This window comes from Ilumatobacter sp. (assembly GCF_965215205.1).
In the GTDB taxonomy this organism is placed as follows: domain Bacteria; phylum Actinomycetota; class Acidimicrobiia; order Acidimicrobiales; family Ilumatobacteraceae; genus Ilumatobacter_A.
Genome location: NZ_OZ244049.1, coordinates 1,719,015 through 1,946,552, shown reverse-complemented (window position 1 = coordinate 1,946,552; position 227,538 = coordinate 1,719,015). Strand labels below are relative to the sequence as shown.

General features: G+C 71.7%; 214 protein-coding genes, 2 tRNA genes and 1 other annotated feature (1 of these 217 cut by a window edge). Of the genes, 90 read left to right on the top strand and 126 right to left on the bottom strand.

Annotated elements, in window-relative coordinates; all coding sequences use genetic code 11:
* The first annotated feature begins 111 nt into the window (after window positions 1-111).
* Window positions 112-759, top strand: a complete 648-nt coding sequence (locus ACOOHC_RS09135; RefSeq protein WP_420453678.1) for a response regulator transcription factor — start codon at window positions 112-114, stop codon at window positions 757-759.
* Window positions 760-774: 15 nt separating this feature from the next.
* Here ACOOHC_RS09135 and ACOOHC_RS09130 read toward each other — a convergent pair whose 3' ends face one another.
* Window positions 775-1,710 (bottom strand): hypothetical protein, encoded by a 936-nt coding sequence (locus ACOOHC_RS09130; protein ID WP_420453677.1) that lies wholly within the window; start codon window positions 1,708-1,710, stop codon window positions 775-777.
* Window positions 1,707-2,360: a nitroreductase family protein gene (locus ACOOHC_RS09125; RefSeq protein WP_420453676.1), complete on the bottom strand. Its 654-nt coding sequence runs from the start codon at window positions 2,358-2,360 to the stop codon at window positions 1,707-1,709. Before ACOOHC_RS09125 ends, ACOOHC_RS09130 begins: the two co-directional genes overlap by 4 nt.
* Window positions 2,361-2,561: 201 nt before the next feature.
* Here ACOOHC_RS09125 and ACOOHC_RS09120 point away from each other — a divergent pair, with 201 nt between their 5' ends.
* Complete coding sequence (locus ACOOHC_RS09120; RefSeq protein WP_420453675.1) at window positions 2,562-3,689, top strand: PP2C family protein-serine/threonine phosphatase; 1,128 nt, start codon at window positions 2,562-2,564, stop codon at window positions 3,687-3,689.
* 122 nt (window positions 3,690-3,811) lie between these two features.
* Window positions 3,812-4,144, top strand: coding sequence for an STAS domain-containing protein (locus tag ACOOHC_RS09115; RefSeq protein WP_420453674.1), 333 nt, complete (start codon window positions 3,812-3,814; stop codon window positions 4,142-4,144).
* Between the two features lie 63 nt (window positions 4,145-4,207).
* Here ACOOHC_RS09115 and ACOOHC_RS09110 read toward each other — a convergent pair whose 3' ends face one another.
* The 16 genes from ACOOHC_RS09110 to ACOOHC_RS09035 form a co-directional block, all read right to left on the bottom strand.
* Complete coding sequence (locus ACOOHC_RS09110; protein WP_420453673.1) at window positions 4,208-5,821, bottom strand: DUF2079 domain-containing protein; 1,614 nt, start codon at window positions 5,819-5,821, stop codon at window positions 4,208-4,210.
* Window positions 5,822-5,841: 20 nt separating this feature from the next.
* Window positions 5,842-6,249: a transcription antitermination factor NusB gene (gene nusB / locus ACOOHC_RS09105; protein WP_420453672.1), complete on the bottom strand. Its 408-nt coding sequence runs from the start codon at window positions 6,247-6,249 to the stop codon at window positions 5,842-5,844.
* 11 nt (window positions 6,250-6,260) lie between these two features.
* Complete coding sequence (efp, locus tag ACOOHC_RS09100) at window positions 6,261-6,824, bottom strand: elongation factor P (protein WP_420453671.1); 564 nt, start codon at window positions 6,822-6,824, stop codon at window positions 6,261-6,263.
* A gap of 13 nt (window positions 6,825-6,837) precedes the next feature.
* Entirely contained in the window at window positions 6,838-7,971 is a 1,134-nt protein-coding gene (locus tag ACOOHC_RS09095) for a M24 family metallopeptidase (protein WP_420453670.1), read from the bottom strand.
* The gene (gene aroB, locus ACOOHC_RS09090) at window positions 7,968-8,999 is read right to left on the bottom strand and encodes a 3-dehydroquinate synthase (protein WP_420453669.1); all 1,032 of its coding nucleotides are present in this window, start codon (window positions 8,997-8,999) and stop codon (window positions 7,968-7,970) included. The genes ACOOHC_RS09095 and aroB overlap by 4 nt, the downstream gene beginning before the upstream one ends.
* A complete protein-coding gene (locus ACOOHC_RS09085; RefSeq protein ID WP_420453668.1) occupies window positions 8,987-9,544 on the bottom strand; it encodes a shikimate kinase in 558 nt (185 codons plus the stop codon). The genes aroB and ACOOHC_RS09085 overlap by 13 nt, the downstream gene beginning before the upstream one ends.
* Window positions 9,541-10,704 (bottom strand): chorismate synthase, encoded by a 1,164-nt coding sequence (aroC, locus tag ACOOHC_RS09080; RefSeq protein ID WP_420453667.1) that lies wholly within the window; start codon window positions 10,702-10,704, stop codon window positions 9,541-9,543. Before aroC ends, ACOOHC_RS09085 begins: the two co-directional genes overlap by 4 nt.
* A 116-nt stretch (window positions 10,705-10,820) precedes the next feature.
* Entirely contained in the window at window positions 10,821-11,639 is an 819-nt protein-coding gene (gene aroE / locus ACOOHC_RS09075; protein WP_420453666.1) for a shikimate dehydrogenase, read from the bottom strand.
* An 18-nt stretch (window positions 11,640-11,657) separates the two neighbouring features.
* On the bottom strand, window positions 11,658-12,920 hold the full coding sequence (gene mltG / locus ACOOHC_RS09070) for an endolytic transglycosylase MltG (protein WP_420453665.1): 1,263 nt from the start codon (window positions 12,918-12,920) through the stop codon (window positions 11,658-11,660).
* A complete protein-coding gene (gene ruvX / locus ACOOHC_RS09065; protein WP_420453664.1) occupies window positions 12,920-13,399 on the bottom strand; it encodes a Holliday junction resolvase RuvX in 480 nt (159 codons plus the stop codon). The genes mltG and ruvX overlap by 1 nt, the downstream gene beginning before the upstream one ends.
* The gene (gene alaS / locus ACOOHC_RS09060) at window positions 13,396-16,023 is read right to left on the bottom strand and encodes an alanine--tRNA ligase (protein ID WP_420453663.1); all 2,628 of its coding nucleotides are present in this window, start codon (window positions 16,021-16,023) and stop codon (window positions 13,396-13,398) included. The genes ruvX and alaS overlap by 4 nt, the downstream gene beginning before the upstream one ends.
* A gap of 45 nt (window positions 16,024-16,068) precedes the next feature.
* Window positions 16,069-16,266, bottom strand: a complete 198-nt coding sequence (locus ACOOHC_RS09055; protein WP_420453662.1) for a hypothetical protein — start codon at window positions 16,264-16,266, stop codon at window positions 16,069-16,071.
* 144 nt (window positions 16,267-16,410) lie between these two features.
* Entirely contained in the window at window positions 16,411-17,592 is a 1,182-nt protein-coding gene (locus tag ACOOHC_RS09050; RefSeq protein WP_420453661.1) for a ribonuclease D, read from the bottom strand.
* Window positions 17,589-17,870 (bottom strand): rhodanese-like domain-containing protein, encoded by a 282-nt coding sequence (locus tag ACOOHC_RS09045; RefSeq protein ID WP_420453660.1) that lies wholly within the window; start codon window positions 17,868-17,870, stop codon window positions 17,589-17,591. Before ACOOHC_RS09045 ends, ACOOHC_RS09050 begins: the two co-directional genes overlap by 4 nt.
* A 32-nt stretch (window positions 17,871-17,902) precedes the next feature.
* A complete protein-coding gene (gene mobA / locus ACOOHC_RS09040; RefSeq protein ID WP_420453780.1) occupies window positions 17,903-18,457 on the bottom strand; it encodes a molybdenum cofactor guanylyltransferase in 555 nt (184 codons plus the stop codon).
* 73 nt (window positions 18,458-18,530) lie between these two features.
* Window positions 18,531-18,968, bottom strand: a complete 438-nt coding sequence (locus ACOOHC_RS09035) for a DUF3151 family protein (protein ID WP_420453659.1) — start codon at window positions 18,966-18,968, stop codon at window positions 18,531-18,533.
* A 34-nt stretch (window positions 18,969-19,002) separates the two neighbouring features.
* Here ACOOHC_RS09035 and ACOOHC_RS09030 point away from each other — a divergent pair, with 34 nt between their 5' ends.
* Window positions 19,003-19,329, top strand: a complete 327-nt coding sequence (locus ACOOHC_RS09030; protein WP_420453658.1) for a hypothetical protein — start codon at window positions 19,003-19,005, stop codon at window positions 19,327-19,329.
* The gene (locus ACOOHC_RS09025; protein ID WP_420453657.1) at window positions 19,326-20,594 is read left to right on the top strand and encodes an MFS transporter; all 1,269 of its coding nucleotides are present in this window, start codon (window positions 19,326-19,328) and stop codon (window positions 20,592-20,594) included. Before ACOOHC_RS09030 ends, ACOOHC_RS09025 begins: the two co-directional genes overlap by 4 nt.
* On the opposite strand, the gene pyk is transcribed toward ACOOHC_RS09025, so the two are convergent.
* Complete coding sequence (pyk, locus tag ACOOHC_RS09020) at window positions 20,572-22,014, bottom strand: pyruvate kinase (protein WP_420453656.1); 1,443 nt, start codon at window positions 22,012-22,014, stop codon at window positions 20,572-20,574. The two genes, ACOOHC_RS09025 and pyk, sit on opposite strands and share 23 nt — an antisense overlap.
* A gap of 20 nt (window positions 22,015-22,034) precedes the next feature.
* Between pyk and ACOOHC_RS09015 the strand changes: the two genes are divergently transcribed.
* From ACOOHC_RS09015 to ACOOHC_RS09000, 4 genes are all read left to right on the top strand, one after another.
* Window positions 22,035-22,661: a histidine phosphatase family protein gene (locus tag ACOOHC_RS09015; RefSeq protein WP_420453655.1), complete on the top strand. Its 627-nt coding sequence runs from the start codon at window positions 22,035-22,037 to the stop codon at window positions 22,659-22,661.
* 1 nt (window position 22,662) lies between these two features.
* Entirely contained in the window at window positions 22,663-23,940 is a 1,278-nt protein-coding gene (locus tag ACOOHC_RS09010) for a M18 family aminopeptidase (RefSeq protein ID WP_420453654.1), read from the top strand.
* A 130-nt stretch (window positions 23,941-24,070) separates the two neighbouring features.
* Window positions 24,071-24,940: an SCO6745 family protein gene (locus tag ACOOHC_RS09005; protein ID WP_420453653.1), complete on the top strand. Its 870-nt coding sequence runs from the start codon at window positions 24,071-24,073 to the stop codon at window positions 24,938-24,940.
* 103 nt (window positions 24,941-25,043) lie between these two features.
* On the top strand, window positions 25,044-25,370 hold the full coding sequence (locus tag ACOOHC_RS09000) for a nuclear transport factor 2 family protein (protein WP_420453652.1): 327 nt from the start codon (window positions 25,044-25,046) through the stop codon (window positions 25,368-25,370).
* Between the two features lie 351 nt (window positions 25,371-25,721).
* On the opposite strand, the gene ACOOHC_RS08995 is transcribed toward ACOOHC_RS09000, so the two are convergent.
* A complete protein-coding gene (locus tag ACOOHC_RS08995; RefSeq protein WP_420453651.1) occupies window positions 25,722-26,972 on the bottom strand; it encodes a M24 family metallopeptidase in 1,251 nt (416 codons plus the stop codon).
* A gap of 3 nt (window positions 26,973-26,975) precedes the next feature.
* On the bottom strand, window positions 26,976-27,839 hold the full coding sequence (locus ACOOHC_RS08990) for a HalD/BesD family halogenase (RefSeq protein WP_420453650.1): 864 nt from the start codon (window positions 27,837-27,839) through the stop codon (window positions 26,976-26,978).
* A 42-nt stretch (window positions 27,840-27,881) separates the two neighbouring features.
* Between ACOOHC_RS08990 and ACOOHC_RS08985 the strand changes: the two genes are divergently transcribed.
* The 4 genes from ACOOHC_RS08985 to ACOOHC_RS08970 all read left to right on the top strand — a co-directional run bounded on the left by ACOOHC_RS08985 (window position 27,882) and on the right by ACOOHC_RS08970 (window position 30,586).
* The gene (locus tag ACOOHC_RS08985; protein WP_420453649.1) at window positions 27,882-28,835 is read left to right on the top strand and encodes a LysR family transcriptional regulator; all 954 of its coding nucleotides are present in this window, start codon (window positions 27,882-27,884) and stop codon (window positions 28,833-28,835) included.
* Window positions 28,836-29,133: 298 nt separating this feature from the next.
* A complete protein-coding gene (locus ACOOHC_RS08980; protein ID WP_420453648.1) occupies window positions 29,134-29,472 on the top strand; it encodes a hypothetical protein in 339 nt (112 codons plus the stop codon).
* Between the two features lie 416 nt (window positions 29,473-29,888).
* A complete protein-coding gene (locus ACOOHC_RS08975) occupies window positions 29,889-30,152 on the top strand; it encodes a type II toxin-antitoxin system prevent-host-death family antitoxin (protein WP_420453647.1) in 264 nt (87 codons plus the stop codon).
* Between the two features lie 2 nt (window positions 30,153-30,154).
* Window positions 30,155-30,586, top strand: a complete 432-nt coding sequence (locus ACOOHC_RS08970; RefSeq protein WP_420453646.1) for a type II toxin-antitoxin system VapC family toxin — start codon at window positions 30,155-30,157, stop codon at window positions 30,584-30,586.
* A 148-nt stretch (window positions 30,587-30,734) separates the two neighbouring features.
* On the opposite strand, the gene ACOOHC_RS08965 is transcribed toward ACOOHC_RS08970, so the two are convergent.
* The 3 genes from ACOOHC_RS08965 to arr form a co-directional block, all read right to left on the bottom strand.
* The gene (locus ACOOHC_RS08965) at window positions 30,735-32,009 is read right to left on the bottom strand and encodes an ISL3 family transposase (RefSeq protein ID WP_420451721.1); all 1,275 of its coding nucleotides are present in this window, start codon (window positions 32,007-32,009) and stop codon (window positions 30,735-30,737) included.
* A gap of 396 nt (window positions 32,010-32,405) precedes the next feature.
* Window positions 32,406-33,712 (bottom strand): IS3 family transposase gene (locus tag ACOOHC_RS08960; protein ID WP_420453645.1). Its coding sequence is split into 2 segments (ribosomal slippage): window positions 32,406-33,395 and window positions 33,398-33,712, totalling 1,305 coding nucleotides; the frame shifts between segments, so codons are not numbered across the junction.
* Window positions 33,285-33,401, bottom strand: a sequence feature (AL1L pseudoknot). Its footprint overlaps the gene before it by 117 nt.
* A gap of 83 nt (window positions 33,713-33,795) precedes the next feature.
* Window positions 33,796-34,260: an NAD(+)--rifampin ADP-ribosyltransferase gene (arr, locus tag ACOOHC_RS08955; RefSeq protein ID WP_420453779.1), complete on the bottom strand. Its 465-nt coding sequence runs from the start codon at window positions 34,258-34,260 to the stop codon at window positions 33,796-33,798.
* Between the two features lie 376 nt (window positions 34,261-34,636).
* Here arr and ACOOHC_RS08950 point away from each other — a divergent pair, with 376 nt between their 5' ends.
* Window positions 34,637-35,770 (top strand): winged helix DNA-binding domain-containing protein, encoded by a 1,134-nt coding sequence (locus tag ACOOHC_RS08950; RefSeq protein WP_420453644.1) that lies wholly within the window; start codon window positions 34,637-34,639, stop codon window positions 35,768-35,770.
* A 278-nt stretch (window positions 35,771-36,048) separates the two neighbouring features.
* On the opposite strand, the gene ACOOHC_RS08945 is transcribed toward ACOOHC_RS08950, so the two are convergent.
* Window positions 36,049-36,336: a putative quinol monooxygenase gene (locus ACOOHC_RS08945; RefSeq protein WP_420453643.1), complete on the bottom strand. Its 288-nt coding sequence runs from the start codon at window positions 36,334-36,336 to the stop codon at window positions 36,049-36,051.
* A 187-nt stretch (window positions 36,337-36,523) separates the two neighbouring features.
* Window positions 36,524-37,462: a tyrosine-type recombinase/integrase gene (locus tag ACOOHC_RS08940; RefSeq protein ID WP_420453642.1), complete on the bottom strand. Its 939-nt coding sequence runs from the start codon at window positions 37,460-37,462 to the stop codon at window positions 36,524-36,526.
* 70 nt (window positions 37,463-37,532) lie between these two features.
* On the opposite strand from ACOOHC_RS08940, the gene ACOOHC_RS08935 reads away from it, so the two are divergent.
* On the top strand, window positions 37,533-37,763 hold the full coding sequence (locus ACOOHC_RS08935; protein ID WP_420453641.1) for a hypothetical protein: 231 nt from the start codon (window positions 37,533-37,535) through the stop codon (window positions 37,761-37,763).
* On the top strand, window positions 37,763-38,035 hold the full coding sequence (locus ACOOHC_RS08930) for a hypothetical protein (protein ID WP_420453640.1): 273 nt from the start codon (window positions 37,763-37,765) through the stop codon (window positions 38,033-38,035). Before ACOOHC_RS08935 ends, ACOOHC_RS08930 begins: the two co-directional genes overlap by 1 nt.
* A 91-nt stretch (window positions 38,036-38,126) precedes the next feature.
* Here ACOOHC_RS08930 and vapC read toward each other — a convergent pair whose 3' ends face one another.
* Window positions 38,127-38,525, bottom strand: coding sequence for a type II toxin-antitoxin system VapC family toxin (gene vapC / locus ACOOHC_RS08925; protein WP_420453639.1), 399 nt, complete (start codon window positions 38,523-38,525; stop codon window positions 38,127-38,129).
* The gene (locus tag ACOOHC_RS08920; RefSeq protein WP_420453778.1) at window positions 38,522-38,722 is read right to left on the bottom strand and encodes a type II toxin-antitoxin system VapB family antitoxin; all 201 of its coding nucleotides are present in this window, start codon (window positions 38,720-38,722) and stop codon (window positions 38,522-38,524) included. The genes vapC and ACOOHC_RS08920 overlap by 4 nt, the downstream gene beginning before the upstream one ends.
* A gap of 182 nt (window positions 38,723-38,904) precedes the next feature.
* Between ACOOHC_RS08920 and ACOOHC_RS08915 the strand changes: the two genes are divergently transcribed.
* Together ACOOHC_RS08915 and ACOOHC_RS08910 are read left to right on the top strand one after the other, a co-directional pair.
* Window positions 38,905-39,186 carry a type II toxin-antitoxin system Phd/YefM family antitoxin gene (locus tag ACOOHC_RS08915; RefSeq protein WP_420453638.1) on the top strand — a complete coding sequence of 94 codons (282 nt, stop codon included), beginning with the start codon at window positions 38,905-38,907 and terminating at the stop codon, window positions 39,184-39,186.
* Window positions 39,183-39,605 (top strand): type II toxin-antitoxin system VapC family toxin, encoded by a 423-nt coding sequence (locus ACOOHC_RS08910; protein WP_420453637.1) that lies wholly within the window; start codon window positions 39,183-39,185, stop codon window positions 39,603-39,605. Before ACOOHC_RS08915 ends, ACOOHC_RS08910 begins: the two co-directional genes overlap by 4 nt.
* 132 nt (window positions 39,606-39,737) lie before the next feature.
* Here ACOOHC_RS08910 and ACOOHC_RS08905 read toward each other — a convergent pair whose 3' ends face one another.
* On the bottom strand, window positions 39,738-41,012 hold the full coding sequence (locus ACOOHC_RS08905) for an ISL3 family transposase (RefSeq protein WP_420451721.1): 1,275 nt from the start codon (window positions 41,010-41,012) through the stop codon (window positions 39,738-39,740).
* Between the two features lie 163 nt (window positions 41,013-41,175).
* Here ACOOHC_RS08905 and ACOOHC_RS08900 point away from each other — a divergent pair, with 163 nt between their 5' ends.
* Together ACOOHC_RS08900 and ACOOHC_RS08895 are read left to right on the top strand one after the other, a co-directional pair.
* Window positions 41,176-41,406, top strand: coding sequence for a FitA-like ribbon-helix-helix domain-containing protein (locus ACOOHC_RS08900; protein ID WP_420453636.1), 231 nt, complete (start codon window positions 41,176-41,178; stop codon window positions 41,404-41,406).
* The gene (locus tag ACOOHC_RS08895; RefSeq protein WP_420453635.1) at window positions 41,403-41,801 is read left to right on the top strand and encodes a type II toxin-antitoxin system VapC family toxin; all 399 of its coding nucleotides are present in this window, start codon (window positions 41,403-41,405) and stop codon (window positions 41,799-41,801) included. Before ACOOHC_RS08900 ends, ACOOHC_RS08895 begins: the two co-directional genes overlap by 4 nt.
* Window positions 41,802-41,912: 111 nt before the next feature.
* On the opposite strand, the gene ACOOHC_RS08890 is transcribed toward ACOOHC_RS08895, so the two are convergent.
* The gene (locus ACOOHC_RS08890; RefSeq protein WP_420453634.1) at window positions 41,913-42,197 is read right to left on the bottom strand and encodes a GNAT family N-acetyltransferase; all 285 of its coding nucleotides are present in this window, start codon (window positions 42,195-42,197) and stop codon (window positions 41,913-41,915) included.
* 26 nt (window positions 42,198-42,223) lie between these two features.
* Between ACOOHC_RS08890 and ACOOHC_RS08885 the strand changes: the two genes are divergently transcribed.
* Window positions 42,224-43,356 (top strand): IS3 family transposase gene (locus ACOOHC_RS08885; RefSeq protein WP_420453633.1). Its coding sequence is split into 2 segments (ribosomal slippage): window positions 42,224-42,485 and window positions 42,485-43,356, totalling 1,134 coding nucleotides; the frame shifts between segments, so codons are not numbered across the junction.
* Between the two features lie 26 nt (window positions 43,357-43,382).
* Here the strand turns inward: ACOOHC_RS08885 and ACOOHC_RS08880 are convergent.
* Window positions 43,383-43,604: a hypothetical protein gene (locus tag ACOOHC_RS08880; RefSeq protein ID WP_420453632.1), complete on the bottom strand. Its 222-nt coding sequence runs from the start codon at window positions 43,602-43,604 to the stop codon at window positions 43,383-43,385.
* Window positions 43,605-43,893: 289 nt separating this feature from the next.
* Between ACOOHC_RS08880 and ACOOHC_RS08875 the strand changes: the two genes are divergently transcribed.
* From ACOOHC_RS08875 to ACOOHC_RS08860, 4 genes are all read left to right on the top strand, one after another.
* Window positions 43,894-45,041, top strand: a protein-coding gene (locus ACOOHC_RS08875; protein WP_420453631.1) for an IS3 family transposase whose coding sequence is annotated in 2 segments (ribosomal slippage) — window positions 43,894-44,167 and window positions 44,167-45,041 — 1,149 coding nt in all. Because the reading frame shifts where the segments join, the coding sequence is not laid out codon by codon here.
* 183 nt (window positions 45,042-45,224) lie between these two features.
* Complete coding sequence (locus ACOOHC_RS08870; RefSeq protein ID WP_420453630.1) at window positions 45,225-45,545, top strand: hypothetical protein; 321 nt, start codon at window positions 45,225-45,227, stop codon at window positions 45,543-45,545.
* Window positions 45,546-45,605: 60 nt separating this feature from the next.
* Window positions 45,606-45,902, top strand: a complete 297-nt coding sequence (locus ACOOHC_RS08865; protein ID WP_420452368.1) for a transposase — start codon at window positions 45,606-45,608, stop codon at window positions 45,900-45,902.
* 50 nt (window positions 45,903-45,952) lie between these two features.
* Window positions 45,953-46,789, top strand: a complete 837-nt coding sequence (locus ACOOHC_RS08860) for an IS3 family transposase (RefSeq protein ID WP_420452369.1) — start codon at window positions 45,953-45,955, stop codon at window positions 46,787-46,789.
* A gap of 195 nt (window positions 46,790-46,984) precedes the next feature.
* Here the strand turns inward: ACOOHC_RS08860 and ACOOHC_RS08855 are convergent, their stop codons facing one another.
* Genes ACOOHC_RS08855 through ACOOHC_RS08840 form a run of 4 tightly spaced genes read right to left on the bottom strand, consistent with a single transcriptional unit; the run spans window position 46,985 to window position 48,729 of the window.
* Window positions 46,985-47,248 (bottom strand): hypothetical protein, encoded by a 264-nt coding sequence (locus ACOOHC_RS08855; protein WP_420453629.1) that lies wholly within the window; start codon window positions 47,246-47,248, stop codon window positions 46,985-46,987.
* Entirely contained in the window at window positions 47,245-47,481 is a 237-nt protein-coding gene (locus ACOOHC_RS08850) for a hypothetical protein (protein WP_420453628.1), read from the bottom strand. Before ACOOHC_RS08850 ends, ACOOHC_RS08855 begins: the two co-directional genes overlap by 4 nt.
* A 31-nt stretch (window positions 47,482-47,512) precedes the next feature.
* Complete coding sequence (locus ACOOHC_RS08845; protein ID WP_420453627.1) at window positions 47,513-47,962, bottom strand: hypothetical protein; 450 nt, start codon at window positions 47,960-47,962, stop codon at window positions 47,513-47,515.
* 53 nt (window positions 47,963-48,015) lie between these two features.
* The gene (locus ACOOHC_RS08840) at window positions 48,016-48,729 is read right to left on the bottom strand and encodes a glutaredoxin family protein (RefSeq protein WP_420453626.1); all 714 of its coding nucleotides are present in this window, start codon (window positions 48,727-48,729) and stop codon (window positions 48,016-48,018) included.
* Window positions 48,730-48,736: 7 nt separating this feature from the next.
* Between ACOOHC_RS08840 and ACOOHC_RS08835 the strand changes: the two genes are divergently transcribed.
* The gene (locus ACOOHC_RS08835; RefSeq protein WP_420453625.1) at window positions 48,737-48,868 is read left to right on the top strand and encodes a hypothetical protein; all 132 of its coding nucleotides are present in this window, start codon (window positions 48,737-48,739) and stop codon (window positions 48,866-48,868) included.
* Between the two features lie 44 nt (window positions 48,869-48,912).
* Here ACOOHC_RS08835 and ACOOHC_RS08830 read toward each other — a convergent pair whose 3' ends face one another.
* From ACOOHC_RS08830 to ACOOHC_RS08820, 3 genes are read right to left on the bottom strand one after another with little or no spacing between them, the layout of a single operon-like run.
* Window positions 48,913-49,584 carry a lysophospholipid acyltransferase family protein gene (locus tag ACOOHC_RS08830; protein WP_420453624.1) on the bottom strand — a complete coding sequence of 224 codons (672 nt, stop codon included), beginning with the start codon at window positions 49,582-49,584 and terminating at the stop codon, window positions 48,913-48,915.
* Entirely contained in the window at window positions 49,581-50,261 is a 681-nt protein-coding gene (gene cmk / locus ACOOHC_RS08825) for a (d)CMP kinase (RefSeq protein WP_420453623.1), read from the bottom strand. Before cmk ends, ACOOHC_RS08830 begins: the two co-directional genes overlap by 4 nt.
* Window positions 50,258-51,691: a GuaB1 family IMP dehydrogenase-related protein gene (locus ACOOHC_RS08820; protein ID WP_420453622.1), complete on the bottom strand. Its 1,434-nt coding sequence runs from the start codon at window positions 51,689-51,691 to the stop codon at window positions 50,258-50,260. The genes cmk and ACOOHC_RS08820 overlap by 4 nt, the downstream gene beginning before the upstream one ends.
* A gap of 36 nt (window positions 51,692-51,727) precedes the next feature.
* Here ACOOHC_RS08820 and ACOOHC_RS08815 point away from each other — a divergent pair, with 36 nt between their 5' ends.
* Window positions 51,728-52,435: an alpha/beta fold hydrolase gene (locus ACOOHC_RS08815; protein ID WP_420453621.1), complete on the top strand. Its 708-nt coding sequence runs from the start codon at window positions 51,728-51,730 to the stop codon at window positions 52,433-52,435.
* Window positions 52,436-52,520: 85 nt separating this feature from the next.
* Window positions 52,521-53,468, top strand: a complete 948-nt coding sequence (locus ACOOHC_RS08810) for an L-threonylcarbamoyladenylate synthase (RefSeq protein WP_420453620.1) — start codon at window positions 52,521-52,523, stop codon at window positions 53,466-53,468.
* An 82-nt stretch (window positions 53,469-53,550) separates the two neighbouring features.
* On the opposite strand, the gene ACOOHC_RS08805 is transcribed toward ACOOHC_RS08810, so the two are convergent.
* Window positions 53,551-54,123, bottom strand: coding sequence for a DnaJ domain-containing protein (locus tag ACOOHC_RS08805; RefSeq protein ID WP_420453619.1), 573 nt, complete (start codon window positions 54,121-54,123; stop codon window positions 53,551-53,553).
* 213 nt (window positions 54,124-54,336) lie between these two features.
* Window positions 54,337-54,978 carry a nitroreductase family protein gene (locus tag ACOOHC_RS08800; RefSeq protein ID WP_420453618.1) on the bottom strand — a complete coding sequence of 214 codons (642 nt, stop codon included), beginning with the start codon at window positions 54,976-54,978 and terminating at the stop codon, window positions 54,337-54,339.
* A 129-nt stretch (window positions 54,979-55,107) separates the two neighbouring features.
* On the opposite strand from ACOOHC_RS08800, the gene ACOOHC_RS08795 reads away from it, so the two are divergent.
* Entirely contained in the window at window positions 55,108-56,568 is a 1,461-nt protein-coding gene (locus ACOOHC_RS08795; protein WP_420453617.1) for an ABC transporter substrate-binding protein, read from the top strand.
* A 133-nt stretch (window positions 56,569-56,701) separates the two neighbouring features.
* Here the strand turns inward: ACOOHC_RS08795 and ACOOHC_RS08790 are convergent, their stop codons facing one another.
* From ACOOHC_RS08790 to ACOOHC_RS08775, 4 genes are all read right to left on the bottom strand, one after another.
* Window positions 56,702-58,420: a hypothetical protein gene (locus ACOOHC_RS08790; protein WP_420453616.1), complete on the bottom strand. Its 1,719-nt coding sequence runs from the start codon at window positions 58,418-58,420 to the stop codon at window positions 56,702-56,704.
* A gap of 38 nt (window positions 58,421-58,458) precedes the next feature.
* Window positions 58,459-59,511: a glycosyltransferase family 2 protein gene (locus tag ACOOHC_RS08785; RefSeq protein ID WP_420453615.1), complete on the bottom strand. Its 1,053-nt coding sequence runs from the start codon at window positions 59,509-59,511 to the stop codon at window positions 58,459-58,461.
* Between the two features lie 3 nt (window positions 59,512-59,514).
* Window positions 59,515-62,487 carry a glycosyltransferase gene (locus tag ACOOHC_RS08780; protein ID WP_420453614.1) on the bottom strand — a complete coding sequence of 991 codons (2,973 nt, stop codon included), beginning with the start codon at window positions 62,485-62,487 and terminating at the stop codon, window positions 59,515-59,517.
* 155 nt (window positions 62,488-62,642) lie between these two features.
* Window positions 62,643-64,361 carry a hypothetical protein gene (locus ACOOHC_RS08775; protein WP_420453613.1) on the bottom strand — a complete coding sequence of 573 codons (1,719 nt, stop codon included), beginning with the start codon at window positions 64,359-64,361 and terminating at the stop codon, window positions 62,643-62,645.
* Window positions 64,362-64,563: 202 nt separating this feature from the next.
* On the opposite strand from ACOOHC_RS08775, the gene ACOOHC_RS08770 reads away from it, so the two are divergent.
* From ACOOHC_RS08770 to ACOOHC_RS08740, 7 genes are read left to right on the top strand one after another with little or no spacing between them, the layout of a single operon-like run.
* Window positions 64,564-65,481: a glycosyltransferase gene (locus ACOOHC_RS08770; protein WP_420453612.1), complete on the top strand. Its 918-nt coding sequence runs from the start codon at window positions 64,564-64,566 to the stop codon at window positions 65,479-65,481.
* The gene (locus tag ACOOHC_RS08765) at window positions 65,478-66,926 is read left to right on the top strand and encodes an oligosaccharide flippase family protein (RefSeq protein WP_420453611.1); all 1,449 of its coding nucleotides are present in this window, start codon (window positions 65,478-65,480) and stop codon (window positions 66,924-66,926) included. The genes ACOOHC_RS08770 and ACOOHC_RS08765 overlap by 4 nt, the downstream gene beginning before the upstream one ends.
* A 57-nt stretch (window positions 66,927-66,983) precedes the next feature.
* On the top strand, window positions 66,984-68,201 hold the full coding sequence (locus ACOOHC_RS08760) for a glycosyltransferase family 4 protein (protein ID WP_420453610.1): 1,218 nt from the start codon (window positions 66,984-66,986) through the stop codon (window positions 68,199-68,201).
* Window positions 68,198-69,538 (top strand): glycosyltransferase, encoded by a 1,341-nt coding sequence (locus tag ACOOHC_RS08755; RefSeq protein WP_420453609.1) that lies wholly within the window; start codon window positions 68,198-68,200, stop codon window positions 69,536-69,538. The genes ACOOHC_RS08760 and ACOOHC_RS08755 overlap by 4 nt, the downstream gene beginning before the upstream one ends.
* Window positions 69,535-70,623 (top strand): glycosyltransferase family 2 protein, encoded by a 1,089-nt coding sequence (locus ACOOHC_RS08750; protein WP_420453608.1) that lies wholly within the window; start codon window positions 69,535-69,537, stop codon window positions 70,621-70,623. Before ACOOHC_RS08755 ends, ACOOHC_RS08750 begins: the two co-directional genes overlap by 4 nt.
* On the top strand, window positions 70,620-71,516 hold the full coding sequence (locus ACOOHC_RS08745; RefSeq protein WP_420453607.1) for a sulfotransferase family protein: 897 nt from the start codon (window positions 70,620-70,622) through the stop codon (window positions 71,514-71,516). Before ACOOHC_RS08750 ends, ACOOHC_RS08745 begins: the two co-directional genes overlap by 4 nt.
* Window positions 71,513-72,268 carry a methyltransferase domain-containing protein gene (locus ACOOHC_RS08740; protein ID WP_420453606.1) on the top strand — a complete coding sequence of 252 codons (756 nt, stop codon included), beginning with the start codon at window positions 71,513-71,515 and terminating at the stop codon, window positions 72,266-72,268. The genes ACOOHC_RS08745 and ACOOHC_RS08740 overlap by 4 nt, the downstream gene beginning before the upstream one ends.
* A 31-nt stretch (window positions 72,269-72,299) precedes the next feature.
* Here ACOOHC_RS08740 and ACOOHC_RS08735 read toward each other — a convergent pair whose 3' ends face one another.
* From ACOOHC_RS08735 to ACOOHC_RS08715, 5 genes are read right to left on the bottom strand one after another with little or no spacing between them, the layout of a single operon-like run.
* Complete coding sequence (locus ACOOHC_RS08735) at window positions 72,300-73,136, bottom strand: ABC transporter ATP-binding protein (protein WP_420453605.1); 837 nt, start codon at window positions 73,134-73,136, stop codon at window positions 72,300-72,302.
* A 38-nt stretch (window positions 73,137-73,174) separates the two neighbouring features.
* Window positions 73,175-74,179: an ABC transporter ATP-binding protein gene (locus ACOOHC_RS08730; RefSeq protein ID WP_420453604.1), complete on the bottom strand. Its 1,005-nt coding sequence runs from the start codon at window positions 74,177-74,179 to the stop codon at window positions 73,175-73,177.
* On the bottom strand, window positions 74,169-75,203 hold the full coding sequence (locus ACOOHC_RS08725) for a branched-chain amino acid ABC transporter permease (RefSeq protein WP_420453603.1): 1,035 nt from the start codon (window positions 75,201-75,203) through the stop codon (window positions 74,169-74,171). Before ACOOHC_RS08725 ends, ACOOHC_RS08730 begins: the two co-directional genes overlap by 11 nt.
* An 8-nt stretch (window positions 75,204-75,211) precedes the next feature.
* A complete protein-coding gene (locus tag ACOOHC_RS08720; RefSeq protein ID WP_420453602.1) occupies window positions 75,212-76,624 on the bottom strand; it encodes an ABC transporter permease subunit in 1,413 nt (470 codons plus the stop codon).
* 11 nt (window positions 76,625-76,635) lie between these two features.
* Entirely contained in the window at window positions 76,636-77,595 is a 960-nt protein-coding gene (locus tag ACOOHC_RS08715) for a COX15/CtaA family protein (RefSeq protein ID WP_420453601.1), read from the bottom strand.
* Between the two features lie 33 nt (window positions 77,596-77,628).
* Here ACOOHC_RS08715 and ACOOHC_RS08710 point away from each other — a divergent pair, with 33 nt between their 5' ends.
* Complete coding sequence (locus ACOOHC_RS08710; RefSeq protein ID WP_420453600.1) at window positions 77,629-78,777, top strand: hypothetical protein; 1,149 nt, start codon at window positions 77,629-77,631, stop codon at window positions 78,775-78,777.
* 124 nt (window positions 78,778-78,901) lie between these two features.
* On the opposite strand, the gene ACOOHC_RS08705 is transcribed toward ACOOHC_RS08710, so the two are convergent.
* From ACOOHC_RS08705 to ACOOHC_RS08695, 3 genes are read right to left on the bottom strand one after another with little or no spacing between them, the layout of a single operon-like run.
* On the bottom strand, window positions 78,902-79,696 hold the full coding sequence (locus ACOOHC_RS08705) for an SDR family NAD(P)-dependent oxidoreductase (RefSeq protein ID WP_420453599.1): 795 nt from the start codon (window positions 79,694-79,696) through the stop codon (window positions 78,902-78,904).
* Window positions 79,693-80,799, bottom strand: coding sequence for a class I SAM-dependent methyltransferase (locus ACOOHC_RS08700; RefSeq protein ID WP_420453598.1), 1,107 nt, complete (start codon window positions 80,797-80,799; stop codon window positions 79,693-79,695). Before ACOOHC_RS08700 ends, ACOOHC_RS08705 begins: the two co-directional genes overlap by 4 nt.
* Before the next feature lie 18 nt (window positions 80,800-80,817).
* Entirely contained in the window at window positions 80,818-81,495 is a 678-nt protein-coding gene (locus tag ACOOHC_RS08695) for a histidine phosphatase family protein (protein WP_420453597.1), read from the bottom strand.
* A gap of 24 nt (window positions 81,496-81,519) precedes the next feature.
* Here ACOOHC_RS08695 and ACOOHC_RS08690 point away from each other — a divergent pair, with 24 nt between their 5' ends.
* Complete coding sequence (locus tag ACOOHC_RS08690; RefSeq protein WP_420453596.1) at window positions 81,520-82,311, top strand: DUF2510 domain-containing protein; 792 nt, start codon at window positions 81,520-81,522, stop codon at window positions 82,309-82,311.
* Here the strand turns inward: ACOOHC_RS08690 and ACOOHC_RS08685 are convergent.
* The gene (locus ACOOHC_RS08685; protein ID WP_420453595.1) at window positions 82,239-84,185 is read right to left on the bottom strand and encodes an ABC transporter ATP-binding protein; all 1,947 of its coding nucleotides are present in this window, start codon (window positions 84,183-84,185) and stop codon (window positions 82,239-82,241) included. The genes ACOOHC_RS08690 and ACOOHC_RS08685 overlap by 73 nt on opposite strands.
* Window positions 84,182-85,966 (bottom strand): ABC transporter ATP-binding protein, encoded by a 1,785-nt coding sequence (locus ACOOHC_RS08680; RefSeq protein ID WP_420453594.1) that lies wholly within the window; start codon window positions 85,964-85,966, stop codon window positions 84,182-84,184. The genes ACOOHC_RS08685 and ACOOHC_RS08680 overlap by 4 nt, the downstream gene beginning before the upstream one ends.
* Window positions 85,967-86,009: 43 nt before the next feature.
* On the opposite strand from ACOOHC_RS08680, the gene ACOOHC_RS08675 reads away from it, so the two are divergent.
* On the top strand, window positions 86,010-86,603 hold the full coding sequence (locus ACOOHC_RS08675; RefSeq protein WP_420453593.1) for a hypothetical protein: 594 nt from the start codon (window positions 86,010-86,012) through the stop codon (window positions 86,601-86,603).
* A gap of 9 nt (window positions 86,604-86,612) precedes the next feature.
* On the top strand, window positions 86,613-87,812 hold the full coding sequence (locus ACOOHC_RS08670; RefSeq protein WP_420453592.1) for an acyl-CoA dehydrogenase family protein: 1,200 nt from the start codon (window positions 86,613-86,615) through the stop codon (window positions 87,810-87,812).
* On the opposite strand, the gene ACOOHC_RS08665 is transcribed toward ACOOHC_RS08670, so the two are convergent.
* Entirely contained in the window at window positions 87,803-88,468 is a 666-nt protein-coding gene (locus tag ACOOHC_RS08665) for a DapH/DapD/GlmU-related protein (protein ID WP_420453591.1), read from the bottom strand. The two genes, ACOOHC_RS08670 and ACOOHC_RS08665, sit on opposite strands and share 10 nt — an antisense overlap.
* A 65-nt stretch (window positions 88,469-88,533) precedes the next feature.
* On the opposite strand from ACOOHC_RS08665, the gene ACOOHC_RS08660 reads away from it, so the two are divergent.
* The 3 genes from ACOOHC_RS08660 (at window position 88,534) to ACOOHC_RS08650 (ending at window position 92,922) form a co-directional block, all read left to right on the top strand.
* On the top strand, window positions 88,534-90,426 hold the full coding sequence (locus ACOOHC_RS08660) for a hypothetical protein (RefSeq protein ID WP_420453590.1): 1,893 nt from the start codon (window positions 88,534-88,536) through the stop codon (window positions 90,424-90,426).
* Window positions 90,423-91,805 carry a carboxylesterase/lipase family protein gene (locus tag ACOOHC_RS08655; protein ID WP_420453589.1) on the top strand — a complete coding sequence of 461 codons (1,383 nt, stop codon included), beginning with the start codon at window positions 90,423-90,425 and terminating at the stop codon, window positions 91,803-91,805. The genes ACOOHC_RS08660 and ACOOHC_RS08655 overlap by 4 nt, the downstream gene beginning before the upstream one ends.
* A gap of 124 nt (window positions 91,806-91,929) precedes the next feature.
* Window positions 91,930-92,922 (top strand): YncE family protein, encoded by a 993-nt coding sequence (locus tag ACOOHC_RS08650; RefSeq protein ID WP_420453588.1) that lies wholly within the window; start codon window positions 91,930-91,932, stop codon window positions 92,920-92,922.
* A 69-nt stretch (window positions 92,923-92,991) separates the two neighbouring features.
* On the opposite strand, the gene ACOOHC_RS08645 is transcribed toward ACOOHC_RS08650, so the two are convergent.
* Window positions 92,992-93,768, bottom strand: coding sequence for an enoyl-CoA hydratase/isomerase family protein (locus ACOOHC_RS08645; protein ID WP_420453587.1), 777 nt, complete (start codon window positions 93,766-93,768; stop codon window positions 92,992-92,994).
* 161 nt (window positions 93,769-93,929) lie between these two features.
* Here ACOOHC_RS08645 and ACOOHC_RS08640 point away from each other — a divergent pair, with 161 nt between their 5' ends.
* The gene (locus ACOOHC_RS08640) at window positions 93,930-94,958 is read left to right on the top strand and encodes a P1 family peptidase (RefSeq protein ID WP_420453586.1); all 1,029 of its coding nucleotides are present in this window, start codon (window positions 93,930-93,932) and stop codon (window positions 94,956-94,958) included.
* A gap of 15 nt (window positions 94,959-94,973) precedes the next feature.
* Window positions 94,974-95,840, top strand: coding sequence for a pantoate--beta-alanine ligase (panC, locus tag ACOOHC_RS08635; protein WP_420453585.1), 867 nt, complete (start codon window positions 94,974-94,976; stop codon window positions 95,838-95,840).
* On the opposite strand, the gene ACOOHC_RS08630 is transcribed toward panC, so the two are convergent.
* Together ACOOHC_RS08630 and ACOOHC_RS08625 are read right to left on the bottom strand one after the other, a co-directional pair.
* Window positions 95,757-96,686: a CPBP family intramembrane glutamic endopeptidase gene (locus ACOOHC_RS08630; protein WP_420453584.1), complete on the bottom strand. Its 930-nt coding sequence runs from the start codon at window positions 96,684-96,686 to the stop codon at window positions 95,757-95,759. The two genes, panC and ACOOHC_RS08630, sit on opposite strands and share 84 nt — an antisense overlap.
* A 53-nt stretch (window positions 96,687-96,739) precedes the next feature.
* Window positions 96,740-98,239 (bottom strand): aldehyde dehydrogenase family protein, encoded by a 1,500-nt coding sequence (locus ACOOHC_RS08625; protein ID WP_420453583.1) that lies wholly within the window; start codon window positions 98,237-98,239, stop codon window positions 96,740-96,742.
* A gap of 37 nt (window positions 98,240-98,276) precedes the next feature.
* Here ACOOHC_RS08625 and ACOOHC_RS08620 point away from each other — a divergent pair, with 37 nt between their 5' ends.
* Window positions 98,277-98,957 (top strand): MBL fold metallo-hydrolase, encoded by a 681-nt coding sequence (locus ACOOHC_RS08620; RefSeq protein ID WP_420453582.1) that lies wholly within the window; start codon window positions 98,277-98,279, stop codon window positions 98,955-98,957.
* A 37-nt stretch (window positions 98,958-98,994) separates the two neighbouring features.
* On the opposite strand, the gene ACOOHC_RS08615 is transcribed toward ACOOHC_RS08620, so the two are convergent.
* The 5 genes from ACOOHC_RS08615 to ACOOHC_RS08595 all read right to left on the bottom strand — a co-directional run bounded on the left by ACOOHC_RS08615 (window position 98,995) and on the right by ACOOHC_RS08595 (window position 107,409).
* Window positions 98,995-99,702, bottom strand: a complete 708-nt coding sequence (locus ACOOHC_RS08615; protein WP_420453581.1) for a LysM peptidoglycan-binding domain-containing protein — start codon at window positions 99,700-99,702, stop codon at window positions 98,995-98,997.
* Between the two features lie 26 nt (window positions 99,703-99,728).
* On the bottom strand, window positions 99,729-101,183 hold the full coding sequence (locus ACOOHC_RS08610; protein WP_420453580.1) for a glutamate synthase subunit beta: 1,455 nt from the start codon (window positions 101,181-101,183) through the stop codon (window positions 99,729-99,731).
* 45 nt (window positions 101,184-101,228) lie between these two features.
* Entirely contained in the window at window positions 101,229-105,794 is a 4,566-nt protein-coding gene (gltB, locus tag ACOOHC_RS08605) for a glutamate synthase large subunit (RefSeq protein ID WP_420453579.1), read from the bottom strand.
* 254 nt (window positions 105,795-106,048) lie between these two features.
* Window positions 106,049-106,495, bottom strand: a complete 447-nt coding sequence (locus ACOOHC_RS08600) for a GatB/YqeY domain-containing protein (RefSeq protein WP_420453578.1) — start codon at window positions 106,493-106,495, stop codon at window positions 106,049-106,051.
* A 92-nt stretch (window positions 106,496-106,587) separates the two neighbouring features.
* Entirely contained in the window at window positions 106,588-107,409 is an 822-nt protein-coding gene (locus tag ACOOHC_RS08595; protein ID WP_420453577.1) for a crotonase/enoyl-CoA hydratase family protein, read from the bottom strand.
* Between the two features lie 521 nt (window positions 107,410-107,930).
* On the opposite strand from ACOOHC_RS08595, the gene ACOOHC_RS08590 reads away from it, so the two are divergent.
* Window positions 107,931-108,650 (top strand): hypothetical protein, encoded by a 720-nt coding sequence (locus tag ACOOHC_RS08590; protein WP_420453576.1) that lies wholly within the window; start codon window positions 107,931-107,933, stop codon window positions 108,648-108,650.
* A gap of 37 nt (window positions 108,651-108,687) precedes the next feature.
* Here the strand turns inward: ACOOHC_RS08590 and ACOOHC_RS08585 are convergent, their stop codons facing one another.
* The 3 genes from ACOOHC_RS08585 to ACOOHC_RS08575 all read right to left on the bottom strand — a co-directional run bounded on the left by ACOOHC_RS08585 (window position 108,688) and on the right by ACOOHC_RS08575 (window position 111,344).
* Window positions 108,688-109,917: an alpha-hydroxy acid oxidase gene (locus tag ACOOHC_RS08585; protein WP_420453575.1), complete on the bottom strand. Its 1,230-nt coding sequence runs from the start codon at window positions 109,915-109,917 to the stop codon at window positions 108,688-108,690.
* A 169-nt stretch (window positions 109,918-110,086) separates the two neighbouring features.
* Window positions 110,087-110,893: a GntR family transcriptional regulator gene (locus ACOOHC_RS08580; protein ID WP_420453574.1), complete on the bottom strand. Its 807-nt coding sequence runs from the start codon at window positions 110,891-110,893 to the stop codon at window positions 110,087-110,089.
* 7 nt (window positions 110,894-110,900) lie between these two features.
* The gene (locus ACOOHC_RS08575; RefSeq protein ID WP_420453573.1) at window positions 110,901-111,344 is read right to left on the bottom strand and encodes a glyoxalase; all 444 of its coding nucleotides are present in this window, start codon (window positions 111,342-111,344) and stop codon (window positions 110,901-110,903) included.
* A 126-nt stretch (window positions 111,345-111,470) separates the two neighbouring features.
* On the opposite strand from ACOOHC_RS08575, the gene ACOOHC_RS08570 reads away from it, so the two are divergent.
* Both ACOOHC_RS08570 and ACOOHC_RS08565 read left to right on the top strand, forming a co-directional pair.
* Entirely contained in the window at window positions 111,471-113,753 is a 2,283-nt protein-coding gene (locus tag ACOOHC_RS08570; RefSeq protein ID WP_420453572.1) for an aconitate hydratase, read from the top strand.
* A gap of 47 nt (window positions 113,754-113,800) precedes the next feature.
* A complete protein-coding gene (locus ACOOHC_RS08565) occupies window positions 113,801-114,202 on the top strand; it encodes a hypothetical protein (protein WP_420453571.1) in 402 nt (133 codons plus the stop codon).
* Between the two features lie 92 nt (window positions 114,203-114,294).
* On the opposite strand, the gene ACOOHC_RS08560 is transcribed toward ACOOHC_RS08565, so the two are convergent.
* The 4 genes from ACOOHC_RS08560 to ACOOHC_RS08545 are packed head-to-tail and all read right to left on the bottom strand — an operon-like array spanning window position 114,295 to window position 118,140.
* Window positions 114,295-115,053, bottom strand: a complete 759-nt coding sequence (locus ACOOHC_RS08560; RefSeq protein ID WP_420453570.1) for an ABC transporter ATP-binding protein — start codon at window positions 115,051-115,053, stop codon at window positions 114,295-114,297.
* Window positions 115,050-116,090 (bottom strand): iron chelate uptake ABC transporter family permease subunit, encoded by a 1,041-nt coding sequence (locus ACOOHC_RS08555; protein WP_420453569.1) that lies wholly within the window; start codon window positions 116,088-116,090, stop codon window positions 115,050-115,052. Before ACOOHC_RS08555 ends, ACOOHC_RS08560 begins: the two co-directional genes overlap by 4 nt.
* Window positions 116,087-117,037: an ABC transporter permease gene (locus ACOOHC_RS08550; protein ID WP_420453568.1), complete on the bottom strand. Its 951-nt coding sequence runs from the start codon at window positions 117,035-117,037 to the stop codon at window positions 116,087-116,089. The genes ACOOHC_RS08555 and ACOOHC_RS08550 overlap by 4 nt, the downstream gene beginning before the upstream one ends.
* 59 nt (window positions 117,038-117,096) lie before the next feature.
* Window positions 117,097-118,140 (bottom strand): siderophore ABC transporter substrate-binding protein, encoded by a 1,044-nt coding sequence (locus ACOOHC_RS08545; protein ID WP_420453567.1) that lies wholly within the window; start codon window positions 118,138-118,140, stop codon window positions 117,097-117,099.
* A gap of 122 nt (window positions 118,141-118,262) precedes the next feature.
* Here ACOOHC_RS08545 and ACOOHC_RS08540 point away from each other — a divergent pair, with 122 nt between their 5' ends.
* Window positions 118,263-119,075 (top strand): siderophore-interacting protein, encoded by an 813-nt coding sequence (locus tag ACOOHC_RS08540; protein ID WP_420453566.1) that lies wholly within the window; start codon window positions 118,263-118,265, stop codon window positions 119,073-119,075.
* A 33-nt stretch (window positions 119,076-119,108) separates the two neighbouring features.
* On the opposite strand, the gene ACOOHC_RS08535 is transcribed toward ACOOHC_RS08540, so the two are convergent.
* Complete coding sequence (locus ACOOHC_RS08535; protein WP_420453565.1) at window positions 119,109-119,837, bottom strand: sulfite exporter TauE/SafE family protein; 729 nt, start codon at window positions 119,835-119,837, stop codon at window positions 119,109-119,111.
* Between the two features lie 104 nt (window positions 119,838-119,941).
* Here ACOOHC_RS08535 and ACOOHC_RS08530 point away from each other — a divergent pair, with 104 nt between their 5' ends.
* Window positions 119,942-121,321, top strand: coding sequence for a cytochrome P450 (locus ACOOHC_RS08530; protein ID WP_420453564.1), 1,380 nt, complete (start codon window positions 119,942-119,944; stop codon window positions 121,319-121,321).
* Window positions 121,322-121,396: 75 nt separating this feature from the next.
* Window positions 121,397-122,878, top strand: coding sequence for a betaine-aldehyde dehydrogenase (gene betB, locus ACOOHC_RS08525; RefSeq protein ID WP_420453563.1), 1,482 nt, complete (start codon window positions 121,397-121,399; stop codon window positions 122,876-122,878).
* An 18-nt stretch (window positions 122,879-122,896) separates the two neighbouring features.
* Here betB and betC read toward each other — a convergent pair whose 3' ends face one another.
* Together betC and betA are read right to left on the bottom strand one after the other, a co-directional pair.
* Complete coding sequence (gene betC / locus ACOOHC_RS08520; protein WP_420453562.1) at window positions 122,897-124,480, bottom strand: choline-sulfatase; 1,584 nt, start codon at window positions 124,478-124,480, stop codon at window positions 122,897-122,899.
* A 19-nt stretch (window positions 124,481-124,499) separates the two neighbouring features.
* Complete coding sequence (betA, locus tag ACOOHC_RS08515) at window positions 124,500-126,179, bottom strand: choline dehydrogenase (RefSeq protein WP_420453561.1); 1,680 nt, start codon at window positions 126,177-126,179, stop codon at window positions 124,500-124,502.
* A gap of 196 nt (window positions 126,180-126,375) precedes the next feature.
* Here betA and ACOOHC_RS08510 point away from each other — a divergent pair, with 196 nt between their 5' ends.
* Window positions 126,376-128,178 (top strand): vanadium-dependent haloperoxidase, encoded by a 1,803-nt coding sequence (locus tag ACOOHC_RS08510; RefSeq protein ID WP_420453560.1) that lies wholly within the window; start codon window positions 126,376-126,378, stop codon window positions 128,176-128,178.
* 179 nt (window positions 128,179-128,357) lie between these two features.
* Here ACOOHC_RS08510 and trpA read toward each other — a convergent pair whose 3' ends face one another.
* The 3 genes from trpA to ACOOHC_RS08495 all read right to left on the bottom strand — a co-directional run bounded on the left by trpA (window position 128,358) and on the right by ACOOHC_RS08495 (window position 131,056).
* Window positions 128,358-129,155, bottom strand: coding sequence for a tryptophan synthase subunit alpha (gene trpA, locus ACOOHC_RS08505; protein WP_420453559.1), 798 nt, complete (start codon window positions 129,153-129,155; stop codon window positions 128,358-128,360).
* A complete protein-coding gene (gene trpB, locus ACOOHC_RS08500; RefSeq protein WP_420453558.1) occupies window positions 129,142-130,317 on the bottom strand; it encodes a tryptophan synthase subunit beta in 1,176 nt (391 codons plus the stop codon). Before trpB ends, trpA begins: the two co-directional genes overlap by 14 nt.
* 85 nt (window positions 130,318-130,402) lie before the next feature.
* Window positions 130,403-131,056: a phosphoribosylanthranilate isomerase gene (locus tag ACOOHC_RS08495; protein WP_420453557.1), complete on the bottom strand. Its 654-nt coding sequence runs from the start codon at window positions 131,054-131,056 to the stop codon at window positions 130,403-130,405.
* Between the two features lie 80 nt (window positions 131,057-131,136).
* Between ACOOHC_RS08495 and ACOOHC_RS08490 the strand changes: the two genes are divergently transcribed.
* Together ACOOHC_RS08490 and ACOOHC_RS08485 are read left to right on the top strand one after the other, a co-directional pair.
* The gene (locus ACOOHC_RS08490; protein WP_420453556.1) at window positions 131,137-131,880 is read left to right on the top strand and encodes a polyphosphate kinase 2 family protein; all 744 of its coding nucleotides are present in this window, start codon (window positions 131,137-131,139) and stop codon (window positions 131,878-131,880) included.
* Complete coding sequence (locus ACOOHC_RS08485) at window positions 131,877-132,743, top strand: SDR family NAD(P)-dependent oxidoreductase (RefSeq protein WP_420453555.1); 867 nt, start codon at window positions 131,877-131,879, stop codon at window positions 132,741-132,743. The genes ACOOHC_RS08490 and ACOOHC_RS08485 overlap by 4 nt, the downstream gene beginning before the upstream one ends.
* Before the next feature lie 43 nt (window positions 132,744-132,786).
* Here the strand turns inward: ACOOHC_RS08485 and trpC are convergent, their stop codons facing one another.
* From trpC to ACOOHC_RS08470, 3 genes are all read right to left on the bottom strand, one after another.
* Window positions 132,787-133,563 (bottom strand): indole-3-glycerol phosphate synthase TrpC, encoded by a 777-nt coding sequence (gene trpC / locus ACOOHC_RS08480; RefSeq protein ID WP_420453554.1) that lies wholly within the window; start codon window positions 133,561-133,563, stop codon window positions 132,787-132,789.
* A gap of 37 nt (window positions 133,564-133,600) precedes the next feature.
* Complete coding sequence (locus ACOOHC_RS08475; RefSeq protein WP_420453553.1) at window positions 133,601-133,909, bottom strand: putative quinol monooxygenase; 309 nt, start codon at window positions 133,907-133,909, stop codon at window positions 133,601-133,603.
* A gap of 101 nt (window positions 133,910-134,010) precedes the next feature.
* Window positions 134,011-135,321 (bottom strand): glycine--tRNA ligase, encoded by a 1,311-nt coding sequence (locus ACOOHC_RS08470; RefSeq protein ID WP_420453552.1) that lies wholly within the window; start codon window positions 135,319-135,321, stop codon window positions 134,011-134,013.
* Between the two features lie 200 nt (window positions 135,322-135,521).
* On the opposite strand from ACOOHC_RS08470, the gene ACOOHC_RS08465 reads away from it, so the two are divergent.
* Window positions 135,522-136,529: an LPXTG cell wall anchor domain-containing protein gene (locus ACOOHC_RS08465; protein WP_420453551.1), complete on the top strand. Its 1,008-nt coding sequence runs from the start codon at window positions 135,522-135,524 to the stop codon at window positions 136,527-136,529.
* An 80-nt stretch (window positions 136,530-136,609) separates the two neighbouring features.
* Here ACOOHC_RS08465 and recO read toward each other — a convergent pair whose 3' ends face one another.
* Both recO and ACOOHC_RS08455 read right to left on the bottom strand, forming a co-directional pair.
* Complete coding sequence (gene recO, locus ACOOHC_RS08460) at window positions 136,610-137,338, bottom strand: DNA repair protein RecO (protein WP_420453550.1); 729 nt, start codon at window positions 137,336-137,338, stop codon at window positions 136,610-136,612.
* 22 nt (window positions 137,339-137,360) lie between these two features.
* Window positions 137,361-137,957 carry an undecaprenyl diphosphate synthase family protein gene (locus ACOOHC_RS08455; RefSeq protein WP_420453549.1) on the bottom strand — a complete coding sequence of 199 codons (597 nt, stop codon included), beginning with the start codon at window positions 137,955-137,957 and terminating at the stop codon, window positions 137,361-137,363.
* A gap of 132 nt (window positions 137,958-138,089) precedes the next feature.
* On the opposite strand from ACOOHC_RS08455, the gene uppS reads away from it, so the two are divergent.
* Window positions 138,090-138,761: a polyprenyl diphosphate synthase gene (gene uppS / locus ACOOHC_RS08450; RefSeq protein WP_420453548.1), complete on the top strand. Its 672-nt coding sequence runs from the start codon at window positions 138,090-138,092 to the stop codon at window positions 138,759-138,761.
* Window positions 138,758-140,629, top strand: coding sequence for an ATP-dependent DNA helicase (locus ACOOHC_RS08445; RefSeq protein WP_420453547.1), 1,872 nt, complete (start codon window positions 138,758-138,760; stop codon window positions 140,627-140,629). The genes uppS and ACOOHC_RS08445 overlap by 4 nt, the downstream gene beginning before the upstream one ends.
* Window positions 140,630-140,695: 66 nt before the next feature.
* On the opposite strand, the gene fbaA is transcribed toward ACOOHC_RS08445, so the two are convergent.
* Complete coding sequence (fbaA, locus tag ACOOHC_RS08440) at window positions 140,696-141,778, bottom strand: class II fructose-bisphosphate aldolase (RefSeq protein WP_420453546.1); 1,083 nt, start codon at window positions 141,776-141,778, stop codon at window positions 140,696-140,698.
* A 142-nt stretch (window positions 141,779-141,920) separates the two neighbouring features.
* On the opposite strand from fbaA, the gene ACOOHC_RS08435 reads away from it, so the two are divergent.
* Both ACOOHC_RS08435 and ACOOHC_RS08430 read left to right on the top strand, forming a co-directional pair.
* Window positions 141,921-142,673: an enoyl-CoA hydratase-related protein gene (locus tag ACOOHC_RS08435; protein WP_420453545.1), complete on the top strand. Its 753-nt coding sequence runs from the start codon at window positions 141,921-141,923 to the stop codon at window positions 142,671-142,673.
* A gap of 100 nt (window positions 142,674-142,773) precedes the next feature.
* Window positions 142,774-144,612: an AMP-dependent synthetase/ligase gene (locus ACOOHC_RS08430; protein ID WP_420453544.1), complete on the top strand. Its 1,839-nt coding sequence runs from the start codon at window positions 142,774-142,776 to the stop codon at window positions 144,610-144,612.
* A gap of 42 nt (window positions 144,613-144,654) precedes the next feature.
* Here ACOOHC_RS08430 and ACOOHC_RS08425 read toward each other — a convergent pair whose 3' ends face one another.
* Window positions 144,655-145,338 carry a response regulator gene (locus ACOOHC_RS08425; RefSeq protein ID WP_420453543.1) on the bottom strand — a complete coding sequence of 228 codons (684 nt, stop codon included), beginning with the start codon at window positions 145,336-145,338 and terminating at the stop codon, window positions 144,655-144,657.
* A gap of 412 nt (window positions 145,339-145,750) precedes the next feature.
* Here ACOOHC_RS08425 and ACOOHC_RS08420 point away from each other — a divergent pair, with 412 nt between their 5' ends.
* Complete coding sequence (locus ACOOHC_RS08420; protein WP_420453542.1) at window positions 145,751-147,148, top strand: HAMP domain-containing sensor histidine kinase; 1,398 nt, start codon at window positions 145,751-145,753, stop codon at window positions 147,146-147,148.
* A complete protein-coding gene (locus tag ACOOHC_RS08415; protein ID WP_420453541.1) occupies window positions 147,145-147,948 on the top strand; it encodes a GerMN domain-containing protein in 804 nt (267 codons plus the stop codon). Before ACOOHC_RS08420 ends, ACOOHC_RS08415 begins: the two co-directional genes overlap by 4 nt.
* Before the next feature lie 65 nt (window positions 147,949-148,013).
* On the opposite strand, the gene ACOOHC_RS08410 is transcribed toward ACOOHC_RS08415, so the two are convergent.
* Complete coding sequence (locus ACOOHC_RS08410; protein ID WP_420453540.1) at window positions 148,014-149,039, bottom strand: GTPase Era; 1,026 nt, start codon at window positions 149,037-149,039, stop codon at window positions 148,014-148,016.
* 113 nt (window positions 149,040-149,152) lie between these two features.
* On the opposite strand from ACOOHC_RS08410, the gene ACOOHC_RS08405 reads away from it, so the two are divergent.
* The 4 genes from ACOOHC_RS08405 to ACOOHC_RS08390 are packed head-to-tail and all read left to right on the top strand — an operon-like array spanning window position 149,153 to window position 153,303.
* Window positions 149,153-149,608, top strand: a complete 456-nt coding sequence (locus tag ACOOHC_RS08405) for a MaoC family dehydratase (protein WP_420453539.1) — start codon at window positions 149,153-149,155, stop codon at window positions 149,606-149,608.
* 8 nt (window positions 149,609-149,616) lie between these two features.
* Complete coding sequence (locus tag ACOOHC_RS08400) at window positions 149,617-151,311, top strand: acyl-CoA synthetase (RefSeq protein ID WP_420453538.1); 1,695 nt, start codon at window positions 149,617-149,619, stop codon at window positions 151,309-151,311.
* A gap of 50 nt (window positions 151,312-151,361) precedes the next feature.
* Window positions 151,362-152,081, top strand: a complete 720-nt coding sequence (locus ACOOHC_RS08395; RefSeq protein WP_420453537.1) for a ubiquinone/menaquinone biosynthesis methyltransferase — start codon at window positions 151,362-151,364, stop codon at window positions 152,079-152,081.
* A gap of 31 nt (window positions 152,082-152,112) precedes the next feature.
* Window positions 152,113-153,303 (top strand): isochorismate synthase, encoded by a 1,191-nt coding sequence (locus ACOOHC_RS08390; protein ID WP_420453536.1) that lies wholly within the window; start codon window positions 152,113-152,115, stop codon window positions 153,301-153,303.
* Window positions 153,304-153,345: 42 nt separating this feature from the next.
* Here the strand turns inward: ACOOHC_RS08390 and menD are convergent, their stop codons facing one another.
* The gene (menD, locus tag ACOOHC_RS08385) at window positions 153,346-155,025 is read right to left on the bottom strand and encodes a 2-succinyl-5-enolpyruvyl-6-hydroxy-3-cyclohexene-1-carboxylic-acid synthase (RefSeq protein ID WP_420453535.1); all 1,680 of its coding nucleotides are present in this window, start codon (window positions 155,023-155,025) and stop codon (window positions 153,346-153,348) included.
* 34 nt (window positions 155,026-155,059) lie between these two features.
* On the opposite strand from menD, the gene ACOOHC_RS08380 reads away from it, so the two are divergent.
* A complete protein-coding gene (locus ACOOHC_RS08380) occupies window positions 155,060-155,842 on the top strand; it encodes a DsbA family oxidoreductase (protein ID WP_420453534.1) in 783 nt (260 codons plus the stop codon).
* Window positions 155,839-156,564 (top strand): alpha/beta fold hydrolase, encoded by a 726-nt coding sequence (locus tag ACOOHC_RS08375; RefSeq protein WP_420453533.1) that lies wholly within the window; start codon window positions 155,839-155,841, stop codon window positions 156,562-156,564. The genes ACOOHC_RS08380 and ACOOHC_RS08375 overlap by 4 nt, the downstream gene beginning before the upstream one ends.
* Before the next feature lie 94 nt (window positions 156,565-156,658).
* On the opposite strand, the gene ACOOHC_RS08370 is transcribed toward ACOOHC_RS08375, so the two are convergent.
* Window positions 156,659-157,570, bottom strand: coding sequence for a 1,4-dihydroxy-2-naphthoate polyprenyltransferase (locus tag ACOOHC_RS08370; protein ID WP_420453532.1), 912 nt, complete (start codon window positions 157,568-157,570; stop codon window positions 156,659-156,661).
* A gap of 55 nt (window positions 157,571-157,625) precedes the next feature.
* Here ACOOHC_RS08370 and ACOOHC_RS08365 point away from each other — a divergent pair, with 55 nt between their 5' ends.
* Window positions 157,626-158,705 carry a class I adenylate-forming enzyme family protein gene (locus ACOOHC_RS08365; RefSeq protein ID WP_420453531.1) on the top strand — a complete coding sequence of 360 codons (1,080 nt, stop codon included), beginning with the start codon at window positions 157,626-157,628 and terminating at the stop codon, window positions 158,703-158,705.
* A 66-nt stretch (window positions 158,706-158,771) separates the two neighbouring features.
* Here ACOOHC_RS08365 and ACOOHC_RS08360 read toward each other — a convergent pair whose 3' ends face one another.
* The 13 genes from ACOOHC_RS08360 to ACOOHC_RS08300 form a co-directional block, all read right to left on the bottom strand.
* The gene (locus ACOOHC_RS08360; protein ID WP_420453530.1) at window positions 158,772-159,521 is read right to left on the bottom strand and encodes an SDR family oxidoreductase; all 750 of its coding nucleotides are present in this window, start codon (window positions 159,519-159,521) and stop codon (window positions 158,772-158,774) included.
* Between the two features lie 69 nt (window positions 159,522-159,590).
* A complete protein-coding gene (gene ybeY, locus ACOOHC_RS08355) occupies window positions 159,591-160,079 on the bottom strand; it encodes an rRNA maturation RNase YbeY (protein WP_420453529.1) in 489 nt (162 codons plus the stop codon).
* 11 nt (window positions 160,080-160,090) lie between these two features.
* On the bottom strand, window positions 160,091-161,059 hold the full coding sequence (locus tag ACOOHC_RS08350) for a PhoH family protein (protein ID WP_420453528.1): 969 nt from the start codon (window positions 161,057-161,059) through the stop codon (window positions 160,091-160,093).
* 149 nt (window positions 161,060-161,208) lie between these two features.
* A tRNA-Cys gene (locus tag ACOOHC_RS08345) sits at window positions 161,209-161,280 on the bottom strand.
* 13 nt (window positions 161,281-161,293) lie between these two features.
* Complete coding sequence (locus ACOOHC_RS08340; RefSeq protein ID WP_420453527.1) at window positions 161,294-162,301, bottom strand: NAD-dependent epimerase/dehydratase family protein; 1,008 nt, start codon at window positions 162,299-162,301, stop codon at window positions 161,294-161,296.
* Window positions 162,302-162,378: 77 nt separating this feature from the next.
* Window positions 162,379-165,102, bottom strand: a complete 2,724-nt coding sequence (locus ACOOHC_RS08335; protein ID WP_420453526.1) for an alpha/beta fold hydrolase — start codon at window positions 165,100-165,102, stop codon at window positions 162,379-162,381.
* On the bottom strand, window positions 165,099-166,124 hold the full coding sequence (locus ACOOHC_RS08330; RefSeq protein WP_420453525.1) for a 3-oxoacyl-ACP synthase III: 1,026 nt from the start codon (window positions 166,122-166,124) through the stop codon (window positions 165,099-165,101). Before ACOOHC_RS08330 ends, ACOOHC_RS08335 begins: the two co-directional genes overlap by 4 nt.
* 200 nt (window positions 166,125-166,324) lie before the next feature.
* Window positions 166,325-166,397, bottom strand: a tRNA-Gly gene (locus ACOOHC_RS08325).
* Between the two features lie 67 nt (window positions 166,398-166,464).
* A complete protein-coding gene (locus ACOOHC_RS08320; RefSeq protein ID WP_420453524.1) occupies window positions 166,465-166,689 on the bottom strand; it encodes a hypothetical protein in 225 nt (74 codons plus the stop codon).
* 18 nt (window positions 166,690-166,707) lie between these two features.
* Complete coding sequence (locus tag ACOOHC_RS08315; RefSeq protein ID WP_420453523.1) at window positions 166,708-167,349, bottom strand: hypothetical protein; 642 nt, start codon at window positions 167,347-167,349, stop codon at window positions 166,708-166,710.
* Between the two features lie 38 nt (window positions 167,350-167,387).
* The gene (locus tag ACOOHC_RS08310) at window positions 167,388-168,158 is read right to left on the bottom strand and encodes a DNA-formamidopyrimidine glycosylase family protein (RefSeq protein ID WP_420453522.1); all 771 of its coding nucleotides are present in this window, start codon (window positions 168,156-168,158) and stop codon (window positions 167,388-167,390) included.
* A gap of 13 nt (window positions 168,159-168,171) precedes the next feature.
* A complete protein-coding gene (gene metX / locus ACOOHC_RS08305; RefSeq protein WP_420453521.1) occupies window positions 168,172-169,350 on the bottom strand; it encodes a homoserine O-acetyltransferase MetX in 1,179 nt (392 codons plus the stop codon).
* A gap of 201 nt (window positions 169,351-169,551) precedes the next feature.
* Window positions 169,552-170,037, bottom strand: a complete 486-nt coding sequence (locus tag ACOOHC_RS08300; RefSeq protein ID WP_420453520.1) for a DUF4262 domain-containing protein — start codon at window positions 170,035-170,037, stop codon at window positions 169,552-169,554.
* Window positions 170,038-170,080: 43 nt separating this feature from the next.
* On the opposite strand from ACOOHC_RS08300, the gene ACOOHC_RS08295 reads away from it, so the two are divergent.
* Window positions 170,081-170,962 carry an SURF1 family protein gene (locus ACOOHC_RS08295; protein WP_420453519.1) on the top strand — a complete coding sequence of 294 codons (882 nt, stop codon included), beginning with the start codon at window positions 170,081-170,083 and terminating at the stop codon, window positions 170,960-170,962.
* Here the strand turns inward: ACOOHC_RS08295 and ACOOHC_RS08290 are convergent.
* Genes ACOOHC_RS08290 through ACOOHC_RS08280 form a run of 3 tightly spaced genes read right to left on the bottom strand, consistent with a single transcriptional unit; the run spans window position 170,919 to window position 174,213 of the window.
* Window positions 170,919-172,154: a lycopene cyclase family protein gene (locus ACOOHC_RS08290; RefSeq protein WP_420453518.1), complete on the bottom strand. Its 1,236-nt coding sequence runs from the start codon at window positions 172,152-172,154 to the stop codon at window positions 170,919-170,921. The two genes, ACOOHC_RS08295 and ACOOHC_RS08290, sit on opposite strands and share 44 nt — an antisense overlap.
* The gene (locus ACOOHC_RS08285) at window positions 172,151-173,497 is read right to left on the bottom strand and encodes a GMC oxidoreductase (protein WP_420453517.1); all 1,347 of its coding nucleotides are present in this window, start codon (window positions 173,495-173,497) and stop codon (window positions 172,151-172,153) included. The genes ACOOHC_RS08290 and ACOOHC_RS08285 overlap by 4 nt, the downstream gene beginning before the upstream one ends.
* Window positions 173,498-173,502: 5 nt before the next feature.
* Window positions 173,503-174,213 (bottom strand): histidine phosphatase family protein, encoded by a 711-nt coding sequence (locus ACOOHC_RS08280; protein ID WP_420453516.1) that lies wholly within the window; start codon window positions 174,211-174,213, stop codon window positions 173,503-173,505.
* A gap of 142 nt (window positions 174,214-174,355) precedes the next feature.
* On the opposite strand from ACOOHC_RS08280, the gene purL reads away from it, so the two are divergent.
* From purL to ACOOHC_RS08230, 10 genes are all read left to right on the top strand, one after another.
* Window positions 174,356-177,199 carry a phosphoribosylformylglycinamidine synthase subunit PurL gene (gene purL, locus ACOOHC_RS08275; protein ID WP_420453515.1) on the top strand — a complete coding sequence of 948 codons (2,844 nt, stop codon included), beginning with the start codon at window positions 174,356-174,358 and terminating at the stop codon, window positions 177,197-177,199.
* Window positions 177,196-177,918, top strand: coding sequence for a phosphoribosylformylglycinamidine synthase subunit PurQ (locus ACOOHC_RS08270; RefSeq protein ID WP_420453514.1), 723 nt, complete (start codon window positions 177,196-177,198; stop codon window positions 177,916-177,918). The genes purL and ACOOHC_RS08270 overlap by 4 nt, the downstream gene beginning before the upstream one ends.
* A gap of 6 nt (window positions 177,919-177,924) precedes the next feature.
* Window positions 177,925-178,887, top strand: a complete 963-nt coding sequence (locus ACOOHC_RS08265; RefSeq protein ID WP_420453513.1) for a phosphoribosylaminoimidazolesuccinocarboxamide synthase — start codon at window positions 177,925-177,927, stop codon at window positions 178,885-178,887.
* Window position 178,888: 1 nt separating this feature from the next.
* A complete protein-coding gene (gene purF, locus ACOOHC_RS08260; RefSeq protein ID WP_420453512.1) occupies window positions 178,889-180,394 on the top strand; it encodes an amidophosphoribosyltransferase in 1,506 nt (501 codons plus the stop codon).
* 118 nt (window positions 180,395-180,512) lie between these two features.
* Window positions 180,513-182,780 (top strand): phosphoribosylamine--glycine ligase, encoded by a 2,268-nt coding sequence (purD, locus tag ACOOHC_RS08255; protein ID WP_420453511.1) that lies wholly within the window; start codon window positions 180,513-180,515, stop codon window positions 182,778-182,780.
* Window positions 182,781-182,848: 68 nt separating this feature from the next.
* A complete protein-coding gene (locus ACOOHC_RS08250) occupies window positions 182,849-184,171 on the top strand; it encodes an alkyl sulfatase dimerization domain-containing protein (RefSeq protein WP_420453510.1) in 1,323 nt (440 codons plus the stop codon).
* Window positions 184,172-184,252: 81 nt separating this feature from the next.
* Window positions 184,253-184,918: a phosphoribosylglycinamide formyltransferase gene (gene purN / locus ACOOHC_RS08245; RefSeq protein WP_420453509.1), complete on the top strand. Its 666-nt coding sequence runs from the start codon at window positions 184,253-184,255 to the stop codon at window positions 184,916-184,918.
* Window positions 184,915-186,444 carry an IMP dehydrogenase gene (gene guaB / locus ACOOHC_RS08240; protein ID WP_420453508.1) on the top strand — a complete coding sequence of 510 codons (1,530 nt, stop codon included), beginning with the start codon at window positions 184,915-184,917 and terminating at the stop codon, window positions 186,442-186,444. Before purN ends, guaB begins: the two co-directional genes overlap by 4 nt.
* Before the next feature lie 52 nt (window positions 186,445-186,496).
* Complete coding sequence (locus ACOOHC_RS08235; protein WP_420453507.1) at window positions 186,497-187,297, top strand: alpha/beta hydrolase; 801 nt, start codon at window positions 186,497-186,499, stop codon at window positions 187,295-187,297.
* 1 nt (window position 187,298) lies between these two features.
* Window positions 187,299-188,687, top strand: a complete 1,389-nt coding sequence (locus ACOOHC_RS08230) for a wax ester/triacylglycerol synthase domain-containing protein (protein ID WP_420453506.1) — start codon at window positions 187,299-187,301, stop codon at window positions 188,685-188,687.
* Between the two features lie 37 nt (window positions 188,688-188,724).
* Here ACOOHC_RS08230 and ACOOHC_RS08225 read toward each other — a convergent pair whose 3' ends face one another.
* The 3 genes from ACOOHC_RS08225 to ACOOHC_RS08215 all read right to left on the bottom strand — a co-directional run bounded on the left by ACOOHC_RS08225 (window position 188,725) and on the right by ACOOHC_RS08215 (window position 193,450).
* Complete coding sequence (locus ACOOHC_RS08225) at window positions 188,725-189,663, bottom strand: hypothetical protein (RefSeq protein ID WP_420453505.1); 939 nt, start codon at window positions 189,661-189,663, stop codon at window positions 188,725-188,727.
* A 302-nt stretch (window positions 189,664-189,965) separates the two neighbouring features.
* Window positions 189,966-191,177 (bottom strand): hypothetical protein, encoded by a 1,212-nt coding sequence (locus ACOOHC_RS08220; protein WP_420453504.1) that lies wholly within the window; start codon window positions 191,175-191,177, stop codon window positions 189,966-189,968.
* 182 nt (window positions 191,178-191,359) lie between these two features.
* Entirely contained in the window at window positions 191,360-193,450 is a 2,091-nt protein-coding gene (locus tag ACOOHC_RS08215) for an acyltransferase family protein (protein ID WP_420453503.1), read from the bottom strand.
* A 508-nt stretch (window positions 193,451-193,958) separates the two neighbouring features.
* On the opposite strand from ACOOHC_RS08215, the gene ACOOHC_RS08210 reads away from it, so the two are divergent.
* Window positions 193,959-194,594 carry a hypothetical protein gene (locus ACOOHC_RS08210; protein WP_420453502.1) on the top strand — a complete coding sequence of 212 codons (636 nt, stop codon included), beginning with the start codon at window positions 193,959-193,961 and terminating at the stop codon, window positions 194,592-194,594.
* A 57-nt stretch (window positions 194,595-194,651) separates the two neighbouring features.
* Here ACOOHC_RS08210 and ACOOHC_RS08205 read toward each other — a convergent pair whose 3' ends face one another.
* Together ACOOHC_RS08205 and ACOOHC_RS08200 are read right to left on the bottom strand one after the other, a co-directional pair.
* Window positions 194,652-196,112, bottom strand: coding sequence for a vWA domain-containing protein (locus ACOOHC_RS08205; protein ID WP_420453501.1), 1,461 nt, complete (start codon window positions 196,110-196,112; stop codon window positions 194,652-194,654).
* 39 nt (window positions 196,113-196,151) lie between these two features.
* Window positions 196,152-197,072, bottom strand: coding sequence for an AAA family ATPase (locus tag ACOOHC_RS08200; RefSeq protein ID WP_420453500.1), 921 nt, complete (start codon window positions 197,070-197,072; stop codon window positions 196,152-196,154).
* Between the two features lie 139 nt (window positions 197,073-197,211).
* Between ACOOHC_RS08200 and ACOOHC_RS08195 the strand changes: the two genes are divergently transcribed.
* The 3 genes from ACOOHC_RS08195 to ACOOHC_RS08185 all read left to right on the top strand — a co-directional run bounded on the left by ACOOHC_RS08195 (window position 197,212) and on the right by ACOOHC_RS08185 (window position 200,382).
* Entirely contained in the window at window positions 197,212-197,934 is a 723-nt protein-coding gene (locus ACOOHC_RS08195; RefSeq protein ID WP_420453499.1) for a hypothetical protein, read from the top strand.
* A 75-nt stretch (window positions 197,935-198,009) separates the two neighbouring features.
* The gene (gene murJ / locus ACOOHC_RS08190; RefSeq protein ID WP_420453498.1) at window positions 198,010-199,596 is read left to right on the top strand and encodes a murein biosynthesis integral membrane protein MurJ; all 1,587 of its coding nucleotides are present in this window, start codon (window positions 198,010-198,012) and stop codon (window positions 199,594-199,596) included.
* Between the two features lie 9 nt (window positions 199,597-199,605).
* Window positions 199,606-200,382, top strand: a complete 777-nt coding sequence (locus ACOOHC_RS08185; RefSeq protein ID WP_420453497.1) for a PspA/IM30 family protein — start codon at window positions 199,606-199,608, stop codon at window positions 200,380-200,382.
* 105 nt (window positions 200,383-200,487) lie between these two features.
* Here the strand turns inward: ACOOHC_RS08185 and proB are convergent, their stop codons facing one another.
* Complete coding sequence (gene proB, locus ACOOHC_RS08180) at window positions 200,488-201,591, bottom strand: glutamate 5-kinase (protein ID WP_420453496.1); 1,104 nt, start codon at window positions 201,589-201,591, stop codon at window positions 200,488-200,490.
* Window positions 201,592-201,637: 46 nt separating this feature from the next.
* On the bottom strand, window positions 201,638-202,894 hold the full coding sequence (gene obgE / locus ACOOHC_RS08175; RefSeq protein WP_420453495.1) for a GTPase ObgE: 1,257 nt from the start codon (window positions 202,892-202,894) through the stop codon (window positions 201,638-201,640).
* A gap of 123 nt (window positions 202,895-203,017) precedes the next feature.
* Here obgE and ACOOHC_RS08170 point away from each other — a divergent pair, with 123 nt between their 5' ends.
* Window positions 203,018-204,124: an HD domain-containing protein gene (locus tag ACOOHC_RS08170; protein WP_420453777.1), complete on the top strand. Its 1,107-nt coding sequence runs from the start codon at window positions 203,018-203,020 to the stop codon at window positions 204,122-204,124.
* 1 nt (window position 204,125) lies between these two features.
* Here the strand turns inward: ACOOHC_RS08170 and ACOOHC_RS08165 are convergent, their stop codons facing one another.
* The 6 genes from ACOOHC_RS08165 to ACOOHC_RS08140 form a co-directional block, all read right to left on the bottom strand.
* Window positions 204,126-204,500, bottom strand: a complete 375-nt coding sequence (locus ACOOHC_RS08165) for a hypothetical protein (RefSeq protein ID WP_420453494.1) — start codon at window positions 204,498-204,500, stop codon at window positions 204,126-204,128.
* Window positions 204,501-204,507: 7 nt separating this feature from the next.
* Window positions 204,508-205,359 (bottom strand): hypothetical protein, encoded by an 852-nt coding sequence (locus tag ACOOHC_RS08160; protein WP_420453493.1) that lies wholly within the window; start codon window positions 205,357-205,359, stop codon window positions 204,508-204,510.
* Between the two features lie 40 nt (window positions 205,360-205,399).
* A complete protein-coding gene (locus tag ACOOHC_RS08155) occupies window positions 205,400-206,563 on the bottom strand; it encodes a CaiB/BaiF CoA transferase family protein (protein ID WP_420453492.1) in 1,164 nt (387 codons plus the stop codon).
* A gap of 132 nt (window positions 206,564-206,695) precedes the next feature.
* Complete coding sequence (locus ACOOHC_RS08150) at window positions 206,696-207,589, bottom strand: alpha/beta fold hydrolase (protein ID WP_420453491.1); 894 nt, start codon at window positions 207,587-207,589, stop codon at window positions 206,696-206,698.
* Window positions 207,590-207,622: 33 nt separating this feature from the next.
* The gene (locus ACOOHC_RS08145) at window positions 207,623-208,333 is read right to left on the bottom strand and encodes a helical backbone metal receptor (RefSeq protein ID WP_420453490.1); all 711 of its coding nucleotides are present in this window, start codon (window positions 208,331-208,333) and stop codon (window positions 207,623-207,625) included.
* The gene (locus ACOOHC_RS08140) at window positions 208,330-208,956 is read right to left on the bottom strand and encodes a PH domain-containing protein (RefSeq protein ID WP_420453489.1); all 627 of its coding nucleotides are present in this window, start codon (window positions 208,954-208,956) and stop codon (window positions 208,330-208,332) included. Before ACOOHC_RS08140 ends, ACOOHC_RS08145 begins: the two co-directional genes overlap by 4 nt.
* A 48-nt stretch (window positions 208,957-209,004) precedes the next feature.
* Between ACOOHC_RS08140 and ACOOHC_RS08135 the strand changes: the two genes are divergently transcribed.
* Window positions 209,005-211,059 carry an ATP-dependent helicase gene (locus ACOOHC_RS08135; protein ID WP_420453488.1) on the top strand — a complete coding sequence of 685 codons (2,055 nt, stop codon included), beginning with the start codon at window positions 209,005-209,007 and terminating at the stop codon, window positions 211,057-211,059.
* A 107-nt stretch (window positions 211,060-211,166) separates the two neighbouring features.
* Here the strand turns inward: ACOOHC_RS08135 and ACOOHC_RS08130 are convergent, their stop codons facing one another.
* From ACOOHC_RS08130 to ACOOHC_RS08100, 7 genes are all read right to left on the bottom strand, one after another.
* The gene (locus ACOOHC_RS08130) at window positions 211,167-211,373 is read right to left on the bottom strand and encodes a hypothetical protein (RefSeq protein WP_420453487.1); all 207 of its coding nucleotides are present in this window, start codon (window positions 211,371-211,373) and stop codon (window positions 211,167-211,169) included.
* Window positions 211,374-211,482: 109 nt separating this feature from the next.
* The gene (locus ACOOHC_RS08125; protein WP_420453486.1) at window positions 211,483-211,680 is read right to left on the bottom strand and encodes a heavy-metal-associated domain-containing protein; all 198 of its coding nucleotides are present in this window, start codon (window positions 211,678-211,680) and stop codon (window positions 211,483-211,485) included.
* Window positions 211,681-211,708: 28 nt separating this feature from the next.
* On the bottom strand, window positions 211,709-214,279 hold the full coding sequence (locus tag ACOOHC_RS08120; protein WP_420453485.1) for a heavy metal translocating P-type ATPase: 2,571 nt from the start codon (window positions 214,277-214,279) through the stop codon (window positions 211,709-211,711).
* 57 nt (window positions 214,280-214,336) lie between these two features.
* Window positions 214,337-214,753 carry a heavy metal-responsive transcriptional regulator gene (locus ACOOHC_RS08115; protein WP_420453484.1) on the bottom strand — a complete coding sequence of 139 codons (417 nt, stop codon included), beginning with the start codon at window positions 214,751-214,753 and terminating at the stop codon, window positions 214,337-214,339.
* A 69-nt stretch (window positions 214,754-214,822) separates the two neighbouring features.
* Window positions 214,823-215,254 carry a BLUF domain-containing protein gene (locus ACOOHC_RS08110; protein WP_420453483.1) on the bottom strand — a complete coding sequence of 144 codons (432 nt, stop codon included), beginning with the start codon at window positions 215,252-215,254 and terminating at the stop codon, window positions 214,823-214,825.
* A 17-nt stretch (window positions 215,255-215,271) separates the two neighbouring features.
* Entirely contained in the window at window positions 215,272-216,870 is a 1,599-nt protein-coding gene (locus tag ACOOHC_RS08105; protein ID WP_420453482.1) for a putative bifunctional diguanylate cyclase/phosphodiesterase, read from the bottom strand.
* A 165-nt stretch (window positions 216,871-217,035) separates the two neighbouring features.
* The gene (locus ACOOHC_RS08100) at window positions 217,036-218,784 is read right to left on the bottom strand and encodes an alpha-amylase family glycosyl hydrolase (RefSeq protein ID WP_420453481.1); all 1,749 of its coding nucleotides are present in this window, start codon (window positions 218,782-218,784) and stop codon (window positions 217,036-217,038) included.
* A 242-nt stretch (window positions 218,785-219,026) separates the two neighbouring features.
* Between ACOOHC_RS08100 and ACOOHC_RS08095 the strand changes: the two genes are divergently transcribed.
* From ACOOHC_RS08095 to ACOOHC_RS08080, 4 genes are read left to right on the top strand one after another with little or no spacing between them, the layout of a single operon-like run.
* On the top strand, window positions 219,027-220,121 hold the full coding sequence (locus tag ACOOHC_RS08095) for a phosphotransferase family protein (protein ID WP_420453480.1): 1,095 nt from the start codon (window positions 219,027-219,029) through the stop codon (window positions 220,119-220,121).
* Window positions 220,122-220,125: 4 nt separating this feature from the next.
* Window positions 220,126-221,445, top strand: coding sequence for a hypothetical protein (locus ACOOHC_RS08090; RefSeq protein WP_420453479.1), 1,320 nt, complete (start codon window positions 220,126-220,128; stop codon window positions 221,443-221,445).
* Window positions 221,442-223,418 carry a hypothetical protein gene (locus ACOOHC_RS08085; protein WP_420453478.1) on the top strand — a complete coding sequence of 659 codons (1,977 nt, stop codon included), beginning with the start codon at window positions 221,442-221,444 and terminating at the stop codon, window positions 223,416-223,418. The genes ACOOHC_RS08090 and ACOOHC_RS08085 overlap by 4 nt, the downstream gene beginning before the upstream one ends.
* Window positions 223,415-223,564, top strand: a complete 150-nt coding sequence (locus ACOOHC_RS08080) for a hypothetical protein (protein ID WP_420453477.1) — start codon at window positions 223,415-223,417, stop codon at window positions 223,562-223,564. The genes ACOOHC_RS08085 and ACOOHC_RS08080 overlap by 4 nt, the downstream gene beginning before the upstream one ends.
* Window positions 223,565-223,641: 77 nt before the next feature.
* Here the strand turns inward: ACOOHC_RS08080 and ACOOHC_RS08075 are convergent, their stop codons facing one another.
* The 4 genes from ACOOHC_RS08075 to ACOOHC_RS08060 form a co-directional block, all read right to left on the bottom strand.
* On the bottom strand, window positions 223,642-224,904 hold the full coding sequence (locus ACOOHC_RS08075; RefSeq protein ID WP_420453476.1) for a S8 family serine peptidase: 1,263 nt from the start codon (window positions 224,902-224,904) through the stop codon (window positions 223,642-223,644).
* Window positions 224,905-225,368: 464 nt separating this feature from the next.
* On the bottom strand, window positions 225,369-225,968 hold the full coding sequence (locus tag ACOOHC_RS08070) for a hypothetical protein (protein WP_420453475.1): 600 nt from the start codon (window positions 225,966-225,968) through the stop codon (window positions 225,369-225,371).
* Window positions 225,969-226,329: 361 nt separating this feature from the next.
* On the bottom strand, window positions 226,330-227,235 hold the full coding sequence (locus ACOOHC_RS08065) for a hypothetical protein (RefSeq protein ID WP_420453474.1): 906 nt from the start codon (window positions 227,233-227,235) through the stop codon (window positions 226,330-226,332).
* Window positions 227,232-227,538, bottom strand: partial view of a sigma-70 family RNA polymerase sigma factor gene (locus ACOOHC_RS08060; protein ID WP_420453473.1) — the 3' portion only. Its footprint extends 170 nt past the window's final position; only the last 307 of its 477 coding nucleotides appear in the window; the start codon falls outside the window, past its right edge; it ends in the stop codon at window positions 227,232-227,234. Before ACOOHC_RS08060 ends, ACOOHC_RS08065 begins: the two co-directional genes overlap by 4 nt.

The window sequence follows — 227,538 nt, the reverse complement described above, 5'->3', positions numbered from 1 at the left end:
GAAAGCACGCTGACGCGACGCGGCTCGTCGTGTGCGAGCATCGATCGCCGTGCGACCTCGCGACGTCCGCCTCCGGCGATCCGCGGCCGGCTCCCGGCGCGGGCGGTCCCGATGACCGTCCGGATCGTCGTGGTCGACGACTACTCCCTGGTGGTGGCCGGCGTCGCGCGGTTGCTCGAGCCGTTCGCCGACCGCATCGAGGTCGTCGAGATCACGGCCAACCGGCACCCTCGCGAACCGGTCGACGTCGGGCTCCACGACGCCTTCGCGCAGGGCCAGGCCGACCACGACGACCTGACGCCGCTGCTCGAGGACGAGTCGATCGGCACGGTGATCGTCTACACGTGGAACTTCTCCCCCGAGCTGATCGAGACGGCCCGTCGGCGCGGCGTCGGCGGCTACGTGTCGAAGGCCGCCTCGGGCGCCGAGCTCGCCGACGCGATCGAGGAGGTCGCCGCCGGCCGCTTCGTCGTCAGCCCGCCCCCGCCGTCGCGGGGCCGTCCCGAGAGCCGGGGCGACTGGCCCGGCCGAAGCCACGGCCTGACCGAGCGCGAGAGCGAGGTGCTCGCCCTGATCACCCAGGGCCACGGCACCCGGCGCATCGCCGAGACGATGCACCTCAGCCAGAACACGATCAAGACCTACTCCAGGTCGCTGTACCGCCGCCTCGGGGTCCACGACCGCAGCGCCGCGATCCTGTGGGGGATCGACCACGGGTTCCGACCCGACCGCAAGCGCGAGCAGCACCCCAACCGGTGACGGTCGGGGACGACGTCAGCCGTCGGAATCGGGGTGACCGGCGTAGGACGCCTTGAACACCCCCTGGTGCAGGAGCACCGTCGCGACGTGGGTGCCGGCGTCGGCGTCGGTGAGCGTCGACTCGGTCCAGTACGACTCGACGGAACGTCCCTGCCCGATCCCGACGATCTCGTGGCGGACCTCGTAGGCGCGCCCGACCCGGACCGGGCCCTCGACGTAGCGCACCTCGAGGTCGATGAACAGCCCGACGGCGGGACCGCGCACCGGGAAGCGCCCACCCGAGCGGTGGGCGAGGACGCTGACCATCTCGGTGGGCACGATCGCACCGCCCCACGGTGAGTCCCCTGCGGGGCGGTACCAGCTCGACGCCTCGGTGATCGCGTCGAGCTTCTGCGCGAGGCTGAACGGGTACAGGGCGCCGTTCGCGGTGTCGAGGTCCATCGAGACGCCGACCGGGTCGGAGGTCATCCCGATCTCGAGCTGGTCGACGATGTGCAGCTCGCCGGGGTCGCCCGTCCCCCGCTCGCGGCGCACGTCGAGCTCGGTCGTGGTGGCGCGCCCGACCGAGGCGGTGCCGGTGAGCACCGGGGTCCCGTCAGGCTTCACCGCCCGGATGGTCGCGGAGGAGTCGCCGTTCGGGTCGAGGGCGGCCTGGACCTCCTCGCCCTCGACCACCATGTTGAGGAAGTGCGACGAGATGCACCCGCTCTCGAACCAGCTCGGGCCCCAGCGCGCCACCGCGAGGGGGTCGAACTGGCTGAAGTGGGTCGGGCCCTCGATCGGGGCGCCGGCCAGGCCGAGCTTCGCCGCCTCGGCGTCGTCGTGGACGCTCGCGTGCCCGCCGTACTCCTGGTCGGCGAGCATCTGGACCGGGGCGCGGAACGGCCCGGTGAGCGAGCCGTCGTCGCCGGTCGTGATCGGGGTGTCGAACCCCGTCGCCGACGCGCTCACCACTCGTCCCAGTGGGCGAGATCCGCGGCCGGGAGGCGGCTCGCGAGCTGGAAGTCGGTCCCCTCGGTGTACGCGATCGGGAACAGGCCCGCCTGGCTGTAGCGGTCGAAGGGGATGCCGAGCAGCTCGGCGGCGCGCTCCTCGCCCCCGTTCACCAGGTGGAGGGTGGTCCACGCCGAGCCCATCGACCGCTCCCGCAGCGCGAGCATGAAGCTCCACACGGCGGGGAGCAGCGAACCCCAGAAGCTCGCGCTGATCCCCGTGCCGGTCGGCCCGCCTTCGGGCTTGCCCTCCAGGCACGGGATCATCAGCACCGGCACCCGGTGGAAGTTCTCCGCGAGGTGGGTGGCGGAGTCGACCACCTTGTCCATCCGCTCGGCTCGGGGGTCCCCGTCGTCGAAGCTCGGCTTCGGAGCGTCGCGGTAGGCGTCGAAGTTCTCCTTGTAGATGTCGCGCAGCTCGCGCTTCTTCGCGTCGTCGGTGACGAAGACCCACTGCCACCCCTGCCGGTTCGAGCCGGTGGGCGCCTGGAGCGCGATGTCCAGGCACTCCATCACCACCTCGCGCTCGACCGGCCGGTCGAGGTCGAGGCGCTTGCGCACCGCCCGCGTGGTCGTGAGGACGTCGTCGGCGGAGAGGTCGAGTCGCATCGGGCCAGTGTCGCACGACGTGTCGCCCGCGGACGAGGGGCGCGCATCCGACGCCGTCGTGGGCTCCCTCGGTCCGACGACGGTCGCCTTCGCCGACCGCGATCAGCCGGAGGCTCCGCCCGAGAACCCGAGGTGACGTCGAGCCGTCGTCGCATCGGTGGTCCAGACTGTCGAGGTGAGCACCGGCGCGGGAGGGAGTCGATGACCGACGACGACGCGGTCGACCGCGCTCTCGACCTCCTCGCCCGAGCCCGGTTCCCCCGCGACGTCCTGGCCGCCATCTCGATCGCGTTCGGCGACGACGCCGAGGCCCACGTCCTCGACCACGACCTGTCCCAGCTGCGCTCGCTCGAGCGTGAACACCGGACCGCCCTCGACGGAGAGCTCCACGACGCCTTCTCGGACCGCGAGCCGATGACCGACCGGTCGGGGTGGTGGGTGCCGGTGTGCGAGGGCGGCCGTCTCGTCGTCGTGATGCGCTACGGCGTCCGTCCCGACGAGCGGCGTCGTCGTCTCGTCGAGCGCACCGCGCGACGGATCGGACCGGCGGTGGCCGGGGCGCAGGACCGCTTCGAGGACTTCGGCCAACGACGCCGGCGCTCCGAGATGTCGGTGGCCGCCGAGATGCAGTGGAGCCTGCTCCCGCCGCGCTCCGGCTCCGCCGGCGGCTTCGACTTCGCGTCCGCGATCGCTCCTGCCTACGACGTCGCCGGTGACCTCTACGACTACTCGTGGTTCGACGGGGCGTTGTGGATCTACTCGCTCGACGCGATGGGACACGGGATGGACGCCGCCCTCACGGGGGTCGCGGCGCTGAGCGCCATCCGCAACGGCCGACGTGCGGGCCGCACGCTGTCGCAGCAGATCGCGATGGCGAACGACACGGTGCTCGACCACTGGACCGGCCAGCGCTTCGTCACCGCGGCCGCGTGCCGCCTCACCCGCACCTCGATCGACGTGGTCAACGCCGGGCACGAACCCCTCCGTCGCCGTTCGGCCGGCGGGGTGGAGGACCTCGACCTCGCGGCGTCGCTCCCGATCGGGGTGTCTCGCCGGGCGACGTTCGAGACCCATCGGATCGACCCGCTCGACGCCGGCGAGGGCCTCGTGCTGCTGACCGACGGATCCGCCGAGTCACGAGACGTCGCCGGGGTGCCGTTCGGGGCTCTCGCGGTGAGCGAGGCCATCGCCGCGGCCTGGACCGACACGCCGCTGCTCACCGCTCGGCGCTTCCTCGAGCGGATCCTGCGCCACTCCGGCCGCGCGGATCCCGGCGACGACATCACGACCGTCGTCGTGCGCGCCGTCGACCACGACGGCGAACCGTGATCGTGGTTGGCCTGGAGCGCGATCGGGCACGGTCACGGCCGTGAGTCGGAGATCCGTCGTCCCCTCCGGCCGCACGCCGTGGTGAGGCCGTGGCGGCGTCTCTCCCGCCTGGACCGCCCCCGATGAGCCACCCGTCCGACGGCATCGAGGTGACCGCCACCGTCGCTGGAGGTGACCGGGCGATCGTCACGGTGGTCGTCGTCGGGGAGTTCGACTCGACCCAGGTCGACCGGTTCCGCGCCGTGGCGACACCCGATCGCGTCGACGTCGAGGTGGTGACGGTCGACATCTCGGGCTGCACCGTGCTCGACTCCGCCTCGCTCGGCGCGCTCATCGACCTGCGCCACCACCTCGACCGGGCAGGTGGTCGGCTGGTCGTCGTCGCCGACAAGCCGTTCCAGCGGGTGATCCTCGCGCAGACCGGACTCGGGGAGTACCTCGGCCTCGGCGACTGACCACGCGTGCGGCGGGCCCGGCCCGGGACCGTGCGGTCCGGTGCGCGCGACGCGTGCTCCGTCTCACGACCCCGGGGGTCGCTCCGCCGGGAGACGGACGTCGGGATCTCGTCGCCACAGCCTCCAGTGCTCGTTCGCCTCGACGAGGGTGAACGCCGGCGCGACGAGCTCCCAGTCGGCGACCGGGTGGTCACGGGCAGCCGCGGGGAGCACGACGAACTCGACCCGTTCCGACCGCTCGCTCATCCGCCCCCCGTCCTCGTCGCCGCCGGTCCCGTAGAGGACGGTGCGGAACGGCGTCGGGAACTGGTAGATCTCGCGCCGGTGGGCGAGGTGCGGGGTGAGTCGGTAGTGCGCCGACACCACCGCGTCGGCGGGGATCAGCGCCATCAGCTCCCGCGCCGCCGCGGCTCGCGGCTGCGCGGGATCGCCGTGGAACTGCGGGCTGCGTCCCCACGGCACCGGTGACCACAGCACCGACGTCACGAACGTCGCCGCCGCGACCACGACGATCGCGAGAGCGCGCGTCGTCGCCCCCTGCGAGCGCCCGTCCGCGCCGGCCGACGCCACCCCCGGGGGGCGACCGTCGAGCGGACGCCCGATCGCTCCGATCGCGAGCGCGGTCGCGATCGCGAGCGCCGGTACCGCGACGAGCCCGTAGTGGAACTCGATCCGGTGCTGGTACGGGAACGTGCTGAGCACGTTCGTGAACAGCACGACCGCGCTGATCGCCGCCACGGCCGGACGGCGCAGGAAGGCCCACGCGAACGGGGCGGTCATCTGGAGCAGGTACCACGGGCGGCCGCCGTCCGACAGGTACGCGACGAGATCGGTCGGGTTCGTGACGGCGGTGTCGATGACCCCGAGCGGGCCGCCGAACGGGATCCGCCACCCGTTGCGGGTCGGGACGCCGTTCAGCCCGCGCATCACCACGAAGGTGGCCACGAGCGCGAACAGGACGCTCCCGGCGACGGTCGCCACCCCCATCCGGCGGTCGCGCGCGAGGCTCACCCAGACGCCGAGCGGGACGATCACCAGCGACGCGTCCTCCTTGACGGCCAGCGCGAGGACGACGAACACGACGTAGATCCGCCACCTCCGCTCCAGCGCCGCCCACAGCGCGAGCCCGACGAACGGGGCGAGGAACGCATCGGGGTGGAAGTTCTCCAGGTTCGTCCAGCCCACGGCGGGGTGCAGCAGGTAGGTCGAGCCGAGGACCACCCCGGCCCACTCCCCGATGCGGCGCCGTGCGACGAGGAAGACCGGGACGGCGCCGAGACCGATCGCCAGCGCCTGCGCCCCGAACAGGACACCGGCGGACGGCCAGACCCAGTACAGCGGGACGAGCGCCAGCAGCACGAACGAGGTGTGGTCGCCGAACAGGTTGCGCCCCATCAGGGTGACGAACGGCGCATCGAAGCGCGACAGCAGCCAGATGCCCTGGTCGTAGAGCGCCGAGTCGTAGGTGGCGGTGCCCAGCGCGTGGTGGTTGTCGAGCGAGCGGACGGTGAACCAGACGACGTAGGCGACCACGATCGTCGCCATCGCGAAACGGGGCGCCCATCGCGCGACCTGCCCTCGACGACGCTCGCGGGCGCGCCGGCCGCTCGCGGAGGGATCGGCGCGGGGCTCGTCGACGACGCGGGGCGACGGGGTGCGCGTCGCGTCGGTCGTCATCGTCCCAGTGTGGCGCGCCCTCAGTCCCGCAGATCCGCGACCAGGGCCGCGAGCACGCCGTTGACGAAGCGGCCGCTGTCGTCGGTCGAGAACTGCTTGACCAGCGTGACCGCCTCGTCGAGCACCACCGCGACCGGCACGTCCGGGCGCTCGGCGAGCTCGAACGCGCCGATCCGCAGCACGTTCAGGTCGATCACCGGCATGCGTGCGAGGGACCACCCGGTCGCCCGGGCCGCGATCGCGTCGTCGAGGCGCTCACGGTGAGCGTCGACCCCGCGCACGAGCGCCTGGGTCAGCTCGTCGGGTGCCAGCACCTGCACGTCGAGCACCTCCACGGGGGTGAGCCCCTTCGATTCTGCTTCGTAGAGGAGGTAGAGGGCCCGCTCACGCGCGTCGGAGCGCTCGTCGGGCCGGGGGATGGTCGTCATCGCAGGAGGGCTCACACCCGGGTCATGTACTCGCCGGTGCGCGTGTCGACGCGCACCCGGTCCGCCGTCTCGATGAACAGGGGGACCTTGATCTCCTTGCCGGTCTCGAGCGTCGCCGGCTTCGTCCCCCCGCTCGAGCGATCGCCCTGCAGCCCCGGCTCGGTCATCGCGATCGCGAGCTCGACCGACGCGGGGATCTCGACCCCGATGATCTCGCCGCCGTAGAACGCGATCTGGGCCACCATCTGCTCCACGAGGTAGTCCTTCGCGTCGCCGAGCGCCGTCTCGGGGACGTTCGTCTGGTCGTAGGTCGAGGTGTTCATGAACACGTAGTCGGTGCCGTCGTGGTACAGGTACTGCATGTCCTGGCGGTCGACGATCGCCTGCTCGACCTTGATGCCCGCGTTGAACGTCTTGTCGATCACCGCGCCGGTGCGCACGTTGCGGATCTTGGAGCGGACGAACGCCCCGCCCTTGCCCGGCTTCACGTGCTGGAACTCCACGACTTGGAACAGGTTGTCGTCGAGCTCGAGCGTGATGCCGTTCTTCAGGTCGTTCACGGAGATCTGTGGCATGGGCGGTGCTCCCTCAGGGCTGTTCTGCTGCGCCGGCCGACGGCAGCGGTCGCTTCGGGGAGTGCGTCAGCACCCGGTGGCCGGACTCGGTGACCACGACGAGATCCTCGATCCGGACGCCACCGACGCCGTCACGATAGAGGCCGGGCTCGACCGTCACCACCATCCCCGACGCCAGGACCTCCTCGCTCGCGGGAGCGTGGAACGGCGGCTCGTGGATCTCGAGGCCGACGCCGTGGCCGGCGCCGTGGAGGTACCACCCGATCCTCCCCTCGCGCTCCACGACCTCGCGGCACGCGGCGTCGACCGAGGCCGCGGTGGCCCCGTCGCGCACGGCGTCGAGCCCGGCGCGCTGCGCCTCGACCACCAGGTCGTGGAGCTCGCGCTGGGCATCCGTCGCGCCGGCGATGACCCACGAGCGGGTCATGTCGGAGCGGTAGCCGTCGACCAGCGCGCCGACGTCGACGATCACCGCGTCGCCGGCGACGATCGTGCGCCGGCCGGCCCCGTGGTGGGGGCGTGCCGCGTGCTCGGGCCCGCTCGCGACGATCGTGTCGTAGGCGCGGTCGTCGGCGCCGTGGAGGCGCATCCGGTACTCCAGCTCGGTGCGCACGTCGTGCTCGGTCATCGGCTCGTCGACCGTCGCGAGCAGGAGGGGCTCGACGTCGGCGAGCGCCGCCTCGGCCGCTCGCGCGGCGGCCTCGATGCGGGCGATCTCCGCGTCGTCCTTCACCTGGCGCTGCAGGGCGACCAGCGAGGGGGTCGGCTCCGGCGACAGCGCTCCAGCGAGCTCGCCCCACCGTGCGTGGGAGGTGGTCGTGGGATCGAGGGCCACCCGGGACGCCCTCGAGGCGGCCTCGATCAGCCGCTCGTCGAGGCGACCCCGCCGTTGCTCGACGACGACGCGCGCACCGCAGCCCGCCGTCTCCTGGCGCGCCCGGTCGGCGTAGCGGCCGTCGGTCCCGAGCACCAGCTCGTCGTGCGAGATCACGACCCAGGAGGTCGATCCGGTGAAGCCGGTGAGCCACCGGACGTCGATCGGGTCGAGCAGCACGATCGCATCGCACCCGTTCCCGAGCGGGAGTCGCTCGGTCAGCGACGCGACCCGGGAGGCGTGGTCGATCGCCGGGACGGTCGCTGGGCTCACGACAGGAACCGCGCCAGCGCCGCGCGGACCGCTGCCTCGTCGACGCCCTCGACCACCTCGACCCCCGCGGCGCCGTCGAGGACGAAGGTCAACCCGTCGAGGGCCTTCTTGTCGCGCCGCATCAGGTCGACGAGGACGTCGGGGTCGCAACCCGCCGGCGGGCGGATCCCGAGGTCGTACTCCCCCTGCACGACGGCCACGTGCTCGTCGACCCGGTGACGTCCGATGCGCCCCAGCTCCAACGCGAGCTCGGCTGCGAACACGAGACCGATCGCGACGGCCTCGCCGTGCGCGAGTCGGTGGTCGGTGGCGATCTCGAGGGCGTGGGCGAGGGTGTGGCCGTAGTTGAGCAGCGCCCGCCGGCCGCCCTCGCGCTCGTCGGACGCGACCACCTCGGCCTTGATCTCGACGCACCGGGCGATCCGCTCCTCGAGGTCCGTGGCGAGCAGGTCGTCACCGGTGAGGAAGTGGTACTTGGCCATCTCGCCGAGGCCGCACCGCAGCTCGCGCTCGGGGAGCGTGTCGAGGGCGTCCAGGTCGCACACCACCGCCGACGGCTGCCAGAACGCCCCGACCAGGTTCTTGCCCTCCGCGAGGTTGACCCCGGTCTTGCCCCCGATCGCGGCGTCGACCATCCCCAGCAGCGTCGTCGGCACGTGGACCACGGAGACCCCCCGGTGCCACGTGGAGGCCGCGAACCCCGCGACATCGGTCACCACGCCACCACCGACCCCGACGACCAGGTCGCGCCGGGTCAGCCCCGAGCGTGCGAACGACCGGCTCAGCTCCTCGACGGTCGAGAGCGTCTTGGCCGCCTCGCCGTCGCCGATCGCGTGGACCTCGACGGCGACGTCGCGATCGGCCAGGTGCCGTGCGACGTCGGTGAAGCGCTCGGGGATCGCGTCCTGGGTCACCACGGCGACGCGGCGCACCGCCTGGTCGACGAACGGCGCGAGCCCGGCGATCGCCCCCCGGCCGACGACGACGTCGTACGGGCGCTCGGGGAGCGCGACGGTCACCCGGCGCATCGCAGGACCGCTCCGGCGACGTCGTTCACGCTGCGGTGGTCGACCGAGACGATCGCGTCGGCGACGTCGCGGTACAGGGGCTCGCGCGACTCGGCCATCGCCCGCAACGTGGCCTCCGGGTCGTCGTCGAGCAGGGGGCGGTGCATCCCGTTGCGCACCCGATCGACCAGGAGGTCGACGTCGGCGGAGAGCCACACGACGTGGGCGCGGGCCCCCTTGAGCAGATCGCGGTTGGGAGCGCTCAGCACGACCCCGCCGGCCGCCGCGACGATCGCCGGCTCGGCGTCCTCCAGCGCCTCACCGAGCTGCCCGGCCTCGAGAGCGCGGAACGCGGCTTCGCCGTCGTCGCGCCAGATCTCGCGCACGGTGCGTCCGGTCGCGGCCTCGATCATCTCGTCGGAGTCGAGCAGGCGCCGCTCGAGGCGTCGGGCGAGCACCCGGCCCACCGACGACTTGCCGGCCCCCATCATCCCGACCAGCACGATGTGGCGATCACCGCAGCCGTCGTCGGCGCCCGCGGAGGCGTCGGCGGCCCGCGTGCTCACAGCGTGCTCGCGAAGGCGTCGGCGTTGCGGACGAACTCGTCGACCGAGTCGCCGCCGAACTTGCGCTGCGCCTCGGCCGCGAGGGTCAGCGCGACCATCGTCTCGGCCACGACACCCATCGCCGGCACGGCGGTCACGTCGGTGCGCTCCTTGAACGACACCCCCGACTCCTTCGTCGCGGTGTCGACCGTGGCCAGGGTGGGGCGGTTGAGGGTGGCGAGCGGCTTCATCGCGGCGCGCACCACGAGCAGCTCGCCGGTCGTCATGCCGCCCTCGGTCCCGCCGGCCAGGGTGCTCGTCCGGCGGTAGCGGTTCGCGTCGGTGTCCCACGAGATCGGATCGTGCGCGACGCTGCCGCGCCGCCCCGCGACGTCGAAGCCGTCGCCGATCTCGACCCCCTTCACGGCCTGGATGCTCATCACCGCCTGGGCGAGCATCGCGTCGATCTTGCGGTCCCAGTGGACGTGGCTGCCGAGGCCGACGGGGACGTTGAACCCCAGGACCTCGACGACGCCACCGAGGGAGTCGCCGTCCTTGGCGCAGGCCTTGATCTCGGCGATCATGTCCTCGGACGCCTCGATGTCGAAGCAGCGCACCTGGCTCGAGTCGATCCGGTCGAGCTGGTCGGGGGTCGGGCGGGCGGCCCCGTCGGGGACGCGGACCGAGCCCATCTGGATCACGTGCGACACGACGTCGACGCCGATCGTCGACAGCAGCGCCTTGGCCAGCGCCCCGGCCGCCACGCGCGCCGCCGTCTCGCGTGCGCTCGCCCGCTCCAGCACGTCGCGGGCGTCGGTGAAGCCGTACTTCTGCATCCCGGTGAGATCGGCGTGGCCGGGCCGGACCTGGGTGAGCGGAGCCTCGGTCTCCCCCGGCGCCGGATCCATCTCCCGGTGCCACTTGTCGCTGCGGAACCACTCGGTGTTCGTGATCTGGATCGCCACCGGCGAACCCAGCGTCCGGCCGTGGCGGACACCTCCGACGAGGGTCAGCTCGTCGACCTCGAAGCGCTGGCGCGGACCCCGCCCGAAACCGAGCCGACGGCGGGCCATCTCGGCCTGGATCTGCTCGACGGTCACCTCGAGGCCGGCCGGCAGACCCTCGACGATCACCACCAGGCCCTGGCCGTGGGATTCGCCCGCCGTCAGATACCTGAGCATCGGCCCACCATACCCCCGGCCCCCTCACCCCCCGATCGAGTCCGCCCGGCGTCGGACCCGGACGGGGACATCGGACCCGTTCGGCGTCGGGCCCCGGGACGGAGGCGCCGAGCGCGTCAGAGGGCGGCGCGGGCGGCGGCGCGCATGGCGGCGACGTCGACCGCGGCATCGTCGCCGAGCCAGATCCGCTGCTGGAGCGCGGCCTGGTGCACCAGCATCCCGAGACCGTCGAGCGCGCGGCACCCCCGTCGGGCGGCGGCGTGGAGCCACGGCGTGCGCAGCGGGTGGTAGACGAGATCGACGACCACCTGGCTCGGGCCCAGCAGCGACGGATCGCAGGGCCACGCCCCACCGGGTCCCGTCGCGCCCATCCCGAGGCTGGTCGCGTTGACGACCACGTCAGCGCCCACGACGTCGCCCTCCTCCCCCACCACCGCGCCCGGAGCGAGCGACGCCGCCCGCTGGGCGCGCTCGCGCGAGCGGTTGATCACCGTCACCCGCGACGCCCCCGACCGGCCCAAGGCGTCGACGAGCGACCGCCCCGCTCCCCCGGCCCCGATCACCGCGACGTGCGCCCCCCCGACGTCGACGCCGTCGGACGCGAGCGACGCCACGAAGCCGGCGCCGTCGGTCGACGACCCGACGAGATCGTCACCGTCCCAGCTCACCGTGTTCACCGAGCCCAGATCGCGCGCCGCGGGGTCGAGCCGGTCGACGGCGCCGGCCATCGCCTCCTTGTGCGGCATCGTCACCGACAGCCCGCCGAGCCCGAGGGTGCGCATCGCGTCGAGGGCTCCCGACGTGGCGCCGGCGCCGACGTCGAACGCCACGTACGTCCAGTCGACGCCGACGGAGTCGAACCCCGCCTGGTGGATCAGCGGAGACAGGCTGTGGGCCACCGGCGACCCGATGACCGCCGCGACGCGTCGCGTCATCGACCGGGCGTCGAGCGGTCAGACACCGTCGACGCCCGCGGCTCGCGCCTCGTCGATGTTGCGCAGGTGCGCTTCGAAGGTCGCGGCGAACTCGTGACGCCCGTCGTTGTCCGACTTCACGTAGAAGAAGTAGAAGCAGTCCTCGGCACGCTGGTCCTCCGGCAGCACGGCGCACACCGGGTCGCCCGGCGGCGGGTTCGGAGCGGGGTTGAGCGCGGCCTCGATCGACGCTCGGCCCGGGTTCGCGATCGGGGTGGTCGGCAACCCCGGCCGGGAGTAGGTGTTCCAGTCGCTGTCGGTCCTGCGCAGCTCGTCGAACGGGGTGTCGGGGTCGATGCCGAGCTGGTTGCGCCCGTACAGGACGGCCGCGTCGATCTGGAGCGGGAAGGGATCGTCGGGGTTGGCGGCCGTGACGGCGAGGCGGTTGTGGATGACGCGCGAGATCTTCGCTCGGTCCTCCGGGAAGTCACCCGCCTCGCGCTCGATCAGGGACGCGATGATCAGCGTCTCGTAGGGAGTCCGACCGAGCGCGGCGCTCTTGGGGATGATGTCCTCCTGGTTGCCGACGCGCTCCATGATCCCGATCATCCGGTCGATGATCTGTCCCTCGCTCTCCGCGTTGGACACCTGGTAGGTGTCCGGGAACAGCAGGCCCTCGAGGGTGGTGGCGCCGCCCGGGGGTTCCCAGAGTGAGACGAGCGACGGGTCGGCGGCGGCCTCGGAGAAGTCGGCCGCCGACATCCTGTCGACGGTCGTCTCGAGGCGACGTCCCATCTGGTCGATGGTGAACCCCTCGGGGAAGGTCACGTTGGTGTAGGTCTGCCCCGGCGGGGTGCGCAGCGCGGCGAGCACGTTGCCCATGTGGTCGTCGGGGCGGAGCTTGTAGTAGCCGGGGGTGATCTCGAGGCCGTCGTTGCGCTCGACGTACCACTCGAACACCCCGGCGTCGGTGATGAAGCCGTCGTCCTCCAGGCGCTGCGCGAGCGTCTCGAGGGTCTCGGCCTCGGCGACCGTGAAGCTCTCGATGGCACCCGGCTCGCCGGGAGGGTTGATCCGCTGCAGGTACCACCAGCCGACGGCGCCGGCGATCATCGTGAGCACGGTGAACAGCGCGATCGCGGCGTAGACCGCCCACTTGATCGGCCGCGTCTGGCGGCGGAGGCGCTCCACGCTGCCGGTGCGGTCGGCGTCGTCCCACGGATCGGTGGGCCAGTCGATCGCCGGGCGTGCGTCGGGGTCGACCTCGGCCTCGGGCAGGAGCGGATCGAGGGTGCGCGGCATCAGCGTCGCTCCGTCCCGATCGCAGCCGGGGCACCGGTCCACGTCTGGCGCCGGTGGTCGAGCCACGCCTGCAGCATCACGGCCGCGGCCGCTGCGTCGACGACCCGTCGACGCTGCTTCGCGTCGAGGCCCGCCTCGAGCATGTGGCGCTCGGCGGTGACCGTCGTGAAGCGCTCGTCGTACATCTCCACCGGCACGTCGAGAACGGTAGCGAGCTGACGGGCCTCGGTGGTGGCAGAGCGCGCGGCGGGACCCGACGTGCCGTCGAGCGAGAGCGGGAGGCCGACGACGACCACCTCGCACTCCTCCACCTCAACCAGCCGTGCGATCTCGCGGTGGTCGTGGCGCCGGCTGCGCGAGCGGTGCACGGTCGTCAGCGCCGACGCGATGGTGCCCGACAGATCCGACACCGCGATCCCCACCCGCTTCGAGCCGAGGTCGATCCCGAGCGCCCGCACCCCGGGGACGCGCACGCTCATCGCGCCGCGACGGCCTCGGCGGCGAGTCGCAGAGCGTCGGGGATGCCCGAGGGGTCCTTGCCGCCGGCCGTGGCGATGTCGCCCTTGCCGCCGCCCCCGCCGCCGACGGCCCTCGCCGCGTCCTTCAGCAGCGCCGACGCCGGACGGTCGCCGCCCGGGGCGATCGCCGCGACGAGCGCGACCCCGCCCGTGGTCGTCTCGCCGACGAGCACGACGGTGTCGACCGTCGGCTGCTGGCGCACGGCGATCGCGAGCTCGCGCAGGTCGCCGGGGGTGAGCCCGTCGACCTGGGTGACCACCACGCCCTCGTGCGCGATCGCGGCGAGCTCGGTCGCCCGGCCCATCGCGAGCTGGCTGCGGAGCACCTTCATCTCCGATTGCAGCGACCGGATCTCGTCGAGCTTGCGCGCGACCCCGTCGAGCACCTCGTCGGTGCTGGTCCCGACCAGATCGGCGACCTCGGCGATGAGCGCCTCGTCGCGCTGCAGCAGGGCGACGGACCCCTCGCCGGTGAAGGCCTCGATCCGACGCAGGTTGGAGCCGATCGATGCTTCGCTGACCACCTTCACCGTGCCGATGTCGCCGGTCGCGTCGACGTGGGTACCGCCGCACAGCTCGATCGTGTCGCCGGCCTCGAGGACGCGCACGATCTCGCCGTACTTGTCCCCGAAGAACGCGATCGCGCCGAGCGCCTCGGCCTCGGCCTTGGTGGTCTCGTAGATCCGGGTGGGTCGGTTGCGCAGCGTCTCGGCGTTCGCGATCCGCTCGATCTCGAGGATCTGCTCGGGGGTGACCGACTCGTAGTGCGAGAAGTCGAACCGCAGCCGGTCGGGGCCGACCCACGATCCCGCCTGCTTCACGTGCTCGCCCAGGACCTGGCGGAGCGCGTGGTGGAGCAGGTGGGTCCCGGTGTGGTTCCGGCGGATGCGCTCGCGCCGGTCGTGATCGATCTCCGCGGCGGCCGACTGCCCGGTGGTGATCGTCCCCGAGACGATGCGCGCGCTGTGGCGGCGCAGGTTCGGGATCGCGTAGGTCGTGTCGAGCACCTCGGCGGTCCCCGACTCGGTCGTGATCGTGCCGGTGTCGCCGACCTGCCCTCCGGCCTCGGCGTAGAACGGCGTGCGGTCGAGGAAGATCTCGACGGTGCGCGCGCCGTCGGGCTCGGGGTCGTCGCCGGTGACGTCGAGCACGGCCAGGACCCGGGCGTCCGAGGTGGTCTCGGCGTACCCGAGGAAGTCGGTGGTGCCGAACTGCTCGACGATCTCCCGGTACCGGTCGAGGGTGGCGTCGTCCACGGCGCCCTTGGCCGCGGCCTTGGCCCGGCTGCGCTGGGCCGACATCTCGGAGGTGAACCCGTCGAGGTCGACGTCGACCTCGCGCTCGGACGCGATCTCCTGGGTCAGCTCGAGCGGGAACCCGTAGGTGTCGTGGAGCAGGAACGCGGTCGAGCCGTCGAGCTCGTCGGGGTCCCCCTCGAGCGCCCCGTCGAGGATGGACAGCCCGTTCTTCAGGGTGTGCCGGAAGCGCTCCTCCTCGCGCCCGATGACCCCGACGATGAAGTCGCGGTTCTTCTCCAGATCGGGGTAGGCGTTGCCCATGACGCCGATCGCGACCTCGGTCAGGCTGGGCATCACCAGCGACTCGGTGCCGAGCAGGTAGGCGAAGCGCACCGCACGGCGGATGATCCGACGCAGCACGTAGCCGCGCGCCTCGTTCGACGGGAAGACGCCGTCGTTGACGAGCATCGAGCTCGACCGAGCGTGCTCGGCCAGCACGCGCAGACCGAAGCTGTCGCGGTCGTCGTAGTCACCCGGGCGGTACGTCTTGCCGGTCAGCGACTGCGCCTGGTCGATGAGCGGCGCCATGAGGTCGGTCTCCCAGACCGAATCGACCCCCTGCTGCAGAGCGAGGATCCGCTCGAGGCCGGCCCCGGTGTCGATCGACGGCTCGGGCAGGGGGGTGCGCGTCCCGTCGGCGGCCTGGTTGAACTGCATGAACACCAGGTTCCAGAACTCCATGAACCGGTCGCCGAACGGATCTCCGAGCGGCCCGCCGTCGGGGCCGAAGGCCGGCCCTCGGTCGATGTGCAGCTCGCTGCAGGGTCCGCACGGTCCGGTCTCGCCCATCTGCCAGAAGTTGTCCTTGTCGCCGAGGCGCTGGATCCGGTCCATCGGGACGCCGACGACCTCGTGCCAGATCGCCTCCGCCTCCTCGTCGGAGTCGTGCACCGTGACCCAGATCCGATCCCCGTCGAACCCCCACCGCTCGGTGACCAGCTCCCACGACCACGGGATCGCGTCGGACTTGAAGTAATCGCCGAAGCTGAAGTTGCCGAGCATCTCGAAGAACACCAGGTGGCGCTTCGTGCGCCCGACGTCGTCGAGGTCGTTGTGCTTGCCCCCGGCGCGCGCGCACTTCTGCGAGGCGACGGCGCGGTCGTAGGGGGCCTGCTCGTCGCCGGTGAAGTACGACTTGAACGGGACCATGCCGGCGACGTTGAACATCACCGTCGGGTCGTGCGGGATGAGGCTCGCCGAGGGCACGACCGTGTGGCCCTTCTCGGCGAAGAACCCCGTGAACGACTCACGCAGTCGGTCGGCCGTCATCGTCTGGTCGCTCGTCATGCGCCTCGGATGCTACCGAGGCCCGGTCCCGCTCTGGGGCCCGGTTCAGTCGTCGTGGTCGTCGTCGTCGTCGAAGGTGACGCCGTACTTCTCCGCGAGAGCCGCGTACTCGTCGTTCTCGTCATCAGAATCGTCGTCGTCATCGGCGAGCGAACGCTCACCGAGTCCGAGATCGAAGGCCCCGGGACCCGACTGCTTCAGTTTTCTCGCCTCTTCGAAACGGCGATGACGACCCTTTTTCACGACAGGGCTCCCTCACTGGACTGTTGGCATTGGCGGCCGATCATACCGGTCGAGCCCGACGACGCGGTGTCGGAACCGAGTGCTCACGGTCACCGTCGACCACTCCGGGTGGTGCATCGCCGTCCGTCCGGGACGTCGTCGGCGTCAGACCGGCATCAGGGTCAGGCGGCCCTGCGGGTCGAACGTCAGACCGGCCCGGCCCGACACGAGGTCGCGGATCCCCTGCCCGAGCATCTCGGCCCGCCACCCCGACGCGAGCCGGGCGTCGGGGTCGTCGCGCAGCAGCGAGACGATGTCGGCGCGGGTCGCGAGCAGGGTCGTGTCGATCTGCTCGTCGCGCGCAATCTGCGACACCCACGCCGAGACCAGGGTGATCGCCGGTCGAAGGTTGCGGTCCAGGTCGTCCGACGAGCGCGGCGGCTCGGGCGGCTCGGCGTCCCGGCCGATCTCGACGGCGGCCAGGATCTCCTCGGCGATCGCGCCCTTCGCGTGCCGGTCGTCGACGCCACGGGCCTGGCGCAGGTCCTTGGTGCTCGAGGGTGCGCGCTGGGCGATGCCGAGCACGGCCAGGTCGGGCAGGACCTGGCGCACCGGGATGTCGACCCGCTGGGCCCGCTCCTCGCGCCACGCGGCCACCGCCTGGGCGACCGCCCGCCCGCGGGGTCGCAGCGAGCGTGCGTCCTTGAGCTTGAGCCAGGCGTCCTGCGGAGCGGCGCCGCTGACCGGGCGCGTCCGCAGCTCCTCGCAGGCGGCTCGCGCCCAGTCGAGGCGCCCGGCGGAGTCGAGCTTCGCGACGAGGCGGTCCTGGACCTCGAGCAGGTACTCGACGTCGTTCGCCGCGTACTGGCGCTGGTCGTCGGTCAGCGGGCGGCGGAGCCAGTCCGTGAGCCGATCGCCCTTCGCCGGCGTCACGTCGACCTCGCCCTGGAGCAGCGACACGAGCGACGGCGTCCCGTAGCCGACGAAGCCGGCCGCGAGCTGGGTGTCGAACATCGAGCGCGGGACGGAACCGACCGAGTGGGTGAGCACGTCGAGGTCCTGCTGGGCGGCGTGGATGACGCACTCGGAGTCGGTGTCGAACAGGCGAGAGAGCTCGCGCACGTCGACCCCCAGCGGGTCGACCAGGACGAGCTCCTGGCCCTCGACCGTGCCGTCGGGACGCCACGCGACCTGGATCAGGGCCAGCTGCGGGAAGTACGTGCGCTCGCGGTGGAACTCGGTGTCGAGCGCGTAGCGCGGCACCTCCACGAGCTCGTCGACGAGCTCGACCAGCCCCTCCTGGTCGTCGACCCACCCGTAGTCGACGTGGGGAGGGGTCCGGCTCACGACTCCGTCTCGAAGCCGGCGTCCGCCCAGGCGACCATGCCGCCCGCGACGTTCACCACGTCGCGCCCGTGCGCCGCCGCGAACTCGCAGGCCCGGGCGCTGCGCCCGCCGACCTTGCACACGACGTAGGTCGGCTCGCCGTCGAAGGCGTCGAGCCGGTCCGGGACCGTGCCCAACGGGACGTGACGGGCGTGGGCGATGTGCCCGCTCGCCCACTCGTCGTCTTCGCGGACGTCGACCACGACGACGTCGGAGCCGAGCTCATGGAGCTCGGACACGGAGATCTCCTGGAGGCGCACGGGAGTGGACACTACCCAGGCAGGTCGCCGGGGTCGTTGATGTTCGCCATGGCGGCCGGGTCGACGACGACCTCGTCGTGGTCGAGCGCGGCGATCGCCCGGTGCATCGCCCGCTCGCCGTCGTCGAAGAGCGCGCGCACCTCGTCGGCGAGCGCGACGGGCCAGATCGCGCACATCGGCTCGAGCCGATCGCCGCGTGCGACCACGACCCGCGCTCGCACGTCGACGACCCGCTCGCGCAGCACGAGCAGGACCCCGGCGTCGATCGTCGCCAGATCGCACGCCGCGATCGCGACGTGGGTGGCGACCCCGGCGAGGTGGTCGAGCGCCGTCAGCACCCCGCCGAGCGGCCCCTCCCCCGGGTGGTCGTCGGCGACGAGGGGGGCACGCAGGTGGTCGAGCTCGACCGGATCGCCACCGCACAGCACGACCGGGTCGATCCCGGCCGAGCGCATCGCCGCGACGACCCGGTCCGCCATCGCGACGCCGCCGACCTCGATCACCGCCTTCGTGCGACCCATCCGTCGACTGCGCCCGCCCGTGAGGACGGCGCCGGCGACGCGCACGTCGCGAGCGACGGCCCGTCGTCCGGCGCCGGCTCCGCCGCTCACCGTCGCGCCACGTGGGACTCCCGTGCGCTCACGCCCCGTCGGGGATGCCGGACGGATCGAGCTGGAGCAGGAACTGCTCGCAGCGCTCGGCCTCGTCGGTCTCGCCGATCTCGGCGGCCATCGCGCCCAACCCCCGGAGGGAGCGCAGGAAGCCGTGGTTCGTCGGCTCCGACCAGCGCACGTACCCCGACCCCCGCCAGCCGTTGGCGCGCAGCGTGTCGAGACCACGGTGGTACCCGACGCGGTAGGCCGCGTACCGCTCGATCGTGTCTCGTCCGAGATCACCGAGCTCGGCCCACCCGGCCAGCAGGCGCGGCGACGCCGCCACCACCTCGGCGACCGCTCGGCGGCGCTCGTCCCCCTCCAGCTCGAGGGCGGACGCGAGTCGCTCGGCGTCGTCGGACGAGGGTGCCGGGAGCACGGTCGTCGGCAGGCCGGTCGAGAACTGGACGGGTGAGTCGCTCACCGCGCCGATGGTACCGGTGGCCTACGCTGAGCTGGTGCTCGCCATCACCCTCGACGACGCCGGGAACATCGCGGTCGGACTGGTCGGCGCCTTCCTCGTCGGGTCGGTCGCAGCGGCCTGGATCGTGAAGTCGATCATCCAGAAGCTGCTCGCCGTCGGGGTGCTCGTGCTCTTCGCGTTCGCCGTGTGGACGCAGCGCACCGCCCTCGAGGACTGCGCCGACAAGGTGCGCGCCGCCTACGAGATGGACGGCGTGAACCCGCGCCTGGTCGACACCGACTGCTCCTTCTTCGGGACGACGATCACCGTGTCGGATCCCCGCGACGACTCCCAGGCGCTGTCGGCACCGACGACGGGGTGAACCTCACCCGCCTGACCGTCGCGAAGGCGGTCGCGAACACGGCGCTGCGCTGGGTGCCGCCCTTCCTGCCGACGCTCGAGCGCGCCTTCGGGGCGTCCACCCAGCAGCTGACGACCGTCATCGGCGCCGGCGAGATCGCCGGGCTCTCCACGCTGGGGGTCGCGCGCCACCTCGACCGGGGCCGGTCGCGCCTGGTCATGTCGGCGGCGCTGGCCGTGGTCTCGCTCGCGTCGCTCGTCGCCCTGGTCGGCACCACCGCCACGTTCGCGATCGGGTTCGTGCTCGTCGTGGTCGGCGTCTCCAACCTGACCGTGGCCGGCCACGCCCACATCAGCCACCAGGTCCCCTACGCCGGCCGCGGCCGTGCGATCGGGGTGTACGAGACGTCGTGGGCGTTCGCGCTGCTCGTGGGCGCGCCCGTCGTCGCCGGGTTGATCGCGTGGGTGGGGTGGCGCGGACCCTTCGCCGCGCTCGCCCTCGCGACGGCCGTCCTCGCCGCCGTGATCGCACGGTCGCCGTCCGATCCGTCGGGATCGGCGGATGCGTCCGCACCGGACGACCCGACGGGCGCACCCCGTCCGCAGGGTCCGGCCGGTCCGGCGGGTGGAGCCTCGCCGGCGCCGGCGCCGGCGCCGGTGCCGGCGGGCGCGACGGCGCCGCGGACCGCCGCGCCCCCGGCCGAGGCGATCGCGATCCCGGGTCGGTTCACCTCGCTGCCGGCGCGGGCGTGGGCCGTCGTCGCCGGGTCCGCGCTGCTGGCGATGGCGGGGCTGTCGCTGTTCGCCGTGTCCGGCAGCTGGCTCGACGGCGCGTTCGGGCTGTCGACCGGGGGGTTGGGCGCGGCGGCGATGGCCTACGGCGCGATCGAGCTGGGGGCGTCGAGCGGATCGGCGGTGATCGCCGACCGTCTCGGCAAGCTGCGCGCCACCCTCGCCGGGATCACCGCCCTCGTCGTGGGTCTCGCGATCATCTCGATCGCGGACGACCTCCTGTGGGTCGGGCTCGCCGGGATGCTGACCTTCGTCGGCGGGTTCGAGTTCGCCTTCGTCACGTCGCTGTCGCTCGTCACGGAGGCCACCCCGCGCACGCGCGGGACGACGATCGCGCTCGCGAGCGCCGTCGGGACGCTGGCGCGCGGCTGCGGCACGATCGCGAGCGGCGTGCTGTTCGGGATCCACGGGGTGCGCGGCCCGGTCGTGCTGTCGGCCACCGCCGCGACGTGCGCGGCGGCGTGCTTCGCGCTCAGTCGACGCGCACCATCCTGAGCACGTCCGTCGCGACGATCGTGCGATCGCGCCCGGGTGCCCCGGCGAGGACCAGGACCGTGTCGCCGTGGACGACGACGCCCTCGGCGAGGGCCTTCTCGACCGCGAACCAGACCATCTCGTCGGTCGACTCGTAGGTCTCGACCTTCATCGGCTCGACCCCCCACGTGAGCGCCATCGTGCGCACCATCTTCAGGTCGGGGGACAGACCGACCATGCGCGCCTCGGGCCGGAACCGCGCCATCGCCCGTGCGGTCCGCCCGCTGCGCGTGCAGCACAGGATCGCCGCGACCTCGGCGTCCATCGCGGCCTGCGACGCCGCGTGCGACAGCGCCATCGTGATCCGGTTCCCAGGGGTCGCCTCCACGGACAGCTCCCGCTGCGCTCGCCCCAGCCGGTTGGCCCACTGCCGGTAGCTCGCCTCCGACTCGGCGCGCTCGGCGATGGTCGCCATCGTCGCCACGACCCCGACCGGGTCCCGACCGATGGCCGTCTCCCCCGACAGCATCACCGCATCGGTCCCGTCGAAGACGGCGTTCGCGACGTCGCTCACCTCCGCACGCGTCGGCGAGGGGGCCGACACCATCGACTCCAGCATCTGCGTCGCCGTGATCACGGGCTTGCCGAGCTCCACGCAGTGCCGCACGATGCGCTTCTGCAGGTGGGGGACGTCCTCGATCGGGCAGTCGATGCCGAGATCGCCGCGCGCGACCATCACCGCGTCCGTCGCGCTCACGATCGCGTCGAGGTCGTCGAGGGCGGCCCGCGTCTCGATCTTCGCGACCAGCCGCGCCCGATCCCCCACGACCTCGCGCACCCGCTCCACGTCGGCGGCGTGGCGGACGAAGGAGACCGCGATGTACTCGACCCCGGCCGCCGCGACGGCCTCGGCCAGCACGAGGTCCTCCTCGGTGGGCGTCTCGAGGCGCAACATGTCCGACGACAGGTGGACCCCCGGCTGACCGTTGACCTTGCCTCCGGTCTCGATCCGCGCGATCGCGGCGTCGACGGTCACCTCCTCGACCGTCATCGAGATGGCGCCGTCGCCGAGCTGGACGCGCGAACCCGGGCGCAGGTCCTCGAGCAGGGTCGCGTACTGGACGTGGATGATCGAGTCGTCGCTCGGGCCGTCGCCGGGGAGCAGCCGCACGCACGTCCCGCCGTCGAGCGAGACCCCGCCGTCGGGGAAGTGCCCCGATCGGATCTTGGGGCCAGGGAGGTCGGCGAGCACCGCGACGTGCCGCCCGGCGTCCTCGGCGGCGTCGCGGACCCGCCCGAGCTTGTCGAGGTGGTCCTCGAGATCGCCGTGGCTGAGGTTCAGCCGGACGACGTCGAGACCGGCGCCGATCAGCGTGCGCAGCATCTCGATCGTGTCGCTGGCGGGTCCGATCGTGGCCACGATCTTCGTTCGACGGGTCATGTCTGATTGGCTGTCGGTCGATGGAACTGCTGCTGATCAGACACGGGCTCCCCGTCCGGAGGGAACTCACCGAGGGTCGGGCTGATCCCGAGTTGTCGGAGGAGGGGCGGCAGCAGGCGGAGCATCTCCGTCAGTATCTCTCATCCGAGCAGCTCGACGCGGTCTACGCGAGCTCGCTCGCACGTGCGGTCCAGACGGCCGAGCCGCTGGTGGTCGATCGCGACCTCGAGCTCGTCGTCGAGCCCGACGTTGCGGAGTACGACCGCGACAGCCCGGAGTACGTCCCGGTCGAGGAGCTGCGTGCTGCGAACGACCCCCGGTGGAGGGCGATGCTGGACGGGACCTGGCAGGAGCAGGACGAGGGCACCGCCGAGTTCGGCGGGCGCGTCCTCGGGGCGATCGCCCGGATCGTCGAGCGCCACCGCTCCCAGCGGGTCGCGGTCGTGTGCCACGGCGGGGTGATCAACGCGTACCTCGTCGACGTGCTCGGCCTGCCGGCGGACTCGCGCGGGTTCTTCTACCCGAACTACACCTCGATCCACCGCGTCGCCGCCGCCTCCAGCGGGGAGCGATCGATCGTCACCGTCAACGAGACCTCGCACCTGCGCGGCACCGGTCTCCCGATGGGCATCTTCCAGGGGGGCTGAGGTGGACGTCACCGACCACGACGAGCGCCTCGGCGACCTGATCGCCTACCTCGACGCCTCCCCCTCCCCGTGGCACGCGGTCCGCTCGACGGTCGAGCGGCTCACCGGTTCCGAGCCGCTCGCCGAGGACGACGCGTGGAGGTCGGTCCCCCGACGGGGCCACGCGGTGCGCGACGGGGCGATCATCGCGTGGTCGATCCCCGACGGCGCCACCCCCACCGGCGGGTTCCGCATCGTCGGCGCCCACACCGACTCGCCGTGCCTGCGCGTCACCCCGCGGCCCGACACCTCGACGCTCGGCTGGAAGCAGCTCGACGTCGAGGTCTACGGGGGGATCCTCAACAACACCTGGCTCGACCGCGACCTCGGGGTCGCCGGCCGGATCGTCCTCGACGACGGGACCGAGGTGCTCGTCGACGTCGGCGAGGGCATCGCCCGGGTCCCCCAGCTCGCCGTCCACCTCGACCGGGAGGTCAACGAGAACGGCCTCAAGCTCGACCGCCAGCGCCACCTCGTCCCCGTGTGGGGCATCGGGCCGAGCCACCCCGGCGAGTTCGCCGAGTGGATCGGCGAGCGCGCGGGTGCGAGCGGTGCGGCGTGCTGGTGGGACCTGTGCCTCTACGACACCCAGGGCGCGGCCGTGCTCGGAGCCGACCGCTCGATGCTCGCCTCGGGGCGGCTCGACAACCTGCTGTCGTGCTGGGCGGCCACCACCGCGCTGGAGGCGTCGAGCGCGTCCGATCACCCGTCCGATCACGTCGCGGTGATCGTGCTGAACGACCACGAGGAGGTCGGCTCGGCGAGCACGACCGGCGCGCAGGGACCCTTCCTCGAGAGCGTGCTGCACCGCCTCGTCGCCGACCTCGGGGGATCCGCCGACGACGTCCACCGCGCCTTCGCCTCGTCGGCGTGCGTCTCGGCCGACAACGCCCACGCCGTGCACCCCAACTACGTCGAGCGCCACGACCCGAACCACCGACCCCTCGTCGGCGGCGGTCCGGCGATCAAGGTCAACGCGAACCAGCGCTACGCGACCTCGCCACGCACCGCGTCGCTGTTCCAGCGGGCCTGCGAGTCGCGCAACGTGCCGTGGCAGGTCTTCGTCTCGGCCTCGGACATGCCGTGCGGGTCGACGATCGGCCCGGTCACCGCGACGCGCCTCGGCATCGAGACCCTCGACGTCGGGGTCCCGCAGCTGTCGATGCACTCCGCGCGCGAGCTCTGCGGGGTCGCCGACCCGCTGCACCTCACCACCGCCCTCACCGCCTTCCTCACCTGAGCGTCGCCCGACGGTCCGGACCGGGTGGCGTCCTCCGACCCACGGCATCCTCGTCCGGTGGTCGCGGCACGGTGGGTCGGCGAACCCCCGCATCTCGAGGCACCGGCGCGGATGGGTACGGTGCCGGACCATGACCCACGTCGCTCGCCGGATCTGGGACGTGGTCGAGCCGATCGCCGCCAACGTCTACTTCGCGCCCGAGGTGCACGCCGCCTACCACGAGATCGGGTTCGACCCGTCGACCCGGTCGTCGGGCTGGGTGCGCTACCCGGACATGGTCGCCTACTTCACGAGCCGCGGCGCGTGCCTCGGCCCGAACGTCGACGGGCACCTCGTGGCGTCGGCGCTCGGGGTGTTCTCGCGCCCGATGGTCGTCGCCGCGGTCGCCGACGGCTGGCGCCGTGCGGATCAGCCGACGGTGCTCGCCGCACGCGAGCGCGGCGGTGTCGCGTCGTTGCGTCGCCTCATCGGCGACGAACCCGAAGGTCTCGGTTGGGCGACGGAGGTGCTGCGGCGGATGGTCGACGCCGCTCCGGGTGAGGGTCGCGCCCTGTTCTCGGGGTTGCTGTCCCTCGGCTCACCGGATGATCCGATGGGCGCGTTCTGGCGTGCGGCGGACCTCGTGCGCGAGCACCGCGGTGACAGCCACATCGCGGCGTGGATCGGCGCCGACCTCGACGCCTGCGAGATCGGCGTGCTCACGGACCCGTGGCGCCACCAGCCCCTGAGGTCGTGGGTGCGCTCCCGTGGTTGGACCGATGACGAGCTCGACTCCGCCTGCGACCGGCTCCGCTCGCGGGGTCTGCTCGACGGCGACGACCTGACCGTCGCCGGTCGCGAGCTGCGCGAGGGGATCGACGACGCGACGGATCTGATGGAGGGTCGCCTCGTCGACGCGCTCGGATCGGATGCGCAGCGGTTGTTCGACCTGCTGGACCCGTGGTGCGACCGGATCGTCGCCGACGGCGGGTACCCGGCGCGCGTCGGCTGGCCGGCCTGAGGCATGGTGGCCGTCCGCTCCCCGTCGGGCGGTGCGGGAATCAGGGGCTCGCATCACCTGGGAGGTCATCGTGGGTGGGTCAGGGGTCGGGTACCTTGCCGACATGAGCCCGACGGACCGAGCGCGAGCCGTTGCGAGGCGCTACGCCTCAGCGTGGGCTGCTGACGATCTCGTCGAGGTTCTCGACTGCTACGCCGACGAGTTCACGCTGCACTACTTCGGCAGCAATCCGTTCAGCGGGGACCACATCGGCGAGGACGCAGCGCTCGCGGTGCTCCTTGAAGTGGGGAGCCGCGCTCCACGGAGGCTGGTGTCCGTCGACGAGATCCTCGCCGGTCCCGATGCGGCTGTGCTCGTCGCGCGCGAGGAGATCTCGGTGGGTGGTGCGGACCCACCTGGTTCGTCGGATCTTGCGCTACCGAGTCGTTGACGATCGATTCACGGAATGCTGGCTCTACGAGGAAGACCAGCAGTTGATCGATCACGCTTGGTCTTGATCTTCTGAACTCGTGCCGTCGGCAGCTCGGGCCCACTTCGGCGACGAGCGTTCTCGAGCAGCGAATGAGCGGGTACGTGCGTGGTCGGCTCGAGGGTGCGTCGCGGCGGTTGTCGTCGCGTCGGTGGTGCCGGTCGGCTGGCTCTCCGTGTGCCTGCCGCCTGCGGGTCGGCGTTCCGACGAACTGTCAGCCGGTCGGTGCCGTCGCCGTGGTGTGGCTCGAGAGAGGCGCGCGCAGTTCGGCTCGAACCAGAGCGCCCGCCTCGGTTCCACCGTCGACGGATGTCAGGCTGGGTTGGGATCGAGGAGTCGGTCGTCGAAGGGGTACGAGGTGAGCCGTTCGACGCCGTCGGCGGTGATGAGGACTTGGTCTTCGAGTTTCACGCCTTCGCCGCCTCGGTCGCTGCCGAGGAAGCTCTCGACGCAGACGGTCATGTTCTCTTCGAACACGCCGTCGATGCCGGCGTCGTCGTGGACGTCGGCCTGCAGCACGATGGGGTACTCGGCGGCCATGCCGTTGCCGTGCACGGGGCCGAGGTATCGGTGCGCGACGAACTCGTCAGGGATCGTCCACGCTTGGTTGGCGTAGTCGCGGAATGACTTGCCCACTTCGATCAGTTCGATGTTGGTCTGCAACTGGTCGTAGGCCATGGAGTACAGCTCGCGTTGGCGAGGTGTTGCAGCCTGGTCGCCCGCGAGGAACGTTCGTGACAGGTCGGTGTAGTAGCCGTGGCATCCGATGGCGTCGGTGTCGAGCGCAACGAGTTCGCCGGCGGCGATGACCTTGTTGCTGGCTTCTCGGAACCAGGGGTTCGTGTTCTCGCCTGAGTTGAACAGGCGCGTCTCCAGGTACTCGCCGCCGCCGGCGATGAGGGCGCGGCTGAGCTCGGCCCACACCTGGTTCTCGGTTCGCCCGGGCAGGATCTGGCTTTCCATCCACGCGACGGCAGCTTCGGTTCCGGCGACCGAGGCTCGGATGAGTTCGAGTTCGGTCGGCTGTTTGATCGACTTGGCCCGGTCGATGATCGGCGATGCGTCGACGACGTCGAAGCCGGCAGATGTGAGGGCGGGAACAGCTTCGACCGGTGACCGCTCGATGCCGAGCCGCTGGCCCTCGAGGCCGCACTGCTTCATCAGTCCGCGCATGTCGTCGACGAACTCGTCGAGGTGGCGTCGGTAGTGGTCGCCGCCGTAGAAGGGGTGCAGGCCGCGAGCGCGGCGCAGTTCGTCGACGGTGTCGAAACCTTCGGAGAGGTGCGCGCAGCCGCTGTATTCGAAGAGCACGACCGGCCCTTCCACGGGGACGAACACGTAGCGCCCGGGGTTCCGGGTGGTGTTGATCTGCATGTTGCGAACGCCGCAGGCGTAGCGGATGTTGATGGCGTCGAAGAAGACGGCAGCACCGACGTCGTGGTCGACGAGCGTGGATCGGAGTCGGGCGAGACGCTCGCGTGCTGCTCGCTTGTCGACGTCGTCGGACAGGAGGAAGTCGGGGACGATCGGGGCGTCGAGGGAGTGGAGTGCATCGACGGACATCGGTCAGCCCGCCAATCCGTCGGTGTGCTGACCGGCTGCGTCGAGATGTTCCTGCGTGACACGTCCGTAGCCGTAGCGGGTGCTCTCGACACCACCGATGTATCCAGGCGTCTCGGAGTACCCGAAGAGCACGGTGTGGCGGACGCCGTCGACCGGTGCGATGCGGTGCATCGAGTAGCGGCCGCGGAACAGCTGCAGGTCGCCGACGTCGAGGTCGAGCGTGCGAACCGGCCCCCGGTCACCGTCGAGCACCTGCTCGACATCGTCGTAGTGCTCGTCGCCCGGTTCGCGGAGATCGGCGCAGTACTCGAACGTGCCACCGGCTGCGGGCTTGCGGGTCATCAGGCTGACGATGAACTCGTTCGCGTCGTAGTGCCACGGCATCCGTGCGCCGTCGTTCATCACGTTGATGACGAGCCCGCGTATCGGGTCGGCGAACTGGTGCAGCGTGTCGATGCCCATGCAATCGGCAGCGAAGCGCTTGAAGTCGGGGTCGTCGTAGAGCGTCCGGAGCATCGTGTCGGCCGGGATCAGATCCTTGCCGACGAAACCGTTCGACATCGTTCCGGTTCGGTTGCGGGGATGATCGGTCGGCCAATCATCGTGCTGGCCGCCGTCGCCGTAAGGCGTCAGGTCTCGGGTCAGCTCGAACGCGTCAGGTGCCGCGTTCGTGGTCTCCTCCATCAACTGTTCGTGCACCTCAGGGCGAAACACGGCGGGCAGGTGCGCGCATCCGGTTGCGTTCAGTCCACGGCGGGCGTCAGCGATGACCTGACGCAGCTTCGGATCCTCGGGCCGGTGGATCGGGTAGCGATCGATGTCGATGAAGGTCGACACGTCGAGGCGGTCGAGCAGCGCGTTGATCATGACTCCACTCTCCACTCCTCCGCCACATAAGACAATCACAACATGGAGCATCAAACGATTAGAGTCTCGAATATGTTGGAACGTGCCCACTACCAACTGCTCCTCGAGTTGTCTCGGGCTGGAACCGTCAGCGGGGCGGCGGATCGGCTCTACATCACCCAGTCGGCAGCGAGCCAGCGATTGCAGCAAGCCGAGCGGCGCTTCGGGTTTCCGCTCACGGTCCGCGCAGGACGGCGCCTCGCCCTCACCCCTGCGGCGCAGCGCTTGGTCGAGGCTGCCGACGCGAGCGAACGGGCACTGACTGCTGGCGAAGTCGATGCTCGATGGCTCAGCACGGCCGGCGAACCTGCACTGATCGTCGCCATCGACATCTTCGACCACACGCCCTGGCTGACGTCAGCGATCGTCGAGTTCGGCCAGACCCCCGAGACCGCCGGCCTCGAAGTGGTACGAGCCCCCGCCGGCGACGCTCACCGCCTGCTCACCGATCGCCGAGCAGACGTGGCCCTGCACGCCGGACCCGCAACCGGGCCACTCCACACCCGACCGCTCCTCGATGACCACCTGGTCGGCGTCGTCGGAGAGCCCAGCCCGCTGCGCGATCGAAGCGCGCTCACACCCGACGACTTCGCCGACGCCGACTACGTCACCTACTCGACGACACCGCGAGCAGGATTCGAACGAGCCACCTTCCTCGGCCCAGCCGGCGCGTTCCCTCAACGCATCCTCAGACTCGAATCAGTCACCGCGATCGCCAGACTGATCGCACCGACGACCTGGTGCTCGATCCTGCCCAGCTGGATGGTCGACACCCGTTCAGGCGTCACCACGATCCCGCTCGAGCCGGCACCACCTCCGATCGCCTGGTCGCTCGTACAACGAGACCTCAACGACGAAGCACGACGATCCGACGCCGCAGACCAACTACACGACCTACTCCGTCGAGATGGCGACAGACCTCGTCGAGGTCCTGGCTCGCCCAGCACGGCGGGATGAAAGGCCAACGACGTGAAGCGGCTCGAGGAGCCTCGGCGAGCTTGCCAATGATCTGATCCGGCGTGTGTCGCCGGCGCGGATCCGGTGGTCTTGGCGTCAGCTCGCAAGCACCAGATCCGAGATGACGACATGTTGCACGCCGACCGACATCCGATCCGAGTGTTCGACCTCGACGGTCTCACCATGCTCATCGGCCTCGTCACCTCTTCCGGATTCCTCGAGATCGGTGTGGTGCAAGCCGAGGGATCGAGTTCATCGTTCACGCCATGCCAGCCCGATCCAAGTCTCTGGAGACCTGATGCCCCGCTCGATCCAAGTCTCTGGAGACCTGATGCCCCGCTCGATCCAAGTTTCTGGAGACCTGATGCCCCGCTCGATCCAAGACATCCTCGATCACGCCGACGAACTCGCTGAACGTTTCGAGAACTACGAACCCGAACCCGGCGACGAACGACCCGTGGAGGAGTACCTCCTCGAACGCGCCGCTCTCGCCCGGGCGAGAAGCGAGCGTCAGATCGTCGAGGCGATCAGCGCCGCACGCGCCAAGGCCGTGCCGTGGCAGCGAATCGGCGAACTGCTCGGCACGTCGGCCCACGCCGCGCGACAACGCTACGGAAACGTCATCATCAACAACTGACACCGAAGCACACGTGAGGTTCTCGGCGGTGATCGAGGCGACGGAGTACCCGCTCGGGCAGACGAGTCGGCGGCGACGGGGCACCGGAACGGCCATCGCACCGGACTGCGGTCACCGGCGTCCCGGGATCTCTCGAGAACTCCGAAGAACCCTGAACAACGCTCGATGTGGGGACCTGCGAGGCCGTCGCTGCCGGGTCGCGATCGTTCCACTTCTCGCCGGTAGCACCGCGCTCGGGAACCGGCACGACGACCGCCGTCCATACCGCATCTGTCTCTCGGGCAACATCGCTCGCATCCGCTCAGGACGAGGTGCCGATCGTGCGCATGCAAGGAGCTGCGCCGGCGGTGACGATCTGTGCGGGTTGCCCGAAGATCTGTACGTTTCGTGTTTAGCTCTGATGTACACTTCGCCTCGTGGATGTTGCCGTGACGGAACTCAGAGCCCACCTCGGTCAGTGGATCGACGCTGCGCGTGACGGCAACGACGTCGTCATCACCGATCGGGGGACGCCCGTCGCCCGAATCGTTGCGCTCGACTCCACTCCGGTCCTCGACCGTCTGGCCGCCGAAGGCGTGATCAGTCGACCCGCGCGATCGTCCCGCCCGGTCGCCGGCGGTCGGTCCCGGCCGAAGCCGAAGCGACCGGTGGCTGACATCGTCAGCGAGCAGCGTGGCTGAAGGTGGCCCTCGTCTATTTCGATTCGAGCGCACTCGTCAAACTCGTGCTCGACGAGACCGGATCCGACGTCGCAGCAGCAGTGTGGAACGCTTGCGACGCTGCGTTGTCGAGCCGGCTGGCGTATCCCGAAGTCTGCGCAGCTCTCGCAGCAGCGGGTCGCGATCACCACCTCACCGAATCCGAAGCGACCGCTGCGGCAGACGAATGGGAGATCTTCTGGTCGTCGATGCGTCCAATCGAACTCTCGCCCGCCGTTGAGAGGGCGGCTGGCGAGTTGGCTGTCCTGAACCGACTGCGTGGAGCCGACGCAGTTCATCTTGCGAGTGCCCTCGCTCTCGGTTCACAGGAGGTCACTGTTGCAGTGTGGGACAAGCGTCTCCACGCTGGCGCCGCCGCCGTTGGACTTGCCGTGGCGCCTCCGACGCTCGATTGAAGCCTGCGGGGACAACGACCATCCTCGGGAGGTCCGCCCGTCGACGCACATTCTCGAGCACCTGGCCGAGCGCGTAGGTGCCGTTCTGGAGTGGTGGATCGGCCCGAAGCGACGTGTTGATATGCCGCTCTTCTGCTGTATCCGTGGGTCAGGTTCGGCCTGGGAGGGCGGGTGGGTGGCTGCCAAGCGCGAGCAGGGCGAGGGCGATGAGGGGTTCGGGTCCGTGGAAGCCGAACGCGATGCGGGTGAGGAGCCGAATCTTGGTGTTGGTCGACTCGATCAGGGCGTTGGAGAGCCCGGAGTCGAGGGCGTGATCGATCGCCACTCGGTGCTTCACGATCTTGCGGGCGAGTTCGACGAAGGCCGGCATTCGCGACCGGCGCGCCCACGACAACCACCTGTCGAGCGCGTGCTTGCCGGCGTCACCCTTGACGGCAAACACGAACCGCAGTCCTTCCTTGAGCAGGTAAGCGCGATGGAGCCGAGGGTCGATCTTGGCGATCCAGTCGAGCTGGGCGCGTTGGTTCTCGGTGAGATCGCCGGGGTTCTTCCAGAGCGCGTAGCGGGCGCGTGCGATGCCGAGCGAGGTGCCTCGTGCGCGTCCTCGCTGGGACATGACGGTCGTGATCGCGTTTCGTCCCGATGCCTGGTTCCAGGCTCGGCGACGCTCGACGTCGAGCGCTTCGATGGCCCACGCGACGACGTGAAACGCATCGGCGCAGCGCACGGCGTTCGGGGCTCGCTTGGCGACGACGCGGGCGATCCAGCCCGCCATGTCCGCAGAGATGTGGGTCAACTCCGCAGCGCGTTCGTTGCCGAGTTCGTCGAAGAACACCTCCAAGTCGGCGTCGGTGCGGCCAGGGCCGACCCACACCAGATGGCCGGTGTCGTGATCGACCACGACGATCAGGTAGCGGTGTCCGCGCTTGTAGGAGATCTCATCGATCCCGATCCGTCGCAACCCGTCGAGACGATCAACACGCGCCTCGACATCTGCATTGACCCGCGTGACGATCGCACCGATGGTGCGCCACGCCACCCGCAACAACTCACACGTCGCGGACTTCGAGGTGCGCACCGCCAGCCACGCCGCCAAGTCGTCGAAGTCGCGGGTGTGGCCGACCCCATGACGAGCCCACGGCACTGCCACCACCGTCGGTCCGTGCGTGCGGCAACGCACCCGGGGTGCGTCGGCTTCGATGAACACCTTCGTCGTGCCGGCGTCCAACGCCCGCCACCGCCGACGACCATCACCACGGTCGTAGCGAGGCGAACGTCGATGGCAGTGTCCGCAGCGGCCACGAGCCCTCGCATCAGGTCGTGCCGACACCACGATCGATCCATCGGTGTCGTCGACACGGACCCCTTCCACGACCGTGCGCGTCAACCCGCACGCCTTCTCCCATACCTTGGTGTTCAGCACCCCGTCTGCCGTCCTTTCAGTTTCGAGCCTTCGACAGCGCGAAACCTAGGAATCAGGCGGGGTGCACCCGCGGATAGGCCCTCAACTCACCCACGGACAGAGCAGAAGAGCGTGATATGCGTGCTTCGGCGTGGGTTGGGCATCTGCAGTGAACAACGCTGAACCACCAACCGATCAACGACGCAGCGCATGCGCGGCACGTTTCGATTGTCACCCGCTCTCACCCATGTGATGGTGGCCCGAGGCGGCCTCAGAGTCTGGGCCGACCAGGCACCCCACGAACCGGACAGACACGCGTCGTCATTCGCCGGGTCGAGTCGGACTGAACGGTTGGTTGCTGGGCTCCAGGTTCGGCGTTGCGCGACGCCTGACGGACACACGGTGGTGCGTCTACGATCACGTGAATCGCCCTGGGTCTGATGGAGACTCGGGTGATTGGTTTCCAACCCCGGTCGGGGCGGTCTGTCGGGCAGCGTAGAACGCTGCTTCGAACTCTGCTGGGGGGACATCGTCGCAGTAGCCGTGAAGGCGCTCTTCGTTGAACCAGTGCACCCAGCTGAGCGTCGCGAGTTCGAGTTGGTCGACGTCATCCCATGGCCGCGGCGCGTCGGGCCCGAACACGCACTCGGTCTTGAACAAGCCGTTCGTCGTCTCGGCCAGCGCGTTGTCGAACGAGTCCGCGACGGTGCCGATCGAGGGGCGGGCGCCGGTTTCGTCGAGGCGTTCGGTGAACCGGACGGATGTGAACTGGCTGCCGGCGTCGGCGTGTGTAACGAGCCCGATGAGTCGGCGGTTGCCGCGGGAGCGGCGGGCCATCTCGAGTGCGTCGAGGACCATGTCGGTGCGCATGTGTGATGCGACGCGCCACCCGACGATGCGTCGGGAGAAGGCGTCGACGATGAAGCACACGTAGGCCATCCCCGTTCTCGTCGGCACGTAGGTCAAGTCCGTGACCCACAACGCGTTCGGGCGATCGGCGGTGAAGTTCCGGTTCACCAGATCCGGTGCGCGAACGGCGTCAGGATCGGAGATGGTGGTGAACACCTTGCGCCGCTGTCGGCTGATCCCCTTGATCTCCATCGCCCGCATGAGCCGGGCAACTTGATCACGGCCCACATCGTGGCCGGCGCGCCGGGCAGCCTTCCGGAGCTTGTGCGCCCCGTAGACCTTCTTGTTCGCGACCCACAACACCATCAGGATCTGCATCATCGCGGCGTCGCGCAGAGCACGTGCCGACGGTGACATCTCACGCTTCTTGGCGGCGTAGTACGTGCTCGACGCAATCGGCAGCACCCTGCAGATCGACTCGACGTCGAACTCGTCACGATGATCGTCGATGAACGCGACCATCAACGCTGTGGGCGGTCGAGTTCCGCCTGGGCGAAATACGCGGACGCCTTGCGCAATATCTCGTTCGCTCGACGGAGTTCGCGCAACTCTTGGTTCGCGTCCTTCAACTCCGACTCCAGCTCGACGACACGCTGCGCATCGGGGCCGGCGATCCCGTCCGCGATGTCGGCGTCACGCCACCACTTGCGGACCGATTCGACGCCATAGCCGATCTGCTCGGCGACGCGCCTCACAACACCGTGCGAGGTGCCCAACTCCATCTCCAGCTGCCGGCACAACCGCACCGCAGACAACCGCTCCTGCTCGGAATACCGACGTGTCGTCGGCTTCCCAGGTGACTTCTCTCGTGGCATCTCTCCATCCGCGTTTCCAAGGTCGAGAGTCTCCAACGGACCCAGGGCGATTCAATATGGGTGGTGTTGCGACGATGCGTGGTCTAGTCGTAGATGACGTCGAGTCCTTGCTCTCTGAGCCGTGCGAGGTTGTCGAGCATGCCTTTCAACACCTCGGGAGGGTGGCCTTCCCAGTCCTCGACTTCGCCAAGGACTTGCATGGGGAGTCGGGTCCGGTAGGACTGGGTGGTGTTGCCGGGGAACTTCTTGTTCGTGACGTTGGGGTCGTCCTCGAACGGGCCCGTGGGCTCGACGATGTAGACGTGACCTCGCTCCTGGTTCCCTGCGAGCGCAGTTGCCAACTCTGCTCCCCACACCGCTATCTCCACCAGCGCAGCGAAGTAGACGTTGTTGGAGGTCCGGCCTCCCTGGAAGTTCGAGAGATAGCCGGGGACGAGCTGATCGCCGGGTTTGAGGGCGGACTTGGTGCCGTGGAAGAACGGTCCTGCGATGTGATCGCAGTGATCGAAGGTCACCGGGATGTACTCAGCGTTCTGTGCGTCGGGGATCCCTTGGTCGTGTTCGGGGGGTTCTTGGTTCGTCACTTGTTTGTCCAATCGCCGGCTCGAGCGACGTGATGTCACTGCGAGCGATTGTTCTGCTCTCTCGGATTCGACGGAGCAGCCTGGTCGACGGAAGCAGAAATCCGAATTTGCTACAAGCCCCCCGCCCTGGCGTACGTTGAGAGTGGCGAAAGACGGCGAGGCTCGGCGAGCGCTTCGGAGCACTTGTTCTGCGCACAATCTCGAGCGGGTCGACCGATGGGAGGTGCCGATGTCGGACGGCCCATCAAGGTCGCCGCCGTCGTAGTTCTGATCGGCCTGGCCCGGTGGGCACGGCGACCCCACCCTGCGGTGGTAGGCGCTGCCGCTTTAGGTTGTGGTCGTGACCGCATGGACCCAGGAAGCGTTGACTCACGAGACGATGGTTCGCCAGGGCCTGTCGTCGCGGCAATCGGTCACAGTGACTGAGGCCGTGCAGTCGGCGCTGGCGCTGCAGGCCCAGGAACCGGCGGCGCCGTATCTGGCGCTTTGGAATCGCATCGACGGCTTCGACCCGAGCGATCTCGATCGGTCGCTGGCTGGCGGTGCGATCGTGAAGGCGTCACTGTTCCGGTTCACGTTGCATGCCGTCGCTGCAGACGACATCTCATGGGCACGGGCCGCCATGCAGAGTCGAGTACGCGACGCCGGCTATCACGATGTCCTCAATGAAGTCGGGCTCACTGCGGAGCGGTTCGACGATCTCCTCGAACAGTTGTCGAAGGTGATGGTCGAACCGCACAGCAATGGCGACATGGCACAGGTGCTCACTCAGCTCGTTCCCGAGGCCGAAGACCCGGCCCGACTCTGGTCGGCTCTCCGTATCGTCGGCGCCTTCCGGAACGCTCCGACAACCGACCTCTGGTCGTTCGGCCGAAGCCCGGCCTTCCTGCCCTGCATCGTTGCCGCCGATGACGGACCTGCCGCAACCGCTGAACTCGTACGTCGTTACCTGTCAGCCTTTGGTCCAGCGACGATCGCCGACATGGCGCAGTTCACGATCCTCAAGCGGTCGGCGATCCGGGAGGTCGTGAAATCGATGGCCGACGTCGTCGCCGTTGCCGGGCCGGACGGAGCACAGCTGTTCGATGTGAACGGTGGCAATCCCCAACCCGACGACCGGATGGCAACGCTCCCGCCGCGGCTGTTGGGGATGTGGGACAGCGTGTCGCTCGCGTACGCAGATCGCTCACGCGTGATCCCCGACGAGCACCGCCCGCACGTCATCCGGCGAAACGGCGATGTCCTCCCGACCGTCTTGGTGAATGGTCTCGTCAGCGGTGTCTGGCGGGCTACGGCCGACGCGATCGAAGTTCGAGCGCTGGATCCGATCGACGATGCGACTCTGGAAGGTCTGGACGACGAGGCGCGGGACCTGCGACGACTCCTGGTCGACCGGGAGCCCGCACTTTTCGCCCGATTCGGGCGATGGTGGGATCGTCTGCCCGACGGTCTGACGATCACAATCGGGTCCTGAACGCCGACTAGTCGCGGGCGATGGGCTCGCCCGATGATCTCCGGCGATCCCGATGAGTCGATGGGACCGCCCACGAATCTGGATCATCCGTCGACCACGATGGGACCGGCGCCCGGCAGCAGCACTCTGGGATGGTCGGACGAGCGCAGTCGTGCCGAACACGAGCGGTCTGGCTCATCGCTGAGGCCCGTTGATATCGAGTGGGGTTCGGCCGGCCGCACCTCGCCAGAGTGCCGGTGCGCTTGACGAGGCGGAATTCTCCATCGCTCCAGCTGTCTTCACGTGAGCGAGGTACTGGCGGCTACTTCATGCTGACTGACCTTCGCATCAAGGATGGCGGCCTGCTGATCATCGCTCGGGCCGGACCCTCGAAACGCTTCGACCGCTTCTGTGGACTCCCACTGCTCGAAGATGTTGATCCGGTCGGCCTCGAGTGGATCGGCTGAGAGGTGGAAGTCAATGCATCCGTCAGAGGCTCGAGCTGCTTGGACCACTTGTCGGCAGCCTTCGAGATAGCTTGCGCGCTCGTCGGGATCGACTTTGAGGAATCCTGAAACGATGATCACCAATCCGTTCTAGCACCCGCCATGCGACACCGTGAGCGTCGTCCCGACGCCGCCGACGCCGCCTTCGGCCCGCACGTTCTGGAGCGCCCGACCACCCGCAGTCGTGCCGTTCTTGCGCAGTCTCGTGGTCTGCTTCGTGATGTTGTTCTGAGGGGGTAGGGGTTCTGTTCGAACGTTCGAGTCCGAGTCAGCGGCTGGCTCCGGCGACGAAGGTGGAGACGATGTAGGTGGCGTGGCGATCGAGTGATCCTCGTCCTCGGTCGTAGCGCATCGTCGTCCTCGGGTCGGAGTGCGACGCTGCTTCTTGGACGTCTCGGAGTGGGACGCCGGCGTCGAGGGCTGCGGTGATGAAGCTGTGTCGCAGCGAGTGCGGGCTGATCCGCTTAACGATCCCGGCAGCCTTCGTCAGTCGCCGCACGATCCGAGCCGACGCATGGCGATCGAGCCTGCCCGTGCTGTCGTTATTCAAGAAGATCGGCCCCGATTCCCGTTTACCGATGTAGAGATCCAGTGCCCGTGCCGTCCTCGGCGAGAGCGGGATTGTGGCGGTCTTGTTGCCCTTGCGATGGATGAACAGGGTGCGGTGCCCGCGGTTGACGTCGAGGTTCTCGATGTCTGCACCGAGTGCCTCGGAGATGCGCAACCCGTTCAACGCCAACAGGCAGGCGAGTGCGTGGTCGCGTCCGCCGCAGAGGCCGGCTTGGACGAGGAACGCGCCGAGTTCGTTGCGATCCAAGCCGAGGGTGGAGGACTCGTAGTCCTGCTTTGGTCGACGGACATGGGCTGACGGGTCGCGTTCGATCAGGCGTTCTTGGGCGCAGTACTTGTAGAACCCGCAGATCGTCGACAGTCGTCGCCCGATGGTCGAGCGAGCCTTGCCTTCGGACTCTGACCAGCGTGCGTACAATTCGATGTGGGCACGTTCGATCTCGAACGGGTCGAGAAACGCGGTGTCGAGCCAGCTGATCCATCCGTGCAAGTCGAGCCGGTATGCCTCAAGTGTTGTGCCGGAGTAGCCGGCCAGGAAGCCAGCAATGGCGTGGCGGACGCGTTCGCGGATCGGGTCGGCTTTGATCAGGACGAGTTGGCCGACGACTTCACTGGAATGAGCGCTGGTGGGGTTCATGACGGTTCTCCTTTGGATTCGTGGAGATCCCACGTACGCACACACGACCGGGCCTCGTCAAGGTAAGTTGATGCTTGTGGAGCCGGTGATCTTGGCCTCAGCTCGCAAGTACCAGGTCTCCGACGACGACATGCTCCACGCCTACCGCAACCCGATTCGAGTGTTCGACCTCGGCGAACTCGACATGCTGATCGGCCCCGACACTGCCGCACGAATTCTCGAGATCGGCGTGTCGGAGGCCGAAGGGATCAAATTCATCATTCACGCCATGCCCGCCCGAGACAGATTTCTGGAGACCTGATGCCCCGCTCAATCCAAGACATCCTCGACCACGCCGACGAACTCGCCGCACGCTTCGAGAACTATGAACCCGACTCCGCCGACGAACGCCCCGTCGAGGAGTACCTCCTCGAACGCGCCGCCCTCGACCGAGCACGTAGCGAACGACAAATCGTGGACGCCGTAGCAACGGCACGATCGAAGAACGTGTCCTGGGCTCGCATCGGTGAGCTACTCGGCACCTCAGCCCAAGCAGCACAACAGCGCTACAGCAACGTCATCGCCACCAGCTGATATCGCGCACCCGACCGCTCACAGTCGTGCCGATCTGATCGGTGGGGTCCGTTCGAGGCGCCGCCGATATGCGCTGTCCGGGCTGCACGAGTCAGTTTCGTGAGTCGGGGTGTAGCCGCACATCGGTATGCCGTGCGAGCGCCGCGAAATCGTCATCAGCGTGGAGGATCTCGGCACCTGCGCGGACGGCAACTGCGCCGATCAGACAGTCGATGAGCTTGCGGACGGTTTCGCCATGAGCGCGACAGGACCGGTACATCGATGCAGCGTCGTCGTAGTCGGCTGGAGTCGTGGGCAGCATCGTCGCCCGGGCCAGCAACCCACGGAGTTGGATCAGATGCCGTTCGTCGCGGGCGCCAGCGAGAACTTCCATCGACACGGCGTCACAGATCGCAAGGTCGGCATCGAGCAGTCGGTCGACGGCGACGCAGACCTCCGAGCCGGTGTCTCGCAGAAACTCGATCCACGCCGAAGTGTCGACGAGGATCACGCCCGGCTCGTACGCATCTCGTCGAGGTCGCCGTCCCAGCCGCTCCCGCGCATCGACCGTGCGTCATCGAGGCCGAGCGGTTCGCCTGCGACATGGCGCAGTGCAAGGTTGACGGCCTCGCGCTTCGTGCTGAGATGGAAACGCTCCATCACCCGCTGGCAGAGTTCGTCGTCGATGTCGATGTTGGTGCGAGACATACACCCACAATACACCAAGCGGTCAATCACGCGCACCTGGCCGAGCACCGAGGTGCCGATCTTTCGCTGTTTCGGAGTCTGAATGGCAGCGTTGATATGCGTGGGTTTTGAGCGGCTCGGCGCGGCGACGAGTATCCAGAGCGGCCCGTTGACAGTGCCGCCGAAGTAGCTACACTGATGGCATGAACCTAGCTACTTCGAGGTCAGAGGTCGGGATCCGCGACCTGAAGAATGGTCTCAGCAAGTACATCGATCGCGTGGAGGCCGGTGAAGAGGTAATCGTGACGGATCGAGGTCGTCCGGTTGCCAGACTCTCTCCGCTCGACGCGCCGGATGATCGCCTCGCTGACCTCGTCGCCGCTGGCGTAGTTCGACCACCCCCGAGCGGCACTCGTCATCGCTCCCGTTCCCGAATCAAGCCGAAGGGAAATGTGAGCGGTCTCGTTGCTGAGCAACGTCGGTGATCACGTACGTCGATACGTCGACCCTGATCAAACTCATCGTCGATGAGGAGGGTTCGGACCGCGCGGAACTGATCTGGCAGTCCGCTGATCCGGTTGCCTCGGTCAGCTTGGTCGTGGTCGAAGCGCGCGCTGCGCTCGCTGCAGCCGCACGAGGTAAGCGGCTTTCGACCGATCAGCTGCACTTCGCCAAGACCGAGTTGGCTGCGTTCGTCGACGATCTCCATCTTGTTGAGGTGACCGAGGAGCTCATCGAGAGCGCCGCGCAGCTCGCGGAGGTCGAGTCGCTGAGGGGCTACGACGCAGTCCACCTCGCAGCCGCGGTCTTCGTCCGTGCCGCGGTACTCACAAGCGCGGACCGAGCGCTGTGCGAGGCAGCCGAACGGCAGGGCCTACACATCGCCGACCCACTGACGACGTGATCCGCTCGGTCCATCGGCATGAACACCGCCGACATTCTCGTGCAGGTGATCGCTCACAGTCGTGCCGATCACGAGCGGTCTGCGTGAGCGGTCCGATCCGTTGATATGCCGCTCTTCTGCTGTATCCGTGGGTCAGGTTCGGCCTGGGAGGGCGGGTGGGTGGCTGCCAAGCGCGAGCAGGGCGAGGGCGATGAGGGGTTCGGGTCCGTGGAAGCCGAACGCGATGCGGGTGAGGAGCCGAATCTTGGTGTTGGTCGACTCGATCAGGGCGTTGGAGAGCCCGGAGTCGAGGGCGTGATCGATCGCCACTCGGTGCTTCACGATCTTGCGGGCGAGTTCGACGAAGGCCGGCATTCGCGACCGGCGCGCCCACGACAACCACCTGTCGAGCGCGTGCTTGCCGGCGTCACCCTTGACGGCAAACACGAACCGCAGTCCTTCCTTGAGCAGGTAAGCGCGATGGAGCCGAGGGTCGATCTTGGCGATCCAGTCGAGCTGGGCGCGTTGGTTCTCGGTGAGATCGCCGGGGTTCTTCCAGAGCGCGTAGCGGGCGCGTGCGATGCCGAGCGAGGTGCCTCGTGCGCGTCCTCGCTGGGACATGACGGTCGTGATCGCGTTTCGTCCCGATGCCTGGTTCCAGGCTCGGCGACGCTCGACGTCGAGCGCTTCGATGGCCCACGCGACGACGTGAAACGCATCGGCGCAGCGCACGGCGTTCGGGGCTCGCTTGGCGACGACGCGGGCGATCCAGCCCGCCATGTCCGCAGAGATGTGGGTCAACTCCGCAGCGCGTTCGTTGCCGAGTTCGTCGAAGAACACCTCCAAGTCGGCGTCGGTGCGGCCAGGGCCGACCCACACCAGATGGCCGGTGTCGTGATCGACCACGACGATCAGGTAGCGGTGTCCGCGCTTGTAGGAGATCTCATCGATCCCGATCCGTCGCAACCCGTCGAGACGATCAACACGCGCCTCGACATCTGCATTGACCCGCGTGACGATCGCACCGATGGTGCGCCACGCCACCCGCAACAACTCACACGTCGCGGACTTCGAGGTGCGCACCGCCAGCCACGCCGCCAAGTCGTCGAAGTCGCGGGTGTGGCCGACCCCATGACGAGCCCACGGCACTGCCACCACCGTCGGTCCGTGCGTGCGGCAACGCACCCGGGGTGCGTCGGCTTCGATGAACACCTTCGTCGTGCCGGCGTCCAACGCCCGCCACCGCCGACGACCATCACCACGGTCGTAGCGAGGCGAACGTCGATGGCAGTGTCCGCAGCGGCCACGAGCCCTCGCATCAGGTCGTGCCGACACCACGATCGATCCATCGGTGTCGTCGACACGGACCCCTTCCACGACCGTGCGCGTCAACCCGCACGCCTTCTCCCATACCTTGGTGTTCAGCACCCCGTCTGCCGTCCTTTCAGTTTCGAGCCTTCGACAGCGCGAAACCTAGGAATCAGGCGGGGTGCACCCGCGGATAGGCCCTCAACTCACCCACGGACAGAGCAGAAGAGCGTGATATGCGCGCACGCTTGCAGCCGGGGTCGACTGCAAGCATAATGAAAGCATGCCGAACGTGTTGATCCGAGATCTCCCAGCAGAAGTTCATGCGAGCCTGCAACGGCGCGCCGAAGCAGCAGGACAGTCACTCCAGCAGTACCTGACCAACGAACTTTCACGTGTCGCACAATCGCCGACGCTCGCCGAGGTGATGGAGCGAATCGCACAACGCTCGGGTGGTCGAGTCGGCTTCGAAACTGCCGTTGACGATCTCGCCGATGAACGTGCGGAGCGGTGATCGTCGTTGATGCGTCGGTGCTGGCGAACGTGGTCGGTGACGACGAGTCGGCGGGGATGCTCGCTCGTCGCCGGCTGCAGGTCGCGGGCGCCGCGTCAGCGCCTGACCTTGTCGATGTCGAGACGGTGTCGGTTCTTCGTCGTCGTTGGTTGAAGGGAGATCTCACCGATGAACGTTTCCGCGATGCGATCGACGACCTTCTCGCGCTGCCGATCACTCGGTTCCCAACGGGGTCTCTGATGTCGAGAGCGTTCGAACTCCGAGCGAACGTCACCGCATATGACGCTTGCTACGTCGCTCTTGCCGAGGCCCTCGAGTGCACGCTGGTTACATCCGACCAACGACTCGCGAACGCTCCAACCATCAGCTGCGCCACTGAAATCCTTCGGCAGTAGAGGGCTCGACCCTCCCTGAATTTCATCGTCAGGCGGCCGTCATTCTCGCGCAACCAACCGATCGCGGAAGTGCCGTTCTCGCTCAGGTTTCGGAGGCTGCCGCGCCGAGCGTTATCGCTCGGGCGTCGAGTCGTCGTCGATGAGCCGCTTCCCCATGCTGACGACGTCGTCGATGGAGAAGCCCAGACGCTCGTAGAACTGGATCGCACCGGTGTTCTCCACACGAATCTGGAGGTTGATCTTCGGGCATCCACTCACCTTCAGGTGCTGCTCTGCGCGATCCGTGATCAGTCGTCCGACTCCATCGCCACGGCAGGACAGATCGACGGCGAGATAGTTGTGCGGTGACCCCCTGGGAGTGGTCCAGTAGTTGTGCGGTCTGATCGTCTCGGCCATGGTGGTCGGGGCAGAAAGGACCGACGATGTCTCGACGACGACACACGCCGGAACAGATCATCCGCAAGCTCGCCGAGGGCCACAAGCTCCTTGCTGGCGGTCAGACGGTCGAGGAGGTGTGCCGACACTTCGGCATCGCCGAATCGACCTGGGCGCGCTGGCTGAACCAATACGGCGGCATGAAAGCCGACGACGCGAAACGACTTCGTGAGCTCGAGTCCGAGAACGCCCGGTTGAAGAAGCTGCTGGCCGAGGCGGAGCTGGACAAGGAGATGTTGAAGCATCTCGCCGAGGGAAAATGGTGACCCCGAACCGCCGCCGTGACGCCGTGCGCGAGCTGGAGGATCGGTTCGGGGTCTCGCAGCGTCGGGCGTGCCGGATCGTGGGTCAGCACCGCTCAACTCAGCGCCTCGACCCGCCACCGGTCCCCGATGACGAGGCCGAGCTACGCGAGTTCCTCCGGGCGTTCGCGAAGCGGCGACCCCGGTGGGGGTGGCGACGCGCCGCGAAGGAACTCCGCCGGGGCGGCTGGAAGGTCAACAACAAGCGGGTTCGGCGCCTGTGGCGTGACGAGGGCCTGCAGGTGCCGACCAAGTCCCGCAAGAAGCGCCTCACCGGAGTCGGCGCGCACGTTGGGCCCATGTCGCTGATCGCGCCGAACGCCTTGTGGGCGCTCGACTTCCAGTTCGATCACCTCATCGACCACCGCCAAGTCAAAATCCTCAACGTCATCGACGAATACACCCGAGAAGCACTTGCGATCGATGTCGCGCACTCGATCACCGCCGACGACGTCGTTGCCTGCCTCGACCGCCTCGCCATCGAACGCGGGCGGCCGCCAGCGTTCGTGCGCTTCGATAACGGCCCCGAGTTCGTCGCTGTCGTGGTCGCCGAGTGGTGCGCAGCGAACGGCACCGAGTGCGTGTTCATCGATCCCGGCTCACCGTGGCAGAACGCCTGGATCGAGAGCTTCAACAGCCGCCTACGCAACGAACTGTTGAACCTCTGGCCGTTCGACAGCCTCCTCAAGGCCCGAGTGATCATCGAGGACTGGCGCATCGACTACAACATCAACCGACCCCACACGGCCCACGGCGACCTCACCCCGAGCGAGGCCGCCAAGGCCTGGATCAGCCGACACCAACCCCAACCCGCATAACACCTGGACCACTCATCGGGACCCGCTCAGTTGATCCACCCTCGGTGGCCGTCGTAGCCGGCCATCACCGACGCAACGAGCTGACCGCGGCGGGCGGCGACGAAGAAGCCGCCATCGTCGAGCGCGAGCTTTCGATCGATGTCTGCGTCGGGGTCGTTCCATGACCGGGTGAGACCGCACGTCCTCCACAGCGCGATCACAGCCGCTCGGTCGGCTTCGTCGAATTGGCGAACCTCGAGCACATCCACCAGAGCAGTGTGGCGGACCGCACATTCTCGAGTTGTGCAGTCCGGCTTCGTCGGGCCTCGAGTGCGGATTCAAGGCGTCTCCGTGGCTGGGTCACTTCCAACTCGATCGCTTGCCCCGCCGGACGGCAGGCGACACGATGGAGCCATGGCAGTCGTCGGCGGCACTTCTCACGACTCGCGCTGGATGGTGAGCGTTCTTGCAGCGTTCTTCGTGGTGTCTCGGGTCTGCCCCCGATCTGGTTGACATCTCATCTGCGAGGATTGGTCCTCGCAGGAAAGGATGGCAATCATGCCCAAAGCGTTCCCTCCAGAGTTCCGCGACGAGGTCGTCCGTGTCGCGCGCCGACGCGAGCAACCTCTGCGACAGACCGCGAAGGACTTCGGGATCTCGGAGTCGTGTCTGAACCGTTGGCTCTCGATCGACGAGATCGAATCAGGTGACCGACCGGGCGTCACGAAAGCCGAGACCGCCGAGATGCGCGAGTTGAAGAAGCGGAATCGGGTGCTCGAGGAGGAGAACCTGATCCTGCGTCGAGCCGCAGCGTTCTTCGCGAAGGAGAGCCTCCCAGAATGATGTACCCGCTCGTGGTCGACCTCGCCGCCGAGGGCGTGCGGGTCTCGACGACGTGTCGGGTGCTCGGTTTCTCCACCCAGGCGTTCTACAAATGGCGCGCCCGACCGTGGTCGGACTCGGAGTGGGACGACGCGCATCTGATCAACGAGATCGTCGACCTGCACGCTGATGATCCCGAGTTCGGGTATCGGTTCTTGCACGACGAACTCGTCGCTGCCGGCCACGGCATCGGCGCCAACCGGGTTCATCGGCTGTGTCGTGAGAATCAGGTGTGGTCGGTGTTCGCGAAGAAACGTGGCCACGGCCGCACGGTCGGACCACCCGTGCATGACGATCTCGTCAAACGCCATTTCAAGGCTGAGCGACCGGATCAGGTGTGGCTCTGCGACATCACCGAGCACTGGACCGATGAAGGCAAGCTCTACATGTGCGCCTTCAAAGACGTCTGCTCCGGGCGCATCGTCGGCTACGCCCTCGACGCCCGGATGACATCGCAGCTCGCCGTCCGGGCGCTCGACAACGCCGTCATCGGGCGGGACTACCGAGGGACCGTGGTTCATTCCGACAGGGGGTCGCAATTTCGTTCTCGAGCCTTCGTCGCCCGACTTCAGCACCACGGCATGGTCGGGTCGATGGGCCGAGTTGGGGCGTGCGGGGACAACGCGATGATGGAATCGTTCTTCTCGCTGCTCCAGAAGAACGTCCTCGACCGTCGGCGTTGGCGCACACGCAGCGAGTTGACGTCGAGGATCGTGAACTGGACCGAGCGCACCTACCATCGACGCCGACGACAACCCCGCCTCGGCCGACTCACGCCCGTCGAGTTCGAACTCGTCTTCACACCCCAGGCCACAGCCGCCTGAACCTCACACCCCAACCGTCAACCAGACTGGGGGCAGACCCCTCAGCTTTCGTGTTCGAGTGGGGGCGACGCTGGTCCGAGTCTGGCGTCACGACTTGAGGTCGAGGAGCACGGCGATCTCGTGTGTGCTCCGGCGCCAGGATCGCCGCCGTCTGACTACCTCGTCGTTCTGGACTCGGTTGCGGTGCCCGCGAGTTCGACGTATCCGTATGCGCTGCAAACGAGCCGGCGCGACGGAGTCGACGGCGAGCCGTACTACTTCGCCAAGACGGGTCTGTGGTGGCGCGGCGACGGTGCTTTCGAGATCGCGGTCCCGGATGACTTTCGAGACCGTCTTGCCATCAGTTGGCGCAACGGCGACCGATCACCGACGTTCTCCGTCTCAGCCGACTGCGACATCACCGGTGAATGGGCGGGAGCTCCCGGCGGCTTCTGGGTGACGGAACCAATGTGCGCCGACATCATCGTTCGCTCCGGCGGCGTTGAACAACGCGAAACGATCTGATGTTGACCCGGTTTCTTGGACACCTGATTACGCGGGAGACCGTGTAGGAAGGAGGCCCAGATGGGTCGCCCGAACAAGTACCCCGATCAGTTCCGCAAGGACGCGATCGAACTCGCCCGATCGTCGGGTCGCCCGATCGCGGAGGTCGCCCGGTCGTTGAACATCGCGGAGGGCACCTTGTGGAACTGGGTGCGCGCTGCTCGCGATGCCGACAGCCGAGCAGGCGATCCTGCTGCGTTGTCGGAGTCCGAACGCGACGAGTTGGCCCGGTTGCGTAAGCAGGTGATCGAGCTGCAAACGGACAAGGAGATCCTTCGTCGGGCGGCTGCGTATTTCGCCCGCGAGACGATGCGGTGATCCGCTTCCGCTTCGTCCACGACCACCTCGGCGCCTTCGATGTCAAGCGGATGTGCGACCTCGTCGAGGTGCCCCGTTCGTCGTTCTACGCGTGGCTCACCCGCACGCCGTCGGCGCGCGACATCGCGGATGCCGAACTCCTGGTGACGATCCAAGACATCTACGAGCGCTCTCGCGGCAGCTACGGCGTGCCGCGCGTCTACGGGCAGTTGCGTCGTCGAGGTCACCGTGTCGCCCGATCCCGAGTCGCTCGGCTGATGCGCGCAAACCACCTGGTCGGGGCGCATTCGCCGCGCAAATGGCGACGCGGGCGCCCGGACCTGGGCGGGCCACCGGACCTGTTGAACCGGAACTTCTCAGCGTCGGCGCCGAACCAGCGGTGGGTCGCTGACGTCACCGAGTTCAAGACCGGCGAGGGCAAGCTCTACCTCGCCGGGATCCGCGACCTGTTCCACCGAGGCATCGTTGGCTGGGACACCTCCGGTCGCCAAGACACCAACCTCGTCGTCGCCGCGCTCGAGATGGCGTTGGCCCGCACGGGCAACCCGGCCGAAGTGATTCACCATGCCGACAAGGGCTCGATCTACACGTCGCTGGACTTCGCGTTCGCGGCCGGCAACGCCGACATGTCGCTGTCGTTCGGTTCCACCGGCGACGCCTACGACAACGCCGCTATGGAAACGTTCTGGGCTCGATTGAAGGTCGAGATCGCGTGGATCCGAGGCAGCATCTGGTTCGACACCCGCGCCGAGTGCCACGCCTACCTGTTCGAGTTCATCGAGGTCTTCTACAACCGGCAACGACACCAGAGCGGCCTCGATCACCTCACCCCAACCGAATACGCTGACAAGTGGCGCCACGACCACGGCCAGCCGAATCCGTCATAACCCCGTGTCCAAAGAACCGGGTCAACATCAATCGGCATCGGGACTCCTTGCCCCGGACAACAACCTCCCCAGGGACCGAGCGACACCTGATCGGCGTCTTGCAATGTTGCTCAGCCAGGCGGCGACCGATCCCACCGCCAGCTGAAAACAGGGCCCTCGCGCCGGGCCAGTCGGGCTACGTCCGATATCGACGGCTCACGCGACGGTCCTGTTGCCATACTTTCGCTGGGCGGCCTGCTTGCTAACGCCGAGCATCGCGCCGATCTCTGACCACGATCGATGGGCGATGCGAGCAGCTCGAACAGCCGAGTCGAGCTCGTCCTCGACGTGGCGGCGTTGATCGACGAGGACGACGATCTGGCGCAACGCATCGGTGTCGACTTCGCGAAGATCGACGGAGTCGACGTCGTCGGCCCAACGCTCGAGGTTGGTTGCTCGTTGTTCTCGTGTGGAACTCATTGCTTCCCCAATCGTTTCAGGAACTTCGGCCGAGCCCGCATCGCGTGTATCACCGCTGTTCCATCGTCGTCGGTGACGACGCCGACCTCCAACGGATCTGCGCTCGTCGACGGACCGATGAACATCGTGACCGCGTCATCGTCGGTCTCGAAGGCTCGCCAGTGATGTCGAAGAGCGTGGAGCATGTCGTCGTCGGAGACACCGTGCTTGCGGGCGCTCGCCTCGATGTCCACCTTCGAAGCGTAACGATGAATCGAACGAGCGTCAACACATGTTGACGAGCCCGCCCAGAACGCTCACCGGCGAGTCGCCGCTAACCCGCTCGTGATCCAGCAATATTCTTCGACCGGGGCACTCGATAACGCGCGAGATGGGAGCCGTCGCGACCCACTCGCAATCCGGCATCTCGATCGCCGGCCGCTCGGCTGACGACGCGTCGCGCCCGACCGACAACGATCGGTGGGAAGGTTCGAGAACGTCCCTGTTCGGCACACCCCAGGACCGCGGCTCGAATGAGCCCGAAGCGGTGTTCAAGAACCCGACCCGTTCGCATCCGGTCAGAACGCGCAGCTCACGCGCGACGATCTCGTCGTCCCGTGTGGGTTCCAGAGCGAGATGGATCGCACGGCGGCGGTCGATCCGGCCCGCCGCCGTGCTGATCGGGTGCTCGTTGCCGGAGTGTTCTGAGAACGGTGGTGTGCCGAAATTCCGCAACTTCGTCTCGACGAAACCCGGGTGGCGCGAGGCGCTCCCCCCGACCGGGAAGATCAGATGAGGTGCTTCGCGCCCATCCAGATGGCCATGGCGATCATCGCCGCGTTCTCGGTGAACGACACGAAGCCGAGCGGCACGTCGCTGCTCCCGCCGACGCAGGCGCACCTCAGTTCGCGCCCGTCGATCCACACCGCCTTGACGACCGACGCAGCGCCGACGGAGCCGATGAACAGGGCGACGGGGACGGAGATCCAGGTGAGGACGGTGGCGATCATCAAGATCCCGGCACCGGTCTCGGCGTAGGGGTAGACGTAGCTGTACGGCACCCATCGCCGAGCGAGGAGGTCGTAGTTGAGGAACATGGTGGAGAAGCTCTCGACGTCGCGGATCTTGAGGTACCCCAGCCCGCACATCGTGAACGCGACGAACCACTCGAAGGTCCGCTCGCTGATCCACCGGTCCTCGGCGATCCACGCGGCTCCCGCGGCCATCAGGAAGGTGATCGCGAACAGCGACAGCACCGGCCGGTAGCTGGTGCCCCCGCCGTCCTTGCGCTCCTTGCCGACGAACTCGCGCACGTCGTCGAGGGTGCCGACGAGCTCACCGTCGACGAACGTCTGCGGGGTCGTCTCGACATCCCACCTCTCGCGGAACGCAGCGGTCTCGTCATCGGTCTCGAGGTGGACGTCGGTGACGTCGAAGCCCTGCCGTTCGAGCAGATCGAGGGTCTTGATCCCGTACGGGCAGACGTGGTCCGGCATCACCATCCGGTGGATGGTCGCCTTCCTGGGGGAATCGGGTGCGGCGGTCGTGCTGCTCATGGTTCGCGTCCTTCCGATCGATCAGGGATCCTCGTCGTTCCTGCCGTCGACTCTAGACATTCCAGTCGACGGCAAGGTCGAGTGACGTTCGTCTCAACAGGAACGCCGACGTGGTGCCGGGATCGGGGGTCACGCGACGACGGAGCGGGCGTGGTCGTACAGTCGCTGGAGGTCGGCGTGGAGACGCCGGGTCGCGATCGTCAGGTGCTCGCGGCGCGCCCGGCCCCGCTCGTCGGTGCCGACGTGGAACGGCTCGCCGACCACGACGTGGACGCGCGCCGGACGGATGAACCGGGCGCCCTTGGGCATCGCGGCGTCCGAGCCGCCGATCCCGACCGGGACGATCGGGACCCCGGCCTTGGCGGCGACGAACGCCGCCCCCTCGAGCAGCGGGTGGACCGTCGGACCCTGCTTGCGCTCCCCCTCGGGGAACACGACGAGCGACTGCCCGCTGCGCAGCACCGTGATGCAGCGCTGCATCGCCTCGCGATCGATCGAACCGCGTGTGATCGGGATCGCGCCCATCGCGCTGAACACCCGTCCCAGCCACCCGTACTTCCACATCGAGTCCTTCCCGAGGTAGCGCAGCCGCTCGAGGCGCACCCACGACGAGATCGGCGTGTCGAGGTAGCTGCGGTGCACCGGAGCGAGCACGAACGCGCCGTCGGGGAGGTTCTCGCGACCCTCGACGGTCCCCCGGGTCCAGATCCGCAGCGAGTTGCTGACCAGCTGGCGGAAGAACCCGTACAGGAGGCGGTTCCAGCGCGTGTCGCGACCCAGCTCGGTGCGGATCCTCGTCATCGCCGCAACCGGCCCACGATGTCGGCGACCACCTCGTCGATCGACATCACCGTCGTGTCGACGATCTGGGCGTCGGACGCCTCGACGAGCGGGCTGTCCGTGCGCGAGGAGTCCTTGCGGTCGCGCTCGCGGATCGCGTCCTCGATCTCGTCGACGTCCCCCCCGGACTGGGCCACCCGACGCTCGGCGCGCACCCGGGGGGAGGCGGTCACGTACAGCTTGAGGGCGGCGTCGGGGAAGACCACCGAGCCGATGTCGCGACCCTCGACGACCGCACCCCCGTGATCGCGCACCCACCGTCGCTGGCGCTCGACCAACTCCGCCCGCACCGCCGAGTTGGCGGCCACGGCGCTCACGGCCGCGGTCACCTCGGACCCGCGGATCTCACCGGTCGCGTCCACCCCGTCGACGCTCACCCACGTCACCCCGTCACGGTCGTCGATCACCATGTCGAGCGATCGGGTCGCGCTCGCGACGGCGTGGTCGTCGTCGGGATCGATGCCGCGCCGGAGCACCGCGACGGTCACGGCGCGGTACATCGCACCGGTGTCGAGGTAGCCGACGCCCAGCTCGGCCGCGACTCCCCGTCCGACGGTGGACTTGCCCGCGCCGGCCGGGCCGTCGATCGCGACGACGGTGACCTCGGGTGCGCTCGCCACGACCTCCGGCGGGCTCACCACGACACCTGCTGGGGCCGACCCTCGTCGTAGCCCGCGGCCCCCTGCACGCCGACGACCGCACGCTCGTGGAACTCGTCGATCGAGGACGCTCCGGCGTAGGTGCACGCCGAGCGGAGCCCGGCGACGATCTGGTCGATGATGTCCTCGACGCCGGGGCGCTCCGGATCGAGGTACATGCGCGAGGTGCTGATGCCCTCCTCGAACAGCTCCTTGCGAGCACGCTCGAAGTCGGTCTCGGTGCGCGTCCGGTTCTTCACCGCACGGTTCGACGCCATCCCGAAGCTCTCCTTGTACAGCCGACCGTCCGTGTCGGTGGCGACGTCGGCCGCCGACTCGTGGGTGCCTGCGAGCCACGACCCGACCATCACGTTCGAGGCACCCGCAGCGAGGGCGAGGGCGACGTCGCGCGGGAAGCGCACCCCGCCGTCGGCCCACGTGTGGGCGCCGAGGCGTCGCGCCTCCGCCGAGCACTCCAGCACCGCGGAGAACTGGGGACGACCGACCCCGGTCATCATCCGCGTCGTGCACATCGCTCCCGGTCCCACCCCGACCTTGACGATGTCGGCTCCCGCTTCGATCAGGTCGCGCGTCCCCGTCTCGGTGACCACGTTGCCGGCGACGATCGTCGCGCCGGGGACCGCGGAACGCACCTCCTCGATCGCGGTGAGCGTCCTCGTCTGGTGCCCGTGGGCGGTGTCGATGACGAGCACGTCGACCCCCGAGGCGTCGAGCTCGCGGGCGCGGTGCGCCGGGTCGCCGTTGATCCCGACCGCGACCCCGATCAGCAGCCGGCCCGCGTCGTCGAGGGCGGGGGTGTAGATCGTCGAGCGGAGCGCGCCCTTGCGGGTCACCACGCCGAGCAGCCGCCCGTCGCCGTCGACCACGGGAGCCACGTGCAGCCGCCGCTCGCCCAACCGTGCGTGCGCCGCCGCCGCGTCGACGTCGACGTCGAGGATCTCGGGGTTCGGCGACATCACGCGGCGCAGCTGAGCGAAGCGGTCGAACCCGTCGGCGTCGGAGCCGACGAAGACACCGACGGGGCGGTCGTCCTCGACCACGACGACCGCTCCGTGGGCGCGCTTGTTGATCAGGGTGAGCGCCTCGGCGATCGTCGACTCGGGCCCGAGGGTGATCGGGGTCTCGAAGACCGGGTGGGCGGCCTTGACCTCTCCGACGACGCGGGCGATCACGTCGAGGGGGACGTCCTGGGGGAGGATCGCGATCCCGCCCCGCCGTGCGACGGTCTCGGCCATCCTCTTGCCCGCCACCGCGGTCATGTTCGACACCACCAGCGGGATCGTCGTGCCGACGCCGTCGGGGGTGGCGAGGTCGACGTCCATGCGCGACGGGACCCCCGACAGGCTCGGCACCATGAACACGTCGTTGTAGGTGAGGTCGTGGCCCGGGCCGGGATGCATCATGCGCATGGGCCCGCGATGCTATTGCGTCCTACGCTGCGCACCATGGGAACGTCGAGCGCCGACACCGTCCTGCTCGTCCACGGCTGGGGCGGGTCGTTCGAGGCCACCTGGACCGGCAACGGCTTCGCCGACCTGCTCGCCGACGGTGGCAAGCAGGTCGTCGGCGTCGACCTCCTCGGCCACGGCGAGGCGCCCAAGCCCCACGACCCGGCGGCGTACGCCGACCTGACCGAGCGCGTCGTCGACGCGCTCGGTGACGAGCCGGTCGCCGCGATCGGGTTCTCGCTCGGTGCGCTGACGCTCCTGCGCACGGCGATCGCCCGCCCGGAGCGCTTCGAGCGGCTCGTGCTGGCCGGCATCGGCCGCAACGTCCTGCACCCCGAGCACGCCGGATCGCGCCAGATCGCCGACGGGCTCCAATCGCTCGTCGACGGAGCGGAGCTCGCGAAACTCGAGCACGTCCCGCGCCTGTTCGCCCAGTACGCCAGCCGACCCGGCAACGACCTGCAGGCGCTCACGGCCGTGATGCGCCGACCCCCGGGACCCGAGATCACGCCGGCGTCGCTGGCGGCGGTGACGTGCCCCGTGCTGGTCGTCGTCGGCGCCGACGACTTCGTGCACCCCGGCGACGAGCTCGCCGAGGCGTTCCCCGACGGTCGCTGCGTGACCCTGCCGCGCACCGACCACTTCGCCACGACGGACTCGTTCGGGTTCTACGATGCGGCGCTCGAGTTCGTCGGGGCCCTCTGAGTGGGACCGGGCTCGCCCGGTCGGGCGCAGCGGGCGACGGCCGTCCGGCGCGAGCGGGACCCGGCGGCACCGCGGCCACGCGGCGATGGGTGAGGCGGCTCTCGGTCGGGTGCGGCGCCTCGACGTCGAGGGAGCCGCGGAGGCGATCCGCGGCGGCGGGCTCGTCGCGATCCCCACCGAGACGGTCTACGGGCTCGCAGCCGCAGCGACCGACGTGGAGGCGGTCGGGAGGATCTTCGACGTCAAGGGCCGTCCCCGGGGCCACCCGCTGATCGTCCACCTGGCCGATCCCGAGGACCTCACGACCTGGGCTCCGCAGGCCTCGCCGTCGGCGCGCGCCCTCGCGGCGGCCGCCTGGCCCGGGCCGCTGACCCTGGTGGTGCCCCGTGGCGCGCTGCTGCCGGCCGACGTGGCCGGCGGCCTGGCCACCGTCGGGATCCGGGTCCCCGCCCACGGGCTCGCACGGCGTGTCGTCGAACTCGCCGGGACGCCGCTGGCGGCGCCGTCGGCCAACCGCTTCGGGTCGGTCAGCCCGACCACGGTCGACCACGTGATCGACGACCTCGGCCACCTGCTCGACCCGGAGCGCGACGGGGTGTTGGACGGGGGTCCGTGCCCGGTCGGGGTGGAGAGCACGATCGTCGACACCACGGCCGACCCGGTGCAGATCCTGCGCTCCGGCGCCGTGACGGAGGCCGACGTCGCGACGATCCTCGGCGTCGGCACGGCACCGGTGACCGGGCCGGCCCGGGCGAGCGGGATGCTGGCGTCGCACTACGCCCCGCGCTGCCAGATCCGGCTCGTGGACGCGCGCGACGACGCCGACGCGCTGGCGGCGGGTACCCCCGGAGCGCGGGTGCTCGATCTCTCCGACGACGTCGCCCGCTACGCCCGCGACCTCTACTCCGAGCTGCGCGGTGCCGACCGCGACGGCGTCCGGGTGCTGATCACCGTCCTCCCGTCGGCGGAGGGGCTCGGGCACGCGGTGCGCGACCGGCTGACGAGGGCCGCTGCTCCGCGTCCGGCGGGCTGACCTCGTCCGACGACCGAGTCCGCGAGCGGACCTCCCCCGAGGTCTGCGCGCAGCGAGGTCGTGACGCGAGCTGCGACCCCGGTCAGAGCTCGGACCAGTCGAGCCCGTTCAGCGCCGCGATCCACGCGTCGCGCACGGCGACCATCGGCGGCAGCGGTCGTCGCTCGGCGGCGGCGATCGACACACCGACCGTCGACGCTCCGGCGTCGGGGAGCACGTCGAGGCGGCACCAGCACGCGGTCGGGTCCGACAGCAGCGCGTGGAGCACGTAGGGCGGGTCGTCGTCGACCAGCTCGCCCAGCTCGGCGGCGGCGATGACGAGCGCCTCGAAGGTCTGCGCCGGCAGGGCCTCGACCGCGAACGAGGGGACGTCGCTCGTGACGCCGACCCAGTCGCCGCCGTCCACTCCCGTCGAGCGTGACGTGGTCGGTGCGGGCGGTGGCCGTCGAGCTCCGCCGGCGCCCTCCCCGGGGGCGGGATCGGTCGCGCGGATCCGCAGCGCCTCGCCGGCCGCCACGTTCACGCGTCGCATGACGTCGGCGTCTCCGCCGGTGTCGGGGTGGTGTCGGCGGGCGAGCTCGCGCCGTGCGGCGCGCACCTCCTCGGCGGACGCGTCGGCGTCGATCCCCAGCACCTCGAAGGGGTCGCCGTTCACGGCCGTCCCCGCCGGCGCGCCCGTCGGGCGCTCACGTGCCCACGCCCGGCGCCGCCGTCGCGTCGCGTGGGGCGGCGCACCGCCTCGTCGGCGTCGCCCGCGGCCGACCGGAGACCGACGAGACCGGCCAGCACCCGCCCCAGCGCGACCGAGCATGCGCCACCGCCGACGAGGACCAGGCTTGACCGTCGAAGCGGGGCGGCGCGACCCCGCTCATCGATCGTCCGGTTCGCGCGCCCACGGCGCGGGCGCACCCCACCCGTCGTCGAAGGTCACGTCCGCCACCGGCTTGCGCTTCAGCGGCCCGTGGCGCCCTTCGGGGACGCCGATCGTGATGCACGCCGACAACGCCACGTCCTCGGGCACGTCGAGCAGTTCGCGCAGCTCGTCCTCGACACCGAGGTGCCACATGGTGAGCGCGCCGCCGTAGCCGAGGGCGCGGGCGGCGAGCAGCAGGTTCTGGCAGGCCGGGTACACCGATGCCCCCTCGACGGGGTTCGGCTCGCGGTAGCGGTCGAGGCAGACGAGCACCACGACGGGGATGCTCTCGAAGCGGTCGACGTAGCGCTGCATCGAGTCGGCGAACCGGCTCGGCCGGTAGCCGTCGCCCTCGCGCTTGGCGGCCCACCCGGCGCGGAAGGCCTCGCCGAGCAGGGCCTTGGCGTCGCGGGCGTTGGGCCCGTCGCGCAGCACCAGGAAGCGGAACGGCTGGCGGTTGGATCCCGAGGGCGCCCGGCCGGCGTGCCACAAGATCGACGCGAGGTCGTCGTCGGTGACGGGTTCGTCGGTGTAGCGGCGGATCGCACGCGTGGTCGCGAGACCGTCGAGGAGGGACAACGACGGACGAGGCTCCATCCTCGTTCACCGTACCGGTCTCGGCCCAGCGGCGAGGTGCTTTGCCCCGTGCCGCGCGCGACCTACACTCTGCGCACCTGACATCTGCGGGCAATCCCGCTCGCACATCACCAGGGGGAGAAACCAACCATGCGACAGACACGCGTCAAGCGCGTCGGAGCCGTCCTCGTGGGCCTCACGCTCACCGCTGCAGCGTGCGGCAGTGACGACGAGGCCACCACCGACGATCCGGCGACCGCCGACACCGAGGCGATGACCGCCGACACCGCGATGACCGAGGACACCGCGATGACCGAGGACACCGCGATGACCGCCGACACCGCGATGACCGAGGACACAGCGATGACCGACGGCACCGCGATGACCGACGGCACCGCGATGACCGAGGACACGACCGCGGGGACCGGCACCTCGACCGGCGGCGACACCACCGGGCAGCTCGTGCTCGGCGGCATCCTCCCCGAGACCGGGAACCTCGCGTTCCTCGGCCCGCCCGAGATCGCGGGCGTGAACCTCGCGGTCGAGGAGATCAACGCCGCCGGCGGCGTGCTCGGCCAGGACCTCCTGTACCTGCCCGGCGACTCCGGCGACAACGGCGAGGTCGCCAACGCGACCGTGGACCGCCTCCTCGCGGAGGACGTCGACGGCTTCATCGGCGCCGCCAGCTCGAGCGTCTCGCTGACCGTCATCGACAAGATCACCCAGGCCGGCAAGATCCACTTCTCGCCCGCCAACACCTCGCCGACGTTCACCGACTACGACGACAACGACCTGTACTTCCGCACCGCGCCGTCCGACACGGTGCAGGGCGCGGCGCTGGGAGATCTGCTGATCTCCGACGGCAACGCCTCGGCGACCTTCCTCGTGCTGAACGACGCCTACGGCACCGGCCTGCTCGAGTTCACCGGCGGCCCGTTCGAGTCCCAGGGTGGTGTCATCGACGAGGAGATCATCTACGACCCGAACGCGGACAACTTCGACGACGTCGTGGCGCAGGCCGTCGAGGCGAACTCCGACGCGATCGTGATCATCGGCTTCGACGAGACGTCGAGCATCCTCACCGGTCTCATCGAGAACGGCGCCGGACCGGCCGACGTGAACATCTACGGCACCGACGGCAACATGGGCAACGCCCTGGCCGGCGCCTTCGACGACCCGTCGGTCCTCGCCGGGATGCGCGGGACGCTCCCGGGCGTCGACGTCGAGGGTGAGCTCGCCGACTTCCAGGACCGCCTCCTGGAGATCGACCCGGCCCTGGAGGACTACTCCTACGCCGCCGAGTCGTACGACGCCGTCGTGATCACCGCCCTCGCCGCGATCGCCGCCCAGAGCGACGACGGCACCGAGGTCGGAGCCCAGATCAACGACGTCACCCGTGGCGGCGAGACGTGCACCTCGTTCGAGGACTGCGCCGCCCTGCTCGAGTCCGACCCGTCGGCCGACATCGACTACGACGGGGTCTCGGGACCGCTCGAGTTCTGCGATCCCGGCGAGCCGAGCCAGGCCTCGATCCTGATCCTCGAGTTCGACGAAGAGGGCGTCCTCGGCGTGGAGGGCTCGGTCGAGGGCAGCGCTCCCTGCGACGCCTGATCGCAGCGCCTCCGGCGCACGCGATCACGTGAACGGACGAACGGCCCGGGGCGATCCGCCCCGGGCCGTTCCGCGCCCAGGGGTCGGACGGTGTCTCGGGCTGCTCCTGGTGCGGGTCCGTTCGTCGAGCGGATCAGCGATGGAGATCGGAGACGTCGTGCACCTCGCGCGAGCCGTCGTCGGACCGTGCGACCAGCTCGGAGCCCGCCGGGAGGTCGGCGACGCGCGGAGCGCGGACGACCACCAGGTCGACCCGGTGATCACGGAGCTGCTGCGCGACGGTCTGGTCGGAGTCGGTCCTCGGCTGGCCCAGGTAGACGCACCCCGCTTCCAGGCACCGCGATCCGACCTCGGTCAGCATGAGCGGCATCGACGCGACCCGAGCCCCGTCGAGCGCGACATCGGTGAGCAGCTCGTCGACCGCCTCGACGCTCTCGGTCGCCTCCGCCAGGCGGCCGAGGGCGACGGCCGGGCGCACGGCGCCGGCGACCACCACGAGCGCGACGGCGACGAGCGCGATCGGGCGTGAGTGAGCGCGCAGCGCCTCGAGGCCGACGGCGGCGACGGCGACCGCGACGAGGAGCGCGTAGAAGAGGTAGCGCGGCAGGACCGTGAGCGCGAGGAGTCCTCCGACGTAGATCGCCGCAGCGGCCGCCAACCCGAGGACCGCTTCCCTCCCGACGATCGCCCCGGGACCGTCGGCTGCCACCGCCTCGGGGGCGAGGGGCGCCACGGCCTCGTCGCCCTCGTCCGCCTCGACCCCCGACGGGCGGCGCCGCCTGCCGCGCCGGACCGACGACCAGGCCGCCCAGGCGACGACGACGGGGGCCGCGACGGCCGGTCCGGCGACGAGCGCGGCGCTCCGCACCGTCGCGTCCGCGTTGTCGATGATCCGGTCGAACCTCGTCGGCGATCCCCGCAGGCGCCGGGCCTGCGCGTCGGGGTCGGACAGCTCGTCGCCGGGGTCGATCCCCTCGACGCCGTCCAGCGAGTCGAGCATCCCGGGAGGGTCCTCCCACCCCCAGAACGCCGTCGGTTCGGCCGGCTCGATCAGACCCGCCCATCCGTAGGGGTCACCCAGCGATCCGTGGGCGGTGATCCGTCGGCTGTACTCCGATGCCGTGCTGAAGGTCGGTCGCCCGGCGTCGACGGACACGGCGATCGACCACGCCAGCGCGATCGCGGCGATCACCGAGCCGATCGTGGCGAAGCGCGCCAGGACGCGGCGTCCATCGCCGCCGGCTCGGAGGGTCGCCACCCAGGACGCGGCGGCCATCGTGAACGTGAACGCCAGGACGAACGGCAGCGCGTACGCCTTCGCGAGGAACGCCGCACCACCGAGCACCCCGGTCACCACCGGGTGCGCACGGGGGTCGAGGATCCCCGCCGTGAACGCGAGGAGCAGGGCGGCCATCCCGAGATCCGGGGTGATGTTGTCCAGCGCCGCGAACATCACGAACGGCACGCTGCCGAGCGCGACCGCCGTGGCGATCGGGTGCCGCACCCCCACGGTGCGCAGCAGGTGCAGCAGGGCGACGACGGACGCACCGGCCGTGAGCACCATCAGCGCACGCGCGCCCGCCACCAGGGGCCCACCCACCGCCGCCACCGGGGCGAGGACGAACGACAGCAGGGGTGACCAGTAGCCGTTGACGGCCGCCGACCACTCGCCGTCGGACCAGTGGCGGGCGATCGCCAGGTACGACGCCGCGTCGGGGTTGAGGTGGCGCTCCCCGATCGCGAGCTGGACGAGCGCGGATCCGACGACCGCGGTCGCGGCGAGCGCCGCAGCGGTGCGCCGCCACTGCGCTGAACCCACCGCCGCGTCGGCGGACGCGTCCAGGTCGACCACCCGCGGCCCCGTGCGGTCCGATCGCGGCGCGCCCACCGTCAGCCCGCCGCCGTCCCGCTCCGCCCGGCGAACCACGGCCAGGTCGCGACCGCCCACGCGAACGCCACCCCGGCCGAGGCGTGGTGGATCCACATCAGCGGGACGGACCGGACCGCGAACGCCGTCGAGTGCCGTCGCCGCAGGAAGGCGAGGAACTCGCGGTCACGCCACACGAGCACGGCCCCGGTCACGGCGGCCACCGGAGCCGCGACGCGACGCGCCGCCGGGACGAGCGAGCCCGCAGCCGCGACGGCGAGCACCCCGGTCAACGCCACCGTGACCCTCGCCGCGACCGTCGTGTTCAGGTCGTCGGACATCGACCGCTGGCCGAGCATCAGGCGCGTCCACGGGACGCCGCGCTTCGTGACGTCGGTGCGCACCATGTTCGCGAGCGTCCAGCGCTTCAGGTGGGTGACCTGGATCGAGGGGACCACCTCGATCCGGTAGCCGGCCCGGACGAGGCGCTCGCCGAGCTCGATGTCCTCGATCGTGGCGTCGCGGTACGCCTCGTCGAAGCCCCCGACGGCGTCGAACGCCTCGCGACGCACGGCACCGCACGCGCCCCAGAAGGTGTGGGCGGGACCGCCGGCCCGCTGGTGGGTCCAGTGGTGGAGCAGGTTGCGGAAGCGCGACACCGTGGTCCCGGCCGCGGGTCGGTCGTCGTAGGAGCCGACGACGGCGTCCGGTCGCAGGTCGTCCGCGTCGGTCCGATCCAGCGCGTCACGCACCGCCGCGACGATGTCGGGGCGCACGACCACGTCGGAGTCGACGAAGAGCACCACCTCGGAGGTCGTCGACCGCACCCCGACGTTGCGGGCCGCCGCGGGACCGGCCCGTGCGACGGCGACGGTGGTCGCGACACCGTCGACCTGCTCGACCACGCCCTCGTCACCGCCGTCGACGACGACCACGAACTCGTCGGGAGCGGGGTCGAGACGACCGATCGCGGCGACGCTGGCCGCCAGGTCGGGTCCGGGGCGGTGCGCGGGCATCACCACCGCGATCGACCGCGGCGCGCGCCCGCCGACGATCCCCGTGCGGGACGACCCCACGGCTCAGTCGCCTTCGTGGTAGTCGTCGTCGATGTTCACCGACCAGATCGCCTCGGGGTCGCGCTCGCCGGCCGCGATCTGGTCGATCGACATCATCGAGGCGAGCATGGAGTGGTCCTGGTTGTTGTAGCGGTGCTGGCCGTTGCGTCCCGCGCACCACAGGTTGCCGATCGCGCCGAGCTCGGGCTGCAGCTCGTCGAGGCGGTCGTAGGTCCCGACGTAGGACGGGTACGCCCGCCGCACCTTGATCGCGCACCCCTGGAGCACCCCTCCCGGCTCGATCACACCGATCGCCGCCAGCTCCTGACCCGCGAGGCGCACCAGGCGGTCCTCGGACCACGACCACATCGGGTCGGTGTCGTTGCAGAAGTACTCGAGCCCGACCCAGGTGCGCGACGGATCGGCGACCATCCACGGGCTCCAGTTGTTGAAGATCTGGAGGCGACCCACGAGGACGTCGGGCTCCTGGATGTAGAGCCAGTTGTCGCGCAGCGGAGCGCCGTCGGGCTCGGTCAGTCGCAGGTTGTCGACGAGCACGCCCACGGTGATGAAGTCACGGAACGACAGCCCGCCGGCGATCTGGTGGGCGGTCTCCGACATCGCGCCGCCGAGCGCCTCGACGAGCACGTTCAACGGCAACGTCGACACGACGTGGTCGGCGGGGATCGTCACCTCCTCCCCGGAGACGCGGTCGATCGCGGTCACCGCCGAGATGCGTGGCGCGCCGGCGGAGGGTCCGGCCTCGGGCGCGGCGTCGAACTCGAAGCCGACGACGGGCATCTCGGTGAGCACCTCGCCGCCGTTGTCGAGCACCTTCGATGCCGCGGTCTGCCACATCTGGCCGGGCCCGTACTTCGGGTAGAGGAACCGCTCCACGAGCGAGGTCGCGACGTCGCGCTGAGCGGCGTCGCGCGAGGTCGGCTTCACGGCGTGCCACAGCGCGCCCGCGAGCGACAACCCCTTGACGCGCTGCGCGCCCCAGTCGGGGGAGATCTCGCGGCAGGGCAGGCCCCAGACCTTCTCGGTGTAGCTCTCGAAGAAGGTCCGGTACAGCTCGCGCCCGAAGCGGTTGACGTAGAAGTCCTCCAGGTTGTCGACCGGCGAGACCGGGAGCAGCTGCGCCTTGAGGTAGCTCAACCCGGCGCGGATCGTCCGCTTCGCGCCGAGGCGCTTGACGAGGTCGAACGAGAGGTCGATCGGGTAGTCGAACAGGCTGCGGTTCCACAGGATCTGCGAGCTGCGGTGACGCACCAGCATCACCTGGTCGTCGACCTCCGGATCCGGGCCCTCCACGGGATCGTCGGGGCGCCAGACCGCGCCGTGGGCGAGCGGGAGCACGTCGAGCCACCAGTCGGTCACGCGCTCGCTCTTGGAGAAGAACCGGTGGCCGCCGATGTCGATCAGGTTGCCGTCGTGCTCGACGGTCCGCGACAGGCCGCCCATGTCGTTCGAGGCCTCGAGCACGACGGGTCGCAGCCCGGTGCGCCGGGTCGCGTCGAGCGCGGCGGTCAGCCCGGCCGGGCCGGCGCCGATGACGACGATCTGGCCGGACGAGGTGCCTGCCCGGGCGTCCGAGCCGGTGCGGTCGGCGACGGCGGAGATCCGGCGCGCGCGGTCCTCGGCGGCCGAGTCGAGGCGCTCGTCGCGCCGGCGCTCGTGCACCGGCTCGGCCTCACCGCTGCGTCCGGGGGTGTGGCGCGCGGTGATCGTGTCCGCGTAGATCTCGCGCAGCCGCTCGGCTCCGGCATCCCACGTGTGGTGGGCCGCGGTCCACTCCTGGGCGGCCGTCGCGAGGCGATGGCGCTCCTCCGGTCGGCCGATCAGGTCCGAGATGGTCCGGACGAGGAGCCGGTCGTCACCGGGGGGCAGGACGACGCCACGACCGTCGGCGAGCATCTCGGTGATGTCGCCGAGGCCGGAGGCGACGATCGGGCGGCCGTACGCCATCGCGTCCACCACCTTGAGCGGAGCATCGTGGCGCGTGGAGGTCACGTCGAGGCGCGGGAAGACGACGAGGTCGATCGCCCCGTACCAGGTGCCCACGACGGCCGGATCGACGGTGCCCGGGCTGATCAGGTCGATGCCGCGTCGGCGGGCGGCCGAGCGCAGCGACTCCCGCTCGGGTCCGTCGCCCACGAGGACGAGGCGCACGTCGGCACCCGTGGCGCGCAGCTCGGCGAAGGCGTCGATCAACCGATCGAAGCCCTCGTAGGGGTGCATCTTGCTGACCGCTCCGATCACGACGGTGTCGGGACCGATCCCGAGCGAGGCGCGCAGCCCGGCGACGGCCGCCGGATCGGGCGCCTCCACGGTGTCCACGGCGTTGTGGACGATGATCGGCGAGATGCCGGTGTGGCGCTCCACCAGCTCGGCCACCGACGGGCTGGCGGCGACGACCGCGTCGGCGTGCTCGAGGTGGCGTTCGAAGCGACGCCGCAGCGGCCGCTCGAGCGCGCCGAGGCGGCCCCCGAAGTTGACCGCGCTCACCGCGCCGGCGAGGTCGAAGCGGACCTCGGCGACCACCGGGACGCCGTGGCGGTGCCCGGCGCGGACCGCGGCGTCGCCGATCGACGAGGACCAGTGCACGTGGACCACGTCGGGTCGGATGCGCAGCAGCTCCTTGCTGAGCCACGACTCGAACGCCGCTCCGTCGAAGTGGAACCGACGCCCTCGCCGCACCGTGCGCTCGAGGGGCGACACCGGCGCGAACCGGACCGGGATGCCGGCGAGCGGACCGGTGCGCGCCGCCGAGCGCCGCTCGCGGACGTGGTTGCGGTAGATGTCCTGGCGCGACGTCACCGCGACGAACGGCTCGAGGTCGTCGCGGCGGTTCTGCGCGGCCACGAGCCGGGCGCCGCGCCGGGTGTACCCCGACACGACCGGCGGCCAGCTCTCGACCACGTGCAGGACGCGCATCACGTTCGGATCGGGTCGATCGACCGCCTGCTCGGTCGTGGTGACGTGGTTGTCTGGCATCTCGCTCCTGAACCCGGCTGCCGTGCCGACCGCCTCACGTCGGTCCGTCCCTCAGACCGATCACGGTCGACGTCGCCTCGACGTCGACCGCGACGCACGACGGTACCGCCGCCGCCCGGAGTCGAGAACCCCACCCACCTCGCTTTCCGGTCGTGTCACCGCTGCTGACGGCCGACGTCGTACACGCTCAGGTCGGCCCCGGAACGCACGACGTGCAGGATCGGGGTTCCGACGGGTGCGCTCGCTTCTCCGAACGCGACGTACAGGTCGATGCCGTCGGCGGCCAATTCGCGCTCGAGCTCCTCGGCCGACCGCGCCAGCGACGCCCCCCAGTACTCGCACCCCCTGGCCTGGCACAGCCCCGGCATCGAAGACAGCGCGCTGCGAGAGGTCGCCACGCGCACCCCCGAGGTCAACACGGGCGCCACCGCCGTGGCCAGCCGCTCCTGCTCGGACGCCTTGTCCACCACGCGCGAGATCCCGATCGCCGGCCCGACGACCGAGCCGGCGGCGAGGAATGCCGCGAACCACCGGATCGGGACGACGCCCCACCGTCGCGGGATCCGGCGCACACCCCACGCAGCGCACGGGACCGTCAGCAGCAGCGGGGCCCACAGGTAGCGCGTCTCGATGACCAGGACGCTGAGACCACCGATGTACACCACCACGGCGAGAACGATGTCGACGAACGGGTCGGGGGCGGCGTGCCGAGCCGGGCGGGCGGGGCGTCGGCTCAGGAGCCACCACGCCATCGCCGCGGTCCCGAACAGACCGATCGCACCCATCAGGCCACCCGCAGTGACCGCGACCCGTAGCGAACCGAGCACGCGGTGGAAGCGGTGCTCGACGCGCTCGACGAGGCCCGACGCCTGGCCGGTGCTCTCTCGGACCCGCGCGCCGACGTCCTCGGCGACCCCGGCCTCCTCGGGACTGCGCGGCAGCAGCGACGGATCCTCCCAGGCGGAGACCGCGAACTCGTTGGTCGGAGGGAGCAGACCCGCCCAGACGAACGCATTGCCCGAGGAGCCGTCCGCTGTGACCTCCACGTGGTACTCGCCCACCGTCGTCACGGTGGCGCGCCCGTACTCGATCGACAGCGCCGTGGCCCACGGAACGACGAAGAGGGCCGTGGTCAGGGACGCGACCGCGGCGACGACCCACCGCTGCCCGAGATCCGAACGCCGCACGAGGCGCACGAGGACGGTGAGCGCCAGGTGGGCGATGACGAACGGGAGCGCGTAGGACTTCGCGAGGAACGCCGCCCCCGCCCAGCACCCGGCGATCGCACCCCTCCGGAAGGGCGTCGACGACCGTTGGTCGATCATCGTCGAGAGGTATCCCAACAGCAGCGTCGCCATGAGCAGGTCGGGGGTCAGCAGGCTGAGGGCCGCGTACGCGACCATGGGGGTCGCCCCGAGCACCAGCAGGTCGTCGACCACCGTGTCGGCGTTGAGGACCGACATCAGCCGCTTGATCTGCGCGATCGTCGCGACTCCGGTCGCGATCATCAGGAGCTGTCCGGAGAGCAGCATCGGAGCATCGAGGAGAGCCGCCGGAACGAGGAGAACCGACAGCAGCGGCGACCAGAAGCCGTTCACGGCGAGATCGAACCGACCGGCCGCCCAGTGCTGCGCGATCGAGATGTACGACACCCCGTCCGCGGTCGCGAACCCGTCCGACGACGCCGGCAAGACCGCGAAGCAGATGGCGATGTACACCCCGTAGGGAGCGTGGCGGACGAGCGCAGCCGGCACCGGACGCAGCGCCTCCCCCGTCGGTGCGTCCGGTCGATGCGGGCCCGGGTCACCCCAGTCGTCGCCGCGGTCCTCGCGCACGGGGAGGCCGGCGCTCGACGGGTTTCGCTCGCGAGGCATGCTCTCCCTTTCGCTCCGAAGCCCGTGGCGGCCGCGATCCCACCGTCGGGCGCGTCGCCGGCTCGACGCCGAACCGTGGCTGCCGACGCGCGGGCCGGCGCCCGAGTTCCGGCGGTGTCGTCGAAGCACTCCCTATCATGGCCTCCGTGCGCGCGTCCACGATCGATCCCGGTTCGCGACGCGAGGTGTGGTGGCGTCCACGGTGAGCTCGACACCCGATCACCGATCGGTGTCGGTGGTCGTGCCCACCCACGACCGGCCGGTCCGACTGGCCCGGTGCCTGCGCGCACTGGCCGACAGCTCGACCGACCACCTCGACCTGGAGGTCGTCGTCGTGGACGACGGGAGCGCGATCGCCCCGCGCGCCGAGGTGGCGGCCGTGGCCGACCGGGTCGACGTCCGGTTGCACTCGCAGCCCAACGCCGGCCCGGCCGCCGCCCGCAACGTCGGAGCTCGCCTCGCCCGCCACGACCTGCTGGCGTTCACCGACGACGATTGCGCCCCCGACCCGTCGTGGGTCGACCGGCTCACGGCGCCCCTCCTCGACGACCCGCGGGCGCTCGTCGGCGGCACCACCGTCGACGCGATCGGCGGGGTGGCACCGGCCGCGAGCCAGTACCTCGTCGACGGGTTGTACCGCTGGCAGGAGAGCCGGCCCGACGGAGCGTTCTGGACGTCGAACAACCTCGGGTGCGCGCGCGGGGACTTCCTCGAGGTGGGCGGCTTCGACGAGACGTTCCCCCTCCCCGCCGGCGAGGACCGCGAACTCGGCGTGCGGTGGGTCCGGAACGGTCGAACCCTGCTGCGCGCCCCCGACGCCCGGGTCGCGCACCACCACGCGATGGGCCTCGCCGGCTTCTGGCGCCAGCACCGCAACTACGGCAAGGGGGCCTCGCGCTACCGCGAGGTGCTCGACGAGGCCGGCGACGGCGTCGAGGCGATGCCGCCGGCGTTCTACGCGACCCTGCTCTCGGAGCCGTTCCGGCACGAACCGCCGTGGCGCGCCGTCCCGATGAGCGCGCTGATCGGGATCTCGCAGGTCGCGACGGTGTCCGGGTTCGTCGCCGAGCGGCGCTCCCTCGCCCGTCGTCGACGCTCGGACGACTCGGCGACGCGGTGACCGACACCGCCACGGTCCCCGTGGCGATGGCCCAGATGCTCTCGGCGCGCGTCGGGGCCACGCTCGTGTCGCTCGGAGGGATGGCTGTCCTCGCCCGCCTGCTGGCGCCGTCCGACTTCGGCGTGTTCGCCGTCGGCCTCGCGACCTTCGCGACGGCGAAGGCGATCTCGGAGTTCGGGCTCGTGCACGACCTCGTGCGGCGCGACGAGCTCACGTCCGACGACCTGCGATCTGCCGCCGGCCTCGCCCTGGCCCTCGCCGTCGGTCTGGGGTCGCTGGCCGTCGCGGTCCTCGTGGTGACCGGACGGGTGGGCGACGGGGAGACCGCCGGGGTGGTCGGCTTCCTCGCCGCCGCCCTCGTCGCCGAGGCGGTGGCGATGCCCTACGAGGCGCGGCGCCGGCGGTCGATCGAGTTCCGCCTGCTGTCCGTGCTGGCGGTCGCGCAGGCGGGCGTCGAGGTGGCCGTCGGCGTCGCCCTCGCGCTCGCCGGTCTCGGCCCGGCAGCGCTCGCCGCCGGCGTGCTCGGCTCCCGCGCGGTCGCCGCCGTGCTGCTGGTGGCGGCGTGCCCGGCCGGCGAGCGACCGTGGCCGACGCGGTCGGGGTGGGGCCGGTTCGCCCGCTTCGGGGGCGGTTTCGTGACCGCACGGCTGGTGTCGCGACTGGGGGAGCTGGCGATCGTCGGCCTGATCAGCGCCGGGCTCGGCGTGCGCCCGCTCGGGCTCTACAACCGTTCGGGGGCGATCCACTCCATCCCGGACCGGACCGTGTTCGAGGCGATCAACCCGGTCATCCTGCCCGCACTCACCCGGGCGCTGCGCGAGCGGGAGACGCCCGCCAAGGTGTACGTCGACAAGGTCGACTACCTCGCCGCGGTGTGCTGGCCCGCGTTCGGGGTGATCATCGTGCTCGCCGAGCCGATGGTCGCCGTCGTCCTCGGGCCCCAGTGGGGTGACGCGGTCACCCCGGTCCGGATCCTGGCCGTCGGGGGGATGGTGATGCCGTTCACGAAGATGAGCATGAAGCTGTTCATCGCGGTCGACCGCATCGACGTCCACCTGCGCGTCCAGGTCGCCTACGTGGTCGCGACCGTCGTCGGCGCGGCGGTCGGCAGCGCGTTCTCCCTCGAGGCGGTCTGCGTGGGCATCGTGGCGGCGCAGACGGTCCAGACGATCGGCGTGTGGTCGGGGGTGGCGGCCGCCGGAGGCGAACCGGTGCGGGTCCCGTGGTGGACGATCGCCCGCGGCGCGCTCCTCGCGGCGGCGGCGGCGGCCGGGCCGTGGGCGCTGTGGACGTGGTTCTCCCGGATCGGCTACCTCGAGGTGGTCGCCGGATCGGTGGTGCTGTCCGCGGTCGGGTGGTCGGCGATGCTCGTCGCCACGCGGCACCGCCTGCTCGGCGACCTGCGTGCGCTGCGCGACGGGCGGCGAGCCGCGCCCGTCGGTTGACGCCGTTCGGCTGACGCCCCGCCCGCGACCGTCGCGACGAGCCGATAGGCAGGGGTGGTGCGCGTGCTCCTCGTGAACGACTACGGCACCGCCTCGGGTGGTGCCGAGATCCAGATGCTGCGGATCCGCGAGCTCCTGCGCGAGCGCGGTCACCAGGTGCGGCTGCTCACCAGCGACGCCCGCCTCGTCGAGGGGTTCGACGTCGCCGCGGACGTGGCCGCGCGAGGTCGCACCGACCTCGGCCAGGTGCTCACCCAGACGATCAACCCGTCCGCGTGGCACCACCTCGGGGCCGAGCTCGACCGCCACCCACCCGACGTGGTGCACGTGCGGATGTTCCTGTGGCAGCTCTCGCCGCTCGTCCTGCGACGCCTCGCCGACGTCCCGGTGCTGTACCAGGCGGCGGTGTACAAGGCGGTCTGCCCGACCGGGTTGAAGATGCTCCCGGACGGGACTCCCTGCACCGCTCGGCCGGGCGCCGTCTGCCGACGCGAGGGCTGCGTCGCCCCGGCGACCTGGGTGTCGACGATGGCCCAGCTGCGCCTGCTGCGGAGGTGGCGCGACCGCATCGACCACACCGCCGTGCTCAGCGAGCGGATGCGGCGGATCTTCGACGCCGAGGGGTGGACGGGTGCCTCCGTGCTGGGCAACGGCGTGGACCTCGGGGTGGTCACGCGTCCCCTGCCCGAGGCCCCCCTCGTCGGGTACGCCGGTCGGCTGGCGCCGGAGAAGGGGGTCGAGACGCTGATCGACGCGTTCGCCGACGTCCTGCGCGACATCCCCGACGCGCGCCTGCTGATCGCCGGGAGCGGGCCGTCGGAGGGCGAGCTGCGCGACCGAGCGCGTCCCGTCGGCGATCGGATCCGCTTCCTCGGCCACCTCGGGAGGGCCGAGATGGAGGGGGCGTTCGCCCCGGTGTGGGTGCAGGCGGTGCCGTCGATCTGGCACGAGCCGTTCGGCAACGTGACCACCGAGGCGATGGCCCGCGGCACCGCCGTGGTCGCGTCCGACGTCGGTGGGCAGAGCGACCTCGTGCACGACTCGGTGACGGGCCACCTCGTCGAGCCGGGCGACCGCGGCGCCCTCGCCGACGCCCTCGCCTCGATCCTGTCCGATCGCTCGGTCGCCGAGCGCCTCGGCGACGCAGGGCGCGAGGTGGCGGAGTCGCAGCACGCGTGGGGCCCCGTCGTCGACCGCCTCGAGGCGTTGTACGCCACGACGATCGAGCGGCACCGCCGACCGGGTGCGACCACGACCGCCGGCGATCTGCGATGACGTCCGAGCGACCCGGCGTGCGCTCCCACAACGGGGCCGGCGACGAGCCGCCCTCGTCCACGGACCGATCCGCCTCGTTGCGGATCGGGCTGATGGTGGACGACTTCCCGGTGATCTCCGAGACGTTCGTGATCAACATGGCCGCCGGCCTCGTCGCGTCGGGCCACGAGGTGGAGATCCTGGCCATGTCGGGCCGCCGACCGGCGCCGGCGTCCATGCACCACGCGGTGGCGCGGTGGCGTCTGGACGAGCGTGTCGTGCGACCGACGGGCGCCCGGCTGCTGATCGGCCGGGTCGCGCCGGACGCCGCCGGGGAGGTCCCCGAGCGGTGGGGACCCCTGCGGCGGGCGGCGGCGTTCACCGCGCAGGCCGGCGCCCTCGCCCGCACCCGGCGCTTCGACGTCGTGCACTGCCAGTTCGCGCACCTCGGGCTCGCCGCGGCCCGCCATCGCACGATGCGGACCCTGCGCGCCGATCGCCTCGTCGTGCACGTTCGGGGCCAGGACGTGACGAGCTACGTGCGGGCCCACGGCGAGGACGTCTACCGCGACCTGTTCGCACGGGTCGATCTCGTCGTGGCCAACAGCCGCCACTTCCGCGACCGGGCGATCGAGCTCGGCGCACCGGCCGGGCGCGTCGAGGTGATCGGCTCCGCCGTCGACTGCGCGGTGTTCGATCCGGTCGCGGTCGGCCGAGCCGATGCGGGCGGGGCCGGAGCCCGCACCGAGGTCGTCTCCCTCGTCGCCGTCGGACGTCTCGTCGCGAAGAAGGGGATCGCGACGGCGGTGCGCGCGGTCGCTCTCGCCGCCGACGACGGGGTCGACGTCCGGCTCGACGTCGTCGGCGACGGCCCGCTGCGCGGCGAGCTCCGATCGCTCGTCGACCGGCTGGGGATCGCCGAGCGCGTATCGCTCCACGGCGCGCTCCCCCACCACGCGATCGTCGAGCTGCTCGCGACCTGCGATCTGCTCGTCGCACCCAGCGCCACCCCGCCCTCGGGTGATCAGGACGCACCGGTGAACTCGCTGAAGGAGGCGATGGCCATGGAGCTGCCCGTCATCGGGACGCGCCACGGCGGCATCCCGGAGCTCGTCGAACCCGGTGTGACGGGGTACCTGGTCGACGAGGAGGACCCGGTCGCGCTCGCCGCGACGATCGGGGTGGCCGCCGCCGAACGGGACCGCTGGCCGGAGATGGGGGCAGCCGGACGTCGGCGCATCCTCGAGGAGTATGATCTCCCAGTCGTGACCGACCGGCTCGTCGACGCCTACCGGTCGCTGCTCGAGACGGCAGCGGCGTCGAGACCGCCCGGAACCCCGACGACGCCACCACGATGACCTCCGACGACACCGCACCCCGCAGCGACGCCTCCGGCCCCGCGCCGTCGTCGTCGTCCTCCACCGGCGCTCGCGCGACCGTGATCGTCACCCAGCGCGAGCGGTTCGGGATGACCGCGGAGTCGCTGTCGAGCCTGCTCGAGAACACCGACGAGCCCTTCGAGCTCGTGTACGTCGATGCGAACTCGCCCCGTCGCCACGCGCAGCACCTCGTGCGCGAGTCCCGACGGCGGGGGTTCACCCTCATCCGCCACGAGCGGTACCTGACCCCCAACCAGGCGCGCAACATCGGCCTCGCCGCCGCCACGACCCCCTACGTCGTCTTCGTCGACAACGACGTCCTGTACACGCCGGGGTGGTTGACCGCCGCGGTCGACTGCGCCGAGGAGACGGGCGCCGCGATCGTCGCGCCGCTGATCTGCCAGGCCCTCCCCGCCCACGAGACCGTCCACCACGCCGGCGGCGACTACACCGCGCCGGGCGGGGTCGATGCGTTCTTCGACCCCCCGCCCCCGGGCGGGCGCCCGTTCGTCGAGGTGATGCACGGACACGGCGAACCCCTCGCGGACCTCGACGCCACGTTGCGCCGGGGAGAGACCGGTTTCTGCGAGTTCCACGTCGTGCTCGCACGCCGCGACCTGTTCGAGGTCATCGGCCCCCTCGACGAGGCGATGCTGTCGACCAAGGAGCACATCGACTTCTCGCTGTCCACGCGCGCGGCGGGCGGGCGGGTGTGGTTCGAGCCGAGCTCGGTGGTCACCTACGTGTTCCCCAACCGTGACCGGCCCCTCGAGGTGAGCGACTGGCCGTTCTTCGCGCTGCGCTGGTCCGACGCCCACGGTCGTCGCTCGCTCGAGCACTTCGTGTCGAAGTGGGAGTTGGACCCGCCGGAGGGCTACGTCGAGGAGAAGAAGCGGATCTACGGCTACCGGCGGGTGCAGGCGATCCTGGTCCCGATCGTCAGCCGGGTGCCGCTGCTCTCGCGCAGCAGGAAGTACACCACGAAGGCGGCGTTCGTCCTCGGTCACGTCGAGAAGCCGCTGAACCGGCTGCTCGTCGCCTACCACGACGCCCGCGCCGCATGAGCGCGTCGCCGAGCGGCGACACCCCGGGCCCGCGGGGGCCCGGGCGCTGCCCGGACGCGATCGTGATCGGGGCGACCAAGGCCGGGACCACCAGCCTGTTCCACTACCTGTCGGACCACCCGCAGGTGTTCATGGACCCGCAGAAGGAGCTGCGCTTCTTCAGCGACCCGGACCGCCACGAGCTCGGCGACGACTGGTACCGACGCCGCTTCGCCGACGCCGGCGACCGCGTCGCGATGGAGTCGTCGAACGCGTACACCCGCGACCCGGTGTACCCCCACGTGCCCGAGCGGATGGCGGCGACCTGCCCCGACGTCCGGCTCGTCTACCTCGTGCGCGACCCGATGGCCCGTCTCGAGTCGCACTACCGCCACCGCCTCGCGATGGGTCGCGAGTGGAGGACGCCGAGCGATGCGGTGACCAGCGACCCGGGGTACGTGGCGGCGAGCCTCTACGGCCACCAGCTCGCACGGCACCTCGAGCACGTCCCGATCGAGCGGATCCACGTCGCCCGCTCGGAGCGGCTGTTCGACGACTCCGACCCGGCCCGCGCCGAGCTGTGCGCGTTCCTCGGCATCGATCACGACCCCGCCCGCCCGTGGCCGCGGGAGAACACCACGCGCGGGCGTCGGGTCGCGCCGCGCCTGCTGCGACGGGCCTACGGCCTGCGCCGCTCCGAGCGGATCGCCCGGTGGGGCCGCCGCGCGGCGGGCGTCACCGCCGCCCGTTCCGCCGGGGACGGGAGCTTCGAGCTCGACGCCGACGTGGGCGCGCGGCTCGAGGAGCGCTTCCGCGACGACGCGCGCCTGCTCGCCGAGCTCGCCGGCGATAGGGTCGCCGTGCCCGAGGCGACCACTCGCCGATCTCGATCGGACGACCCGGAGGACGCGTGAGCGCACCAGAGACGAACGAGACGACCGCATCCCAGGGGACCGCCAGCACCGTGGGCGACCGCATCGACGCCGGCAACGCCCGGTGGAGCTTCGGCGGCGAGGTCGCCGGCAGCTTCGAGACCCACATCGAGCGATCCGTCCCCGGCTACCGGCGGGGTCACGAGATCGTCGCCCAGCTCTCCGACTTCTTCGTCTCCGACGGCTCGCTCGTCTACGAGATCGGGTGCTCGACCGGTGCGCTCACCCGGCGCCTCGCCGAGTGGAACGAGGCGAAGCAGGCGCGCTTCGTCGGCATCGAGGTCGAGGCCGAGATGGTCGCGGCGGCCCGACGGCTCGCCGAGGGGATGCCGTCGGTCGAGATCCTCCACGACGACGCCCTCACCGCCGAGCTGCAGCCCGCCGACATGATCGTGTCGTACTACACCATGCAGTTCGTCCGCCCGGCCCGCCGCCAGCAGCTGTACGACAGGATCCACGAGACCCTCGAGTGGGGCGGGGCGTTCGTGATGTTCGAGAAGGTGCGCGCTCCCGACGCCCGCTTCCAGGACATGATGTCGACGCTGTACACGGACCACAAGCTCTCCGAGGGCTTCGAGGCGTCCGAGATCGTCGCGAAGACCCGCAGCCTCAAGGGGGTGCTCGAGCCGTTCTCCACCCAGGGCAACCTCGACATGCTCGAGCGCGCCGGGTTCGTCGATCACATGACCGTGTTCAAGCACCTCTGCTTCGAGGGCTTCCTCGCCATCAAGTGACCCGGGTCGGCGCGGACCGCGTCCGCGCTCGTCAGACCTGGTGGTCCTTGACGAGGGTGCCGAGGTAGAGCTCGATCACCTTCGGGTCCCGGAGCAGCTCCGCGCCGGTGCCGGTGTACGCGTTGGATCCCTGGTCGAGCACGTAGCCCCGGTGGCAGATCTGCAGGCACCGGCTCGCGTTCTGCTCGACCATCACGATCGACACACCCGCCTTGTTGATCTTGTGGCAGCGGATGAACACCTCGTCCTGCAGGTTCGGCGACAGGCCGGCCGAGGGCTCGTCGAGCAGCAGCACGGTCGGGTTCATCATCAGCGCTCGTCCCATCGCGAGCATCTGGCGCTCGCCGCCGGAGAGCGAGCCGGCACGCTGGTCGGCGCGCTCGACGAGGCGCGGGAACATGTCCCCGACGACCTGGTAGCGCTCCTTGAACGACTTCGGGTCGAGGAACACGCCCATCTCGAGGTTCTCGACGACGGTGAGAGCGGGGAACACGTTGTTGTTCTGCGGCACGTAGCCGATCCCGCGGTCGACGAGCTCGTGCGCCTTCGCGTTGGTGATGTCCTCCCCTCGCAGGCGGACCTGGCCGTCGCGGACGTTCACCAGGCCGAACATGGCCTTGACGAGCGTCGACTTCCCGGCGCCGTTCGGACCGATGATCCCGACGAGCTCCCCCTGGGCCAGGGTCAGGCTGCAGTCGCTCAAGATGTCGACTCCGGGGACGTAGCCGGCGGTCAGGGAGTCGGCGACGAGGACGGGCTCGTCGGCGTCGGAGGCGTCCGTGGTGGACGCCCCGGGCCCGGGCGTCGCGGCCCCCGGGCCGGGGTCGGGCGAGGAGGTCGCCGGGGTGGTCGCTGCGTCGTCGCTCATGTCGCCTCGGTGTCGTGGTCGGTGCGCATCGTCGTCGCTCAGATGTCCGCGTCGAGATCGAGGGCGGTGTCGTGGCTGGAGCCGAGGTAGGCGTCGACCACGGCCTGGTTCTGACCGATCGACGCCGGCGGCCCCTCGGCGATGATCTTGCCCTCGGCCATCACGATCACCCAGTCGCTGATCTCCTGCACCATGTCCATGTCGTGCTCGACGAACAGCACGGTCATGCCCTGGTCGCGCAACCCGGTCACGTGGCCGAGCAACGACTGCGTGAGGGCCGGGTTGACACCCGCCATCGGCTCGTCGAGCATGACCATCTCCGGTTCCACCATCAGCGCGCGCGCCATCTCGAGCAGCTTGCGCTGGCCGCCCGAGAGGGTGCCGGCGAACTGGTCGCGCATGTGGTCCATCTTGAAGTGGACCAGCAGCTCGTCGGCGCGGTGCTCGATCTCGCGCTCCTGCTTGCGCCAGAGGAACGGGAAGACGGATGCGAACAGCGACTCGCCGCGCTGGCCGGTGGCGCCGAGCTTCATGTTCTCGATCACGGTCATCTTCGACAGCGCCTTGGTCAGCTGGAAGGTGCGGACCATGCCGTACCCGGCGATCTTGTGCGCCGCCACCTTGTCGATGGCGCGCCCGTTGAACGTGCGCGAGCCGCCGTCGGGGGTGTCGAAGTTCGTGAGCAGGTTGAAGAAGGTGGTCTTGCCGGCACCGTTCGGACCGATCAGCGCGGTGATCACGCCCCGTTGGATCTCGACGTGCTCGACGTCGACGGCGGTCAGGCCGCCGAAGCGCCGGACGACCCCGTCGGCCACGAGGATCGGGTCGGGCTTCGCAGCACCCGGCTCCCACGCGACGTCGGCGAGGGCGGCGCGCGAGGCGTCGGGGTCGACGCCGTCCACGGCGACGACCTCGGCGAAGACCTCGTCGGCCTCCTCCTGGGAGATCTCGGGTCGCTCCCCCGACGAATCGGTGTCGGGGACGGTCGGCGGCTCGTCGCGGTACTCCGAGTTCACCCCGTCGCGCTGGTGGTCATCGGTCATCGAGCGCCATCTCCTCCTTGTTGCCGAAGATGCCCTGCGGTCGGAAGGCCGCGAGCAGGATCAGCCCGAGCCCCACGAGCATGAAGCGCACCTGGCCCACCTGGGTCCCCGACATGATCCCCTCGGGGATGTGGTCGTTGGAGACCAGCTGGCGCAGGATCGTGTCGGACGAGTCCAGCACGGCGTACAGCAGCGCGGCGCCGATGACCGGACCGAGCACCTTGCCCGCCCCGCCGAGGATCAGCGCGACGTAGACGAAGAAGGTCACGTCGGTGATGAAGTTGTCGGGCTGGGCGACCGAGAAGCCGATCGCACGGATCATGCCGCCGGTCGCTCCGAAGATGCCACCGAGGATCAGCGCCTGCATCTTGTACCAGTAGGCGTTCTTGCCGAGGCTGGTCGCCGCGTCCTCGTCCTCGCGGATCGCCTTGAGCACCCGTCCCCACGGGCTGCGGATCAGCAGCCAGCAGATGACCACCGCGATCGCGAGGATCGTCCAGCCGACGAGGACGAGGAAGAACTGGTTCCCGGTGAAGAGGTTGAAGAAGTACCGGCCGCCGGTGTCGAACGGGCTGAGGTTGTAGAAGGTGCCCGAGAAGCCGGTGAGGCCGTCGGACGAACCCGTCCACTCGTCGAGCTCCGGGGTGCGCGACACGAGTCGGAAGATCTCCGCCACGGCGATCGTGACGATCGCGAGGTAGTCGGCACGGAGGCGCAGCGTCGGGATGCCCATCACGAGCGCGACGAGGAACGGGAAGACGATGATCGCGAAGAACAACCCGATCCAGAACAGAGCGTCGCTCGACAGATCCCACCCGAAGGCGTCGTTCGCCTTCGGACCGACGGTCGCGACGATCATCGCCAGGCCGTAGGCGCCGGCCGCCATGAAGACGGCCTGACCGAAGTTGAGCAGGCCCGTGTACCCGAAGTGGAGGTTCAGCCCGATCGCCGCGAGGGCGAAGACGATGAACCTCTCCCCGATCAGCCCACGGAACAGGCTCTCGATGACGGCTCCCCAGTCCATGTGACCCCCTACCCGATCCGTTCCGCCCGGCCGAGCAGGCCCTGGGGCCGGATCAGCAGGATGAGGATGAGCGCGATGAGCGCTCCGACGTTCTTGATGTCGCCCGGGAACACGAGCGTGGACATCTGGATGAAGATCCCGGCGATGAGGCTGCCGAAGAGCGCTCCGTACGCGGTGCCGAGGCCGCCCAGCGTGACCCCGGCGAACATCAGCAGCAGGAGGCGGAAGCCCATCTCCCAGTTGATGTTCTCGGTCAGGCCGAACAGCACGCCCCCGAGGCCGGCGAGCGCTGATCCCACGATCCACACGAGCCGGATCACGCGCTCGACGTCGATGCCCGACGACTCGGCCAGGTCGCGGTTGTCGGCCACGGCGCGCATCGCCTTGCCGGCGCGGGTCTTCTGGAGGGCGAGACCGACCGCGATCAGCACGAGCAGGGTGATGACGACGATGAACAGGTCCTTGCGCAGGATGGTGAAGTAGGTGAAGTCGATCTGGTCGCCGATGCGGAAGTCGCGGTAGAAGCCGTTGCGGCCGCCGTACTGGTACAGCACGACGTAGCGCAGCAGGATCGAGAACCCGATCGACACGACGAGCGCGGAGATGAGGCTGGCCCCGCTCGATCGCATCGGCCTCCACACGCCGGCGTTGAACAGGAACCCGAGGAACCCGCAGATCACGATGGCCGCGATGGCGCCGAACACGAGGGAGTTCGTCCCCGGGATCCCCAGGATCCGCCCGTCGAAGGTGACGTGGACGACGAACGCCACCATCGCGCCGATCGTCACCATCTCGCCGTGGGCGAAGTTCACCAGCCCCGTCGTGCCGAAGATCAGCGACAGCCCGATGGCGCAGATCGCGATGATCATCCCCAGCTTGATGCCGTCGACGAGCAGCTGCACGACGCGGATCGTGCTGGAGGAGGAGTCCTGGCGCTCCCCGAGCGGGAACAGGACGTTCTTGTCGGTGTTCGTCTGGACGGCGATGTCGTTCAGCGGGTTGTTGTCGGGGTTGCGCAGCGAGTTGCCCTCGGGGAGCGACTCCTCGACGATCTGGACGGAGTAGGTCCCGGGCCCCGGGAGGTCGACGCGCCACGCGCCCTCCACGTCGGACTGCCCCGTCCCGACCTCGTCGCCGGACTCGCTGTCGGTGACGATGAAGGTGACCCCCTCGAGGAAGACGTCCTCGCCGTCCTCGTCGCGCGTGCGCAACGTCCCGCCGATCGTCTCCGACGAGCTCGGCTCGGCGTCGGTGCCCTCCGCCGTCGGGTCGCCGGTCACCGAGGTGTCGGTGGGCTCGTCGCTCTCCTGGGCGGAGGCGACGACCCCCGTCGAGAGCGAGCCCAGCACCGCCACCACGACGCCGACGAGCAGCTGGACCAGGGCTCGACGCCCCTGCGATCTCGACGTCGTGTTCGGCACGGGGCCGTACCCTAGACGACCGACCCGGCGCTCCCCGCGAACCGGCCCGGGCGGTCGGCCGGGCGCCCCCGCTCGGCGCCGGCGACCGAGCGGGATCGTGCCTCGAGGGCCATGCGCACCGTCAGCACCCACAGCAGGGTCGCCCCGGCCACGTGCGCCGCGACCAGCAGCTCGGGGACCCCGGTGAAGTACTGGGCGTACCCGATCGCTCCCTGGACCATGGCGACGAACGTCCACGCGGACAGCGACGATCGGAGCACGAGCGGGTCGCGCGCAGCGAGCCGCCACGCGAGCGCTCCGGCCACCAGCACGGTGGCGATGACGACCCCGCTGTGGATCCGCGCGACTCCGCCGATGTCGAAGCCGAAGCGGCGGACGTCGCGCTCGCCGGCGTGGGGACCGGCACCGGTGACGACCGTCCCGGTCACGAGGGCGAGCGCGGTCAGCACGCCGATCGCTGCGACGAGGGCTCCGTCGAGGCCGCCCCCCGGAGCGGGAGCCGCCGTCGGCTCGGGACCGGGGTCGAGCGCCGCCCCCGCCCGCCGCAGCGCGACGAGGGCCAGCGCGATCGACGCCATCGCGAGCAGGAAGTGGGACTGGACGAGCGCGGGATGGAGGTCCCGGCGCACGGCGATGCCCCCGACGACCCCGTTCGCGAGCACCGTGGCCAGCACGCCGAACGCGGGCCAGCGCAGACCCGAGCCCCGACGCGTCGCTCGCAGCGCGACCACCGCGAGCCCGAGCGTGGGGACGCCGATCGCCGCGCTCAGCAGCCGGTTGAGCTGCTCGATCGCGGCGTGACCCGTCGAGACGTCGATGAAGCGCTGCTCGTTGCAGTTCGGCCAGTCGTCGCACCCGAGACCGCTCCCGGTCAGGCGCACGATCGCACCGGCGACGACGAGCACGCAGAGCCCCACGACGGTCACGCGGGCGAGCAGTTGGTAGGTGGCGATGCTCGAGCGGCGACCCATGGCGACGCCCACGATACGGCTACCGTCGCGTCGGTGCTCAGCTCGTTCGACGACTTCCCGATCCACCAGACGTCGCGACCCGTCGCGCGCACCTCGACGAGCGACCTCAACCACTACGACCGGTACTTCTTCAACGGCTACACCCGAGACACCCGCATCTTCTTCGCCGCCGCGATGGGGCTGTACCCGAACCGCCACGTCGCCGACGCGTCGTTCAGCGTGGTCGTCGACGGCGGGACGGCCGACGCCCGCCAGATCAACGTCCACTCCTCCCGCCGTGCACCGACCGATCGTGCCGAGGCGAACCGGGTCGGCCCCATCGAGGTGCGCGTCCTCGAACCGCTCGGGACCCACCGCCTGACCGTCGACGCTCCCGAGCACGGGCTGCGCTGCGACCTGACGATGGTGCGTCGGTCCGCTCCGATCGAGGAGCCGCCCTTCTTCCACCAGGTCGGGCACCGCGTCGTGATGGACTCGACGCGCATGACCCAGTTCGGGCAGTGGGAGGGATGGGTCGAGGTCGACGGCGAGCGCGTCGACCTCGGACCCGGCGAGACGCTCGGCTCGCGCGACCGCTCGTGGGGGGTCCGGCCGGTGGGCGAGCGCGCCCCGGTCGGCGCACCCGTCGCCGATCCGCAGTTCTTCTGGCTGTGGGCCCCGATCAACTTCGAGGGGTTCTCCACCCACTTCGACGTCAACGAGCACTTCGACGGCCGTCGCTGGCACGAGTCCGGCTTCGTGACCCTCGCCCCCGCCGACGGCCAGGTCCCCGAGCCGGCCGAGGCGATGCGCGCCGTCGACTACCGGCTCACGTGGCGACCGGGGACCCGGGCGGCGGCGTCGTTCGAGGTCGACCTCGTGCCGTTCTCCGGCGAGCCGTCGACGATCGTCCTCGAGCCGCTGTTCGACTTCCACATGCTCGGCATCGGCTACACCCACCCCGAGTGGGGCCACGGCGTGTGGAAGGGCGAGTCCGAGGTCGCCGGCGACCGTTGGGACCTGCCGGTGGCCGACCCGACGGCACCGCACCACGTCCACGTGCAGACGGTGGTGACCGCCACGACGTCGGGCGCGGTCGGGGTGCACGAGGGGCTCGGCGTGCTCGAGCAGCTCGCGATCGGTCGCCACGACCCCTCGGGGTTGTCGGGGTTGTTCGACGGGTCCCCCCCTCCCGGCGCCTGACCGGCGCCGCCCGACCGCGGAGGTCGCGCGACGACGTCCGGACGGGACGGTCGCCCGCGCCGCGACGATCGCCCTCGCGCCCCGCTGCGTGCGACGCGGGACGGGGCGGATCGACGACGGGTCGTCACGTGTGCCGGATGGACATCCCGCCGTCGACCGGGACGGCGACCCCGTTGACGAAGCTCGACGCCGGGAGGCACAGGTTGAGGGTCATGTGCGCCACCTCCTCCGGATCGCCGTAGCGGCGCAGCGGGACCCGGCGCCGGGCGTAGGTCGCCTTCGCCTCTGCGTCGATCGGTGCGGTCATCGCGGTGTCGATCGGGCCCGGGCAGACGCAGTTCACGGTCACGCCGTGGCGCCCGAGCTCGACCGCGAACGACTTCGTCAGACCGATCACCCCCGCCTTGGTCGCCGCGTACGCCGCCAGACCGGGCGTGGTGACGATCGCCTCGGTCGACGCGATGTTGACGACCCGACCGGCGCCGCTCGCGCTGAGGTGGGGCAGGGCGAGTCGCAGCAGCCGGGCGTGGGCGGTGAGGTTGACGTCGAGGGTGCGCGCCCAGTTGGTCTCGAACTCGTCGTCGGGCTGGAAGGCGCTGCCGGCGAGCGAGATCCCGGCGTTGTTGACCACCACGTCGATCCCCCCGCCCCACTCGACGGTCGCCTCCACGAGCGCCCGGAGCTGGTCCGGCTCGGCCACGTCGGTGACCACGCCGAGCGCGGCGTCGGCTCCGTGGACCTCGCGGATCGCCTGGACGACCTCGTCGACGCGCTGCTGACCGAGGTCGGCGACCACGACGCGTGCCCCCTCGTCGGCGAACAGGTACGCCGTCGCCCGCCCCATCCCGCTCGCGGCCCCGGTCACGATCGCGACCTTCCCCTCGACCGAGCGCGACAGCTCGCTCAACCGCCCGCTCACGGCCGCACCTCGTAGAACGCGTTCGTGCTGTGGTCGACGTCCATCGCGCGGAACTCGGAGAAGCCCGCCTCGGCGGCCATGTCCCTGGCTCTCGACGCCGGGAGGCCGAGCGTGCCGAGGCCGGCCCCGTCGGGTTCGGACAGCGCCGAGCTCATGCACGACAGCACGCTGATGCCGTACATCAGCGGTGCCATCGGGTTCTTCTCGACGTTCTCGGCGAAGCTGTCGCGCCCCTTGATGTCGACGAGCAGCCAGGTCCCGTCGTCGCGGACCGCGGAGCGGATCGAGCGCATCACCTCGAGCGGGTGCGTCATGTCGTGGATGCAGTCGAACGTCGTGACCAGGTCGCACGAGCCGTCGTCGGGCATCGGCTCGTCGCGGGGGTCCGCGAAGCGGGCGTTGCCCACCCCGCTGGCGGCGAGGCGGTCGGCGGCACGGGCCAGCGCGTGCTCGGAGATGTCGTAGCCGACGAAGGTGCTCCGCGGGAACGCCTCGGCCATCATCAGCACCGCTCCCCCGGCACCGCACCCGATGTCGATGACGGCCGCTCCCCGCTCCAGGCGCTCCACCGTGCCGTCGAGGGCGGGCAGCACGGTGTCGATCAGGTGATGGCGCATCCAGGGCTCGAAGCTGCGCTCGATGCCGACCGCCCCCTCGGGGCCGTGGCTGTCGTAGTCGTGGCCGACCCCGGTGCGGAAGCTCTCGGGCATCCGCTCGAGCGCCGCCATCGTCTGCGGGAAGCGGTGGAACATCCCCATCCCGTACGCGACGTGATCGGGCGACGCGAGCACGGCCACGGCCTCGGGCGACATCGAGAACCGCTCGGGGCTGGCGGCGGTGTCGACGTCGAGGATCCGAGCCGCCGCCTGGTTGTGAGCCCACTCGCGCACCCAGCGCTCGTCGAGATCGGCGGCGTCCGCGAGCTCGGCGGTCGTGGCGGGGCGGGCCAGGCCGGCGAGCGCCGCGTAGAGCCCGAGTCGGTCACCGAGGTGGATCATCCCGGCCGTGACCGCGCCGCTCAGGTGCGTGAAGACGTTGAGGTTGAACATCTTCAACCGGTCGGGGTCGATCTCGCGGCCGGCGTCGGTCGTTGCGTGGCTCATGGAGCCGAACCGTAGAGGTCAGCGGGTGCGCTGATCGGCCCCGAGGTGCTCGACGTCGCTCAGCTTGGTCAGGCTGAAGGTGGAGCCCTCGGCGACCTCCAACGCCTCGAGGCGGCTGATCGAGGAGTGACCGAGGACGAACCGATCCCACTCCCACGGCGTGGGCGGCAGGCCGAGCAGGTGCGCGATGGTGACCGAGTTGGTCCCGGCGTGGGCGACGAGGGCCACGCGCGATCCCGGCTCGGCGATCTCCCAGATCGGGAGCTCGACGTCGCTGCGCACCATCCCCCGCTCCGCGAAGAACTCGGTGGCACCCCGCCGGATGCGAGCGGTGAAGTCGCGGATCGACTCTCCGCCCTCCAGCCCGCTCCACCGCTGCTCGGTCGGTCGGCCGCGCAGCTCGGCGTACGCTGCCTCGGCCTTGTCCTGGGGGGTGCCGTGCCAGGCGGGGTCGCGGATCTCCTCCAACCAGGGGGCGATCTCCTCGCTCCGTCCGAGCGCCTCGAACAGCGGAGCGGCGGTCTGGCGTGCTCGCACCAGCGGCGAGCACCACACCTCGTCGAAGGACTCGCCGGCCAGCGCCGCGGCCATCGCGGCGGCCTGGGCGTGGCCGAGCTCGGTGAGCGGGGGGTCGATGACGTTGAGGCCCTGGCGGACCCACTCCGGTTGCCCGTGGCGGATGAACACGATCTCCATCGGGTCGACACTAGGTTCCCACCCGTGGCCGTGGACGTTCCCTCGAACCCGGGAGGCGACGACGACAGCGCCGGCTCCGGCGACGGCGGCGGCCGGGGCCAGGTCGTCACCGCCGGGTGGTACCCCGACCCCGCCGGCGACCACGAGCTGCGCTACCACAACGGCGTCCGGTGGACCGGGGACGTGTCGACCGACGGGGACCGCTCGGTCGGACCCCTCGACCCGTCGTGGGCCGCCGCGGCTCCGTCGAGGGGGAGCGCCACGGCGCCGTCGCGAGCGGGGACGGTCGCGCTGGCGTGCGGGGTCGCCGCGCTGACGATCGGCTGGATCCCGTTCGCGTGCGCCCTCGGAGCGATCCTCGCGGTGATCGCGATCGTGGCGGGGGTGCGAGCCCGCCGTGACCCGCGGACCTCGGGCGCCGGCGACGCCGGGTTGGTGACCGGGATCGCCGCGCTCGGCTTCGTCGCGGCCGGGACGTGGTTCAGCGTCGCCCTCGTCCAGGCCGTGGCCCGCTTCGAGGACCCCGGAGCCCACCGCGTCGAGATCGTCTCGTGCGCTCGCTCCGAGGAGGAGACCACCGCCGTCGGCGAGGTCGAGAACCTCGAGGGCGAGGTGCGCAGCTACGTGATCGAGGTCGAGTTCGCACCGGAGGGCCCCGAGTCGCTCGACCGCACGGCATCGGTCGAGGTCGACGACGTCGAGCCGGGAGGGACCCGCTCGTTCACCGTCGTCCAGGGTCTGCGCTACCGCGATCTCGACTGCACCGTGTCGGAGGTCACCGGTCCCGCTCCGCTCGGGTTGGACCTCGATCGCTGAGATCCGTCCGGACGGTGCGAGGCGTCCGGACGGTGGGGGGCGTGCGGCCCGGCGTGCCGGTCGTCGGCGTCGACCGTGGTCGCCGAGACCCAGGCGTCGTGGAGGCGTCGGTACGTCCCGTCGGCCGCGATCAGCTCGGCGTGCGACCCGTCCTCGACCAGGCGTCCCGCGTCGAGCACGAGGACGCGGTCCGCTCGAGCGGCGGTCGACAGCCGGTGGGCGATGGCGATGGTCGTGCGCCCGGTCGACAGCCGCTCGAGGGCGTGCGCGACGCGGACCTCGGTGAGGGCGTCGACCGAGGAGGTCGCCTCGTCGAGGATCAGCACGTCGGGGTCGGCCAGCCCGGCGCGCAGCAGGGCCACGAGCTGGCGCTCGCCGGCGGAGAGGTGCTCTCCGCGCTGGCCGACCACGGTGTCGAGCCCCTCGCCGAGCGCGTCGATCCACTCCTCGGCGCCGAGATCGGCGACGACCCGCTCGATCGCGGCGTCGTCGGCTGCCGGCCGGGCGAAGCGCACGTTCGCGCGGACGGTGTCGTCGAAGAGGAACGGCTCCTGGGACACGACCACGAGGCGTCGACGCAGCTCGTCGTCGTCGAGGTCGCGCACGTCGACACCGCCGATGCGCACCGTGCCCGAACCGACGTCGGCGAAGCGCGCGACGAGGCGACCGAGCGTCGTCTTGCCCGACCCGGTCTCGCCGACGACCGCCACCTGCTGGCCGGCGGGGATCGCGATCGAGACGTGGTCGACGACGTCGACCGTCGTCGCCGGGTAGCGGAAGGAGACGTCGACCACCTCGATCCCGATCGGTCCGGACCGCAGCGGCGACGGGTCGGCCGGGGCCGGCGGTCCGACCGGGAGGTCGAGGACGGTCAGCACGCGCCTCAGCCCCGCGACGGCGGTCTGGGTCTGGTCGATGATCTCGGTGAACTCCGCGACGGGCTCGAGGAACCGGTAGGTGAGGAACACGAACCCGACGATCGCCCCCGCGGTGAGGCCGCCGGCGTCGCCGCGCGCCACCCCCACCACGACGACCGCCGACACGGTGAGCACCGAGAAGACCTCCCCGGACGGGAACAGGAACGCCCCGATCCACGCGGCGCGGATCTGCTCGCGCGCCTTGCTCTCGGTCGCGTCGCGGACGATGCCGCCCATGTGGTCGCCCGCGTCGTAGGCGCGGATCGTCGTCGAGCCCGACACGACCTCCGCGATCGCCCCGAGCATGTCGCCGTTGCGCTCGCGCGCTCGGCCGTGGGCGACGACGAGCCGCTTCTGCACGATGCGCAGCACGAGCGCGAGCGGGATCGCGACGACGAACGTGACCGTCGCGAGCAACGGGTCGTACACGACCATCACCGTCGCCACGATCACCATCAGCGCCGAGTTGCGCATCCACGACATCCCACCCCACTGGAAGAACTGGGCGAGCGTCTCGATGTCGCTGGTCACGCGCGCGACGAGAGCTCCCCGGCGCTCCTCGGAGTGGTCGGCGAGGCTCAGGCCGTGGATGTGGGCGATCAGTCGCTCGCGCAGGTCCTGCAGCGCCTGCTCGCTGCGCACCCCGAGCCGGTACTGGGCCTGGCGGAACGCGACGGCGGCGATCACCACCGCGATCGCCCCCAGCACGCACAGCTGCGCGACGAGCCCGACGTCGACCGCGTCGGCGCCGTCGCCGTCGGCACCCGCGATCCCCCGGTCGATCGCCTGCTGGATGAGGATCGGCACCACGACGCGCCCGGCCGAGCCGACGGCCGCGAGCGCGAACGTGATCCACAGACCGTGGCGCAGGACGGGGGCCGCGCGCAGCCCGCGCCGGATCGTGGTCGTCGCCGACTCCTCGACGTCGAGGCTCGACGACATCGCCGCCTCGGTCACCGCGCCGCGCTCCGGTCGGTCTCGAACGCGCGCACCAGATCGCGGTACCCGGGCTGGTCGGCGAGCAACCGGTCGTGGGGACCGTGCCCCGCGACCCTCCCCGCCCGCACGTAGACGACGTCGTCGGCGAGCGCGATGGTCGACGGCCTCGACGCGATCAGCAGCACGGTCGCGTCGAGGGCCGCCCGCAGCCGCTCGAGGACGACGGCCTCCGTCGCCGGGTCGAGCGCCGAGGTGGTGTCGTCGAGCACCAGGATCCGCGGCGAGCGGACCAGGGCGCGCGCCAGCGCCACCCGCTGGCGCTGCCCGCCGCTGAGGCTCACGCCACGCTCGCCCACGACCGTGTCGAGCCGGCCCGGGAGACCGGCGACGAACTCGTCGGCCGCGGCGACGTGGAGCGCCGCCCACACCTGGTCGTCGTCGACGTCACCGCCGAACGCGACGTTGTCGCGCACCGTGCCCGACACGAGGAACGCCTCCTGCAGGACGATCGCGCGCGGGCCGGCGGCGAGCGCGACCGAGCCGGTCGTCGGGGCGGTCAGCCCCAGCACGACGTCGGCGAGGGTCGACTTCCCCGCACCGGTCGCGCCGACCACGGCGGTGATCGTGCCGAGCGCCAGCTCGAGGTCGACGTCGACGAGCGTCGGCTCGTCGTCGCCCTCGTGGGAGAAGCCCACCCCGCGGAGCGCGATCCCGACGCCCTCGGGAGGTCGTCGGATCGAGGCGGCGGGGTCGTCGAGCACGTCCTCGCGCACGATCGCCTGGATCCTCGTCCAGGCGGCCATCGAGCGCGGCAGCTCGGAGAGGGCGTACCCGATCAGCCGCAGCGGGAGGACGAGCAGGGTGAACAGGAAGATGACGCTGGAGAAGTCACCGACCGTGATGTCGCCCGACTCGACGCGCGCGGCGCCGAGCAGGACGAGGCCGATGTTCGCGAGCGCCGGGATCATGTCCGTGAGGGCCTCGAACCAGCTCCGCCGCACCACGGCCTCGACGCGCGAGGCGCGCACCCGGTCGGCGAGGGAGGCGAGGCGGCGCGTCTCGCGATCCGCCGCGCCGTACGACTTGACGAGCTGCACCCCCTCGAAGCTCTCGTGGACCGCCGCCGAGAAGTCGCCGAGCTGCTCCTGGGCGCGGGCGTAGTAGCCCGTGACGGAGCGCTCGTAGACCACGTTGGTCACCACGACGAGGGGGAACACGACGACGGCCACCGCACCGAGCCAGACGTCGATCGCGAACAGCCAGACCGTCGAGACCGCGATCATCACGAGGGTGCTCGTGGCGAACGGGATGGGCGCGATCACGCTGACGGTCGTCTCGGTGTCGACGCCCGCCCGGGCGACCAGGTCGCCGTCGGCGTGGCGGCGGTGCCAGGACACCGGCTGGCGGATCAGCCGGTCGAGGACCTGATCGGTGTAGCTCTGCGCGACCCTCCACATGCCGGTCGAGGCGAACGCCCGTCGGAAGACCACCCCGACCGCGCGCACGATCCCGATCCCCACGATCAGGGCGACCCCGGTGATCACCGTCGCGGTGGCCACCTCGCCGTCGGCGAAGCGGGCGAGCACCACCTCGTCGATCACCCAACGGAGCGCGAAGCTCGATGCGACGGTGCCGACGGCGAACACCGCCGCCCCGGCGAAGGACAGCGCGAACGAGCGCGGGTGCAGCGTCAGCATCGACCGGATCAGGGCGAGGTCGGCGCGCACCCGCCCGAAGCGGGTCCGGCGCGAGCGACGTCGGGGCCCGGAGGAGGGCGCGGGGGCGTCGTCGACCGTCACGGCGCGTTTCTACCAGCGGGCACGTGCCGTAGCGTCGGGAGTCGTGGTGACTCCTGCCGACGCCCAGCGCGAACCCGGTGCGCCGCGCTTCGGTGACGACGAACCCACCGACGAGCGCACGCCCGAGGGCTCGCGCCGCGCCGGCTCCCTCGTCGCCCGGGTCGCGCTGGTCGTCGGATCCATCGGGTTCGCCGCGTTCTGGATCTGGGCGCTGTTCTTCATCGACAAGACGGCGGTCAACAAGATCGAGGATCGCGCCTGGGCGGCGCGCGCCGAGGAGATCTGCGCACCGGTCGAGGTCGAGCTCCGCCGCCTCGAGCTGCAGGCCTCCCCCGACATCGGCGTCCGCGCCGACCTCGTCGTGCGCTCGACCGACCTGCTCTCGGGGATGCTCGACGACATCACCGCCGTCACCCCGGCCGACGACAAGGGCCGTGCGATCGTGCCGGACTGGATCGCCGACTACCGCACCCTGCTGCGTGACCGCTACGACTACGCGGATCGCCTCCGTGCGGGTCGCGACGGCCCGTTCACCGAGACGGCGGTGCAGGGCGTGCCGATCACCGAGCGCATCGAGACCTTCGCGGGCGACAACGAGATGCCGAGTTGCGCGCCGCCCCGCTCCGGCGTCGTGTAGGTGACCCGGGTGCCGCTCGACGATCCCGGTGCGACGTCGGGCACCGCCGACCCCGACGAGCTCGTGCGACGGGCGCAGGCGGTGGCCGACGACCTCCTGGCCCCGGCGGCCCAGGTCGTCGACCGCTCCACGAGCGTCCCGGCGTCCCACCTCGACGCGCTCTCCGACGCCGGGCTGTTCGGCGTGGCGGGCCCACGCTCGGCCGGCGGATCCGCGCTCGACGGCGACCGCCTGCGTCGGACGTTCGCCGCGCTGGCCGGCGGATGCGGGGCGACCTTCTTCGTGTGGGCCCAGCACCACGGCGTCGTCGGGCTGCTCGCCGCCGGCGAGCGCGACGACCTGCGCGAGCGTTGGCTGGCTCCGATGTGCGCCGGTGAGGTGCGGGCGGGGACGGCCTTCGCCCACCTCCGCCGACCCGGTCCCCCGATGATCACCGCCCACCGCGAGCCCCGTGGGTGGCGCATCGAGGGACGGGCGCCGTGGACGACCTCGTGGGGGATCGCGGACGTGTTCACCGTCGCGGCCGAGACCGACGACGGCCGGGTGGTGTGGGCGCTCGTCGAGGGTCCGACGTCGACGTCGACGACCGTGCCGTCGATCCACGCCGAACCGCTCGCGCTCCCGGTCCTCGCCGCGACGCGGACCGCCGCGCTGCGCTTCGACCGGCTCCACGTCGGCGACGCCGACGTGGTCTCGATCGGTGTCGCCGATCGATGGCGAGCGGCGGACCGGGTGCGCTCCGCCCGCGGCTCACCCGCGGCGCTCGGCGTGGCCCACCGGGCGATCGCCGGGATCGACGGCTCCGACGCGGGCGCGCGGGCCGCCGTCTCGGGCCTGCGCCGAGATCTCGCCGCGGCGTGGGAGACCGACGAGGCGCTCGCACGCGCGCTCGAACCGGCGGCGAGCGACACCGACGACGTCCGCCGCGCCGACGTCGTCGACCGGGCGTCCGAGCACCGGGCGTCGAACCTCGACCTCGCCCGGCGGGCCACGACGGCGGCGCTCGCCGCCGCCGGCGGTCGTGCGATGGAGCTGTCGCACCCGGCCCAGCGCCTCGCCAGGGAGGCCGCGTTCTACGTCGTGCAGGCCCAGACCGCCGACGGCCGCGCCGCGACCCTGGCCGCGCAGTCGTCGTCGGCCGGGGGGACCGGGCTCCCCGCCCGGGTCGGTGCGGTCGACGGGACCGGGCGGGCCGCGGCTCAGAGCTGACGGATCACGCGCGCCGGGACTCCCGCGGCGATGCAGTGGTCGGGCAGGAACCCGCGCACCACGCTGTTCGCCCCGACCACGACGTGGCGCCCGATCCGCGAACCGGGCAGCACCACGGTCCCGTGGCCGAGCCACGAGCCGTCGCCGACGGACACCGGCCGCTCGGGCATGGCCTGGCGCGAGATCGGCAGATCGCGGTCCTCGTAGCCGTGGTTCTGGTCGGTGATGTAGACGTGGTGACCGGTCCACACGTCGTCGCCGATGCGGATCTCGAGGTGCCCGACGATCGCGCTCCCCTTGCCGAACAGGCACCGGTCCCCGATCTCGACGACCGGGTCGGTCACCATCCGCTGGCCCTCGCCCATCCCGGCGGACAGGGTCATCCCGGGGCCGAAGACGGTGTCGCGGCCGATGCGCACGTAGCGCTCGTTGAGCAGAGCGGTCGGGGGGAAGCAGATGACGCTGCCCGCGCCGAACCGGCCGAAGCGGTCGCCCCGGCGCGTCCCGGATCGGATCGCCGCCACCTCGCAGGCGGCGTCCCACCCGCGGTGGACGAGCTCGCCGGCGACCCCGCGCAGCGCCGCGCCGAGCCGCCGACCGCCACCTGGAGCCGGGCCGTGCGAGGTGGGCTCGGGGCGCGATCCTCGTCCGTGCACCACGCAACGGTACGGCACGCAGCGCGTCTCGTCGCACCGGTGGTCGGCGGGTAGGTTCGATCCGCATGCTGTGGGCAGCGCGGTTCGGACCCCTCGCGCTCGCGGTGGTCGTGATCGCGACGATCGCGAGCGGGTCGGCCACCCCCGCCCGCGCCGAGCCGATCTCCGACGCGGCGCGCGAGCTCGTCGAGCGCCACGCCCCGATCGTGCGCGTCGCACCCCAGCGCTCCGAGTGCGACCCCGAGGGCGAACCGTTCGCGCCGATGTCGGTCGACCTGGTCCTGGGCAACGACGACGTCACCCTGCGCCAGGCCGGAGCCGGCGACCCGGTCGTCACCCGCGCTCCGACCGCACGGGACCTGCGCGGGCGTGGCGCGGGGTTCTTCCTCGACTTCAACGGGATCGCGGTCGAGCTCGGGTGCGTCTACGAGCGCGACTACCGCGAGTACTCGCGCGGGCGGCCCGCCGTCGTGTACGCCCACGTCGTGGCCCAGGACGACGCTCCCGGCCTCCTCGCCGTCCAGTACTGGCTGTACTGGTACTACAACGACTGGAACAACAAGCACGAGAGCGACTGGGAGTTCATCCAGCTGCTGTTCGAGGCGTCCTCGGTCGACGAGGCGCTGGACGCGGCACCGGTGGAGGTCGGCTACGCGCAGCACGAGGGAGGTGAGCGGACGTCGTGGGGCGGCGACGAGCTCGAGCTCGACGGCGACCACCCGGTCGTCTACCCCTCCCGGGGTTCCCACGCCAGCTACTTCGAGCGCGCCCTGTTCCTCGGTCGGCGTGGCAACGAGGGCATCGGGTGCGACACGACGACCGACAACGTGCGCGAGATCCGCCCGGAGGTGGTGCTGCTGCCCGACTCCGCCGACGACGGCCCAGCGGAGCTGGCGTGGCTCGACTTCGAGGGACGCTGGGGCGAGCGCGGCAGCGGGCCCTTCGACGGTCCGACCGGGCCGACGACCAAGCCGCGGTGGGATCGCCCCATCGAGTGGCACGACGGCTTGCGCTCCGCGTCCGCGCAGGTCCCGGGCGGGGAGGAGGCGAACTCGACGGTCCTCACCTCGTTCTGCTCGGTCGTCGAGTTCGCGTCGAACCAGTGGCGCTCCGCCCAGGTGTCGCCGCTGCGGTCGCTGGTGATCGGCGCTCTGGCGCTGCTCGTCGTGCGCGGCCTCGTCGGTCGCACGGAGTGGACGGCCGTCTCGCCGACGCCGCTGCGCGAGCGCCGCCGAGTCGGCCAGAAGCTGCGTGCGGCGGTCACCTGCTACGTCAGCTCGAGGGGAGCGCTGCTCGGGATCGCCGTGCTCTACGTCCCCTTGGCGCTGGTCGTCGCCGTCGTCGGGTGGGTCGGGTCGTTCACCGCCGCCCAGACCGTCGCGGCGCTGCTGACGTCGGTGATGTTCCTGGTGGTCAGCGTCCTCGTGTCGGCGTACTGGCACCTCGAGAGCCGCGACGAGGAGCGCACGCTGCGCGCCGCGGTCGACCTCGCCCTGCATCGCGGCGGCGCGATCGTGCTCTCCCTCGGCCTCGCCCTCGCCGTGGTCGCGATCCTGGCCCTGACCGTCGTGGGCATCCCCCTCGCCATCCGCCAGATCGTCCGGTACCAGTTCGTCATCCCGGTCGCGACGACCGAGGGGCTGAGCGGCCGTGACGCGCTGCGCCGCAGCGGGGCGCTGGTGCAGGGGAGGTGGTGGAACACCGGCGCCACCCTGCTCGTGCTCGTCGCCCTCGCCGCGCTGCTCAACAGCGCGCTCCAGCTCGGGCTGCTCGTCCTCCTCGACGGCGTCCCGCTGTGGAGCTACGTCGCGATCACCTTCCTCGCGACCGGGTTGTTCGTCCCGATGGTCGCCACCGCCCCCGCCCTGCTGTACGGCGACGCCGCCGCGATCGACGACGAGGCCCGGCGCCGTTCCCACGGCGAGGCGATGGTCGCGCCGGTAGCGTCGCCGTCGTGACGGGCACCGATCTCGGCGGCATCGACCGCGGCGCGAGCCGTGAGTTCCGGGGCATCCGGTTCGCGACGGCCGAGCGCTTCGAGCCCCCCGTCGACGTCGAGGCGGTCGTCTCGGTCGACGACGGGACGCGCTTCGGGCCGCAGGCCCCCCAGGTGGCCGGCGCGCTGGAGCGGATGCTCGGATCCTCCGAGCTCGCCGCGAGCGAGGACTGCCTCTTCCTCAACGTGTTCACCCCGGCGTGCGACGGGGCGCGCCGGCCGGTGATGGTGTGGATCCACGGAGGGGCCTTCGTCACCGGGACCGCCGCGATCCCCTGGTACGACGGTGCTCCCCTCGCCGAGCGCGGCGACATCGTCGTCGTCACCGTCAACTACCGCCTCGGCGCCCTCGGCTTCCTCGGGTCGCGGAACCTCGGCACCCTCGACCAGATCTCGGCGCTGCGGTGGGTGCGCCGCCACGTCACCGACTTCGGCGGCGATCCGGATCGGGTGACCGTGGTCGGCGAGTCGGCCGGGGGGTCGGCCGCCCTCTCGCTGCTCGCGGCGCCCACCGCCGACGATCTGGTCCACGCGGTCTGGGCGATGAGCCCGTCGATCCTCCAGCTCCGCACCCGCGAGCAGGGCGAGCGCCTCGAGCGGTCGTTCCTCGACCTGCTCGGCGGCGACGATCCGCGCACGGCGACCGTCGAGGCGATCCTCGACGCCCAGCTGCGGTTCCCGATGGCGACCGCCGGGATGCGGAACTTCGCCCCGACCGAGGGGACCGATGCCCTCCCCGACCCGGTCCTCGAGCGCGCCGGCGGTGACCAGCGGCCCCTGGTGATCGGCACCAACCGCGACGAGATGCTCCTGTTCACCGCCTTCGACCCGACGCGCGCCGGATGGGGCGACAGCGACGTCGAGCGCGAGTTCGCGGCGCGGCTCGGCGAACGGGCGGCGGTGGCGATCGAGACCTACCGGCGCCGCCGCCCGGGCGAGAGCGCGAGCGGGTTGGTGTCGGCGATGCAGACCGACGAGGTGTTCCGCCGCCCGGCGCAGCGCATCGGCGAGGCGCGGGCGCGATCGGGCGTCGCGACGTGGATGTACCTGTTCGATCAGGTCTCCACCGCGTTCGGCGGGATCCTCGGCGCCTGCCACGGCCTCGACATCCCGTACGCGTTCGACACGCTGTCGTCGCAGGGGGCCGAGACGCTCACCGGAGCCGACGCGCGCCGCCAGGAGGTCGCCGACGACTTCGCGGGCTCCGTGGTCGCCTTCGTCCGCGACGCCGACCCCGGTTGGGCGGCGTTCGATCTCGACCGACGCGCGACTCGTCGGATCGGGCCGGATCCGGAGGTCGTCGACGATCCCGAGCCCGAGCTCCGCCGGCTTTGGGACTGATCGGCCGCTCGGGGCGCACCATCGGAGCGGTTCGACGAGGGCGTCGGACGAGGCTCGGGTTTGGAACGCACCCGCAGGGGCCACCGTGGGGTGACCGCACCCGACTCCACGAGGAACCCCCCACATGCGCCGAACCACCATCGCTCTCTCCGCCATCGCCGCCACCGTCGCCCCGGTGGTCTCGCTCACCTCGAGCTCGGTCGGCGCCGCTCCCCCGTTCCCGCAGACCGTCGAGCTGACGACCGATGCGAGCGAACCGACCGGCTTCCAGGCCGAGGGGATCGCAGCGCGGGGACGGACCGCCTACGCGGGCTCGCTCACGACCGGGGAGATCGTCACGGTCGACCTGATCACCGGGGAGCAGACGTCGCTCGTCGCAGGTGACGACGCCCCGGGTGCACCGGCGGTGGGCCTCGCGCTCGATGGCGACCGGTTGTACGTCGCCGGCGGCCCGAGCGGTGAGCTGCGGGTCTACGACACGTCGAACGGGGACGAGATCGCCACGCTGAGCCTCTCCGACGGGCCCGGCACCTTCGTGAACGACGTCACGGTGACCCCCGACGCCGTCTACGCCACCGACTCGTTCCGCTCGGTGGTCTACCGCGTCCCCCTCGGCGCCGACGGATCGCTCGGTGATCCGCAGGCGCTCGAGCTGACCGGCGACTTCGAGCTGGCGGACGGCTTCAACGCCAACGGGATCGTCTCGACCGGCGGAGGCCGCGCCACCCGGCTCGTGATCGCCCAGAGCACCGATCCCGTCGACGGGTCGGGGAGCGCGCTCTACGTCGTCGACCCCTCCCCCGAGGACGGCACGGCCGAGGCGACGCGCATCGAGCTCGACGGCGACGTCTCGAGCGCGGACGGCCTGCTGCTGCGCGGACGCACGCTGTACGTGGTCGAGAACGTCCTCGACCGCATCGCGGTGGTGAAGCTCGCGGGCGACCTGACGTCGGGGACGGTGACCGACCGCATCACGGACGACGACGCGGCGACGCCGACCACGGCGGCGTTCGCCCTCGGGTCGCTCTACGCGGTCAACGCCCGCTTCGCCGACCAGCGGATGGGCGCCGACCCGGCGACCCTCGACTTCGAGCTGATCCGCTTCGACGGCCGCTGAGGGCGGATCCGGCGGGCGGCCGGACGACGGCCGTCCCGGCGACCACGCGAGCCGCTCGCCGGCGCGCCGTCAGCGGAACGAGGGCTCGCGCTTCTCGGCGAACGCGGCGATCGCCTCGCGGTGCTCGCTGGTCTCGTACGCCTCGTGGAGGGCCTCGATCTCCCGCCGCTGCACGAGCGCGAGGTCGGTCTCGCTCGAGTTCTGCGTGAGCAGGCGCTTGGTGAGGCGCAGCGACGGCGGGGCGTTCGTCGCGTACGTCTGCGCGCGCTCGATCGCGGCGGCCACCACGTCATCCGCGATCTCGTCGACGAGCCCGATCTGGAGCGCCTCGTCACCGAGCACCGTCCGACCCGACAGCGAGAGGTCCGACGCCCTCCCCCACCCGCACCGCTGCACGAGGAAGTGGGACGAGGCGAGCTCGGGGACCAGCCCCATCTTCACGAAGCGCACCGACAGCTTCGCCTCCGGAGCCGCGACGAGGAAGTCCATCGGCAGGGTCAGCGTGAGCCCGACGCCGATCGCGGCTCCGTTGATCGCGGCGACGACCGGCTTCGACGACCGGATCAGCGCGACCCAGTCGCCGCGTGCCTCGTCCGCCCGCCGACCGTCGGCGTCGACGGCACCCTCGGCGCGCGCGGCGAACACCTCACCGATGTCGGCACCCGCGCAGAAGCCGCGACCGGATCCGGTGACGACGAACGCGCCGACGGAGCCGTCGTCGTTGCCCGCGGTGATCGCCGCGAACAGCTCGGCGTGCATCCGCGGCGTCCAGGCGTTCAGCTTGTCGGGACGGTGCAGGCGCACGATCCTCACCGGTCCTCGGTCCTCGATCTCGATCTGCTCCACGCTGCGCGGTCCCTTCCCGCCGGGCTCGGGCCCGGCACGCCACCGCCGGCGATCCCGGTGATGCCGGCGGCGCACCGAGCTTGCCACGGCTCGTCCCCGAGGTCGCAGCCCGAGGGCGGCCGGGGACGGGTGACCGCACGGCGGGCTGCCATGATGCCGTCGTGGACGTCACCCCCTTCGGGTCGATCCTCGACGTCGACGGCGTCGGGGTGGGCCATCACCAGCGGACCGGGCGCGGGTGGCAGTCGGGGACGACGGTCGTCACCGTCGCCGCGGGGGCCACCCCGGGGGTCAACGTGCGCGGTGGGGGCCCCGGCACCCGCGAGACCGACGCGCTGCGCCCCGAGAACCTGGTCCGCACGATCCACGCGATCACCCTCACCGGAGGGAGCGCGTACGGCCTCGCGTCCGCGGACGGCGTGGTGGCCGTGCTCGAGGAGCGCGGCCTCGGGTTCCCGATCCGCGACCACGTCGTCCCCGTGGTGCCGGCGGCGGTCATCTTCGACCTCGGCCGGGGTGGGTCGTTCGCGAACCGGCCGGACCGCGACTTCGGGGCGCGGGCGGCGCGCGCTGCGCTCTCCGCCCGCTCGACGCCGCGCTGGGGCGCCGTCGGAGCCGGGACGGGCGCGCGCGCCGGCGGTCTCCAGGGTGGTGTCGGCACCGCCTCGACGATCGTCGACACCGCCGTCGGGCCGATCACGGTGGGGGCCGTCGCGGTCGTCAACGCGAACGGTTCGGTGATCGACCCGCGGATCGGCCTGCCGTGGGAGATCGGTCCGGCGACGACCCGGGAGGTCTCGGCCGCCGAGCTCGACGCGGTGCGGACGGCGCTCGGCGCCGAGCGCGGCGCGGAGCTGAACACCACCATCGGTGTCGTCGCCACCTCGGCGGCGCTCGACAAGGCGGAGTGCTCCAAGGTCGCCGCCGTCGCCCACGACGGGCTCGCCCGCGCCGTGCGCCCGGCCCACGCGATGACGGACGGCGACACGGTGTTCACCGTGGCGACCGGGGAGACCGCTGTCCCCGCGGGCCACCGCGAACGGGTGGTCGCGCTGAACCTGCTGCTGGTGGCAGCGGCGGACACCTTCGCCCTCGCGTGCACCCACGCCGTCGTCGCGGCGACGACGGTCGGGGACGCGCCGGCGCACGCCGACCTCGTGCCGGATGCGTTGCGCATCCGGACCGCGTGACACGGTGACCGACCGATGGAGATCTTCGCCACCCCCGACGAGATGCGGACGTGGAGCCGGTCCCGACGTCGAGACGGCCGCACGATCGGCCTCGTCCCCACGATGGGCGCGCTGCACCGCGGTCACCTCGAGCTGATCGTCGATGCGGCGCGCCGCTGCGACGACGTGGTGGTCTCGGTCTTCGTCAACCCGCTGCAGTTCGACCGCCCGACCGACTTCGACAGCTACCCGCGCCCGATCGACGATGACGTCGACGTGTGCGCCCGGCACGGGGTGGCCGCCGTCTACGCGCCGACCGCCGCCGCGATGTACCCGCCCGAGTTCGAGACCTCGGTCACGCCGGGCGCGCTCGCCGAGGTGATGGAGGGCCCGATGCGGCCCGGCCACTTCGACGGCGTCGCCACCGTCGTCACCAAGCTGTTCGGAGCGGTGGACAGCGACGTGGCCGTCTTCGGGCAGAAGGACTACCAGCAGCTCGCGATCATCCGCCGCATGGCAGCCGATCTCGACACCGGGATCGAGATCGTCGGCCACCCCGTCGTGCGCGAGGACGACGGGGTCGCGCTCTCCAGCCGCAACGTCCGGCTCTCCCCGATCCAGAGGGCCGCCGCGGTCTGCGTGCCGCGCTCGCTCGACGCGGCGTGCGCGCTCGCTCGCTCGGGGGAGGCGACCACCACCGAGGTCATCGCCGCCGCCGCCGGGGTCGTCGCCCGCGAGCCCGAGGCGTCGCTCGAGTACACCGAGGTGTTCGACGCGAGCTCGCTGCGGGCCGTGGAGGACCTCACCTCGCTCGAGCGCTCACCGGGCCTCGTGCGGATCGCCACCGCCGTGTGGTTCGGCGAGGTGCGGCTGATCGACAACCGCGACCTGTTCGACGACTGACCCGAGGTCGTCGAAGACGTCGGGGTTCTGCTCGATGATGCGGTCGCGGATGCCGGTCAGGAGCAGGATCATCACGATCCCGTTGAACAGGGCGTGAGCGACCATCGTCGGGCCGATCCGCCGCAGGAGGTAGGCGGCGCCGCCGAAGGAGGTGCCCACCGCCGACAGCACGATCGCGAGGCCGATGTTCCCCGCTCCGCGGACGGGATCGACGTGGGCCACCCCGAAGAGGATGCCCTGGAGCCCGATCGCGGGGAGCGCCGGCAGCTTCGACAGCAGCGAGCGCATCACCAACCCGCGGAACACCAGCTCCTCCACGATCGGGGCGGCGACCACGGCGGTGATCACGATCGCGACGGTGTAGGTCCGATCGACGTCGAACGACGCGATGTCGTCGGTGTTGTTCGCGAGCGGGACTCCTGCGAACAGCACGATCGCTCCGACGACCACCTGGATCGCGACGGTCGCGAACCACACCACCGGACCCCACCCGATGTCGGACCACCGTGGGACGACCCCCACGTCACGCCATCGACGACCCGTCCCCCACCGGCGCGACGCGTACCACCACCACATCAGCGAGGGTCCGTACCCGGCCACTGCGAGCAGCGCCACGTAGACGACCACCGGCCATCCCCGGTCGACGAGGAGGTCGAGCACCACCTTCGACCCGAGGAGCGAGACGACGAGCACCACCAGCGCCCCGGCGCCGGCCGCGAGCGGGAGCGTCGGGTGCGGTGCTCGCTCGGCGCGTGCGATCGGAACGGCGTGGCGCGACCAGTCGACCTCACCCGGCGGGGTGGTCGGCGGTCCCCACGGGGAGCGGGGTGGGGGTGCCGTCTCCATCGCAGAGCGCAGGATACGGTCGCAGCACGGCTCGCGGGCCTCGCCCCGACGGGTCAGCGGTGCAGCGAGGTGTCGCCGATCGTCGCCCGGTAGCGGATCGTGTGCACGCTGTCCCCCGACAGGATCGCGCCGCGCCCGAGCGTCCGACCGCCCTCCCAGTTGGACAGCCCGAGCTCGGGCCGGTGCAGCGCGTACTGACCGTCGACCCACCGGGTGAAGCCGTCGCCGACGAAGGGCGCGTCGACGTCCGCGTAGAACCTGGCGTGCTCGTCGGGGTCGGCGCTGATCAGCGACGCGACGAAGCGGGGGCTGTGGCGGTTGAACGCGAGCACCGCGCCGTCGACGTCGTCGACGACCACGAGCGTCATCTCCGGTGAGCCCTCCCACTCCCACTCGACCCCGAGGTCGCCGGCGTCGAGGCGCGTCGCGCGCGGCTCGTCGACCGGGCCCCCCGCACGGGCGACCGGGACCGTCTCGGTGAACATCGCGGCGGGGACGTACCCCTCCGATCCGCGCACGACGTGGAGCCGCCCGTTCGTCCCGCGCCGCTGCGCCGCCCGCTCGAGGCCGGCGAGCACGAACGGCGCCAACTCCTCGGCTCGCGACCGGGTCACCGCCGTGACGTTCACCGTGTTGCACACCTTGCGATCCAACGAGTGGGTGATCGCGTCCCGCAGAGCGGCGCCGTCGGCCCCCTCCCCCGCGACGATCCAGGCTCCGCCGGTCCCGTGGGACGAGACGGGGATCCCGGCCTGGGACGCGACCGCTCCGAGCTGGGCGACCGCCACCCCCGACCCTCGGGCGACGGCGAGCGCGAGTCGGCGGTCGCTGAACAGGGCGTGGCCGGCGCTGCGACTCGGCGAGTCGACGAGGCGGACCGCTCCGACGGGCAGCCCCGACTCGGCGAGCGCCGGAACCAGCGCGTGCTCGGAGATGGCTCGGGCGGTCGCGAGCGCGTCGGAACCGATGCGGAACACGACAGTGTTGCCGCTGCGCAGAACGCCGCAGGCGTCGGCGAACACGTTCGGGCGGCCCTCGAACACGAACGCGACGACCCCCAGCGGAGCCCGCCGGGCCTCGATGCCCCATCCTCGGTGGTCGAGGGTCTCGACGACGGCGTCGCGCCGCGACGGGGCCCGCTCCCACCCCGCCAGCCCCTCGACCATCGCGGCGCGCATCGACCCCGTGAGCTCGAGGCGCGTCGTCGACCGACCGCGGCCCCGGGCCGCCTCCACGTCGGCGGCGTTCGCCGCGGCGATCGGTGCGAAGGTCGCGTCGTCGCCCAGGCGGGACGCGAAGGCGGCGAAGAACGCGGTGATCTGGTCGTCGTCGCAGCGGGCGAGCTGCGCGAAGGCGTCGACGGCGTCCGTCACCGCCTCCTCGACGAGGCGGTGCTCGGCGGACGGCACGTGGAGCAGGTCGCCGGTGGCCTGGACGACGACCAGCCGATCACCCGGCTCGAACGCGTCCGCGATCTCGGCGGGGACGTGGGTCACCCGGTCGCCCCCGAACACGACGACCTGACCCTCCACGAGGCGCTCCAGCGGCAACATGCGCCGAAGCGTAGGGGGATTTGCCAGACTGGCCCCGATGAGTGACGACCGCCTGTACTTCCGCCAGCTGCTCTCGGGGAAGGACTTCGCCGAGGGCGACGTGCTCGCGCAGCAGATGGTCAACTTCGTCTACGCGATCGGCGACCGCTCGACCGGCGAGTGCGTCCTGGTCGACCCGGCGTACGCCGTCTCCGAGCTCGTCGACCTCGTCGAGGCCGACGACATGTCCGTCACCGGGGTGCTGGCCACCCACTACCACCCCGATCACGTCGGCGGGTCGATGATGGGCCACTCGATCGACGGGATCGCCGCGCTGCTCGACCGCGTCGACTGCCCGATCCACGTCCAGACCGACGAGACCGAGTGGGTCGCGCGCACCACCGGCGTCACGGACGAGCACCTGGTGGCTCACGACTCGGGTGACGTCTTGTCGATCGGCGCGGTCGACATCACCCTGCTGCACACCCCGGGCCACACCCCCGGGAGCCAGTGCTTCCTGGTCGAGGGTCGCCTCGTCGCCGGCGACACCCTGTTCCTGGAGGGCTGCGGGCGCACCGATCTGCCGGGCGCCGATCCGGCGAAGATGGTCCAGAGCCTGCGGCTCCTCGGGCGGGTGCCCGACGACACGATCCTCTTCCCCGGTCACCGCTACTCGGCACGCTCCAGCGCCACGATGGAACAGGTCAAGGAGATGAACTTCGTGTTCGATCAGCTCTGAGGACGGTGGCGGCGGGCCGTGACGGCGTCGACCGGCCTCAGCAGTCCTCCTTGGCCGGGATCGTGATCTCGAGCCCCACCGGGAACGAGGTGAGGAAGTCGACCGACGGGTTCGCCGCCTGCAGGCGGTCGAAGCTGACGCCGAACTTCTGGGCCACCGAGTTCGGGAAGTCGCCCGAGGCCACCGTGTAGGAGCCCTCCGAGCAGTTGTCGCCCGGGGACGGGACCGTCTCGCCGGTCTCCTCGGCGTCGGAGCCCGACGACGAGCCGTCCGCGGACCCTCCGTCGGACGACCCGGACGAGGAGCCGTCCGCGGACCCTCCTTCGGACGACCCCGACGAGCTGGCGTCGGACGACCCCGACGAACCGCCCCCGGGGATCTTGATGACCATCCCGATGTTGAACGTGGTCGCGAAGTCGGTGCCGGGGTTCGCGTCCTGGAGCTGCTGGAACGTGATGCCGAACTTGTTCGCGACGGCGTTCGGGATGTCGCCGGCCTTGACGACGTAGTCCGACGTCGATCCGGCCGGCTCCGGATCGTCCTCCTGGGTCGCCGTGTCGACGGGGGCGGGGGGCTCGGTCGTCTCCGGGGCGATCGTCTGGTAGTTCGTCTGCCCCGTGTCGAGGGGGACGATCGTCCCCTCCGACGCTTCGGAGTCGCTCGCGCCGCACCCCGCCAGCAGCAGGCAGGCGACCGCGAGCGGCCCGACGAGCGCGCCCCGCCGTGTTGTCGTCCTCGTCGTCATGATCCGCGATCCTAGGCCGTGGTCGGCTAGGCCAACGGGCGCGCCGTCGGGGGGATCGGCACCGGGAGCCGGGTCTCGCCCATCAGGTACTCGTCGACACCGGCCGCGGCCGCCCGGCCCTCCGCGATCGCCCACACGATCAGGCTCTGGCCGCGACCCATGTCGCCGGCGACGAACACCCCGGGCCGGTTGGTCATGTACCGCTCGTCGCGCGCCACGTTCCCACGCTCGTCGTAGACCAGGTCCATCTCGTCGAGCCAGGAACCCTTCTCCGGGCCGACGAAGCCGAGCGCGAGGAACACGAAGTCGGCCGGGATCTCGCGATCGGAGCCCTCCACCTTCGCGAACCGGCCGTCGACCATCTCGACCTCGTGGAGGCGCAGCGCCGCCACCCGGCCGCTGCCGTCGTCCACGAACTCCTCGGTGTTCACGCTGTACAGGCGCTCACCGCCCTCCTCGTGGGCGGAGGTCACCTTGTACACCATCGCGAACTGGGGCCACGGGTTGCGCTCGGCGGCACGCTCCTCGGGCGGACGCGGCATGATCTCGAGCTGCGTCACCGATGCGGCGCCCTGGCGGTGCGCGGTGCCGAGGCAATCGGCACCGGTGTCGCCGCCGCCGATGATCACGACGTGCTTGCCGCCGACGTCGATCGGCGAGCGGTCGATGTCGCCGAGCTGCACGCGGTTCGACGGGGGCAGGTACTCCATCGCCTGGTGGATCCCGTCGAGCTCGCGCCCCGGGATCGGGAGGTCGCGCCACTGGGTCGAACCGCAGGCGAGGACGACCGCGTCGTGGGACGCGCGCAGCACCTCCATGTCGACCGACTCCCCGACGCCGGCGTTCACGCGGAACTCGGTCCCCTCGGCCTCCATCTGCTCGAGGCGGCGGTCGATGTGCCGCTTCTCCATCTTGAACTCGGGGATCCCGTAGCGCAGCAGGCCGCCGATGCGGTCCGCCCGCTCGAGGACGACGACGTCGTGGCCGGCGCGGGTCAGCTGCTGGGCGGCGGCGAGTCCCGCCGGCCCCGATCCGATGACGGCGATCTTCTTCCCGGTGCGCACCGTGGGCACGTGGGGGACGACCCACCCCTCCGCGAACGCCCGGTCGATGATCTCGACCTCGATCTGCTTGATCGCGACCGGGCTCTGGTTGATCCCGAGCACGCACGCCGACTCGCACGGAGCCGGGCACAGCCGGCCGGTGAACTCCGGGAAGTTGTTCGTCGCGTGGAGGCGCTCGATGGCGTCGCGCCACTGGTCGCGGTAGACGAGGTCGTTCCAGTCGGGGATCAGGTTGCCCAGCGGGCAGCCGTTGTTGCAGAACGGGATGCCGCAGTCCATGCACCGCGCCGCCTGCTCGTTGAGCGCCTCGGCGGGGAACGGCTCGTAGACCTCCTTCCAGTCCTTGATCCGGACCGGGACCGGTCGGTGCTGCGGTGTGGACCGTCCGTAGTCCAGGAACCCGGTCGGCTTACCCATGTCGGACCTCCTCGTCGTCGCGGCGTGCGTGCGCCATCGGCACGCTCACGCGCGCGCCGCTTCCATGATCTTCTCCACCGTCTGCTCCTCGTCGAGCCCGGCGTTCTCGCTCTCGGCGATCACGGTCAGGACCCGCTTGTAGTCGATCGGCATCACCTTGCGGAACCTCGACACCTCGACCGCCCACGAGTTGAGCATCGACGCCGCCACCGTCGAGCCGGTCAGGTCGCGGTGGCGGACCACCGTCTCGTGGAGGAACGCCCGGTCGTCACCGTCGAGCTCCTCGACGCGCACCATCTCGTGGTTCACGCGCTCGGCGAAGTCGCCGATCGCGTCGTGGACGAACGCGATCCCCCCCGACATCCCGGCACCGAAGTTGCGCCCGGTCGCGCCGAGCACCACCACCCGTCCGCCGGTCATGTACTCGCAGCCGTGGTCGCCGACGCCCTCGCTGACCGCGAGCGCCCCCGAGTTGCGCACGCAGAAGCGCTCCCCGACGACGCCACGCAGGAAGATCTCGCCACCGGTCGCGCCGTAGCCGATCACGTTGCCGGCGATGATCTGCTTCTCGGCGGCGAACGGCGCGTCCGGGTGCGGGTGCACGATCAGGCGACCACCCGACAGGCCCTTGCCGACGTAGTCGTTCGCATCGCCGATCAGGCGCATCTCCATGCCCGTCGGGACGAACGCCCCGAAGCTCTGCCCGGCCGAGCCGGTGAAGGTGATCCGGATGGTGCCGTCGGGCAGGCCCTCGCCCTTCCACCGCTTGGTCACCTCGTGGCCGAGCAGGGTCCCCACCGTGCGGTTGATGTTGCGGATCGGGGTCTCGATCGTCACCGGCTCACCGTCGGCGATCGCCGGTGCGGCACGCTCGATCAGGAACCGGTCCAGCGCCTCGTCGAGCTCGTGGTCCTGGGCGACGCTGCGGTGCATCGTCTGCTCGTAGGGGTTGAGCGGGGGCATCAGGATCGGGGCGATGTCGAGGCCCGACGCCTTCCAGTGGTCGATCGCCGGGCGCGTGTCCAGGCACTCGACGTGGCCGACCATCTCCTCCACCGTGCGGAACCCGAGCCGAGCCATGATCTCGCGCACCTCCTCGGCCACGTACTGCATGAAGTTGACGACGAACTCGGCCTTGCCCGAGTAGCGGTCACGCAGCAGCGGGTTCTGGGTGGCGATGCCGACGGGGCAGGTGTCGAGGTGGCAGACGCGCATCATGATGCACCCGGAGACGACCAGCGGCGCCGTCGCGAACCCGAACTCCTCGGCACCGAGGAGGGCGGCGATCACCACGTCGCGCCCCGTCTTCATCTGACCATCGGCCTGGACGACGATGCGGTCGCGCAACCCGTTCAGCATCAGCGTCTGCTGGGTCTCGGCGAGGCCGAGCTCCCACGGGCCGCCGGCGTGCTTCAGCGAGGTCAGCGGGCTGGCTCCCGTCCCGCCGTCGTGGCCGGAGATGAGCACGACGTCGGCCTTCGCCTTCGACACCCCGGCCGCCACCGTCCCGACGCCGGTCTCGGCGACGAGCTTGACGTGCACGCGCGCCTCGGGGTTCGCGTTCTTCAGGTCGTGGATCAGCTGCTTGAGATCCTCGATCGAGTAGATGTCGTGGTGCGGTGGGGGGCTGATCAGCCCGACACCGGGTGTGGAGTGGCGGGTCTTCGCGATCCAGGGGTACACCTTGTGCCCCGGGAGCTGGCCCCCCTCGCCGGGCTTGGCGCCCTGGGCCATCTTGATCTGGATGTCGTCGGAGTTGGTCAGGTACTCCGCGGTGACGCCGAAGCGCCCGGATGCGACCTGCTTGATCGACGATCGCCGCTCGGGGTCGTAGAGGCGGTCGGCGTCCTCACCGCCCTCGCCGGTGTTCGACTTGCCGCCGAGGCGGTTCATCGCGATCGCGAGCGTCTCGTGGGCCTCGGCCGAGATCGACCCGTAGCTCATCGCACCGGTCGAGAAGCGCTTCACGATCTCCGACACCGGCTCGACCTGCTCGATCGGGACCGGTGGGCGCTCGGAGTCGAACTCGAACAGCCCGCGCAGCGTCATCAGTCGCTCGGACTGGTCGTCGACGAGCGAGGTGTACTCCTTGAACACGTCGTAGCGCCCGCTGCGCGTCGAGTGCTGCAGCTTGTAGACGGTCTCGGGGTCGAACAGGTGGTGCTCGCCTTCGCGGCGCCACTGGTACTCGCCGCCGAGCTCGAGCTTGCGGTGGGCGCGCTCCTCGGGGCGACGGGGGTTGGCCATCGCGTGGCGAGCCGCGACCTCGGCCGCGAGCTCCTCGAGGTCGATGCCGCCGAGCTTGGAGATCGTCCCGGTGAAGTAGCGGTCGACGAGGCCGGCGCCGAGGCCGATCGCCTCGAAGATCTGCGCCCCGCAGTAGGACGCGACCGTCGAGACGCCCATCTTCGACATCACCTTCAGCACGCCCTTGTTGGCGGCCGTGATGTAGTTGCGGATCGCTCGGCGCGGGTCGAGCCCGTCCATGCCGTGCATCCCCTCGGCGATCAGGTCCTCGATCGACTCGAACGCCAGGTAGGGGTTGATCGCGCCGGCGCCGTACCCGATCAGGAGCGCCATGTGGTGCACCTCGCGGGCGTCGCCGGTCTCGACGACGAGGCCGACCATCGTGCGCTGCTTGGTGCGCACCAGGTGGTGGTGGACCGCCGAGGTCAGCAGCAGCGACGGGATCGGTGCGTCGATCGAGTCCGAGTTGCGGTCGGAGAGCACCAGGATGCGGACGCCGTCCTCGATCGCCTCGGAGGCCTGCTGGCAGACCCGGTCGATCGCCGCGGCGAGACCGGCTCCGCCGCTCTCCACCCGGAACAGTCCCGACAGCACCTTCGCCTTCAGATCCGGGTACTCGCCGTCGTCGTCGATGTGGATGATCTTCGCCAGCTCGTCGTTGTCGATGATCGAGTACGGCAACGCGAGCTGCTTGCAGCTGTCGGGACCCGGGCGCAGCAGGTTGGCCTCCGGGCCGACCGTCGACGACACCGCGGTGACGACCTCCTCGCGGATCGCGTCGAGCGGGGGGTTGGTGACCTGCGCGAACAGCTGCTTGAAGTAGTCGAACACCAACCGCGGCCGCTCCGAGAGCACCGCGAGCGGGGTGTCGGTCCCCATCGAACCGAGCGCCTCCATCCCCCGCGACGCCATCGGTGCGATCAGGATCTTGAGCTCCTCGTGGGTGTAGCCGAACATCTGCTGGCGGCGCAGCACGCTGTCGTGGCTGAACACGACGTGATCGCGCTCGGGGAGGTGGCCGAGCTCGACCATCCCCGCCTCGAGCCACTCGCCGTAGGGGTGCTCGGCGGCGAGGGTCGCCTTGATCTCGTCGTCGCCGACGATCCGCCCGGCGTCGGTGTCGATGAGGAACATCTTCCCGGGCTGGAGGCGGCCCTTGGCGACCACCTTCGACGGGTCGACGTCGATCACGCCGACCTCGGAGGCCATCACGACGAGGTCGTCGTCGGTCACCCAGTACCGGCTCGGGCGCAGACCGTTGCGGTCGAGGGTCGCGCCGATCATCTTGCCGTCGGTGAAGGTGACGCTGGCGGGCCCGTCCCACGGTTCCATCATCGAGGCGTGGAAGCGGAAGAAGTCGCGCAGCTCCGCGCTCATCGTCCGGTCGTTCTCCCACGCGGACGGGATCATCATCATCACCGCGTGGTGCAGGGGGTAGCCACCGAGGTGGAGCAGCTCGAGCACCTCGTCGAAGCGGGCGGTGTCGGACGCGCCGGGGGTGCAGATCGGGAACGCGCGGTCGATGCCGGGGAGCAGCTCGCTCTCGAGCATCGCCTCGCGGGCGCGCATCCAGTTCTGGTTGCCCTGGACCGTGTTGATCTCCCCGTTGTGGGCGACGAAGCGGTACGGGTGGGCGAGCGGCCACGACGGGAAGGTGTTGGTCGAGAAGCGGGAGTGCACGAGCAGCAGCGCCGACTCGATCCGGGGGTCGGTGAGGTCGTCGAAGAACGAGCTGAGCTGAGGCGTGGTCAGCATCCCCTTGTAGACGACCGTGCGCGACGACAGGGAGGCGAAGTAGGTGTCGAGCTCGCCGACCAGCTCGCGCCGGGAGGTCTTGCGCGCCACGAACGCCTTGCGGTCGAGGTCGATCCCGGTCGCGCCGCCGGGGTCGCTGACGAAGATCTGGCGGAACGTCGGCATCACCGAGCGCGAGGTGTGCCCGAGGCAGCTCGGATCGACGGGGAGATCGCGCCACCCGAGCACCTGGAGCCCGGCGTCTCCGACGGCGCCCTCGATCGCCGTCCGGGCCTTCTCGCACGCGTCGTCGTCAACCGGGAGGAAGGCGATCCCGGTGGCGTAGGAACCCTCGTCGGGGAGCTCGAAGTCGACCACGGCGCGGTAGAGCGCATCGGGGATCTGGAGCAGGATCCCGGCGCCGTCCCCGGTGTCGGGCTCGGCCCCGGTCGCCCCCCGGTGCTCGAGGTTCGTCAGCGCCGTCAGGCCGGTGACGACCAGCTCGTTGGAGCGGATCCCCCGCATGTTGGCCACGAACGACACCCCGCACGCGTCGTGCTCCTCGCGCGGGTCGTACAGCCCGACCGGGCCGGGGGGCCGACGGTCGACGTCGTGGCTACCTGGGATCATCGTCACATCCTTCGGAGCGGGCGCGCTGGCCCGGTCGGTCGATCGAACACCGCGTCGGTCGTCGTTGACCGCTCCACGGAGCCGGCGGTCGACGCTGACCGGACGGCGGGTCCCCGCCCGTGACCGCCCGTCGGGGGTGGTTCGGTGCGCGGAGTCGGGCCTGTCCCCGACGTGGTCCCAGTCTAGGGGCGAACGGGCTCCGCGGTGGGATCGGATCCGGCGCGCTCGCCTGCGCGCCGGTCGGCCCCGGGCGCTCAGCTCAGCCGGGAGCGGACCCGATCGGCGACGCGCCGCCCGTCGGCGCGACCCGCCACCTCGGCGTTCACCGCCTTCATCGCCGGGCCCATGTCCGACATCGCCGCGAACCCCTCCCGATCGAGCACGTCGCCGACGATCCGGTCGAGCTCGTCGTCGTCCAGGCTGGCGGGGAGGTACGTCTCGATGATCGCCAGCTCGGAGCGCTCCGCATCGGCGCGAGCGGCCGCACCGCCTGCCTCGAACGCCTCGGCGGCGTCGGCGCGTCGCTTGACCTGGGCGCGCAGCACACGGGTCACCCCCTCGTCGTCGAGCACGGTCGCCTCCGATCCCGACACCTGCTCCTCCTGGACCGCGGCGATCACGGAGCGCAGGGTGCGCTGGCGATCGGAGTCGCGGTCCTTCGTCGCCTGGGTCAGGTCGGCACGGATGCGGTCGATCAGCATGGTGCCATCCTCGCGCCCCCGGCGCACACCGACCGCACGAGATGGCGTGGCGACGTCGCGAGTCCGCGCCATCGGGTCGGTCGGCGAACGGGTCAGTCGGCGAAGACGGGGGCCCGGTCCTCGAACCCGGACATGACCGCCTCGACCTGGTGGGATCCTCCGATGAGGCTGCCGATCACCCGTCGCTCCTGCGCGAACTGGGCTGCGGCACCGGGGTGGTCCATGCCGTTGAAGAGCTGCTTGGCCCCGCGCACGGCGCTCGGGCTGCGACTCGCGATCTCGGTCGCGAGGGCCATCGCGTCCGCGCGCGGGTCGTCGCTGAGGCGGGTCGCGAGACCCAGCGCGTGGGCCTCGGTGCCGTCGAAGACGCGTGCGGTGTACGTCAGCTCCCGAGCGACGTCGGGGCGCACCAGCTTCGAGAGCGCGAACGTCCCCGTCATGTCGGGAACGAGCCCCCAGTGCACCTCGCGCACCGACATCTTCGTGTCCGGGTGGACGATGCGGATGTCGGCGCCGAGCGCGATCTGGAGACCTCCGCCGAGCGCGTGCCCGTGGACGGCCGCCACGACCGGAACCGGGACCTCCTGCCAGACCCAGCAGACCTGCTGACCGAGGTGGGTCGTGCTGCCCTCGTCGATCCGGCCAGGCCCGGCGTCCCCGTCCGACGACGACCGGTCGGCGTCGGAGCCGGTGTCGGCCAGCGACTGCATGGACGAGAAGTCGAGACCCGCGCAGAACGAGGCACCCTCGCCCGACAGGACGACGACGCGCACCCCCTCCTCGGACTTGAGGCGCTCACCTGCTTCGGCGATCGCCGAGAACATCGCGTTGTCGAGCGCGTTGCGCTTGTCGGGGCGGTCGAGACGGACATCGGCGATTCCGTCGGTGATCGAGATGCTGACGCGGTCGGACATGACCCGAGCTTGCCAGACGCGCCCCTCCGAACGGCGACGGGACCGAGCGGACGGCGCCGTCGTGACCGGCGCTGCGAGCTCAAGCGAGAGGTGCTCACGACCGATGCGGACGGGTGAGCTCCCAGCACTCCGTCGACGCCGCGCCCCGTGGGTCGCACGAGGATCCGTCCTCGGCCCCCGTCCTGCCCCGCCTCCCCTCCCGATCGTCGGGACCGCCGTCCACGGACGCGGTCGGGGACCCCGGGGCTCCACCGGCCACCGATGGAGCGTCCGCGCAGGACGATCCGGCACCCGAACCCGCGCACGACCTCCCCGCGTCGCCGCGCCTCGCTCCGCGCGACGGCGCCGGTTCGGCACCCGAGCCGGGCACCCCGTCCGCGTCACCCGGCGCGACGCAGCACTCGGTCGGGCCGCGGTCGACGACCGCTCCCGCGAGGCGTGCGCCGCGGACCGCGGCGCGGTCGCATCGTCGCGGACGGGGGCGTCGACGTGCGCTCACGTTCGTCGCGATCGCAGCGCTGGTGGGCGGCGGCGCCGTCGTCGTGGACGGCGCTCCGTGGCAGGGTGGACCGACGGGATCCGCCGCGGCGTCGACGGCCGCCGCGGTCGCGGGGATCGAGGACGCGCGGACCGTCGCCGGTGACCTCGCCCCGGACGATCAGGAGGTGACGCTGCTCGCCGAGCTCGGGATCGGCGCAGGCGGCGCCGTGGTCGCCGGGTGGTCGTACGTGCTGACCGGTTCCGACGGCGTCGTCCACGAGGTGGTCGTCGACGCCGCGACGGGCGACCACGAGATCCGATCGGGCGACGGCGCCGTCCTCGTCTCGATCGACGGCGAGGTGTCGAGTCGCGCCGGAGGCGACGAGGAGCCCACGGGCGGAGCCCCGCAGCCGCGCGCGATCTTCGGCGTCGGGTCGCTGGCGACGACCGACGACGTGCTCACCGCGACGGTGGCGGAGTTCGCCACCTCGCTCGGGGTCGAGGCCGACCCCACCTCCGCCGGACCCCTCCCGACCGAGCGCCACTTCGTCGACCTGAGCGGGTTGCGCGCCGAGGACCCCGACGCGCTCACGGAGTGGACGTCGGGCCTCGGCCTGGAGACGACCGCCCGATCCGCGATCGTGTCGATCACCGGGACCGGCGACGGGACGCTGGTGTCGGTGGAGGTCGCGTCGTCGGACGCCGAGGCGACCTACCGCCTCCTCGGGGTGTCCGACACCGCCCCCGAGATCGCGCGCTGAGGACCCGCCGGCCGGCGCCGCTCGACTCCGGGGCGAGTCACGCGATCCAGCGCACGAGATCGCGATCGATCTCGGCGAGGGACGCGCACCCGGTGAGCGCCATCGTGCGTTCGATCCCCTCGCGCAGGAAGTCGAGCAGCCAGTCGACGCCGGGCTCGCCCGCAGCCCCCAGCGCGAGGAAGCAGGGGCGCCCGAGCGAGACCGCGTCGGCTCCGAGCGCGAGCGCCTTGACGACGTCGCTCCCGCGCCGCACCCCACCGTCGCAGATGATCGTCGCGGTGTCGCCGATCTCGTCGCGCACCGGCTCGATGAGGGTGACCGGGCTCGGCGCGTCGTCGAGCTGGCGTCCGCCGTGGTTCGAGAGCCCGATCCCCTCGACGCCCTCGGCCACCGCGCGCTTCGCGTCGGCGACCGTCTGGATGCCCTTCAGGACGATCGGACCGTCCCAGAACGAGCGCAGCCACTCGATGTCGTCCCACGACAGCGCCTGGTCGAACTGGCTGGCGACGTGCTCGGCCAGCGAGATCGCTGTGCTGCCGTCGTCGTCGTGGCGCCCGACGATGTTCGCGAACGTGATCGGCTCCGCGGTGAGGAAGTCCTTCGTCCAGGCGGGGTGGATCGCGCCGTCGATCAGGGTGCGCGGGCCGAGCTTCGGAGGCAGCGTCATCCCCCGGCGGACGTCGCGCTCACGCCGGCCGAGCACCGCGGTGTCGACGGTGAGCCAGACCGTGGAGAACCCGGACGCACGCGCCCGCTCGACCAGCTCGCGGACCAGGCCGCGGTCCTTCCAGGTGTAGATCTGGAACCACTTGTCGCCATCGGGGTTCGCCTCGGCGCACTCCTCGATCGACCGGGTCCCCATCGTCGACAGCGACCACGGGATGCCCGCCCGACCGGCGGCGCGGGTGACGGCCAGCTCGCCCTGCGAGTGCGCGATCCGCGTGAAGCCGGTCGGCGACAGGATCACCGGCATGCTCGCGGGTCGTCCGAAGATCGTCGTCGAGGTGTCGAGGGCCGACACGTCGCGCAGCACCCGCGGCCGGAACTCGAGGCGCGAGAAGTGGGTGGAGTTCGTCCCGAGGGTGCGCTCGTCCTCGGCGCCGCCGTCGATGTAGTCGAACACCCCGGCCGGGAGGCGCCGCTTCGCCAGGGTCCTCAGGTCGTCGACCGACGCCACCGACCGCAGCCGACGGCGGGTCGGGTCGGTCTCGAACGTGTCGAACCGGGCGACCGACCGGAACGTCTCCCACATCTGCGCGATCCCCATCCACGCAGCGTACGGCGCGCCCGTCGCAGCACCGGAGCCGCCACGAGGGTGGAGCGGGTCGCCGACCTCTCGACCCGCCCTCCGCGGCCCGCCCTCCGCGACCCGCCCTCCGCGACCCGCCCTTCTCGACCCGCCCTCCGCGGCCCCCGAGCCGACCGGGGCGAGCCCGCTACTCGACCAGGCGCAACCCGCTCGGGGTCATGCTCGGCTCCGCCAGCGGCAGGTCGACCACGAACTCGGTCCGGTGGGCCGAGAACAGGTGCTCGCTGACGAGCAGCGGGCGGCCGTCCTGGTCGGTGGTGACGCGCTGGCATCGCAGCAGCGGCGCGCCGACGGGGACGTCGAGCAGCCCCGCCTCGACGGGAGAGGCCAGGTCGGCGCCGATGGTCTGGGTCGCTCCTCGGAGCTCGACGTCGAGCAGCTCGTAGAACGGGCGCCGCTCGACGTCGCGCCGGGAGAACGTCGCCGCGAGCTCGGCCGGGCACCAGACGGTCACGATCGCGAACGGCTCGCCGTCGGCGAGGTTGACCCGCTTGACCCGCAGCACCTCGTCGACGGCCAGGATCGCGCCGACGCGCTCGGGAGCGGACTCGAACGCGAACTCGGCGATCTTGCGCTCGGAGATCCTCCCCAGGCCCTCGACCTCGGCCTCGATCGTCCCCAGCGCCTCGAGCGACTGGCGCACCGGCTCGCCGGCCACGAACCAGCCGAACCCCTGTCGGGCGGCGATCAGCCCCTCGTCGCGGACGATCTCGAGGGCGCGCCGGATCGTCACCCGGGAGGCGCCGAACTCGACGGACATCTCGGACTCCGACGCGAGCACCGCGCCGGCGGGCGCCGCGGCGTACCGCTCGCGCAGCACGTCGGCGATCTCCTGGTAGCGGATCCGCCTCACCGCGCCCGCTGCCCGGGTCGGCAGGCGCGGCGAGCGGGCGACCCGGGCGCGCTGCTGCTGCTGCTGCGACCGGTGCGGCACTGTGCGGTCACGTCGCCGCGCCCCGCCCGGGGGCGTTCGGCGCGGTGTCGGCGTCGACGAGCTCGATGCGGTTGCCGAACGGGTCGAACACGTGGCAGCGCACGACGCCCCCCAGCTCGTCGTTCCAGGTGGCGTCGAGCCCGCTCGCCTCCACGAAGGCGCGCAGGTCGCGCACGGCGAGGGCCGGGTGCGCCTTGCGGGCGGGCACGAACCCCTCCTCGGCACCGACGTGGACCTGGACCGGGCCGGCGGCGAACCAGGCCCCGCCACGCACGGCCATCGGGGCCGGCTTGGGGATCTCGGCCATCGCGAGCACCCCGCCGTAGAAGCGTCGGGCCTCGTCCTCTCCGCCGGGCGGGATCGCGAGCTGCACGTGGTCGATCGCGACCCACTCGGGGCACGCGGCGCCACCGCCGCCCCCGCCCCGCTCGGTCCCCGCTGCGTTCGTCACGTGTCCGTCCTCCTCGTCTGGCGGATCCGACCGGAGCGCGGCGGATCCCCGCCGACGATCGGTCCGACCGCCGGCAACTTGTACTGTACTTGTCTACCTCGGGTCCATCGTGTCACACTGGTGACCATGCACGCGACCGCCACCACACCGATCGAACTCGTCCGCGCCGTCTACGAGGACTTCGTCGAGCGGACCGCGAAGGGCCGAGAGCGCATGGGCGGACCGTTGACGTTCACCGAGAAGATCCTGATCAACCACCTCGTCGACCCCGAGGGCCAGGCGATGGAGCGCGGCGACAGCTACGCCGACTTCGCTCCCGATCGCGTCGCGATGCAGGACGCCACGGCGCAGATGGCCCTGCTGCAGTTCATGACCGCCGGGCTCGACGAGGCGGCGGTGCCCTCGACGGTGCACTGCGACCACCTGATCCAGGCCAAGACCGGCGCCCAGATCGACCTCGGCGTCGCGATCGACACGAACAAGGAGGTCTACGAGTTCCTCCGCTCGGTGTCGGCCAGGTACGGGATCGGCTTCTGGGGCCCCGGATCGGGGATCATCCACCAGATCGTGCTCGAGAACTACGCCTTCCCGGGCGGGATGATGATCGGCACCGACAGCCACACCCCCAACGCCGGCGGTCTCGGGATGGTGGCGATCGGCGTCGGTGGCGCCGACGCGGTGGACGTCATGACCGGGTTCCCGTTCAACGTCAAGTGGCCGAAGGTCATCGGCGTGAAGCTGACCGGCGAGCTCAGCGGGTGGTCGAGCCCGAAGGACGTCATCCTCGAGGTCGCCCGCCAGCTCACCGTCAAGGGCGGCACCGGAGCGATCGTCGAGTACCACGGCCCGGGCGCCGAGACGATCTCTGCCACCGGGAAGGGGACCATCTGCAACATGGGCGCCGAGATCGGAGCGACCACCTCGCTGTTCCCCTACGACCAGGCGATGGCGATCTACCTCAAGTCGACGCGGCGCGAGGAGATCGCGGACGCCGCCGACCGGATCGCCGACGAGCTCCGCCCCGACGACGGCGCCACCTACGACGAGCTGATCGAGATCGACCTCACCACGCTCAAGCCGCAGATCAACGGGCCCCACTCCCCCGATCGCGCCCACCAGGTCGGCGCCGAGGGCGTCGGCGCCGCGGCGCGCGAGAACGACTGGCCGCTCGAGCCCTCCGCCTGCCTGATCGGCTCGTGCACCAACTCGTCCTACGAGGACATCACCCGGGTCGCCTCGGTCGCACGTCAGGCCGCGAGGGCCGGGCTGACCTCGAAGACGGAGCTGCTGGTGACCCCCGGGTCCGAGCAGATCCGCGCCACGATCGAGCGCGACGGCCTGCTCGCCGATCTCGAGGCGATCGGCGCGACGGTGCTCGCCAACGCGTGCGGGCCGTGCATCGGCCAGTGGTCCCGCCCGGCCGAGATCCTCGGTCGGCCGAACACGATCGTCAACTCGTACAACCGCAACTTCCCCAAGCGCAACGACGGGTCCGCGAACACGCTGAGCTTCGTCACCTCGCCCGACACGGTGCTCGCGATCGCTCTGGCGGGTCGCCTCGACTTCGACCCGACGACCGAGACGATCACCGCCCCCGACGGCACCGAGGTGACCCTCGATCCGCCGGAGGGAGAGGTCCTCCCCGACGCCGGGTTCGACCCCGGCGAGGACACCTTCACGGCCCCGCCCGCCGACGGGAGCGACATCGACGTCGAGGTCGATCCCGACAGCGACCGGATCCAGCTCCTCGAGCCGTTCCCGGCGTGGGACGGCGAGCCGATCACCGACCTGCCGATCCTCGTCAAGGCGAAGGGCAAGTTCACGACCGACCACATCTCGATGGCCGGGCCGTGGTTGAAGTACCGCGGGCACCTGGAGAACATCTCGGGCAACCTCTACCTCGGCGCGGTCAACGCGTTCGACGCCGAGGACGGCTCGGAGTACGAGGTCGGCTACGGCAAGAACCAGCTGACCGGTGAGACCCAGAAGTTCCCCGAGATGGCCGAGGCCTACCACGAGGCCGATCAGCCGTGGGTCGTGATCGGCGACGAGAACATGGGCGAGGGGTCGAGCCGCGAGCACGCGGCGATGGAACCGCGCTTCCGCAAGGGGATCGTGGCGATCGCCCGCAGCTTCGCCCGCATCCACGAGACCAACCTGAAGAAGCAGGGCATGGTCCCGTTGACCTTCGTCGACCCCGAGACCTACGACCGGATCGAGGAGGACGACCGGATCAGCGTGGTCGACCTGCCCCCGGTCCCCGGCGAGACCGTGTCGTGCCAGATCGTGAAGCCCGATGGGACGACGGTCGACTTCGAGGCGAACCACACCTTCAGCCCCGACCAGGTCGAGTGGTTCAAGGCCGGCTCCGCGCTGAACATCATCCGCCAGAGGTCCGGCGGCGACTGAGGCCCGACGTGGCACGTCGCTCCCGACGGAGCGCTCCGATCGGCTCGGTGTCCGTCGTCGACGGGGTGGAGCGAGCACGCATCGTCGTCGCGCTCGACTCCCTCGACGGCGCCGGGGCGACGACCCTGCGGTCGCTTCGGCGTTGGTTCCCGCTCGTCGACCGCTGGCCGGTCGAGCCGCGACCCTCCGGGCGCGGCGTCGCGGTCGTCCACGACCGGTTCGGCTTCGTCGTCCACGTCACGGCCGACGACGGCGGGTTCGACATCTCCGGCGACCACGACGGCGAGCCGTTCGAGGCGGCGATCACGAGGGCGGGCGGCACCGTCGACGTGGTCGTGGCCGACGGGGTCGATCCTCGCCGCGCGACCGACGACGCCCTCCGCACCGCCGCAGCCGATCGGCGCCTCGCCGCGGCCACGGCCCCGGCCTTCGGCGTCGAGACCCTCTGACCCGGGACGACACCCCGATCGGACGCGATCGGGGTCGCCGCCTCCGTGACCGTCGGGCGTCGTCGTCGCGCGCCGGCACGTGCCGACGTCGTTCAGCGGTAGTAGATGGCGTACGGGATCCCGTCGACCACGTGGACGTCGATCGGGATGTCGTAGATCTCCTCGAGGGTGGCTGGGGTCATCACGTCGGCCGGTGTCCCGACGGCTGCGATCCGCCCGTCCTTGAGCGCCACGATCCGATCGGCGTGAGCAGCGGCGAAGTTGAGGTCGTGGATCACGATCACGACGCTCTTGCCGAGCTGCTCGACGAGTCGCCGCAGGTGGCGCATCATCCGGACCGAGTGCCGCATGTCGAGGTTGTTGAGGGGTTCGTCGAGCAGGACGTACGGCGTGTCCTGCGCGAGGGTCAGCGCCACGAACGCACGCTGCCGCTGCCCGCCGGAGAGCTGATCGAGGTGTCGGTGCTGGAGATCGCCGAGCTCGAAGAACTCGATGGCGTCGTCGACGATCACGTCGTCTTCCGCGCTCAGGTGGCCCCGGGACCGGGGGAAGCGGCCGAAGGACACGAGCTCGCGCACCGTGAGTCGTGCCGCCATGTGGGTGTCCTGTCGGAGCACGGCGAGCCGCAGGGCGACCTCGTCGCTCCTCGCCCTCGCCAGATCGAGCTCGTCGACGTGGACGGACCCCGCGTCGGCGTCGGTGAGGCGCGAGATGATCGACAGCAGGGTCGACTTGCCCGCTCCGTTGGCGCCGACGATCGCGGTCAGCTCGCCGGCGAGCAGCGAGACGTCGACCTCGTCGAGGACGGTGGCGCTCCCGTAGGCCTTGCTGACGTTCCTCGAGCGGATCATCGGTCGGCCTCGCGCAGGAGCATCACGATGAAGGAGAGGCCGCCGACGAGGTTGACGCACACCGTCAGGGTCGTGGTGAAGTCGAGCAGCCGGGCGGCGACGAACTGCCCGCCGACCGTGACGACGATCCCGATCAGCCCCGATCCGAGCGCGAGCACGCTGTGCCGGTAGGTGGGCAGCAGGTGTCGTGCGAGGTTCGCCACGATCAACCCGATCAGCGTCATCGGGCCGACCAGGGCCGTCGACGTGGCGACCAGCACCGTCACCAGGATCAACGTCCGGTCCACGACCCGTCGGTACTCGATCCCGAGGGTGACCGCGCTGTCGCGACCGAGCGCGACCACGTCGAGCTGGCGCATCAACGGGACGGTGGCGGCGAGGGCGGCCGTCGTCACGGCGGCCGTGATCGTGAGCAGCTGCGGATCGACGGTGTTGAAGCTGGTGAGCACGAGGTCCTGCAGGGTCAGGTAGTCGTCGGGGCTCAGGAGCCTCGAGGCGAAGACCGTGAGGCTCGTGAACAGGGTCCCGAGCACGATCCCCACGAGGACGAGGACGAACAGGTCGCGCGTGGTGCGGCGCAGCACCGAGCGGTAGAGCAGGAGCCCGAAGAGCGTCATCACCGAGGTGTCGATCACGAAGCGCACGCGGACGTCGACGTCGAGCAGGAACGCCGAGCCGAGCAGCCAGACGAACAGCGTCTGGACCAGTCGGAACAGCGCGTCGAAGCCCATGATCCCGGGCGTCAGGATCCGGTTGTGCGTGACCGTCTGGAACATCACCGTCGCGACGCCGGTCGCCGCGCCGACGACGACCAGGGCCGCGAGCTGGCGGGCTCGCAGGTCCATGACGTAGCCCCGGACACCGTCGACGAGGGCGAACTGGTACGTGACGGCGACGACGGTGGCGGCCATCGCCAGCGCGACCGACCGGATCCGGATGGACCGGCGATCGCGGCGGGCGGCGGCGGCCCGCCGGGGCCCGCCGGTCGAGGTCACGCCGGCGTCGGCGGTGGCGGTCGCGGTGGGAGCGTTCGTCATGCGGCCAGGTCGGTGCGGGCGCGGAGGATGAGCACGACGAACACGACCGCACCGACCACCCCGGCGATCGTGCCGACCGGGATCTCGTAGGGATGGCGGACGATCCGCCCGACGACGTCGCACACGAGGACGAAGGCCGCCCCGGTGAGCGCGGTGATCGGCAGCGTCCGCTGCAGGTCGTCGCCGAAGCGCATCGAGATGACGTTCGGCACGACCAGGCCGAGGAACGGGATCGCGCCGACGACCACCACGACGATCGCCGTGTTGACCGCCGCGACGACCAGGCCCAGGTTCATCACGGCCTGGTGGTCGATGCCGAGGTTCTTCGCGAAGTGCTCGCCCATCCCGACCACGGTGAAGCGTGCGGCGAAGAGGTACGCCACGATCCCTCCGGCGAGGACCGCGTAGAGCGGCTCGTACCGCCCGCGCAGCACGCGCGAGAACGATCCCGTGGTCCACACCTCGACGAGCTGCAGGAGATCGGCGCGGTAGGCGAGGAACACGGTGATCGCGGAGACGACGGCTCCGAACATGAGGCCGAGCAGCGGCACGACGATGACGTCGACGATGCGGATCCGCCTCAGCAACCCGATGAACGCGAAGGTCCCGACGAGGCTGGTGGCGATCGCCACCAGCATCCGGACGAGCAGCGAGCTCCCCGGGAGGACGAGCGTCGCGAGCACGATGCCGAGCACGGCCGACTCGACCGTCCCCGAGGTCGACGGCGAGACGAACCGGTTCCGCGTCACCTGCTGCATGATGACCCCGGCGACGGCGAGCGACGACCCCGCGAGCAGGAGCGCGACGAGCCGGGGGATTCGCGAGATGACGAGCGCCCGGGAGGCTGCGGCGTCGCCGTCGATGAGGAGCGAGGGCGTGACGGCGACGACGCCGACGAGCAGCGACAGCACCGACGCGACGACCAGTCCGACGAGGGCGATCGCCACCGCGCGCCGCCTCCGGGGTCCGGCACCGCCGGGCCGGAGGATCGACGTGGACGGCGAGCTCACAGCACCGATCGGACGTCGGCGATGATCTGCTCGAACGAGGTGGGCGAGTACGTCGCGATGTACCACGAGAACCCGTCGACCTCGACGATGCGGTCGTTCGTCGCCGCTTCGGTGGTGTCGACGAGACCGTTCGCGAGCACCTCGGCCGCCGGCGTCGCCTCCTCGCCGATCGTCTTGCTGCGATCGAGCACGAACACCGCTCCCGGGTCGTACCGCGCGAAGAACTCCTGGCTGATCTCCTGGCCGTGGGAGCCCTCGTCGTCGACCGGTGCGTCGGTCGGCGTGAAGCCGAGGTCGTCGAACACGATGCCGAAGCGTGAACCGGGCCCGTAGGCGCTGACGGTGCCACCGCTGACCTGCACGAACATGGTGCTCAGGTCGCTGGCCTCGGCGGCGTCGGCCGTCTCGTCGATCTCGGCCAGGATCGCGTCGAGTCGCTCGGAGGCGGCGTCCTCGAAGCCGAAGATGGTGGACAGCTGCTCGACGCGCTCGACGAACTGCGGGATCTGGTCCTGCGCGTCCTCGTAGCGCACGGACATGTCGATCACGGCCGGGGTGATGCGCTCCATCTCGGCGACGACCTCGGGCGTCCCGCTGCGCGAGCCGACGATGATGAGGTCCGGGTCCAGCGCGCTGATCGCCTCGTAGTCCGGCTCGAACAGCGTGCCGGCGGAGGATGCCGACTCCGAGACGGATGCGAGGTCGTCGGGGAGGCTGCCGACCGCCTGCGGGGCGCCGTCGACCTCGATGTCGAAGTCGCTGAGCGTGCGGATCGTGCTCCAGTCCATCACCACCACGGTCTCCGGAGCCCGGGGCACCTCGACCGCGCGGCCCTGGGCGTCGTCGATCGTCACGGTCCCCCTCCCGGTCGTCGCCGCGTCCGTCGCAGGTGGCGCCTCGCCGGCGACCGGGGTCCCGGCGCCGCCGGTGCCGGGACCGCCCGTCACCTGATCGCCGGTCGCATCGGTGCCGCAGCCGGCGACGACGAGCGCCGCGAGCGCGGCGGAGACGGAGAACGTGAGTCGATCTGGAGTTCGCATCTAGGAGCCTCTCGAATGCGTTAGGGTTGCCTAACAACTTGGATGAGGTTGACTTGCTATCGCCGAGACGGGCGAACGCCAACGTCGCCGAGCCGGAACCCACCACGAGACGAGGACGATCGATGACCGCCACCACGTACGGCACCGTCGAGGAGGTCGCACGACTGGGCGAGGCGATGATCCGCGTCGTGTTCGCCGGCCCCGGCCTCGATTCGTTCGAGACGACCGGGCGCACCGACGAGTACGTCAACGCGCTGTTCGTCCCCGACGGCGCCCCCTACCGGGCGCCCTTCGACGTCGAACGAGCGCGCGCGCTGGACTCGGACCATCGACCTCGGGGGCGGCGGTACACCGTGCGACGATGGGACCCGGTCACCCGCCACCTGACCATCGACTTCGTCGCGCACGGCGACACCGGGTTCGCCGGCCGCTGGGCGCAGCACGCCCGGGTCGGCGACACGCTCCAGATGGTCGGCCCCAGCGGGGGGTACCGGCCCGATCCGGACGCCGACTGGCACCTGCTGGCGGGTGACGAGAGCGCGCTCCCGGCGATCGCCGCGTCGCTCGAGGCGGTCCCTCCCGCCTCGCCCGCCGTCGCGCTCGTGGTCATCGACGGACCCGGGTGCGAGATCGAGCTCACCAGCCCGGGCGCGCTCCAGCTCCGCTGGCTCCACCGCTGCTCGGCAGGCGAGCCCGAGACCCTCCTGCCAGACGCCCTCGCGCAGCTGACCTGGGCGCCCGGCCGAGTCGACGTCTTCCTCCACGGCGAGGCGTCCGAGGTGCGTGCCGGCCGCCGGCACCTCCTCGACGTCCGCGGCGTGGACCCGGAGCGCTCGTCGATCTCGCCGTACTGGCGTCGCGACCACTCCGACGAAGCCTGGCGAGCGGTCAAACGACGGTGGATCGCGGACCAGGAGGCCGAGGACACCGCGTGATCGGCGCGCTCGATCGGATCCACCCCGGACGCCTCAGGTGATGGCGGTCGCGATCGCCAGCGAGCCGCTGAGGCCGAGCAGACCGAGTACCAGGCGGCGGAACCGCTCGGGCGCCACGTGAGGGCGGATCGCACGACCGGCGAGCGAGCCCAGCGCCCACCCCGGCAGCGCGATCGCCGAAGCGATCAACCCCTCGCGCGTCACCCGCCCGTCGGCGACGAACAGCGCCAGCCCGACGGGGCTGGCGAGGGCGAACACGGCGGCGATCGTCGCGCGGGTGCGCTCGGGTGACAGCCCCCGCGCCTGGAGGTCGAGGATCAGCGGTGGGCCGTTCACGCCGATCGACGTGCTGAGCACGCCCGACAGCGCCCCGAGGCCCCAGTCGAGCGACGGGCCGGCGGTCGGCAGGCTCAGGCCCGACGCGAGCACGACCGTCGCCACGCAGACGCCGACGCCGACCGCGAGTCGCAGCGATCGATCATCGGCGACGTTCAGCACGACCAGGCCGACGGGCATCCCGAGGTAGGTGGTGATCGCCAGGCGCCGGACCAGGGTTCGATCGCGATCGGCACGCAGCGCGATGCCCTGCCACACCACGCTGCCGAGACCGAGCAGCGCCATGATCACCAGGGCGTCCGACACGGGGACGACGAGCACCAGCAGCGGCATCGCCAGCAGGGAGAAGCCGAACCCGGCGATCATGAACACCATCGACGCGAGCGAGATGGCGGCGGCGACGATCGCGATGTCGGTGGCGGGCACCGGGGCAGTGTGCCCTCGGGATCGCCACGACGGTGTACACCTCCGCCTCGCCCGGCGCCACCGGGAGCCGCCAGGCTGTCGTCGACCGCGATTCGCCCGGACCCATGCCACCGCCTCCCCGACACGTCAACCACGACCTCGTCCCGATGGGGTGCCCCGTGCACCTCGACGACGTCGACCTGTTCGGCGAGGGCGCTCAGGAGCACTGGTACGAGTCCTACGAGATCCTCCACCGCGACGCCCCGGTGCTGCGCATCGAGGGAGGTGGCCTCACCGACGGAGCGGACGCGTTCGTCCTCACCAAGCACGACGACGTGGTCGCCGTCGTCAAGGACCCCGAGCGCTTCCGGGTGGTCACGACCCTGCGCGTCGACAAGCACGTGGAGCGCGGGCTGACGCCCGAGGAGGCCTACGCCGAGAGCCGCAGCCTGATGCACGCGTCGATGGTGTCGCTGCGACCGACCCAGGAGCTCTACTTCCAGCACCGGCGCGAGCTGACCGATCCGTGGGTCGGGCCCGGCGCGCTGCGCCACCGCGAGATGATCGCCGAGATCGCCCACGGGTTGATCGACGAGTGGATCGACGACGGCGAGGTCGACTTCGTCCAGGGGTTCGCCCGCCCCCTCCCCCAGATCGTGATGGCCACCATCCTCGGGTTCCCCCGTGAGGACATCGGCCGACTCGCGGCGTGGGGAGACGCAGCCGTGACGCCGTTCGTCCACGGCTCCGGACTGCGACACGAGCTGTCCGCCGAGCAGGCGGAGGACATGAACCTGCGCCTCGAGGGTTTCCAGGACTACATCGACGCGCACGTCGCCGCCAAGCGCGCCGACCCCCGCGACGACATGGTGAGCTTCCTGTGCGACGTGCGCTACGAGGCGCTCGGGCGGAAGCTGACCGACATCGAGATCGCCGGGATCGTGCACGCGATGATCATCGGCGGCCTCGAGACGACCCAGTACGCACTCGTCGAGCAGGCGCAGCTGCTGTGCGAGGATCCCGCGGCGTTCGCCGAGCTGCGCTCCGACCCCTCGCGCATCCGCTCCTTCGTCGAGGAGTCGCTGCGCCTGCGGGCGCCCACCCACGGGCTCTCCACGCGGGTCACCACCCGCGACGAGGTGTTCCAGGGGGTCGACGTGCCGGCCGGGTCGCTGCTGCACCTGCGCTTCGGTGCGGCGAACGTCGACGGCGAGGAGTTCGAGCGGCCCTTCGACCTCGACCTCGACCGGGCGGCGCTGACCCGCCACGTCACCTTCTCGACCGGGCCACGGGTCTGCCCCGGCGCGACGCTGTCGCGCGTCGAGCAGCAGGTGGCGTGGGCGACGCTGCTCGAACGGCTGGCGTCGATCGAGTACGGCGACGGCAACGACTGGCTGCATCAGCCCGGGATCATGCTGAGCACGCTCCGCGTGATCGTACGGACCACCCCGGCGCCGACCGGCTCCGCCGACAGCACCCCGCCGGCCACGCACGATCCGGCGTAGCGGAGTCGGCGACCGCCCGGCGCAGCTGCGAGCGCGCCGACCGAGGCCCGGGCGACGAATCGCTAGGTTGCCCGGATGAGCATCGTGGACGCATCGTCTCGACTCGACACCCGGCGTGCCTTCATCGGCGGCGAGCACGTCGATTCGTCGTCGGGCGAGACGTTCGAGACGCGCCACCCGGGGACGGGTCGGGTGATCTGCGAGGTCGAGACGACCGGTGACCGCGAGATCGACCGGGCCGTCGAAGCCGCGCACGAGGGCTTCGCGACGTGGTCGACGACCGATGCGCTCGAGCGGAGCCGGATCCTGCGCCGCGCCGTCGACATCATCCGGGAGCGCAGCGACGAGCTCGCGGCGCTCGACACCCTCGACGCCGGCCGGCCGATCGCCGAGACGACGACCGAGGACGTCGTCACCGGAGCCGACGTGATCGAGTTCTACGCAGGACTCGCGCCGGCGATGCACGGGTCCTCGATCGACTTCCCGGGGGGGTTCGCACGGATGCGCCGCGAGCCCCTCGGGGTGTGCGCCGGCATCGGCGCCTGGAACTACCCCATCCAGATCGCGATGTGGAAATCCGGCCTCGCCCTGGCGTGCGGCAACGCGATGATCTTCAAGCCCGCCGAGCTCACCCCGATCTCGGCGGTCGCGCTCGCCGAGATCTACCACGAGGCCGGCGTCCCCGCGGGGGTGTTCAACGTCGTCCACGGCGACGCCCGCGTCGGCAGGGCGCTGGTCCGTCACCCGGGCATCGCGAAGGTGTCGCTCACGGGGGAGGCGTCGACGGGATCGGCCGTGATGGCCGACGCCGCCGACGGACTCAAGCACGTGACGCTCGAGCTCGGCGGCAAGTCACCGATCGTCGTGTTCGACGACGCGGATCTCGACAGCGCCCGCAACGCCGCGCTGACGAACAACTTCTACTCGACCGGCCAGGTGTGCTCGCACGGGACCCGCGTCTTCGTCCAGCGCGACGTCGTCGAGGGGTTCCTCGACGGGATCGCCGAGCGAGTCGGCGCGCTGCGCGTCGGGGACCCCTTCGACCCCGAGACCCGGATCGGACCCCTCGTCAGCGCCGAGCACCACGCGAAGGTGATGCGGTACCTCGAGTCCGCCCGGTCCTCCGGGGCCCGCCACGTCATCGGCGGCGACGTCCCGTCCGGACCGGACCTCGCCGGCGGGCACTACGTGAACCCCGCGGTGTTCGCGGACTGCACCGATGACATGGCCTTCGTCACCGACGAGGTGTTCGGACCGCTGATGGCCGTCCTCTCGTTCGACGACGAGGACGAGGTGGTCCGGCGTGCGAACGACACCCCGTACGGCCTGGCCGGCGCGGTGTTCAGCTCCGACATCGCTCGCGCCAACCGGGTCGCGAACGCCCTCGACGCGGGCTACGTGTGGATCAACGACTACGGCACGATGCCGGCCTCGCTCCCCTTCGGCGGCGTGAAGCGCTCCGGCCTCGGGCGGGAGAACGGCGAGCAGGCGATCGAGCACGTGACGCGGATCAAGACGATCTACACGAACCTCGGCGCCGTCGAGCGCGGCCTCTGACGTCGACCTGGAGCCGGGTCAGGCACGACGGCTGGACTCGACCGCGTTCAGGTCGAGGTGGTTGCGCATGTACTGCTGCGCGGCGTCGACCTCGGGCTGGTGGTCCCACGAGGTGAACCGTCCGGCGCGCATCGCACGGTCGACGACGGACCGCTCGGCCTGGCTGCGGCGGACCGACCGGTCGATCTCGTCGGGGTCCCACAGCTCGTGGACCTCCTCCACCAGGTCCTCGAGCAGATCATCGGTCTCGCCGCCGCGCCCGTCGCGGGCGAGGTCGTGGATCTCGTCGGGGTCGGAGGAGAGGTCGTGCAGCATCGCCCCGTCGGGGCGGGACCACGTGAACTTGAGGTCACCTCGGCGGATCATCAGCACCGGGGCGACGGCTCCCTCGCCGAGGTACTCCCCCAGGACGGTGCGATCCTCGGCGACGGGTTCGCCGAGGAGGCCGACGACGCTCGTGCCGTCGAGCGACGGCTCGCGATCGAGCCCGGCGAGGTCGAGCAAGGTCGGAGCCACGTCGAGCAGGCTCACCTGCGTCGAGTTGCGCACCCCTCCCGCGGTTCGCGGACACCGGACGATGAGCGGGATCCGGCTCGCGTGCTCGTAGAAGCACATCTTGTACCACAGGCCCCGCTCGCCGAGCATGTCGCCGTGGTCCGAGGTGAAGATCACGACCGTGTCGTCGGTCGCGCCGTGTCGGTCGAGCACGTCGAGCAACTCGCCCACGTGGCGGTCGACGTAGGAGACGTTCGCGAGGTAGGCCCGCCGGGCCCGGCGGATCTGATCGCCCGTGACGTCGGTGACGTCGGCGCCGATGACGTGGCGGAGGCGGCGGCTGTGCTCGTCGATGCCCTCGGGGTCGAGAGCTCCGACGGTCGGCATCGGCACCGTCTCGTCGTCGTACAGATCCCAGAACTCGCGACGGGCGACGTAGGGATCGTGCGGGTGGGTGAACGAGACGGTGGTCATCCACGGCCGCCCGTCCTCCGAGCGCGCCAGGTCGCGCAGCTTGCGCACCGCCCGGAACCCCACCTCGTCGTCGAAGTCGAGCTGGTTCGACACGTCCGCGACGCCGGCGTGGACGACCGAGTCGAGGTTGTGGAACCACCAGTCGACCCGACGTCCGGGTTCCGACCAGTTCGGGGTCCAGCCGAAGTCCGCCGGGTAGATGTCGGTCGTCAACCGCTCCTCGAAGCCGTGGAGCTGATCGGGACCGACGAAGTGCATCTTGCCGATCAGCGACGTCTGGTACCCGGCGCCGCGCAGCAGGTGGGCGAAGGTGGGGACGGCGGCGGGCAGCTCCGAGGCGTTGTCGTACGCCCCGATGCGCGAGTTGCGCCGCCCGGTCATCATCGCGAACCGGGCCGGGGCGCACAGCGGGCTGTTGGAGTACGCCGAGGTGAAGGTCGTCCCGTGGGCGACGAGCCGGTCGATGTTCGGCGTGACCGCTGGGCCGCCGTGCACCGACAGGAACGGGGCGGAGAGCTGGTCGGCCATGATCAGCAGGATGTTCGGGCGCCGACGGCGCGCCGAGGCGGCGTCCACCCGCCCGGGAGCCGAGCGTCGCTGCCCGTCGCTGCCCGATCGCGACGACACCGTCACCGACGGCGCCCGTCGCCGCTCATCGGCGGCCGCCGCCCGCGACGGTGTCGCGGAAGACCTCGGTGTGGTCGGGTGGCAGCGGGTCGTCGCCGAGGATCAGGTCCGCGCCCTTCTCGGCGATCATCATCGTCGGGGCGTAGGTGTTGCCGTTGCTCACGTTCGGCATGCACCCGGCGTCGACCACCGACAGGCCCTCCGTGCCCCAGACCCCCATCGAGTCGGGGTCGACGACGGCGAGCGGGTCGTTCGACGCGCCGATCTTCGTGGTGCACGACGGGTGCAGCGCCGTCTCCGCGTCGCGCGCCACCCAGTCCATGATCTCGTCGTCGGTCTCGATCGCGGGCCCTGGGGAGATCTCACCGGCGTCGAGATCGGCGAAGGCGGGCTGGTCCAGGATGCGCCGGGCGGTGCGCACGGCCTCGATCCACTCCCGACGGTCCTGCTCCGTCGACAGGTAGTTGAAGCGGACCGCCGGGTGGCGGCGGGGGTCGGCGGAGGTGATCTTCACCGACCCCCGGGCGTCGGAGTACATCGGCCCGACGTGGACCTGGTACCCGTGCTCGATCGCTGCGTCCGAGCCGTCGGCCCGGCGCGGTGACGACCCGTCGTAGCGGATCGCGATCGGCAGGAAGTGGAACATGAGGTTGGGGTACGCCTCGTTCGGGTTGCTGCGCACGAACGCCCCGGCCTCGAAGTGGTTCGTCGCGGCCGGCCCGCGCCGCGCGAGCCACTGCAGCCCGATCCACGGCTTGCGCCAGTGCGCGAGGTGGGGCTGCATCGACACCGGCTGCGTCGACTCGTGCTGGATGTACACCTCGAGGTGATCCTGCAGGTTCTCCCCCACCCCGGGGACCTCCGCGACGACGTCGATCCCGAGCCCGCGCAGGTGCTCGGGGTCACCGACCCCGGAGAGCTGGAGCAGCTGCGGGCTGTTGAACGCGCCGCCGCACAGCACGACGTGGCCGGCCTCGACGATCTCGGTCGACCGACCGCGCCGGAGCTCGACGCCGGTCGCGCGGACGCCGTCGAACACCACCCGGTTGACGTGGGTGCGCGTGCGGAGCTCGAGGTTGGGTCGGTCGAGCACCGGGTGCAGGTAGGCGCGTGCCGCGCTCTGGCGCCGTCCGCGCACGACGTTCTTGTCGAACGCGGCGAACCCCTCCTGGCGGAAGCCGTTGACGTCGTCGGTCAGGGGGAAGCCGGCCTCGACGCCTGCCCGCAGCCACGCGGCGAACAGCGGTGTCAGCGCCGGACCGCGCTCGAGCTCGAGCGGACCGTCGCCGCCGCGCCACGCGTCCTCACCGGACAGGCAGGTCTCCATCCGCTTGAAGTAGGGCAGGCAGTGCGCCCAGTCCCACCGGTCGAGTCCCGGGAGCGCTCCCCACTTGTCGTAGTCCATCGGGTTGCCCCGCTGGAAGATCATCCCGTTGATGCTCGACGATCCGCCGAGCACCTTGCCCCGGGCGTGGACGACCCGGCGGCCGCCCATGTGCGGTTCGGGCTCGGATTCGTACCTCCAGTCGTAGAACCGGCTGCCGATCGGGTACGCCAGCGCGGCGGGCATGTGGATGAGCACGTCCCATCGCCAGTCGCGCCGGCCGGCCTCGATCACCAGGACCCGGTTGCCGGGGTCGGCGCTCAACCGGTTGGCCAGGGCGCATCCCGCGGATCCGCCGCCGACGATCACGAAGTCGTGCACCGGCGCAGTCTGCCAGAGCTCGACCCGTGGCGCCGCGTGGGTCGCCCGCCCCGCCGTGGGGCCCGGGGCACCCTCCCCGCGTGGGATGCGTCGCCGAGGTCCGCCAGATCGGCGGATCGGCGTATCAGGACCGGGTCGGCGCGCTCGTGGTGGTGGACGTCATCCGCCGACGTCCGCGCACGACGAGGAGAACCCGATGAGCGACCGACAGATGATGGCCCACGACGTCCGCCGGCGAACCGCCGGCATCGCGGACGGCCGTGCCCACGAACCGAGCCACAACAACGGCGACGAGGCCCGCCTGCGCGACCCGGCGACCAACGCCGCGACCTACGCCGGCAACTTCACCAAGTGCCTCCCCCACGACGACGACGGCTTCGTCGACGACCCGGGCGACTACGCCGACTTCGTGCGCGCGATCGACTCCGCGCAAGAGGCCGACTTCGCGGCGCTGCGCATCGGACCGGGCCCCTACGACCGCACCGGCCAGCCCCGCCGCACGTTCAGCGGCGCGCTGCGCGTCCGCTGGAAGCACCCGGGCTACGCGACGAAGCCGACGATCCGCGGCTGGGAGAGCCCGGGCGCGGGCTCTGCGTTCAGCATCGAGGGGCCCGACCCCCAGCAGCCGTCGATGCCGCCGGCGCCGTCGTTCGACAGCGCCGAGGTCACCTCCGAGATGGGCGAGCTCTACTGCCAGGCGCTGTGCCGTGACGTCGCGTTCGCCGACTGGGAGGACTCGGGCAGCATCGACGCCGCCCGAGCGGCGCTCTCGACGTTCGCCTGGTTCCGCGAGGACGGGACCGACGAGCTCGGCGGTCGCAGCGACCAGCTCGTGACCTCGCTCGCCCGGCGACGCGTGCTCACCCCCGACGCCGCGACCCCCGTCGAGCTCACCTCGCTGTTCCGCGGCGACGCCCCCGGCGAGAGGGTCGGGCCGTACCTGTCGCAGTTCCTCGTCGTCGGCAACACCGGGGTCCACCGGGGTGACGCGGCTGCGCCGATGACCGACGGGATGATCAGCTTCGGCGCCCAGCGCATCGATCAGAGGGTGCGCGTCGCGACCCCGGGGAAGGACTACATGACGTCGTGGGCGGAGTTCCTCGACGTGCAGAACGGCGCCGCTCTCGGCGGGACCGAGACCTACGTCGGCGGCGAGTACCGCCCGATCACCACCCCACGAGACATGTGCACCTACGTGCACCACGACGCGCTGTACCAGGCCTACCTCAACGCCTGCCTGTGGATGCTCGGTGCCGGGGTCCCCTTCGATCCGGGCCTCCCGTTCCAGCGCGACGACCACATCGACAAGCAGAGCGGGTTCGCCACCTTCGGGGGGCCCCACGTGCTGACGCTGCTGACCGAGGTGGCGACGCGGGCGCTCAAGACGGTGCGCTACCAGAAGTTCAACGTCCACCGACGGCTGCGCCCCGAGGCGATGGGCGGTTGGATGCACCGGCGGCGCAACGGATCGGCCGAGGTCGCGGCGAAGCTCGCGGACCTCGAGCAGATGGAGGTCGCGATCGGGGCGTCGGGCATCGGCGACGCCCTCGACGATCGCCAGGGCGTGGGCAACTGGCTCCTGCCGATGGCGTTCGCCGAGGGGTCGCCGGCGCACCCCTCGTACGGCGCCGGGCACGCGACCGTCGCCGGGGCGTGCGTGACCATCCTCAAGGCGTGGTTCGACTCGGGCTGGCTGCTGAAGGACGCGACGGGCGCCGACATCGCCTACGTCCCCCACGCCGACGGCGTGTCCGCACCGGTCGACGTGTCGGGAGCGCTCGACGGACCGCTGACCCTCGAGGGTGAGCTGAACAAGCTCGCGGCGAACATCTCGATCGCCCGCAACTGGGCGGGTGTGCACTGGTACAGCGACGACCACGAGTCGCTGCGGCTCGGCGAGCAGGTGGCGCTCGGGATCCTCGAGGAGCAGAAGGTGCTGTTCAACGAGAACTTCTCGATGACCGTGCCGCTGCTCGACGGGTCGACGGTGCGCATCTGAGGTCTCCGGCACCGCACCCGTCGGGCGGCGGGTGCGGTGCCGGCAGAAGGGCGGGCGCGCCGGCGGAGGTGCGCGACGGCGGGCGGGGCGGAGGGGGCCGATCGAGGACGGCGGTCGACCCCCCACCGCACGGCACTCGACCGCATCACCGACGGGGTGAGACCTCGGCGGTGGTGCGGTCAGGTCGCGTCGATGGCGGCGCGGACCTCGGCGACGTAGTCGCCGACGGCGTCGGGTCCGGACTCCATCAACCGCCGCACCATGCTCGCCCCCTGGATCACGCCGTCGGCGACGCGGGTCGCCTGGTGGGCCTGGGCGGCGTCGGAGACCCCGACTCCGACGAGCACCGGGACCTCGGTGATCGCCTTCAGCCGGGCGGCGAGATCGGTGGCGGTCTCCGCGAGCGACGACCGCTCCCCCGTCACGCCGAGCAGACCGACCGAGTACAGGAAGCCCCGTGAGCGGGCGGCGACGCGGGGCAGGCGCTCGTCGGGAGCGGTCGGCGCGGCGAGCATGATCGTCTCGATGCCGTTCGCGTCGGCGGCCGCGCACCACGGACCGGACTCCTCGAGCGGGAGGTCGGGCAGGATCGCGCCCGACACCCCGGCCCGGGCGAGGTCGGCGGCGAAGCGCTCGGGCCCGGGATGGTGCACGAGGTTGTAGTAGGTCATCACCGCGAGCGGGATGCCCACGTCGAGGTCGGGCACCTCGTCGAGCACCGAGCGCGGCGTGGTGCCCGCCTCGAGCGCGACCTGCGACGCCGCCTGGATCACCGGCCCGTCCATCACCGGGTCGGAGAACGGGATGCCGATCTCGACGCAGTCGGCGCCGTTCGCGGCGCACGCGCGGATCGCGTCCTGCCACCCCGGGTGCCCGCCGGTGATGTACGGCACGAGCAGCTTGCGCCCGGCGTCGCGCTTCGCGCGCAGCTCGGTCTCGATGCGGCCGAGCTCGGCCGGCGCCTCAGAGGTCGTCACCGATGATGTCCATCATCTGGGCGACGTCCTTGTCGCCACGGCCCGACAGGTTGACGAGCACCGTCGACCCCTCGATCGTCGACGCCTCGCGCACCAGCCACGCGATCGCGTGCGCCGACTCGAGCGCCGGGATGATCCCCTCGGTCTCCGACAGCAGACGGAACGCCGCCACCACCTCGGCGTCGGTCACGTTCGGGTACTCGGCACGACCGATCGCCGCGAGGTGCGAGTGCTCGGGTCCGACGCCGGGGTAGTCGAGCCCGGCCGAGATCGACACGGCCTCCTCGACCTGGCCGACCTCGTCCTGCATCAGGTGGCTGCGCGACCCGTGGACCACCCCGGGCGTCCCCCGCCCGATCGCCGCGCCGCCGGCGGGCTCGACCCCGACGAGGCGGACCTCGGGCTCGTCGACGAACCCGGCGAAGATCCCCATCGCGTTCGATCCGCCGCCGACGCAGGCGACGACGAGGTCGGGCATCGAGCCGGTCAGCTCGAGCACTTGGGCGTGGGACTCCTGGCCGATGATCGCCTGGAACTGCCGGACCATGTAGGGGTACGGGTGCGGCCCGACGACCGACCCGAGGCAGAAGTGGGTGTCGGAGACGTTCGCGACCCAGTGCCGCATCGCCTCGTTCACCGCGTCCTTGAGGGTGCGGCTGCCGGAGGTCACCGGGGTGACCTCGGCACCCAGGAGCTGCATGCGGAAGACGTTGAGGGCCTGTCGCTCGACGTCGACCTCGCCCATGAACACCCGGCACTCGAGCCCCATCAGGGCGGCGGCGGTCGCGCTCGCGACGCCGTGCTGGCCGGCCCCGGTGTCGGCGACCATGCGCTGCTTGCCCATCCGCTTGGCGAGCAGCGCCTGGCCGATGACGTTGTTGATCTTGTGGGAGCCCGTGTGGTTGAGGTCCTCCCGCTTGAGCAGCAGCCGGATCCCCAGCCGCTCACCGAGGTTGCGGCACTCGGTGAGGATCGAGGGTCGTCCCGAGTAGCGGGCGTGGACGTCGGCGAGCTCGGTGCGGAACGTCGGATCGTCCCACGCCTCGGCGAACGCGGCCTCCAGCTCCTGGCAGGCCGGGACGAGCGTCTCGGGGACGAATCGCCCTCCGAACTCGCCGAACCGGCCGGTCGGATCGGGGGGTGCGCTCAGGGTGTGGGTCATTGACGCCGAATGTACCGCCGCGCGGGCCGCGGTCCGGTCGACGTTCGTCGTGCGGTCGGCGCGCACGACGCCGAGGCGGGTGCGGCTACTCGAACTCGTGGTCGTAGGGGCCGACGTCGTGGCCCCGGTAGGCGACGGGCGCCGCGGCGCGGGCCTGCTCGATGAAGCGCATCACCTTGATCGGATCCTTCTTGCCGGGCTCGCGCTCGACCCCGGTCGCGACGTCGACGCCCCAGGGCTCCACCTCGCGGATCGCAGCGCCCACGTTGGTGGGGTCGAGCCCCCCGGCCAGGATCAGCTTCAGCGAGTCGGGAGCATCGCCGGCGAGATCCCAGTCGAACACCTCGCCCGAGCCGGGGTGGGGAGCGTCGACCATGATGACGTCGGTGCCGTAGCGGTCGGCGCGCGGCAGCTCGTCGGCCCCGGCGGCGAACACCTTGATCACCCAGCGGAAGTGGCCGGCGACCTCGGCGGTCTGCGCCGGGGTCTCGCGCCCGTGGAGCTGGACGGCCTTCACCCCGGCGGCGTGCGCCACCTCGACGACCCGGCTCGGCAGCTCGTCGCGGAACACCCCGACCGTCAGCACCTCGGGAGGCAACCGCCGGGTGATGTCGTAGACCCGCTGCGGCGCGACCTGGCGGGTCGACGGCGCGAAGATGAACCCGACCGCGTCCGCGCCCATCGCGACCGCGAGCAGAGCGTCGTCCTCGTTGGTGATCCCGCAGATCTTGACGAACACCACCGTGACCGTACTCGGCGGCGGTGCCCGTGGAGCGGGATCGCTCCCGTGCAGACCGGCTCGGGTACGGTCGAGCGCGCATGGGCCGACTCGACGACCTCGACCTCTCCCCACGACTCGACAAGGACGAGTACCACGAACGCCTCGCCGATGCCCAGCAGCGCTTCCAGGAGCTGCGCCTCCGACTCGGCGGCCAGACCGGCGGCGGCGAGGTCGGTCCCGGGTTGCTCGTCGTGGTGGAGGGGGTCGACGCAGCGGGCAAGGGCGGGGCGATCAAGCGGACCGTCGAGCGGCTCGATCCACGGCACTACGAGGTGTACGCGTTCTCGAAACCCGACGATCGGGCGAAGCGGCACCACTTCCTGTGGCGCTTCTGGACCAAGGTGCCCGGCCTCGGCGGGATGTGCGTGTTCGACCGCAGCTGGTACGGCCGACTGCTCGTCGAGCGCGTCGAGGGGTTCGCGACCGAGGACCAGTGGCGACGCGCGGACGACGAGATCGTCCAGTTCGAGCGCAGCCTCGTCCTCGAGGGCGTGATCCTCGTCAAGCTGTGGCTGCAGGTCAGCCAGGACGAGCAGCTCGAGCGCTTCACCAGCCGAGCGCAGGATCCCCTGCGGAGGTGGAAGCTCAACGACGAGGACTGGCGCAACCGCGACAAGTGGCCCCAGTACGTCGAGGCGATCGAGCACGTGTTCGCCACCACCGATCACGAGCTCGCGCCGTGGGATCTGATCTCGGGGGAGCAGAAGAAGTGGGCGCGGGTGGCCGTCCTCGAGACGCTGAACCAGCGCGTCACCGAGGGGATGGAGAGGTGGCAGGGGTGAGGGACTTCGGCGGGCGCGTCGTCGCGATCACCGGGGCGGGCTCGGGCATCGGCCGTGCGCTCGCGCACGAGCTGGCTCGACGAGGCGCCCACCTCGCGCTGAGCGACGTGGACGAGGAGGGGCTCGCCGAGACCGTGCTCACGTGCGAGCGATCCCCGGTGCGCGTCACCCCCACGACCGTCGACGTCGCCGATCGCGACGCGGTCTTCTCGTGGGCCGACGACGTGGTCGAGCGCCACGGCAAGGTCGACGTGATCGTGAACAACGCGGGTGTCGGACTCGGGGCGACCGTCGAGGCGCAGTCGATCGGTGACGTGGAGTGGCTGATGGGGATCGACTTCTGGGGGGTCGTCCACGGGACGCAGGCCTTCCTCCCCCACCTGCGCGCCAACGGCGAGGGCCACGTGGTGAACATCTCGAGCGTGTTCGGGCTGATCAGCATCCCGGGCCAGTCGGCCTACAACGCCGCCAAGTTCGCTGTTCGGGGGTACACCGACGCGCTGCGGATGGAGCTCGAGATCGCCGACGAGGGGATCTCGTCCACGACGATCCACCCCGGCGGCGTGCGCACGAACATCGCCCGCAACGCCCGGATGGACGAGACGATGGCGCTCGTCGGGGCGGGCCCCGACGCGGCGGCCGACCTGTTCGACCGGCTGGCACGCACCTCGCCCGAGGCGGCGGCCCGCGAGATCCTGCGCTCGGTCGAGCGGAACCGTCGTCGAGCGGTGGTCGGACCCGACGGTCTCCTGCTCGACCTCGTGTCGCGCCTCCCGGCGGGTGTGCACCAACGCCTGCTGATCGCCGACGCCCGCCGCGCCGCGACGACCCACCCGAGGCCCGATCCGATCTCGGCCACGTGAGCCATCGCTCCCGTCGGGGTGGATCGCACCCGATCGGCGGGGATCAGGGACCGATGAGCTCGGCGAGCATCGACTCGCGGTCGTCGCTCGTCACCAGCGACTCCCCGACCAGGACGGCGTCGTAGCCGGCGTCGCGCAGCGCTCGGGCGTCGTCACCGCCGCGGACCCCGGATTCCGCGACCGAGACGACGTGGCCGGGGATCGCTGCGGCCATCCGCAGCGCCCGGGCGTGGTCGACCTCGAAGGTGACCAGGTCGCGCTGGTTCACCCCGACCAGGTCCGCCCCGACCGCGAGCGCCCGCTCCAGCTCGGGCTCGTCGTGGACCTCGACCAGCGCGTCGAGGCCGAGGTCGGTCGCGAGCCGGTGGAACGCGCCCAGCTCGGTGTCGTCGAGGGCCGCGGCGATCAGCAGCACGCAGTCGGCGCCCATCGTGCGGGCGTCGACCACGTCGAGCTCGCTGACGGTGAAGTCCTTGCGCAGCACCGGCAGGTCGCACCCGCCGCGAGCCGAGCGCAGGTCCTCGGCGGAGCCGGCGAAGTGGGGCCCGTCGGTCAGCACCGAGAGGCACGCCGCCCCGCCACGCTCGTAGGCGCGCGCCACCTCGATCGGGTCGAGGTCGATCGCCAGGTCACCTCGCGACGGGGAGCGGCGCTTGATCTCGGCGATCACGCCGAGGCCGTCACGGGATCGCAGCGCCGCAGCGAAGCCGCGGGTGGGGGGCAGCGCGCGCGCGGCCGGCAGGAGATCGGCGAGGGAGCGGTCGTCACGTGCCGCGACGCCGCGGTGGTGCTCGATGATGCCGTCGAGGTACGTGGTCACGACGTGCGCTCCACCCGGGCTCGGGTCGCGCGGGGCGTCAGAGGCCCTTGCCGCGCACCGGGTTGCACACGATGACCTGCGGGCGACCGGCGGCGTAGGGGCGCAGCGCGGCGCCGAGCTCCTTCATCGTGTCGCTGGTGCCGTGCGCCTGGAACGCCTCGTCGTCGGTGTACTCCTCGTACATCCACACGACGTCGTCGTCCTGGCCGTCCTCCATCAGGATGTACTTCAACGTGTCGGGCTCGTTGGCCTCGACGTGCTCCATCATCGTGCCCATCGCGGCGATCATGTCGCTGCGCTGGCCCTCGTTGGCGGTGATCTTGGCGATGACGGAGACCTTGCTCATGCACCGCACCGTAGCGAACGCACCCGAGCGCGACGCGATCGCCGGACTCCCGCCGACGGTGCCGACGGCTCACGCCCACGACGGTGGAGCCGAGGCCGTCGTCAGAAGCCGAGTCGGTCGGAGACCGTCGCGAGCAGGTCGCCGATCGGGACGCGCACCTGCTCGGTCGTGTCGCGGTCACGCACGGTCACCGCACCGTCGTCGAGGGAGTCGAAGTCGACCGTCACCGCGAGCGGCGTGCCGATCTCGTCCTGGCGCCGGTACCGCTTGCCGATGCTCTGGGTCTCGTCGTAGTCGACCACGTAGCGGTCCGCGAGGAGGCGCCGGACGTCGTGGGCGAGCGGGGTGAGGGTGTCCTTGCGGCTCAGCGGCAGCACCGCCACCTTGTAGGGCGCGAGGCGCGGGTGCAGACGCAGGACGGTGCGCGTCTCGTCGCCGATCTCCTCGGTGTCGTACGCGGCGAGGAGGAACGCCGCCATCGTGCGCGTCGCTCCGGCCGCTGGCTCGATCACGTGCGGGACGTACCGCTCGTTGGTCTGGGGGTCGAGGTAGTCGAGCCGCTGGCCCGATGCCGCCGCGTGCGCCTTCAGGTCGAAGTCCGTGCGCTGCGCGATGCCCTCGAGCTCGTCGAAGCCCCAGGGGAACGCGAACTCCACGTCGGAGGTCCCCGTCGAGTAGTGCGACAGCTCGTCGTCGTCGTGGGGCCGCAGCCGCAGCATCGACTCGGGGATGCCGTGCTCGACGTACCACGCCATCCGCTCGGCGCACCAGTACTCGTACCACCGCTCCGACTCCGCCGGCGGGACGAAGAACTCCATCTCCATCTGCTCGAACTCGCGGGTCCGGAAGATCCAGTTCTGGGGCGTGATCTCGTTGCGGAACGACTTGCCGACCTGCGCGATCCCGAACGGGGGACGCTTGCGGCTGGTCTGGAGCACCTGGCCGAAGTTGGTGAACATGCCCTGGGCGGTCTCGGGGCGCAGGTACGCCTCGGCCCCCGTGCCCTCGACCGGCCCGGCCTGGGTGCGGAACATGAGGTTGAACTCGCGCGCCTCGGTGAAGCTGTCGTGCTGGCCGCAGCTCGGGCAGGTGCCCGGGTCGTCGAGCTTGTCGAGGCGGAACCGGTTCTTGCAGTTGACGCAGTCGACGAGCGGATCGCTGAAGTTGGCGAGGTGCCCCGAGGCCTGCCAGACCTGCGGAGGGCCGAGGATCGCGGCGTCAATCAGCACCACGTCGTCGCGCAGCTGCACCGTCGAGCGGATCCACGCCTCCTTCACGTTGCGCAGGAGGAGCGAGCCGAGCGGTCCGTAGTCGTACGTCGAGCGGAAGCCGCCGTAGATCTCGGCGGACTGGTACACGAAGCCCCGGCGCTTGCACAGCGAGACGATCTGGTCGAGGTCGGTGGCGGCCATCAGGGTGGACAGGCTAGGGGCCCCTCCGGCGCTCCTCGCGACCGGTTCGCCCGCCGTCGCGGCAGATCACGCCGTTGATGTTCCTGCGCTCGCGGAGGGCGCGATACCCTCGCGCCGCGCGTCCGGGCTCCCACCGGGCGTCACCGACACACCGCCGCTCGCGAACGAGCGGCGACCGAACCACACGAGGCCCCACCCCCATGAGACGATCGATCCCCGCACTCGCCGCCACCACCGCGCTCGCCGCCGCGCTCGGGTTGGGATCCGGATCGGGTGCCTCGGCGGCCGAGACGGAGATCATCGTCCCGCTCGACACGATCGTGCGCAGCATCCCCGGGGCCGTGAAGCCGGTGACGAGCCGGCCGGTGCCGGGATCCCTCGTCGGCGCCGACTGCACGGCGACGGTCGACGTGCGCAACCAGGAGTCCGTCCACCCGGGCAACGACCTGATCATCAGCTCGGGTGGTTCGTCGTTCGAGGTCAACGACGTCGAGGGCGAGGCGTTCGAGGAGCGCACCTTCTCGGCCCGGGCGATCACCCTCGGTGACACGATCAGCGTCCAGGTGCGGCTCGGCCCCGACGCCACCTTCAGCGGCGGCATCGAGATCCGGTTCGACTGCCCCGACGTGTCGGTCACGACCGACGTGACCACGACGGCCGCACCGACGACGGTGGCGCCGACGACCACCGGTGCGCCCGAGCCCGGCCCGACGGACGTCCCCACCACCACCGACGGCGAGACCGACGGCACCGACGCCCCCACGACCACCGACGACACCACCGAGCCCGCCCCGACGGACGCCCCCACCACCACCAGCGGCGAGACCGACGGCACCGACGCCCCGACCACCACCGAGGGCGGCACCGACGCTCCCACGACCACCGAGGCGGCGCCCGGAGACACCGACGGTCCGTCGACCACCGAGGGCGGCACGGACGCTCCGACCACCGCACCCGACGGCGACGGCGACGACGACGGCACGACATCGTCGTCGGAGCCGGCCCCGGGTGACGACGGCGACGACGACGACCGTGACGGTGACGACGGGAGCGCGACCACCGCCCCGGCGCCGGGGACCCCCGGCACCGACACCCAGCTCCCGCGCACCGGCGGCGGCGCCACGACGACCGCGTCGATCGCGCTCGCCCTGCTGGCCCTCGGTGGCGGAGCGATCCTGCTGACCCGTCGTCGGCCCGCCGACGCCTGACGGTCGCTCCGGGAGTCACGCTCCGACGCCACGTCCCGCCGACACCGCGGTATCGGTGGGACGTGGTCCGGGCGACCGGATCACCCGCGCTCGAACATCGCCACCGCGCGCAGCCTGCGCTCGATCTGGTGCTCGAGCGCCCGGGTGGCGAGCGCAGCCACCTCGTGGGTCACCGGTGACTCCTCGCGGTCGAGGGCGCTCTGCAGCCGTCCGCCGAGGATGTCGCGCAGCAGCTCCAGGGCGGGTTCCGAGATCGCCTGGCCCGAGCGGCAGGACCGGCAGAGCACACCACCCTCGACCAGGTCGAACGCGACCAGTCGGGCGGAGGGCTCGGAGTCGCCGCAGCGTACGCACGCGTCGAGCTGGGGTCGCAGCCCCTCGTGCGCCAGGAGCTTCCAGTAGAACGCCGGGACGTTCAGCGGAGACGGCTTGGCGGCGATCGTGCGCAGCACCCCGACCAGCATCGCGTGGGCGCGCGGGTCCGGTTCGCGCTCCAGCGACAACTGGTCGACGGCCTCGAGCGCGGCGAGGCCCTGCGACGCCCGGTCCAGCGAGGACAGCATCGGCGACAACGGCTCCACGGCCTCGGCCTGGCTGACGATGTCGAGCTCGCGCCCGCGGTACAGCAGCAGCCGGACGTGGCTCATCGGCTCGAGCCGGGCTCCGAACTTGGAGCGCGTCTTGCGCACCCCCTTGGCGACCGCACGGATCTTGCCGTTCTCCTTCGTGTGGATCACGACGATGCGGTCCGATTCGCGCAGCTTGTAGGTGCGCAGCACCACTCCGACGTCGCGGTACAGCCCGCTCACGATGGTCGCCCCCCGCCGGCGGTCATCCGACCGATTCGTCGGATCGATCCGTGGAATCGAGTCCGCCGAACCGGCGTTCGCGACGCGCGAAGTCGGCGATCGCCTCGACCAGGTCGTCCGCGCCGAGCTCGTTCCACGCCATCGGGCGGAAGAACAGCTCACCGTAGGCCAGCTCCCACACCAGCGACGGCGGGAGGCGGGTCGGCTCGCCGAGCACGACGATCAGGTCGGGCTCGCAGTCCGCCGGCGCGTACAGGACCTCCGACACGGTGGCCTCGTTCACCGGCTCGTCGTCGGGCAGGCCCGCGAGCGCCTCGGCGAAGCGCCGTCGGCCGTCACCGCACGGGTCGATCACCACGTGGCACCCGTCGATCTGGCGCTCCCAGCGGCTGCTGTCGCTCGGCCGGGACCCCGGCTCGAAGGCACGGAGCGTGAGGAACGAGGCCCCGGCGTTCGCCGCCACCGTTCCCAGATCGACGACGCGGCGCTCCCAGCGCGCGACCCCGAGGTCGTCCCAGTCGCCGAGCGTCCCGCCGACGACCATCACGTGACGCAGGAACTGGCGCGTCGGATCGACGTCGGACACGTCGTCGGCCCGGATCGCCTCGGCCTTCGTCACGGGGACATCATTCCACGCGACCGGGCCCCTCGGCCGCCTCACGCCGGCAACATCTCACGCCGGGGCCACCTCACGCCGGGCCACGACCTCACCTCACCCCGCGACCGCGACCTCAGCACTAGGTTGGCTCCCGTGCCCGACCGGACCCGCCCCCTGCACGTGGCGTGCATCATGGACGGCAACGGTCGCTGGGCCGGTCGGCGGGGGCTCCCCCGCACGGACGGCCACACCGAGGGCGAGGAGAACCTCGCGCGGTTGGTGCGCGTCGCCGTCCGGCGCGACATCGGGCACCTCACCGTCTTCGGGTTCTCGACGGAGAACTGGCGACGGCCCCGGCCGGAGGTGCGCCACATCCTGGGCCTGCACGAGAAGCTGTTCGGGCGCGTCGCCGAGCTGAACGAGCTCGACGTGCGCATCCAGTGGATCGGTCGCCCCTTCGACTCCCCCGAAGCCAAGACGCCCCGCTACGTCCAGCGAGCGATCGGCAAGGCGATCGCCGACACCGCGTCGAACACCGGCATGGTGCTCACGGTCGCGTTCGACTACGGCGGCCGGTCCGAGCTGGTGGCCGCGACCGAGAAGGCGCGCCGATCGAGCGGCGGGGTGACCCCCGAGGCGATCTCGGCGAACCTCTACCTCCCCGACCTCCCGCCCGTCGACGTCCTCGTGCGCACCAGCGGCGAGCACCGCGTGTCGAACTTCCTCCTGTGGCAGGCCGCCGGCGCGGCGATCTACTTCACCGACGCCCCGTGGCCCGACTTCGACGGCGACGAGCTCGACCGCGCTCTTGAGCTCGTCGGGTGAGCGAGCTCTCCGCCCTGCTCGACGTCGTCACCTCGGCGCTCGACGCCGCCGAGGTCCGTGACGGCCAGCACGAGATGGCCGCGCTCGTCGCCTCCGCGATCGAGACGGGGGGTCACCTCGTCGTCCAGGCCGGCACCGGGACCGGCAAGACGCTCGCGTACCTCGTCCCGGCGATCACCTCCGGGAAGCGGGTGGTGGTCGCGACGGCGACGAAGGCGCTGCAGGACCAGCTCGCCACCAAGGACCTGCCGTTCCTCGCCGACCACCTCGACGCCGACGTCGACTTCGCGATCCTCAAGGGGCGGAGCAACTACGTCTGCCTCCAGCGGCTGCGGGAGATGGCCGACCCCGACCAGGCGCGGCTCGACCTCGAGCCGGTGGCCGCCACGACCGGCGCCGAGATCCGCAGGATCGCGGAGTGGGCCGGATCCAGCCGGAGCGGAGACCAGGCCGAGCTCGACTGGACGCCGAGCGACGCCGCCTGGCGGTCCGTGAGCGTCGGCTCCGACGAGTGCCCCGGTGCCGAGCGCTGCCCCCTCGGTGACCCGTGCTTCGCGGAGGAGGCCCGCCGGCGCGCCCAGGCCGCCGACGTGGTGGTGGTCAACACCCACCTGTACGGCCTCGACGTCGCCGCCGACGGCGCGATCCTGCCCGACCACGACGTGGTCGTGTTCGACGAGGCGCACGTCCTCGAGGACGTGATGAGCGACACCGTGGGGGTCACCATCGCTCCCGGCCGCTTCGTCGCTCTCGCAGCGACGATCCGACGCATCCTCGACGACGCGTCGCTGACCGACTCGGTGGCCGACCTCGCCGACAGCCTGCGCGACGTCCTCTGCGACCGCGTCGGCGAGCGGTTGCCGATCCCGCTCCCCGACGAGGTGCAGGAGCCCCTGACCGAGGCACGCCTCGTGCTCGGTCGGGTGAGCGACGCGCTCGTCGCGATCGAGACCGCCGACGATGGCGCCAAGCAGCGCCGGCTGCGGGCGCAGACGATGACCGGCCGGGCGATCGAGCAGCTCGACGTCGCGATCGAGGGCCGCGACGGCCACGTCGCGTTCGCGTCGGGCTCGCCGTCGTCGCCCCGGCTGGAGATCGCGCCGCTCGACGTCGGTCCGACGATGCGCGACGGGGTGTGGGCACGGCGGACCGCCGTGCTCACGAGCGCGACGATCCCCTCGTCGCTGCCGTCGCGGCTGGGGATCGACGCCGAGTCGGTCGTCGTCGCCGACGTCGGCAGCCCGTTCGACTACGCCACGAACTCGATGCTGTACTGCGCGATCCACCTCCCGAACCCGAACTCGGCCGGGTTCCGGGACGCCGCGAACGAGGAGCTCGAGGCGCTCGTGCGCGCCGCGGGCGGGCGGACGCTCGCTCTGTTCACCAGCTACCGGGCGATGGACGAGGCCGCCGAGTCGATGCGCGAGCGCCTCGACGTCCCGATCCTCACCCAGCGCGACCTCCCCAAGCCCGCGCTCGTGGCGGCGTTCGCCGGCGACGAGGCCACGTGCCTGTTCGCGACCGCCGGGCTGTTCCAGGGCGTCGACGTGCCCGGGTCGACCCTGTCGCTGGTCGTGATCGACCGCATCCCGTTCCCCCGACCCGACGACCCGCTGCTGTCGGCGCGCCGCGAGCAGCTCGGACGTCGCGCGTTCGCGGAGATCGACGTCCCGCGCGCCTCGATGATGCTGGCCCAGGCGGCGGGACGCCTGATCCGCTCGACGACCGACACCGGGGTCGTGGCGGTGATGGACCCCCGGCTGGGGACCGCCTCGTACCGGTGGGACATCGTCAACGCCCTCCCGCCGATGAAGCGCACCCGCCACCGAGCCGAGGTCGAGCGGTTCCTGCGCGACACGACCGCCTGACGCATCACCGCCAGGGTCGCGTCACCGCCCGGGGTCAGACCCCGGCTGCGATGCTCGTGGGGCCGATCAGGCGAGCGTGTCGACGTTGCCGAGCTCACGGAACGCCTGCTCGAGGCGCTCGACGAAGCTCTCCTCGGCCGAGCGGAGCCAGACCCGGGGGTCGTAGTGCTTCTTGTTCGGAGCGTCCTCGCCGCTCGGGTTGCCGAGCTGACCCTGGAGGTACTCCGAGTTGTCCTCGTAGTAGCCGCGCACCCCGTCCCAGAAGGCCCACTGGAGGTCGGTGTCGATGTTCATCTTGATCACGCCGTAGCTGATCGCCTCGGAGATGTCCGACGCCGAGGAGCCGGACCCCCCGTGGAACACGAAGTTGACCGGCTTGTCGGAGTCGGTCGAGAACTTCTCCGAGATGTGCTGCTGGGCGTCGCGCAGGATCGTCGGCGTGAGCTTGACGTTGCCGGGCTTGTACACGCCGTGGACGTTGCCGAACGCCGCGGCGATGAGGAAGTTCGGGCTCACCTCGAGCAGGCGCTCGTAGGCGTACGCGACCTCCTCGGGCTTGGAGTACAGGTCGGCGGGGTCGGCGTCGGAGTTGTCGACTCCGTCCTCCTCGCCCCCGGTGATCCCGAGCTCGAGCTCGAGGGTCATCCCCATCGGTGCCATGCGCCGCAGGTACTCGACGCAGAGGTCGATGTTCTCCTCCAGCGGCTCCTCGGACAGGTCGAGCATGTGCGAGCTGAAGATCGGGCGGCCGGTCGACTCGAACTCCGCCTCCGCCGCGTCGAGCAGACCCGCCACCCACCCGATCTTCTTCTTCGGGCAGTGGTCGGTGTGCAGGATCACCCGCGCGCCGTAGGCCTCGGCCATCGTGTGCACGTGCCGGGCGCCGGCGAGCGATCCCAGCACCGAGGCGCGGTCGCCGTCGACGGGGACCGCCTTGCCGCCGACGAACGCGCCGCCGCTCGAGGAGAACTGCAGGATCACCGGGCTGTTGAGCTTCCCCGCGGTCTCCATCACCGCGTTCATCGAGTTCGTGCCGACGCAGTTCGCGGCGGGGAGCGCGAACTCCTTCGCCTTGGCGAGCGCGAAGACCTCGTTCACCGCCTCTCCGGTGAGCACGCCGGCCGGGAAGTCGTCTCTCAGATCGGTCACGGCACCGATCGTACGCGATCGGCGCGACGCCGTCCCCCATCGACCTCGCGTCGCAGCCCGCCGAGACGCCCGGCCGGCTCCGGCGCCGCCCGCGCGCTGTCCACGTCGGGGCCGCGACGGGGCGAGCGGTACCGTCGGCGCCATGCCCGAGCTCGTCCGCACGACCATCGCCGACGACGTCGCGACGCTGACCCTCGACTCCCAGCCCAACCGCAACGCCCTGTCGCGCCAGCTCGTGTCCGAGCTCCACGCCGGCCTCGACGCCGCCGAGGACGCCGAGGTGCGCGCGATCGTCGTCGGTGCGGTCGGACCGGCGTTCTGCGCCGGCGCCGATCTCAAGGAGCGCTCGGACGGGCCCCCCGATTCCGAGCCGTTCGCACGGGTCATGACGCGGCTGATGGACACCCCCCGCCCCACGATCGCAGCGGTCGGCGGCGCGGTCCGCGCCGGGGGGATCGGCCTGATGGCGTCGTGCGACCTCGTCGTGGTCCGTCGCGACGTCTCGTTCGCGCTGACCGAGGTGCGCATCGGGGTCGCCGCCGCGATGATCTCGGTCCCCATCCTGCGCCGGGTGCCCCCGGCCAAGATCGCCGCGGCGCTGCTCACCGGGGAGCCCTTCGACGCCGACGAGGCGCTCTCGATGGGTCTCGTCAGCCACGTCACCGACGACGTCGACGCCCAGGTCGCCGAGCTCGTCTCGGGGGTCCGGGCCGGGGCGCGGCGGGCCGTCGCGGAGACCAAGGCGATGCTCGCCCTCGTCCCGACCCTCGACCGCGACGCCGCGATGGGCGCGATGACCGAGCTGTCGACCGAGCTGTTCTCCGGGCCCGACGCGGTCGAGGGGATGGCCGCCTTCCGCGAGAAGCGGCTCCCCGCCTGGAACCCGGACGCCTGAACGAGCCGCCGAGCGCCGCGCCCGATCCGCCTCGCCCGATCCGCCGCGGCGTCGGCGGGCGCGTGCGGCTGCTGCCGGCGTGACGTGGGACACTGGGCCGATGACGACGAACGACTCCGCTCCCACGCGGTCCGACATCGACGAGCGCATCGCCGGGCAGAACGTCGCGAAGCGGTTCCTGGCGAACGTCGCCGAGAACGGCTCGCTCACCGCCATCCAGTGGAAGGGCTCCGGGGGCGAGTGGGACTCGATCACCTTCGACGAGCTCGCCGACCGGACCGCCCGCCTGGCCACCGCGCTCGCCGACCTCGGCGTCGGTCACGGCGACCGGGTCGCGCTCATGCTGTCCAACCGGATGGAGTTCCACCCCCTCGACCTCGCGGTGCTGTTCCTCGGCGCGACCCCGGTCTCGGTGTACAACTCCTCGGCACCCGACCAGATCCAGTACCTGCTCGCGGACTGCGGTGCGAAGGTGGCGATCGTCGAGCACGGCGACTTCCTCGCACGCCTCGACCAGGTCCGCGACCGGATCGGATCGCTCGAGCACGTCGTGATCGTCGACGCCGACGACGCGACCGACGCGTCGGTGCTGCGCTACGACGACCTGGTCACCGCCGAGCCGATCGACCTCGCCTCGGCCGCCGAGACCGCGACCCTCGACGACCTGGCGACGATCATCTACACCTCGGGCACCACGGGCCCGCCCAAGGGCGTGACCCTCAGCCACCGCAACGTCGTGTGGACGCTCGAGTCGATCAGCGAGACGATGCGCGACCAGACCGACATCGACTCCTTCGCCGGCAAGAAGCACGTGTCGTACCTCCCGATGGCGCACATCATGGAGCGCCTGCTCGGCCACTACTACAACGTCGACTTCGGCACGGAGGTGACGTGCTGCCCGGACACGTCGAAGGTGGCGGCCGTGGCCGCCGAGGTGCACCCGCACGTGTTCATCGGCGTCCCCCGGGTCTGGGAGAAGCTGTACGCCGGGGTGAACGCATCGCTCGGGCAGGACCCCGAGCGCAAGCGGAAGTTCGACGAGGCCGTCGACGTGGCGCGTGCCATCGAGCCGAAGATGACGCGCGGCACCGCCTCCGACGAGGAGCTCGAGACGTGGAGCTTCCTCGACCAGGTCGCGTTCCAGGCGGTGAAGGAGCGGCTCGGGCTCGACCGGGCCGAGATCTGCATCACCGGCGCCGCGCCGATCCCCGCCGAGATCCTGTCGTGGTTCCGTGCGCTGGGCGTGCCGCTGTCCGAGGGGTACGGCCTGTCGGAGACGATGGCCGTGCTCACCTGGGCCGCCGACGCCAAGCCCGGCTACGTGGGGCGGGCGGCGACGGGGGTCGAGATGAAGCTCGACGACGACGGCGAGGTCCTCGCACGGGGCGGCAACGTCTTCGGGGGGTACCTCGGCCTGCCGGACACGACCGACGAGGCGCTCGACGCCGACGGGTGGTTCCACACCGGCGACATCGGTGAGATCGACGATGACGGGTACCTGCGCATCGTCGACCGCAAGAAGGAGCTGATCATCACGGCCGGCGGCAAGAACGTCAGCCCGGCGAACCTCGAGGCCGCGCTGAAGATGATCCCGCTCGTCGGCCAGGCGTGCGCGATCGGCGACGGCAAGCCGTTCATCTCCGCGCTCGTCGTCCTCGACCCCGACGCTGCGGCGGCCTGGGCCGCGAACCACGACCTCACCGGTGCCGAAGCCGAGCCGACGGCCCTCGCGGAGAACCCCGACCTCGTCGCCGAGATCGACGAGGGCGTGCGCGCTGCGATGTCGGAGTTCAACAACGCCGAGTCGGTCAAGAAGGTCAAGGTCCTCGGTGACGAGTGGCTCCCCGACTCCGAGGTGCTCACGCCGACGTCGAAGCTGAAGCGCCGGGGCATCCACGCGCAGTTCGCCGAGGAGATCGACCAGCTCTACCGCCGCTGACGTCGCCCGGCACCGAGGCGCACGAGCGCGCCATCCCCAGCGTCAACCGACGAGCCGGTAGCCGACGCCGCGTGCGGTCTTGATCAGCTTCGGGTCGTCGGGGGTGTCCTCGATCTTGACCCGCAGCCGGCGCACGTGGGCGTCGACGAGGCGCGAGTCGCCGAGGTACTCGTAGCCCCAGACGCGCTCCAGGAGCTGGTCGCGCGACAGCACGGCGCCGGCGTGGTCGGCGAACTCGCACAGCAGCCGGAACTCGGTCTTGGTCAGGTTCACCTCGCGCCCGCTCTTGAGGACGATGCCGTGCTCGCGCCGCAGCTCGACGTCGCCGAACACCGAGGCCGAGGGTCGCTGCGGGGTGTCCTGCAGGTGCACGCGCCGCAGCAGGGACCGGATCCGGGCCGCGAGCTCCTTGGGGACGACGGGCTTGGTGACGTAGTCGTCGGCGCCGGCCTCGAGCCCGGCGACCATGTCGACGGTGTCGGTCTGCGCGGTGATGATGATGATCGGGACGATGCTCTTGGCCCGCAGCGAGCGGCACACCTCGAACCCCGACATGTCGGGGAGGCGCAGGTCGAGCAGGATGAGGTCGACGGGTTGGCGCTCGAAGGACGCCAGGCCCTCGGCGCCGTTCGGGGCCTCGCGCACCGAGTAGCCCTCGTCCTCGAGGGCCAGGGAGAGCGCCAGTCGGATCGCGTCGTCGTCCTCGATGAACAGCAGCGTCTCCACGGGGGCCCATGATGCCAGACCGTCGGGCGGGGCACGCGAGCCGCGCGAGGTGGTCCGCGAGGCCGCTCGGAGCGGGCGCGAGACCCCGCGGGCGACTCGCGACGGCCGATCCCGTCGCCGCGCACGTCGGCGTCCGAAGATGACGATCCGATGACGTACCCTCGACTTGTCGTCGACTCGGTCTGCACCGTCTGTGGGACGCCGGGCACCGTCGCCGACGAACCCCAGGTGAGGTGACGTGGGCGGTGCCAGCAGTTTTCGTTACACAAAGCGCGCATGACGAGGATGGCACCGTCACAGAAGGTGATCAGAGTGGTGGTTGTTCACGCTGCATCGGTGGGGTACCTCCCTCCCCCTGGTACCTCACCGGCAGCGGGTGAACCCCTTCCGGAAGTCTGCAACACTGCGCTCCGTGGCCCGCGATCGATCCCTCCGCCTGCGGGCGCGGGTCACGCTCTTCTTCGCGCTCATCGCGCTCTTCGCCGGCACGGTGCTGATCGGGGTCACCTACGGATTCGCCCGCAACAACCTGCTCCAGGAGCGGTCGACCTCCGCGACCCAGCAGGCGTTCGAGCACGCCGCCGACGTCGCCACGCTGCTCGACGCTGTCCAGGCCGATCCCGACGTCCGGGTGCAGCCCTTCTTCGACTCCGAGCTGCGCACCGAACCCGGTGGCTTCGCGGTGCTGAGCTCGCCGTCCACCGGCACGCGCACGTTCCAGACCGACACCAACGGGCGCCTGAGCGACTTCCCGCTCGAGCTGACCCGGCGCGTCAACGCCCAGGGCTCGGGCCTCCAGTACGCCGACATCGACGGCGAGCCCTTCGTCGCCGTGGGGGTCCACATCCGCCGCCACGGGGTCGGGTACTTCGAGGCCTTCCCGGCGGGCAACGAGCGGTCGACGCTCACCGCGCTGCTGACCGCGCTCGGGCTCGGGGGGATCGGCACGCTGGTCCTCGCCACCCTGTTCGGGTTCTCCACCAGTCGACGACTGCTCCGACCCCTGAGCCGCGTCGCCGACGCCGCCGAGGACATCGCGTCGGGCGGCCTCGACACCCGACTCGAGGGCGAATCCGATCCCGACCTCGACCGCCTCGCCAGCTCGTTCAACGACATGGCCGACGCCGTCCAGACCCGGATCGAGCGCGAGGCCCGGTTCGCGTCCGACGTCAGCCACGAGCTGCGCTCCCCGATCACCGCGCTGACCGCGGCGGTGGAGGTCCTCGACGCCCGCCGTTCCGACATCCCCGAACGGACCCAGCAGGCGCTGGACGTGGTGGTCAGCCAGGTGCGTCGCTTCGACAGCATGGTGATCGACCTGCTCGAGCTGTCGCGCATCGACGCGGGAGCCACCGAGCTGAACATCGAGACGCTCGACATCGTCGCGCTCACCCACCGGGTCGCCGCCCGCTTCGGGAGCCCCGACATCGAGGTCGAGGTCCGCCGGGGGACGCCACGCGAGATCGACGTCGACAAGGTCCGCTTCGAGCGCGTGCTCGGGAACCTGATCGAGAACGCCAACCACCACGGAGGCGGTGCCGAGCTCGTCGAGGTCGCGCCCACGCGCCACGCGATGCTGCGCATCGCCGTCGAGGACGGCGGCCCCGGCGTCGCACGCAGCGAGCGGGACCGGATCTTCGAGCGCTTCGCCCGGGGGTCGGCCGCACGTCACCGGATCGGGACCGGCCTCGGTCTCGCGCTCGTCGCCGAGCACAGCGCGGCGATGGGTGGGGCCGTGTGGGTGGAGGACCGCGCCGGCGGCGGTGCCCGGTTCGTGTTCGAGATCCCCATCCGTGGAGCCCACGGGTGAGCCGGCGAGACGGGACCGAGCGATCGGCGACGATGACCGGGCGTCGTGCGACGCCGGGTCCGCGTGCCGTGGCGCTGGCGCTGGCGCTCGCGATCTCCGTCGTGCTCGGGGCGTGCGGGGTGCCGACGGGCCCGGAGAGCTTCGATCCGATCTCCGACGACCAGGTGCCGAACCGGCTCGCGGAGCCGTCGACGTCGCTCACGACGACGACCGTCACCACCACGACGACGGTGGTCCCCGACGAGCTCGAGACGACGACGGTGCCGGCGGTCCCGCCCCCTCCGGTGGTCATCTACTTCCTGTCGCGCGACGAGCTGAGCGGGGTGGAGAGCGCGGCGCCGTCGTTCCCCCCGAAGCCGGGAGACCTCATCCAGCTGCTCGAGAACGGGCCCTCGGAGCCGTTCGCCGACCTCTTCGAGAGCGAGATCGTCCCGGGCCTCATCGTCGGCACGACGGTCGAGGCGGGGATCGTGACGATCGAGCTCGATCCCGACCTGTTCGACGAGATCGACGAGGTGGCCGACCAGCGCTCCGCGATCGCGCAGATGGTGCTGACGTTCCTCGGCAACCTGCAGTTCGTCGGGCAGGCGCGCTTCACCTTCGACGGCGAGGCGATCCGCGTGCCCACCGGGGAGTCGGGGTTCACCGACGAGCCGGTGTCGCGCGACGACTACGTCAGCCTGATCGCCGACTCGGGCCTCCCCGCGGGAGACGACCCGGACCCGGCGACGACGGACGCACCTGACGTCTCGGCGACCACCGACGGCGACGCCTTCCCGCCGTCGGGCACCGTCGGCTGAGCCGACGGGCGACCGCCGGCGGACTCGCGCTCGCACGTCGCATCGGCACCGACGCGCGACGACGCTCAGTAGCCGAGGCGCTCGACCCGCTCGGGGCGGCGCTGCCAGTCCTTGTCGACCTTCACCCGCAGCTCGAGGAAGACGCCCTCGGGGAGCTGGGCGCGGGCACGTTCGCCGGCCCGCTTGAGCACGCTGCCGCCCTTGCCGATCACCATGCCCTTCTGGCTGTCGCGCTCCACGATCACGTCGACGCGGATCCGCGGCCACTCCCACTCCACCACCTGGGTGGCGATCGAGTACGGCAGCTCGTCGCGGGTGACCGCGAGCAGCTGCTCGCGCACGAGCTCGGCGACCCAGCGCTCCTCGCCCAGATCGCTCACCTGGTCGTCGGGGAAGTAGCGCGGGCCGGGCGCGAGACGGGCGAGGAGGTGGTCGACGAGGGCGTCGAGGCCGTCGTGGGTGCGTGCGGACACCGGGAAGTACTCGGCGGCTCCGAGCTCGCTCGCCGCACCCAGCATCGCCAGCACCTGGGCGGGGGTGGCCCGGTCGATCTTGTTCACCACCACGATCGCGTCCGACACGTCGAGCTGGGACGCCACCCAGCGGTCACCGCTGCCGAAGGGCGTCGTGGCGTCCAGCACCAGGGCGACGACGTCGACGTCGGTCGCCGCCTCGCCTCCGTCGGCACCGCGTCGGTCGCCGCCGGAGGCGCTCGCGCCCTCCGACGCGGTCGATCCGGCGACGCTCGACAGCGCCGTCGCGTTGACGCGCTCGCCGAGCGCGGTCACCGCCTTGTGCAGGCCCGGCGTGTCGACGAACACGATCTGGCTGCCCGGCCGCGAGCGCACCCCCATGATCCGGTGGCGGGTCGTCTGCGGCTTGTCGCTGACGATGCTGACCTTGGTGCCGCAGATCGCGTTGACCAGCGACGACTTGCCGACGTTGGGCCGGCCGACGAACGTGACGAACCCGGAGCGGATGCCGGACTCGGCGGGCTCCTCCGGCCACGGCGCTGGGCCGGCGGTCTCGTGCTCGTCGTCGGCGCTCCCGCCGTGCACGCCGTCGTCGTCGGCGCCGTCGGGATCGTCCATGGCGAGAGTCTGCCGCGTCCGGGGTGCCGCGGGCGCCGTCGGCGCCACGAGCCGGTGGAGGCGTGCTCGCCTCGATGCGGGAGCGGCTCCGGCGAGGTCGTACGGTCGCTCCCATGACGAAGCAGATCGAAGGAATCGCCGGGATGAAGGAGCTGGTCGGAGAGCACCTCGGCTACTCCCCCTACACCGAGGTCACCCAGGACCAGGTCCAGAAGTTCGCCGACGCGACGGGCGACCACCAGTGGATCCACGTCGACGTCGAGCGGGCGACGGCGGGGCCCTTCGGGGTGCCGATCGCGCACGGCTACCTCACCCTCTCCCTCGGGCCGATGCTCTCGCCCCAGATCTTCACCGTCACCGGCATCTCGATGGGCGTGAACTACGGAGCCGGCAAGGTCCGCTTCCCGTCTCCCGTCCCGGTCGGGTCGAAGGTGCGCCTGGGAGCGACCCTGCAGTCCGTCGAGGACGTGAAGGGCGGTGCCCAGGTGCAGATGGAGTTCGTCTTCGAGGTCGAGGGATCGGAGAAGCCGTCCTGCGTCGCCGAGGTCATCTTCCGCTACTACGAGTGATGCGACCCGTGGAGTCCCCCCGGCCCGCGGCCGGCGCCCCCGTCGACGACGGACCCTCGCTCGCCGAGGTGCACGAGGCGATCGGGCGCGCCCGACCGGATGCGGAGTGCCTCGTGTTCCGCGACCGTCGCTTCACCTGGGCCGAGGTGGAGGATCGCACGCGACGGCTGGCGAACGCTCTCGGTGACCGGGGTCTGGGGTGCCGCACCGAGCGCTCCGATCTGGCGGACCACGAGTCGGGGCAGGACCACCTCGCCATCTACCTGCACAACGGCAACGAGTACCTCGAGTCGATGCTCGGGGCGCTCAAGGCCCGAGTCGCGTCGCTGAACGTCAACTACCGCTACGTCGCCGACGAGCTGCGCTACCTGCTCACCGATTCGCGCGCCGCGGCCGTCGTGGTGCACTCGTGCTTCGCCCCCGTCCTCGACGAGGTCCGTGCCGAGCTGCCCGACCTGCGCGTCGTGCTGCAGGTGGCCGACGACTCCGACGTCGGTCTGCTCGACGGCGCCGAGTGGTACGAAGACGTGCTCGCCGCCGCCTCTCCCCGGCGCCCCGACGTGGACTGGTCGCCCGACGACCTGTACCTGCTCTACACCGGGGGCACGACCGGGATGCCCAAGGGCGTGATGTGGCGCAACGGGGACGCGATGCGGGAGTGCTTCGGCGGGTCGGCGACCGCGACCGACGTCGAGGGCTTCGTCGCCGACGCCTCCCAGGAGCTGCGCTCCCTGCTCGCACCGCCGTTCATGCACGGCGCCGGCCACTGGATGAGCTTCCGCACCTGGCTGAGCGGGGGCACGGTCGTCGTCCAGTCGCACCCCGAGCGGCTCGATCCCGTCGACATCTGGTCGACCGTCGAGCGCGAGCGGATCGAGTTCCTGCTGATCGTGGGCGACGCCTTCGCCCGTCCCCTGCTCGACGAGCTCGACGCGGGGACCTACGACCTGTCGTCGCTCGGGGTGCTGCTGTCGGGTGGCGCAGCGTTGTCCGCGCCGGCGAAGACCGAGTTCCTCGAGCACCTCCCGACGCTGATGGTCGTCGACGGGCTCGGATCGTCGGAGGCCGGCGGGCAGGTCTCCCACGTCTCGACCGGGTCGGGCGCCTCCACCGGGACGTTCGCGATGACCGAGGGCAACGCCGTCCTCTCGGCGGACCTCGACCGTGTGCTGGGCCCCGGCGACCCCGAGATCGGGTGGCTCGCCAAGACCGGCCGCCTCGCGCTCGGCTACCTCGGCGACCCCGACAAGACGGCGCGCACCTACCCGACGGTCGACGGGCGGCGCTACGCGATCCCCGGCGACCGGGCCCGCCTGCTCGCCGAACCCGACGACGACGGCGACGGTGACCGCGAACCCGGCCTCGGGATCGTGGAGCTCCACGGTCGAGACTCGGTCACCATCAACTCGGGGGGCGAGAAGATCTTCGCCGAGGAGGTCGAGGCCGCGATGAAAGCCCACAGCGCCGTCCACGACTGCGTGGTGGCGGGTCGACCGAGCGAGCGGTGGGGCAGCGAGGTCGTCGCCGTGGTCCGGATCCGCGACGGCCACGAGGCCACCGACGCCGAGCTCGTCGAGACCATGGGGCGTCACATCGCGCGGTACAAGATCCCCAAGCGCATCGTGCGCGTCGACGAGATCGTCCGCTCCCCGAGCGGCAAGGCCGACTACCGCTGGGCGCGCTCGATCGCGACGTCGGACTGACCGACGCTCGGCCCGCCCGGTCGTCGACGGCGGGTCCGTATCCTCGCCGGGTGGACGACGCGACGACCGGGGCACGGCGATGGGATGTCGAGGCGCTCCCCGAGGGTGACGCGAAGCGCACCGCGGTGCGCGAGATGTTCGACGCGATCGCGCCGCGCTACGACCGGTTGAACCGGATCATCTCGTTCCGCCTCGACGGTCGATGGCGCGATCGTGCGGTGCGCGACCTGGCGCTCGCGCCGGGGAGCACCGTGCTCGACCTCGCGAGCGGCACCGGGGACCTGTGCATCGACCTGCGCGACGCCCGGATGGCTCCGATCTCGATGGACCTGAGCCTCGGGATGCTGACTGCCGATCGCAGCGGCGCCCCGCGCGCCCAGACCGACATCCTGCGCCTGCCGGTCCCCGAGGCGGCGGTCGACGGGGTCGTCTGCGGGTTCGCGCTGCGCAACCTCGTCGACCTGTCGGAGTTCTTCTCCGAGATCGCACGCGTCACCCGCCCGGGCGGTCGCATCGCCCTGCTCGACGTGAGCACCCCGTCGAACCGCTTCCTGCGGTTCAGCAACTCGGTGTACTTCGGGCGCGTCGTGCCCCGCATCGGGGCCCTGCTGTCGGACGGTCCGGCGTACCGCTACCTGCCCAGGAGCGTGGCCTACCTCCCCGACCCGGAGCGGCTCGTCGAGATGCTGCGCGGCGCGGGGTTCGCGGACGCGACGCACCGCCAGCTCTCGGGCGGGCTGACCCAGCTGATGGTCGGCACCCGGTCGTGACGAGGGGTCCCCGTGGCGGAGCCCGGGAGCGGTGAGGGCGCTCAGCCGGCCGCTGTCGGACTTCGTCGACGTCGCCCCCGACCTCAACGACGTGGCGGGCGACGACGGGGTGCTGTTCGTGCGCGGCGGGACCGGGCTCGCCGGTCGCGGGACCGCGTCGCGCGTCGGCGTCGACGACGCGGTCGAGCTGCTGCGGTCTATCGACCACGACTCGACCGTGGACGCCGCGGCGCCGACGGCGATCGGGTGCGTCCCCTTCGTCCCGGGGTCGCCCGCGACCGTGGTGGTGCCCGCGGTGATCGTCGTCAAGCGCGACGGGCGGGCGTGGGTCACCGCGATCGACGGCGCCGACGTGGGCGCGGCCCTCGCCGCTCCCCCCGATCCGGTGCCGAGCGCGCCCTCGTGGTCGCTTCGACCGCTCGTCGCGACGCCGGACTACCTGGCGGCCGTCGCCGCCGCGCGCGACGCGGTGCGCTCCGGATCGCTGACGAAGGCCGTCATCGCACGCCCCGTGCAGGTGACCGCCGACGAGGCGATCAGCGTCCACGCGGTGCTCCGGCGACTGAAGGCCACCTTCTCGTCCAGCCACCGCTTCTCGGTCGACGGCTTCGTGGGGGCGTCGCCGGAGCTGCTGATCGAGGTCGACGGGGGTGCGGTGCGGTCCCACCCCCTGGCGGGGACCACGACCCGCACCGGTGACGTCGAGCTCGACGCCCGCCTCGCCGCCGAGCTCCAGGCGAGCGAGAAGAACCAGGTCGAGCACCGCGTGGTGATCGACGACGTCCACGACCGGCTGCTGCCGTTCGTCAGCTACCTCGACTGGGAGCCCGAGCCGTCGGTGGTGACCGTCGCGAACGTGCAGCACCTCGGAACCCGCCTCGAGGGCATGCTCTCCTCGCCCCGCCCGACGGTCGTCGAGCTCGTGCGCGCCCTGTCTCCCACCCCGGCCCTCGGAGGGCACCCACGTACCGAGGCGCTCGAGCTGATCGGGCGGGTCGAGGGGTTCGAGCGAGGTCGCTACGGCGGGGCCGTCGGGTGGGTCGACGCCCGCGGCGACGGGACCTGGGCGGTCGCGATCCGCTGCGCCGAGATGGCCCACGACCGTCGTTCGGCGCGCCTGGTCGCCGGCGGCGGGATCGTCGCGGACAGCGATCCCCTCGCCGAGCTCGCCGAGACCCAGGCGAAGCTCCAGGCGATGCTGTCGGCCGTCATCCGCGCCTGATCGCCCCGTCCCCGGGTCCGCGCCGTCGGGGCCCCGTCCCGTTCAGCCCGGCGCGAGGGCTCGCTCCACGGCGCGGTGGATGGCGTCGTGGTGCTCGACGTTGCGCGCCCGGTCGGTCGCGACCCGGCACACCCACGGCCCGGGGAGCGCGAGCCGCGCCACGAGCGCGTCCACGGTCGCCACCTCGTCGGTCTCGATGCGGTGCGCCCGGGCGAGCCCGACGACGTCGCACCCGAGGGGGGTCCCGAAGAGGCGCTCGAAGCGCGACGGCTCGAGCTCGGTCGCCTGGGGGAGGAACGAGAAGATGCCACCGCCGTCGTTGTCCACGACGACGATCCGCAGATCGACCCCTCGAGCGGCGAGGGCGACCAGCGCGTTCGAGTCGTGGACGAAGGCGAGGTCGCCGATCAGCACCACGCCCGTCGAGGAGCCGTGGGTGTCGAGCAGCGTGCGACCGAGCGCGGTCGACACGACCCCGTCGATCCCATTCGCCCCGCGGTTCGCGTGGGCGCGCGCCCGGGGACCGCCGAACCACTCCAGGTCGCGCACCGGCATCGACGACGACACGGTCACCAGCGCCTCGGGTCCGACGTGGTCGGCGACGACGCGTGCCACCGTCGGCTCGGTGAGACCCGGGAACGATCCCAGCGCCTCGTCGATCGCGGCTCGGGCCGTGGCGTCCGCGTCACGCCACCGCGTGCGCCAGGTCTCCCCCGCCGCTCCGCCCAGCGTCGCCGACAGCAGGTCGTCGAGCGAGCACACGGCGGCGACGTTGCGAGCCGGATCGATCCGCCCGGGTCCCGACACCTGGATCAGAGTGAGGTCGTCTGCCGCGGTCAGCGCGGCGACGACCTTCGACGACGACGGCCGGCCGATCCGGACCACCACCTCCGGGCGGTGCGCGGATGCGAACGCCTCGACGCGCACGAGGGCATCGAGCGTGACGACGTCGGCGATGCCGCGCACGCCCGAGAGCGGATCGGCGGCGATCGGCCACCCGGTCGCCTCGGCGAGGGCGACGACGTCGGCGGCGCGCACGGCGTGCCCCCCGCCGACGAGGATCAGACCGCGCTCGACGGCGATGCCCTCCGGCACCGGATCGCTCGACGCGGTGGCCCTCCGAGCTCGGTGACCGCGGTCGGGTCGAGGGAGGTCGAGGGGCACGCCGATCAGCGGCTCGCGGAAGGCGAGGTTCAGGTGGACCGGCCCGCCCTCCGCTTCGGAGCGGGCCCGGGCGGCGAGGCTCCGCCACCGACCGGCGCCGTCGAGGCGGGGCACCCCGGCATCGACGGACCAGCGGACGTGCGAGCCGTGCAGGCCGACCTGGTCGATCGTCTGCGGGGCGCCGACACCGCGCAGCTCGGGGGGCCGATCGGCGGTCAGCACGATCATCGGGACCTCCGACAGGCCGGCCTCGACCACCGCCGGGAGGTGGTTGGCGGCCGCGGTCCCGCTGGTGCACACCAGCAGCGCGGGCGTCGGGGCGACCCCCTCCCCCGGCGGCAGGCCGAGCCCCAGGGCGACGAAGCCGGCGCTGCGCTCGTCGTGGACGACGTGGATCCGGATCTCGCCACGGGCGGCGAGCGCGAGGGCGAGGGGGGTGGACCGCGACCCCGGCGAGATGACCGCGTGGACGACGCCGAGCCGGATCCACTCGTCGACGAGGGTCGCGCAGAACGTCGCCTGGACGTCGGCCGGGGCGATCGCGTGCTCGTCGACCATCGGAGCCCGACGATACGGCCCTACGGTGGGGAACGTGGACGACGCGACGACCTCCTCCGACGGCACCCCCGCGACACCCGGCGAGCGGCCGTCACCGGACCGAGCACCGGACGGCTCACGGCCCGTCGTGTCGATCGACGTGTTCTCCGACGTGGTGTGCCCCTGGTGCTACATCGGCAAGCGCCGCTTCGAGGCCGGGATGGCCGAGGCGGCCTCCGACGGCGACCTCGGGGTGGACTTCGACGTGACCTTCAAGCCGTACCAGCTCGACCCCACCGCGGAGCCGGGGGTCTCGGGACCGGTGATCGAGGCCTACGCGCGCAAGTTCGGGGGTCCGGAGCAGGCGGAGCGGATCATCGGGCACGTGACCGACACGGCTGCCGGCGACGGTCTCGAGTTCCGCATGGACCGCGCCCAGCGCGCGAACACCCTCCTCGCCCATCGCCTGATCTGGTGGGCCGACCGCGACGACTCCCCCGTCACCCAGGACGCGATGAAGGAGCGGCTGCTGCGCGCGTACTTCATGGACGGGGCGCACATCGGAGACGTCGCGGTCCTCGCCGACGCCGCCGCCGACATCGGCGCCGACCGCGACGAGGTCGTCGCGTTCCTCGAGTCCGCCGAGGGCGTCGACGAGGTGGTCGCCGGGCTCGACGAGGCCCGCGAGCACGGGATCACCGCGGTGCCGACCTACGTGTTCGACGGGAGGTGGGCGGTCCCCGGTGCGCAGGAGCCCGACACCTTCGCCCGGGTCCTGCGCAAGATGGCGGGTCGGGCGCTCGAGGCCACGACGGACACCGCCGCGCCACCCCGATGACGGTCGGGAGGGTCGTCCTCGCGCACGGGTTCACCCAGACCGCCCGGAGCTGGGCGGCCGTCGCCGACGCGCTCCGGGCGCGCCTCGACGGCGTGACGATCGCCGCGCCCGACCTCCCCGGGCACGGCTCGTCGGCCGACGTGCGCTGCGACCTGCGCGGCGCGGCCGACCTGCTCGTCGCCCGCGGTGATCGCGCCGCCTACGTCGGCTACTCGATGGGCGGACGCGTCGCCCTCCACGCCGCCCTCGCCCACCCCGATGCCGTCGAGCGGCTGGTGCTCATCGGCGCGACGGCCGGGATCGAGGACCCCGACGAGCGTGACGCCCGGCGACGGGCGGACCAGGACCTCGCCGATCGCATCGTGCGCAGCAGCATCGCGGCCTTCGTCGACGAGTGGCTGGAGTCCCCCCTCTTCGACGGCCTCGTCGAGGGCTCGGCGTCGCGCGACGACCGCCTGACGAACACGACGCGCGGCCTGGCCTCGAGCCTGCGGCTGTGCGGGACGGGGACCCAGGATCCGCTGTGGGACCGCCTCGGCGAGATCCGCTGCCCGACCCTGGTGCTCGCCGGTGAGCGGGACGACAAGTTCCGCGCCCTCGGCGAGCGCCTCGCGGCCGGGATCGCGGATGCCCGGATGGCGGTGATCGAGGGCAGCGGCCACAGCGTCCACCTCGAGCAGCCGCAGGCCACCGTGGACGCGCTGGCCGACTTCCTCTCCTGAGCGGCGCTCCGGGCGCACCGTGGCGCGGGTCGAGTCGGCGACGACTCGTCGACAAGCGGCGGGTCAGCGGCCACCTCGGCCGACCGGGGCCGGATCAGGAGCCGAGCGCGAGCCCGAGCGTGGTGGCCGCTCCGACGGCGAGCTGCAGCCGGCCGGTGTCGCCGAGCACCCCGATGAGGTCCGCTCCCGACGCGCCCGCCAGCACCCGGCGCGACGGTCCGACGGCGAGCGGGGCCGCCACCACCCCGGTGATCGCCCACGGTCGGATCGCAGCGGCGACGATCACGAGCGCGAACGTCGCGACGACGAGGCCGACGTAGAGCCACCGGGTGCGGCCGTCACCGAGTCGCACCGCCAGGGTGCGCTTGCCGACCTCGCGGTCGGTCGGGATGTCGCGCAGGTTGTTCACCACCAGCAGAGCGCACGCGATCGACCCCGCCGCCGCGCCGACCACGAGCGACAGCGCCGTCGCCGCCTCGACCGACACCCAGGTCGTGCCGACGGTCGCCACGAGGCCGAAGAACACGAAGACGAACACCTCGCCGAGCCCGAGGTAGCCGTACGGCCGAGGACCGCCGGTGTAGAACCACCCGGCCGCGATCGCCGCCACCCCGATGGCGAGCAGCCAGAGGGTGGTCGCGAGCGCCAGGGCGAGCCCGGCGACCGCTGCCACGGCGAACGCGACGAAGGCCGCCCGCTTCACCTCCGACGCCGTGGCCAGGCCGCCCGCGACGAGCCGGGCCGGTCCGACGCGCACGTCGTCGGTCCCACGCACCCCGTCGCTGTGGTCGTTCGCGTAGTTCACCCCGACCTGGAGCGCCAGGCTGACGACGAGCGCGAGGGCGGCACGCCACCAGATCGGCCCCGCCGCGACATCGGCGCTCGCCACGCCGGGGAACCACCCGCCACCGCGGACCACGCCGAGCGCGCACCCGGCGCCGAGCGCGACCGGGACGACCGCCGCCGGGAGCGTCCGCGGCCGTGCTCCGATGATCCAACGCCGCATGCGTCGGCCATCATGGGCCGATGCGGCCCCGGCTCCAACCACTCGGTCGGCGACCGTGAGCCGACTGGTCGCCATCGACCGACCCGCCGGGCCCGGCTTCGTCGAGGAGCTGCGCCGGATCTGGGACGCCGGGGACGCCGCGTTCCCGGTCGACCAGCGGCTCCCCCGCCCGGCTCGCGACGCGGTGGTCGCCGCGATGCGCGTCGGCGACGAGGTGGACGAGGGCGATGCGCTCGTCGTGGCCACGAGCGGATCGACGGGAGCTCCCCGGGGCGTCGTGCTGACCCACGAGGCGGTCGCGGCGTCGGCCGACGCGACGAGCGCACGGCTCGGGGTGCGCGACGACGACCACTGGCTGGCCTGCCTCCCCCTCTCCCACGTCGGCGGGCTGTCGGTCGTCACCCGCAGCCTGCGCACCGGGACGCGCCTCACCGTGCTCGAGCGCTTCGACCCCGAGGACGCCACGCGCAGCGGCGCGACGCTCGTCTCGCTCGTCGCGACGGCTCTGCGACGGATCGACCCCGCCTCGTTCCGGGTGATCGTGCTCGGCGGCAGCCGCCCACCGACCGATCAGCCCCCGAACGCGGTGACCACCTACGGGATGACCGAGACCGGCAGCGGCGTGGTCTACGACGGGGTGCCCCTCGACGGCGTCGAGGTGGAGATCACCGAGCCCGCCGACGGAGCCGTCGACGGTGAGATCCGGCTGCGGGGCCCGATGCTGCTGCGCTGCTACCGCGACGGGACCGTCCCGACCACGCCGGACGGCTGGTTCCCCACGGGTGACCTGGGCCGGTTCCTCCCCGACGGGCGTCTCCACGTCACCGGGCGACGTGGCGACCTGATCGTGTCGGGCGGTGAGAACGTGTGGCCCGAGGCGGTCGAGGCGGCGTTGGGCGACCATCCGCTCGTCGACGACGTGATGGTCCGTGGCGTCGACGACCCCGAGTGGGGCCAGGTCGCCGAAGCGGTCGTCGTGCCGCGCGGTCGGGCGCCGACGCTCGTGGAGCTGCGCACCCACGTCAAGCGCTCGCACCCGGCGCACCTCGCGCCCAGGCGACTCGTGATCGCACGGTCCCTGCCCCGCACCGCGCTCGGCAAGCTGCGCCGACACGACGACGATCGCAGCGCCTGACGGCGACCCGGTCCGAGCGGTCGAGAGAGTCGCGTGCTCCGCCGTGCGATCGGGCGGATGGAGCCCTCAGCGCGAAGGGGTGACCCCGGCGCCGCCGTCGATCACGTAGGTGTCACCGGTGATCCAGCTCGCCAGGTCGCTCGCCAGGAAGGTGGCCAGGTTGGCGATGTCCTGCGGGTCGCCGAGGCGCTGGGTGGGGAGGCGGGCGGCGAGCTGCTCGCCGAAGTTGTCGACGAGGTAGGCCGCGAAGTCGGTCTCGACCAGGCCGGGCGCGATGCCGACCACGCGGGTCGGACCGATCTCGGAGGCGAGCTGGCGGGTGAGGTGGATCAGGGCGGCCTTGGTCACGTTGTACACGCCCAGGCCGCCTCCGTCGGTGCGCATGCCACCGACCGACGCCACGTTCACGATGACCCCGGGCTCCTGCGAGAACGCGAGGCGGTGCGCTGCCTCGCACCAGAACACCGGCGCCTCGAGGTTGACCTGCATGGTCTTGTCGTAGCGGGGCTTGTCGACCTCGAGGGTCGGTCCGTAGTACGGGTTCGTGGCGGCGTTGTTGACCAGGATGTCGAGGCGCCCGAAGCGCTCGAGGGTCGCCTGGACCGCCCGCTCGCCGGCCCCCTCGTCGCCCGAGTTCGCGGCGAAGATCTCGACCTCGCCGTCCATCTCGGCGGCGGCCGCCTCGAGCCCCTCCTGCTTGCGGCTGTTGATCATCACCTTCGCGCCCGCCGCGGCGTAGGACGCTGCGATCGCACGTCCGATCCCGCGCGAGGCTCCCGTCACGAGCGCCACCTTGCCGTCGAGTGAGATCTCCATGCGGGCGACAGTACGGCCTCGCGCCGTCCCGCTCGTCATCCGTGAGGCGCCCGTCGAGGGCGCGAGCCGTCAGGCGTGGGTCTGGCGGAAGCCGGGCGGCGGCGGCCCCCGCCAGTGGTGCAGGCTGAGCAGCGCGATCTCCCGGGCCCGCATCCGACGGGTGTCCGACTCGTCGACGTGGTCGTGGCCGAGGACGTGCAGCACGCCGTGGACGACCAGGAGCGCGATCTCGTCGACCAGGCTGCCGGCGTGGTCGCCGAACTGGCGCTCGGCGACCGCCGGGCTCACGACGACGTCACCGAGCAGGCGCGGGACCCCCGGCGTCGGCTCGTCGTCGATCGGGAACGACAGCACGTCGGTGGGGCCGTCCGATCCCATGTGGATCGCGTTCAGCTCGCTCATCTCGTCGAGGTCGACGAAGGTCACGGTCAGCTCGCCGTCGGCGCGCTCGCTCTCGAGGCAGTCCTGCGCCAGGCGGGCCCAGCGGTCGACGTCGACCACCGGGCGGTCGACCTCGTCGCCGGCGCGGGCATCGGCGGCGACGACCGTGCTCCCCATGCGGCGGCCGATCAGCGCGTCAGCGTGGTGGCGGAGCGCTCGTACGCCTGGACGATGTCGGCCACGATCTTGTGCCGCACCACGTCGGAGCCGGTCAGGTGGACGAACGCGAGGTCGTCGATCCCGTCGAGCGTCCGTTCCAGACCCGACAGCCCGCTCTTGCCGTCGGGGACGTCGACCTGGGTCGCGTCGCCGGTGACGACGACCCGCGAGCCGAACCCGATCCGGGTCAGGAACATCTTCATCTGCTCGGGCGTCGTGTTCTGCGCCTCGTCGAGGATGATGAAGCTGCCGTTGAGCGTGCGGCCGCGCATGAACGCGAGCGGCGCGATCTCGACGATCTGCTTCTCGATCAGGCGGGTCACCGCCTCCAGCTCGAGCATGTCGTAGAGCGCGTCGTAGAGGGGCCGCAGGTAGGGGTCGATCTTGGCCATCAGGTCGCCCGGCAGGAAGCCGAGCCGCTCGCCGGCCTCGACCGCCGGGCGGGTGAGGATGATCCGCTGCACCTGCTTGGACTGCAGCGCGCGGACGGCCATCGCCACCGCGAGCCACGACTTGCCGGTCCCGGCCGGTCCGATCCCGAAGGTGATGACGTTGTCGGCGATCGCGTCGACGTAGCGCTTCTGACCGGCGGTCTTGGGCTTGATCTGGCGCCCCTTGGCCCCCTTCAGGATGTGGTGGCCGAGGATCTCGCTCGGGCGCTCGTCGGCGCGGACCATCGTGAAGATCCGCTCCAACGTCGAGTCGTCGAGGGTCTGGCCCGTCTGGAGCAGGGTGACCAGCTCCTCGAACAACCGCGCCACGGCGGCGACGCTCGGGGTGTCGTCGCCGTCGACGCGCACCTCGTTGCCGCGCACGGTGATCGAGACCTGCGGGAACTCCCGCTCGATCCGCCGGAGGAACTGGTCCCTCGGGCCGAGGAGGGCGGACGTCAGGTGGGTTCCGGGGACGACGACGGTCGTCGTGGTGGCAGCGGTCATGTGATGTCCCAGCGTAGCCAGCGACCGCACGACGGCGCGAGGGGTTCGTCCAGGGCGAGTCGGGTTCGCGCCCGTCCGGGCGGATCGGTCGTCGCGACGCCGCGGCGGTGACGGACCCCCGAGCAGGGATCGCCCTGCTCGGGGGTCGGAGGCGACGCCGGGAATCGAACCCGGGTAGACGGCTTTGCAGGCCGTTGCCTGAACCACTCGGCCACGTCGCCGTGGGGGCCGATGCTAGCGGTCCGGCGGCGCGACCTCCCCGGTCGCGAACCATCGCCGCAGGGCGGCGAACCCCTCGTCGAGGGTCGTCGAGGGGCTCCACCCGAGATCGCGCCGCGCCGGTCGGGGGTCGAACCAGTGCGCGGTGCCGAGCTGGTCGGCGAGGAACCGGGTCAGCGGCGGCTCGTCGGTGCGTGCGCTGCGCCGCCACCACCACTCCACCGCCGAGCCCACCCGGCGGGCGACGCCCAGCGGGACGTCACGGGGGGCGAAGGGCACCTCGGCGGCCGCGCAGATCCCGGCGACGAGGTCGCGGATCGGTCGGGGCTCGCCGTTGGACACCACGTACGCCCGTCCCGCGCAGCGCGCCCCCGGTGCCACCGCGTCGAGCGCGGCGACGAGAGCGCCCGCCGCGTCGTCGAGGTAGGTGCTGTCGACGAGCGCTCGGCCCCCGCCGACGATCGCGAGGCGCCCGGCGCGCGCCCGCTCGACGATGCGTCCCACGAGCTGCTCGTCACCGGGGCCCCACACGAGGTGGGGACGCACGACGACGACGGCGAGCTCGTCGGAGTCCGCGGCGAGCGCGAGGAGCTCGGCCACCGCCTTGGTCTCGGGGTAGTGGGCACCGAGGTGGTCGGTGACCGCCGGGTCGGCTCCCGCCCCGAGGATCGGCTCGCCGCGGTGCGCGACCGACGGCGACGACACGTGCACGAACCGCCGCACCCCGTGAGCGCGCGCGGCGGCGATCACGTGCCGGGTGCCGTCGACGTTGACCGCGTGGTAGTCGGCGCGGTCCCCGGCCACACCCACCCGGGCGGCGAGGTGGATCACGGCGTCCTGGTCGCGCGCGGCGTGGCGGACGGCGTCGGGGTCGGTCACGTCACCGAGCACCTGCTCGACATCGGCTCCGACGACCTCGCTCCACCGCCGCTGGAACACGCGCACCCGATCGCCGCGACCCGCGAGATGGCGGGCGACGGCCCCCCCGATCGCGCTCGACCCGCCGGTCACGAGCACCCTCACGCGAGCACCCTCACGCGAGCACCCTCACGTGGTGCGCCCGAACGCGGTGCGCCCGCACGACGCGGGCCCTCGGGCGCTCAGCGCGATCCGACACGCCGCACCACCCGACCGATCCCACGGCGCAGGGACGCCCGCCGGCCACCCGGGCTCGCGCCGGCGAGGACCCGGGTCGCCCACCCGGCGAGCTCGGCGCGGTCGATCTTGGCGTCGTGGCGGACGTCGACGGGGACGCGGTCCGTCACCAGCACCGCCGCCACCGCGACGTCGAGCGCGGAACGCACGGCCGCGACGGTGTCGACGTCCGCGAGCCCCGGCGTCGCGGACCGCCGCTCGATGACGATCACCGTCCGCTCACCTCCCGCCGGGCCGACACCGACCGCCGCGACGCGACCGGACGTGACGGCCCCGCTCGGGGCGAGAGCCGCCTCGACGGCCCTCTCGATCGGCACGGGGGTTACCGGGCCGTCGACGGAGTCGATCACGTGGACCGCCCGGCCCTCGATCCACAGGCGCTCGTCGCCGTCGAGGTGCCCGACGTCGCCCGTGCGGTGCCAGCCGGCGCCGGGTCGGGCGAGGCGTTCGACGCCCCAGCGCCCGACGTAGCCCCGCGAGACCCACGGCGCACGCACCAGCACCTCCCCGAGGAGGCCGTCCGCCACCGCCTCGGGGACGCCCGCGGTCGCGTCGAAGCCCAGCGGCGCGATGCGCACCTCGGCGCCGTCGACGGGCTGCCCGACGCACACCCCGCCGCGCTCCGCGATCGGTCCCGGTCCGCCGCCGACGGATCCGCCCCCCGCGGAGTCGCCGGCGACGGCCTCGGCCGCGGCGATCCCGGCGAGGTCGATGTCGGCCACGGGGAGCGCCTCGGTCATGCCGTAGGGGGTGCGCAGCGACGCACCCGGGACCCAGGCCGACATCGCGCGGAGCAGCTCGGAGGGGACGGGGGCGCCGGCGCTGAGCACCAGTCGCAGACCGCTGCGGGGCGCAACACGATCGCGCTCGGCGGTCGCGACGACGTTCGCGAGCGCGGCCGGCGACGCGAACACGATCGTCGCGTCGATCCGCTCGCACGCGTCGGCCAGGGCCCGCGCCGTCAGCTCCCCGGGGGTGGTCACGTCGCAGTCGGCGAGGGCGGTCGGGACGCCGAGCGCCGGGCCGTAGAGCGCGAACGGGGCGAACGCGGCGACCAGGCGGTCGTCGGGACCGATCGAGTACGTCGCCGCCAGCGCGTCGCGCTGCGCGACGAGCTGGCCGTGGAGGTACGACACGCCCTTGGCCGGCCCGGTCGCGCCGGAGGTGAACAGGATCGCGGCCTCCTGCTCGGGAACGGGCCGCTCGACCGGGACGGTCGGAGGGTCGTCGGGCCCGACGTCGGCGACGAGGTCGCCCACGTCGAGGTGGGTCGAGCGCGGCGCCCACCTCCCGATCCACGCGGCGAGCCGCGCCCGGCGGGGGCCGATCGTCCAGCGGGGGCGCGTCGACGACACCGCTGCGCCGAGACCGCGCAGGCCGAGCCCCCGATCGGCGACGACGGTGACCGCGCCCGCACGCCAGAGCGCGTAGACCGCGACGAGCAGCTCGATGCCCGGTGGGATGAGGACGGCCACGCGGTCCCCCGGGCGAACCCCCCGGCGCCGCAGCCTCCCGGCCGCGACGTCGACCCGCCGGGCGAAGTCGGCGAAGTCGATCGAACCCCGCGCCCCGCCGCCGGCCGCCAGGTCGACCACGGCGAGGTCGTGATCGCCGCGTCGACGCTCCATCGCCGCGAACAGCGATCCCCCGGCGCCCGTCGGACCGTCGGGCACGCCGCCCGAGGTCCCCGCCACGCCGGCGGGTGCGTCGGGCGGGTCGAGAGGTCGTGCGGCGGCGTCGGGGACGAGGTCGCCGAGCCACGTCTCCGCCACGCCCGCGACGTCGGCCTCCATCATCACCAGGTGACCGGCGTCGGCGAACCGGTGGACGCCCACGTCGCGGAACCGCAGCGCGAGGTCGGCGGCGAAGTCGTCGTCGAACACGGGGTCGTGCGCGCCCCACGCGAGCAGCACCGGCGCCTCGACGCCGCCCAGGAGGTCGGCGACCCGTTCCAGGTCCCGGTCGCTCGGATGACCCTCACGGAGCGGGACGTCGCCGACGAAGTCCGCGATCGCGCCGCGTCGGGCCGGGGCGTCGTAGGGTGCGCGCAGCGCCTCGCGCTCGACCGAGGAGATGCGCGACCCCGACAGCAGCGCCGTGCCGTCGACGAACACCCGGGTGCGTCGGCAGGCGAGGTCGCGCAGCGGGGCGGAGGCCGCCAGCCTGATCAGCAGCGGCGCGTCCCGCCGCTCCGGGACGGCGATCCCCGTGTTGCACAGCAGGAGCCCGGCGAGCGCCCGGGGATGGTCGACCGCCCACCCCATCGCGATCGCCCCGCCCCAGTCGTGCGCGGCGATCACCAGCGGCGACGACGGGTCGAGGTCGACGGTGTCGAGGAGATCGCCGAGGTCGCGGACGCGCTCCACGTACCGGCGGGGCGCGACCCGCTCGCTGAACCCCATCGACAGCTGGTCCACGGCGACCACGCGGTGGCGGTCGGACAACCGGCGCAGCAGCGGCGCCCAGGCGACGGACCACGTCGGGTTGCCGTGGACGCACACGACCGTCGCGCCGCGATCGTCGGGGACGGCGGGCGGCCCGGTGTCGAGCAGGTGCCAGCTGCGCCCGACCCCGTCGGACCCGGCGACCTCGAGGGTGCGCGACCACGACGGATCGATCCCCCACCGCCTCCACGTCGCCGCCGTCGGGAGCGGAGACGGCGCGGTCACCAGACGATTTCGGCGAAGCTCGTGTTCAGCCCGGACCCGATCCCCATGCACAGCACCCGCTCTCCGGCGGCGATGCGATCCTGGAACAGGGCGAGGGTGATCGGGATCGCCGCCGGACCGCAGTTGCCGTAGTCGGGGAACGTGCGCGGGCAGCGATCGGGATCGATCCCCAGCCGCTCGCACAGCAGCTCGGTGTGACGCTGGCTCACCTGGTGGACGATGTAGTGATCCATCCCCACCTCCCAGTCGAAGTCCTCACCGGAGTGCTTCCAGGCGGCTTCGGCCAGGTCGAGCCCGGCGATCATCAGGCCGTGGGAGTCGGTCTGCATGCGGTCGAGGTCCCCGATGCACAGCTCGTGGTGCTGGGTCCCGCTACGTGCGATCCCCCCGACCAGCCGGTGCGACTCGGGGTGCTGATCGAAGCGGCACAGCACGGCGGCGGCGGCTCCGGAGCCGAGCGTCAGCGACGCGAACTCGGCGAACACGTCCGCCGCGGTCGCATCGGGCTGCTGGAGGCGGGCGATCGTCGTCTCCTGGGTGTAGCGGCTGCCCTCCCCGTCGACGATCAGGGCGTAGTCGATCGAGCCGGCGTCGATCGCGGCCGCCGCGATCTGCATCCCGTTGACGAAGCCCAGGCACGCGTTCCCGACGTCGAAGTTGAGGCAGCTCGTCGGCAGGTCGAGCTGGTGGTGGACCGCGCACGCCACGGAGGGCTCGAGGTGGTGCTTGCACACCGAGGTCGAGATCAGCATCCCCACCCGCGACGGGTCGATCCCCGACTCGTCGAGCGCCTTGCGGCCCGCCATCGCGGCCGCCTGCTCGAAACCGACCCCCTCGGGCCACCAGCGACGTGCCTCGATGCCGGCCAGGTCGGTGAGGATCCCCGGCTTGAGCCCGGTGCGTGCGTAGGTCTCCGCGAGCTGGTCGTCGATCCACGCCGAGGTGACGACCTCGGGGGCTTCGACGCACGACACGTCGAGCACGCCCACGTTTCGATGTGTCAGAACCGAGTTGGCGGCCATGGGAGTCCTTTCACGGCGAGCGGTGCGCCGATGCGTCGCAGGCGTCCCAGCCTACGACAAGACATCGCGACACGGCGGCGCCTCCCCCGATCGGGGCGAACGCGGTGGGCCGGGATCGGGTGGCGGTCGGGCGGTGCAGCACGGCCCGAGACGGCGAACGGCGGGAGCTCCGTGGTGCCACGGGGCTCCCGCCGTCTCGGAGCGGATGACCGGGATCGAACCGGCGACCTTCACCTTGGCAAGGTGACGCTCTACCAACTGAGCCACATCCGCGAGGAGCAGAACTGTAGCGCGTCCGACCCGTCACGCAACCCGGCGGCCCCGACGTGGTGCCGGTCGCTCAGCGCTGCTCGGCGGGGCGCAGGTCGACGCGCAGGGTGAGCACCCCGTCGACGATCTCGCCCTCCGCGTCGCCCAGCATCGCGAAGTCCTGGAAGTCCTTCTGCGACTGCTCCATGAACGCCTTGCGCCCCTCGCCCTCGACGGGTGGGAGGGGCCGCTTCTTGACCGCCGTCGCCCGCTCCCGGAAGCGTTGGATCATCGCATCGACGTCGAGTTCGGCCACGACCCGCAGCGTAGCCACTCAGCCCCGCGACTCGCCAAGGGCCCCCGGCTCGGCCACGACGGCGGACGAGGGCGCGTCGGTCTCGAGTGCGACCTGGTCGGCGTCGCGCTCGACCGCCTCCGCATCCGCCACCGGTTCGGTCGTCGTCGCCGCGCCGCGCACCGGGTCGTCGTCGCGGGCCGGGGCCGGGGCCGGGGCCGGGGCCGGGGCCAGGGCCGGATCGTCGTCGGCCGCCGTCGCGGACGCGCCCGCTGGGGGGACCCGGGCCGCGTCGTGGGCTTCGATCCGGTCCGGGGCGAGGTCGTCGAACCCCGCGACCGGTGGGACGGACGCGAACGCGGCGTCGACCGTGGGCGGGCGCATCTCCCGGCGCAGCGGTCGCGCGCCCTCGGGCCGGACGTCGTCGAGCATCCGTCGGCGCGTCGCGGGGTCCTGGGTGCGCCACCGGCGCGTCGCCATCTCCTCGAGCGGCGCGAGGACCCGCGGTTCGGGACGGGTCGCGCGCAGCAGCCAGACCGCGACGGCGACGAGGGCGACGCCGAGCGCCACCAGGGCGGCGATCGACACGTAGACCGTGCGCGTGGCCTCGGGGTCGCCCACGACGTCGGCCGCGGCCGCGGCGATCGAGGCCGTGGAGGAGGGGTGCGCGACTCGGGTCACCAGTCGGCGAGTCTGCCACCTCGTGGCCCACGTGCCGCTCAGCGCTGGTGGAGGGGACACCAGACGGCGGTCCGCCCGCCGAACCGAGCGCGCCGCAACCCCTCGCCGTCGAGGGCGCACGCGCCCAGCGCGGCGCGCGCCTGCGGATCGAGGGTGCCCTGCGTCGAACCGCCGTCGGCGAGCATCACCGGGAGCCGCTCCCGGCACGCGGCGGCCAGCGCGTCGATCTCGCCGGTCGTCAACGACCCGGCCGGGCGTCCCGGCGCGATCCCCGCCCAGAACAGCACCTCGTCCGCGCACAGGTTGCCGAGCCCGGCCACCGCGCGCTGGTCGAGCAGGACCGCCTTCACCGCCGCGGTCCTGCCCCCGAGGGCGGGTGCGAGCTCGTCGGCGCTCAGGGTCAGCGCGTCGGGACCGAGGTGGTCGAGGTCCGGATCGAGCGAGAGCCTGCCGAGCCGGCGCGGGTCGTTCATCCGCAGCGCGATCGCGTCGCGTTCGGTGGTGCGCACCCGCAGCCGGTCCCACTCCGGCCGATCCGCCCCCGAGGCGTACGCGAGCCTCTCGATGGCGGCGTGGCCGTCGACGACGACCCGCCCGGTCATCCCGAGGTGGAGGCCGAGCGACGGCCCGTCGGTCTCGACCACGACCACCTTGCCGCGGCGCCCGGCGCCGGTCACGGTCCGTCCCGTCAGGGCGGCGGCCAGGTCGGGCGCAGCGACCCGCTCGTCGACGTCGACCGCCTCGATCACCCGGCCGACGAGCGCGCCAGCCGCTCGTGCCCAGATCTCGGCTTCGAGGCCCTCGGGCACCTGCGGGCGGCTCTCAGCGCAGCTTCGACGCCTCGGCGAGGAAGCCGTCGAGGCGATCGGCGATCTGGTCGCCGTCGATGAGGAACGCGTCGTGGCCATGGGGGGAGTCGATCTCGTGGTACTCGCTCGCGACGCCGTTGCGGCCGACCTCGTCGGCGATCGCGCGCTGCTGGTAGGCGGGGTACAGCATGTCGCTCCAGATCCCGACCGCCATCGTCGGCACCTGGATCCGCGCCATCGCGCGCTCGAGCGACCCCCGACCGCGAGCGACGTCGTGGAGGTCCATCGCCTTGCCGATCGCGAGGTAGCTGTTCGCGTCGAACCGGCGGACGATCTTGTCGCCGTGGTGGCGCAGGTAGCGCTCGACCTCGTACTGCTGCCACATCCCGAGGATGTCGCCCGCCTCGGCTCGACCGGAGAAGTCGCGCCCGAAGCGGTCGGTGAACACGTTGTCGCTGCGGAAGGTCACCTGCGCGATCTGGCGGGCGATCGCGAGGCCCTCGGCGGGCCCGTCGCCGGGCGCGCGGTCGTAGTAGTCGCCGCCGTCCCACTTCGGGTCGAGCCGGACGGCCTGGCGACCGATCCCGCCCCAGGCGATCTGCTGCGCCGTGGCCTGCATGCAGGTGGCGATCGCGACCAGCGACCGGACCCGGCGCGGGTGCATCACCGCCCACTCGAGGGCCTGCATCCCGCCCATCGATCCCCCGATCACCGACATCCACCCGGCGATGCCGAGGTGGTCGGCGAGGCGCGACTGGGCTCGCACCATGTCGCGGATCGTGACGACCGGGAACCGCGACCCGTAGGGCCTGCCGTCGTCGGGGTGGGGGGAGGCGGGGCCCGTCGATCCCTGGCAGCCGCCCAGCACGTTCGCGCACACGACGTGGTAGCGGTCCGTGTCGATCGGGAGGCCGGGCCCCACCATCGACGACCACCACCCGGGCTCGGCGTGGCCTCGACCGGCGGGTCCCGAGGCGTGGCTGTCGCCCGTCCACGCGTGGCACAGGAGCACGGCGTTGCCGGCGTCGGCGTCGAGCGACCCCCAGGTCTCGTACGCGACGACGACGTCGCGCAGGGTCGCTCCGGAATCGAGGGCGAAGCGGCGATCCGTCGCGAACGTGAAGAAGCGTCGACCGCCGGGTGCGTCTCCCGGTCGCCAGGCGCCGGTCACGGGGAGTGGATCGCTGCTCATCTGGGTCGGCGGTCGTCGGGGTCACGTCGACCGGGCGGCGGCCCCGCCGGGCGCCGTCGGCACGGTGCGATGACCGACGTCGACGCTACCAGCGCGCCGCGCGCCGATCGCCCGCGTCCCGCGCCCCCCGAGCGCTCGGCACGGCGGGGTGCGCCGGTACCGGGCGCATCGCCACGGGGCGCGTCGGCGAGCGGCGCACCCTCATCCTCCGAGCTCGCCGACGACCGGTTGGGCGAGACGGAGCCGGCGGTCGAACCCCGCCTCGTACGGGAGGAAGCCCGACCGGTCCGGGTACATCAGCTGCACGTAGTCGCCCGGCTGACCCTTCGACCACGCGATCGCGGTCTCGAAGAGCGCGCCCCACCGCTCCAGGTCGATGGGGGCGAACACCGCGCGCAGCTCGTTGTCCAGCAGCCCGACGACCTCCACGCCGATCGGGATCTCGGTGCCGCCCCGGCACGCGTCGGCGATCAACGTCACCAACCCGTTCGAGGCGATCGGGGTGAGGCCGAACACGGCCACGTCGGGGAAGCCGACGGCGTCGGGAAGGCCGATCGAGTACGCGTACGCCGGCACCGGCGGGTCGAGGTCGGCGCGGGCCTCGACCGGCTCGAGGGCCCACCCGTTGGTCTCGATCATCCACTCGATCTTCTCGGCGTGGGGGATGTGGAAGTCGGGCAGCTCCATCGGAGTCGGACCGTAGTCGAGGCCCCGGTACCGTCGAGGTGCCATGGCTCGCTTCCTGCTCCGTCCGCGGTGGCTGGGGTTCCACGCCCTCGTGCTCGCGGCGATCGTGGTGATGGCGAACCTCGGGTTCTGGCAGCTCGACCGGCTCGACGAGCGGCGCGAGTTCAACGCGGTCGTCGCCGCCCGCTCCGAGCGCGACCCGGTGCCGGTCGGCGAGGTGCTCGACCGGCTGGCCGACGGTGAGCTCGACCCCGAGTCGGCCGAGTGGATCCCGGTGACCGTGACGGGCACGTACTCCGCCGACCAGGTGATCGAGTTCAACAACTCCCAGGGGGGACGGGCGGGCGACGACGTGCTCAGCGCGCTCGTCACCGACGGCCCGACCGTCGTGGTCAACCGCGGCTTCGTCCCGCTCGGGTTCGACCTGCCGGCCGCGCCGTCGGGGTCGGTCGAGGTGCTCGGGTGGATCCGGCCCTCCGAGGAGCGCGACCGCGGGTCGCTGACCGACGCCGACGACGGCTCGACGATCACCGAGGTCCGACGCATCGACCTCGACCTGCTCGCACGGCGGTTCCCCGGCGAGGTCGCCCCGGTGTACGTGCAGCTCATCGCGTCCAGCCCCCCGGTCGGCCCCGGCGACCCCGATCCCGTCACCCCTCCCGACCTCGGCGAGGGCCCCCACCTCGGCTACGCCCTCCAGTGGTTCACGTTCGCCGTCGCCGTCGCCGTGGGCTGGGTCCTCGCCGTGCGCAGGTCGCTCGCGCAGCGACGCACCCCGGCGCACCCGGACGACGCCGGGCGTGCATCGCACGGCGACGCCCGTCGCGACCGGGGGCGTCGCGACCCCGACCGGGCGCCCGCCGACGGGGCGGCGGATCCGATCAGGGTCGCACCAGGCGCAGGAACGGCCGCGGATCGCGACTGACCAGCCGCGCCCGCAGCCGCCAGTCCGCACGCCGGAACATCGCCGCCATCACCGCCGCCACCTCGAGCCCCGACGCGTCGCGACGCAGGTAGGGCGCCCAGCGCTCGGGTTCGAGCGAGAAGAACGCGGCGAAGAACGATCGCGTGGTCGCCGCATCGGCGCCCAGCAGCGCCGAGAGCCCGTAGTCGTGCAGAGCACGTGCCCGCAGCTCCCCTCGCGGCCACACCGCGGCGCGGGCGGCGGCGACCAGCTGGGCGTCGGATCCGTCGAGCGCCTCGACGACGGCATCGGCGACGCGGCCCGCCGTGCCGATCGACGACGCGACGGAGTAGCCCGTCGCCGGGTGGATCATCCCCGCCGACGCTCCGAAGCGCACCACGTCCGCGCCGTCGCGACCGGATCCCGCCGTCCGCGGCGGCGCGCCCATCGGGATGCGCACCCGCTCGACGCGCACCGCGTCGGCGAGCAGGTCGTCCAGGTCTCGACCGAGCCGGCGCGCGAGGCGCCGGGCGAGCAGCTCGGGTTCGACGGCGGGTCGGGCGGCGAGCACGGTCTCCTCGACGAGCCACCCGTCGGCGACCTCGAGGGCGTAGGCGAAGGAGGGCACCGCGCGGTCGTCCGCGCTCGGCGCCACGCCGGGGTCGGACCAGTCCATCACCGTCGGCGCCCCCAGCGGCCCGGCGGGCGGCGCGGCGAGCACCACGCCGAACGCGGTCTGCCATGCGACGTCGGCGGGGCGGTCCGCGACTCGGTCGAGCCCGGAGGGCCAACCGGTCGCGTCGACGACGAGGCGGGCGTCGAGGTCGTCCGCCCGCTCGACGACCACGTCGCGATGGGCCACGCCGTCGCGCAGGCGTCGCCGCAGGCGATCGCCGTCCAGCACACCGTACGGACGCGGGATCGCCCGACGACCGTCGGCGTCGACGGCGATCGACCCGGTCCGCGACAGCCAGGGGACCTCGACGGGCACCTCCTCGCCGCGCACGTCGTCGATCCACCCGGCGTAGGTCGCCTCCCAGGGACGATCCGGGCCGACCACCACGACGTCCACACCCCGCACGTGCAGCGCACGCCCGAGCGCGGCACCGGCGACCCCGTCGCCGACGATCACGACCTCGGCGGCGGGCACGACGTCGCCGGCGGTGCCCGCCTCGTCCCCGCTGGGGCGCCCGTCGCCGAGCGGATCGGTCATCGCGGCCATCCCGTCGTGAACCGCTCGGCCAGCATCATCGTCGGGAGGTGGGTGTTGGCGTCGGGGATCGACGGGAACGCCGACGCGTCGCAGACGAACAGGTTCTCGTGCTCGGCGACCCGTCCGTGGGTCCCCACCAGCGCGCCGGCGCACGACGACGCGGCGTGGACGTAGTCGGCCCCGTGGGCGAGCAACCAGCGCTCGACGGCGTCGTCGTCGACGAGGGCGTCCGCCGAGGTCCCGACGTCGTCGATGCGCACCGCACGGACGGCCCTCGAGAACGGGGGCCGCGCCAGCATCGCGAGCACCTCGCGCACCCCGTCGCGCAACCGGGTGAGATCCGAGCGAGCGCTCAGCAGGTCGAACTCGACGAGCGGGGCGGCGTGGGGGTCGTCGTCGACGACGCGCACCGTCCCACCGGCGCCGACGGGCCGCATCAGCGCCACCAGCACCATCGCCACCCCCGGCGGGGCCGTGGGCCCGAGGTGGTTCAGGGCGAGCACCTGGACGTCGCCGGAGCGCACCGCGGTCGCCGTGGCCAGACCGAGGCCGACGGGAGCGCTGTCGCCCGCGACGGTCGGCGCGTCGTCGGCGAGCACGTCCTCGTCGAGCTCGAGCAGCAGCGCGGCGGACGGGTGGTCGGACAGCCCGTCGCCGATCCCCGGAGCATCGATCCCCGAGCGGAGCATGATCGCCGGCGAGTGGATCGCCCCGGCCGCGAGCACCACCGCGTCGGCGGCGACGACCGCTCCGTCGACCAGGCGCACCCCGACCGCCCGGCGCGACCCGTCGAGCTCGACCGCCGCCACGGACGTGTCGGCCACCACCGCGCAGCGCTGCGAGGAGAGGATCGGCCAGAGGTACGCCTCGGCAGCGGTGACCCGTCGACCGCCCCAGCGGGTGAGCTCGAGCACCTCGGCTCGCGGATCGGCCGCGAGCAGGAGGCGGTCGACGCGCCCGAGCTCCTCGACCTCCGGGCGCCGTGCGGGGACCTCGACGCGCGCGAACGCCGCGTCGCTGTCGTCCCAGCCCCACGAGCGGTACAGCTCGGCATCGCCGCGCAGGGCGACCATCGCGTTCACCGCGCTCGACCCGCCGACCCCGCGACCTCGTGCGTAGGGGCGCAGCGCCCCGCCCCGGACCCGGCGAGCGACCAGACCCTCCTCGCTGCGACCGGGCTCGGCGAGGGCCGCGAGCGCGTCGGGGCCGGCGATCGACGACGGGACGCCGTCGGGTGGCAGGTCGGGCCCGGCGTCGACGACGACCACGTCGTGACCGGCGTCGTGGAGCCGGCGCGCCGCGACGCACCCGCCCGAGCCGGCGCCGACGACGACCCACCTCATCGGGCTCAGTCCGGTGCCGCGACGACGCGGTCGTCGGTCGAGCGCTCCGTGGCGTCGGGGAGACCTGCCAGGTGGGCGGCGTCGTTGTAGCGGACCACCCGCCACGGACGGGACCCGTCGGCGGGCCGGGCGAACTCGGTGATCGCCGTGTTCACGGTCTGCAGCTCGAAACCGCCCGTCATCTCGAGGCCGAGGAGGTGGCGGAACGTCGCGTCGACCACCCCGCCGTGGCACGCGACGACCGCCACCCGTCCCGCGCACTCCTCGACGACCTTGTCGACGGCGGTGGTCACCCGCTCGTGGAACCGGCGCACGGTCTCGCCGCCCGGGAACACCTCGGCATCGAGGTCGGTCCAGTCGGGGGAGCCGAACCGCTCGACGTAGGCGTCGAAGGTCATCCCGTCGATCTCCGGACCCGGGTCGTGCTCTCCGAGGCCGTGGCGGCGCTCGACGTCCGTCCCCGCGACCGCCGGGCCAAGCGAGCCGCGCACGATGTCGGCCGTCTCGATCGCCCGCTCGAAGTCGCTCGTCAGCAGGACGTCCGCGGTCAGCTCGCCGGTGCGCTCGAGCCGCTCGGCGAGACGCTCGGACTGCCGGCGACCGAGGTCGCTCAGCCCGCTGCAGGTGCGGTGGCCCCCGATCACCCGGCCGACGGTCACGTTCGATTCGCCGTGGCGGATCAGGACCAGACGGGTGCGACGGGTCTCGGAGCTCACCGTCGGGAGCGTAGGGGCCGCTACGGCGGCCCGGCGACCGCTCGCCGGGTCGGCGCCCGCGACGACCGACGTTCGCGACCGGTCCGGGAAATTTCCGCGCGGAACCCCGTCGCCTCCCGCCCCGGTCCCTAGGGTCGCGTCGGTGCTCGATCGACATCGCGTGACGATCCGCTCGCTGGACCCCGATCCCCGGGTCCGTCGGATCGCGGCCGGAGCCGCGGCGCTCGGCCTCGGCGAGCTGTCGGAGCTGTCGATCGCCGACGTGGTCCACGTCGAGGCCGACCTGAGCGACGACGATCGCCAGAAGCTCCACGGGCTGCTCGTGGACCCCCTCCTGCAGATGGGTTCGTGGACGGCGCCGACCGGACGTGCGGTGGAGGTCGGTCTCCTCCCCGGCGTCACCGACACCGACGCCGACACCCTGCGGACGGCCGCCGCGACGCTCGGCATCGACGTCGAGCACGCATCGACGGCGCTGCGCGTCGAGTTCGGGGCGGACGCCGACGACGACACGCTCGTGGCGGTCGTCGAGCGCCTGCTCGTGAACCCGATCATCGAGCGCTGGTCGCACGGGACGTTGGAGCCGGCGCACCCCTCCGACGACCCGTCGCCGTCCACGGCCGAGGTGATCGAGGTCCGCGGCCAGGACGACGCCGAGCTCGGGCGCCTCGGCGCCGACCGCTCGCTGTCGCTCGACCCCGAGGAGCTGCGGGTGATCCGCGACCACTTCGAGCAGCTCGGGCGCGACCCGACCGACGTCGAGCTCGAGACCCTCGCCCAGACCTGGAGCGAGCACTGCGCGCACAAGACGTTCCGTGCCGTCGTCCACGCGATCGAGCCGGGCGACGCCGAGCCGAGCGAGCGGCCGTCGCTGATGAGCCAGCTGCGCTCGGCCACCGAGTCGATCGACGCGCCGTTCGTGCGCTCCGCGTTCGTCGGCAACGCCGGCATCGTGGAGTTTGTGAAGGGGACGACCGTCGCGCTCAAGGCCGAGACCCACAACCACCCGTCCGCGGTCGAGCCCTTCGGCGGGGCGAACACCGGCGTCGGCGGGGTGATCCGCGACATCCTCGGCATCGCGCACCGGCCGATCGCGGTGACCGACGTGCTGTGCTTCGGACCCGAGGACCTGCCTCTCGCCGAGCTCCCCGACGGCGCCCTGCACCCCCGTCGCATCCAGGAGGGCGTCGTCGACGGCGTCGCCGACTACGGCAACAAGATCGGGCTCCCGACCGTGGCCGGCGCGATCCTGTACGACGCCGGCTACACGACCAACCCGCTCGTGTTCGCCGGGTGCATCGGCACCGCCGAGAAGCGCCCGCTGCACGAGGGGCCCCACGTCGGGGACCGCATCATCGTGCTCGGCGGTCGGACCGGGCGCGACGGGATCCGCGGCGCCACCTTCTCGTCCGCGACGATGGACGCCACCACGGGCGAGGTGGCGGGCGCTTCGGTGCAGATCGGCGATCCGATCGTGGAGAAGCTGCTGATCGACGTGCTCGTGGGAGCCGAGGACATGTACTCGGCGATCACGGACTGCGGTGCCGGCGGGCTGTCGTCCGCGATCGGCGAGATGGCCGAGGAGACCGGTGCCGACGTCGACCTGCTCGACGTCCCCCGCAAGTACCCGGGTCTCGAACCGTGGGAGGTCTGGCTGTCCGAGGCCCAGGAGCGGATGGTCGTCGCGGTGCCGCCGCGCGGGGTCAGCGCCCTCGCCAAGCGCTGCGACCGCTTCGGGGTCGAGTGGGCCGACGTCGGATCGTTCACCGGCGACGGGCTGCTGCGCGTCCGCGTCGGCGACACCACCGTCGCCGAGCTCGACGTCGGGTTCCTCCACGACGGTCGACCCCAGCGGCACATGCGTGCGCTGATGCCCGATCCCAAGCGCGCCGGCGCCACGTCGCGCACCACCCCCGATCCGGCGGCGACGCTGATCCGGCTGCTGCGCCACCCGAACATCGCCTCCAAGGCCGCGACGATCCACCGCTACGACCACGAGGTCCTCGGCTCCACCGTCGTCCGCCCCCTGATCGGCACGGCCTCCGACGGTCCCGCCGACGGCGTCGTGCTGGCCGAGCCGCGGGCGCGGCACGGTCTGGCCGTCGGGATCGGCGTGAACCCGTGGCACGGGCTGCACGACCCGGAGGCGATGGCGTACTCGGTGGTCGACGAGGCGGTGCGCAACGTCGTCGCCGTCGGCGGCGATCCCGCGCGGATCGCCCTGCTCGACAACTTCTCGTGGGGCGACCCGCGCCGGGAGACGACGCTCGGCCAGCTCGTCGCCGCGGTCGACGGCTGCTGCGCGGCGGCGTACACGTTCGGCGCCCCCTTCGTGTCGGGGAAGGACTCCCTGAACAACGAGTACGTCGACGCCGACGGGGAGCGCACGGCCGTGCCGCCGACCCTCGTGATCACCGCGGTCGCCCACGTCCCCGACGCCGACCGCTGCGTGACCCCCGATCTCGGCGCCCCCGGGAACGTGCTGATGGTGATCGGCACCACCGAGGTCGAGTTCGCCGGATCGCACTTCGACCTCGTCCACGGCGAACCCCCCGACCCCGGCATCGTCCCGGCCCCCGACCCCGACGCCGCGATCCACTACCGCCACCTGCACGCCGCGATCCAGGCCGGGCTGATCGTCGCGTGCCACGACGTGAGCGAGGGCGGCCTGGCGGTGGCTCTGGCGGAGATGTGCATCGCCGGTCGGCTCGGCGCCACGATCGAGTCGCTGCCCCACGACGACCTCGTCGCGGCGCTGTTCTCGGAGTCGGTCGGTCGCCTCGTCGTCGAGCTCGAGCCGCAGAGCGTCGACGCGTTCAAGCGGATCATGGACGACGAGGTGCTCCGCCTCGGGACGGTGTCCGACTCGGGCGAGCTCGCGCTCCCCCAGCTCGAGCCGATCCCGGTCCGCGACCTCGCCGACGCGTTCAACTCGCGAGCGAGCGCGGCGCGCTCGGGCGCCTCGCTCGCGACGGAGGGCTCGTGAGCCGGATCCCCGCCCTCGTCGTCACCGGCCCGGGCACGAACCGCGACCACGACGCCGCGACCGCGCTCGAGCTCGCGGGGGCCGAGGTGCGGATCGTGCGCGCCCGCCAGCTCGTGGAGTCGCCCCGGTTGCTGGACGCCGCCCGCATCGCGGTCGTGGCCGGCGGCTTCAGCTACGCCGACTCGCTCGGCGCCGGACGGGTGATGGCGCTCGACCTCACCCGGGGCCTCGGCGACCGCCTGCGCGCGTTCGTCGCGGCCGGAAGGCCGGTGCTGGGGATCTGCAACGGGTTCCAGGTGCTCGCGAGCGCACGGCTGCTCCCCGGGTCGCTCGGCCACAACGCCCAGGGCGACTTCGACTGCCGCTGGGTCGTGCTCGACCGCGTGGCGCGCAGCAACAGCGTCTGGCTCCAGGGGATCGACGACCCGATCCACTGCCCGATCGCCCACGGGGAGGGGCGCTACGTCCACCCCGACCCCTCCTCGCTGGAGGTGGGCGGGCAGGTCGCGCTGCGCTACCGGAGCACGAACCCCAACGGCTCGGTCGGTGACATCGCCGGCGTCAGCGACCCCACCGGGGTGGTGCTGGGGATGATGCCCCACCCGGAGAACCACGTCGTCGCCCGTCAGCACCCCCGGCACCGACGCGGCGGGGGCGGTCGCGAGCACCTGGGCCTGCGGATCTTCGAGACCGGTGTCGCCCACGCCAAGCAGCTCTGAGCGACGATGAGCACCCCGCCGTCCGCCCCCGAACCCCTCACCGGGATCGACCTCGACCTCGGCGACCGGCGCGACGGCAAGGTGCGCGTCTCGTGGGAGCTCGGCGGGGCCCACCGGGGTCATCGGCTCTTCGTCACGACCGATCGCCTCTCGGCGTTCGACCGGGTGGTGTCGGGGGTCGCATGGAAGGGCCAGGTCCTCAACCAGCTCTCGGCCTGGTGGTTCGAGTCGACCCGCGACCTGGTCGCCAACCACCTCGTCGACGTCCCCGATCCGAACGTCACCGTCGCCCGCAGGGCCACCCCGCTGGCCGTCGAGGTCGTGGTGCGTGGACGCATCACCGGGGTGACCGACACGGCGCTGTGGACCGCGTACGCCCGCGGCGAGCGGACGATCTACGGCCACGAGCTGCCCGACGGGCTGACCAAGAACCAGGAGCTCCCCGAGCCGCTCGTGACGCCGACGACGAAGGGGCCCACCGGCGCCCACGACGTCCCCGTGACCTGCGACGAGGTGGTGGAGCGGGGACTCGTCGACGGCGAGCTGTGGGGGCGCGTCGTCGACATCGCCCGGGCGCTGTTCGAGCGCGGCGTCGAGCGCGGTCGCTCCGCCGGGCTCGTGCTCGCCGACACCAAGTACGAGTTCGGGCTCGACGACGACGGCGAGCTGATGCTCATCGACGAGGTGCACACCCCGGATTCGTCGCGGTGGTGGGTCGCCGACGGTCTGGCCGAGCGCGTCGCGGAGGGGGCCGAGCCCGAGAGCCTCGACAAGGAGGTCGTCCGCCGTGCGCTGGCGGACGCCGACTTCCGCGGCGACGGCCCCGTCCCCCAGCTCGACCCCTCCGTCTGGACCGCCACCACGGCCCGCTACGTTGATGCCTACGAGCGCCTGACCGGCTCCGACTTCGAGTACGCCGACTACCCCGCCGCCCCGCGCATCGCCCGCGCGGTGGCCCACCTGGAGTGACATGACCCGATCGATCCCGCTGCGCGTCGGCGTCGAGGACGAGGCACCGGTTCGGCCGACGCCCGCCGGTGTCGCCCACGTCTCCGACGACGTCGCCCACGACGAGTGCGGCGTGCTCGGCCTGTCGACCCCCCACGGCGACGGGATCGCGCAGCTCGCGTTCTTCGGCCTGTTCGCGCTCCAGCACCGTGGACAGGAGGCAGCCGGGATGGCCGTGAGCGACGGCCGCCGCGTCCGCGTGCACAAGGAGCCGGGGTTGGTGTCGACCGTCTTCTCCCCCGAGGCCCTCGCCCCGCTCACCGGGTACCACGCGATCGGCCACACCCGGTACTCGACGACCGGGTCGAACGCCGAGCGCAACATCCAGCCCTTCCTGGTGGAGACGATGCACGGCCCCCTGTCGGTCGCGCACAACGGGAACCTGGTGAACGCGACAGCGCTGCGCGACGAGCTGCTGCACCGCGGCTTCGGGCTCACCGCGACGAGCGACACCGAGGTGTTCACGCTGATGCTCGCCGCAGCGGGAGGGCGCACCTGGCAGGAGCGCATCGAGCGGACCCTCCCGGCGTGGAAGGGCGCCTACTCGCTGGTGATCCTCGCCGCCGATCAGGTCATCGCGGTGCGCGACCCGTGGGGCTTCCGACCGCTCTCGGTCGGACGGCTCCCGAACGGCGGCCACGCCGTGGCGTCGGAGACCTGCGCGCTGTCCACCCTCGGCTGCGTCGACGTCGACGAGGTCCGCCCCGGGGAGATGGTCACCCTGCGCGGCGCCGAGATCGAGCGCCAGCAGGTCCTCGCTCCCCAGCCCCACGGAGCGCGCTGCACCTTCGAGTTCGTCTACTTCTCCCGACCCGACTCCGTGTGGCACGACCGATCGGTGCACCACGTGCGCCAGGAGCTCGGTGTCGAGCTCGCACGTGAGTCGCAGGTCGAGGCCGACGTCGTCATCCCGGTCCCCGACTCGTCGATCCCCGCCGCGATCGGCTTCGCCCGCGAGAGCGGGTTGCCGTTCAACGACGGGCTGATCAAGAACCGCTACATCGGGCGCACCTTCATCGAACCCACCCAGGACATCCGCGAGCGCGGGGTCGCGCTGAAGTTCAACGCGCTCGGCGAGAACCTCGTGGGCAAGAGGGTGGTGGTGATCGACGACTCGCTCGTGCGGGGCACCACCGCCGGACCGCTCGTGAAGCTCGTCCGCGACGCAGGGGCCGCCGAGGTGCACATGCGGATCACCTGCCCGCCGATCACCCACGCCTGCCACTTCGGCGTCGACATGGGCCACGACGGCGACCTGATGGCCGCCCACCTCACCGTCGCGGAGATCGAGGCGCACATCGGAGCCGACAGCCTGGCGTTCCTCTCCCTCGACGGGATGATGCGCGCCGTCGCCGGGCGCGAGAGCGGTGCCGACGACGGCTACTGCAACGCGTGCTTCACCGGGGACTACCCGATGGCCGTCGGCGACGCCCAGGCCAAGCTGGCCTTCGAGGGCGTGCTGTCGTGAGCACCCCTCGACGACCCCGCACCACGGCGTCCCCGATCACGTCGCCCGCGAGGTCGGCACCACACGTGGGGTCAGACCCCGTGCGCGATGCGCACGGCGGACCCGGTCGTCGCGTCCGGTGAGGGTCCTCGTCGTCGGGGGCGGCGGTCGCGAGCAGGCGATCGCGTGGTCGTGCCGACGCCACGGCCACGACGTGCGCGTCGAACCCGGGCTCGGCGCGGCCTCGAGCGCGGACACCGACCTCGTCATCCCCGGACCGGAGGCCGCGCTCGTCGCGGGGATCGCGGACACCTGCCGCGACCGCGGGCTCGCCTGCTTCGGTCCGACCGCCGAGCTGGCCCGCCTCGAGGCCTCCAAGGGGTGGGCGCGCGCCCTCGCGGCCGGGCTCGGGATCCCGGGGCCCGCGTTCGCCCGCTTCGATCCGAGCGGTCCCGAACCCGGCTCGCTCGACTCCGCCGTCGACGGCGCCCGGGCGTGGTGGAGCGCTCTCGGCTCCCCGGTGGTGGTCAAGCTCGACGGCCTCGCCGGGGGGAAGGGGGTCGTCGTGGCGACCTCCGACGCCGGCATCGACGCCGCCGTCGTCGAGGCCGCTGCGGCGGGACCGTTCGTGCTCGAGGAGCGGATCGCCGGCCCCGAGGTGTCGCTGCTCGCGCTGTGCGACGGCCGGGACGCGGTCGCGCTCCCCCTCGCCCAGGACCACAAGCGGATCGGGGAGGGCGACACCGGGGCGAACACCGGCGGGATGGGCGCGTACGCCCCGGCGCCGTTCGCGCTCGACCCGGACGCGCTGCTCGACGCCTTCGTGCGACCCGTCCTCGACCGGTTCGCCGCCGACGGGACGCCCTACGTCGGGGTGATCTACGCCGGGCTGATGCTGACCGCCGACGGTCCCCGCCTGATCGAGTACAACGTCCGCCTCGGCGACCCCGAGGCCCAGACGGTGCTCCCCCTGCTCGAGACCGACTTCGCGTCGCTCGCGCTCGCCGCGACGCGGGGCGACATCGGGCGCGTCCCGCTCGTCGTGCGGTCGCGGTGCGCGGTCAACGTCGTCGCCGCGGCGGCGGGCTACCCGTCGGCTCCCGTGGCCGGAGCCCGCATCGTCGACCGGGCCCCGCCGGCGGGGGACGTCGACGACGAACACGCCGCGATCGCGCTGCGCTTCGACGCCGGCGTCACCGACGACGGGTCCGGCCCCGCCGTCTCGGGCGGCCGCGTGCTGTCGGTCACCGGGGTGGGCTTCGACCTCGCGGACGCCCGGCGCGCCGCGTACGAGCGGCTGTCGGCGATCTCGTTCGACGGGATGCAGGTGCGTCGCGACATCGCCTGGCGCGCCCGGGGTGCGGCCCTGTCGTCGTACGCCGACGCGGGGGTCGACATCGACGAGGGGACCCGTGCCGTCGACGAGATGCGCGCCGCGGTCGAGTCGACCCACGACGTCGGCTCCGGTCGCGGCGTGCTGCAGGGGGTCGGCAGCTTCGGCGGGGTGTTCTCGGCCGCCGCGATCACCGAGCTCGACGACCCCGTGCTGGTCGCCTCCACCGACGGCGTCGGGACGAAGGTCGAGCTCGCCGCCCGCCTCGGTCGCGTGCGGGGCGTGGGGGCCGACATCGTCAACCACTGCATCGGCGACGTGCTGGTGCAGAACGCCCGGCCGCTGTTCTTCCTCGACTACATCGCGGCCAGCACCCTCGACGCCGACGTGGTCGCCGAGATCGTGACCGGGATGGCCGAGGCGTGCCGCGCGGCCGGTTGCGCTCTGCTCGGCGGGGAGACCGCCGAGATGCCCGGCGTCTACCGCGACGGCGCGTTCGACATCGCGGGCACCCTCGTCGGGGTCGCCGACCGAGCGGACCTGCTGCCGCGCCTCGATGTCGCCGCCGGGGACGTCCTGATCGGGCTGGCGTCGTCGGGCCCGCACACCAACGGGTACTCGCTGCTGCGCCGGGTGTTCGAGTGGGCGCCGATGGACGTGACGATCGAGGGGATGGACCGCCCGCTCGGCGACGCCCTGCTCGAGCCCCACCGCAACTACCTCGACCCGCTGCGCCGGGTGCTGGCGGGAGGCGCCGTGAAGGCGCTCGCGCAGATCACCGGTGGCGGTCTGGCGGAGAACCTGCCGCGGGTGCTCCCGGACGGGGTCGGTGCCGAGGTCGATCTCGGTTCGTGGCCCGTGCCCCCGCTGTTCCGCCTGGTGCGCGAGCTCACCCCGCGCATGTCGGTCGACGAGCTCCACCGGACCCTGAACATGGGCATCGGCATGGTCGTGGTGTGCGCCCCCGGCGACGTCGACGCGGTCCGCGGCGAGATCGACGAGGGCACCTGGGTCATCGGTCGCCTCGTCACGGGTGAGCGTGCGGTCACCCTGCGCCGGTCGGTCCGCACCTGACCGACCGGTTCGATGGCGGGCGAGCGGGCCCACCTACGCTCGGCCACGTCCCCGTCCGAGGAGGAAGAATGAGCGAGCACCCGATCGAGCTCTCGACGCGCATGATCGACACCGGTGTCGTCGACACCCCGTCCAACCGAGTCACCGAGGAGCTGAGCGAGCTCGCCGACGGGGTGGCGATCGTCGAGTCGTTCAGCCACGTCGTGGCGGTGCGCACCGACGACGGACTCGTCGCGTTCGACTCGAGCGGATCCGGGTCGGGCGCGCAGGTCGTCGAGGCCCTGCGGCGCTGGGACGACGACCCCGTCCACTCGATCGTCTACACCCACGGTCACCTCGACCACGTCGGCGGATCCGCCGCGTTCGCTGCGGATGCCGAGGATCGCGGCCGCCCCCGACCGCGCGTCGTCGGCCACGAGCGCATCCTCGACCGCTTCGAGCGCTACGAGCTCACCAGCGGCTACAACCGGATGATCAACATGCGCCAGTTCGGTGGAGCGGCGCGCTCGGCCAGGCGCCTCGACGAGCGTCCGTTCCTCCCCGACGCGACGCTGCGGCCCGACGTGACCTACGAGGACCACCGCACGGAGACGATCGGCGGGGTCGAGATCGAGATGCACCACTGCGAGGGGGAGACCGACGACCACACCTGGTCCTACCTCCCCGGGTTCGACATGATCAGCGCCGGCGACCAGTTCATCTGGAACTTCCCGAACTGCGGGAACCCGCAGAAGGTGCAGCGCTACCCCGTCGAGTGGGCCGAGTCGCTGCGGGCGATGGCGGCGAAGGGCGCGGAGCTGTTCGTCCCCGCGCACGGCCTGCCGATCGCGGGGCGCGATCGCATCCGCACCTGCCTCGAGACGGTCGCGACGACGCTCGAGGACCTGGTCGCCGACGTGATCGAGGCGATGAACGCCGGCGCCGTGCTCGACGAGATCCTGCACACGGTGACCGTGCCCGACGAGGCCCTCGACCTGCCGTACCTCCAGCCGCTGTACGACGAGCCCGAGTTCGTGGTGCGCAACATCTGGCGGTTGTACGGGGGCTGGTACGACGGCAACCCGGCCCGGCTCAAGCCGGCCCCCGATGCCACCGTCGGAGCCGAGGTGGTCGACCTCGCGGGCGGCATCGATCGGGTGATCGAGCGCGCCCGGGCGACCTCGACGGCCGGTGACCACCGGCTCGCGTGCCACCTGATCGAGTTCGCCGTGGCGGCCGATCCGTCGTCACCCGCCGTGCACGAGGCGCGCCGAGCGATCTACGCCGCCCGCAGGGGCGGCGAGACGTCGCTCATGGCCAAGGGGATCTTCAAGTCGGCCGAGGCCGACTCGACCACCGTGATCGACGGCGAGGCGCCGCCGCTGCGGATGATCCGCGACCTCGGCGACTGAGCCCGCCGCCCGCCGCCGCCGGCTGCCACCCGTCACGTCGGGCGTCCCACGACGCCGCCCGAGCGCGCGTATCGTGGAGCGATGGCGTCGTCGAGGATCGTCGTGCTGGCCTCCGGGTCGGGGACGAACCTGCAGGCCGTCGTCGACGGGTGCTCGCTCGGTCGGATCGACGCGCAGGTGGTCGGCGTCGTGTCGAACCGGATCGACGCCTACGCCCTCGTGCGCGCCGAGCGGGCCGGGATCCCGACCGAGCTGGTCGAGGCGCGCGACGACGAGGAGCGCCGCGAGCACGACGCACGCCTCGCCGGCGCCGTCGCCTCCTTCGATCCCGACTGGGTCGTGCTCGCCGGGTGGATGCGCCTGCTGACGACCGCCTTCCTCGATCGCTTCGAGGGTCGCGTCGTCAACATCCACCCGGCGCTCCCCGGCGAGCTCCCGGGCACCCGCGCGATCGAACGGGCCTGGGGTGAGGCGCTCGCCGGCGAGCGGCGCGGATCGGGGGTGATGGTCCACCTCGTCCCCGACGAGGGGGTCGACGACGGGCCCGTGCTCGCCGCCCGAACCGTGCCGATCGACCCGTCGGGCACCCTCGACGACTTCGCCGACGCCGTCCACCGGACCGAGCACCAGCTCCTCGTGGAGGCGCTGGCCGAGCTCTGCTCCCCCGGCGCGCCCGGTGCCGCGCCACGGGCGGCCGCCCCCGAACCAGCCCCCGAACCCCGCACGACGAACGAGGTCAGACGATGAGCGAACCCACCGACGCGAGCAACGTGAACGACGACGTCTTCGACCGGTTCGAGGCGCTCACCTTCGACGACGTGGTGGTGATCCCGGGGTGGTCCGAGACCCTCCCCGACGCCGTCGACACCACGGCGACCTTCGCGGCCGACATCGAGCTCGCGGTCCCGATGGTGTCCGCCGCGATGGACAAGGTGACCGAGGCGCGCATGGCGGTCGCGATGGCGCGCCACGGCGGCATCGGCGTGATCCACCGCAACATGTCGATCGCCGACCAGGCCGCCGAGGTCCAGAAGGTCAAGCGCTCTCAGTCGGGGATGATCACCGACCCGGTCACCCTCGCCCCGACGGCGCTGCTCCACGAGGCCGAGTCGCTGATGCACCGGTTCAAGTTCTCCGGCGTGCCGATCACCGATCCCGACGGCCGCCTCGTCGGCATCCTGACCAACCGCGACATCCGCTTCTGCGAGGGGTCCGACTTCGACCGACCGGTCGACGAGTTCATGACCGCGGACGGGTTGGTGACCGCCCGCGTGGGGACCTCGCTCGACGAGGCCAAGGCGATCCTGCAGACGCACCGGATCGAGAAGCTCCCGCTGGTCGACGATTCGGGTCGGCTCGCCGGGTTGATCACCGTGAAGGACATCCAGAAGCGGCTCGACTACCCCAGCGCCTCGCGCGACGGGCGGGGCCGGCTGCGCTGCGCCGCTGCGATCGGGGTCGGAGACGACCTCGAGGAGCGCGTCGCCGCGCTCGTCGAGATGAGCGTCGACGCCGTCTCGATCGACACCGCCCACGGCCACTCGGCCAACGTGGTCAAGGCGATCGAGCGGATCAAGGGCTCGTGGCCCGATCTCGCGGTGACGGCGGGCAACGTCGTCACCGAGGAGGGGGTCACCGCGCTCGCCGAAGCCGGAGCCGACGCGGTCAAGGTCGGCGTGGGAGCTGGGTCGATCTGCACGACGCGGGTGGTGTCCGGAGCCGGGATGCCCCAGCTCTCTGCCGTGTGGCACACGACGCGCCGGGCGATGCGACTCGGTGTCCCGGTGATCGCGGACGGCGGGATCACCTTCTCGGGCGACATCGTCAAGGCGATCGCCGCGGGCGCCGAGACGGTGATGGTCGGTTCGCTGCTCGCCGGAACCGAGGAGTCACCCGGCGAGATGGAGCTGATGGACGGACGCCGGTACAAGAGCTACCGGGGGATGGGGTCGCTGGGGGCGATGACCGGCGACAGCGCCGATCGCTACGCCTCGGGCCAGTCGAGCCCGGGCCGGACCGCGCTCGGCGCGACCAGCCAGAAGCTCGTCCCCGAGGGCATCGAGGGGCGCGTCCCGTACGCCGGACCGCTCGGGGACGTGCTGTACCAGCTCGTCGGCGGCCTGCGATCCGGGATGGGCTACGCGGGCGCTGCGACGCTCGACGCGCTGCGCGGCGCCCGGTTCATGCGGGTGACGACCGCGGGTCGAGCCGAGTCGCACCCCCACGACGTGACGATCACCCAGGAAGCGCCGAACTACCAGCGCGGAGGCTGAGTCGGCGGAGCGGACTGGGGAGCCGACGCGGGGCGGGGGTACGGTCGCAGGCGTGGACGAACTGCAGCCGGGTGGCCTGCTCGAGAGCGACGCGGTCGTCGAGGGCGACCCGGATCCGACCGCACGTCCCCTGTGGACGGAGTTCGCCGCCGTACCCGAGTCGGTGCTCGGGACCCCGGCGATGGCGCTCGCCGCCGCCCTCGCCCCGACGGGGTCGTCGCGCCCGGTGCTCGTGCTCCCCGGGTTCACGACCGGCGACGTCAGCACCCTCCCGCTGCGGGCGTTCCTGCGCGCCCTCGGGCACCGTCCGTACGGGTGGGGCCTCGGCATCAACGTCGGCGTCGCCGACCACATCGCCGTCGGGCTCGATCGGTCGCTGCGCGAGCTCGCCCACCGCTACGGGACCACGATCGACATCGTCGGGTGGAGCGCCGGCGGGATGCTCGGTCGGATGCTCGCGCAGAACCGCGGCGAGCTCGTCGGCCAGGTCATCAGCCTCGGCTCACCGATCCGCCTGCGATCCAGCGACCACAACCTCGGGCTGATCTCCCGGATCGCCGGCCACCTGTTCGTGCCCACCGCACCGCACATCGACGTCGACACCGTCCCGGTCCCGTCGACGACGATCTGGACGGCGCGCGACGGGGTCGTGCCCGGGCTGGCGTGCAAGCAGACGATCCGCCCCGGGGCCGAGGCGATCGAGGTGCGCGGGACGCACTGCGGGCTCGGAACGAACCCCGCCGTCGCGTACGCGGTCGCCGACCGGCTGGCCCAGGGCGAGCCGTGGACGCCGTTCGATCCCCCGCGCCGCGCCCGGTGGTGGTTCGGCGAGATCGAGAACGGGGACGCGTGACGTGCACCAGCTGAGCCGACGGGAGACCGCCCTGCTGGGTGCCGAGAGCATCACCAACCTCGGCCACTACTCGCTCTACGTCGAGCTCGACCACGACGACGACGGCGCGACGATGACGTTCCCCCGTCTGCGCACGCTCATCGAGGAGCACCTGCACCTCGCCCCCTCGCTGCGTCGCCGGCTGCGCGAGGTGCCCCTCGAGCTCGACGAGGCGTGGTGGATCGAGGACCCGCACCTCGATCTCGACTTCCACGTCCGCCACGTCGCGGTCCCCGGGGCCGGCGACCCCGGCGCGCTCGAGGCGCTGATCGGTCGGCTCCACGAGCGTGCCCTCGACCGGAACCGCCCGCTGTGGGAGCTCTACCTCATCGACCTGCCCGACGACCGGCGCGGGCTGTTCATCAAGGTCCACGTCGTGCTCACCGACACCCTCGGACCCCTCGGTCCGCTGACCCCGGCCCTCGGCTCGCAGCTCGACGCCGAGCCGAGACCGCCGTGGCGCCCCGACATGGTCCCCTCCGACACCGACCTGCTGATCAAGGCGGCGTGGTCGAACGTGCGCCACCCGTTCCGGTCGTGGCGCCGTTCGCTGCGGGCCGTTCAGCGACTCCCGGTCGTCGGGCGGGCCGCCTTCGTCGCCGCCAACGTGTGGAGCGCGCCCGCCCACCCGGTGGAGCGAGCCCGGCGCGACCAGCCCGTGCCGCGCACCTCGTTCAACCGCCCGATCGGTCCGCACCGGCGCGTGGCGCGCGTCGAGCTCCCGGTCGAGACGATCCAGCGAGTGCACCGCGAGCTGGGGGTGCGCTTCCACGACGTCCTGCTCGGCGTCATCAGCGGGTCGCTGCGCCACTGGCTGGTGGTCCACGACGAGCTGGTCGCCGATCCGCTCGTCGCGCTCACCCCGTTGCTCGTCGACCGCTCACGCAACGAGCTGGGGGCGGCGCTCGTCCCGATCGCGACCCAGCGCCACGACGCCGTCCACCGCGTCGAGGAGATCAGCGCCGCGCTCGACGAGATCGCCGAGCACATGTCGCCGCGCACGGTGCAGGAGATCCGCGCCGGCGACGGGATCCCGACCGGGCTCGCCGGGATCGCCTCGCAGATGCTGGTGACCACCAGCCCGAACCTGCGCTTCATGCCGCCGTTCAACGTCTACGTGGTGAACGTGCCCGGCGACGAGTTCACCGAGATCGACGGCTTCCCGATCGTGTCGAAGCACGCGCTCTGCCCGATCATCGACGGCATCGGGCTGTCGGTGAGCGCGATCTCGCTCGGCGGGAGCGTCCACGTCACCCTGGTCTCGGACCGTGACCAGGTCGGCGACCTGCAGACGATCGCCGACCAGATGGGCGTCGAGCTCGATGCGCTGAGCGCCGCCGTCGCGAGCTGAGCGCGCCGACCTCGGCCGGCTGCGCCGACGTCCGCTCTCAGGCCTCGTCGGGCGACAGCGACTCGATGGCCGCCATCAGCTCGCTCGGCAGGTACGACTCCGACGAGCAGCCCTTCGAGGTGCTCTCGTAGTAGGTCGGGATCCAGGTGAGCCCGCCGTTCTGCCACCAGTACAGGTGCGGGCTGACCGAACCCGGACCGCGGGCGTGCAGCCGTCGGGTGATCGGGACCATCGCCACGAGCGCCCGGCGGGCGGTGTCGTCGCGCACGGGGTGCACGACGATGCTGTGCCGCGTCGGGATCGACACGATCGCGCCGTACTCGCCGACGGGGGCGACCCCGCCGATCAGGCGGTCGACGACACCGACCATGCTGGCCGTGAACGGACGAGCACCGAAGACGTGGAACACCTCCGTCTCGGCCACGACGATGCGGTGCAGCTGCTGGGGGCGCTCCAGCATCTCGGTCTGCAGCGCCGCGCTGCGCCACGCCTCGTCGACGTCCCACCCGAGCGCCTCGATCTCGTCGACCGGCACGCACCGCACCGCGTCGGGGACGTCGACGGCGAGCACCTGCACGACGCCCTCGGCGAACGGCCGCGCACCGAAGCGGGCGAACACCTCGGCGTCGGCCGGGTCGTCGGGCACCAGCCGGACCCGCAGGTCGAACACCGAGAACGGGGCGCGGTCCTCCTGCATCAGGTGCGCGGTCATCGTGGTCAGGTGGGAGCCGATCAGCTCGCTCCACCCGTCGCGGGGTCGGACGTGGCAGTGCTGGGCGAGCTGCAGCAAGCCGATGGTGCGGCCGTCGCGCAACCGCACGACCCCGGCGTCGACGCTGCGCACGGCGAGGCCGAGGTGGGCGATCACGTCGTACAGCTCGCAGTGGAACTCGAGCCACTCGTCGGGGGACATGAACTCGAAGTCGACCGGGCGATCGGCGAGCTCGGACGGATGCGGACGCTCTTGACGGCTCATCGATCTGTGGATCGGCCCGTCCAGACGGAGTCTTGAGTGACGGTTGCGCGACGGACCCTCGAGCGGTCCACGAGCCGGGGCGCCGCGCACGTGCGCCGAGCTGGCGAGACGTGGCGTCGCACGCCCGTCGCGGACCCCGATCCCCGTGCCGCCCCGTGCACCGGGCCAGGTGGGTGGTGGTGGATCTGCGCGCGACGTCCGCGCGGACGAGCCGATCCTGCGTGAGGTGCTGGCCGCCGCCTCCGACTGGCGCCCCGGCACCCCGGCGCGATCCGGCGACGAGGTCGTGCGCGGTCCCCGCCCTAGGTCTCCTCGTCGAGGAACAGCACGCCGCGCACCAGGGCCTTGCCGTCGACGCGGCCGCCGAGGGAACCGGCGAGCACGCCGAGGCCGCTGACGAGCAGGGCCAGCTTGAGGTGGTCGATCGCACGCACCGCGGGGTCGACGGTCGGCCACGTCGCCATCAGGCTGCGGGGGAAGATCGTCACGATCCCCACGTAGATGGCCCCGGCGAAGAGCGCGTGGAGCGACGCCACGGTGAGCAGGAGCGCGATGACGGTGGCCGCCTCGGTGACCACCCCCGACTCCGACAGCAGCCGGTCACGACGCAGCACGTTGCCGAACGCGAACGCCCGGTACAGCACGATCGTCGACCCGATGATCGCGGCGAGCGCGAAGATCAGGAGCTGGTAGAACTCGACCGTGCTCGCCACGTCCCACATCTCGGGGCTGAAGAACAGCACGATCACGATCGACAGGGCCGCGGCGAGCATCGTCGGCAGGCGTCCCACCATCCGCGCCGGGTTCGCCCGCCGGACGGCCGAGGCGATGGCCCCGGCGTTGCGGCGCAGCGCCCGCAGCACGAACGCCCAGCGCGACGCCCCCCGCTCGCTGACCCGCTCGCGCGCCTCGCGTGGGAGCTGACGGGCGATCTCGGCGGACTGGTCGGGCGTCACCCCGGCCATCAGGTCCAGCTCCTCGACCTGGGCCAGGTCGTACATGACGTTCGTGGGGTCGGGGCTGTGATCGAGGTTCAGGAGGTGCCCGAACGTGTGCAGCATGAGCGCCGCGAGCCGCTCGACGGTGGTGTCGATCCGCGACTCGCCGCCCCAGAACGACGGATCGAGCCTCCGCGTCGAGATCACGCCGACGTTCGTGAGCTGGCTGGGGAGCGCCAGCGCGAAGGAGACCGACGTCGCCGAGAGGTCCACCTCGGTGACGATCAGGAGGAAGTGGGCGCCCCGCTCCAGCTTCTCGCTCAACCCGATCCGGACGAAGTCGAGCGGGGCGTAGGCACCCTCGGCGGGCACGACGTGGGGACCGTCGAAGCCGAACAGGTCGACCCGCAGGCTCAGGCCCTCGGTCAGACGCTCCTCGAACCGCGCCACCGCCCGCTCGACGAGCGCCTCGAAGCCCGCACGGTCGCGCTCCTCGACCATCGTGCGCATCACACCGATGACGTACTCACGGGCATCCGCTCGCAGGAGCCCGTCGTGACTCGGTCGATGGTCCATCCCCCCAGTCTGACCCCCCGCCCCCGACTCGGCGGGCATCCCGCCGGGGGCGCCGATCAGTCGTGGTGGACGTGGGCGCGCTGGCCCTCGCGATCACACCGCGTGCGCGGCACAGAGCTCGCGTTCGCAGCGCAGCAGCTGCGAGTGCGCGTCGGCGTGGACGAGCTGCACGTCACGCCGCATCACGGCGGGCCGGCCGCGCCGGTGCCGGCCGCGCCGGTGCCGGCCGCGCCGGTGCCGGCCGGCGCACCGTCGCCGAGCGCATCGGAGAACAGCTCGGAGAACTCCCGCGCAGCAGCGGCCGGTGTCAGGTGGTTGTTGTCGCGCCAGCGGAACGAGCCGGTCGAGTCGCGCACGTCGCACACGTCGCTGCACAACTCGCGCAGCGGGTCGATGTAGGTCACCTCGAGCGGCGCGCGTCCGGCGGCGGCCACCTCGGCGTCGAGGACGGGCTGGCGGGCCTGCTGGAGATGGTCGACGTTCTCGGCGGGCCGCGTCCCGTCGGGTCGCAGCAGTGTCGGCAACGCCAGGTCGAAGTGCTGGGTTGCGACGTGGGGGACGACACCGAAGGAGATGATGCGCCCGACGTCGTCGGCGACGTCGGCGTACGTCGCGTCGAGTGACGCGGTCCATGCGTCGAGCGCCGGCTGGCTCGGGGCGCCTTCGACGGCGCCGGCGTCCGCGAGGCCGTCGATGCGTGCCACGACGTACGACGATCGGTTCGCGACGAACAGCACGTCGGGGGCGACGTCGGCGATGTCGGCAGCGATGCGTTCCTGGTCCGGGCGGCACGTCTCGAACGCTGCGACGACGGTCGTCGAGAACGGGCAGCCGAGCGCGGTGCGGATCACGAGGCCGTCGCCGTTGTCGCGTGCTGCGGCGAGCACGGCGTCGGAGATCGAGTCGGCGTGGGAGTCACCGACGAGCATGACCGTCGCCGCGGCGTCACCGTCGAAGGTGCAGTCGTCGATCGGGGTGGACGCCTCGTAGCAGCGGTGCTGCTGAGACACCGACGGCGCAGCGATCTCGGGGTGCTCTGCGAGACCCCAGTTCGTGCGCGACCCGACGAGAGCTGCACCGGACACGGCGACGGGGACGGCGACACCGAACGCGGCGACGACGAGCGCTCCGCCTCGGGCGCGACCGGCCGGACCGGCACCGGAACGACCGGTCCCGGCCGTGACGCGGGCGGCGGTTGGCGTGCGACGGTGACGGAACCGCTGCTCGACGTGGCGGTACGACAGCGCAGCAGGGATGAGGGACACGACGGCGGCGACGAGGGCCGCTCGGGGAAGGCCGGGCACGACGAGCGGGATGAGCACGATCGCCGGCCAGTGCCACAGGTACCACGAGTACGACCGGTCGCCGAGCCAGACGAGCGAACGGTGCGACAGGACACGGGCGACGGGGCCGTGCGCTGCGGCGACGAGCAGGGCAGCGCCCGTGACCGGTATCAGCGCAGCGACGCCCGGGAACGCCGTCTGCTTGTCGAACGCCAACGCTGCGACACCGACGAGGACGGCGCCGGCTGCGCCGAGCAGCGGCGAATGGCGAAGCGTCGCCAGGCGGCCGGCGGCGGCAGCGACGAAGATGCCGGCCGCGAACTCCCAGATGCGGGTGACGGGCCCGTAGAACGCGAACCGTTCGGGCTGGGGAACGAACGCGGACAGCGGACCGGCAGCGGTCGTCAGATCGAACGACATGTACAGGCTGGCGGAGGCGGCGACACCGGTGACGGTGAGGAACACGCGGCGTCCGTCGCGGCGCAGCCGTCTCGCCAGCCACCACGACCCGGCGACCGCTGCGGGGAACACGAGGTAGAACTGCTCCTCGACGCCGAGCGACCACGTGTGCACGAACGGGTTCTGTTCGTCCACCGGGCTGAAGTAGCCGCCGCCCTCGATCCACAAGAACAGGTTCGACGACGAGAACGACGCTGCGAGCGCGGTTCGCAACGCGTACGGCTGCGGGAACAGCGGGCTGAGCACGACGACGCAGACGGCAGCGACGACGGCGACGAGCACACCGAGCGCCGGCAGCAGCCGGCGGACGCGGCGGGCGTAGAAGCCGCGCAGGTCGACGGTGCCGTTCGTCGTCGCCTCGGCGAGCAGTCCGACACCGATCACGAACCCCGAGATGACGAAGAACACGTCGACCCCGACGAACCCTCCCGGGATGGGCAGACCGGCGTGGTACGCGACGACGGCGGCGACGGCGACACCGCGCAGGCCCTGGATGTCGGCACGGAACGAACGTGCGGGTGGTGCTGTCACCCGCTTCGAACGTGGACGCCGCGGTCCACACCCCTGTCGGCGGTGACGTGCGGGTGCCGGCCCGGCCGCGACCAGCACGGTCGACCACGACCACGCACCTCAGGACCACGCACCTCACGACCACGCACCTCACGAACGTAGGTCCCACGACCACGCGGATCACGACACGGCGCACCAGGTCGTCGAACGCCGGTGCGACGTCGCCGTCGTCGGCGGATCCGCGGCGGGGCTCCAGCTCGCCCGCCAGCGACGATCCGTCATCTTCGTCGACTCGAGCGAACCGCTCAACGCACCCGCCGCGCGCGCCCACGGCTCCCTCGGCCACGAGGTCGAGGATCTCGACCATCGAGGCGACGTGCCCGTCGAGACCGTGTTCGTCACCTGCTGCGCGCCCTGCTGAGCTGCGAATCGACCGCGCCCGCCGCCCACGGTCATCGCCCGCCGCCGTGGCGGGACGGGACCGGAGCACGGAGGTGCGTCCGGTCGCCGCGGCTGCCACGCTGTCGTCGTGCCCCGCCCCCGTGCGCTCGCCCCCGGTGCGCGGGTCATCGTCTCGGGCACGATCAGCTCGGCCCAGTTCGCGAGCGGTGACCGCTTCGTGGTCGGTCGGTGGCCGTCGTCGCCGATCGGGCCGATGGCCGACGTGATGTGGGCGACGCCCGACGACCACCGGATCCTCCTCGCCCCCGACCGGGCGACGGCGGACTTCGTCACCCGGATCTACGACTTCGACGAGGTGCGCGTCACCCCGGTCACGGTCGCGGGTGACGACCGCCGGACCACCGTCGCCGACCCCGACCTCGGGCTGGACCTCGTCCTGCGCGGCGGTCGGCGCTGGCCGATCCCCGTGCGCCGACCGCTGTGGGTCACCCGCTGGGTCGAGGCCCCGATCGCTCGCCGCGTGATGGGCGTGGACACCCACGGCACGAGCGCCGCCGGGGCGGTCGAGTGGTACCAGGCATCGGGGTGGCGCTGGGTGGAGTCGGGAGCCGCGGAGGTCGCCGGGAGCGGGCTCGGCGAGCTCCGGCGCATCGACCGGGCGGTCGGCGTCGGGTTCAGCGAGCCACCGGAGCGACCGTCGATCGTGTCGGTGCGCGTCACGATCGACCTCCCCGGAGAGCCGGACGCCGCCGGAGACGGGTGACGGCGAGCCGCCATCGACGAGCTCTCTCGGTCACGAGCGCGACGGCGCCCACCGGCGTCAGGCGAGGAGGTCGACGAACGACTCGAGTTGGCGCAGGTTGCGGCACTCGTAGACGCCGTCGGTGTGGGCCCCGTACTCGCCGACGATCGAGTCGCCGGTGTTCCAGTAGCTCTTCGGCTCGGGGTTGAGCCAGTACACGTGGCGCGCCTTCTTCGCGATCTCCTTCACCACCCACGCCTGGCTGGCGTGGTAGTTGTTGCGCGCGTCGCCGAGCAGCAGCACGGTCGACTTGGCGGTGATGTCCGTGCCGTAGGTGTCCCAGAACACCTCGAACGCGTGCCCGTAGTCGGAGTGCCCGTCGACCCAGACGACGTCGGCCTCGGTGTTCACCCGGTGGATCGCCTCGCCGATGTCCTCGGTCGAGCGGAAGTAGTCGGTGACCTCGTCGATGCCGTCGATGAACACGAAGGAACGGACCTTCGAGAACTGGTTCTGGATCGCGTAGACCAGCATCAGGGTGAAGCGGGCGAACGCGGCCACCGATCCGGAGATGTCGGCGATCACGATCAGCTCGGGCTTCGCGACCCGCGGCGCCTTGAACTTCGGTTCGGCGGGGACCCCGCCGTAGCTGAGCGAGTGGCGCACGGTGCTGCGGAAGTCGAGCGGGCCGGTGCGCTTGTGGCGTCGCTTGCGCGCGAGGCGGGCGGCGAGCTTGCGGGTGAGCGGGTACAGCGACTTCTTCAGCGCGCCCATCTCGTCGCGCGAGGCGTGCATGAACTCGACGTCCTCCGGGAGCGGCTTGCGCAGCGTCTTGGCCATCGCCTCGGCGCCCCGGTCGGCCACGAGGCGTCGCCGGATCTCCGCTTCGATCTCGCCCTTGAACTTCTCGATCCGGTCCTCGTACTCCTCCTTCTCGAGGCGCTCCTGCATCGAGGACAGATCGTTCGACGACCGCTCGCGCGAGGCGTCCATCATCTTGTCGAGCATGTTGTCGAGGTCGAGGTTCCGCAGCGTCCGGTACAGGTAGTACGTACCGCCGACGGGGCGGCCCGGCTCCATCCCGGCGAAGCGCTGGACCGACTGCTTGGCCATCGCCCGCATCATCTGCTGGTCGCCGTTCATCAGCGCCTGCATCAGCATCTGGGCGATCTCCTCGGGCGTCATGGAGTCCATGCCGCCCTGCCCCTTCCCCTCGCCCTGCTGCTGGAGCTCCTGCAGCTCGCGCCACATCTCGTCGATGTCGCCGTCGGCGTCGGTCGCGATCTGGTACTCGGGTCCGCGCAGGCTGAAGTACACCTCGAACACGGTCTCGAAGCTGCGCCAGTGCGCGTGGTTCTTGATCAGCGTCGCGCCGAGGGCGTACTTGAACGCCTCGCGATCCTCGAGGGGGACGTGCTGGACGGCCTCCATCGCGTCGAGGTTCTCGGTGAGCGAGACCGGGAGGCCGGCGTTGCGCAGCTCGACCACGAAGCCGTTCAGCAGGTCGAGCATCCCGCCGCTCTCGACGGTCTCCGTCATCGGCGCAGCCCGGTCGGACCCGTGTCGGCGTCGGCGACGTCACTCATCGACGGACAGCTCCTTGGCCGCCTTGGCGATGTCCGTCTGGTACTTGAGCAGGATGTTCAGGGTGTCCTTCGCGGTCTGCTCGTCGATCGTCTCGATGTTCAGCAGCATCAGCGTGCGCGCCCAGTCGAGGGTCTCCGACACGCTCGGCGCCTTCTTCAGGTCGAGCTGGCGGATCGAGCGGACGATGCGCGAGATCTGCTCGGCGAGGTTGTCGGTGATCCCCGGCGTCTTCGCCAGCACGATCTCCTTCTCCCGCTCGATGTCGGGGTAGTCGACGTGGAGGTACAGGCAGCGGCGCTTGAGCGCCTCGGAGAGCTCGCGGGTGTTGTTCGAGGTCAACAGGACGAGCGGGATCTGCTTGGCCACGATCGTGCCGAGCTCGGGGATCGACACCTGGTAGTCGGACAGGATCTCCAGCAGCAGGGCCTCGGTCTCGACCTCGACGCGGTCGACCTCGTCGATCAGCAGCACGACCGGGTCGTCGGCGGTGATCGCCTCGAGCAGCGGGCGGGTGAGCAGGAACTCGTCGGAGAAGATGTCCTCGCGGACGTCGGTCCAGTCGTGGCTCTCCTCGGTCTCGCCCCGCTCGGTCTGGATGCGCAGGAGCTGCTTCTTGTAGTTCCACTCGTAGAGCGCCTTGGACTCGTCGAGGCCCTCGTAGCACTGCAGCCGGATCAGCCGGGCGTCGGTGATCTCCGCGATCGACTTGGCCAGCTGGGTCTTGCCGGTGCCGGCGGGGCCCTCGACGAGGATCGGCTTCTGCAGGCGATCCGCCAGGTAGGCGACACCCGCGATCCCGTCGTCGGCGAGGTAGCGCACGTCGCGGAGCGCGTCACGCACCTGCTGGACGCTCTCGAAGCGGGGTTCTGCGCCGATCGCAGCGGTGTCGGACGCGTCGGGGGTGATCGTCATAGGTGGTCGAACCTACCGCCGGGCGCGATCGCCACGAGAACCAGATCGGTCGAGCCGGACGGGGCGCATCATGACGTCGGTCACACGACCGGCTCGGGAGGCCGGGGCCGTGGCACGTGCCAGGGGTAGTGTCCGATCCATGGGTCCGCTCGTGACAGCGTCGGGGCGCTCACGAGACCTGGTGTCGACCCCCCGACTCGTCGGGTCGGGCGCGCTGGTCGTGGTGAGCGTCGCGCTCGGTGCGGCCTGGCCGGTCGCGCTCGTCATCGGAGCGGTCGCGTACGCCGTCTCGCTGCTGCTCCCGACCAGGGCGCGCTCGGCATCGGCCGGCGGCGCGATGGACCCCTTCACCGTGGGCGAGCCGTGGCGCCAACTCGTCCAGCGTGCGCAGCGCTCGGCCCGACAGCTCCACGACACCGTCGACGCGACGGCGGAGGGTCCGCTGCGGGAGCGCCTCGTCGGGATCGCCGCCCGCCTCGACTCCGCGCTCGACGAGACCTGGGCGATCGCCCGCCGCGGCGATCAGATCGATTCGACGATCCGCGGCCTCGACCCGACCCGGCTGCGCGCCGACCTCGAGGCGCTCGAGGAGCGCCGCAGCCGGGCACCCGGCGACGACCTCGACGCGGCGGTGGCCTCGCTGCGCGGCCAGATCGCGTCCACCGAGCGGCTCCGCGCCGAATCGGAGCGCACCGCGGACCGACTCCGACTCACCCAGGCCCGTCTCGACGAGCTCGTGTCGCGCGCCGCCGAGGTCGGTGTCGGCGCCGGGGACGGCGAAACCTACGCCCACGACGTCGACGACCTGGTGATCGAGCTGGAGAGCCTGCGCTTGGCGGTCGACGAGGTCAACCGACCGTGACGCGGACGTGAGCCGAACGGCGGCGACGTCGCCGAGCCCACCGCGCGACCGAGCGCGGAAGCGACCGGTGGGTGCGTGAGCAGGCTGCTGCGCAGCAACGTCGTCGTCGCGCTCGGCACGACGCTGTCGCGCGCCACCGGCCTGCTGCGGCTGACGGCGCTGCTGGCGGTCATCGGCCGGAACCCGCTGAGCGACGCGTACCTCGTGGCCAACGAGACGCCGAACATCGTCTACGAGCTGATCGTCGGCGGCGTTCTCTCCGCCACGCTCGTCCCGCTGTTCACGTCGTTCGCGGAGGACGGCGACGACGAGTCGCGCGACGTCGTGGTGACGTTCGCGATCGCGATCTTCGTCGCCCTCACGGCGGTCGCCGTGGTGGCCGCACCGCTCGTGTTCGGCCTGTTCACCCGACGGGTCGGCGGCGACGTCGACGCCGAGCTGTTCCGGGCAGCGGGCACCGCCCTGGCACGGATCTTCCTCGTGCAGATCCTCTTCTACGGCCTGGTGGGGCTCGCGAACGCCTACCTCAACAGCCGTCGCAGGTTCTTCGCCGCGGCGTGGAGCCCCGTCCTGCCGAACCTGATCATCATCGCCACCCTGCTCTCGCTCCCGGAGCCGGGGCCCGACGGGTGGAGCTACACCGACGTGCTGGACGACACCCGGCTGCGCCTGACGCTCGGTCTCGGGGCGACGCTGGGCATCGCGTCGATGGCGGTGATCCTCGTGCCGGCGGCGCGCGCCGCCGGGCTGCGGCCCCGCCTGCGGTGGGACCCGCGACACCCGGCGGTCCGGCGGTTGCTGTCGCTGTCGTTGTGGACCTTCGGCTTCGTCGCGGCGAACATCGTCGCCCTGACGATCGTGCGCAACCTCACCGAGCCCGGATCGGGCGAGGCGACGGCCTACCTGGCGGCGTCGACGTTCTTCATGCTCCCCCACGGCCTGCTCGGGGTGTCGCTCGCGACGACGTTCCAGCCCGACATGGCCCGCGCGGTGGCGCGCGGCGACCGGCGCGGGTTCGTCCGCTCGGCGTCGCTCGGGATCCGCATGACCGCGCTGCTCACCATCCCCGCCGGTGTGGGGATCTTCGTGCTGCGCCGACCGCTCGTGGGCGCGGCTCTGCAGTACCGCGAGCTGGGTGCGGGCGACGCGGAGCTGATCTCCGACGCCCTCGCCGGGTTCGCCCTCGGGCTGGGAGCCTTCTCGGTGTACCTCTTCGTGCTCCGTGCGTTCTACGCCCACCAGGACACCCGCACGGCTTTCACGGTGAACGCGTTCGAGAACCTGCTGAACATCGCGGGCGCGTTCGTCCTCGTCGGTGCCTTCGGCGTCGTGGGGCTGTCCGCGTCGTTCGCCCTCGCCTACGTCGTCTCGGCGCTGTGGGTCCTGCAGATCCTCAGCTACAAGGTCCCGGGGTTCTCGGTGCGCGACGTGCTCGCCAGCGTCGGCCGCTTCGTGGTGGCGTCCGCGCTGATGGGCGAGGCGGTGTGGTTGGCCACCCGTGCGGTCGGCGCCGACGCCGGCGGCGGGGCCGTGGCGCGCATCGTCGTCGGCGTCGTCGTGGGCGTCGGCGCCTACGCGGCCGTGCTCGTCGCGATGGGCGCACCCGAGCTCGACGTGATCCGCGATCGCCTCCCCCGGCGCTCGAATCTGCAGCCCGAGTAGCCTGCGCCCATGTTCAAGCTGCTCACGAGGCGATGGAAGTACCTGGTCGCGAAGCTGTCCGGCAGCGCGGAGGCGAACGCCGATCCGAAGATCCAGCTCGAGCAGGCGATCGGCGAGGCGAACAGCCAGCACCGTCGCCTGAAGGAGCAGGCCGCGAACGTCATCGCGAACCAGAAGCAGGCCGAGATCCGGTTGAACGCGAAGATGGAGGAGCGGGAGAACCTCGACGCCAACGCCCGTCAGGCGCTGACGATGGCCAGCGAGGCGGAGGCGTCGGGAGACCAGCTCCACGCCGCGGAGTACGCACGTGCCGCGGAGACCATCGCCGACCGGCTGATCGCTGTGGAGTCCGACGTCGAGAGCCTCAAGGCGATGGTGCTCGAGTCGACCGACGCCGCCGACCGGGCGAAGGAGGCCGTGCAGCAGAACGCCCGCCTCCTGCAGGAGAAGATCGCCGAGAAGTCGAAGCTGACGAGCCAGATGGACCAGGCCCGGATGCAGGAGGAGATGAACGACGCGATGTCGTCGCTCACCGAGACGGTCGGCGACGACGTCCCCACCCTCGACGAGGTGCGGACCCGGATCGAGGCCCGCTACGCCAAGGCGAAGGCGACCGCCGAGCTGAACGACGCCGGCGTCGAGAACCGAGTCCGCGAGATCGAGCGGGCGACGGCCAACGTCGCCGCGCGGGACCGCCTCTCCGAGATGCGGTCCGAGCTGGGCTTGCAGGCGGCCGACACCCCCACGCCGTTGGAGTCCGGCGGACCCGCCCCCGACACCGTCTGAGGTGCACGACGGGAGGAGGGAGGCGAGCACCTCGGCCACGGGGGCCGCCCGCTCCTCGGGGGTCACGGACGCCTCCGTCGGAGAGGCGGATCGGCGCGGCCGGGCTCAGGACGGCAGCGACGGGCGCGAGAGCACGACGAGGCCGTCGCGGTGGATCACCTCGTGGTGCGTCCCCGGCGGGAGGTCCGAGGTGCGGCGACCGCGGACCTCGCCCACCGACGCCGAGTCGAGCGACGTGAGACCGCGCGCGAAGACCTCGCCGTCGGGTCCGCGCAGGTCGATCACGTCCCCCGGCTCGAACGTCCCGCGGACCCCGACCACCCCGGCGGGGAGCAGGCTCCCGCCGTGCTCGGTGACGGCGCGCCGGGCCCCGGCATCGACGTCGACGGAGCCGGCGACCTCGGCGGCGAACGCGATCCACAGCTTGCGTGCGGACAACCCCCGTGGGTGCGCCTCGAAGGTGGTCCCCACGAGCTCGTCGGAGACGGCGCCCGCGAGCACGCCCCGGCGGGCGGCGCGCGCGATGACCCCGCGCACCCCCGACCACGACGCCATCCGCGCCGCGGTCAGCTTGCTCGCCATGCCCCCGCTCCCCCGGCCGCTGCCGCCCGACTCGGCCGAGATCGCGAGCAGCGGGTCGTCGGCTCGGACCAGCGGGACGAGGGTCGCCGACGGGTCGCGACGGGGGTCGGAGGTGAACACCCCGTCCATGTCGGTGAGCAGCACGAGCACGTCGGCGCGCACGCTGTTGGCGATCAGCGCGGCGATGCGGTCGTTGTCGCCGTAGCGCAGCTCGTCGTTCGCGATCGCGTCGTTCTCGTTGACGATCGGGACGCAGCCGAGCTCGAGCAGTCGCTCCAGCGTGGTGCGCAGGTGCAGGTACTGCACCCGGCCGACGAAGTCCATCGAGTCGACGAGCAGCTGCGCCCCGACGAGGCCGTGGCGGGCCAGCTCGATGTCGTAGGCCTGGACCAACCGGCTCTGCCCGGCGGCCGACACGGCCTGGAGGGTGGTCATGTCGGTCGGGCGCTCGGCCATCCCGAGCGCCGCGACCCCCGCCGCCACCGCGCCCGACGACACCACGACCACGTCGTGGCCCTCCGCGCGCAGCGCCGCCACCTCGTCGCACAGCTTCGCGATCGCGGAGGAGTCGATCATCCCGTCGTCGTCGGTCACCGAGGCGGTGCCGATCTTCGCGACGACCCTCACGATCGGACCCCCGCCCGCTCGCCCGCCCGTTCCCTCGCGTGGGCGCTCACGTCGTGGGGACGTAGTCGAAGCTGAAGTCGCCGATCCACACGACGTCGCCCTCGCCCGCTCCCGCCCGGGCGAGGAGCTTGAGCACCCCCATCCGCTCGAGGCGGTGGTCGATGTAGGCGAGCGCCTCGGGGGTCGTCACGTCGTTGAGCGCGACCACGCGCTCGACGTCGCGCCCGACCAGGCGGAACGACCCGTCGTCGAGGCGCTCGACGACCGCTCCGGCGGGTTCGGGGCGGATGACGATCATCCCGTCGGGGTGGGCGACCTCGGCGCGCGCCTCGTGCACCAGGCGCGCCATCTCGCCGACGAGGCGGCCGACCCCGTCGCCGGTGATGGACGACACGACGGGGCCGTCCCACTCGAGGACCTCGAGGTCGCCGTCGTCGACCGCGTCCGCCTTCGTCCCGACGATGATCCGGGGCCGTCGCAGCAGATCGGGCTGGTAGTCGCCGAGCTCGCGCAGCAGGATCTCCAGCTGGTCCGCCGGCCAGGTCCCGTCCATCGGCGCGAGGTCGATCATCAGGCACAGCACGAGCGCACGCTCGACGTGGCGCAGGAACTGGTCGCCCAGCCCGCGGCCCTCGCTGGCGCCCTCGATCAGCCCGGGGATGTCGGCGACCACGAACTCGGTGTCGTCGTCGACGCGCACCACCCCGAGGTTCGGCTCGAGGGTGGTGAACGGGTAGTTCGCGATCTTCGGCTTGGCCGCCGAGATCACGCTGATCAGGGTCGACTTGCCGACGTTGGGCATCCCGACCAGCGCCACGTCGGCCATGAGCTTGAGCTCGAGGCGCAGCCAGCGCTCCTCGCCGTGCTCGCCCTGCTCGGAGAAGCTCGGCGCCCGGCGCGTGTTCGAGAGGAACTTGGCGTTGCCCCTCCCGCCGCGGCCGCCCGCCGCCGCGAGCCACCGGTCGCCCTGGTTGTTCAGCTCGGCGAGCACCTCGCCGGTGCGCAGCTCGCTGACCGCGGTCCCGATCGGGACCGTCACCTCGAGCGACTCGCCGCGGCGGCCGTGCATGTCCTTGCCCTTGCCGTGGACACCTCGATGGGCCTTGCGGTGGGGGTGATCGCGGAACGCGAGCAGCGACGCCACGTTGTGGTCGGCCACCAGCCACACGTCGCCGCCGTCGCCGCCGTCGCCGCCGTTGGGGCCGCCCATCACGACGGGTCCCTCGCGCCGGAAGCTGACGCAGCCGGCGCCGCCGTCACCGCCCTTGACGTTCAGTTGGCACTCGTCGACGAACTGCGACATGGACCGACAGGCTAGGGCCGGTCGTCCGCCCGATCCGCGACCGCCCCACCTAGCGTGGGCGCGGTGGACGACCTGCCCTTCCGCGACGACGCCGGCGAGCGTGCCGAGCGGTGGGCGGCGACGATGGCCGGACACGCCGACGACGAGATCGTCCTCGCCCACGCCGACTCCCACGCCACCGTCGGCGACGCCCGCATCATGGATCGCGAGGCGCGCGAGGAGCGCGACCGGGAGCTGCTGGCCTCCCACGCCACCCACGCGACCGGTGCCGGCGACCGGGCGCGACCCGAGGAGCCCGACCCCTACCGGACCTGCTTCGAGCGCGATCGCGACCGCATCCTGCACGACTCGTCGTTCCGCCGACTGGCCGGCAAGACGCAGGTGTTCGTCTTCCCCGGGGACCACCAGCGCAACCGGATGACCCACGCGCTCGAGGTCGCGCAGGTCGCCCGGTCGATCGCTCAGGCGCTCAGCCTGAACGTCCCCCTCGTCGAGGCCATGGCGATCGGACACGACTGCGGCCACGGGCCCGGCGGCCACGCCAGCGAGGACGCGCTGTCGCCCTACCTCGCGGAGGGGTTCGACCACGCCCCGTGGGGCGCCGACGTGACGTTGCAGCCGCTGAACCTGTGCTCGGAGACCCTCGACGGCATCCGCAACCACTCCTGGAGCCTGCCCGCGCCGCGCACGCCGGAGGGCGAGGTCGTGTCGTGGGCCGACCGCATCGCGTACGTGTGCCACGACTTCGAGGACGCGGTCGCCTCCGGGATCGTCAGCGCCGACATGCTCCCCGACCTCGTCGCGAGTCGCTGCGGCGTCGACCGCTCCGCCCAGCTCGGCGCCTTCGTGCGGGCGATGGTCGACGCCACCCGCCTCACCGGCCGCATCGGGATGACCCCCGACGCCGCCGAGGCGCTGGCTGCGTTCCGCACCTTCAACTACGAGAACATCTACCTGCGACCGGCGAGTCGCCAGCAGGCGGACGCGGTCATCGACCTGCTCCGCGCCCTCGTCGAGCACTACGCCGACCGACCCCACTCGGTCCCCGCGGCGACCGCCCGGGCCGTGCTCGGCGACGACGTCCCTCCCGCGCTGGTCGATGCCGGGTCCGACCACGCGCTGCGCGCGGCGGTCGCCTACGTCGCCGGGATGACCGACCGCTTCGCCTGCGAGCGCGGCCTGGTCGAGCTCGGCTGGGACCCGCGACGGCTCCCCACCGCCGTCGCCTGACTCAGGTCGTCCCGAGGAACAGCGCCCGCACCCCGAGGCCGGCGATGAACAGGCCGCCGCACCCGTACAGCAGGTGGACCCGATCGGCCACGAACGGGCTCCCCCGGTAGCTGTGCAGGATCGCGACGGCGAAGATCGTGCTGAAGCCGTACAGGGCGTGGAACGAGTCGAGCTCGACGTCGTCGCCGTTCACGATCAGCGCCCCGATCGCGGCCACGACGAGGGTGGAGGCCTCGGCCACCGCCGTCGCCCACCACAGCGCCCGCGCCCGCAACGCCACGACGTGCTGCGCGATCAGCGCCCACGTGCCCACGACGGCGTTCGAGGCGATCAGGAACCACGCCGTGACGTCGTGAGCGTCGCGCAGGCTGCTCACCGTGCGCTCAGGACTCGCACGGGAGGCCGCCGACCACGACCTCCACCACATCCGCGCCGGTCAGCCCGCTCAGGCGCCCGCCGAGCGCGTCGTTCACCGAGAAGCTCGGCGCGACGAAGTCGTCGCCCTCGATGAGGGTGACACCCGGGTAGGCGGCGAGGAGGTCGCCGACGGTCGAGCCGACGGTGATCCCCTCGGGGGTCGACAGGGCCGGGGGCAGCGCGCTGGCGCTCCCCTCGCTCCCGTAGGTGTAGGCGGAGAAGTGGTCGCGCCCGTCGGTGATGTCGGAGACGTCGCCGAACTCGAGCTGCAGGTCCGCCCACGACACCTGGCGAAGGCGGGTGCCGTCGCACACCCCGACCTCGAAGGGGTCGATCCAGCCGGTATCGGCGGTCGGCTCGCCGAGGAAGCTGCTGATGAACGCGACCGCGCCGTCGGGATCGGCACCGAACGTCGTCGAGCCGATCCCGGAGGAGGTCAGGTCGAACCGCGCCTCGACGGAGGCGGGCTCGGTGGTGGCGCTCGCCGTCTCGGCCGGAGCCGCCGCGGGGTCGCTCGACGTCGGCGCCCCGGAGCCGTCGGGGCTCGGCGGTGTCGACGTCGTGGGTGCGGCGGTCGTGGACGACGGGCCGGATGCGGTCGGGGCGGGCGCGGCGGTGGGCTCCGACGCGCTCGGGGCCGTCTCGACGGGCTCGGCGCTCGACGCCGGCGCCGCCGCCGCCGCCGAGGTCCTCGGGATCAGCGTGACGTCGGGGGTGGCCACCTCGCTGTCGCCGTCCGAACCGCACGCCGCGGAGACCGAGGCGAGACCGAGAGCGAGAGCGAGGAGCGGCGCGGTGGCGACGGATCGGGAACCCATGGCGCACATCTTGGCGCGCCGCGACGGGCGATCGGTGGAGTCACCCCGCTGCGTGGCGCACGGCTCCCGATTCGACGAGCTCGGCGATGCGCTCGTAGGCCAGGCCCCAGTCCGCGAGCACGTCACGGGTGTGCTGGCCGGGCCAGGCGGGTGACGAGGCGATCTCGCTGCGCGTGCGCGAGAACCGGGGCGCGGGTGCGGGCTGCACCACGCCGTCGCGCTCGACGAAGGTCTCGCGCTCGACGTTGTGCGGGTGGGCGGCCGCCTCGGACATCGTCAGCACCGGGGCGAAGCAGACGTCGGTGTGCTCCATGATGTCGCACCACTCGTCACGGGTCTTGGTCGCGAAGACCACCGTGAGGCGGTCCTTGAGCGGCCCCCACTCGTCGCGGTCCATCTGCTTCGCGAACTGCTCGTCGTCGTCGAGTCCGGTGAGGCGCAGCAGCTCGGCGTAGAACTGCGGCTCGATCGAGCCGATCGAGATGTGCTCGCCGTCGCTGCACGCGTACACGTCGTAGAAGTGGGCACCGGTGTCGAGCAGGTTCGTGCCCCGCGCGTCCTCGTCGAACATCCCCGTCTCCTTGAACGCCCAGAACATCGTCATCAGCACCGCGGACCCGTCGACCATCGCGGTGTCGACGACCTGGCCCGTCCCGCTCGCAGCGGCCTCGAGCATCGCGGCGACGACGCCGAGGGCGAGGAACATCCCGCCGCCTCCGAAGTCGCCGACCATGTTCAGCGGCGGGACCGGCCCCTCGCCGCGCCGCCCGAAGTGCGCGAGCGCTCCGGCGAGGGAGATGTAGTTGATGTCGTGGCCGGCGGCCTGGGCGTACGGCCCGCTCTGCCCCCAGCCGGTCATCCTGCCGAAGACGAGCTTCGGGTTGCGCTCCATGCACTCCTCGGGGCCCACGCCGAGGCGCTCCATCACCCCGGGGCGGAACCCCTCGATGAGCGCGTCCGCCCCCTCGACGAGGTCGAGCAGGGTCGCGACGCCGTCGGGGTGCTTGAGGTCGATCGCGACGTTGCGCCGGCCGCGCAGCAGCAGGTCGCTGTGGGCCTCGTCGGGCGCGGGCCCGCGCACGGACGCGGCGCGCTCGACGCGCACGACCTCCGCTCCGAGGTCGGCGAGGAGCATCGCCGCGAAGGGCCCGGGGCCGATCCCGGCGATCTCGATGATGCGGCGTCCGGTGAGTGGTCCGGCCATGGTGGTCTCTCCCTGGGTGCTGGGTCGGTGTCGGGTGACGGGTCGGGGTGTCGGGGTGACGGGCGTCGGATCCCGGTGGATCGTGACGTCCGATCGGGGGTCGGGACGGGTGCGGCTCGCGCCGGCACCCGGCTAGGCGGCGGCCGCCCCCGCGACGCGTGCGTGGCCACCGATCGCCTCGGCGAGCATCGGCCACAGCGGCTTCGGGAGGTCGTGGCCCATGTCCGAGACGAGCAGCAGGCGCGAGCCGCGGATCCGCTCGGCGGTCAGCTCGCCGCCCGAGGGCGTGATCAGGGTGTCGTCGCGACCGTGGATCACGAGCGTGGGCACGTCGAGCTCGCACAGCAGCTCGCTGCGATCGCCGCTCGCGTAGATCGCGGCGAGCTGGCGGGTCGCGCCCTCGGGGTAGAACATCCGGTCGAAGTCCGCCGCAGCGCGCTCCTTGATCGCCGCGAGGTCGACGTAGCGCTTCGACGCCCACACCGTCACCCGCTCCGCTGCCTCGATGTACGCGGCGCGCTCGGTCGGCGGCGGCGCCATCAGCGCCTCGCGGGCCTCGGGCGTCGGGGCGCCGGCGCGGGGGTCGCCGGGGCTGGACATCACCGAGGTGAGGCTGGCGACGCGGTCGGGGTGCTCGATCGCCATCGTCTGCACGATCATCCCGCCCATCGACACCCCGGCGACGTGGGCGCGATCGATGCCGAGGTGGTCGAGCAGCCCCATCCCGTCCGCCGCCATGTCGGACAGCGTGTAGGGCACCTCGGGCAGCGGCTCGCCGTCCATCGACGCCCGGAGCACCTTCAGCGGCTGCACGTGCTGGCCGTCGAGCTTCGTCGACAGCCCGACGTCGCGGTTGTCGTAGCGCACGACGTGCAGCCCCTGCGCGACGAGCAGCTCGACCAGTCCTTCGTCCCACCCGTTGATCTGCGAGGTGTAGCCGCACACGAGCAGAAGGGTGGGGTCGTCGGGGTCGCCGAACGTCTCGTACTCCAACTCGATCCCGTTCGACAGCTCGGCTCGTGGCATCGACCGATCATGGCAGACCGCTCGTCGCCGCCGTCAGCCGAGTCGGGCCGCCAGGCGATCGAGCGCGCCGGGGGTCCGGCTGCCCCACCAGAAGAGGTCCTGGCCGTCGACGCGCTCGACGGCCGCTCCCGGCAGCGCGGTGGCGAGCTCGGCGACGTGGTCGTCACCGAACACGTACGGCTCGCTCGGCACCAGGACGAGATCGGGCTCGAGCCGGGCGACATCGGCGAGCTCGACCGTCGGGTAGGCGCCCTCGGCGCCGACGTCGACGAGACCGATCCCGAGGTGGGCGAGCAGCGAGGCACCGTAGGTCGCGCCCGAGATCGTCATCCACGGTCGACGCCAGATCGGGACGAAGGCGCGCCGACCGATGCTCGACGCCGCCGGCCGCGGCTCGGCGACGTCGGCGACGCGGACCCCGACCGCCCGCGCCAGCGCGTCGACGACGCCCATCGCTCCGGCGACGTCGGTGACGTCGCTCACGAGCACGTCGAGGCCGGCGGCGACGAGCGCGTCGTGGTCCTCGAGCCGGTTCTCCTCGCGATCGAGCACGACGAGGTCGGGGGCGAGCTCGACGATCGCCGCGACGTCGGGGTTCTTCGTCCCGCCGACGTGGGCGATCTCGGGCTGCTCGCAGAACCGCGTGCACGCGACCACGTCGGCGCCGAGCCACAGCAGCGTCTCGGTGCTGGAGGGGACGAGGCTGACGATGCGCGATCGCGGTGCCGACGACGCTGCGGTCACCACCCGAGCAGGCGCTCCTTGTGCTCGTCGAACTCCCGGCGGCTCAGGGTGCCGCGCTCGAGCATCCCCTCGAGCTTCTCGAGCTGGGTCGCGACGTCGACCGGACGGTCGCTGCCGACGGACCGGAACCGTCGCTGCTCGTTCACCTCCATCTGCGCGTGGATCTCCCGCTGCACGCGCTCTGGGCCGTCGATGTCGGTGAACACCTGCCGGCCGTCGATCGACCCCGACTCGATGATCAGGTTCCCCGCGCCGACGAGGCGCTCGCGCACGGACTGCTCGAAGTGGACGGCGTTCACGCTCTCGAGCGGGATCTCGATGCCGGACCTCGACATCACCCCACGCCGGAAGATGATCCGGTCGTTCGTGATCACGAAGTGGGTGTTCGCCCACCGGACGTACCGGGTGACGAGACCCACGACGGCGGCGAGGATGGCGAGCAGCGAGAGCCAGCCGAGCACGGCGCGCTCGGTCGTGCCCGCACCGGTGAGCACGAGCGTCGCGATCCCCGCCGCGATCGCCGCCACCAGCGCGACGGCGGGCGGGGCGTGGTACCCCCAGTGCGGGTGCAGATCGATGGCCACCTCCTCGTGCGGGTTCAGCAGGTGGCGCGGGTACGGCACGGGCCAGAACGTAGTTCGGGCCCGTCGCGTCGGAACTACGATGCGGCGGTGGACGCCGACCGGTCGATCGCCGACCTGGATCCCGATCAGCGTGCGGCCGTGACGACCCCGTCCACGCTCGTCGCGGTGATCGCCGGCGCCGGGTCGGGCAAGACCCGGGTCCTCACCCGGCGGATCTCGCATCGCGTCGAGACCGGCACCGCGGACGCCCGCCACACCCTCGCGCTGACCTTCACGCGCGAGGCCGCCGGCGAGCTCCGTCGGCGGCTCCTCCGCCTCGGCCTGCGCGACCACGTGGAGGCCGGGACGTTCCACTCCGTGATGCTGAACGTGCTGCGGCAGCGGTGGGCGGACACCGACCGCTCGCCGCGGACCGTCCAACCCGATCGCCGCCGCCTCCTCGCCGAGGTCCGATCCGAGTCGTCCGGGTCGATCGACCACCGCAGCGTCAGCGCGGCGGCCGACGAGATCGCCTGGGCGATGGCTGGCGGGATCTCGGCGGAGGGCTACGCGAGCGAGGCGCGCCGCGCCCAGCGGCGCCCCGCCGGCGGCGTCGACGGGGTGGCCGGGGTCTTCGCGGCCTACGTGCGCCTCAAGCGTCGGCGCGGCGTGATCGACTTCGACGACGTGCTCCTCGAGGTGCTCGCCGAAGCCGGGCGCGACGGTGACTTCGCGGACGGCCTGCGCTGGAGGTTCCGCCACCTGCTCGTCGACGAGGCGCAGGACCTGAACCCCGTCCAGCACCGCATCGTCGACCTCCTGCGCGAGGGTCGGGACGACCTGTTCGTGGTCGGCGACCCGGCGCAGGCCGTGTACGGGTTCAACGGCGCGGATCCGTCGCTGCTCGTCGAGGTCGAGTCCCGGTTCCCCGGGATCGAGATCGTCCGCCTGCCGCTGAACCACCGCTGCACGCCGCAGATCGTCGCGGCGGGCGCCCACGTGCTGTCGGTCGGCGATCGAGCGGCGGACGTGCGCTCCGCCCGCGACGACGGGGAGGCGGCGACCGTCGCTCGCGTCGCCGACGAGGACGGCGAGGCGGCCCTCGTCGCCACGCGGATCGCACGGTCCGACCCGAGCCTCGTCCGCTCGGGCGGGGTCGCGGTCCTGGCCCGCACGAACGCCCAGCTCGCCACCCTCGAGACGGCGCTCTCGGCGGTCGGCGTGGCGGTCCGTCGCTCCGCGACCGGCCACGGGTCCCCCCTGCAGAGCGCGATCCGCGAGGCGTCGTCGGCGAGCACGGCGTGGGCGCTGCGTGCGTGGGCCCACGACACCCTCGACGACGTCGAGGCGCTGCAGGGCGCACGGGCACGGTCGGAGGAGCTCGAGCGTCGGGCGCACGCCGACCGCCGACGGTCCGAGGTCCCGCCGGGGCCGAACGCAGCATCGCACGATCCCCGGCGTGCGTCGCGGTCCGCGTCGGCGACGTCGACCCAGCTCGGCGAGGCCCGAGCTGCGCTCGCCGTCGTCGAGGCCGAGCGTCGGGTGGCGTCCGCCCTGCTCGACTACCTCCGGGACCAGCCGCGAGGCGACGGCGCCGGCTTCCGCTCCTGGGTCGCGACCACCGACCCGTTCCGCGACCGGTCGACCGAGGGCGTCGACCTGCTCACGTTCCACGCGGCGAAGGGCCGCGAGTGGCACACGGTGTTCGTGACCGGGGTCGAGACGAGCCTCGTCCCGCACCGCACGGCGACGACGGCCGCCGAGCGTGCCGAGGAGGCACGCCTGCTGTACGTGGCGATCACCCGCGCCACCGACGTCGTCGTGCTGACCCACGCCGCCCGGCGGGGTGGGTACGGGCGCCGGATCAGCCCCTTCGTCGAGGACCTCGACGTCAGCGAGCCCGACCCGGTCGCCCCGCCACGGGCGCTGCTGCGCGCCCGCCCCCGCGCCGATCCCGCGATGGAGGGACTGCGGGCGTGGCGCGCCGAGGCGGCCCGACGCGCCCGGATCGTGCCCACCGAGCTGATGACCGATCGCGACCTGGGAGCGCTCGCCCGGGAGAGGCCGCGCACCGCCGAGGAGATCGACGCGGTCACGTCGATCGGGCTGATCACCGCACGTCGGCTGGCCCCCGAGCTGCTCCCCCTCGTCGCCGCTCCCTGAGGCTCCGCGCCCGCTGACCCCGTGGGTCGCCGAGCCGACCCGGGCGGCCGTCGCGGTGGCGGAGATCCTCGGAGCCGTTCGACGATCGCCGCGTCGGCCAGCCGGCGTCAGGTGGGCCGTTCCACCTCGGGGAGGCCGCGCTCCGCCTGCCCTGCGTCCTCGTCCATCACCAACGTCCACCACGTCCGGATCGCGTTCACCTCGTCCTCGCGGAGATCGGCGTCGCGGTGCGTGGCGGCGGCCACGAGCAGCCCGGTGATCAGGTGGGCGTCGACGCGACTGATGCTGATCAGCAACTGCGAGGGGGACGACACGTCGCCCACCGTACGCGCTCGCGCGACCCCGCAACCGGTTCCTTCCGTCACTCGGACCGGAGCTCGCGCGAACACGGGAACGGCGCTGGACGTGCCCGGCCGACGACGGTCAGCTCTCGACGTCGAAGCCGGCGTCCTCGATCGCCGCGACGACGGCGTCGCGCTCACCGCCGGCGACGGTCACGGTCTCGGCGTCGAGGTCGACGTCCACCGATCCGACCCCGTCGATGCCCGCGAGAGCGGACTCGATCGTCGTCCTGCAGTGGTCGCACGAGATCTCGGGGACGGAGTAGGTGGTCGTGGTCACGTCGGGGCTCCTCGTTCGTGGTCCCGGCCTACGCCGAGACCGGGGTCGATGTCGTCGGGGCGGCCGTGGCGCCGCGATCGACGTCGTGGCCGGCGTCGTGGTCCGCGGTCTCGAAGCGGCGCAGCCGGATGCTGTTGAGCACGACGCTGATCGACGAGAACGCCATGGCGGCGCCGGCGATCATCGGGCTGAGCAGGCCCGAAACGGCGAGCGGGATCGCGACGGTGTTGTACCCGAACGCCCAGAACAGGTTCTGGACGATGGTGCGGTGGGTCCGCCGGGACAGCTCGATCGCCGTCACGACGCCGCCGACGTCGGCGCGCATCAGGGTCAGGTCGCTCGACTCGATCGCCACGTCCGTGCCGGTGCCGAGGGCGATCCCGAGGTCGGCCTGGACGAGCGCCGGAGCGTCGTTCACCCCGTCGCCGACCATCGCGACGACCTCACCGTCGTCCTGGAGGCGCCGGACCTCGCTCTGCTTGTCCTCCGGGAGGACCTCGGCGATCACCCGGTCGATCCGGACCTCCTCGGCGATCGAACGGGCGGTGCGGGCGTTGTCCCCGGTGATCATCGCGACGGTCAGGTCGAGGTCGTGCAGGCGGCGCACCGTGTCGGCGGCCGACGGCTTCACGGTGTCGGCGACGGCGACCACGCCGCGGATGTGCCCGTCCCACCCGGCGAAGACGACGGTGCGCCCGAGCTGCTCGAGCTCGACGGCGCGGTCGTCGAGCCACCCCGGGAGGGTCAGCGAGGCGCGCCCGGCGAGCTCGCGCCGACCCACCCACACCGTGGTGCCGTCGACGTCGGCGCGGATGCCGTGCCCGGGCATCGTGTCGAACCCCGTGACGCGCTCGAGCGACCCGTGGGCCGCCCGGGCGGCCTCGGCGATCGCCCGGCCGATCGGATGCTCGCTGTCGGCCTCGACGGCACCGGCGCGAGCGAGGAGCTCGGCGTCGGTCGTGGACTCCTCGGTGACGACGTCGGTGACCGACATCGCCCCCTCGGTCAGCGTGCCGGTCTTGTCGAACACGACGGTGGTGACGCGCCGGGTGCGCTCGAGCACCTCGACGGACTTGATCAGGATGCCGAGCTGGGCGCCACGGCCGGTCCCGACCATGATCGCCATGGGCGTCGCCAGGCCGAGGGCGCACGGGCAGGCGATGATCAGCACGGCCACCGCCGCCTCCACGGCGTCGCCGACGTCACCGCCGAGGAGGGCCCGACCGAGGAAGGTGGCCGCCGCGATCGCGAGGACGACGGGGACGAAGATCGCCGAGATCCGATCCGCCAGGCGCTGCGCGGCCGACTTGCCGGTCTGGGCATCCTCGACGAGCTTCACGATGCGCGCGAGCGCCGTCCGCGAGCCCACCGCCGTCGCACGGATCGTGAGCGCACCGGAGGTGTTGATCGTCGCCCCCGCCACGGTGTCGCCGGCGCGCTTGTCGACCGGCAGGGATTCGCCGGTCAGCATCGACTCGTCGACCGCGCTGGCGCCGTCGGTCACCTCGCCGTCGACGGGGACCTTCTCGCCGGGTCGGATCTTGATCGATGCTCCGATCCGGACCTCGTCGACGGGCACCATCTCCTCGGTCCCGTCGTCGCCCACCACTCGCGCCTCGTCGGCCCCGAGCTCGGCGAGGGCACGCAGGGCGCGGCCGGCCCGACCCTTGGCCCGGGCCTCGAGGGCGCGGCCCAGGGTGATGAAGAACATGATCACCACCGACGCCTCGAAGTAGAGCTCCATCCCGCCGGTGACGAGCTGAGCGGTCGACCACGTGAACGCCGCCAGGGTGCCGAGCGCGATCAGGGTGTCCATGTTCGCGGTGAGGTGACGCGCCCGCCGGGCGGCGCCCACGAGGATCGGCCACCCGACGACGAACTGGACCGGGACGGCGAGGGCGAACTGGAGCCACCGGAGCCAGGTGCTCTCCATCGCGAGGTCGTGGTAGAGCATGGTCGACACCATGACGGCCGCGACGGGGGCGGAGAGGGCGGCGCGCCGCGTCCACGACCGACCATCGTCGGCGTCGCCGCCCTCCGTGCGCTCGGCGTCGCGTGACCCGGCAGCGCTGCCGCGCACGGGCGCCGACAGCTCGTACCCGGCGGAGCGGACCGCCTCAGCGAGCGCCTCGACGTCGAGGCCGCCGGGCGCGACCGCGGTGACCTCGGCACGGCCGGTGGCGTGGTTGACGCGCGCGTCCTCCACCCCGTCCTGACGCGACAGCACCTTCTGGACGCGGGCGGCGCACGATCCGCACGTCATCCCGGCGACGTCGAAACCGGTCGTCGGAGCGACCTCGTCCAGCGGCGGGAGCATCGTGTAGCCGGTGCGCTCGACCGCCGAGCGCACCGCTTCGACGTCGATTCCGTCGTGGTCGATCTCGAGGTGGGCTCGACCGGTCGCGTAGTTGACCTCGGCCGACGAGACGCCGGGCTGCTTCGACAACGTCTTCTGGACGCGGGCGGCGCACGATCCGCAGGTCATCCCCTCGATCTGCACATCGAGCGCCGACGATCCAGGGGGCGTGCCGTTCGCCGTCGCGGCGTCCGGCCCCGCGGCGTGCGGCCTCGCGGCGTGCGTGGTGGTGGTCTCGGTCACGCACCCCAACCTAGGGGTTCCAGTCGAGGTCAAGGTCGAATGGCGTTCGTCACGAGGTCACGTCGTGGAGTCGGCGAGGGCCTCGGTGATCACCTGGCACCGGTTGGAGTCGGTGCAGTCGGCGGGATCGAGCGCGGCGACCCGGGCGTCCATCTCGCGCAGCTGCTCCCGCGCAACCTCGAGCTCGGCGATCTTCGCGTCGAGGTCGGTGAGGTGGCGGTGGAGCAGGGCGCGGGTGTGCTCGCACGACTGGCCGCCCTCGTCCTTGATCTCGAGGATCGACCTGATCTCGGCGAGCGACAGCCCCGTCGACTGCGCCTGCCGGACGAAGTCGAGTCGCTCGATCGCCGTGGGTCCGTACGAGCGGTAGCCGGACTCGGTGCGAGCCGGTTCGTCGAGCAGCCCGATCGACTCGTAGTAGCGGATGGTCTTCGTGGTCACCTTCGCCGTGCTCGCCAACTCGCCGATCCTCATGGCTCGACGCTACCCATCGGCTCGATGGCGTGATCCCGATCCGACCCGCCGAGGGGTCGCGCCCCGCCCTCAGCCGATCGCGAGACCGGCGGGTCCGAACAGGTGGCGCCGGATGAGCGCGTAGACGACGTCACCCGTCCACGTGGCGACGTCGCGCTCGTCGTGGCGGACGACGCCGTCGAAGTCGGCCGATGCACCGGTGTAGGCCATGTCCCATCCCGCGAACCCACGCCGCTCGACCGGTTCGAAGCTCAGCAGCTCGACGTGGGAGTGGCGCTCGTCGCACTGGATCCGCTCGAACACCGATTCGATCGCCTCGTTGGCGCCTTCGAGGACCTGCGCGAAGCACCCGTCGTGGAACACGAGCGCCCCGGTGACGTCGGCGAGGGCGTTGTTGCGTCGCGACGCGGCGAGGATCTGCGCGACGTGGCGGTCCACGTCGTCGGGCGAGCCGGGGATCTCGTTGCGGCTGATGTACACGATGCGGAACAGAGGGGTCATCGGGGGTCTCTTCGTCGTCAGCGACCATCGACGTCGACGGTCGGGGGCAGGGGTCGGTGGAGGTACGAGGAGATGTCGGTGGGCAGCATCGGACGGGCGAAGTAGTAGCCCTGCACCTCCTGGCATCCCTGATCGGCCAGCTCGCGGTACTGCTCGAGCGTCTCCACACCCTCCGCGATCGTCGTCATCCCCAGGCTGGAGCCGAGCGCCACGATGGCCCGCACGAGGGTGCGCGAGCGATCCGTCTGCTCGCCCCGCACGAAGGACTGATCGATCTTGATCGACGAGAACGGGAAGCTGTGCAGGTAGCTGAGCGACGAGTACCCGGTGCCGAAGTCGTCCATCGCGACTCGGACGCCCATGTCGCGCAGCGCCCAGAGCCGGGCGATGGAGCAGTCGGTCCGCTCGAGGAGGACCGACTCGGTGATCTCGAGCTCGAGGCGGTCGGCGGCGAGCCCGCTCGTGCGCAGCGCCTCCGAGACGATGTCGACGAAGTCCGCACGGGCGAACTGGACGGCGGACACGTTCACCGCGACGACCAGGTCGCTCGGCCATCGCATCGCCTCGAGGCACGCGGTCTCGAGGACCCACCGGCCGATCGGGTGGATGTCGCCCGTCTCCTCGGCCAGCGGGATGAAGACGTCGGGCGGAACCCGTCCGAGGAACGGGTTGTCCCAGCGCAGGAGCGCCTCGAACCCGCACACGCGTGGCTCGCGCAGCGCGATCTGCGGCTGGTACACGAGGGAGAGCTCGTCGAGGCTGAGCGCTCGTCGCAACCGCAGCTCACGATCGCGCTGCTCGGTCGCACGGTCCTGGAACGACGGTTCGAAGGATCGCACGCAGCCGCGACCGGCCGCCTTGGCGCTGTGCAGGGCGAGATCGGCGTGCTGCAGGATCAGGTCGGGGGTGCTGATGTCGCTGAGGCTCGCCACCCCGATGCTCGCCCCCACGTTGACCTGCTGGCCCTCGATCAGGAACGGCCGGGAGACGAACTCGACGATGCGACGCGCGACCCGCTCGGCCGATCCGTCCCCGTCGGGCACGTGGGCGACGACGAACTCGTCGCCGCCGAGCCGGTACAACCGATCGTCGTCCCGGCGGGTGGCCGCCCTGATCCGATCGGCCACGAGGACGAGCAACCTGTCACCGGCGCCGTGACCGAGGGTGTCGTTCACGTGCTTGAACCGATCGAGATCGATCATCAGCAGCGTCAGCGGTGCCGATGCGGGCCAAGCGGAGAGGTTCCGGCTCAGCAGCCGGCGGTCACCGGCGCCCGTCAGCTCGTCGCTCGACGCCTCGTCGATCCGAGCTCGTCGCGCTTCGCCGCCGTGCCCGGGGGCCGGCGTCACGATCACCAGGCCGTCGCCCGCGTCGAGCGGCGCGACGTGGAAGGCGCGCCCGGCCGCGGAGGTAAACGAGGTGGTGCCGCGCGAGGCGAGCGCGGCAGCGCACCGAGGAGCCGCGTCCGCGTCGAGACGGGCGACGACGTCGACGATCCGCGACCCGACGATGTCGTGATGGTGCTCTGCGTCGTGATGGTGCTCGTCGTGATGGTGCTCTGCGGTCGGATCGTCGAACGCCCGGTGCGTGGTGCGAACGCACCCGTCGCGATCCACGCGGATGATCAACAGGGGTGGGGGTGGCGATCCCGTCGAGACGGGCGCGGTCGTCCTTGCCGGCACCCCTCCCCATCGGCTCGGTCCGCGCCCACCTGAAGCGCCTCGTCGACGAGCCGGTCACACCTCGGTGGGTGCCGAGCGGCGCGGCCGACCCGCTGTCGGTCAGTGACGTGCGAAGATGGCGGAGGCGTAGGAATCCAGCGTGATCCGCACGCCGAACGGTTGGTCGTCGCGTGGTTCGCCCGACGTCTCGATCTGCGCGGTGAGGGTGTCGGAACCGGTTCGGTGGTACCCGGACCAGGTCGAGTCGAACACCGCCGCCCACGTCCCCTCGCCCGGCACGCCGACCTCGGTCGTCACCTCGTTCCCGGTGAGGTTGGCGACGACGAGCGCCGCGTCGTCGAGACCGCCGACCCCCCACCGCAACCACCCGAGGACCCCGTCGTCGCCGAGGTGGTGCACGGCGATCCGGTCGCCGCGCAACCCGCCGGCGCGACCGTCGCGCCCGGTGCGCAGCCGGATCAGGTCGCGCCACATGGCGAAGGTCCCGGGGCGTTCCTCTCGGCGGTGCCAGGCGAGCGGTGCCTGGTCGTCGAACCAGTCCTCGTCCGCCCACTCCTGGCCCTGGAACAGCATCGGGACGTCGCACGCCGCCATCACCAGGACCGCCCCGATCGCCGCCCGGCGGGTGGCCGCCCACGAATCGGGATCGGCCTCGTCGATCTCGGCGGTGACGCGGGTCCGCCCGTTCGCGACCTCGTCGTGGGACTCGGTGTAGACCACCCGTGCGAACGGGCGTGACGTGTCGAGCGCCGACGCGATCGAGGCGAGATCGCGGTCCTCGTCGACGGCGGACTCCAGCACGGCCCGGACCGGGTGGACGAAACCGGCCGCCCACTGCGCATCGAACCCCAGGCCGCCGTCGCCCGTCGAGGTGGTGACGAGCGGGTTCTGCTGGAGGTCCTCGGCGATGATCAGCGCGCCCGGGCACCGGTGGTGGACGGTGTCGGTCAGATCGGCCAGGAAGCGCCGTCCGTCGTCCAGGTCGCCGTCCGGGCCGTCACCGCCGTGCGCGTTGCGGATCTGCGACGTCATGTCCAGCCGCAGGCCGTCGATGCGGTACTCCTGCAGCCACATCAGCGCGTTGTCGATGAGGTACGCGCGCACCTCGTCGCGACCGAAGTCCGGGCGCGTCGCCCCCCACGGCGTCTCCGCTCGCCAGTCGGCGTAGAAGTAGATGCCGCCGCCGTCGCCCTCGAACCAGCCGTCGAAGCGCCACAGATCCAGGTCCGACGGGCCGAGGTGGTTGTAGACGACGTCGAGCACGACGCCGATGCCGACGCCGTGGGCGGCGTCGACGAGACGACGCAGCGCCTCCGGTCCGCCGTAGGCGGACTCGACCGCGTAGGGCGCCGCCGGGTTGTACCCCCACGACACGTCGCCGGCGAACTCGGCGACCGGCATCAGCTCGATGCAGTTCACACCGAGCTCGGTCAGGTGGTCGAGCCGACCCGCGACGTCGTCGAGCGTCCCGGCGAACGTCGCCACGTGCAGCTCGTAGATCACCAGCTCGTTCACCGGGGCCAGCGTGAAGTCGGGGTGCTGCCACTCGAACGCGCCGTCGACGACCACGCACCGACCCACCGAGTCGGTGACGTCGCGGGCGCACGGATCGCGGCGCTCGATCGGCCCGTCGGCGGTCTCCAGGACGAACAGGTACTCGGTGCCGACGTCGCAGCCGGCATCGCCCTGCCAGCAACCGCCACCGACGTCGGCGAGCTCGACGTCCACCGAGTCGTCTCCGTCGAACAGCCGGACCGACGCGCCGGACGCGTTCGGTGCCCAGACCCTCCACGTCGCGGAACCGTCCCGCCACGTGCAGCCCGTTCGGGCGGCGGCGATCTCATCCATGGGGCACCTCTTCCTCGGCATGACCGTCGTGCCCCGGCCGGACGCCGAAGGGACCACGATCGATACCCACGCCCACCTCGGGCAAACGGGCGTGCCGGACGTCGCAGGGAGCCGAGCCGTCCGACGCTCACCGTCGTCGAGGCGGTCCGGCCGTGTTCACCGCGCCGTGCTCGTGTGGCTACGTTCGGACCAGCGGAGGAGACGTGTTCGCCCGAGGTGAGCGAACGAGATGGGGGGAGCCGATGTCCGTGACCGAGGTGCGCAGCGAGCCCGAACTGATGTCACCGGGGTGGATGACCCGCGCGCTGTCGGCCGGCGGGGTCGCCGACGGGGCCACGGTGACCGACGTCGGGTTCGTCGGCTACATCGGGACCGGCCAGACCGGCCGCAACGCCCGACTCGCCCTCGAGTGGGACGACCCGACCGGTCGGCCCGCCACCGTCGTCGCCAAGATCCCCTCGTCCGACCCGAGCGCGCGGGCGTCGGCGTTCTCGACGGGCAACTACGTCAAGGAGTGGATGTTCTACGACCGGGTCGCGTCGACGGTGGACATCACGACACCTCGGTGCCACGTCGCCCTCTACGACGAGTCGGTGCCCGATTTCGTGCTCGTCATGGAGGACGTCGCCGGGTCCGAGCAGGGCGACCAGCTCGACGGCCTGTCGTCGGATCGCATCGCCACGGCGATCGGCGAGCTCGTCGGCCTGCACGCACCTCACTTCGGTTCGCCGACGCTCGAGCGGCTCGTCGACACCGGTGTGTCGGCGACGACACCCGACGAGGTCGGCGAGCTCGTGCAGATGCTGTACGGAGCGACGCTCCCCGGCTTCCTCGACCGACTCGGCGACCGCCTCGACGACGACGTGGCGAAGCTCGCGCGCGACTTCGCGCCGCTCGCCGGAGCGTGGACGAGCGGCACCGACACCCCGCCGACCCTGGTCCACCTCGACTACCGCGCCGACAACCTCCTGTTCGGCGTCGCCGAGGACGCGCCTCCGCTCGTCGTCGTCGACTGGCAGACGCTCAGCGCAGGTCTCGGCGCGAGCGATCTCGCGTACCTCGTCAGCGGCAGCTACCCCGACGCCGCTCGGCGTGGCGTGGAGGAGCGCGACCTCGTCGAGGAGTACCGGAGCCGGATGGCGAGCGCCGGTGTCGAGCTGAGCGCCGACGCCATGTGGCGCGACTACCGGGTCGGCAGCCTGTGGGGGATGATCATCACGGTCGTCGCCACGGTCGCCGCCGCCCGGACCGAGCGCGGCGACGACATGCTCACGGCGATGGCGCAGCGCCACGGGCGCCAGGCGCTCGACCTCGACGCCCTCTCGCTCGTCGGCTGACGCGATGGACCGCGACGCACGGGTGCGCTGGCCGCTGCTGCTGGCCGTCGGAGCCGTCCCGGTCCTGCTCGTCCTGTTCGGCGGGCACCGCGGCACCCACGCCGCACGCAACCTGCTCGTCCCCGGTGCCGGGCTCCTCGAGACCCTTCCTCTGGGCGCGGTCGCCTGCTTCGTCTCCGTGGTCGCCGCGGTGGTCGCCTGGCTGAGGTGGGGCACCGACTGGATCGTGGTCGCCGTGCTCGTCGCGACGATGGCCGCATCGGCGATGTGGGGAACCGGGGGACACGGCGACGACGGGGACCTCGCTGCACGCAGCGCCCACGAGTTCCCGATCGTGGTGCTGATCATCGCGTTCCTCGCCTGGATCCGCTCCGCGATCGGAGGCGTCCCCGGGTTCGGTCGGGTCCGCGGTCGTCGGGCCCGTCAGGACACCTCGCTGAGCCTGCTCGATCTGCCGCCCGTCGATCGTTGCCGGGCGGTGACGATCCTCTCGCTGGCCGACGAGGGTGGCACCGAGCTCTCGCGGGCCGTGGGAGCGGCCGACGTGGACCGACGGGCTCGGCGCATCTCGCGCGCCGCCCGGCTCCGGTTCGGTGACCCGTTGGCTCGTGATCACGTCCACGTGCGCACGGCGCGCACGATGGTCGGAGGGCCGGCGGGGGGCGACGACGTCCCGACGAGCGAACCCGGCTTCGTGCGACTCCTGGACGCGATCCTGGCCGCCGTCGCTCTCGACGGTGACGCCTCCGACGTGCTGGCCGGGCCGTTCGCCGCACGACGCGGGCACCGTCCGGCGTGGTGGTGGACCCCGCTCGGGATGCCCGGCGGGCGGGCGCTCGACTGGGAGCACGCGACGGCCACGGCGCTGGCGCACGAACGCGGCTGGATCGACGACGGCGACTGGGCGCTCCTGCGCCGGCGCGTGCTCGGCGCGGCGGCTCGTGGGGTGTCCCGACGCGACGACGAGCGGCTGATCGCCGCCGGGCGGCTCTGGCTCGCCCTCGTCGACGACGACGCCGCACGGGCCGTCGTCGATCGGCCGACCGTGCGCCACGACGCGTTGGCCCGAGCGATCGACTCGCTCGCCCGCCACCTGCGCGACCGGCCGCTCGACCGGGAGGGCGGCGTGACCGGCACGATCAACCGGCCCGACGACGCGTCGATCGGACCGATGGCCGGGCCCCGGACGTCGTCGGGTGATCCCGATGGCGGACCACCGCGCGAAGTTCTGGTGACGCCTCGTGCGGTGGTGCGCCCGCACCACCCGCCCGCACCGAGCCAGCCTCGACCGCCCCGCTCCTCGACCGGAGGGATCCGCCCATGACGATCACGACGCCGATGGCTCCCCCCGAGTCCGTCGCCGGCAACGGCATCCCGCTCCTCGATCCGCACCCACGCCGGATGGGACCCGTCAGTCGCCGCCTGCTCACGCGCTTCGTCGCGGGGATCGCGCTGGTGCAGCTCGCCGGCGCCGTGCTCACGTTCGTCGTCGCCGGCGACCGGGCACGGGCCGCAGGGCTCTCGCTGACCTTCCCCGGCGGCGGGTTCCTGCACCTCGCTCGCCCGGGCCTGTTCGTCCTCACCTCGGTCGCCCTCGTCGTCGCGCTCGTGCTGTGGTGGGGGCTGAGCGCGCACGCCGCGATCCCCGTCGTCTGGCTGGGCAGCGCGCTCGCCGCGTGGGCGCTCGTCGACGCCCCCCGCCTCGTCGGCGACCGCGACACGACGTGGGGATGGGCCATCCCGGTGGTCTACGCCCTCGCGGTCGCCGTGCTGGCGGCGATGGTGTGGAAGTTCGAGCGACGGTTCCGGTCCAAGCGCGCCGCGGTCGCCGAGCTGAACGACTACCTCGCCTCGGTCGAGCTCACCGTCCCGGAACGTGCTCCGCGCGAGCCGAACGACATGGACGCCGAGCTGCTCCGCTTCTGCTACGACCTGGCCCACCAACCCGACGACGGTCTGACCGGCTTCGACTGGGGCGAGCAGTTCCACGGCGGGACGCAGCTCCGCTACCAGCTCAACGCGCACTGCTGGGCGTTGAGCCTGTACGCCGCGAACTACGTCCCGAACGCTCCGGCCCAGATCACCGACGCCCTCGAGCGCCTCGTCGCCAAGCACACCGACCTGCGGGTGTGGAAGTACTGGCGCACCCTGAACGTGCTCGGCAACCTCGACACGAACCCCGACCCGATCGTGCGCGACAACATCATGTTCTCGGCGTTCCTCGGTGACGTGCTCAACATCTTCGAGGCGGCGACCGGTTCCACCCGCTTCGACGAGCCGGGCTCGCTGACGTTCGTGTGGAAGGACGGGCGGGAGTTCCCCTACGACCACCACTCGATCATCGAGGCGGTGAACGCCAACTACGAGCGCAGCACGCTCGGCTTCTACCCGTGCGAGCCGGGGTGGTCGTTCACGGTGTGCAACGTGATGGGAGCGCAATCGATGTACGGCCACGATCGGCTCCACGGCACCGAGCTCTGGGAGCGCAACCGTGATGGCTGTCGCACGACGTTGGAGCAGGAGTACCTGACCCCCGACGGGACGTACGCGCACATCCGCTCGAACCACGTCGGTCTGTCGTGGGACACGGGTGAGGTGCCGGGCGGGCACTACACGGCGAACGGCACCGGGCGCTTCGCCGACATCCTGCCGGCGCACGGCGACCGGGCGCGGGCGCTCGACCTGCGCGGCGCAGAGCCGGCGATGGCGCGGCTGTCGGCAATGATCACCGACGGGACGTTGCCGCTCGAGATGCCGCACGAGCTCGAACGGCACCGCACCTCCTCCACGGCGCTCCCCGGGTGGAACAAGGTGATCGGAGGTGCGCGCCTGGTCGGCGACGAAGGGCTGGCCGAGGCGGCGATGGACGGCGCCGAGCGCCAGTGCGGTACCGGATCGCGCTGGCCGGACCGTCCGCTCGACGCCGGATCCTCCGCGTTCGGCGGGCACATGATCGTCCGGTGGGCGATGCCGATGTCGCTCGCCGACCTCAACCGGCGCGGCTACGTCGCGCCGGCGGGTCCGGTGCTCGAGGAGACCGAGTGGGATCTGGTCATGGTGACCCTCGCACGCAGCGACGACGGCGAGACCCTGGAGCTCGCCGTGCGCCCCCGCCACGCCGACGCGGCGGTGGGCGAGGTCGAGCTCGGCTTCGCCCAGCTCGTGGCGGGGGCGGCCTACCGTGCCGAGGACGCCGACGGGGAGACCCTCGCCCGGTTCGTCGCCGACGCCACGGGTCGGTCGATGATGCGACTCGACGTCGCGGGCCCGTCACGGCTGCGGGTGGTGCCGTCGTGATCCTCAACTGCGACCGGATCTGGACCCGCCTCGTCAGCGCCGTGTTCACGCTGCGACGCCGCCCCCGGGTGACCAACGACCCGCCGCGCCTGTCGACGGTCCGGTCGCCGCGTCGCCGGGTCGACACCTCCGTCCGATCCTCGTGACCGTCGGGCGTGGACGCCGGATCGTGGAGGATCAGCGATCCCCCGACTCCGGCTGACGGCCGTGGTCGGGTGGCGGCTCACGGACCGCCGCACGGCACCTCGACGTCGAGCCGTTCCGCGCTCGCCGTGACGGTCGCGGGACCGTCGATCCGTGCGATCTCACCCGGGTCCGGTCGTGCGGTCGCGTACCGCGAGCGGTACTCGACGATCGCACCGCGCAGGTCGGGCTGCGGGCCGATCGAACGACCGGCGCCGGGCGGCGCCGTTCCGGTGTCGACCAGGATCTCTCGGATCTCCTCGGGACACAGCACGTTGCCGTCGGCCTGGGCGATCGACGACAACGACGCAGCAGCTCCCGCGACCATCGGCGCGGCGCTCGACGTCCCGCCGAAGAGCGCGGTGTACGTGTCGCGGGCGCACACCGCGCTGGAGGGTCGTCGGCGGGAGGCGGGGATCGGGGAGTTGCACGGCGTCGAACCGAGCCCGGCGAGGTCGCCGCGACCTCCGACGGTGGCGACCCCGCGACCCCAGCCCTGGAGGTCCACGCGCTCGCCGTGGTTCGAGTCGGGCAGGGCCGTGCGTGCGGGCTCGTCGGACCCGGGCGGGTGACCCGCTCCGACGACGATCGACCCGTTGTCGCCGTACGACGCGAACGGGTCGGGGAGGAGGTCGAGCGCCGTGGATCCGTTCCCGGCGGTCTGGACGACCACGATGCCCGAGTCGGTCGCGGCGTCGATCGCGCGACCGATCGCCTCGTCCCACTCCACGGGGGTGTCCTCCCCCGCCGGGCCGCCTCCGAAGTTGGCCTCGACGAGGATCACGTCACCCGGCTCGAGCACCTCGACCGCGCGACGGATCGCGGCCTCGATCCCGTCCAGGTAGCCGACGTTCGACGTGAGGTGCGCGATGACAGCGAACTCGGCGGCCGGCACGATCCCCGTCATCCCTCGTCCGTCCTCGACGGCCCCCATGACGCCCAGGACCTGCGTGCCGTGGTCGTCGCTGAAGTCGAACGGGGTCCCGCCCGGTTCGTGCGACACGATCTCGACGTCGGGGAGGTCGTCGTGGTCGACGTTCCACGTGGCGTACTCGATGTCGACGATCGTGACGTTCTCGCCCCGTCCGCCGGGTTGCGTCCACGCGAAGCGGGCGTCGATCCCACCCGAGACGGCGGGGTCCAGGTACCCCTGCGACGGGGTCAGGTCCTCCGAGACCGCTGCGTCCGCTCGGCCGTGCCCGTCCGTCGTTCCGACGACGCCGAACCCGACCCCCGCCCCGAGGAGCACGGCGAGCCCGATGAGACGACCGACGATGCTCGGAACCCGCGCGACGCACCTCATCCCGCAACGGTAGCGAGCCCCGGCGTCGTCCAGCCCCGACGAGCGCCGAGCCTCGGACGCTCGGCCCGACCGGTGGGCGCAGAGGGACTCGAACCCCCGACATCTTCCCCGTGAGGGAACTGAGATCTAGGCAGCAGAACCCGACTCGTTCGCCGTGATGGTCGGTGTGGTCACGGCAATGCTCGAGCAGGTAAGCGCCGTGTCGATACTTGAGGAAGTCGACCGGGCAACACTCGAGCGGTCAACACTTCAGATGGCGGGCCGGTCGGAGCACGAAGTCAGAGTGTTCGAGGGATTTATCGAGATGACATTGGGTGAGCAAATCGAACGCGCCAGTCAATGCGTTCTGAAGCTCGCTCGACATAGGACGACGGTAAGGAGACTTTCGACGTTCACGTGACCTGTTGTCGAGCACTTGCGTGGTAGCTCCGCTCACCCCAATGGTCGTGGTCGGACCAGTGGCGCTATCCGGGATCGGGCGGCCAGGGCTCAGTCGGAACGGGTCCGTCCCACGGGGGTATTCGAGGTCGAGGATCCCTGAAGCAAGCGCCGTCGGCCCGCCGCCAACGCAGGCGGCCGAAGCGGTCACGGCAGCGTAGGAACACTTCGTCGGGCTCACTGAGTCGACGCCAAGACCGTCCGCTCTCGTCGACGAAGTCGAATCGGACAGCAACGAACTCGACGTTCCGGTGTTGAATTTCACCGGGCATCCACTGCCGCGGCTGGCCTGCGAGGTCGACTTGGAGTTCTTCGATCTCGTCAGGCCCGATCCGATCAATGGCACCTGCGTTGCGCTCCTCGCCGTTCTCTAAGACGCCGACCACCACGACGTCGCGCACCGCGTCGCTGTTGAGGCCGTTCAAGATCCTGAAGTAGCCGAGCGAACGCAATTCAAACGAACGCAATTCATCCGTGGCCTCTCGCACCTCACGCGCACGTGAGTACGCCTGACGTCGATCGTCGTGGCGTCGCCACTGACCCTCTCGCCACGCCACCCACAAGGCGACCCCAACAGCGAACAACGTCCCCACGGCCGACACCCATTCGACTGCGGCGGCAATCATTCGTTCAACGTAACGCAGGAGGTCCCGCAGGGGGCTGCGAACGCCGTTGACGCACCCTTTTCACGCGCCTCACGCCTCGTTCGGGCCGATTCTGATCCCTCCGCAGCGCCGCCGCTTGTCTCAGGAGGGCGTCGCGGTCGAGCATGATCCGAATCAGCCTCATGCTCTCCTCGGCGCGCTGCATGCTCTGGCGTGTGACGCCGTCGCTCCTTGCTCATGGTGTTCATGATCCTCCCACGCCCCCTCACGGAGGCAATCGAGTCGCACAACACCTGGATCAGAAACCGGGGCTCACTTCATCGGCACATCGCTCGTGCTCGGCGAGTTCGCTCAGATCCTGAGACTGGACGACGTGTACTGGTCACGAGTCCCAGCCTGCCTGTCCGATCTCGACAACGATCTCGAAGTAGTCATCGGTTGAGCCGACGCGAAGGCTCTCAAGATAGGTGACGATTCGGGGGTCGGCGAGGACGGGGCCTTGCAGGTCGAAGCCCTGGACCAGTACCTCGATCCACACGTCACCGGCGTCGGCACGGATGCCTTCGAACTGAGCGAAGGGCTGCCAGGCCACACCGTTGATCTCCACCGGCGAGCCGGACGTATCGCAATCAGCCTGCGATACACCGACCAATTGCGTACAGGCCCCCGACGTCGAGCCCGGTCTCGAAAGCGACAACTCGATCCGAGGTCCTGTGGTGCCGTCCGGCCGGGCTTCGATCGTCGTTGTGTTCGAGACTCTCCACTCTTGCGACTCGGGGTCGTCGCCGGCCGATCCGAACGACAGCTGTGACAGTCGCCAAGCCGCCGGAGCGGTCGGCACGATGAGATCGCCCACGCCCACAGAGCTGAGCGGGCGGAATGATTCGGCGTCGATGTCGTCGAGCAAACCTCCTCTCCAGGTAGGTCCGTCCTCCGGTGTCGTGGTGGACGTGGTCGTCTCCACACCCGTCGTCGCCGGTGCCGTCGTGGGCGACGGGATGGTCGGCGGGGGCGTGAGTTCCTCTCGCACCGAGGTGGTCGGGATGGTGTCGTCGTTGGTGCGGATCCTGGTCTTGTCGTCGGAGCCGGTCAACACGACGAAACCGGCAACGACGGCAATCACGCAGGCCGCCGCCGCAAGCCAGACTGTGGTTCGGCGCGGCACCGAGGATGGACCGTTGGGGACGGCCGCCCTACGTTCGACGTCGGCCCACGTGTGCGGCTCGGGAGCGTCGACCATCGTGCGTTCCAAGAAGTCGCGGATCTGGTCGTTGATCGGCTCGGTCATGACAGCGCTCCCCGCAGGCGTGCGCGGGCTCGGGCCAGTTGGCGTCGCACGGTGCCATCGCGGACGCCGAGGATCTCGGCCACCTGGGCAACGGACAAGTCCTGCCAGTAGGTGAGGTAGGTGACCGCACGCTGCTGCACGCTCAGTTCATCGAACGCATCGAGCACCAGGTCCCGTGGCACGGTGACCTCGACGTCTCCCGTTCGGCGGTCGGCGGCAGCGACGCGTTCTTCGCGATGTCGGCGCCGTTCGGTGTGGCGGTGGTACATTCGTGCCCGGTTCGCGACCGCTCCGAACAGATAA

What these genes read in the sequence shown, in the direction of transcription:
- ACOOHC_RS09135 (WP_420453678.1), top strand. Translation starts at nt 112, where the DNA reads ATGACCGTCCGGATCGTCGTGGTCGACGACTACTCCCTGGTGGTGGCC.
- ACOOHC_RS09125 (WP_420453676.1), bottom strand. Translation starts at nt 2,360, where the DNA reads ATGCGACTCGACCTCTCCGCCGACGACGTCCTCACGACCACGCGGGCG.
- ACOOHC_RS09120 (WP_420453675.1), top strand. Translation starts at nt 2,562, where the DNA reads ATGACCGACGACGACGCGGTCGACCGCGCTCTCGACCTCCTCGCCCGA.
- ACOOHC_RS09115 (WP_420453674.1), top strand. Translation starts at nt 3,812, where the DNA reads ATGAGCCACCCGTCCGACGGCATCGAGGTGACCGCCACCGTCGCTGGA.
- ACOOHC_RS09110 (WP_420453673.1), bottom strand. Translation starts at nt 5,821, where the DNA reads ATGACGACCGACGCGACGCGCACCCCGTCGCCCCGCGTCGTCGACGAG.
- nusB (WP_420453672.1), bottom strand. Translation starts at nt 6,249, where the DNA reads ATGACGACCATCCCCCGGCCCGACGAGCGCTCCGACGCGCGTGAGCGG.
- efp (WP_420453671.1), bottom strand. Translation starts at nt 6,824, where the DNA reads ATGCCACAGATCTCCGTGAACGACCTGAAGAACGGCATCACGCTCGAG.
- aroB (WP_420453669.1), bottom strand. Translation starts at nt 8,999, where the DNA reads ATGCGCCGGGTGACCGTCGCGCTCCCCGAGCGCCCGTACGACGTCGTC.
- aroC (WP_420453667.1), bottom strand. Translation starts at nt 10,704, where the DNA reads ATGCTCAGGTATCTGACGGCGGGCGAATCCCACGGCCAGGGCCTGGTG.
- aroE (WP_420453666.1), bottom strand. Translation starts at nt 11,639, where the DNA reads ATGACGCGACGCGTCGCGGCGGTCATCGGGTCGCCGGTGGCCCACAGC.
- mltG (WP_420453665.1), bottom strand. Translation starts at nt 12,920, where the DNA reads ATGCCGCGCACCCTCGATCCGCTCCTGCCCGAGGCCGAGGTCGACCCC.
- ruvX (WP_420453664.1), bottom strand. Translation starts at nt 13,399, where the DNA reads ATGAGCGTGCGCGTCCCCGGGGTGCGGGCGCTCGGGATCGACCTCGGC.
- alaS (WP_420453663.1), bottom strand. Translation starts at nt 16,023, where the DNA reads ATGACGAGCGACCAGACGATGACGGCCGACCGACTGCGTGAGTCGTTC.
- pyk (WP_420453656.1), bottom strand. Translation starts at nt 22,014, where the DNA reads ATGACCCGTCGAACGAAGATCGTGGCCACGATCGGACCCGCCAGCGAC.
- ACOOHC_RS09015 (WP_420453655.1), top strand. Translation starts at nt 22,035, where the DNA reads ATGGAACTGCTGCTGATCAGACACGGGCTCCCCGTCCGGAGGGAACTC.
- ACOOHC_RS09005 (WP_420453653.1), top strand. Translation starts at nt 24,071, where the DNA reads ATGACCCACGTCGCTCGCCGGATCTGGGACGTGGTCGAGCCGATCGCC.
- ACOOHC_RS09000 (WP_420453652.1), top strand. Translation starts at nt 25,044, where the DNA reads ATGAGCCCGACGGACCGAGCGCGAGCCGTTGCGAGGCGCTACGCCTCA.
- ACOOHC_RS08995 (WP_420453651.1), bottom strand. Translation starts at nt 26,972, where the DNA reads ATGTCCGTCGATGCACTCCACTCCCTCGACGCCCCGATCGTCCCCGAC.
- ACOOHC_RS08990 (WP_420453650.1), bottom strand. Translation starts at nt 27,839, where the DNA reads ATGATCAACGCGCTGCTCGACCGCCTCGACGTGTCGACCTTCATCGAC.
- ACOOHC_RS08985 (WP_420453649.1), top strand. Translation starts at nt 27,882, where the DNA reads ATGGAGCATCAAACGATTAGAGTCTCGAATATGTTGGAACGTGCCCAC.
- ACOOHC_RS08980 (WP_420453648.1), top strand. Translation starts at nt 29,134, where the DNA reads ATGCCCCGCTCGATCCAAGTCTCTGGAGACCTGATGCCCCGCTCGATC.
- ACOOHC_RS08940 (WP_420453642.1), bottom strand. Translation starts at nt 37,462, where the DNA reads ATGAACCCCACCAGCGCTCATTCCAGTGAAGTCGTCGGCCAACTCGTC.
- ACOOHC_RS08935 (WP_420453641.1), top strand. Translation starts at nt 37,533, where the DNA reads ATGCTTGTGGAGCCGGTGATCTTGGCCTCAGCTCGCAAGTACCAGGTC.
- ACOOHC_RS08930 (WP_420453640.1), top strand. Translation starts at nt 37,763, where the DNA reads ATGCCCCGCTCAATCCAAGACATCCTCGACCACGCCGACGAACTCGCC.
- ACOOHC_RS08920 (WP_420453778.1), bottom strand. Translation starts at nt 38,722, where the DNA reads ATGTCTCGCACCAACATCGACATCGACGACGAACTCTGCCAGCGGGTG.
- ACOOHC_RS08915 (WP_420453638.1), top strand. Translation starts at nt 38,905, where the DNA reads ATGAACCTAGCTACTTCGAGGTCAGAGGTCGGGATCCGCGACCTGAAG.
- ACOOHC_RS08900 (WP_420453636.1), top strand. Translation starts at nt 41,176, where the DNA reads ATGCCGAACGTGTTGATCCGAGATCTCCCAGCAGAAGTTCATGCGAGC.
- ACOOHC_RS08890 (WP_420453634.1), bottom strand. Translation starts at nt 42,197, where the DNA reads ATGGCCGAGACGATCAGACCGCACAACTACTGGACCACTCCCAGGGGG.
- ACOOHC_RS08865 (WP_420452368.1), top strand. Translation starts at nt 45,606, where the DNA reads ATGGGTCGCCCGAACAAGTACCCCGATCAGTTCCGCAAGGACGCGATC.
- ACOOHC_RS08860 (WP_420452369.1), top strand. Translation starts at nt 45,953, where the DNA reads ATGTGCGACCTCGTCGAGGTGCCCCGTTCGTCGTTCTACGCGTGGCTC.
- ACOOHC_RS08855 (WP_420453629.1), bottom strand. Translation starts at nt 47,248, where the DNA reads ATGAGTTCCACACGAGAACAACGAGCAACCAACCTCGAGCGTTGGGCC.
- ACOOHC_RS08840 (WP_420453626.1), bottom strand. Translation starts at nt 48,729, where the DNA reads ATGGTGATGCCGGACCACGTCTGCCCGTACGGGATCAAGACCCTCGAT.
- ACOOHC_RS08835 (WP_420453625.1), top strand. Translation starts at nt 48,737, where the DNA reads ATGGTCGCCTTCCTGGGGGAATCGGGTGCGGCGGTCGTGCTGCTCATG.
- ACOOHC_RS08830 (WP_420453624.1), bottom strand. Translation starts at nt 49,584, where the DNA reads ATGACGAGGATCCGCACCGAGCTGGGTCGCGACACGCGCTGGAACCGC.
- ACOOHC_RS08820 (WP_420453622.1), bottom strand. Translation starts at nt 51,691, where the DNA reads ATGCGCATGATGCATCCCGGCCCGGGCCACGACCTCACCTACAACGAC.
- ACOOHC_RS08815 (WP_420453621.1), top strand. Translation starts at nt 51,728, where the DNA reads ATGGGAACGTCGAGCGCCGACACCGTCCTGCTCGTCCACGGCTGGGGC.
- ACOOHC_RS08810 (WP_420453620.1), top strand. Translation starts at nt 52,521, where the DNA reads ATGGGTGAGGCGGCTCTCGGTCGGGTGCGGCGCCTCGACGTCGAGGGA.
- ACOOHC_RS08800 (WP_420453618.1), bottom strand. Translation starts at nt 54,978, where the DNA reads ATGGAGCCTCGTCCGTCGTTGTCCCTCCTCGACGGTCTCGCGACCACG.
- ACOOHC_RS08795 (WP_420453617.1), top strand. Translation starts at nt 55,108, where the DNA reads ATGCGACAGACACGCGTCAAGCGCGTCGGAGCCGTCCTCGTGGGCCTC.
- ACOOHC_RS08780 (WP_420453614.1), bottom strand. Translation starts at nt 62,487, where the DNA reads ATGCCAGACAACCACGTCACCACGACCGAGCAGGCGGTCGATCGACCC.
- ACOOHC_RS08775 (WP_420453613.1), bottom strand. Translation starts at nt 64,361, where the DNA reads ATGCCTCGCGAGCGAAACCCGTCGAGCGCCGGCCTCCCCGTGCGCGAG.
- ACOOHC_RS08755 (WP_420453609.1), top strand. Translation starts at nt 68,198, where the DNA reads ATGACGTCCGAGCGACCCGGCGTGCGCTCCCACAACGGGGCCGGCGAC.
- ACOOHC_RS08750 (WP_420453608.1), top strand. Translation starts at nt 69,535, where the DNA reads ATGACCTCCGACGACACCGCACCCCGCAGCGACGCCTCCGGCCCCGCG.
- ACOOHC_RS08745 (WP_420453607.1), top strand. Translation starts at nt 70,620, where the DNA reads ATGAGCGCGTCGCCGAGCGGCGACACCCCGGGCCCGCGGGGGCCCGGG.
- ACOOHC_RS08735 (WP_420453605.1), bottom strand. Translation starts at nt 73,136, where the DNA reads ATGAGCGACGACGCAGCGACCACCCCGGCGACCTCCTCGCCCGACCCC.
- ACOOHC_RS08730 (WP_420453604.1), bottom strand. Translation starts at nt 74,179, where the DNA reads ATGACCGATGACCACCAGCGCGACGGGGTGAACTCGGAGTACCGCGAC.
- ACOOHC_RS08725 (WP_420453603.1), bottom strand. Translation starts at nt 75,203, where the DNA reads ATGGACTGGGGAGCCGTCATCGAGAGCCTGTTCCGTGGGCTGATCGGG.
- ACOOHC_RS08715 (WP_420453601.1), bottom strand. Translation starts at nt 77,595, where the DNA reads ATGGGTCGCCGCTCGAGCATCGCCACCTACCAACTGCTCGCCCGCGTG.
- ACOOHC_RS08700 (WP_420453598.1), bottom strand. Translation starts at nt 80,799, where the DNA reads ATGAGCCACGCAACGACCGACGCCGGCCGCGAGATCGACCCCGACCGG.
- ACOOHC_RS08695 (WP_420453597.1), bottom strand. Translation starts at nt 81,495, where the DNA reads ATGGAGATCGTGTTCATCCGCCACGGGCAACCGGAGTGGGTCCGCCAG.
- ACOOHC_RS08660 (WP_420453590.1), top strand. Translation starts at nt 88,534, where the DNA reads ATGCTGTGGGCAGCGCGGTTCGGACCCCTCGCGCTCGCGGTGGTCGTG.
- ACOOHC_RS08650 (WP_420453588.1), top strand. Translation starts at nt 91,930, where the DNA reads ATGCGCCGAACCACCATCGCTCTCTCCGCCATCGCCGCCACCGTCGCC.
- panC (WP_420453585.1), top strand. Translation starts at nt 94,974, where the DNA reads ATGGAGATCTTCGCCACCCCCGACGAGATGCGGACGTGGAGCCGGTCC.
- ACOOHC_RS08630 (WP_420453584.1), bottom strand. Translation starts at nt 96,686, where the DNA reads ATGGAGACGGCACCCCCACCCCGCTCCCCGTGGGGACCGCCGACCACC.
- ACOOHC_RS08625 (WP_420453583.1), bottom strand. Translation starts at nt 98,239, where the DNA reads ATGTTGCCGCTGGAGCGCCTCGTGGAGGGTCAGGTCGTCGTGTTCGGG.
- ACOOHC_RS08620 (WP_420453582.1), top strand. Translation starts at nt 98,277, where the DNA reads ATGAGTGACGACCGCCTGTACTTCCGCCAGCTGCTCTCGGGGAAGGAC.
- ACOOHC_RS08615 (WP_420453581.1), bottom strand. Translation starts at nt 99,702, where the DNA reads ATGACGACGAGGACGACAACACGGCGGGGCGCGCTCGTCGGGCCGCTC.
- ACOOHC_RS08610 (WP_420453580.1), bottom strand. Translation starts at nt 101,183, where the DNA reads ATGGGTAAGCCGACCGGGTTCCTGGACTACGGACGGTCCACACCGCAG.
- gltB (WP_420453579.1), bottom strand. Translation starts at nt 105,794, where the DNA reads ATGATCCCAGGTAGCCACGACGTCGACCGTCGGCCCCCCGGCCCGGTC.
- ACOOHC_RS08600 (WP_420453578.1), bottom strand. Translation starts at nt 106,495, where the DNA reads ATGCTGATCGACCGCATCCGTGCCGACCTGACCCAGGCGACGAAGGAC.
- ACOOHC_RS08595 (WP_420453577.1), bottom strand. Translation starts at nt 107,409, where the DNA reads ATGTCCGACCGCGTCAGCATCTCGATCACCGACGGAATCGCCGATGTC.
- ACOOHC_RS08585 (WP_420453575.1), bottom strand. Translation starts at nt 109,917, where the DNA reads ATGGGGATCGCGCAGATGTGGGAGACGTTCCGGTCGGTCGCCCGGTTC.
- ACOOHC_RS08570 (WP_420453572.1), top strand. Translation starts at nt 111,471, where the DNA reads ATGCACGCGACCGCCACCACACCGATCGAACTCGTCCGCGCCGTCTAC.
- ACOOHC_RS08560 (WP_420453570.1), bottom strand. Translation starts at nt 115,053, where the DNA reads ATGATCCGCTCGAGGAACGTCAGCAAGGCCTACGGGAGCGCCACCGTC.
- ACOOHC_RS08555 (WP_420453569.1), bottom strand. Translation starts at nt 116,090, where the DNA reads ATGACGAACGCTCCCACCGCGACCGCCACCGCCGACGCCGGCGTGACC.
- ACOOHC_RS08545 (WP_420453567.1), bottom strand. Translation starts at nt 118,140, where the DNA reads ATGCGAACTCCAGATCGACTCACGTTCTCCGTCTCCGCCGCGCTCGCG.
- ACOOHC_RS08540 (WP_420453566.1), top strand. Translation starts at nt 118,263, where the DNA reads ATGACCGCCACCACGTACGGCACCGTCGAGGAGGTCGCACGACTGGGC.
- ACOOHC_RS08530 (WP_420453564.1), top strand. Translation starts at nt 119,942, where the DNA reads ATGCCACCGCCTCCCCGACACGTCAACCACGACCTCGTCCCGATGGGG.
- betB (WP_420453563.1), top strand. Translation starts at nt 121,397, where the DNA reads ATGAGCATCGTGGACGCATCGTCTCGACTCGACACCCGGCGTGCCTTC.
- ACOOHC_RS08510 (WP_420453560.1), top strand. Translation starts at nt 126,376, where the DNA reads ATGAGCGACCGACAGATGATGGCCCACGACGTCCGCCGGCGAACCGCC.
- trpB (WP_420453558.1), bottom strand. Translation starts at nt 130,317, where the DNA reads ATGACCCACACCCTGAGCGCACCCCCCGATCCGACCGGCCGGTTCGGC.
- ACOOHC_RS08490 (WP_420453556.1), top strand. Translation starts at nt 131,137, where the DNA reads ATGGGCCGACTCGACGACCTCGACCTCTCCCCACGACTCGACAAGGAC.
- ACOOHC_RS08475 (WP_420453553.1), bottom strand. Translation starts at nt 133,909, where the DNA reads ATGAGCAAGGTCTCCGTCATCGCCAAGATCACCGCCAACGAGGGCCAG.
- ACOOHC_RS08470 (WP_420453552.1), bottom strand. Translation starts at nt 135,321, where the DNA reads ATGGCCGCCACCGACCTCGACCAGATCGTCTCGCTGTGCAAGCGCCGG.
- ACOOHC_RS08465 (WP_420453551.1), top strand. Translation starts at nt 135,522, where the DNA reads ATGAGACGATCGATCCCCGCACTCGCCGCCACCACCGCGCTCGCCGCC.
- ACOOHC_RS08435 (WP_420453545.1), top strand. Translation starts at nt 141,921, where the DNA reads ATGCCCGAGCTCGTCCGCACGACCATCGCCGACGACGTCGCGACGCTG.
- ACOOHC_RS08430 (WP_420453544.1), top strand. Translation starts at nt 142,774, where the DNA reads ATGACGACGAACGACTCCGCTCCCACGCGGTCCGACATCGACGAGCGC.
- ACOOHC_RS08410 (WP_420453540.1), bottom strand. Translation starts at nt 149,039, where the DNA reads ATGGACGATCCCGACGGCGCCGACGACGACGGCGTGCACGGCGGGAGC.
- ACOOHC_RS08405 (WP_420453539.1), top strand. Translation starts at nt 149,153, where the DNA reads ATGACGAAGCAGATCGAAGGAATCGCCGGGATGAAGGAGCTGGTCGGA.
- menD (WP_420453535.1), bottom strand. Translation starts at nt 155,025, where the DNA reads ATGGTCGACGAGCACGCGATCGCCCCGGCCGACGTCCAGGCGACGTTC.
- ACOOHC_RS08375 (WP_420453533.1), top strand. Translation starts at nt 155,839, where the DNA reads ATGACGGTCGGGAGGGTCGTCCTCGCGCACGGGTTCACCCAGACCGCC.
- ACOOHC_RS08370 (WP_420453532.1), bottom strand. Translation starts at nt 157,570, where the DNA reads ATGCGGCGTTGGATCATCGGAGCACGGCCGCGGACGCTCCCGGCGGCG.
- ACOOHC_RS08360 (WP_420453530.1), bottom strand. Translation starts at nt 159,521, where the DNA reads ATGGAGATCTCACTCGACGGCAAGGTGGCGCTCGTGACGGGAGCCTCG.
- ybeY (WP_420453529.1), bottom strand. Translation starts at nt 160,079, where the DNA reads ATGGGGAGCACGGTCGTCGCCGCCGATGCCCGCGCCGGCGACGAGGTC.
- ACOOHC_RS08350 (WP_420453528.1), bottom strand. Translation starts at nt 161,059, where the DNA reads ATGACCGCTGCCACCACGACGACCGTCGTCGTCCCCGGAACCCACCTG.
- ACOOHC_RS08330 (WP_420453525.1), bottom strand. Translation starts at nt 166,124, where the DNA reads ATGGCCGCCAACTCGGTTCTGACACATCGAAACGTGGGCGTGCTCGAC.
- metX (WP_420453521.1), bottom strand. Translation starts at nt 169,350, where the DNA reads ATGAGCAGCGATCCACTCCCCGTGACCGGCGCCTGGCGACCGGGAGAC.
- ACOOHC_RS08300 (WP_420453520.1), bottom strand. Translation starts at nt 170,037, where the DNA reads ATGGAGCTGCCCGACTTCCACATCCCCCACGCCGAGAAGATCGAGTGG.
- ACOOHC_RS08295 (WP_420453519.1), top strand. Translation starts at nt 170,081, where the DNA reads ATGGCTCGCTTCCTGCTCCGTCCGCGGTGGCTGGGGTTCCACGCCCTC.
- ACOOHC_RS08290 (WP_420453518.1), bottom strand. Translation starts at nt 172,154, where the DNA reads ATGACCGATCCGCTCGGCGACGGGCGCCCCAGCGGGGACGAGGCGGGC.
- ACOOHC_RS08285 (WP_420453517.1), bottom strand. Translation starts at nt 173,497, where the DNA reads ATGAGGTGGGTCGTCGTCGGCGCCGGCTCGGGCGGGTGCGTCGCGGCG.
- ACOOHC_RS08265 (WP_420453513.1), top strand. Translation starts at nt 177,925, where the DNA reads ATGAGCACCCCGCCGTCCGCCCCCGAACCCCTCACCGGGATCGACCTC.
- purF (WP_420453512.1), top strand. Translation starts at nt 178,889, where the DNA reads ATGACCCGATCGATCCCGCTGCGCGTCGGCGTCGAGGACGAGGCACCG.
- ACOOHC_RS08250 (WP_420453510.1), top strand. Translation starts at nt 182,849, where the DNA reads ATGAGCGAGCACCCGATCGAGCTCTCGACGCGCATGATCGACACCGGT.
- purN (WP_420453509.1), top strand. Translation starts at nt 184,253, where the DNA reads ATGGCGTCGTCGAGGATCGTCGTGCTGGCCTCCGGGTCGGGGACGAAC.
- guaB (WP_420453508.1), top strand. Translation starts at nt 184,915, where the DNA reads ATGAGCGAACCCACCGACGCGAGCAACGTGAACGACGACGTCTTCGAC.
- ACOOHC_RS08225 (WP_420453505.1), bottom strand. Translation starts at nt 189,663, where the DNA reads ATGAGCCGTCAAGAGCGTCCGCATCCGTCCGAGCTCGCCGATCGCCCG.
- ACOOHC_RS08220 (WP_420453504.1), bottom strand. Translation starts at nt 191,177, where the DNA reads ATGGACCATCGACCGAGTCACGACGGGCTCCTGCGAGCGGATGCCCGT.
- ACOOHC_RS08205 (WP_420453501.1), bottom strand. Translation starts at nt 196,112, where the DNA reads ATGACGGAGACCGTCGAGAGCGGCGGGATGCTCGACCTGCTGAACGGC.
- ACOOHC_RS08200 (WP_420453500.1), bottom strand. Translation starts at nt 197,072, where the DNA reads ATGACGATCACCCCCGACGCGTCCGACACCGCTGCGATCGGCGCAGAA.
- ACOOHC_RS08195 (WP_420453499.1), top strand. Translation starts at nt 197,212, where the DNA reads ATGGGTCCGCTCGTGACAGCGTCGGGGCGCTCACGAGACCTGGTGTCG.
- ACOOHC_RS08185 (WP_420453497.1), top strand. Translation starts at nt 199,606, where the DNA reads ATGTTCAAGCTGCTCACGAGGCGATGGAAGTACCTGGTCGCGAAGCTG.
- obgE (WP_420453495.1), bottom strand. Translation starts at nt 202,894, where the DNA reads ATGTCGCAGTTCGTCGACGAGTGCCAACTGAACGTCAAGGGCGGTGAC.
- ACOOHC_RS08170 (WP_420453777.1), top strand. Translation starts at nt 203,018, where the DNA reads ATGGCCGGACACGCCGACGACGAGATCGTCCTCGCCCACGCCGACTCC.
- ACOOHC_RS08160 (WP_420453493.1), bottom strand. Translation starts at nt 205,359, where the DNA reads ATGGGTTCCCGATCCGTCGCCACCGCGCCGCTCCTCGCTCTCGCTCTC.
- ACOOHC_RS08155 (WP_420453492.1), bottom strand. Translation starts at nt 206,563, where the DNA reads ATGGCCGGACCACTCACCGGACGCCGCATCATCGAGATCGCCGGGATC.
- ACOOHC_RS08150 (WP_420453491.1), bottom strand. Translation starts at nt 207,589, where the DNA reads ATGCCACGAGCCGAGCTGTCGAACGGGATCGAGTTGGAGTACGAGACG.
- ACOOHC_RS08115 (WP_420453484.1), bottom strand. Translation starts at nt 214,753, where the DNA reads ATGAGGATCGGCGAGTTGGCGAGCACGGCGAAGGTGACCACGAAGACC.
- ACOOHC_RS08110 (WP_420453483.1), bottom strand. Translation starts at nt 215,254, where the DNA reads ATGACCCCTCTGTTCCGCATCGTGTACATCAGCCGCAACGAGATCCCC.
- ACOOHC_RS08100 (WP_420453481.1), bottom strand. Translation starts at nt 218,784, where the DNA reads ATGGATGAGATCGCCGCCGCCCGAACGGGCTGCACGTGGCGGGACGGT.
- ACOOHC_RS08095 (WP_420453480.1), top strand. Translation starts at nt 219,027, where the DNA reads ATGTCCGTGACCGAGGTGCGCAGCGAGCCCGAACTGATGTCACCGGGG.
- ACOOHC_RS08090 (WP_420453479.1), top strand. Translation starts at nt 220,126, where the DNA reads ATGGACCGCGACGCACGGGTGCGCTGGCCGCTGCTGCTGGCCGTCGGA.
- ACOOHC_RS08085 (WP_420453478.1), top strand. Translation starts at nt 221,442, where the DNA reads ATGACGATCACGACGCCGATGGCTCCCCCCGAGTCCGTCGCCGGCAAC.
- ACOOHC_RS08075 (WP_420453476.1), bottom strand. Translation starts at nt 224,904, where the DNA reads ATGAGGTGCGTCGCGCGGGTTCCGAGCATCGTCGGTCGTCTCATCGGG.
- ACOOHC_RS08070 (WP_420453475.1), bottom strand. Translation starts at nt 225,968, where the DNA reads ATGATTGCCGCCGCAGTCGAATGGGTGTCGGCCGTGGGGACGTTGTTC.
- ACOOHC_RS08065 (WP_420453474.1), bottom strand. Translation starts at nt 227,235, where the DNA reads ATGACCGAGCCGATCAACGACCAGATCCGCGACTTCTTGGAACGCACG.